Raw genomic sequence first — 222,691 nt, forward strand, 5'->3', positions numbered from 1 at the left:
TACGGGTGAAGTTTGACGTTTCGCCTGATGGCCGCATTGATAATCTGCAGATCCTCTCTGCTCAGCCGGCGAATATGTTCGAACGCGAGGTGAAAAGCGCGATGCGCAGATGGCGTTATGAGCAGGGAAGACCGGGTACCGGCGTAACGATGACCATCAAATTCCGCCTGAACGGCGTCGAGATTAACTGATAAAACGCTGCGGCGGACCGGCAAGGTCCGCCGTGAAGCTTGTTTAACGCATTTTCTCCATCAATACATCATCCAGCGCCTGCTGGGCCGTTACCAGGTGCTGGCCGCCAAACAAAATCGCTCTGTTCAGCAGAGTATAAAGCTGATAAATCGGCTGACGATCGAGAAAACCCGACGGCAGAGGCGAAACGGACTGATAGCCGTCATAGATTTGCGGGGGCTGTTCCGGATGCATCGGCAGCATGGCTAAATCGCACTCGCGGTCGCCCCAGTAGCAGGCGGGATCGAATATATAGGGGCCATCCGGCCCTAAGGCGCAGTTGCCGGACCACAGATCCCCGTGCAGCAGCGAAGGCTGCGGCTGATGGTTGGCCAGTCGCTGCTGTACCATATCGACTAAGGTATCGATATCGCCAAAGTGCAATCCCTTCTCCGCCGCGAGCTCCAGCTGCCAGCCGATACGCTGCTCGGCAAAAAAAACCGACCAGCGACGCTGCCAGGCGTTGGGCTGCGGCGTGGTGGAAAGATCGTTATCAAAATCCAGACCGAACTGCGGCTGATCGCTCCACTGATGGAGGTGGGCTAGCTGCTGGCCAAGCAGAAACGCATTGTGCGCATCCAGCGGACGGGGAGGGAGGTACTCCATGACCACGAAGCTATAGTCGCGATCGCTGCCGACGGCAAAGACCTGCGGTACGCGAACGGTTTTGCTTCGCGACAGCAGCTCCAGCTGATCGGACTCGGCGGTGAAGATAGGCAGAAGTTCCCGTTCGTCGCATTTCACGAAGTAATCTTTCCCGCCGAAGCGTAAATGCCAGGCGGAATGGATCTCTCCACCGGGCAGCTCGGTTTTCAGTTCGATTTCAGCGTCTTCGGTATGCCAATCGCGTAAAAGAGTACTGATTGCTTGCCACATGCTGTCTCTCCCCATGTTTTCCACCATATCATAAGGTTAGCGCATTACTACCGGGTAAACCTGGAACTGACGCACAACTGACGCTTTCCTTTGCGCTAAACGCACTTATTGAGCTTTTAACCACTCGGCGAATGTGGCCACAGCGATTTCCGCCGGGCGGCCAAGGGCCGCTTCCGCCAGGCCGGCGCTGAGGGCCTTAACTTCCTCGGCCGTCTGGCCGCTCAGCAGGCCGAAGGTGTTGGTACCCAGCTCATGGGGCGAGCCCTCTTCATCATTGAGCGTCAGTACAAACCCGGCACGGGTAAAATGGTTGCTGACCTCATTGATCTCCGTCAGCGCCTGTTCATGGAAGGTCACGCTGACGACCCAGGCGGTAATCTCATTACTCATCTCTACACCCCGTTGTTATGCATGGCCTTTCCAGCATAGACCATCCTGCTTATATTGTGATTCCCCTCCGCCTGCGCGGAGGGGGCAGGGAAGATCAACGCCCGCAGAGATAATCATAGATTTTTTGCGTATTGGCCCGCGAGCAGAGGCGGGTGCCCTGGTTGATGGTCGCGGCGCTACCGGCGGCGACGCCAAAGCGAACCATGTCTTCAAGGCTGGCGTTTTCCGCCAGACGCAAGGTCATGGCGCCCACCATGCTGTCGCCAGCGCCGACGGTGCTCTGGCTTTTCATCGGTGGCGGCACAACCTGAACGCTGCCGCTGGCGTCTACGCCTAACGCCCCCTGCGGACCCAGGGAGACCACCACCCGGCGCACTTTACCGGACTGGATCAACGACTGAGCGGCAAGGCGCACGTCATCGGGTTGGCTGAGATCGCGCTGCACGAGGGCGCTAAGCTCTTTCTGGTTCGGTTTCACCAGCTCAATATTGCCGACGTCCAGCGCGGCGGCCAGCGCATCGCCGGAACTGTCAATGATGCAGCGCAGTCCCTGCTGTTGCGCATTTTTCACCAGCTGCATCAGGTTATCGACGCTAATACCTGGCGGCAGGCTGCCGCTGACCACCAGTAGAGAGCCGGGTTCGATAGTCAGAACCTTCTCTTCCAGACGGCGGAATTCATCGTCCGTCAGTGCCGCGCCGGGCATAACGAAGCGATACTGTTCGCCGCTGGCGGCCACGTGGACGTGCAGGTTTTGCCGCGTCCAGTCGCGGGTTTCGACGGTCTCGACCGGCACCTGCTCATCGGCCAGCAGGGCGGCAAGATGCTCGCCGGTAGCGCCACCGACCGGAAAAATGGCGGTGGCTTTGCCGCCGAGAAAGGTCACGGCGCGGGCCACGTTGATCCCGCCGCCGCCAGGTTCAAATACCGGCGCGCTGCAGCGAAGTTTGCCTTCCGGGTAGATCTGTGGGGTTTGCGTGGCGCTATCCAGCGAGGGGGCCAGCGTGAGCGTGTAAATTTTGGTCATTCCTTCTCCTCCTTAATACGGCGACTGTCGTTAATTTAAGCATGGCACGATGACTCGGGGAGGGAAAGTCCAGTTCCTGACAGTTTTGCAAAGATGCCTCTATTTTCATTATGAAATAAAGATTGTTTCCGGAGCTGTCTTATTCAAAAAACGAAAGAGTAAGTGATTGCTATGTTATTCGTGCTTTTTTATAATTTGCTACCTTTCTTAGGACCTGCACTCCGCGATCCTCGCGAAAGTTTCCGGGACCCTCAGGTCTCTTTTATGTTGTACGGACGCTAAATTCAATGAGCCGGCGAGATTATGCCTGTTCATCATTTGTACTGTCCTAAAAAAATGTATTTTAGAGAGTTATAATGAAGCTTTTAAAGACAGTACCCGCAGCGGTTATGCTGGCGGGGGGGCTTTTTGCGTCTGTTGGCGCAATGGCCGATGATTCTGTATTTACCGTCATGGATGACCCTTCCGCTGCCAAAAAACCGTTCGAAGGGGTGGTTAACGCAGGCTACCTGGCGCAGTCCGGCAACACCAAGAGCTCTTCGATGACGGCGGATTCCACCCTGACCTGGTATGGTAATACCACCGCCTGGTCGCTGTGGGGCAACGCCAGCAACACGTCGTCCAATGATGAGCGATCCTCAGAAAAATATGCTGTCGGCGGACGTAGCCGCTACAACCTGACCGATATGAACTATGTCTTTGGTCAGGGTAGCTGGCTAACAGACCGCTACAACGGCTATCAACAGCGCGATGTTGTGACGGCGGGCTATGGTCGTCAGATCCTCAACGGGCCGGTGCACAGTCTGCGGTTTGAATTCGGTCCTGGCGTTCGCTATGACGAATATACCGACGGGGATACTGATACCCAGCCGCTGGGTTATGCTTCGGGTACCTGGGCCTGGCAGATGACCGATAACGCCAAATTTTCGCAAGGGGTATCGGTGTTCGGCGCCGAGGACACCACGGTCAACTCAGAGAGCGCGTTAAACGTGGCGATTAACGCCCATTTCGCCCTGAAGGTCGCCTACAACGTGACCTGGAACTCTGAGCCGCCTGCGTCCGCGCCGGAGCATACCGATCGCCGGACCTCGCTCTCCCTCGGGTATAAGATGTAATATTTCAGGCCGGGTTTTCCCCGGCCTGTTCGTTTTGGTTTTAGCAATTAGTGATATTATTTTTTCTGGCCGTTCGTTTTACTTTTTGTAAAAAGGAAATAGCCCTCCATTTTTTCTCCATTATTCACGAGCGCCTGACAAATATTCATTCTATTTGACACAAATAGCTAAATATTCGACGGACAAATATGTGATCTGGATCTATACTAACAAGCACTGACCGGAGGGCGACATTGCCCGGTCTGATTTCCGTAATAAGAGAATTAACATCATGAAAAACAATCGTTATACCATCGCAGCCCTGGCGCTGTGCGTGCTTTCTTTTGGCGCATCAGCCGCCACGCCCGTTCCGCCATCGGGTCATCAGGATCATACCCAGGTAGGTATCGCCAAAGCCACTGATGTTGAGGCTGGTTCGAATATTGCGCCCGGCGCTCCTACCACCGGAAAATCCATGAGCGACGCCTTTAATGTGCATACGCTGGTGGCCGGCGAGTGGTCTTAATATTGCAGGCTATCGTTTCGCGGGTGGTCTAATAAGCCGGGTTAAGTGGTACCGGTTTAATGGCCCGCGGTATACATTCAGCAGGTAATATCTCTACCTCTCTTTTATCATGTCCGAATAATATCGTCCGGCGCCATTGGCCAATATTACCGCGCCACATCGCTTATATTCTGCTTTTTATCCGTGGCCCTCTTGTTTTCTCCGCATTCCGCCATCATTTATGCTGTTGCGGCTTTAATCACGTACCAATGATGTGTAAACTACTCCCCGGTGTTATCAGCAGGCGGCTGCAGGGGGGAGCGATCGTTCCGGTCGTGCTCCTATTTTCGCAGAGTGAAGCGGGAACTGCGCCTTAACCTGATGATAATTATGATTATATAGTTTTGTATGTGCTCTTTCGTGCGGGGCACCACTGCAAATAAGGACATAAAATGCCTGTAATTACGCTTCCTGATGGCAGCCAACGCCATTTTGACCACGCAGTTAGTCCGATGGATGTCGCGCTGGATATCGGTCCAGGCCTGGCGAAAGCCACCATTGCCGGGCGGGTAAACGGTGAACTGGTAGACGCCTGTGACCCGATCGAATCCGATTCCACTCTCTCTATCATCACCGCGAAAGATGAAGAAGGGCTGGAGATCATTCGTCACTCCTGCGCGCACCTGTTAGGCCATGCCATCAAACAGCTGTGGCCCAACACCAAAATGGCTATCGGTCCGGTTGTCGATAATGGTTTCTACTATGACGTAGACCTCGACCACACCCTGACCCAGGAAGATATCGACGCGCTCGAAAAACGTATGCATGAGCTCGCCGAGAAAAACTACGACGTCATCAAGAAGAAAGTGAGCTGGCATGAAGCGCGTGAAACCTTCGTGAAACGCGGCGAAAGCTATAAAGTTTCTATTCTTGATGAAAACATTGCCCATGATGACAAGCCTGGCCTGTATCATCATGAAGAATATATCGATATGTGCCGCGGTCCGCACGTACCGAACATGCGCTTCTGCCATCACTTTAAGCTGATGAAAACCGCCGGAGCCTACTGGCGCGGCGACAGCAACAATAAAATGTTGCAGCGTATCTACGGCACCGCGTGGGCAGATAAAAAAGCGCTGAATGCCTACCTGCAGCGTCTGGAAGAAGCCGCCAAGCGTGACCACCGTAAAATCGGTAAGCAGCTCGACCTGTATCACATGCAGGAAGAGGCGCCGGGGATGGTGTTCTGGCACAATGACGGCTGGACCATCTTCCGTGAACTGGAAACGTTTGTTCGTTCTAAACTGAAAGAGTACCAGTATCAGGAAGTAAAAGGTCCGTTCATGATGGACCGTGTGCTGTGGGAAAAAACCGGCCACTGGGACAACTACAAAGATGCGATGTTCACCACCTCTTCTGAGAACCGTGAATACTGTATCAAGCCGATGAACTGCCCGGGTCACGTGCAGATCTTCAACCAGGGGCTGAAATCCTACCGCGACCTGCCGCTGCGTATGGCGGAATTCGGTAGCTGCCACCGTAACGAACCGTCTGGCGCGCTGCATGGTCTGATGCGCGTTCGCGGCTTTACCCAGGATGATGCGCATATCTTCTGTACTGAAGATCAGGTTCGCGATGAAGTGAACGCCTGTATTCGTATGGTCTACGATATGTATAGCACCTTTGGCTTCGAGAAGATCGTCGTCAAACTGTCGACTCGCCCGGAAAAACGTATCGGTAGCGACGAGACCTGGGATCGCGCGGAAGCGGATCTGGCGGTGGCGCTGGAAGAAAATAACATCCCATTTGAATATCAACTGGGTGAAGGGGCGTTCTACGGCCCGAAAATTGAATTTACCCTGTATGACTGCCTCGATCGTGCATGGCAGTGCGGTACCGTACAGCTGGACTTCTCTCTGCCGCAGCGTTTAAGCGCCTCCTATGTGGGCGAAAACAACGAGCGTCAGGTGCCGGTCATGATTCACCGTGCGATTCTCGGTTCTCTGGAGCGCTTCATTGGCATCCTGACCGAAGAGTTCGCAGGCTTCTTCCCAACCTGGATTGCACCAGTGCAGGTAGTGGTCATGAATATTACCGATTCTCAGGCTGAATACGTTAACGAATTGACGCGTAAACTACAAAATGCGGGCATTCGTGTAAAAGCAGACTTGAGAAATGAGAAGATTGGCTTTAAAATCCGCGAGCACACTTTACGTCGTGTCCCGTATATGTTGGTCTGTGGCGACAAAGAAGTCGAAGCCGGCAAAGTGGCCGTGCGCACCCGTCGCGGGAAAGACCTCGGCAGCATGGACGTAAATGAAGTGATCGAGAAGCTGCAACAAGAGATTCGCAGCCGCAGTCTTCAACAACTGGAGGAATAAGGTATTAAAGGCGGAAAACGAGTTCAAACGGCACGTCCGAATCGTATTAATGGCGAGATTCGCGCCCAGGAAGTTCGCTTAACAGGTCTGGAAGGTGAGCAGCTGGGAATTGTGAGTCTGAGAGAAGCTATCGAAAAGGCTGAAGAGGCTGGAGTAGATTTAGTTGAAATCAGCCCTAACGCCGAGCCGCCAGTTTGTCGTATCATGGACTACGGCAAGTTCCTTTATGAAAAGAGTAAGTCTTCTAAGGAACAGAAGAAGAAGCAGAAAGTTATCCAGGTTAAGGAAATTAAATTCCGCCCTGGTACTGATGAAGGTGACTATCAGGTAAAACTCCGCAGCCTGATTCGCTTTCTCGAAGATGGCGATAAGGCCAAGATCACGCTGCGTTTCCGCGGTCGTGAGATGGCCCACCAGCAGATCGGTATGGAAGTGCTTAACCGCGTGAAAGACGATCTGGTTGAACTGGCAGTAGTCGAATCCTTCCCAACGAAGATCGAAGGCCGCCAGATGATCATGGTGCTCGCTCCTAAGAAGAAACAGTAAGGCCATCAAGAAACATTTCCGGTGGGCTTCGGCTCACTGGTTTTGTTCGCCTTTGTTTCGTTTATTAACAATGCGAAGTGGAAGTTATTAAAATGCCAAAAATTAAGACCGTACGCGGTGCTGCTAAGCGCTTCAAAAAAACCGGTAAAGGTGGTTTTAAGCACAAGCACGCTAACCTGCGTCACATTCTGACTAAAAAAGCTACCAAGCGTAAACGTCACCTGCGTCCGAAAGCCATGGTTTCCAAAGGCGATCTGGGCCTGGTTATCGCGTGCCTGCCGTACGCATAAGTCGTTAACGTTTAACTTTTTTAACTTAGAATAGATACAGGAGAGCACACATGGCTCGCGTAAAACGTGGTGTAATTGCACGTGCACGTCACAAGAAAATTTTGAAACAAGCTAAAGGCTACTACGGTGCGCGTTCTCGCGTATACCGCGTTGCCTTCCAGGCTGTTATCAAAGCTGGTCAGTACGCTTACCGTGACCGTCGTCAACGTAAACGTCAGTTCCGTCAACTGTGGATTGCACGTATCAACGCAGCAGCACGTCAGAACGGTATTTCTTACAGCAAATTCATCAATGGCCTGAAAAAAGCCTCTGTTGAAATCGACCGTAAGATCCTGGCTGACATCGCTGTATTCGACAAAGTAGCGTTCACCGCTCTGGTCGAAAAAGCGAAAGCAGCTCTGGCATAAGCCAGTTGAAAGAGGGAGCTTGTCTCCCTCTTTTCGTTTCAACACCATCAATACATTGACTTTTATCGGCGCAGGCTTTTCAATACAGCTCTGACGTTTCTTACCAGACAAGGTAATGCAAGCATGAATGCTGCTATTTTCCGCTTCTTTTTTTACTTTAGCACCTGAACTCAGGGGGCTTGCGCGTGAAAGAAGAAACGGAAAACAGCGCCAGAAAGCCTCCCCTGTGGAGGCTTTTTTCGTATATGGATTCGGAATATTAATTTCACTATAACCGGTGTCTGCACCGACATAATGAGGAAAACCATGTCACATCTCGCAGAGCTGGTTGCCAGTGCCAAGGCAGCCATTAACGAGGCATCAGATGTTGCTGCGCTGGACAACGTCCGCGTGGAATACCTGGGTAAAAAAGGGCATCTGACCCTGCAAATGACCACCCTGCGTGAGCTGCCGCCGGAAGAGCGTCCGGCAGCCGGTGCGGTCATCAACGAGGCGAAAGAGCAGGTGCAGCAGGCGCTGAACGCGCGTAAAGCTGAACTGGAAGGCGCAGCGCTGAATGCGCGTCTGGCCGCAGAGACCATTGACGTCTCGCTGCCGGGTCGCCGCATTGAAAACGGCGGCCTGCATCCGGTTACTCGCACCATCGACCGTATTGAAAGTTTCTTCGGTGAGCTCGGCTTTACCGTGGCGACGGGCCCGGAAATCGAAGACGATTACCACAACTTCGATGCGCTGAATATTCCGGGTCACCATCCGGCGCGCGCTGACCACGACACTTTCTGGTTCGATGCCACTCGCCTGCTGCGTACGCAGACCTCCGGCGTGCAGATCCGCACCATGGAAAACCAGCAGCCGCCTATCCGTATTATCGCGCCGGGCCGCGTCTATCGTAACGACTACGATCAGACCCACACCCCGATGTTCCATCAGATGGAAGGTCTGATCGTTGATAAAAATATCAGCTTCACCAACCTGAAAGGGACGCTGCACGACTTCCTGAACAACTTCTTTGAAGAAGATCTGCAGGTCCGCTTCCGTCCGTCCTACTTCCCGTTCACCGAACCGTCTGCGGAAGTTGACGTGATGGGTAAAAACGGCAAATGGCTGGAAGTGCTGGGCTGCGGGATGGTGCACCCGAACGTGCTGCGTAACGTGGGTATCGATCCGGAAGTCTACTCCGGCTTCGCCTTCGGCATGGGCATGGAGCGTCTGACCATGCTGCGCTATGGCGTCACCGATCTGCGCGCGTTCTTCGAAAACGATCTGCGTTTCCTCAAACAGTTTAAATAAGGGCAGGACAGAACAATGAAATTCAGTGAACTGTGGTTACGCGAATGGGTTAACCCGGCGATCGACAGCGAAGCGCTTTCCGATCAGATCACCATGGCGGGCCTCGAAGTAGATGGCGTTGAGCCGGTCGCCGGCAGCTTCAACGGCGTCGTAGTCGGGGAAGTGGTGGAGTGCGGTCAGCACCCGAACGCCGACAAACTGCGCGTCACCAAAGTCAACGTCGGCGGCGAACGCCTGCTGGACATCGTCTGCGGCGCGCCAAACTGCCGTCAGGGGCTAAAGGTCGCGGTAGCCACCATCGGCGCCGTGCTGCCGGGCGATTTCAAAATCAAGGCCGCGAAGCTGCGCGGCGAGCCGTCTGAGGGGATGCTGTGCTCCTTCTCCGAGCTGGGTATTTCCGACGACCATAGCGGTATCATCGAGCTGCCGGCAGATGCGCCCATCGGCACCGATATTCGCGAATACCTCAAGCTTGACGATAACACCATCGAAATCAGCGTCACGCCAAACCGCGCCGACTGCCTGGGCATCATTGGCGTGGCGCGCGATGTCGCTGTCCTGAACAAAGCGCCGCTGAACGCGCCGGAAATCACGCCGGTTGCCGCGACGATTGACGACGTGCTGCCGATTCAGGTTGACGCGCCGCAGGCTTGCCCGCGCTATCTGGGGCGCGTGGTGAAAGGTATCAACGTCAAAGCGCCGACGCCGCTGTGGATGAAAGAGAAGCTGCGCCGCTGCGGGATCCGCTCCATCGACGCGGTGGTTGACGTGACCAACTATGTACTGCTTGAGCTGGGCCAGCCGATGCACGCCTTTGACCGCGACCGTATTGAAGGCGGGATCGTGGTGCGCATGGCGAAAGAAGGTGAAACCCTGGTCCTGCTCGATGGCTCTGAAGCAAAGCTCGACAGCGACACGCTGGTCATTGCAGACCATAACAAAGCGCTGGCGATGGGGGGGATCTTCGGCGGGGAACACTCCGGCGTTAACGACGAAACCCAAAACGTGCTGCTGGAATGCGCGTTCTTCAGCCCGCTGTCCATTACCGGCCGCGCGCGCCGTCATGGCCTGCACACCGATGCCTCTCACCGCTATGAGCGCGGCGTCGATCCGGCCCTGCAGTATAAAGCGCTGGAGCGTGCAACCCGTCTGCTGATCGACCTCTGCGGCGGTGAAGCCGGCCCGGTCATTGACGTTACCAGCAAAGAGAATCTACCAACACGCGCCACCATTACGCTGCGTCGCAGCAAGCTGGATCGCCTGATTGGCCACCATATCGACGACGCGCAGGTCACCGACATTCTGCAGCGCCTCGGCTGCGAAGTGACGGTTGGCGAGGGCGAATGGCAGGCGGTTGCGCCGAGCTGGCGTTTCGACATGGAGATCGAAGAAGATCTGGTTGAAGAAGTGGCTCGCGTTTACGGCTACAACAACATTCCTGACGAGCCGGTGCAGGCGGGTCTGATCATGGGAACCCACCGCGAAGCGGACCTGTCGCTGAAGCGCGTGAAAACGCTGCTGAACGACAAAGGCTATCAGGAAGTGATCACCTACAGCTTCGTCGACCCGAAAGTCCAGCAGCTGATCCACGCCGGGGAAGAGGCGCTGATCCTGCCAAGCCCGATCTCCAGCGAAATGTCGGCGATGCGCCTGTCGCTGTGGACCGGCCTGCTGGGCACCGTGGTCTACAACCAGAACCGTCAGCAGAGCCGGGTGCGCATCTTTGAGAGCGGCCTGCGCTTTGTGCCGGACACCAATGCGCCGCTGGGCATTCGTCAGGATGTGATGCTGGCTGGGGCGATCTGCGGCAACCGCTACGAAGAGCACTGGACACTGGCGAGAGAGACGGTCGATTTCTATGATCTGAAAGGCGATCTGGAAGCCGTTCTGGATTTAACCGGAAAATTAGCGGATATCGAATTCCGTGCTGAAGCGACCACCGCGCTGCATCCGGGACAATCCGCAGCGATTTATCTTAAAGGTGAACGCATTGGTTTCATTGGGGTTGTTCATCCTGAGCTGGAACGTAAACTGGATCTGAACGGTCGCACTCTGGTGTTCGAACTGGAGTGGAACAAGCTCGCAGACCGCGTGGTGCCTCAGGCGCGCGATATTTCCCGCTTCCCGGCGAACCGTCGCGACATCGCGGTGCTGGTCGCGGAAAACGTGGCTGCCGCCGATGTTTTAGCCGAATGTAAGAAAGTTGGCGTAAATCAGGTAGTTGGCGTAAACTTATTTGACGTGTACCGTGGTAAGGGTGTGGCGGAAGGGTATAAGAGCCTTGCGATTAGCCTGATCCTGCAGGATACCAGCCGTACACTCGAAGAAGAGGAGATTGCCGCTACCGTTGCCAGATGTGTAGAGGCATTAAAAGAGCGATTCCAGGCATCATTGAGGGATTGAACCTATGGCGCTTACAAAAGCTGAAATGTCAGAATATCTGTTTGATAAGCTTGGGCTTAGCAAGCGGGATGCCAAAGAACTGGTCGAGTTGTTTTTCGAAGAGATCCGTCGTGCTCTGGAAAACGGAGAACAGGTCAAACTCTCCGGGTTCGGCAACTTCGATTTGCGGGATAAAAACCAACGCCCGGGACGTAACCCGAAGACGGGGGAGGATATTCCCATTACAGCCCGGCGCGTGGTGACCTTCAGACCCGGTCAGAAGCTGAAAAGCCGTGTCGAAAACGCGTCGCCGAAAGACAAATAATCTGAACTAATTAAAAAGGCCGCATTGCGGCCTTTTTCTTTTCTGTCAATCTTTACGCTTTGACGGCGGTGAGCATGATCTCCACCAGGATTTCTGGTCGCGCCATCTCCGCCTGCACGGCCGCTCGCGCCGGGCTATAGCCTTCCGGCATCCATTGCACCCACACCTCATTGAATGCGGCAAAGTCACGCTCGATATTTTTCAACCAGATCTGCGCGGAGAGAATGTGCTGCTTATCGCTCCCGGCTGCGGCCAGCAGCGCGTCGATCTTCTCCAGTACTTCACGGGTTTGTAAAACGATATCGTCTTCATTGCTTTTTGGCGTCTGCCCGGAGAGGAACAGCAGATCGCCATACGCAACGCTGGCGGCAAGACGAGGTTGTGGATTATTGCGAATAATTGTCATGCGGTTTGTTTCCATGTGAGACCTTCTAAAGAAATGTCTGGCATCTGATTGTCGATTAACGCGCCCAGCACCACCGCGCTGCCGGCGGCGAGAGTAAAGCCGAGGCTACCCTGGCCGAGGTTCATCCACAGGTTGGGGTAGCCGGCGCGCCCCAGCATCGGCGGGCCGGCTGGCGTTGACGGGCGCATGCCGGTCCAGACTTCGGCCTCGTCCAGCCCCTCCAGTTCAGGAAAGCTGCGGGCGACGATGTTTTTCAGCGCCTGAATGCGGCTTTCGCGCAGTTCGTCGCCGTCGTAGCCGATGTCCACCATCGCCGCGATACGCAGCTGTTGGCCAAGGCGGGCATAAACGATTTTGTGCCCGTAGTCGGTGACGCTGATGTCAGGGGCAATACCTGCTTTTTCAGGATAGGGCAGGGTCAGGCTGTACCCCTTCAGGGCGCACAGCGGCACGCGAACTCCCAGATGCCCAAGCAGAGAACCACTGCCGTTACCGGCGGCGACGACATACTCATCGCCGGTGAGGGTCCCCTGACTGGTCTCCAGGCTGCTGATGCGTCCCCCGCGCTTATGGAGTCGCCGCACCTCACACTGGGTCAGCAGGCTAAAGTCGCTGCTGGCATTGAGCTTGTCGAGCAGGGCAAGGCAGAACTGATGACAATCTGCCGTTTCATCGCCTGGCGAATAGATTCCGCCCTGCAGAGAAGGACTAATATGTTTGAGCGCCGGCTCCAGCTGCAGGCAGGCTTCAGCATTCAGCGCCTGCTGATACTGAGGATCAATCCCTTTTGCTGCTTTATTAAAATCATATTCGCGACGATGGATAATTAATTTTCCGCTGCGCCGCCAGTGGAAATCGGCAAGATTATCCTCATCCCGCCACGCCTGCATGACCTGACGGCTGAGCAGCGACAGGCGTAAAATATGGTCGCCATTCATTTTATTGGTCTGGTTATTACAGGCGCGCAGAAACTGCAGCAGCCAGCGCCACTGCTGGAGAGACATCCTGAGACGCATATTCAGCGGCGAATCGGCTTTGCCCATCCATTTCATTCCCTGCAGAGGAACGCCGCTGTCGGCAAGGGGGGCGACGTAGCGGTAACTTAATTGTCCGCCGTTGGCAAAACTGGTGGCGCTGCCCGGTTCGGCATTGCGCTCCAGTAATTGCACCTGATGGCCGCGCTTGATCAGTTCCCAGGCCGTGGCCAGACCGACCACGCCGCCGCCGATAATGACAATGCGTTTGTTCATAACCCGATATATCCACCGCTGATAAATTTATCGGGTTATGTCAAAGCATTTACCCCAGCGGCGCAATTGACTTTTTATGGTCAGGGTATAACCGCAGGTTAATCTCCTTGAGCTGCTGGCGCAGACGCTGGCAGAGAAAATCGACGAACTTTTGCGCCATCGGGCTCAGGGAAACGTCGGCCCGGCGTAACAGACAGAGGTTAATCGCCATCGGCGGCGTAATGGGATGGATCATCTCCGGGGCCAGGTTGTGCTGGGCGGAAAAGATATCAGTGATGCTGCAGCCCATGCCGCGCTTCACGAACTCGGTGGCCATATAGTAGGTCTGGACGTTTAGCCGGGTGGTGGAAAAGTCGCGACGGGTGGCGATGGCGGCAGAGAGCGAGTGCGGTCCCGGCGAGATCCAGCGCTGCTGGTCGATCTGGTCGATCTCCACCGCCCCCTGACGATAATGACGGTCGATGTACACCAGCGGTACTTCGGCAATCAGGGTGGTCAGGATCTCCCCCTGCTGTACCGGCTGTAGCGTCAGCGCCAAATCTATCTCGCGCAAATCCAGTTTTTTGACCAGCGTCTCGGTGTGCTCGGTAGTGAGCGTCATCACCAGGTTGCTGTTTTGCTGATAAAAGTCGGTCACCAGCTCCGGCACCAGGCTTAACCCCAGGCTTGGCAGACAGCCTAAAGTGATCTTGGCGCGCGGATCGCGAGCCAGGTTGTCGGCCAGCAGGCGCAGGTTGTCCAGGTCCTGATAAATGCTCTGCGCTTTTTCGAAAAGTGTGATCGCCTCGCTGGTCGGCAGCAGCTTGCCGCGCACCCGCTGAAACAGGGTAAAACCCAGCTTCATTTCGGCGCTTTTTAACGCTTTGCTGGCCGCGGGCTGGGAGATATTGAGCGCTTCCGCCGCTCGCGATAAAGAGCCGCAGGTCATGACGGCATAGAAGATTTCCAGATGACGCAGTTTCATGAACAGTTAACTCAGGGTTATAGCCTACCGATAAAAAGTCATTTTCTACTAACACTAAGTTAACATAGATTTAATCACCAATCAGCGCATTGGTTACATCTTGTGCTGTAGACCCCGCCCAATGGCGGCATATTACGCTCTCAGAATCGTTTCCTTTGTACCCAAACAAACCCTCAGGCCGCGGCCAATCAATAATGAAAAAGAGGGAGGATATTTTCTGAGCAGGCCCCCATACACCACCTGACCATCATGGTCGGATTGATTGGCATTAAGGAGTGTTATGAGTGACTCAACGCTCACAGGCAATGCGCCTGTCAGACAAAATATCACGCGGAAAAACGTTATTATTGGTCTGTTATTGCTGCTGTTCGTGTTGATCGCGCTGTGGTGCCACGGTCGACCAGGCAGCGAGCTTGGTCTGCTGGGATTTACGCCGCTGGTGGCGCTAGCGATATTATCGCTGATCGGCGTTGATATTGTGCTGGCGGTCATCTCCTCGATTATTATCGCCATGATAATGACCTCGACCGGCCTGCCGGAAATGGGCACGATGCTGGCGAAATCCACCGGGTCATTTATTGCCACCGTTGGGCTTATCATTATGCTCGGCGCCGGCGTGGGGGAAGTGGCCACCCGCACCGGCGCAGCGGTTGAGCTGGTAAAATTTGTCGTCCATCGCATCGGGTTGTCGAGTCAGACGCGGGTGAAATTCGGCATTGTGGCGTCATCGATTTTAATTTGCGGTTCGCTGGGCACTATGGCCGGTGGCAATGCCATTATCGTGGCAGTAATCATTCCGGTGGCGGCAGCGGTACGCTTGACGCCGCCAACGGTCGCCGCGCTGATGATGACCGCCGGTTCCGTTGGGCTGTTTACCGGGCCTTTCACCCCCAGTACCGTGACGATCCTCAGCCTCGGTGGGTTGAGCTATCCGGACTATCTGCTGTACGTTGGTCTGCCGATGAGCGCGGTCACGCTGCTGGCCGGCTGGGTAATGGCGGGACGGATCCAGAAGATGACCGAAGGCAAACTGCGCTATGACGTCGATCTCGCGGAAAAGCCGCAAGAGGATCTCAGCGCCGCGCAGCAGCGTCGGCGTAAATTAAGCGCGCTGGCCTTCGCGGCGACCATCATCGTGATGGCGATCGTTGGCGTGGTGATTAAAGCCGGCTTCAGCTTCGCGATAATCGTGATGCTGCTGGTGGCCCTGATGACCGGCCTGGTAGGCGGCCTGCGACCGACGCAGATCCTTCAGGCACTGTATCACGGCTGCGGCCGTCTGGTGTGGATGTTTATTCTCTACTGGCTGTACAACCCGATCCTTGAGCTGATGGATGGCCTGCACGCCTATCAGGGGCTGCTGGAGTATACCCAACCGCTGCTGGAGGGGATCTCCCCGGCCTGGCTGTGCTTTAGCATCTTCGCGTTCAATATTATCGGCCATGTGCCCGGTGCGGCGGTGGCCCAGATGACCTTTACTCATAAAATCTTTGGCCCGATGCTGATGGCCGCCGGCGTGCCGCCCCAGGGGACCACCGCCGTGCTGCTGGCCTCATCCCAGGTGGACTGGTTCGGGCCGTTTCCCTCATCAGATATGTTCGGCCAGATGGGGCTGGCGCAGTCTACTCATCTGAAATATATGCTCTATAACGGCTGGGCAATCGTGGTGGCGAACATCATTCTCTTTGCGCTGCTGTTTCAGCTTCTGGTGTAAAGCGGGATGGTCGACGCGGGGGAGCCTCCTCCGCGTCGACGTTTGGTCGTGAGGTTTTCCTTTTCTCACCGCGACAGCCACCGTAAAATCAGCCTCTTGTTCCCACTGCGTAATGGAATCTATGCTGACTCTCGCCCATCTTCAACAGCGCCGTAGCCGGCGTTGGCTCTTCGGATTAACGCTGTTGCTGCTGGTCACCCTGCTGATCAGCCTGTGCGCGGGGGAGCAATGGATCCCGCCCGGCGAGTGGCTCAGCGCCAAAGGTCAGCTGTTTATCTGGCAGATCCGCCTGCCGCGAACCCTGGCGGTGCTGCTGGTGGGGGCGGCGCTGGCGCTCTCCGGGGCGATTATGCAGGCGTTGTTTGAAAATCCTCTGGCGGAGCCGGGGCTGCTGGGGGTCTCCAACGGCGCGGGCGTCGGGCTGATTGCCGCCGTCCTGCTGGGCAAAGGAGTCTTGCCCGGCTGGGCGCTCGGCCTGTGTGCCATCTTTGGCGCGCTGCTGATCACTTTTATTCTGCTGCGTTTCGCCCGCCGCCATCTGTCTACCAGCCGTCTGCTGCTGGCGGGGGTGGCGCTGGGGATCATCTGCAGCGCCCTGATGACCTGGGCAGTCTACTTCTCCACCTCTTTTGACCTGCGTCAGCTAATGTACTGGATGATGGGCGGGTTTGGCGGCGTCGACTGGCAACAGCTGTGGCTGATGATAGCCCTCCTGCCGGTGCTCTGCTGGGTCTGTCTGCAGTCGCAACCCCTGAATTTACTGGCGCTGGGCGAAGTCTCCGCTCGTCAGCTTGGGCTGCCGCTGTGGCTGTGGCGCAAATTACTGGTGGTGGCGACCGGCTGGATGGTCGGCGTTAGCGTGGCGCTGGCGGGGGCGATTGGCTTTATCGGTCTGGTGATCCCGCATATTCTGCGGCTATGCGGCTTGAGCGATCACCGGGTGTTGCTCCCGGCCTGTATGCTGGCCGGGGCAAGCGCCTTGCTGGGGGCGGATATCATTGCCCGGCTGGCGCTTTCCGCCGCAGAGCTGCCGATTGGCGTGGTGACGGCGACCCTGGGCGCGCCGGTCTTTATCTGGTTGCTGCTGCGTTCGCGGGGGCGGGGATAGCGCGGCGCCGTCGGCAGGGACGGCGCCGGTTCAGGCTTACCAGCCTTTGATCGCGTCGCCTTTGTAGACTTCCTTCGCTTTTTCCGCGACTTCGCTGGTCTGGAAGGCGGCTTTTAATTCCTGAATTTTCTTGCTGTCCTTATTATCCTCGCGGGCGACTATCGCATTCACGTATGGGGAATCCGGCCCCTCCATAAACAGACCGTCGCGGGCGGCCGACAGGCCCGCCTGGGCGGAGAAGTTGGTGTTAATGATTGACAGGCTGACGTTCGGATCGTCAAGGGTACGGGTCAGCTGCGGGGTATCCACTTCAACAATTTTCAGCTGTTTCGGATTGTCGATGATATCCAGCGTGGTGGGTAAATAGCCGACGCCCGGTTTCAGCTTGAGTAACCCCTGCGCCTGAAGCAGCAGCAGGCTGCGGCCCAGGGTGGTGGTTTCATTAGAGATGGTCACCGTCGCCCCTTCGGGCAGTTCGCTGATATTTTTGATCCGGTGAGAATAGGCGGCGATAGGGAAGACAAAGGTTTTACCGACCACCGCAAATTTATAGCCGCGTTCTTTCGACTGCGCCTCAAGGTACGGCAGGGTCTGGAAGGCGTTGGCATCGACATCTTTGTTGTTCAGCGCTTCGTTGGGCAGCACATAATCATTGAAGGAGACCACTTCGACGTCGAGGTGGTATTTATCCTTCGCCACCTGCTCCACCACTTTCCAGATGGCTTCGTCCGGCCCGGTATTGATAGCGACTTTTACTTTATTATCTTCATCCGGGGAGCAGGCGCTCAGCAGGGCGACAGAGGTGGCGATTAACGCCAGGCTAAACAACTTCTTCATCACTAAAACTCTCTTAAATTAACAAGTAACGAAACCATATTACATTCATGGAACACTGTACACGGAAATGGTCGACGGCCCAATTGAGAGGATTTCATGTTGCCGGCGGCCAGCGAAGCGCTGTTACATCATGCGACAACTCGGGGGGAATGGCAGTAGAATGGCGGGCGCTGAATCCGCTACAGTAGAAAGGGATCACCTTCACCGGAAACCGGTTTATCCATTGAGGACAGGCTATGCAACATGACATTCTGAATACCGAAGTGACGACCATTGATGGCGAGAAAACCACCCTGGCATCCTTTGCCGGCAAGGTGCTACTGATCGTCAATGTAGCCTCGAAATGCGGCCTGACGCCGCAGTATGAGCAACTCGAGGATCTGCAAAAGCAGTTTGCCGCCGAGGGCTTCAGCGTGCTGGGGTTCCCCTGCAACCAGTTCCTCGGCCAGGAGCCGGGCAGTGAAGAGGAGATTAAGACCTTCTGCAGCACTACCTACGGCGTCACCTTCCCGCTGTTTAGCAAAATTGACGTCAACGGTGAACATCGCGCGCCGCTCTATCAAAAACTGATTGCCGCCGCGCCGAAAGCGGTGGCCCCGGAAGGCAGCGGTTTTTATGAGCGGATGGCCAGCAAAGGCCGGGCGCCGCTGTATGTGGACGACATTCTGTGGAACTTCGAAAAATTCCTCATCGATCGCCAGGGCAACGTCATTCAGCGCTTCTCTCCGGATATGACGCCGGACGATCCGCAGCTGGTGGCGGCGATTAAAGGAGCGCTGGCGCAATAATGTCGTTTCTGATGCAGCTACAGGATGTAGAAGCGGCGGGGCGCCTGGCCCCGTTTTCTGCGGCCTTTCGCGCCGGGGAGATTGTCCATCTGGTGGGGCCGAACGGCGCAGGGAAGAGCACGCTGCTGACCCGCATGGCGGGGCTGTCCGACGGCCCCGGCACGGTTCATTTTAACGGCCGGCTGCTTGACGAGTGGCCGGCGAGGGAGCTGGCGCGCCGTCGCGGATATCTGAGTCAACACCAGACCCCGCCGTTCGCCATGCCGGTATGGCACTACCTGGCGCTGCATATGCAGCAGCAGGGTGATAGCGCCCGTCTGAGCGATATCGCGGCCAGGCTTGGTCTGGACAATAAGCTGGGCCGTCCGGTCAATCAGCTGTCGGGCGGCGAGTGGCAGCGCGTGCGGCTGGCGGCAGTGATCCTGCAGATCGATCCCTTGAGTAATTCCGCGGGTCAGCTGCTGCTGCTGGATGAGCCGATGAACAGTCTGGATGTGGCCCAGCAGGCGGCGCTGGATCGGCTGTTACACGAGCTGAGCGCGGCGGGGATTGCGGTGGTGATGAGCAGCCACGATCTCAACCATACCCTGCGCCACGCCGGTCAGAGCTGGCTGCTCTGCCAGGGGGAAGCCATCGCCTGCGGGGAGACCGCCGAGGTGCTGAATGAGGAAAATTTAACCGCCGCCTATGCGATCCCGTTCCAGCGCGTTGAGGTGGCCGGTCATATTATGCTCATCGCGTCACAGTAGCACGCAGTTATCTTGTCACTATATTGATAAACAAGCTAAATTATTGCGATAAAGAGACTAGGGACAGAGGGATCATCTGAAATGCGCTTCTGGTTCATGTTGGCGGCGGCGTTAATTTTAGCCGGCTGCAGCAGCCATCGGGCACCGCCGCCGAATCCTCGGCTGGCAGACTCCATTACGGTGGTGGCGAATCTGAACGAGCAGCTGCGCAGCTGGCGCGGCGCGCCGTATCGCTACGGCGGCATGACGCCGCGCGGCGTTGACTGCTCCGGCTTCGTGGTGCGCACGTTTCGCGATAAATTTGCCCTCCAGCTGCCGCGTGAAACCCGCGAGCAGGCGGAGATCGGCACCCGCATCGATAAGCGCGATCTGCTGCCCGGCGATCTGGTGTTCTTCAAAACCGGCTCAGGGGAGAGCGGTTTGCACGTTGGCATCTACGATACCGACAACCAGTTTATTCACGCCTCCACCAGCCAGGGCGTCACCCGTTCCTCGCTGGATAACGTCTACTGGAACAAAAAGTTCTGGCAGGCGCGGCGAATCTGACGTCATTCAGAAGCAAGAGGGAAGCGAACGCTTCCCTTTTTTATGCCGATAACCCTGCACTCCGCCCGTGTTAATCCGCTGTTCCAGGCACTACACTGGAGAGAGGAGGAACCATGACCCTTTCTTTTACCACCCACTGGCGGGATGAACTGCCGGACTTTTACACTTCCCTGTCACCAACGCCGTTGGATAACGCCCGACTCATCTGGCGCAACGCCCCGCTGGCGCAACAGCTGGGGGTGCCCGACGCCCTGTTTGCGCCTGAAAGCGGGGCCGGTGTGTGGGGCGGCGAAGCGCTGCTTCCGGGCATGTCGCCGCTGGCGCAGGTATACAGCGGCCATCAGTTTGGCGCCTGGGCCGGCCAGCTGGGCGACGGACGCGGGATCCTGCTCGGCGAGCAGCAGCTGGCGGATGGCCGCCGTTACGACTGGCATCTGAAAGGCGCCGGCCTGACTCCTTATTCGCGGATGGGGGACGGCCGCGCCGTGCTGCGCTCGACGATCCGGGAAAGTCTGGCGTCGGAGGCGATGCACGCTCTGGGGATCCCGACGACGCGCGCCCTGGCGATGGTGACCAGCGATACCCCGGTCTACCGCGAGCGCGTGGAGCCCGGCGCGATGCTGATGCGGGTGGCCGAGAGCCATGTGCGCTTCGGCCATTTCGAACATTTTTACTATCGCCGTGAGCCGCAGAAGGTCCAGCAACTGGCCGACTATGTTATTCGCCACCACTGGCCGCAGCTGCAGGATGAGGCGGACAAGTACCTGTTATGGTTCCGTGACATTGTCATGCGTACCGCGCAGACTATCGCCAGCTGGCAAACCGTGGGCTTTGCCCATGGGGTGATGAATACCGACAACATGTCGATTCTTGGTCTGACCATCGACTACGGCCCGTATGGCTTCCTTGACGATTTCCAACCGGACTTCATCTGCAACCACTCCGATTATCAGGGGCGCTACAGTTTTGAAAACCAGCCGGCGGTGGGGCTGTGGAATCTGCAGCGTCTCGCCCAATCGCTGTCGCCGTTTATCAGCGCTGAAGCGTTAAACGCGGCGCTGGATGAGTATCAGCACGCCTTGCTGACCGCTTATGGCCAGCGGATGCGCGATAAACTCGGCCTGTTCAGCCAGCAGAAAGGGGATAACGACCTGCTGGACGGGCTGTTTGCCCTGATGATCCGCGAGAAGAGCGACTATACCCGGACGTTCCGCCTGCTGAGCCACAGCGAACAGCTCAGCGCCGCTTCGCCGCTGCGCGATGAGTTTATCGACCGCGCGGCCTTTGACAGCTGGTTTGCCGGGTATCGTGCGCGGCTGCGTGATGAACAGGTGGACGACGCGCAGCGCCAGCAGAGGATGCAGGGCGTGAATCCGGCGCTGGTGTTACGTAACTGGCTGGCGCAGCGGGCGATCGAGCAGGCTGAGGCGGGCGATATGGGCGAGCTGGAGCGCCTGCATGCCGCGCTGGCAGACCCCTTTACCGATCGCGAGGACGACTACGTCCGCCGCCCGCCGGACTGGGGGAAACGTCTGGAAGTCAGCTGCTCGAGCTAACTTGCCTCGCCCCGCGTTCAGCGGGGCGCTTACTTGGTCAGAATTAACTTCCCGGCGTGGGTCTGGCGCAGCAGATAGCGCTGGCCGCCATGCTCAATCACTACTCGTCCTTCGCTGCCTAACAGAACCCGACTGCTGATCTCTCTGTCCGTCGCCACGGGATAAGGGGCATTGTCTTTTGGTTTTTCAGCTGTGGCAGTGTTATCCATACGCGTCATAGCTCTCAAAATAAAAATCAAGGCAACAATGATAATCATTATCAATAATGTTGTTTTTGACGGCAAGCGTTATTTATCGTGTTACCGGATTTGGTAGGGGAGTCAGCGAAGAGAATTGCCCGCCGCAGGCGCGGCGGGCGGAGCGATTACAGGCGGGTGGCGGTGGCCGCAGCCAGCTCGCTCAATAATCTTTCGCTGTCTTCCCAGCTCAGGCAGGGGTCGGTGATCGACTGGCCCCAGGTCAACGGCTGGCCGGGGACCACTTTCTGAGTGCCTTCCTGCAGGAAGCTTTCGGCCATAATCCCGGCGATGGCGGTGGAGCCCGCGCGAATTTGCTGACAGATATCGGCGCACACCTCCAGCTGACGGCGGTGCTGCTTCTGGCAGTTGCCATGGCTGAAATCAACGACCAGCTGTTCCGGCAGATCGAATTCACGCAGCGCCTCGCCGGCGGCGGCGATATCCTCGGCGTGATAGTTTGGCCGTTTGCCGCCGCGCATAATGATGTGCCCGTACGGGTTGCCGCTGGTCTGGTAAATCGTCATCTGCCCCTGCTTGTCCGGGGAGAGGAACATATGGCTGGCGCGGGAGGCGCGGATGGCGTCCACCGCGATGCGCGTATTGCCGTCGGTGCCGTTTTTAAATCCAACCGGGCAGGAGAGCGCTGAGGCCATTTCACGGTGGATCTGGCTTTCAGTGGTGCGCGCCCCGATGGCCCCCCAGCTGATGAGATCGGCGATAAACTGACCGGTCACCATATCGAGAAACTCGGTGGCCGTCGGTACCCCCAGCTCATTAACCTGCAGCAGCAGGCGCCGCGCCAGCTCAATTCCGTGGTTGACCCGGTAGCTGCCGTTGAGGTCCGGATCGGAGATTAAGCCTTTCCAGCCCACCACGGTACGCGGTTTTTCAAAGTAGGTGCGCATCACGATCTCCAGCTGCGGCTGGTAGCGCTCGCGCATGCCCTGCAGGCGGCGGGCATACTCCAGCGCCGCGTCGGTGTCGTGAATGGAGCAGGGGCCGATAATCACCAGCAGTCGGCGGTCTTCGCCGTTGAGGATTTTTTCAATTCGGCGGCGGGAGGCCGAGACGTGGGCAGCCACGTCGGCCGTCACGGGATGGCGCTGGGCCAGCTCCGCGGGCGTTACCAGGCTCTCAATGCGCGCGGTACGCAATTCGTCTGTTTTATTCATTGGGGTCTCAAAAATCTGTTTCTTCCGCGGCGAAAATGCCGGGAAGTGATGCGCATCACGATAAACCAATCCCTGCTTATTGCAAGAGCAGGGCATGATCCTGTATAGGCCACGGGTGATAGCATAAACAAATTTTTAATAATGTACTAGTGTATTAGTACATTCTGCGATTCAGCCCCATGATGTCCATGATTTTTGTCGCTATTTCCTCAACGGAATAGTTGGTGCTGTTCAGGCAGGGGATTTTATTCTTGCGATACAGGGCCTCCACTTCGGTCACTTCCATCCGACACTGGCGCAGCGAGGCGTAGCGGCTGTTCTCCCGGCGCTCCTCGCGGATCGCCGCCAGACGCTCCGGATTGATGGTCAGGCCGAACATCTTATGCTGCAGGGGTTTCAGCGAGGCCGGCAGCACCAGATTGTCCATATCGTCGGCGATAAACGGATAGTTGGCGGCGCGAATACCGTACTGCATGGCGAGATACAGACTGGTGGGTGTTTTGCCGCAGCGCGAGACGCCGAGGAGGATCACCTGCGCCTGGTCGAGGTTGCGCAGCGAGATGCCATCGTCATGGGCGAGGGTATAATCGATGGCGGCGATACGCGCATCGTATTTAATCAGGTTGCCGGGGTTGAGGCCGTGGGTGCGGTGGGCCACCGGCGTCGGGTCGAGGTTGAGCTCCTGCTGCAGCGGGGCCACCAGCGCCTGTACGATATCCTGACAAAAGCCTTCGCTTTGCAGAATAATGTCGCGTATTTCCGGGATGACGATGGAGTAGAACACCAGCGGGCGAATACCCGTTTGCTGATAAATGGCGTCGATCTGCTCCTTTACCGCCCGCGCGCGGCTGATATTTTCCACAAACGGCAGGGTTACGCTGCTGATGGCGACCGGGAATTGCGACATCACGGCATGCCCCAGCACCTCCGCCGTAATGGCGGTACCGTCAGAAATATAAAATACGTGGCGATCTACAGCACTTTCCATTTTGACCATCCGGTATAATGAGTTTAATTGCCTGAAAGCGGATATTAAATTTAAGCATATCCCTGTTTGATTTGTCTCTTGTTAAAATTGAAACGCTATTTTTGTTTTTTATGAAAAGGGTGGTTCATTTTCTTTTTGTCGCCGTTATTTCCAGCGTTTTTCATCAGAATTCCTAAAAATCATCAAGTTAGCAATATCGGGGGAACAGTCCGAAAAATGAAAAAATAATTTGCTTGAACGATTCACCGTTTTTTTCAGCTTCATAAATATGTCAGGATAATCCTGCAGTCGATCGTGAAATTTTTTTCACTGGTATTAAATCACAAAAGGATTGTCTCGATGTCCAACAATGGCTCGTCACCGCTGGTGCTTTGGTATAACCAACTCGGCATGAATGATGTAGACAGAGTTGGGGGCAAAAATGCCTCCCTTGGTGAAATGATTACGAATCTGTCCGGTATGGGTGTTTCCGTACCTAACGGGTTTGCCACCACCGCTGATGCTTTCAATCAGTTCCTGGACCAAAGCGGTGTTAACCAGCGCATCTATGCGCTGCTGGATGAAACCGACATTGACGACGTTTCCGCATTAGCGAAAGCGGGCGCGCAGATCCGACAGTGGATCATCGATACCCCCTTCCAGAGCGAACTGGAAAACGCGATTCGCGATGCTTATGACCTGCTGTCCGCCGATGACGCCGAGGCCTCATTCGCCGTGCGCTCTTCCGCCACCGCGGAAGATATGCCGGACGCCTCCTTCGCCGGGCAGCAAGAGACATTCCTCAACGTGCAGGGCTTTGACGCCGTGCTCGTTGCCGTGAAGCACGTGTTTGCTTCGCTGTTTAACGATCGCGCAATCTCCTACCGCGTGCATCAGGGTTACGATCACCGCGGCGTGGCGCTCTCCGCCGGGGTGCAGAGGATGGTCCGCTCCGATCTGGCCTCCTCCGGCGTCATGTTCTCCATCGATACCGAATCCGGCTTTGACCAGGTGGTGTTTATCACCTCGGCGTGGGGTTTGGGCGAGATGGTGGTGCAGGGCGCGGTGAACCCGGACGAATTCTACGTCCACAAACCGACGCTGGCCGCTGGCCGTCCGGCGATCGTGCGCCGCACCATGGGGTCGAAAAAGATCCGTATGGTTTACGCGCCGACCCAGGAGCACGGTAAACAGGTGCGTATCGAAGATGTGCCGCAGGCGCAGCGCGATATTTTCTCGTTAAGCAACGAGGAGGTGCAGGAGCTGGCGAAGCAGGCGGTGCAGATCGAGAAGCACTACGGCCGTCCGATGGATATCGAGTGGGCGAAAGATGGCCACACCGGTAAGCTATTTATCGTCCAGGCGCGTCCTGAAACCGTGCGTTCCCGCGGCCAGGTGATGGAGCGTTATACCCTCCACGCTCAGGGGCAGATCATCGCCGAAGGGCGCGCCATCGGCCACCGCATTGGCGCCGGTCCGGTCAAGGTGATCCACGATATCAGCGAGATGAATCGCATTGAGCCAGGCGACGTACTGGTTACCGACATGACCGACCCGGACTGGGAACCGATCATGAAAAAAGCCTCGGCGATTGTCACCAACCGCGGCGGGCGTACCTGTCACGCGGCGATTATCGCCCGTGAGCTGGGGATCCCGGCAGTGGTCGGCTGCGGCGATGCTACCGATCGCATTCAGGAAAATCAGAATGTCACCGTCTCCTGCGCCGAAGGCGACACCGGCTATGTCTACGCCGAGCTGCTCGACTTCAGCGTCAAGAGCTCCAGCGTAGGCGACATGCCGGATCTGCCGCTGAAGGTGATGATGAACGTCGGCAACCCGGATCGCGCGTTCGACTTCGCCTGCCTGCCGAACGAAGGCGTCGGTCTGGCGCGGCTGGAATTTATCATCAACCGTATGATTGGCGTTCATCCGCGCGCGCTGCTGGAGTTTGACGACCAGGAGCCGGGCCTGCAGAACGAAATCCGCGAGCTGATGAAAGGCTACGATTCGCCGAGAGAGTTCTACGTTGGCCGCCTGACCGAAGGGATCGCCACCCTCGGCGCCGCTTTCTATCCGAAACGGGTGATCGTGCGTCTGTCGGACTTCAAATCGAACGAATACGCCAACCTGGTGGGCGGCGAGCGCTATGAGCCGGAAGAAGAGAACCCGATGCTCGGCTTCCGCGGCGCCGGACGCTACGTTTCCGAAAGCTTCCGCGACTGTTTCGCCCTTGAATGCGAAGCGATGAAGCGCGTGCGTAACGACATGGGACTGACCAACGTTGAAGTGATGGTCCCCTTCGTCCGTACCGTCGCCCAGGCGAAAGCGGTGGTCGAAGAGCTGGAGCGTCAGGGGCTTAAGCGCGGCGAGAACGGGCTGAAGATCATTATGATGTGCGAGATCCCGTCGAACGCCTTGCTGGCGGAGCAGTTCCTCGAGTACTTCGACGGCTTCTCCATCGGTTCGAACGACATGACCCAACTGGCGCTCGGTCTGGACCGCGATTCCGGTGTGGTTTCTGAGCTGTTTGATGAACGCAATGACGCGGTGAAAGCCCTGCTGTCGATGGCCATCCGCGCGGCGAAGAAACAGGGTAAATACGTCGGCATCTGCGGCCAGGGGCCGTCTGACCATGAGGATTTCGCCGCCTGGCTGATGGAAGAGGGGATTGATAGCTTGTCCCTGAACCCGGATACCGTGGTACAAACCTGGTTAGGTCTGGCGGAACTGAAAAAATAAGTTCGCCCTGACAGGACCGATCCCCGGCAGCGATGCCGGGGATTTTTTTTACCGGTGTCAGGCTATCTGGTGTCGTGATGCGCAGGGCAAAAAAAAGCCCATCGTGGGAGATGGGCAAAGACTACACACAGCAATTCGTTGTTTCACTCAGGGGATTTCCATGCTTATAAATCAAGGTGTTGATTTATAACCGTGAGCTAATAGTAGGCAGCGGGGCCTTTGCCGTCGATCAGATTCCTCTCAATAGTTAAATTGTTGTGAAGGACCGGGGGAGGAAAGCGAGGTGAAGGGCGCGCGGGGCCAGCGCATTGCCGGCGATCAATAAATTTTGCTTAACAATATGCGGGCAAAGAAACAGGCGGGTCTCCCCGCCTGCCAGGCATTACTTGCGACCGGCCTCCAGCTCACTAAGCTCTTCAAGGACGACGTCAGGGTCTTTCGGCGGCGGCGGCACCTCATGCACCCAGGCGTCATACAGCCGCCAGGAGACGGCGAGCAGCACCGGACCGATAAACAGGCCGATCATGCCGAAGGCGATCAGGCCGCCAATGACGCCGGTGAGGATAAGGATCATTGGCAGGTCGGCGCCCATGCGGATGAGCACCGGACGAATAACGTTGTCCATGGTGCCGACTACGCAGCTCCACACCAGCAGCACGGTGCCCCAGGTGGTGTCCCCGCTCCAGTAAAGCCAGATAATCGACGGCACCAAAACCAGTAAAGGGCCGAGCTGAACCAGACAGGTAAAGATCATCACCACGGTCAGCAGAGCGGCGTAGGGCACGCCGGAGACGGCAAGGCCAATCCCGCCCAGTACCGCCTGAGTGAGGGCCGTGACCACCACGCCCAGCGCCACGGCGCGCACGGCCTGGCCGGCCAGCAGCACCGCGGCGTCGCCGCGTTTGGCCGCGAGGCGCGTGGCGAAGTAGCGGAAACCATAGGCCACCTGCTCGCCGCGCCAGTAGAGCAGCGCGCTGAACAGCAGCATCAAACCGCAGTAGACCAGCAGCTTGCCGATGTGCGCCGCCTGACCGACAAACCAGCTGGTGGTGGTGCCAATATAGGGACGAACCTTGGCCATAATCGCCGAGCCGCCCATATCCAGCAGACCGTGCCAGGCGGAGTACAGTTTATCGCCGACCAGCGGTACGCTGTTGAGCCAGGCGAAATCCGGCAGCGTCACATTTCCACTGCTGATGAGTTTGATCAGCGGAACGCTGTTATCCACCAGGCTGTTGACCAGCAGAGCGATAGGAATAACGAATAGCAGAAACAGCAACAGGGTCATCGCCAGCACCGCCAGCAGTCGTTTGCCGAACAGCACACGCTGCAGACGCAGCAGCACCGGCCAGGTGGCGATCACCACCGTACCGGCCCAGGCGAAGGACAGAATAAACGGCTGCACAACCCACAGGCAGGATATGATAATCAGGGCCAGGAACAGCACCGACAGCAGTATTTGCGGAATGTCCCGAGGCTGATGGGGATTAATCATAGAGAAATTTTACCTTTCCAGTCGCGCCAAACAGCTGGCGCCGCGTAAATCCATATACTGATAATAATATCAATAATTTTGCCGGGCTGATTTTGCACAGAAAACACGTGGGCGCATATGAAAAAAATGTGATAAAAAGTTGAATGCGCTACGCAAACGTTTAGTTAGCACCAACACAATATTTTCAAACACAACATAGTCAGGCAGGGTCAAGCGTGATGATCCCACAAATTTCTCAGGCGCCAGGGGTAGTTCAACTGGTGCTGAATTTTTTGCAGGTACTGGAGCAACAGGGTTTTACCGGCGATACCGCCACCAGCTATGCCGACAGGCTAACGATGGCCACCGACAACAGCGTCTATCAGCTGCTGCCGGATGCGGTCATTTTTCCTCGATCCACGGCGGACGTGGCGCTGCTGGCGCGCGTCGCCGCCGAACCGCGTTTTAAATCGCTGATCTTCACACCGCGTGGCGGCGGCACCGGCACTAACGGCCAGGCGCTGAACGGCGGGATTATCGTCGATATGTCCCGCTATATGAACCGCATTATCGAAATCAACCCCGAAGAGGGCTGGGTGCGCGTTGAAGCCGGGGTCATCAAAGATCAGCTGAACCAGTTTCTTAAACCCTATGGTTACTTCTTTGCGCCTGAGCTATCCACCAGCAACCGCGCCACGCTGGGGGGGATGATTAACACCGACGCGTCCGGCCAGGGATCGCTGGTGTACGGCAAAACGTCGGATCACGTGCTCGGCCTGCGGGCGGTGCTGATGGGCGGGGATATCCTCGATACCCAGGCGGTGCCGGTGGCGCTGGCGGAGACGCTGGGCAATACCCCCTCGACGGTTGGCCGGATCTACAACACGGTCTACCAGCGCTGCAAGGCGCAGCGTGACCTGATCATTGATAAGTTTCCCAAACTCAACCGCTTCCTCACCGGATACGATCTGCGTCACGTCTTTAACGATGAGATGAGCGAGTTCGACCTGACCCGTATTTTAACCGGTTCGGAAGGGACGCTGGCGTTTATTACCGAAGCGCGGCTGGATATCACCCGCCTGCCGAAGGTGCGCCGTCTGGTCAACGTCAAATATGACTCCTTCGACTCTGCGCTGCGCAATGCGCCCTTTATGGTCGAAGCGAAAGCCCTGTCGGTGGAGACCGTCGATTCTAAAGTTCTCAATCTGGCGCGCGAGGATATCGTCTGGCACTCGGTAAGCGAACTGATCACCGACGTACCGGATAAAGAGATGCTCGGGCTCAATATCGTCGAATTCGCCGGCGATGACGCGGCGCTGATTGACCAGCAGGTTACTACCCTGTGCCAGCGGCTGGACGAGCTGATGGCCGCCAGCGAGGCGGGCGTCATTGGCTGGCAGGTCTGTCACGATCTTGAAGGCGTGGAGCGCATCTATGCCATGCGCAAGAAGGCCGTCGGCCTGTTGGGTAATGCCAAAGGCGCCGCCAAGCCTATTCCTTTCGCCGAGGACACCTGCGTACCGCCCGAACATCTGGCGGATTACATCGTCGAGTTCCGCGCGCTGCTCGACAGCCACGGCCTAAGCTACGGCATGTTTGGCCACGTTGATGCCGGGGTGCTGCACGTGCGCCCGGCGCTGGACATGTGCGATCCGCAGCAGGAGGTGCTGATGAAGCAGATCTCCGACGAGGTGGTAGCGCTGACGGCGAAGTATGGCGGCCTGCTGTGGGGCGAACATGGCAAAGGGTTCCGCGCGGAGTACAGCCCGGCCTTCTTTGGCGAGACGCTGTATGCCGAGCTGCGCAAGATCAAAGCGGTCTTCGATCCCGATAACCGCCTGAATCCGGGGAAAATCTGTCCTCCGGAAGGTATCGACGCGCCGATGATGAAAGTCGATGCGGCGAAGCGCGGCACCTGGGATCGGCAGATCCCCATCGCGGTGCGCAGCAGCTGGCGTGGGGCGATGGAGTGTAATGGCAACGGGCTGTGCTTCAACTTTGACGTCAAGAGCCCGATGTGTCCGTCGATGAAAGTCAGCAACCAGCGCATCCACTCGCCGAAAGGGCGGGCGACGCTGGTGCGGGAATGGCTGCGCCTGCTGGCCGACCGCGGCGTCGATCCCAACCAGCTGGAGAAGGCGCTGCCGGAGCAGGGCGTCAGCCTGCGCTCGCTGGTGGCGCGCACGCGCAACAGCTGGCATGCGCGCAAAGGCGAATATGACTTCTCGCATGAGGTCAAAGAGGCGATGTCCGGCTGTCTGGCCTGTAAAGCCTGTTCGACCCAGTGCCCGATCAAAATCGATGTTCCCGAGTTCCGCTCGCGCTTCCTGCAGCTGTACCACAGCCGCTATCTGCGGCCGGTGCGCGATCATCTGGTGGCCTCGGTCGAATCTTATGCGCCGCTGATGGCGCAGGCGCCGAAGACCTTTAACTTTTTTATTAACCAGCCTTGGCTGAAAAAGCTGTCGGAGAAGCATATCGGGATGGTCGATCTGCCGCTGCTCTCGGCGCCGTCGCTGAAGCAGCAGATGGCCGGCCACCGTTCCGCCAATATGACCCTTGAGCAGCTCGAAGCGCTGAGCGCCGAGCAGAAAGCGAAGATGGTGCTGGTGGTGCAGGATCCCTTCACCAGCTACTACGACGCCCAGGTGGTGGCCGACTTTATCCGTCTGGTCGAGGCCTTAGGCTATCAGCCGGTGCTCCTGCCGTTCTCGCCGAACGGCAAGGCGCAGCATATCAAAGGCTTCCTCACCCGCTTCGCGCGCACCGCGCAGAAGACGGCGGACTTCCTCAACCGCGTGGCGCAGCTGGGCATGCCGCTGGTGGGCGTCGATCCGGCGCTGGTGCTCTGCTACCGCGATGAGTACAAGCAGACGCTCGGCGACAAGCGCGGCGATTTCCAGGTGCTGTTAGTCCATGAGTGGTTGCCGAAGGCCCTAACCAGCGACGCCCGTCCCGATCTGGGCGGTGAGCCCTGGTACCTGTTCGGTCACTGTACCGAAGTGACCGCGCTACCGGCGGCGACAAAGCAGTGGGCAGATATTTTTGCCCACTTCGGCGCGAAGCTGGAAAACGTCAGCGTTGGGTGTTGCGGGATGGCTGGCACCTATGGTCATGAAGTGAAAAACCACGCCAACTCGTTGGCCATTTACGCGCTCTCCTGGCAGCAGGCGATGCAGCGGCTGCCGCGAAACCGCTGTCTGGTGACGGGCTACTCCTGCCGCAGTCAGGTGAAGCGTATTGAAGGCAGCGGCGTTCGCCACCCGCTGCAGGCGTTACTGGAGATAATCGGATGATTTGGAAACGTCAGGCCACGCTGGAGCAGCTCAACCGGCTCGGTGAGGGGAACATGGTAGGGCTGCTCGATATTCGCTTTGAGACCGTTACCGCCGATACGCTGGAGGCCACTATGCCGGTCGATAGCCGCACACAGCAGCCGTTTGGCCTGCTGCACGGCGGAGCGTCGGTGGTGCTGGCGGAGACCCTGGGGTCGGTGGCAGGCTATCTGTGCAGCGAAGGCGAACAAAAGGTGGTGGGGTTGGAGGTTAACGCCAACCACATCCGTTCGGCGCGCGGGGGCCGGGTGCGCGGCGTCTGCAAAGCGCTGCACGTCGGGACGCGCCATCAGGTCTGGCAAATTGAAATCTTCGACGAACAGTCGCGGTTATGTTGTTCATCACGACTAACCACCGCGGTAATATAAGCCGCATGGCGGGAGGCGAATAGCCTCCCTTTTTTTAAGGTAATAAGCGAGAGCCGGCCTGCCAGAGCCAGAGAGGTTGTCACAAGATCAGCCGCGCGTCGGCAGGGAATTATCTAATATTTATATTATTACCGATCCACTCTCGTTATTTATGCTACTCTTTTCAATACTAAATGCTTAAAGGTAACAAGAGGACGGTTAACCATGGGTATTCTTTCCTGGATCATTTTTGGACTTATTGCCGGTATTTTAGCCAAGTGGATTATGCCGGGAAAAGATGGCGGCGGATTTATCGTGACCGTTATTTTGGGGATCATCGGCGCCGTGGTCGGCGGCTGGATCAGTACCCTGTTTGGTTTTGGCAAGGTCGATGGGTTTAATTTCGGCAGCTTCGTGGTAGCGGTTATCGGTGCGCTGGTGGTACTGTTTATCTACCGGAAAGTGCGTAGCTAATTTTCAGCTGCTCAGCTGTAAATAAATACATAAAAGCTGCCGCGATATGCGGCAGCTTTTTTATTGCTGACAGATGACAGCGTAGATCTCCTTTGGGCTATTGTCTGTCGGTTCCCTCGCCAACCGGCACCACCTCAACGTGCACTTCGTAGTGTTTCGCCTGGCCGGCGGGGATCAGCGCGGTCAGTTTGTTAATGGTTTCCGCTGGCGTATCGGTTGCTACCGTGGCTGAAAACAGCACCGGTCTGTGCGGCGGAAGCTGCGGCGGGAACGGCGGCAGGGGGCCACGATCCCTCTCCATCGGCGGGCGGACTCCGTTATCGATGACAGGCGCCGGGACGTCGGTTTTATCAGCCGCAAAGGCGCTGGCGGCGGTAACGGTGGCGATAGCGAACAGGGCAAGCAGAGCTTTTTTCATCCGGGATTCCTCAATAAGCAAGTCCCAAAAGAGTAGAGGGTGCCGGCAGGCGGAACAATCCCAGGCGGCGCGAATCCTCTGAATCTTCTTTTTTCCTCGCGAATGTGGAGGTCAGATGAGAGCGAGTGTCATTGCGTTCGGGAGCCTCTTAATTCAGCAGTACGCTCATAATCAGCAGTACGGCCATGCACATCGACATAATACTGATATCAACAATCATTCTGTACGACAAAAGCTCCAGCTAAACGGGTACGGCGGGCAGGTAAAAGCCCATCTTATAGTGGTTAAAGAGTGTACCCTGCCTACTTCCATTGAACAAACGTTTATTGACTAATATTGTCGGCCTGCGTCGGCCATCGGCCACCGCCTGGAGCAACATGAGGATGGCTCATGTTGCATTGAATTTAAGTCGCTTTCCCTCCAGCGCTGACTCTGGCAAAAATAGGTTCATTAACGAATCAACAACATTTACCGGTTGAAGCGCGCCCGGCCTGACTCCGCGTCGCCAGGCTGGTGGAGAGTATTCCGCCGGGTTCGCTTTATGCCCGCCATCAGGATGGACAATCGCCATGAATAATAAATTTACCTATACGATTAAGCGCACCCGGTTTGATGAAAACTATAACCCTGCGGAAAATACGCGTATTACCACCAACTTCGCTAATTTAGCCAGAGGGGTGAACCGTGAGGAAAATCTGCGCAATACGTTAATCATGATGAATAACCGTTTTAATAGCCTGGCCCACTGGGATAATCCCCATAACGATCGCTATGCGGTGGAACTGGATATTATTTCTGTCGAGATGAATATTGCTCAGGATAGCGCCAGCTTCCCGGTGATTGAGATCCTGCAAACGCATATTGTCGATAAAAAGAGCGGGGAGCGTCATGCCGGTATCGTCGGCAATAACTTCTCCTCCTATGTGCGGGATTACGATTTTAGCGTACTGCTTCTGGAACATAATAAGGACCAGAGTCGCTTCAGCGTACCGGAAAACTTTGGCGAGCTGCACGGCAATATCTTTAAGGATTTTGTGCAATCCAGCGCCTGGCGCGCCAACTTCAGCAAGGCGCCGGTGATTTGCCTGAGCGTCTCCAGTAAAGATGTTTACCATCGCACCGGTAACGAACATCCGGTCCTCGGCATTGAATATGCTCAGGAAGGCGTCTCGCTGACCGAGCGTTATTTCAGCAAAATGGGGCTGCAGGTACGCTATTTTATGCCAAAAAACAGCGTCGCGCCGTTGGCCTTTTATTTTACCGGCGATCTGCTCAGCGATTACACCAGCCTGGAACTGATCGCCACCATCAGCACGATGGAGACGTTTCAGAAAATATATCGCCCGGAGATCTACAATGCCAACTCCCCGGCGGGGCAATACTATCAGCCCAATCTCAGCCACCTGGATCATTCATTAACAAAAATCGTCTATGACCGGGAAGAGCGCAGCCTGTTGGCGATTGAGCAGGGGAAATTTACACAACAACATTTTATCAACCCGCACAAGACGTTGCTTGAGCAATGGTCTGCTAATTTCGCGCTTTGCTAAACCCATATAAAAGGCTAATGACTATGAAAACATGGCTTCCGACATCGACCGCCGGCAGTTTACCGAAACCTTCCTGGCTGGCGCAGCCAGAGACCCTGTGGTCGCCCTGGAAACTGTCCAGCGAAGAATTACTGGCCGGCAAGCGCGACGCCTTGCGGTTATCCCTCGACGACCAGCTGCGGGCCGGGATCGATATTGTTAGCGACGGCGAGCAAACGCGGCAGCACTTTGTCACCACCTTCATCGAGCACCTCAGCGGGGTGGATTTTGCCAAACGCGAGATCGTGAAAATTCGTAACCGCTATGAGGCCAGTGTTCCAACGGTGGTGGGCGCCGTGGAGCGCCAGAAACCGGTCTTCGTGGAGGACGCTCGCTATCTGCGGCAGCTCACCAGTCAGCCGATCAAATGGGCGCTTCCGGGCCCGATGACCATGATCGACACGCTGTATGACAACCACTATAAAAGCCGGGAAAAGCTGGCCTGGGAATTTGCTAAAATCCTCAATCAGGAAGCGAAAGAGTTAGAGGCTGCGGGGGTTGATATTATTCAGTTCGATGAGCCGGCCTTTAACGTCTTCTTCGATGAGGTCAACGACTGGGGGATCGCCGCCTTAGAACGAGCCACCGAAGGGCTGAAGTGTGAGACAGCGGTGCATATCTGCTACGGCTATGGCATCAAGGCCAATACCGACTGGAAAAAGACGCTGGGCTCCGAGTGGCGACAGTATGAAGAGGCTTTCCCGCAGCTGCAGAAATCGTCCCTTGATATTATCTCTCTCGAGTGCCACAACTCGCGCGTGCCGATGGATCTGCTGGAGTTGATCCGCGGTAAAAAGGTGATGGTCGGGGCGATCGATGTCGCCAGCCATGCGATCGAAACCCCGGAAGAGGTGGCTGGAACCCTGCGCAAGGCGCTGGCGTTCGTCGATGCCGACAAACTCTACCCGTCCACCAACTGCGGTATGGCGCCGCTGCCGCGCCATGTCGCGACCGGCAAACTGCACGCCCTGAGCGCCGGCGCCGAGATTATTCGTCGCGAGCTGGCGGCAAAGTAAGGCGGGGCGCGCCCGTTATCTTCCCCAGGCGATGTACTTTATCGTCGGTTCACTTCCAGAGCGGGCTGTTGCCCGCTCTGCGTCATGTTGCCGCCAGCGGGCGACAGATTGCCCGCAGGGCGACGGCGCTGCACAGCGGAAACAGCGCCAGCAGAAGCCAGGGATAAACCGCCTGCGGCGAGGGAATGAGCGCCTGGTCAAGCAAATGACCGAGCAGTAAATTCCCGGCTAACACCGCGCACCCTCCTGCGGTGGCGAGCGCTCCGTAGTGGGCGCCCAGCGTCGACTCCTCTGCGAACAGCGGGATCAGATCCTTGGCTGCGGGCACTAACAGCATCTGGCCGAGGGTGAGCAGCGTGACAAAACCAGCCGCCGGCATTAACCGCAGCCAACCTTCGGCGGGTGGGGCGGCGGCGAATAACGCCACGCTGGCAAAGGAAGCCGACAGCAGCAGAAAGCCCACCGGCAGGATGCGCACGGCGCCCATTCGCCGGGCGAAGCGGGCGAGAGGGAGCTGGAGGGTGATAATCAACAGCGAGGCCAGCATAAAGAGCGGCGCCAGATCCTGCTCGCGGCCGCCGGAACGTTGGATCTCCACCGGCAGGGCGAGGTACAGTTGGTTGTAGCTCAACAGCCATGAGCTGTAGGCGAGAATAAACGCGACAAAGCGCGGCTGGCGCAAAGGCGTCCACCATGGGACTCGTCTGCGCGTTGTTGTCGTGTGCCCGTCGGCGGGCAGACAGAAAAAGAGCACCGCCAGCGCCAGAAGAAATATTCCCGCACCGGCGAGGGCGATATGCCGAAAGCCGATCCCGCTCAGCACGCCTCCGGCCACCGGGCCGATCACCGCTCCCAGTTCACCGCATACCGCAAACAGCGCAAACCACTCGGCGCGGCTGCGTTTCCCGTTGGCCTGGCTGTGGGTACCGGCCCGCGCCAGCAGGGCCTCTATCGACGGGGAGAACAGGGCGCCGCCGACGCCGGTCAGGCAGGCGCCGAGGATAATGGGCCACAGCGACGCCCCGCACGCCAGCAAGAGAAAACCGGCGACGCGAACGACGCAGCCGGCGAGAATGATCGCCTTAGCGCCATAGCGGTCGGCCAGCGTCCCGCCGAGGATAAACATGCCCTGCTGAGAGAAGGTACGCAGCCCGAGGATCAGGCCGATAAGTCCGCCTGAGAGCAGCATGTCGTCGCGCAGGAAGAGGGCGAGGAAAGGAACGACCGCGTAAAAGCCAATATTAAAAACGAACTGGCTTCCCAGTAACACCGGAGGCCAGAGGGTTGCCGCAGGGCGCAGGGAGAAAAGAGGCATATCCGCCCAACCTAAACGATGAAATGAATGTGCTTTTTGCCGTGGTAAGGGGAGATCTCGATTTTGGTTTTCACCCGGAAAACGTCCCACAGCAGCCCTTCGGACAAAATCTCCTCCGGCGTCCCGCTGGCGAGGATCTGCCCCTGCTGCATCACGATCAGCGAATCGCAGAACATCGCGGCATGGTTAAGATCGTGAATGGCCACAATGCTGGTTACCGGCAGCTCGCTGATCAACTGCATTAACTGCATCTGATGGTGTATATCCAGATGGTTGGTCGGCTCATCCAGCAGGATTTCGCTCGGGCTCTGCGCCAGCGCGCGGGCGATATGCACCCGCTGCCGCTCGCCGCCGGAGAGGCTTAACCATCCTTGTTCGCTTTTCTCCAGCATCGCTACCCGCTGCAGCGCGGCGGCAATCGCCTCGTCATCCTGAGCGCTCCAGTTTGAGAGCGGAGAGTGGTGGGGAATGCGTCCCAGGCGCACGACGTCGCGCACCCGCATATTGGCCTCGGTCATGCCGTGTTGCTCGACGAAAGCCACGCGGCGGGCGAGCTGCTTTTTCGCCATCCGGGCGATATCCTGGCCGTCGAGGGTGACGCGACCTGCATCCGGGCGGCGCAGGCCCGCCAGAACGCGCAGCAGCGAGGATTTGCCGCAGCCGTTGGGCCCCAGCAGTCCGACCGTTTCGCCTCGCGGCACCCGCAGCGAGACATTATTGACGATGACCTTTTTGCCTGCCTTCCAGGTGATATTTTCAGCGCAAATACTCATCACTTATTCCTTGAGCGGTAGATAATCACGGCAAAGAAAGGCACCCCAACCAGGGCGGTTACTACCCCAACGGGCAGACTTTGCGGGGCAATCAGCAGGCGCGACGCAATGTCCGCCAGTACCATCAATATCGCCCCTGCCAGCGCGCTGGCGATCAGCAACGTTCGGTGCAGCGGGCCAAAGAAGAAACGCATCACGTGCGGCACCACCAGGCCAACAAAGCCGATTGAGCCGGCCATGCTGACGATGGTGGCGGTGATCAGCGCCGCAGTGGTGAAGAGGATCAGGCGCACGCGCGGCACAGCAATCCCCAGCGAGGCGGCGGCATCGTCGCCGAAGGTGAACGCGTCCAGCGCCCGGGCATACCACAGGCAGACCGCCAGACCCGCGAGCACCACCACAATGACCAGCTGGAATTCGGGCCAGCGAACGCCGCTGAAGCTGCCCAGCAGCCAGAACATCACATCGCGCGCCTGCTGCGCGCTGGCGGAGGTGCTGATGGTGTAAGCCGTGATGGCGTTAAATAACTGCGAGGCGGCAACGCCCGCCAGAATCGTACGCTCATTGCCGCCGCGCGCGCCGTTAGTCAGCAAGGCGACAAAGGCGAAGGCAGCGAAGGCCCCGGCAAAGGCGCCTGCCGAGAGGGAAATTGCGCCAGCGCCAAGGCCCAGCACCACGATCGACACCGCGCCGGTGGAGGCCCCGGCGGAGACGCCGAGGACGTAGGGTTCCGCGAGGGCATTCTTCAGCAGGCTTTGCAGCACGACGCCGCAGATAGCGAGGCCTGCGCCGCAGCAGGCGGCGACCAGCGCGCGGCTGAGGCGGAAATCCCAGATTACGCTCTCATAGATACGGTTGAGCGGCTCAGCGGTTAAGCCGGTTCTGTTGCTGATAGCGTAAAAGACATTCTGCAGCGGGATGGCCAGCTCGCCAACGCTGACGCCCACAGCGATCACCAGCGCCAGCACGATCGCTGCCAGTACACACCAGCCGGTGAGCAGTATGCTGCGGCGCGTCTCAATCGCGGCGACGCTCATCAGTTCAGCCCCATTTTTCTCAGCTGCTCGCCCACCTGTTCCGCGCCGTAAAGCGTGCGAATGGTCGGATTCATCGCCTGACCGTCCATGACCACGATATGGCCTTTTTTCACCGCCTCCAGCTGGCTGACGGCGGGATCGCTTTTGAGGAATTTGATCTTCTCCTCGGCCTTATCCAGCGCCCAGCGGTTACGGTCCAGACTGGCGACCACGATCACATCCGGGTTGGCGGCAATGATGCTCTCCCAGCTCACCGTGGGCCACTCGGTTTCGGAGGTAATCGCATTATGTCCGCCCAGCACGCTGGCGATAAAGCCGGAGGCGCTGTTTTTACCGCCGACATAGGCATCGGCCGAAGGCGAGGCGCTGGAGAACCAGAAGACGAAGGAGAGATCTTTTTTGTTTTTACTAAATTCGTGGCGCAGATCGGCTTCACGTTTTTTGAAATCGGCAATTAGCGCCTGACCACGATCTTCGACGTTGAAAATGCGGGAAAAATCGCTAATTTCCTGATACAGCCAGGTCATATCCCACAGCTTTTGCCGGCTGCCGTACATATCGCCGGTGGCCTTTTTAGTGGCGCACATCCCCGGTGAGACGTAGCTGTTCACACCGACGGTGGCGAGATCTTCACGCCTGGCGACTTTGCTTTCCGGCCCCAGCAGCAGCGGCAACTGGGCGGGAACGAAATCAGGATTTTGCGCCAGCACCGATTCCAGGCTCGGAATTTCCACCGTCAAGGTTTTAATCTTCGCGTTTTGCTCAGCCAGCTGCGGTAAAACGCTGGTCGGCCAGAAGGCGCTGGCGACCACCTGCTTTTGCAGCCCGAGCAGCAGCAGAATTTCGACCGTATTTTGCCCCAGCGCGACCACGCGCTCCGGCGGCCGGGTGAAGGTCTCCTGATAGCCGCAGTTTTCAATCGTCAGGGGGTAGGTTGTTGCCAGCGCGGAACTGACGGCGGTGAACATCAAGCCTAACGCGCAAAGGACCTTCTTCATTAAACGCTATCCTTGTAAACAGGCGAGTGGATGACCAGCAAATGGGAGTAATGCAAATGAAACTCATTATTGGGGCGGGGTTTTATACAATGCCATATTTACAGTGTCAATGAGTGACTATTTCCGCAGGCAATGAAATGCCCGCGCGATGGGGCGGGTCAGCTCGCCAGTGGGCCACGAATATACGCCTGCAACCCCTTGGCGAGAAAATCAAATACCCGCTTACAGGCAGGGCTGTGGCGCAGATCCTCATGCATTACCAGCCAGGTATCAAGATACAGAGAAAAGTCGGCCGCCAGCACTCGCTGCAGGGGAATAATGCCATCCGCAAGGGGCACCTGGCAGATGCCGATCCCCGCTCCGGCGCGGATCAGGCTCAACTGGGCGAGGTCGCTATCGGTCCGCATCGCGAAGGCCTCACGCTGAAAACGAGGGTAAGCCTGCAGCGCCCGGCGAACAAGTGGGGTGGCGCTATCGAAACCAATCAGCGCGTGGCTGGCCAGATCGTCGAGGGTCGTGGGCAGGCCCTGGCGCGTCAGGTAGGCGGCGGTGGCATGTAACCCAAGCTCAATCCTGCCGAGACGGCGGGCGATAAGCTGCTCCTGCTGCGGGGCGACCATCCGCACCGCGATATCCGCCTCCCGGTGAAGCAGATCCTGAAATCGATTGGAGAGCATCAGTTCGATGACGATATTCGGGCACGCTTGCCTGAGCCGGGCAACCAGCGGCGGCAGCACCTCGGCGCCGACCACCTCGCTGGCGGCCACCCGCACCACGCCACGCAGATCGGCTCTGTCGCGACTAAAGTTGGCCGCCGTGCGTTCCAGCGCCCGGGCGGTGTTGTCCATCGCCTCGGCATGCACCCGCAGCGCCAGCGCCGCGTCGGTCGCCAGCAGGCCGGTTTGCGAGCGGGTAAATAAGGCCTGGCCGAGGGCGGTTTCCAGCCCGGCAATATGGCGCCCCGCCGTCGGCTGAGTGATGTTCAGGGTGCGCGATGCGCCCGATAAAGAGCCTTCCTGCAGGACGGCGAGAAAGGTTCGGTACCACTCCCAGGGAATAGAGGTATTCATACAAATATGTATAGCCGTTCGACGATGGTATGCAATTTCATTTGATATGAGCCGCAGGTAGGCTGTCAAGCATCCATTAGCGAACGGGGAAAGAGGATGAACAGCAGCGGCAAGGTACTTATTCTGGGAGCAAGCGGGGGCATCGGCGGGGAAGTGGCGCGCCGGCTGGTGGCAGACAACTGGCAGGTTCGGGCGCTGAAGCGCGGCGCCCAGATGCGTGATCCCGAAGATGGCATACAGTGGATAGCCGGCGACGCGCTGGATGGCGGCCAGGTCGCGGCGGCGGCTGCCGGTTGCGACGTCATCGTCCATGCGGTGAATCCGCCGGGCTACCGGCACTGGCGGCAACAGGTACTGCCTATGCTGCGCAACACCCTGCAGGCTGCCGAACGGCAGCGGGCGCTTGTAGTCCTGCCCGGCACGGTCTACAACTATGGACCGGATGCCTTTCCGCTGATTGCTGAAGAGGCCGCACAACAGCCGGTGACCCGCAAAGGCGCCATCCGGGTGGCGATGGAGCTGGCGCTGAAGGATTACGTGCAGCGCGGCGGCCGGGCGTTGATTGTTCGGGCGGGCGATTTTTTTGGCCCGCGCGCCGGAAATAACTGGTTTTCGCAGGGGCTGGTCAAGCCTGGTCAGCTTCCCCGCATCATTAGCTACCCGGGGACGATCGGCGTCGGGCATCAGTGGGCCTGGCTGCCCGACGTCGCCGCCACCATTGCCGCGCTGCTGGCCCGCAGGCATGAGCTTGAGCCGTTCGCCCGCTTTCATATGCAGGGCCACTGGGACCCGGACGGCAGCGAAATGAGTCAGGCGATCCAGCGGGTGGTCGCCCGCTATGGCGGCAGGGCGGTAGTGAAGTCCTTTCCCTGGTGGCTGGTGAAGATGGCGGCGCCCTTCAACGCCACCCTGCGCGAAATGGTCGAGATGCACTATCTCTGGCGTCTGCCGGTACGCCTGCGCAACGATAAACTGGTTGATTTTTTAGGCGCGGAACCGCATACCCCGCTCGACAGCGCGGTGTATCAGACGCTGCAAGGCCTGGGTTGTCTGCCCGCCGGCGCGATAAACCAAGAGGCGGGTGAGGCGTAACGCGGCAAGAGGATCACAGAGCGGGGCGTTATTGTGACCAAATCATAATAACGTCACTCGTTGTCAAACGATAACGATCGCATTAAGCTAAACGGATGACGAAAAATACCCCCACCCCTGCAAGCCGTGGTCCCCATGACCACAGCGTTCGGGACCAGATTCTTGACGCGGCCATGGCGCACTTTAGTCGCTATGGCTATGAGAAAACGACGGTCACCGATCTCGCCAAAGCGATAGGCTTTTCCAAAGCCTATATCTATAAATTCTTTGACTCCAAGCAGGCGATTGGCGAGGCGATTTGCGCCAGCCGGCTGGAGAAGATCATGGTGGCCGTCAGCGCGGCCATCGCCGATGCGCCGTCCGCCAGCGAGAAACTGCGCCGCCTGTTCCGGGCGCTGACCGAGGCCGGCAGTGAACTGTTTTTCGAGGATCGCAAACTGTACGACATCGCCGCCGTCGCGGCGCGCGATAAATGGCCTTCAACGGAACAGTATGCCGGTCATCTGCAGCAGCTGATTGGTCAAATCCTTGTCGAAGGCCGCCAGGCGGGTGAGTTCGAGCGCAAAACCCCGCTGGATGAAGCGACCCTGGCGGTGTATATGGTGATGTGTCCTTTCATCAACCCGGTGCAGTTGCAATACAATCTCGACACCGCGCCCACCGCGGCGGTGCTGCTTGCCTCCCTGATCCTGAGAAGTCTCTCCCCCTGATTGGTGACTATTGACTTTATTGGTCACTAGTCTGAGAATGCGGTCACCATCCGGTCTTTTCATTAAGGTGACCCATGCTCAGGCTCAACGCCGTCCATCTTGCCGTCTGCCTCCTGCCGCTGGCCCTCGCGGGCTGCGGCGAACCTGCCGATCATGACGACCCCCGCATCCGGCCGCCGCTGGTCCGGGTGGCGACCGTCGAGCGCGCGGAGGCCGGCTCGCGGGCCTTTACCGGCGTGGTAGTGGCCCGAACCCAAAGCGACCTCGGCTTCAGGGTGGCGGGAAAAGTGCTTGAACGGCGGGTGGAAACCGGGCAGAGCGTCAAGCGCGGTCAGCTGCTGCTGCGCCTGGATCCGGCTGATCTAGCCTTGCAGGCGCAGTCCCAACAGCGGGCCGTAGATGCCGCGCGGGCGCGAGCCAAAAAGGCGGCCAACGATCTGGCCCGCTATCGCGGCCTGGTGGCGAGCGGCGCCATCTCTGCCGCGGAATTCGACCAGATTAACGCGGCAGCAGAGGCGGCGAGAGCCGACCTCAGCGCGGCCCAGGCGCAGGCCAATGTGGCGCAAAACGCCACCGGCTATGCCGGACTGCTGGCGGATGCTGACGGCGTGGTGGTGGAAACCCTCGCTGAGCCGGGGCAGGTGGTCAGCGCCGGGCAGGTGGTGATCCGCCTGGCGCGGGCGGGGCAGCGCGAAGCGCGGGTGCAACTGCCGGAGACGCTGCGCCCGGCGGTCGGCAGCGAGGCGCTGGCGACACGCTATGGCAGCGAATCTCAGCCGGTCACGGCGTCCCTGCGCCTGCTTTCGGACGCGGCTGACGCCACCACCCGCACCTTTGAAGCGCGCTATGTACTGAACGGCGCGCTGGCGAATGCCCCGCTGGGGTCTACCGTGACCCTGCGCATCGGCAACGACCAGGCGCCAGGCCAGGTGCTGGCGGTGCCCCTGGCGTCGGTCTACGATCCGGGTAACGGCCCTGGCGTCTGGCGCATTGCCTCTCGTCCGGCCACCGTCTCCTGGCAACCGGTAACTGTGCTCGGCCTGGATGATGAAACCGCGCGGGTGACCGGCCCGCTGAAGCCCGGCGAGCCGATCGTCGCCCTGGGCGCCCATCTTCTGCACCAGGGCGAGGCGGTGCGTCTGGCGGAACGACGCGAGCATAATGCCGCCGGGAGCCAGCCATGAGCGCCGGGCGTTTTAATCTCTCCGCGCTGGCCGTCCGCGAGCGGTCGGTGACCCTGTTTTTGATTATCCTTATCGCCGTCGCCGGGCTGGTGGCGTTCTTCGGACTCGGGCGAGCGGAAGATCCGCCCTTTACGGTCAAGCAAATGACGGTCATTACCGTCTGGCCCGGCGCCACCGCGCAGGAGATGCAGGATCAGGTCGCCGAGCCGCTGGAAAAACGGCTCCAGGAGCTAAAGTGGTACGATCGCACGGAGACCTATACCCGCCCTGGCATGGCGTTGATCACCCTGTCGCTGCAGGATCAGACCCCGCCTTCCGAGGTGCCGGAGCAGTTTTATCAGGCGCGCAAAAAGCTCGGGGATGAGGCGAAAAACCTGCCTGCCGGCGTCTCCGGCCCGATGATGAATGACGAATTCGCCGATGTCACCTTTGCCCTCTTTGCTCTGAAGGCGCGGGGAGAGCCGCCGCGGCAGCTGGTGCGTGACGCTGAAGCCCTGCGCCAGCAGCTGCTGCATGTATCCGGGGTGAAAAAAGTGAATATCCTCGGCGAACAGGCGGAGCGCATTTATCTCTCGTTTTCTCATGATCGTCTCGCCACCCTGGGCCTTTCGCCAGAGGAGATTTTTGCCGCGCTGAACAGCCAGAATGTGCTGACCGCCGCCGGGGCCATTGAGACCCGGGGCGGGCAGATCTTTATCCGCCTCGATGGGGCGTTTGACCGCCTGCAGCAGATCCGCGACACGCCGATTATTGCCGGGGGCAGAACGCTGAAACTGGCCGATGTCGCCACGGTTGAGCGAGGGTATGAAGATCCCGCGACCTTCCTGATCCGCCATCAGGGCGAACCGGCGCTGCTGCTGGGCGTGGTGATGCGCGAGGGCTGGAATGGTCTGGCGCTGGGGAAAGCGCTGGACGCCGAAACGACCAGCATCAATCAGAGCCTGCCGCTCGGCATGTCGTTGACCAAGGTGACCGATCAGTCGGTGAATATCAGCGCCGCGGTCGATGAGTTCATGATCAAATTCTTTGTCGCCCTGCTGGTGGTGATGGCGGTGTGCTTTGTCAGCATGGGGTGGCGCGTGGGCGTGGTGGTCGCGGCGGCGGTGCCTTTAACCCTCGCCGTGGTGTTTGTGGTGATGGAGGCGACCGGCAAAAACTTCGACCGCATCACTCTCGGCTCGCTGATCCTCGCCCTGGGGCTGCTGGTGGATGATGCCATCATTGCCATCGAAATGATGGTGGTCAAAATGGAGGAGGGGTATGACCGCCTCAAAGCCTCGGCCTATGCCTGGAGCCATACCGCCGCGCCCATGCTGGCCGGTACCCTGGTGACGGCCGTGGGCTTTATGCCCAATGGATTTGCGCAGTCCACCGCCGGGGAGTACGCCAGCAATGTGTTCTGGATCGTCGGTATCGCGCTGATTGCCTCCTGGATGGTGGCGGTGATTTTTACCCCCTGGCTGGGGGTGCACCTGTTGCCGGACAGAAAGCCCGCGGCGGCCGGCCACGCCGCGCTGTATGACACCCCGCGCTATCAGCGCTTCCGTCGGCTGCTGACCCGGGTTATTGCTCATAAATGGCGCGTGGCCGCCGGAGTGGTGGCGCTGTTTATCGTGGCGATCCTGGGCATGAGCGTGGTGAACAAGCAGTTTTTCCCCACCTCCGATCGTCCGGAAGTGCTGGTTGAAGTGCAGCTGCCTTACGGGTCGTCGATTAGCCAGACCAGCGCCGCGGCGGCGAAAATTGAGCACTGGCTGCAGCGGCAGCCGGAGGCGAAGATTGTCACCAGCTATATCGGCCAGGGCGCGCCGCGCTTTTACCTGGCGATGGCTCCGGAATTGCCCGATCCCTCCTTCGCCAAACTGGTGGTGTTGACCGACGGGCAGGGTGCCCGCGAGGCGCTCAAGCGGCGGCTGCGGGAGGCGGTGGCCAATGGCCTGGCGCCGGAGGCGCGGGTGCGCGTCACTCAGCTGGTGTTTGGCCCTTATTCGCCTTATCCGGTCGCCTGGCGGGTGATGGGGCCCGATCCGCACGCTCTGCTCGACATCGCCGAGCGGGTTAAATCGGTGCTGCAGGCCAGTCCGCTGATGCGCACCGTCAATACCGACTGGGGTTCGCGGGTACCGGTGATGCATTTCAGCCTCAATCAGGACCGGCTGCAGGCGAGCGGACTCAGCTCCCAGTCCGTCGCCCAGCAGCTGCAGTTCCTGCTGTCAGGGATCCCGATCACCACCGTCCGGGAAGATATTCGCGCCGTGCAGGTGATCGGCCGCGCGGCGGGCGACATCCGTCTGGATCCGGCGAAAATCGCCGACTTCACCCTGGTGGGCAGCGGCGGGCAGCGGGTTCCCTTGTCACAGATTGGCGACGTGTCGATCAGGATGGAGGACCCGCTGCTTCGCCGTCGCGACCGCACGCCGACCATCACCGTCCGCGGAGATGTTGCGGAGAACCTGCAGCCGCCGGATGTCTCCACCGCGCTGATGAAGCCGCTGCAGCCCATTATCGACTCGCTGCCGCCTGGCTATCGCATCGAGACGGCGGGGTCGATTGAGGAATCCGGCAAGGCTACCCGGGCGATGGTGCCGTTATTTCCGATAATGATCGCCCTCACGCTGCTGATCATTATCCTGCAGGTGCGTTCGCTGTCGGCGATGGTCATGGTTTTCCTGACCGCGCCGCTGGGGCTGATTGGCGTGGTCCCGACGCTGCTGCTGTTCAATCAGCCGTTTGGCATCAATGCCCTGGTGGGCCTGATCGCCCTGTCGGGGATCCTGATGCGCAATACGCTGATCCTGATTGGCCAAATCCATCATAACCAACAGGCGGGGCTCGATCCGTTCCACGCGGTGGTGGAGGCGACGGTGCAGCGCGCCCGCCCGGTTCTGCTGACCGCGCTGGCGGCGATCCTGGCGTTCATTCCGCTCACTCATTCGGTCTTCTGGGGAACGCTCGCCTATACGCTGATTGGCGGGACGCTGGGGGGAACCATCATGACCCTTATCTTCCTGCCGGCCATGTACGCGATCTGGTTCCGCATCCGTCCGGAGAACACGCTACAACAGACAGAGTTGCACCTTCAGAGGTAATTCCACTTTGCCGGACCTGGGCGAGGCACATGGCCAGGCCAGGTCCCGGGCAGCGTCAGGCGGGTAAGGATACCGGCACCGCATGAGTGCGGTGTTGATCCTGTTCGAGGCGATCAAGGCAATCGAGGCTGATGGCCGATGGCGAGGTCGCGCCGGTGAGGGTCATGGTAACCTTCATATCCTCGGCAAATAAGCGCAGCAGATGCGCCACGCCCGCTTCGCCCGCCGCGGCCAGGGCATAAATATAGGCCCGACCGAGCAGCACGCCTTTCGCGCCGAGGGCCAGCAGACGTATAACGTCCACGCCGGAGCGCACCCCGGAATCGGCAAGCACTGTCAGATCGTCGCCGACCGCATCCACCACCCTGGGCAGCGCCCGGGCGGTGGGGATGGCGCCATCGAGCTGTCTGCCGCCATGATTTGACACCACAATACCATCGGCGCCCAGCCGCACGGCATTGCGCGCATCGTCGGCATCGAGGATCCCTTTGATGATTAATTTTCCTTGCCAGCTGTCGCGGATCCACTCCAGATCGTGCCAGGCGATGGACGGGTCGAAGTTGTTGCTGATGAACCCCATATAGTCGTCCATGGTCATTTTGTGGCCGGTGTAGGCTTCGATATTACCAAACGACAGGGGTCTGCCCGCCAGCCCGACGTTCATCGCCCAGCGCGGATGGGTGCAAGCCTGGAGATATTGTCGCAGGGTGGCGTGCGGCCCGGACATTCCTGAGCGGTTATCGCGATACCGCGAGCCGGGGATTGGCATATCGACGGTAAATACCAGGGTTTTCATGCCAGCGGCCCAGGCGCGCTCCAGCGCGTTACGCATATAGCCGCGATCTTTGAGTACGTACAGCTGGGACCAGAGCGCGCCGCTGGCGTGGCTCGCCACCTCTTCAATCGAGCAGACCGACACGGTGGATAAGGTGTACGGGATCCCGGCGCGGGAGGCGGCGCGGGCCGCCTGGACTTCGCCGCGGCGGGCGTACATCCCGGTGGCGCCGACGGGCCCCAGCGCCACGGGCATCGCCCATGGGGCATCAAGGATCGTGGTCGCCAGCGTCGGTTCGCCGGCCCCGCACAGTACGCGCTGGCGAAGAGCTACCGAGGCAAGCTCGGCGGCGTTGGCGTTCATGGTGTTTTCCGCCACCGCGCCACCGTCAATATAATCGAAAAGGAAGCGGGGCAGACGACGACGAGCGGCTTCGCGATAATCGCTGGGGGCTGAAACAATCATTATTATGTCCTTATGTTTTTTAACCTTAGTGGATGTTCTGCAGGTAAAAAAACTATAGGCCTCTAAAAACCGGCGAGGAAATGAAATATTAGCATTCCCACTATTCCCTCATGGAATAATCTGCGTTGCACTCTGTGGTTGTTATTTTCTTTTAATGCTAACCGGTAAGGACATTATTTTTTGCGCCGGGCGCGGATTGGGCACAATAAATCAGCCTTGCGCCAGGCCACAGCACTGAAAAGGGGAAGGAGAGATCAGCCCGGCGCCAGGGAATACGCGCGCAGAAAGACGTCCAGGGCGCGCTCAACCCGCTGTTTGATTTCGTCGTCGGACAGCGGAGGTCTTGCGCCAAGTTTTATCGCCAGGCTGGTCATTCCCAACCATAAACCGGCCAGTTCGTCGGCAGCCTCCTGCGGATCGCAGGCTCGTAAAGTACCGGCTTCGATCGCCTCGGCGATGATCGCTTCCAGCATCTGCTGCGCGCGCCCCGGCCCGGCGGCGTAAAAGCGGCCGGGGAGATCGGGGTGACGCACGGCAGCCGAGGCGATCAGTCGGTCCCAGCCGGTCAGTTCCCGCTGGTTGATAAAGCGGACAAAGCGATAGCCAAACGCCGTCAGTACCTCGATCAGCGGCAGATGATGGCGCTGGGCGAAATCATGGTCGCTGATGGTGAGATCCGATTCCTGGCGTAAGACCGCCTCTATCAGATGTTCTTTATCGCTGAAATTGGCATACAGGGTGGCTTTCGCCACCCCGGCTACGCGGGCGATTTCGGCCGTTGTCACCTCCAGGCCCTGTTCCAGAAACAGCTTACGGGCGGCCTGAAGTATCGCCTGCGTTTTCAACGGATCTTTTGGCCGACCTTTCTGACGAGGGGTTTCGCTCATCGCCGATAGCCTGCAAACAGCGCGCTCATAATTAATCCTCCGACCACGGTAATGTGTTCAAGCGCAATATGGAATTCCTCAGTGCGCCGGGGTTCACTGAAGGCCCAGAAGGCGTGTCCCAGCGGAATAGTGAGTAATGTAAACACAATCAGCATCCCCGATCCAATCCAGCCGTAGCCGGCAGGATTAAAAACGATCAGCGCCGAACCCGCCAGCTGGCAAAAAATCGTGCCCGCCGCGAACAAGACCGGCCACGGCAGGCCGACGGTCACCATCTCCTGAACGATCTCCGCGAAATGAAAGACGCCGTAGATGCCTGCCATCCAGAAGAAGAAGGTCACCAGGACGCGAGAGAGACAAAGGGTGATGAAAAACAAGGTCGAATTAGGCATAAGATTTTACGCAATTGATAATAAACAGACTACGGAGTCTAAAAAATAATTTCAAGACTCACAAGTCTGTTAATTGTCCATTAGTGTTATGCCATTATAATCAGCCGCTTAGTTTGTTTTTCTCCTGCCAGGTGCCCTGCCGCAGGCTTTGCGTCAGACGTAAAGAAGGTGAATTTGAAATTGAGCAGATGGTATCTTTTGCTAGCCTTTCTGAGGAGGACAGACGGAGCGACACCATGAAAGATAAAGATGAACAAACGGCATTGATTGGCATGGCCATCGGCGCGGCGGTCATTAGCTTAGTGGCGACCCAAAAGCAGATTAATCAGGGGAGTATCGTGGATGAACTGGTGAGGCTGGGCAGACAGAAGGGGGACGGGGTAGAGGATGAGGTCTTTGTCCAGGCCGCCCGGCTGGTGAGTAAAGGCACCTAGCCAGCCGGTATCCCGCCTGGCAGTCCCGTTTGCCCGTTTTATTTTGGTTTTTATTCCCCGAATGCGGCCGGCGAGCGGCGCTTATTCCTTTCCTGAAGCGTTACCGGCGGGCGCTTTCACTACCCGCTTTTTTCTAGCGCATGGCCGGGGCCGCGCCCCGCGCTGGCATGGTCTTTCTGTTACGTTGTCACTTTATGTTCGCCTGCAAAGGATAACCAGCAAGGTGGTCTGCCGCTATTGCATAAATCGGTATTTTCGATACATCTTTGCCATTGCGTGCGGAGATAGAATGATTTCAAAATAACATATTATAAATCAATGCATTAAGTTCTATTTGCACGCCCTGATAATCCCCGGGCGAGGGTCTATGCTTATAAAAAGCACTAAATGAGGCAATACCCCTGCTGCAGAAGGGTTGAAGTGATAATCATTATCACTAACATGGCGGTATGCCTTGATGGCGCCAACCTGGAGGTCTATCGATGGAAGTACAAGCAGGAACTTTTAATCCCGCCGATTTCAGCTGGCAGGGACTGACCATGACGCCGGCCGCTGCCGCGCATATCCGCGATCTGATGCGCAAGCAGCCGGATAAGAAAGGGCTGCGGCTGGGCATTAAAACCAGCGGCTGCGCTGGTTTTGGCTATGTGCTCGAAATGATTGCCGAGCCGGCGCCCGACGATCTGCTCTTTGAATCTGACGGGGCGAAGCTGTTTGCGCCGCTGCAGGCGATGCCGTTCATCGACGGCACCGAGCTGGATTATGTCCGGGAAGGTTTAAATGAAATCTTTAAATTTCATAACCCGAAAGCGCAGCATGAGTGCGGCTGCGGCGAAAGTTTTGGGGTGCAGGCGGAGTAACTATGTCGCGTAATACTGAAGCAACTGACGATGTCAAAACCTGGACCGGCGGCCCGCTCAACTACAAAGAGGGCTTTTTTACTCGCCTGCAAACCGATGAGCTGGCCAAAGGCATTAATGAAGAAGTCGTTCGGGCTATCTCGGCTCGCCGCAATGAGCCGCAGTGGATGTTGGAGTTTCGTCTGAATGCCTACCGGGCGTGGCTGGAAATGGAGGAGCCGCACTGGCTGAAAGCGCATTACGATAAGCTGAATTATCAGGATTACAGCTACTATTCCGCGCCCTCCTGCGGCAACTGCGATGAGACCTGCGCCTCCGAGCCTGGCGCGGTGCAGCAGACCGGGGCCAATACCTTTCTGACCAGCGAGGTGGAAGAAGCCTTTAACCAGCTGGGCGTGCCGGTACGCGAAGGGCGCGAGGTGGCGGTGGACGCGATATTTGACTCGGTGTCGGTGGCGACCACATACCGAGAAAAGCTGGCCGAGCAGGGGATCATCTTCTGTTCTTTCGGCGAGGCGATCCACGACCATCCGGAACTGGTGAAAAAGTATCTGGGCACCGTAGTGCCGGGGAATGACAACTTCTTTGCCGCGCTGAACGCCGCGGTGGCTTCGGACGGCACCTTTATCTATGTGCCGAAGGGCGTCCGCTGCCCGATGGAGCTGTCGACCTATTTCCGCATCAACGCCGAAAAGACCGGGCAGTTTGAACGCACCATTCTGGTGGCCGATGAAGGCAGCTACGTCAGCTATATTGAAGGCTGCTCGGCGCCGGTGCGCGACAGCTATCAGCTGCATGCCGCGGTCGTTGAAGTCATCATCCATAAAGACGCGGAAGTGAAATACTCCACGGTGCAGAACTGGTTCCCCGGCGATAACAACACCGGCGGGATCCTCAACTTCGTCACCAAGCGCGCCCTGTGCGAAGGGGAGAACAGCAAAATGTCATGGACCCAGTCGGAAACCGGCTCGGCCATCACCTGGAAATACCCCAGCTGCATCCTGCGCGGCGATAACTCGATCGGCGAATTCTTTTCGGTGGCGCTGACCAGCGGCCATCAGCAGGCGGACACCGGCACCAAAATGATCCATATCGGCAAGAACACCCGCTCGACCATCATCTCGAAAGGGATCTCCGCTGGACACAGCCAGAACAGCTATCGCGGGCTGGTCAAAATCATGCCGACCGCCACCAACGCCCGCAACTATACCCAGTGCGATTCGATGCTGATCGGCCCGGACTGCGGGGCGCATACCTTCCCGTATGTTGAATGCCGCAACAACAGCGCCCAGCTGGAGCACGAGGCGACCACCTCGCGGATTGGCGAAGATCAATTGTTCTACTGCCTGCAGCGCGGGATCAGTGAAGACGACGCCATCTCGATGATCGTCAACGGTTTCTGTAAAGACGTCTTCTCCGAGCTGCCGCTGGAGTTCGCTGTAGAGGCGCAAAAATTGCTGGCCATTAGCCTTGAACATAGCGTCGGCTGATAATTAAGGAAAAAAGATGTTAAGTATTCAAGATTTACACGTCGCCGTCGAAGATAAAGCGATCCTGCGCGGGCTGAACCTTGAGGTGCGCCCGGGAGAGGTCCATGCCATTATGGGGCCGAACGGCTCAGGCAAAAGTACGCTTTCGGCCACCTTGGCCGGGCGTGAAGATTATGAGGTGACTGGCGGTCGCGTTGAATTTAAGGGCAAAAACCTGCTCGAACTCGCTGCGGAAGATCGCGCCGGGGAAGGTATCTTTATGGCCTTCCAGTATCCGGTAGAGATCCCCGGCGTCAGCAACCAGTTTTTCCTGCAGACTGCGCTGAATGCCGTGCGCAACTATCGTGGCCAGGAGGCGCTGGATCGTTTCGATTTCCAGGACTTAATGGAAGAAAAGATCAAGCTGCTGCAGATGCCGGAAGATCTCCTGACCCGCTCGGTGAACGTTGGCTTCTCCGGCGGTGAGAAAAAGCGCAACGATATTCTGCAAATGGCGGTGCTTGAGCCAGAGCTGTGCATTCTCGATGAATCGGATTCGGGGTTGGATATCGATGCCCTGAAAATCGTCTCGCAGGGAGTGAATGCCCTGCGCGACGGCAAACGCGCCTTTATCATTGTCACCCACTATCAGCGCATCCTTGACTATATCAAGCCGGACTATGTCCATGTGCTGTATCAGGGGCGGATTGTGAAGTCGGGCGATTTCTCTCTGGTCAAACAGCTGGAGGAGCAGGGCTATGGCTGGCTTACCGAACAGCAGTAACGCGCTGCAGCAGTGGCACCATCTGTTTGAAGCGCAGGGCGGCCCGCGTACCCCGGAGGCCAGTCAGCATCTGCAGCAGCTGCTGCGCCTTGGGCTGCCGACGCGCAAGCACGAGGACTGGAAATACACTCCGCTGGATGCCCTACTTAACGGTCGCTTTGTCGCCGATGAGGGAGCCTCTCTCAGCGCTGAACAGCGTGATGCGCTGGCGCTGCCGCTGGACGCCTGGCGGCTGGTGTTTATCGATGGCCGCTATCATCCTCAGCTGAGCGACGATCTTGCCGCCAGCGGCGTGGAGGTCAGTGTCGATAATCAGCGCCAGCATCTGCCGGATGCCCTGCAGCCGGAGGTGTTTCTCCATCTGACCGAAAGCCTGGCCCAGACGGTGACCCGCATTCGCGTGCCGCGCAACCGCCGCCTGGATAAACCGCTGCTGCTGATGCATATCACCAGTGGCCTGACCGGCGATGCGCTGAATACCGCCCACTATCGCCATCACCTGGCGCTGGAGAGCGGGGCGGAGGCGACGATTGTCGAGCATTACCTGAGCCTCAATGAGCAGCCGCATTTCACCGGCGGGCGATTGACCATGACGGTGGCCGATAACGCGCACCTCCAGCATATCAAGCTGGCATTTGAGAATGCCCGCAGCTATCACTTCGCCCATAACGACCTGCTGCTGGGCCGCGACGCCTCGGCCTTCAGCAGCAGTTTCCTGCTTGGCGGCCAGGTGCTGCGTCACCAGACCAGCACCCGCCTGGGCGGCGAAAACAGCAACCTGCGCCTCAATTCGCTGGCGATGCCGGTGAAAAATGAGGTCTGCGATAGCCGCACCTGGCTCGACCATCAGGTCGGCTACTGCACCAGCCGCCAGCTGCACAAAACCATCGTCAGCGATAAGGGGCGGGCGGTGTTTAACGGGCTGATCAACGTCGCGCCGCTCGCGCTGAAAACCGACGGTCAGATGACCAACAATAATCTGCTGCTCGGGCGGCTGGCGGAGGTCGACACCAAACCGCAGCTGGAAATTTACGCCGATGACGTGAAATGCAGCCACGGGGCGACGGTGGGGCGCATTGACGAAGAGCAGCTGTTCTATCTGCGCTCGCGCGGTATCGAACAGCAGGCGGCGCAGCAGATGATCCTCTACGCCTTCGCCGCCGAGCTCACCGAGGCTATCCGCAGCGACGCGCTCAGAGAGCAGGTGCTGGCGCGTATTGGACAGCGTTTGCCGGGAGGCACAGTATGACATTTTCAGTAGAACAGGTTCGCGCCGATTTTCCGGTACTGAACCGGGAGGTCAACGGTCAGCCGCTGGTCTATCTCGACAGCGCCGCCAGCGCCCAGAAGCCGGAGGCAGTGATCGGCGCAGAAGCGGAATTCTATCGCCACGGCTACGCGGCGGTGCACCGCGGCATCCATACCCTCAGCGCGGAAGCCACCGCGCGGATGGAAGCCGTGCGTCAGCAGGCGGCCACCTTCCTTAACGCCGGATCGGCGGAGGAAGTGGTGTTCGTCCGCGGCACCACCGAGGGTATCAACCTGGTGGCCAACAGCTGGGGAAACGCCAACGTCGGCGCCGGGGATAACATCATCATCAGCGAAATGGAGCACCACGCCAATATTGTGCCGTGGCAGATGCTCTGCGCCCGCGTCGGGGCTGAGCTGCGGGTGATCCCCCTGAACCCGGACGGTACGCTGCAACTGGATGTTGTCCCGGGACTGTTTGACCCGCGCACCCGCCTGCTGGCGATAACCGAGGTCTCCAACGTGCTGGGGACGGAAAACCCGCTGGCGGCGCTGATTGCTCTTGCGCATCAGCATGGCGCGAAAGTGCTGGTGGATGGCGCCCAGGCGGTGATGCACCACCCGGTGGACGTCCAGGCGCTGGGCTGCGATTTTTATGTTTTCTCCGCCCACAAGCTGTACGGGCCGACCGGGATCGGCGTGCTCTACGCCCGGTCCGAGCTGCTGCAGACGATGGCGCCTTGGGAAGGGGGCGGGTCGATGATCGCCACCGTCAGCCTGACGGAGGGCACCACCTGGAATCAGGCGCCGTGGCGCTTTGAGGCCGGCACGCCGAATACCGGGGGGATCATTGGCCTCGGCGCGGCGCTGACCTACGTCAGCCAGCTGGGACTGTCGCAGATTGCCGAGTATGAGCAGACGCTGATGCGCTACGCGCTCGATGCCCTGCGCGCGGTACCGGATCTGATCCTTTACGGCCCGGCGCAGCGTAAAGGGGTAATTGCTTTCAACCTCGGTCAGCATCACGCCTATGACGTCGGCAGCTTCCTCGATAACTACGGGATCGCCGTGCGGACCGGACACCACTGCGCGATGCCGTTGATGGCCCGGTATCAGGTACCGGCTATGTGTCGGGCATCGCTGGCGATGTACAATACCACGGAAGAGGTGGACCGCCTGGTGGCCGGCCTCCAGCGGATCCGCAAACTGTTAGGGTAAAGGACGGGACAATGGCGGCACTACCGGACAAAGACAAACTGTTGCGTAACTTTAGCCGTTGCGCCAACTGGGAAGAGAAGTATCTCTATATCATCGAGCTTGGCCAGCGTCTGGCGCCGCTAAGCCCGGAAGAACATAGCGTGCAGAACATTATTCAGGGCTGTCAAAGCCAGGTCTGGATCGTGATGGACCAGGATCCCACAGGCGTGATCACCCTGCGCGGCGATAGCGATGCGGCGATCGTCAAGGGTCTGATAGCGGTGGTGTTTATCCTCTATGACCGGATGACCGCTCAGGACATCACCGAGTTCGACGTGCGTCCGTGGTTTGAAAAAATGGCGCTCACCCAGCATCTCACCCCCTCCCGCTCGCAAGGCCTCGAAGCCATGATCCGCGCGATACGCGCGAAAGCGGCAAATATTAGCTAGAATAAACAGGTAGATTTCATTCTGTTACGTCCGGCAGGGCGCTGACCCTGCCGCCGTTCAGTCTCCTGGCGTTTTATCAGCGAAAGAAGGAATCTCAGTATGAAACGCAAAACGATGATCACCTTAGCCCTTCTCAGCGCCCTTGGCGCCTCCACGGCCGCCTGGGCCGTTGATTACCCGCTTCCTCCCGCCAACAGTCGGCTGATTGGTCAGAATCAGTACTGGACGGTCCAGGAGGGAGATCGCAACCTGCAGGCGATTGCGCGCCATTTCGATACCGCGGCGATGCTGATCCTCGAAGCCAACGATACGATTGCACCAGTGCAGCCGAAGCCCGGCACTCAGGTCCTTATCCCTTCTCAGATGCTGCTGCCCGACGTGCCGAGGGAGGGCATTGTCGTCAACCTCGCCGAACTGCGGCTGTATTACTTCCCGCCGGGAGAGAATCAGGTGCAGGTCTATCCGCTGGGCATTGGCCAGTTAGGTCTGGAAACGCCGGAGATGACCACCCGCGTGGGGCAGAAGATCCCTAACCCTACCTGGACGCCTACCGCCGGCATCCGCGCGCGCTCGCTGGAGAAAGGGGTGACGCTGCCGGCAGTGGTCCCGGCCGGACCGAACAATCCCCTGGGCCGCTATGCGCTGCGTCTGGCCTACGGTAACGGTGAATATCTCATCCACGGAACTAACGCCCCAGACAGCGTTGGTCTGCGCGTCAGCTCGGGCTGTATGCGGATGAACGCTGATGACATCAAAGCGCTGTTCAGCCAGGTGAAAACCGGGACGCCGGTACGGATTATCAATCAGCCGGTGAAGTTTGCCGTCGAGCCGGATGGTAAACGCTATGTCGAAGTCCACAGGCCGCTTTCGCAGACCGAAGGGGAAAACACCCGGACCATCGCTTACACGCTGCCAGCGGCGTTTCACGCCTTCGCAGAGGATAAAGCAGTGGATGACCTGCAGTTGAAAAAAGCGATGTCGAGAAGGGCGGGGTATCCGGTGGTGGTGTCGGCGGGGGCAGGTAGCACGGCGACGTCGCTGTCGGCGCAGAATAGTTCGTCTGACAACGGTCTGCTTACCCAATAGCCCTCATGCTGAGGGCAAAAAAAATGGCGCACAGAGTGCGCCATTTTTATTACCAGAACTCTTACTTACGGTAAGAGTGAGCCTGGTTGTCCAGACGCTGGTTAGCGCGAGCTGCGTCGTCTTTAGCAGCCTGAACGTCGGAACGCATTGCGTTCACGTCGTTGCTCAGCTGGTCAACTTTAGCGTTCAGAGTCTGAACGTCAGAAGACAGCTGATCGATTTTAGCATTGCTGGAGCAACCAGCCAGCAGAGTAGAACCCAGGATTACCGCGCCCAGTACCAGTTTAGTACGATTCATTATTAATACCCTCTAGATTGAGTTAATCTCCATGTAGCGTTACAAGTATTACACAAAGTTTTTTGGGATGAGAATATTTTTTTTACCTGAACGCACTTATTTTTGATCGTTCGCTCAAAGAAGCATCGAATTGCTCAGAATCGCTGAAAAAGGCGAGTGAAAACAGCGCGCTTCCATCGGATTCATCTTAGATAATCCCTTATTAAATAGTAAATTCCGATTTGCATTTTTAATAGGAAGAGCTAATCAATGAATAAAAAAAAGCGCCCCGCGAGGCGCTTTATTAAAAAAAACCAATTAACCTGTAAATTATTACAGCACGTGTACGGAAGCGGTATTAGTCGTGCCGCTCGGCACTAATGCGCCGGAAACCATCACCACTACGTCGCCTTTACGCGCGAGGCCGCTCTTCAGCGCCAGGTCTTTGCCCAGATGATAGAAATCATCGGTAGAGGCAATCTCTTCCACCAGCTGCGGTACCACGCCTTTGCTCAGCACCAGCTGACGAGCGGTGGTTTCGTTGGTGGTCAGCGCCAGGATGGTGGCATCCGGGAAGTATTTGCGCACAGCGCGTGCGGATTTACCGCCCTGGGTGGCGACCACGATCAGCGGCGCTTCCAGTTTCTCAGCGGTTTCTACCGCGCCGCGGCACACCGCTTCGGTGATGCGCAGTTTACGGTTGTCGTTGTTGAAGTCCAGACGGCTGGTCATCACGCGGTCGGTACGTTCGCAAATGGTCGCCATGATGGTGACCGCTTCCAGCGGGTATTTACCTTTCGCGGATTCGCCGGACAGCATCACCGCATCGGTGCCGTCGAGGATGGCGTTAGCCACGTCGCCGGCTTCAGCGCGGGTCGGACGCGGGTTCTTGATCATGGAGTCCAGCATCTGGGTGGCGGTGATAACCACTTTACGCGCGCGGATACATTTTTCGATGATCATTTTCTGGGCGAAGATAACTTCTTCAACCGGGATCTCCACGCCCATGTCGCCACGCGCAACCATGATGCCGTCAGACGCTTCGAGGATTTCGTCGAAGTTGTTCAGGCCTTCCTGGTTTTCGATTTTGGAGATGATCTGGATGTTTTCACCGCCGTGGGCTTTCAGGTGCTCACGGATCTCGACGACGTCGGAACGTTTACGGATGAAGGAGGCCGCGACGAAGTCCACGCCCTGTTCGCAACCGAAGATCAGATCCTGTTTGTCTTTCTCAGCCAGCGCCGGCAGGGCGATGGAGACGCCCGGCAGGTTAACGCCTTTGTTCTCGCCGAGGTCGCCATTGTTCAGCACTTTACAGATAACTTTGTTGCCTTCGATAGCCGTGACTTCCATACCGATCAGGCCATCGTCCACCAGGACGGTGTTGCCGACGGCGAGGTCGGAGGTGAAGCCTTCATAGGTTACCGCAACGATTTCGTTGTTGCCGATGACGGATTTATCGGTAGTGAAGGTGAAGGTCTGGCCTGCTTTCAGGGAGACGTCGTTGCCGCCTTCCAGCTTGATGGTACGAATTTCCGGCCCTTTGGTGTCCAGCAGAATAGCGGCTTTCTTACCGGTTTTGCTCATCACATTGCGCAGGTTCTGGATGCGCTGACCGTGTTCCGCATAGTCACCGTGGGAGAAGTTCAGACGCATCACATTCATGCCGGCTTCCAGCATTTTGGTCAGCATCTCTTCAGATTCGGTTTTCGGACCGATGGTGCAAACAATTTTGGTCTTTTTCATGACAGTTTTAGTCTTTAAGTTGTGAAGGATATGGAATTCTCGCTCCGCGGGCGCACTGCCGGGGAGCCAAACCTGTATTACGAAAGTTGCTAAGCCACGCCCTAAGGATAGGTGACAACCCTGAAGCGTGCAGAAGAATGTGTGCTGGCGGTTCAGCCCATGAAATGTGGCAAGGTGTTATGCGTTTTATCATGCAGTCCAATGCGCTGAAACCATTCAAGAAAGAATCGAAGCGCATTATACGCTGCCGAAATCAAAAAGGAAAATAAAAACCTCGTTTCAAATTATGGACAAAACGCGTAACAAAACCGGCACGTTATGCAAAAATCTACGCAACACACTTTTTCGTCACCGGCTATGAAAAAGAGTAAAAGAAATGGATTATTTCGCCATCATGAGCCGGTAAAATGCGTCATTGAACCTTTAAAGTGACGATGGTTTGCGTTGTGCGGGAAATCTATCAATAATGATTTGATTGATAATGATAAAATACGAGCCAAATTCTATGGGAAATAAAGCGAAAGACGACGACCTGTACCAGGAAATGTGCCGCGTGGTGGGTAAAGTCGTGCTGGAAATGCGTGACCTGGGTCAGGAGCCGAAACACATTGTCATTGCCGGTGTGCTGCGCACCTCGCTGGCGAACCGCAAAATCCAGCGTTCGCCGCTCACCGTGGAGGCTATGGAGAAAGTCATTCATGCGCTTTCCGGGCACTGATCCCTTGCGCCGGCGGGTCAGGAAATCACGAAGCGGATCACCGCCCTGACGGCAATGTCACAATGGTGAGCCACCATCGCTTCATCGTCGATGGCGGGTAGCGGATCGTCAAGATACAGGCTGCTGAAGGTGTAGAAGTTCGACACCTGATAAAAGCTGAAGCTGCTGATTAACCGGTGGACATCGCGCGCGTCGAGCCCCGCCTGAAAGACGCCCTGCTGCTGGCCGCGCAGTAAAATGTCTTCCAGAATCGACAGGGCGGTACGATTCAGCGGCTTCAGTTCACCCGAGCTTTTTAACCACTTGCCGCGCTGCATATTCTCCATGCAAATGACGCGCATATAGTCCGCATGGGTGGCGTGATAGCGCACGCTCCAGCGCACCAGCCGCACCAGCGCCTCCACCGGCGGCACATTCTCCAGCCCCAGCTGCTGCTCGGTTTCGCGGATCCGCGCATACACATGCTGCAGCACCTCCTGATAGAGCTGTTCTTTGCTTTTGAAGTAGTAAACCACCATGCGTTTGGTGGTCTGCGCCTCGGTGGCGATCTGCTCCATGCGGGCGCCTGACAGCCCGTGTTCAGCAAAGACAGCGATAGCGGCGCTGAAGATCCGCGCCTTCAGGGATTGTGCTTCATCATGGGCAACGACGGTCATGGCAACTCCTTTTTCTTGGGTGACAAAAAATACACATAATGATCACAATTTAGCAACCTGGTATGGCGCAAATGAACCAAATGATACATATTCAAGGCTTACGTCAGCTGTTGACCCGAGGACCTTATGCTGCGCTCTATCGCCACCGTTTCGATTTCCGGCACCCTGCCTGAGAAGCTGCACGCTATTGCGGCGGCGGGGTATCAGGGGGTGGAAATTTTCGAGAACGATCTGCTCTATTATACGGGGACGCCGGCGGAAATCCGCCAGCTTGCCGCCGATTTAGGGTTAAAAATCACGCTTTTTCAACCCTTTCGCGATTTTGAAGGCGCCAGTCGGGCGCAGTTTGCGGCGAATATGGCCCGCGCTCGGCGCAAGTTTGCTCTGATGCGCGAGCTGGGCTGCGAGACGCTGCTGTTGTGCAGCAATGTACAGCCGGACTGCTCGGCGGATAGCGAATTGCAGGTCGCGGACCTGCGGGCGCTGGCCACGCTGGCGGAAGAGGAGGGGATCGCTATCGGCTATGAGGCCCTGGCCTGGGGAACCCATGTGAACCGCTGGCAGCAGGCCTGGGAGCGAGTGCGGCGGGTGGACAGCCCGGCGTTGGGCCTGGTGCTCGACAGCTTCCATATTCTGGCCCGCGGCGACACGCTGGACGCGCTACCGTCGGTGCCGGTGGAGAAAATCACCTTTGTACAGCTCGCCGATGCGCCGTATATGAAAATGGATTTGCTGGAGTGGAGCCGCCACTTCCGCTGCTTTCCCGGACAGGGGGAGCTGCCGCTGGAGGCGTTTGCCGAGCAGATCACCCGCTGTGGCTACCGCGGCCCCTGGTCGCTGGAGATCTTCAATGACGGTTTTCGCGCCTCGCCGAACGGCGCGACGGCCAAAGATGGTTATCGTTCGCTGCTGTGGCTGGAGGAGCAAACCCGCCGTCGGCTCCCGACGTGCGATGCCGATCTGTTTTCACCGCCGCCGCTGCCGGTCTATCACGGGCTGGAGTTTATCGAGTTTGCCGCCAGCGCCGCCGAGGCGCAGCGCCTGGGGCAACATCTGCAGGCGCTGGGTTTTCAGCACGAGGGAAGCCACCGCTCCAGACAGGTGACGCTGTGGCGCAACGGCGGGGCGCGGATCGTCATCAACCATCAGCCGCACAGCTGGGCCGACCATTTTTATCAACGCCACGGGGTATCGCTCTGCGCGATGGCGCTGCGGGTCGAGCACAGCGCGTCGCTTGTCGCCCGCGCCCGCGCGCTGGGGTATGCCACCTGGCAGGGCGACGCCGGGCCGAACGAAACGCCGATCCCGGCGATCTGCGCCCCCGACGGCAGCCTTATCTATCTCATCGACGCCGGGGAGGCTATCTACGAGCGCGATTTTCATCTGCGTGATGGCGTGACGGTGCGCGAGGACTATCTCGGTATCGATCATCTGGCGCTGGGAATGGAGGCCGACAGCCGCGATAACTGGGTGATGTTCTTCCGTACGGTGTTTGGTTTTTCCCTTGAGCATGAGCAGACGCTGCCGGACCCGTATGGACTGGTGCGCAGCCTGGCGGTGCGCAGCCCGCAGGGCGATATCCGTCTGGCGCTGAATATTTCGCAGAGCCGGGCGACGCAGATCGCCCGCTCCGTTGCCTGCTACCAGGGGGCGGGGCTGCAGCATGCCGCCTTTGCCTGCCGCGATCTGCCGGCCGCCTGCGACCAGCTTGCCGAGGTTGCCCGCCATACGCTGCCGATCCCGGCCAATTATTATGACGATTTGCTGGCGCGCTTTGGCGGAGAGTTGGACGTCGGGCAGCTTCAGCGCCAGCAGCTCCTCTATGACCGCGATCCGCAGGGGGGAGATTTCCTGCATCTTTACACCCGGCCCTTTACCGCCGGCCGCTTTTTCTTTGAGTTAACCGAGCGCCGGGCTGGCTATGCGCTCTATGGCGCAGCGAATGCGGCCGTCCGTCTGGCGGCGATGCAGTATTGTTAGCCTGAATCAAATGGTTCATTATGCGTTAAACACAATAACAACACCCTCTGTACCCGAGACAGGAACCGACTATGAGCTCATATAGCCCTAACCCGACGGCTGCCGCCCAGCCAGCCGTTACCGTGCGCCGCTCCCGGCGGCGTATCGGCATTCTTGCGCTGTTGGCCATTGGCACCATGATCAACTATCTCGATCGCACCGTACTGGGGATCGCCGCCCCAAAGCTCACCGCTGAGCTGGGGATCGACCCGGCGATCATGGGAATCCTCTTCTCCGCCTTCGCCTGGACCTATGCTCTGGCGCAGATCCCCGGCGGACTGTTTCTCGACCGCTTTGGCAACAAAGTGACCTACTTTTTGTCACTGACCCTGTGGTCGCTGTTTACCCTGTTCCACGGCATGGCGGTGGGGCTGAAGACGCTGCTGCTGTGCCGCTTCGGGCTCGGTATTAGCGAAGCGCCGTGCTTTCCGGTCAACAGCCGGGTGGTCAGCGCCTGGTTCCCACAGCAGGAGCGGGCGAAGGCCACGGCGGTGTACACCGTGGGGGAGTATCTCGGGCTGGCCTGCTTTGCGCCGCTGCTGTTCTGGATCATGGACGGTTTCGGCTGGCGGGTGCTGTTCGTCAGCGTTGGCGCCGTCGGCATTCTGTTTGCCCTGGTGTGGTGGCGCTGCTACCGCGAACCGCATGAAGATCCGCGCCTTAGCCAGCAGGAGCGCGAGCATATCGAAAACGGCGGCGGCCTCAGCGCCCCGACCGACCAGCAGGTGGCGTTCAGCTGGCCGCTGGTCCGCCAGCTGCTGAGCAAACGGCAGATCATCGGCGCCAGTATCGGCCAGTTTGCCGGCAATACCGTGCTGGTGTTCTTTCTCACCTGGTTCCCCACCTGGCTGGCCACCGAGCGGCATATGCCCTGGCTGAAGGTCGGCTTTTTCTCCATCCTGCCGTTTGTCGCCGCCGCCGGCGGGGTGATGTTTGGCGGCTGGCTCTCCGACAAACTGCTCAAGGCCACCGGGTCGGCCAACCTTGGCCGTAAGCTGCCGATCGTCGCCGGTCTGCTGATGGCCAGCTGCATCATTACCGCCAACTGGCTGGAGAGCGACCTGGCGGTGATCCTGGTGATGTCGTTTGCCTTTTTTGGCCAGGGGATGGTGGGTCTCGGCTGGACGCTGATCTCCGATATCGCCCCGAAGGGGCTGGGCGGCCTGACCGGCGGCCTGTTTAACTTCTGCGCCAACCTCGCGGGGATCCTCACCCCGCTGGTGATCGGCTTTATCGTTGCCGGGTTCGGCAATTTCTTCTACGCCTTGATCTACATCGGCGGCGCCGCGCTGCTGGGCGTGGTGGCCTATCTGTTTATCCTCGGCGACGTCAAACGTATCGAGTTATCGCAGTAAGCAAAGGAGCAAGGCATGGTGATTAGTGGGAATACGCGGCTGATAGCGCACCTTGGCTATCCGACCGCCAGTTTTAAGGCGCCGATGATCTACAACCCGTGGTTCGTTGACCAGCAGGTGGACGTGAAGGTGGTGCCGATGGGGGTCAGGCCGGAGGACTACGCCGCGTTTATTCCGCCGCTGTTTACGATGACCAACATCATCGGCGCGCTGGTGACGATGCCGCATAAAATCGCCACCTGCGATCTGGTGCAGCGCCTGAGCCCGACGGCGGCCATCGCTGGCGCCTGCAATGCCATCCGCCGCGAGGCTGACGGTAGCCTGAGCGGAGACATGTTCGATGGCGAGGGATTTGTGCTGGGCCTGCGTCGTAAAGGGTTTAACCCGCAGGGGACGCGGGCGCTGGTGGTTGGCAGCGGCGGGGTGGGATCGGCTATCGCCGCCTCCCTCGCGGCGGCGGGGGTCAGCGCCCTGACCCTGTACGATACCCGGCCCGAGGTGGCGCACGCCCTCGCCGGGCGGCTGCATCAGCACTATCCGCAGCTCGATATCACCCTGATGCAGCCCGATCCTGCCGGACACGAGCTGGTGGTCAATGCCACCCCGCTGGGGATGAAGGCCAGCGATCCGCTGCCGCTGGACGTTGACCGTCTGGCGCCAGGCGCCTGGGTGGGGGAAGTCGTCATGACTCAGGAGTACACCCCGCTGCTGAGGGCCGCTCAGGCACGACAGTGCCACATCCAGCGCGGGACCGACATGCTGTTTGAAATGATCCCTGCCTATCTGCGCTTTTTTGACCTACCGGTAGCCACCCCCGAGCAGCTGCGGACCCTGGCAGAAATTCGCTACTGACGCGACGGCAAACCGGGTAATATAGCGCTATATTATCCGGTTTATAGCGATATCCTATGGCAAACACCTCTCTCACGCTGCTGGCGGCGGGAAGCCTGAGAAGCGCCTTCCTGCCGCTGGTGGCGCACTTTCGGCAGCACACTGGCCTGGCGGTCGATGCGCAGTTTGGCCCTGCCGGCCTGCTGCGCGAGCGGATCGAAGCCGGGTCGCCGTGCGCGGTTTTTGCTTCCGCCAACGCGGCGCACCCGCAGGCGCTGCTGCAGGCGGGTCTGGCGCAGGAATGCCAGGGATTTGCCGGCAACCAGCTGATGCTGACCGCCCGGCGGTCGCCGGACAACGATGGCCTGGACTGGCTGGCGCTGCTCAGCACGCCCCGCCTGCGGTTGGCGACCTCCACGCCGGGCTGCGATCCGTCGGGAGATTATACCTGGCAGCTGTTCGCCCGAATTGAGGCACGCTATCCAGGGTTGGGCAACGCGATGGCCGGGCGGGCGCAGCAGCTGGTCGGCGGCAGAGACTCACTGAGCGTGCCGCCGGGAGAGATAGCCGGCGCGTGGCTTATTCGTCAGAATCTGGCGGATCTGTTTATCGGCTATGCTCACTATGGCCCCGCGCTGGCCACCTGCGACGTTCTGCGTACCCTGACCATCCCGGCGCCGTGGAATATTCGCTGCGATTACCAGCTGGCGCGTCTCAGGGCCGATCCCGCCGCGCTGGCCCTGTATCGCTTTATCCTCGGCGACGTTGGTCAGGGGTATCTCCGGCAGGCGGGTTTTATGCCGTTCAGCGACGCAGCGTAAACCCCGGCGCCAGCAGAGGGAACGCGGAGGCGGCATGGCGGATCAGGCGTACCGGCAGGCCGTACGCTTGCCGGAGATGCGTTTCGCTCAGCACGTCGGCGGTCTCACCCGCCAGCCACCGGCCCTCCGGCAGCAGAAGCAGCGTATGGCTGGCCACCTGTAGGGCGTGGTTGGGATCATGGGTGGTGAACAGGACGGTGCGCGCCTGGCGGTGGGCGAGGTCGCCGATCAGCTGCAGCACCACCTGCTGGTTACCGAGGTCCAGCGCCGAGCAGGGCTCATCCAGCAGGATATTCTGGCTGGCGCTGACCAGCGCGCGGGCAATCAACACCAGCTGCTGCTGGCCGCCGGAGAGGGCGCCGAAGTCATCTTCGGCCAGGGCGGCAATCCCCAGCTGCGCCAGCGCCTGCTCAACCCGCCGGGCATCCTCCTCGTCCGGCTGGGCAAAGAGATCCACATGACGGGCCCGGCCCATCAGCACCACATCGCTCACGCGCCAGCGAAAAGCGGGACGAAACGACTGCGGAACCAGGGCCACGCCGCCCTCGCACTGCATCTCGCCGCCCAGCGGCGGCAACACGCCGGTCAGGGTATCCAGCAGGGTACTTTTTCCCCGGCCATTGGCGCCCAGCACCGCCCAGATCTCACCGGGCCGGCAGGCCAGCGTGAGCGGGGCGAAGAGCGGCTGACGGTGGCCGTAGCGTAGCGCTTGCAGCGATAATGAGCTGTTCATCGGGTCGTACTCCGGCGTCGGGATTGCACCAGCAACACGGTAAACAGCGGCGCCCCGAGCAGGGCAGTGATGATCCCGATCGGGATCTCCGCCTGGGTCAGCGTGCGCGCCAGATCGTCCACCACCAGCATCAGCGCGGCGCCGAGCCAGAAGGCGGTGGGCAGCAGGCGACGATGGTCAGCCCCTACCAGCAGACGGGCGAGGTGCGGGACCACCAGACCCATCCAGGCGATGCTGCCGCTGACCGCCACCTGGGCTGCCACCAGCACAGCGCAGCAAACCAGCACGCCGCGACGCAGCGCGGCCACCGGAACGCCAAGACTGCGGGCATCGCGCTCCTCCAGGGCCAGCAGGTTGATCCGCCAGCGCAGCTTCCACAGCGCCCCGGCAGCCACCGCCAGGGGCAGGGACATAAGCAGTACCTTATGCCAGCTGGCGGTCGCGAAGCTGCCGAGCAGCCAGAAAACGATGTTCGGTAACGTCTCTTCGCTGTCGGCGAGGTACTGCATCAGGCTGACCAGCGCGGCGAAGAAGCCGCTGAGAATGATCCCGGACAGAATCAGCCCCAGCGTGCTGTCCCGCCCCTGCAGGGCGGCGAGGGCGTAAATCAGCCCCAGCGCGACGAGGCCGAAGAAAAAGGTCGAGGCCATCATCAGCAGACTGCCGACGCCCAACAGGATCGCCAGCGTGCCGCCAAAGGCGGAGCCGGCGGTCACCCCGATGATGTGCGGGTCCACCAGCGGGTTCTGGAACACGCCCTGCAAGGTGGCGCCGCACAGCCCCAGCGCGCCCCCGGCCAGCAGGGCCATCACCACGCGCGGCAGGCGAACCGACCAGACGATCTGCCCGATCACCCCTTCACCTGGCGGCAGATGGACCAGAGTGTGGCCAACGGCGCTCAGGCTTAACGGGTACTGGCCGAAACAGAGCGAGGCGACCGCGATCGCCAGCGTCGCCAGCGCCAGGCTTCCCTGCACCAGCCAGGGCTGAGAGTTAGCGGGCATCTGGCGTCCACTCCACGCGGTAAAAACGCTGATAATAATCCCTGGCTTTACTGTCCACATCGATGCTCTGGTAGCGCGCAGGATAGAGTTTTTTCGCCATCCACAGCTCACCCAGCGCCAGGGCCTCCGGCATCGGGTAACCCCAGGCTTTGGCATACTCCGGCATCAGCCACACGCGGTGATGTTTCACCGCATCGATCGTCTGCCACTGCGGGTCGTTCTCTATCTGTTTGACCACCTGCGGATAACGGTCCTGGACGAAGATCACCTGGGGGTTCCACTCCAGCACCTGCTCCAGCGACACCTGGCGGGCGCCTTTTACGCTGGCGGCCGCCACGTTCAGCGCCCCGGCGTGCGCCATCATCAGCCCGGTGTATTTGCCAGCGCCATAGGTATTCAGATCGGGGTTGGCCATGTACACCCGCACCCGCTGGTTCGGTGGAATATCGGCCACCGGCGCATTGGCTTGCTTGCGCGCCTCGAAGGTGTAGTGAATCAGCGCCTCGGCCTCGGGCTGGCGCTCGACCACCTCGCCGATAAGGCGGATCCCCTCCATCAGCCCGGCGTTATAGGCCTGCTCTTCGTCAGCCATGGTGGGGTTCATTTTATTTTTTTCCCCGGCGGCATCATGGCGCAGCGAGATGGCCACCACCGGGATCCCGGCCTGTTGGATCTGCGCGATCATCGCCGGCGGCGCATAGTTGGCGACGAAAACCACCTGCGGACGCAGCGCCAGCAGGCTTTCAATATTGACCTGGGTAAGATCGCCCGGGGTCGCCAGTTGCCCGATCTCGGGCATAAAGCGGGCGAACTGCGGCCCGAGCTGTTTCTTCCAGCTGCTTAAGACGCCGACGATATCCTCGGCGGCATGCAGTTGTACCAGCAGGTTGAGCGTCTGATGCTGCAGAACCACAACGCGGGTGACGTGGTCGGGGAGGGTGACCTGGCGACCCAGCTGGTCGGTGACGGTGCGGTCGGCGAAGGCCTGGCCGGTCAACAGGCTGGCGCTGAGCAGCGTCAGGCCCAGCAGTAAGGGGTGTTTTGACATGGTGTGGCCCGAATGGCGTGAAAATTCGTTGTGTATTAAATTATATAACGAAGCCGGGCGCAATGGTTGATCGCGGTTACCCTCATCACGATCAGGGCATTTCGTACCACACTTCTTCCTCTTCCATGCGGGCTTCTATCTGCCTCGCCACCCTCTGCAGCGCAGGGAGATGCTTCTGCGCCGCCTGCTCAATGGTCATTGCGCTGGCGATATAGACCAGGTTCAGGCAGACGATAACCCGCTGCTGACTGCAGACCGGCACGGCGATCGAGGCGATTTTCTCCTCCTGCCGCCAGCCGCGGAAGTTTTCGCCATAGCCGTTCTGGCGGGTGCGGGCGAGGATCGCCGCCAGCCGTTCCGGTTCGCGGGCCAACTGATACTCAGCTTCCGGACGGGCGGCCAGCATGCTGACGATGGCGTCGCGTTCCGCGTCGGGGGCAAAGGCCAGCCACGTCAGTCCGGAGGCGGTGAGCAGCAGCGGCAGCCGCCGTCCGACCATCGCGCGGTGAAACGACAGTCGGCTGAAGCGGTGGGTAGTCTCGCGCACCACCATGGCGTCGACGTCGAGGGTGGTGATGTCCGTTGGCCACTGCACCTCGCGCAGCAGCTCGCCGAGCAGCGGCGTGGCGAGGGCAGAAATCCAATGTTCGTCACGAAATCCATCGCTCAGCTGGCGGACGTTAATGGTCAACCGGAAGCTGTCATCGGAGCGGCTGCGGCGGACAAAACCCTCCTCCTGTAGCGTCTCCAGCAGCCGGCGCACGGTGGTGCGATGCAGGCCGCTAAACTCCGCCAGCAGGCCCGGCGTCGCGCCGCCGTCGAATTTATTTAACAATTTTAATAACAATAAACCCCGGCTTAATCCGCGCACCGTTTTGTACGCTGCGGACCCATCGTCACGCATAAATACCCCCTTAAAATGCTTTAAAAACAGTGTGGTGCACCTGGTGCACATTCGATGATGTTTTGATTGTAGCCGAAAACCCCCGCCCTATACTCAGCCCATTATAAAAAAACGTTTACACATGATTAACAAATTGCCTGTCAGCCGGGCAGTTTCCGAGTCGTGAGGTCGCTGAGAATGACAACATCTACACCCGATATTCAACCCGCCGTGCAGCATACCGCTCAGGTCGCCATCGTTGGCGCCGGTCCGGTTGGTCTGATGATGGCCAACTACCTTGGCCAGATGGGCATCAGCGTGCTGGTGGTGGAAAAGCTCGCCACACTGATCGATTACCCGCGGGCCATCGGCATTGACGATGAATCCCTGCGGGCGATGCAGGCGGTGGGGCTGGTGAATGACGTGCTGCCGCATACCACGCCGTGGCACGCCATGCGTTTTCTCACCCCAAAAGGCCGCTGCTTTGCCGATATCCAGCCGATGACCGATGAGTTTGGCTGGTCGCGGCGCAACGCCTTCATTCAGCCGCAGGTCGATGCGGTGATGTATCACGGTCTGCAGCGTTTCCCGCAGGTCCGCTGCCTCTTCTCCCGCGCAGTGGAAGCCTTTAGCCAGACCGGTGACAGTGTCACGTTAATCTTAAAGGACCGGACGGCGAACGGGAGACGGTGCGCGCGGACTGGCTGGTGGCTTGCGACGGCGGCGCCAGCTTTATTCGTCGTACGCTGAACATCCCCTTCGAAGGTAAGACCGCGCCGAATCAGTGGATCGTCATCGATATCGCTAACGACCCGCTGGCCACCCCGCATGTTTACCTGTGCTGCGACCCGGTGCGACCCTACGTTTCCGCCGCGCTGCCCCACGGCGTGCGCCGCTTTGAATTTATGGTGATGCCCGGAGAAACCGAAGCCCAGCTCAGCGAGCCGCACAATATGCGCCGTCTGCTGAGCAAAGTGCTGCCGGACCCGGACCGCGTCGAGCTGATCCGCCAGCGGGTCTATACGCATAACGCCCGCCTTGCCGAGCGCTTTCGCATCGACCGCGTGCTGCTGGCCGGCGATGCGGCGCACATCATGCCGGTCTGGCAGGGGCAGGGATATAACAGCGGCATGCGCGACGCCTTCAACCTGGCGTGGAAGCTGGCGCTGGTGGTCAATGGCAAAGCGGGAGAGACGCTGCTCGACAGCTACCAGCAGGAGCGCCGCGACCACGCGAAAGCGATGATTGATCTGTCGGTCACCGCCGGCCACGTGCTGGCGCCGCCGAAGCGCTGGCAGGGGGCCGTGCGCGACGGTCTCTCCTGGCTGCTGAACTACCTGCCGCCGGTGAAACGCTACTTCCTCGAGATGCGCTTTAAGCCGATGCCGCAGTACCGCGAGGGGGCGCTGCTGACGGACTGCGTCGGCAAGACCTCGCCGGTGGGCAAAATGTTTATTCAACCGCAGGTGACGCTGGAGAGCGGCGAGAGCGTGCTGCTCGACGACGTCATCGGCGCGAATTTCGCCATTATCGGCTGGGGCTGCAACCCGCAGTGGGGGCTCGACGCCGGGCAGATCGCCCGCTGGCGCGCGATTGACGTGCGCTTTATCCAGGTGGTGCCCGAGGTGCAGATCCATCGCGAGCAGGATAACGCCCCCGGCACGCTGCGGGTGGGCGATACGCAAAACCGCCTCAAAAGCTGGTTTGCACTGCATAACACCGCCATCGCCGTGGTCAGGCCGGACCGCTTTGTCGCCGCTCTCGCTATCCCGCAGACCCTCGGCGCGCAGCTGACCGCCCTGGCGGAAAAAATGACCCTCGCAACCGGGGATACCGCCCACGCTGAAGAGAAGGTGGCCTGATATGCATGCCTATTTGCACTGTCTCTCCCACACTCCGCTGGTAGGATTCGTGGACCCGGAGCAGGCGGTCCTCGATGAAGTGAACGGGGTGATTGCCGACGCCCGGCGGCGGATCGCTGAATTCGATCCAGAGCTGGTGGTGCTCTTCGCCCCCGATCACTACAACGGTTTTTTCTATGACGTGATGCCGCCGTTCTGCCTCGGGGTCGGCGCCACCGCGATTGGCGACTTCGCCAGCGCCGCCGGCGACCTGCCGGTGCCCGCCGAGCTGGCGGAAGCCTGCGCCCACGCCATCCTCAACAGCGGTATCGACCTGGCGGTGTCGTACAACATGCGGGTGGACCATGGCTTCGCCCAGCCGCTGGAGTTTCTGCTGGGTGGCCTGGACCGCGTGCCGGTGCTGCCGGTGTTTATTAACGGCGTCGCCGCGCCGCTGCCGGGTTTTCAACGCACCCGGCTGCTGGGCGAGGCGATGGGCCGCTTTCTCAATACCCTCAATAAGCGGGTGCTGATCCTCGGCTCGGGCGGACTCTCGCACCAGCCGCCGGTGCCGGAGCTGGCGAAGGCCGACGCCCATCTGCGCGATCGCCTGCTCGGCGGCGGAAAACAGCTGCCGCCGGACGAACGCGAACGGCGCCAGCAGCGGGTGATCAATGCCGCCCGACGGTTTACCGAAGACCCCCACTCGCTCCATCCCCTCAACCCGGTCTGGGACAACCGCTTTATGAGCCTGCTGGAGCAGGGCCGGCTGGCGGAGCTGGATGCCATCGGCAATGACGAGCTGTCGGCGATGGCCGGCAAATCGACGCACGAAATTAAGACCTGGGTGGCCGCTTTTGCTGCGCTATCCGCTTTTGGCCGCTGGCGCAGTGAAGGCCGCTATTACCGGCCGATCCCCGAGTGGATCGCCGGATTCGGCTCGCTGAGCGCCACCACCGAGATTTGATTAACCGGGAGACTAACATGAGCTATCAACCGCAAACCGAAGCCGCCACCAGCCGATTCCTCAATGTCGACGAGGGGGGCCGCACGCTGCGCATCCATATCAATGACTGCGGCGACGGGAAAGAGACCGTGGTCATGCTGCACGGCTCCGGGCCGGGGGCCACCGGCTGGGCCAACTTCAGCCGCAATATTGACCCGCTGGTCGAGGCGGGCTATCGCGTGCTACTCCTCGACTGTCCGGGGTGGGGCAAAAGCGATGCTATCGTCAACAGCGGCTCGCGTTCGGATCTCAACGCCCGCATTCTGAAAAGCGTGGTCGATCAGCTGGGGATCGATAAAGTCCATCTGCTGGGCAACTCGATGGGCGGCCATAGCGCGGTGGCCTTCACCCTGAGCTGGCCGGAGCGGGTGGCAAAGCTGGTGCTGATGGGCGGGGGGACCGGCGGTATGAGCCTGTTCACGCCGATGCCGACCGAGGGCATCAAGCTGCTGAACGCCCTGTACCGCGAGCCGACCATTGAAAACCTCAAAAAGATGATGAGCATCTTCGTCTTCGACACCCGCGACCTCACCGAGGCGCTGTTCGAGGCGCGTCTCAACAATATGCTGTCGCGCCGCGACCATCTGGACAACTTCGTCAAGAGCCTCGAAGCCAACCCGAAGCAGTTTCCTGACTTTGGCCCGCGGCTGGGCGAAATCAGCGCGCCAACTCTGATCGTCTGGGGACGCAATGACCGCTTCGTGCCGATGGACGCCGGGTTGCGCCTGCTCGCCGGGATCGCCGGTTCGGAACTGCATATTTACCGCGACTGCGGCCACTGGGCGCAGTGGGAACATGCCGACAGTTTTAATCAGCTGGTGCTCAATTTCCTCGCACGGGCTTAAGGAGTAAATGATGACTTTTTCTCTTGACGCGCTGGCCCGGCAGCTCCGCGACGCGGAACAGAGCGGCCAGGCGATCGCCCCGCTGCGCGATATTCTCGGCGTCGACAATGCCGACGCCGCCTATGCCATCCAGCGCCTGAACGTCCAGCACCATGTGGCCCATGGCCGGCGGGTGGTGGGCCGCAAGGTGGGCCTGACCCATCCCAAAGTGCAGCAGCAGCTGGGCGTCAATCAGCCGGACTTCGGCACCCTGTTTGCCGACATGTGCTACGGCGACAACGCCGAGGTGCCGTTTGGCCGCGTGCTGCAGCCCAAGGTGGAGGCCGAGATCGCCCTGGTGCTGAAGCAGGATCTGCCGCATGCCGATACCACTTTTGATGAACTGTATAACGCCATCGAATGGGTATTGCCGGCGCTGGAGGTGGTGGGCAGCCGCATTCGCGACTGGTCAATCGGCTTTGTCGACACCGTCGCCGATAACGCCTCCTGCGGCCTGTACGTCATTGGCGGCCCGGCGCAGCGTCCGGCGGGACTGGATCTGAAGCAGTGCGCCATGCACATGACCCGCAACCAGGAGCTGGTCTCCAGCGGCCGCGGCAGCGAGTGTCTGGGGCATCCGCTGAACGCCGCAGTCTGGCTGGCGCGCAAGCTGGCGAGTCTCGGCGAACCGCTGCGGGCGGGGGATATCGTGCTGACCGGGGCGTTAGGCCCGATGGTGACGATTAACGAGGGGGACAGCTTTGTCGCCCATATCGAAGGTATTGGCTCAGTCGCGGCACGCTTCGTTGCCGCCGGAGAAGGAGATCGTGATGCGTAAACGTAAAGTCGCCATTATCGGCTCCGGGAATATCGGCACCGATTTAATGATTAAAATCCTGCGCCACGGCCAGCATCTGGAGATGGCGGTGATGGTCGGCATCGACCCGCAGTCGGATGGCCTGGCCCGCGCCAGGCGCCTGGGCGTTGCGACCACTCACGAAGGGGTGGGCGGCCTGATGCAGATGGCGGAATTTGCCGACATCGATTTTGTTTTTGACGCCACCAGCGCCGGGGCGCACATCAAAAACGATGCCGCGCTGCGCGAAGCGAAGCCGGGGATCCGCGTTATCGACCTGACGCCGGCGGCGATTGGCCCATACTGCGTACCGGTGGTCAACCTCGCGGCCAATCTCCATCAGGGCAACGTCAATATGGTGACCTGCGGCGGGCAGGCGACCATCCCAATGGTCGCCGCGGTCTCGCGAGTGGCGAAGGTGCATTACGCGGAGATCGTGGCCTCGATCGCCAGCCAATCCGCCGGGCCGGGCACGCGGGCCAATATTGACGAATTCACCGAAACCACCTCGCAGGCGATTGAAAAAGTCGGCGGCGCGGGCAAGGGCAAAGCGATTATTGTACTGAACCCGGCGGAGCCGCCGCTGATGATGCGCGATACCGTCTACGTCCTGAGCGAGCTGGCGTCGCAGGAGGCGATTGCCGCCTCGATCGCCGAAATGGCGGCGGCAGTGCAGGCTTACGTCCCGGGCTACCGGCTGAAGCAGCAGGTGCAGTTTGAGGTTATCCCCGAGGACAGGCCGGTCAACCTGCCCGGCGTCGGCTGTTTTTCCGGCCTGAAAACCGCGGTTTACCTCGAAGTGGAAGGGGCGGCGCACTATCTGCCAGCGTACGCGGGCAACCTCGATATTATGACCTCGGCGGCGCTGGCGACGGCGGAGCAAATGGCCGGGGCAATGCACAGCGCGGCGGGAGCGACAGCATGAACGGTAAAAAACTTTATATCTCGGACGTGACGCTGCGCGATGGTATGCACGCTATTCGTCACCAGTATTCCCTGGCGCAGGTGCAGCAGATCGCCAGCGCGCTGGATAAGGCTGGGGTCGACTCCATCGAAGTGGCCCATGGCGATGGCCTGCAGGGATCCAGCTTCAACTATGGCTTTGGCGCCCACAGCGACATCGCCTGGATTGAAGCGGCAGCGGATGTCGTGAGCCAGGCGAAAATCGCCACCTTGCTGCTGCCGGGCATCGGCACGCTGCACGATCTGAAAGCAGCCTATCAGGCCGGGGCGCGGGTGGTGCGGGTCGCCACCCACTGCAGCGAAGCGGACGTCGCCGCGCAGCATATTGCCTTTGCCCGCGAGCTGGGGATGGACACCGTCGGTTTTCTGATGATGAGCCATATGATCTCCCCGCAGGCGCTGGCGCAGCAGGCGCTGAAGATGGAATCTTGTGGCGCGACCTGTATCTATGTGGTGGATTCCGGCGGGGCGATGAACATGAACGACATTCGCGACCGCTTCCGCGCCCTGAAGGCGGTGCTGAAGCCGGAGACCGCCACCGGGATGCATGCCCACCATAACCTAAGCCTCGGGGTGGCGAACTCGATCGTCGCGGTGGAAGAGGGGTGCGATCGCATTGACGCCAGCCTGGCCGGGATGGGGGCGGGGGCGGGCAATGCGCCGCTGGAGGTGTTTATTGCCGCCGCCGACAAGCTCGGCTGGCAGCATGGCACCGATCTCTACGCCCTGATGAACGCGGCCGATGAGCTGGTGCGGCCGCTGCAGGATCGCCCGGTGCGTGTCGACCGCGAAACGCTGGCGCTGGGCTACGCCGGAGTCTACTCCAGCTTCCTGCGCCACAGCGAAGCGGCGGCCAAGCGCTATGGCCTCAGCGCGGTGGATATTCTCGTCGAGCTGGGCAAGCGGCGGATGGTCGGCGGCCAGGAGGATATGATCGTCGACGTCGCGCTGGATCTGCTTAACCGCAATAAATAACTAAGAACGTGCGGCTGACAAAGCATCAGCCGCCAGTCACCTGCTCCGTTTGTTCGGCTATCGCCAAGGTACCCTATGACCAAGATAACGACTGCAACCCCCTCGCGCCTGGTGGTCACCATCGGGCTCTGTTTTATGGTGGCCCTGATGGAAGGGCTGGATCTGCAGGCGGCGGGGATCGCCGCCGTCGGCATGGCGCAGGCCTTTGCGCTGGATAAAATGCAGATGGGCTGGATCTTCAGCGCTGGGATCCTCGGCCTGCTGCCCGGCGCGCTGGTGGGCGGCATGCTGGCGGACCGCCACGGGCGTAAGCGCATTCTGTTGGGGTCGGTGCTGCTGTTTGGCCTGTTCTCGCTGGCCACCGCGCTGGCATGGAGCTTCCCGACGCTGCTGCTGGCGCGCCTGCTCACCGGCGTCGGGCTCGGGGCGGCATTGCCGAACCTGATTGCCTTAACCTCGGAAGCCGCTGGCTCACGTTTCCGCGGCCGGGCGGTAAGCCTGATGTACTGCGGCGTACCCATTGGCGCCGCGCTGGCGGCAGCGCTGGGCTTTTCCGGTCTCGCCGCGGCATGGCAGATTATTTTCTGGATTGGCGGCGTGGTCCCGCTGCTGCTGATCCCGTTGCTGATGCGCTGGCTGCCGGAGTCGCAGGCGTTTCAGCGCGCGGAGGCCAGCGTGCCGCTGCGCACCCTGTTTGCCCCGGGCCAGGCCGCCGCTACGCTGCTGCTGTGGCTGGGTTATTTTTTCACCCTGCTGGTGGTCTATATGCTGATCAACTGGCTGCCGATGCTGCTGGTGGGCCAGGGATTCCGCGCCAGCCAGGCGGCGGGGGTGATGTTCTCTCTGCAGATCGGCGCCGCCTGCGGCACGCTGCTGCTGGGGGCGCTAATGGATAAGCTCACCCCGCTGCGGATGTCGCTCCTGATCTACAGCGGCATTCTGGCGTCGCTGCTGGCGCTGGGCAGCGCGTCGTCGTTGACTGGCATGCTGCTGGCGGGGTTTGTCGCCGGGCTGTTCGCCACCGGCGGGCAAAGTGTGCTTTACGCTCTAGCGCCGCTTTTTTATCCCGCGGCCATCCGCGCCACCGGGGTGGGCACCGCCGTGGCGGTGGGGCGTCTTGGGGCGATGAGCGGTCCGTTGCTGGCCGGCAAGATGCTGGCCCTCGGCACCGGCACCGTCGGGGTGATGGCGGCCTCGGCGCCGGGCATTGTGCTGGCCGGCGTGGCGGTGTTCTGGCTGATGCATCGCCAGCAGCGCGCGGCCATGGTCTGATATGCATCCGGCGGTCTGGTAAAAAAATGCCGGGCCGCCGCCTTGCCTGTCCGCGTCCCCTGGCCTAAGGTAAGACATCATTCCCTGACGCTTATCGTCCCTATGGCTTACACCTCCCGTTTGCTCAATGCGATCCCTGGCATCCGCCACGCTTTTCTCGATGTCCATGAAACCGCCGCCTTTCCCTATGCCGAGCTGGCTCCGGTGAAGCTGGTGCATGGTAATGAGGTTCATCATTATCAGCAGCCGCTGCCGACGCGCCCGCACGCCGACGCGGTGTTTACCGCGATAGCCGGGCAAAAGGTGGGGGTGGTGACCGCCGACTGTCTGCCGCTGCTGATCGCCTCGCGCGACGGTCGCTACGTCTGCAGCGTGCATGCCGGCTGGCAGGGGCTGGTCAGCGGTATTGTCGACAACAGTCTGGCCTGTTTTCGCCAGCAGGGGGTGGCATTGGCCGATCTGGTCATCGCCGTGGGGCCGTATATTCACCCCTGCTGTTACGAAGTCTCCGCCGGATTCTATCAGCAACTGCTGGACCAGCCCGGCGGTGACCGGGTGGCCCGCCATCGCCAGCGGCTGTTCCACTCCCGTTCGGGCCCGGTCAGCGATCCGCTCAAAGCCGCCGCACGCGGCAGCGATAATCTGTGGTTTGATCTGCGCGCCTTTGCCGAAGCGATCTTCGCAGAGGCGGGGGTGGCGCCGGCGAGCGTTGAATGGCTGGGGAGTTGTACCTACTGCACCCCGCAGTCGCTGGGCTCCTACCGGCGCCGGACCCATTTTCCGGCGCCGAAGAGCTTTCAGTATTCGTGGATCATGCGCGAAGCCTGAGGCGGGCTCGCGCTAGAGCACCCGAAAACCGTGGGTGCCGTCGCGGGCCAGCTGATCCACCAGGCCATACTCCCACTCCAGATAGGCCTGCATGGCCTCGGCGGAATTATCGGTTCCTTCGTACGGACGACGATAGCGGTCACGGCGCTCGACGGCGAGGCCGCTGTCGCCATGCGCCAGCGGCAGACCGGCGGCGATCCACGCCAGCGTCCCGCCGGTAAGCAACTGCACCGGTTTACCGGTCAAGGCCGCCACCTCCGGCACCGCGTAGCGGGCCAGCAGACTGCTGCCGCAGGTCACCACGTAACGTTGGGCGGGAGGGATCACCTCCAGGGCCTGGCGCAGCTGCGAGCGCGTTAGCCACCACGCGCCGGGGATATGGCGAGCGACAAAGTTGGCGCTGGTGGTAAAATCGAGCACCACCGTATCGGGTTCTTCCAGCTGTTGCGCCAGCTGCGCCGGGCTTATCTCCTCCGCCTGCGGACCGGGCGGCACCTCGGCGGCAGGCACCCCGCGTTCGCTCAACTGGCTGGTCGACAGCGCGCTCAGCCGCGCCGTCTCCCAGCCCATCTGCGCCAGCCACGAGCCGGTTATCGCCGCCCGGATGCCATCGTCATCCAGCAGCACAATGCGCGCCCCTCGTACGCTAGCGAAGTGGTCGGTCTCCTGCACCAGCTGGCCGCCTGGCGCGCTCAGGCTGCCGGGATAGTGACCCGCCGCGTACTCTTCGGGGCTGCGGACATCAAACAGGAAGGTGGTGCGGTCGCTCTGCTGCAGCCAGCGTTGCAGCGTGGCCTCATCGATGACCGCCACCCCGGCCCGTTCGGCAAGATGCGCCACCTCAGCGGCCCGGGCGCCGGAGGCGCGGGCGGAGGGATCGTATTGCCGCTGCTGCTGGTGCGCCAGCGTCTGGCCGGCCAGCGTCCAGCCGATAGTGCCATTGCGTAGGGCATGGACCGGGTTTGGCACGCCGGCGTTGATCAGCGACTGGGTGCCGATGATGCTGCGGGTGCGTCCGGCGCAGTTGACGATAACCGGCGTCTGCGGGGAGGGCGTCAGGCTCTCTACCCGCAGGGCCAGCTCGCCGCCGGGCACGCTGATGCTGCCGGGGATGCTCATGGTCTGGTACTCATCGAAGCGCCGGGCGTCGACGATCACCACCTCCTGCCGGCTGTCGATGAGCGCCTGAACCTCCTGGGCGCTGAGCGACGGTGTGTGACGCACGCTTTCCACCAGCTCGCCAAAGGCTTTACTGGCGGAGTTGACGTCCTGAAACAGCTCGCCGCCGCTGCGGCGCCAGCCGGCGAGACCCTCGGCCAGCAGGGCCACATCCTGATAGCCCCAGGACCGCAGCCGTTCGACGGCGATCTCCGCCAGACCCTCGCCGTTGTCGTAGACGGTGAGCGGGGTGGTGAAGCGCGGTATCCGCCGGCGGACCTCGAGCTCCAGTTTGCTGAGCGGCAGATTGACGGCAAACAGCGGATGAGCGGTGGCGAAATCGGCCTCTTCACGGACGTCGATCAGCGCCAGTTCACGACGGTCGAGCAGCGCCTGGCGGATCCCGGCGGCCTGGCGATAAGCGTAGGTGGACATAGTGGTTATCCTTGATGTTCGCGGGAGGAATCCCAGATATTGGGTAAATGGCGGTTAGAGTAGCCGGAGATAAACGGTTTCTGCTGCCCTTCCGGGGTATACACGGCGCGCTTCACCGCGCCGATATTGCCGCCGTAGACATGAATGCTGATAGAGACGCGATCCGCCAGCGCATTGCTGACGCGATGAATATCGCCATCGTCAGCGGAGACTTTCTCCACCTGGCCTGCTTCCAGAAGCGTGGCGGCGCCGAGCGCGCGCGGTATGCCATCGGCATCCAGCTGGTAGCGCTGGTTTTCCTCCGCGCCGCGCAGCATCCCAATGGCCCCCCACACCCGGTGGTCATGGATCGGCGTCGCTTGCCCCGGTCCCCAGACGAAGCTGACAATCGAGAAGCGCTCCCCGGAGTCGGCATGCAGCAGATACTGCTGGTAATGGTGCGGATGCGGCAGGGTGTACTCTTCCGGCAGCCAGTCGTCGTAACGCACCAGCGCCGCCAGCCGCTGCGCCACGGCGTCAAGCAGCGGGGCGGCCTGGTGGTGTTCGCGGTGCAGGCGGTCTACCTCATGAATGAAATGGCGTAATTTTTCCAGTCGTGGTGCAGTCATGTGCGGTTCCTGTCAGAGGGACTGGTCAAAACGCTAACAGAGGCGTTAATATTATTTAAATGCAATTTACGCATATATTAATATGCAAATTTCACATAAGGTTCCTATGCGCATTGACGATATCGACGCTTTGCTGGCCACGGTGCAGTTTTCCTCCCTCAATCAGGCCGCGGAATATCTGGGGATCACCCAGTCGGCCATCACCCGGCGCCTGCAGCGTCTGGAACAGGAGCTGAACGTCACGCTGTTAGAGCGCCAGACCCGCCCGCTGACCCTGACCGCCGCCGGACATCGGGTGTACGAGCAGTGTCTGAGCATTAAGCGTGAGACGAAAAAACTCTACAGCCTGTTGGATCCGCAAGGCGAGCCGCGCGGCGCCCTGCGTCTCGGCGTGCCGCAGAGTCTCAGCGAGATTGCCCTGCCGGCGGCGCTGTCGGCGCTGAGCCAGCAGTTTCCCGGACTGTCGCCGCAGATCACCTGCGGCTGGAGCGGACAGCTGCAGCGCCGGCTGGAAAACGGCGAGCTGGACGGCATGCTGGCGATGGGGCCCGCCCAGCAAAGCTTCGCCGAGGGCTACAGCGGGCGCCTGCTGTGTCCCCTGGAGGTGGTGCCGATCGTCGGCCGGCGTTTGAATTTGCGCGCGTCATCCCTGCGGGAGTGCGCCGAACGGGGCTGGATCCTTAACCCCGACGGCTGTGGCCTGCGCGCCGGGCTCATTCGCGAGCTGCAGAGCCAGGGATTGCGGTTGACGCTCAACGTCGAGAGCGCGGGCGCGCAGCTGCAGATAGCGCTGGTGGCGCAGGGGCTGGGGCTGGGTCTGGTGCCGAGGGCGGCGCTGGCCAGCAGCCCGTGGCGGGACGAGGTCGCGGTCCTCAGCCTCAGCGATTTTCAGCCTGCGGTCTCACTGTGGCTGATCCACGCCCAGTATCTGGCGAACCTGCAGCCGCCGCTGACCTTTTTTGCCAGCAAAGTGGTTCAGCAGCTGACCGTATCCGACTGAAAGCACTATGCATTTTTGTTTAATGCTAATTAAGCATATTAAGATATGATAAAAATGCATTTTGCTCATTAACACGCTCTGTATAGGGTAATGACCAGCGCCGCTGTCGCGGCCACTCCATTACCCTGACGCAAGGAGTTGTTCATGAGCATTCAGTTTCTCGGCATGATTGGCCACCGCCTCTCTTCCGAAACGATTGCCCCGGTGGGGCCGATCTTTGACCGCGACTATATCGTTCGCTTTGCGCAAACCCATGAAGCCGCCGGGTTTGATCGTCTGCTGGTCGGCCACTGGTCCGATCAACCCGACGGCTTTCTGGTGACGGCCCTGGCCGGACTGTCGACGCAGAAAATTCAGTACCTGCTGGCCCATCGTCCCGGTTTTGTTTCCCCAACCCTTGCCGCGCGCAAATTCGCCACCCTTGAGCACCTGCTGGGGGGCCGCTTGGCGGTGCATATCATCAGCGGCGGCAACGATGCCGAGCAGCGCCGGGATGGCGATTATCTCGACCACGACCAGCGCTACGCCCGCACCGACGCCTTCCTCGACACCGTGCGCCAGGTGTGGACCAGCGAGCAGCCGGTGGATATTCACAACGATTTCTATCAGGCCGAGCAGGCCTGGTCCGCCATTCGCCCGCTGCAAAAGCCGCATCTTCCCATCTACTTCGGCGGCTCGTCGGAAGCGGCCATCGCCGTCGCCGGCAAACATGCCGACGTCTTCGCGCTGTGGGGCGAGTCGCTGGCGCAAACCGGCGAGACCATCCAGCGGGTGCGCGCCGAAGCGGCGAAACACCAGCGTGATATCGGCTTCAGCGTCTCGTTCCGGCCGATTATCGCCGACAGCGAAGCCGAAGCCTGGGAGAAAGCCGAGCATATCCTGCACGTCGCCACCGAGCAGGCGGCGCAGCGCGGAGGCGGGTTCAAAGCCAAACCGGACAGCATCGGCGCCCAGCGGCTGCGGGCCACCGCGGCGCAGGGCAGAGTGGTAGACAAACGTCTGTGGACCGGCATCGCCCAGCTGGTGGGCGGCGGACATAACTCCACCGCGCTGGTGGGCACCCCGGAGCAGGTGGCGGATGCGCTGATCGATTACTACGACCTCGGGGTGCGTAACTTCCTGATCCGCGGCTTCGATCCGCTGAACGACGCGGCCGACTATGGCCGGGCGCTGCTGCCGATCGCCCGGGAAAAAGCCGCGCGGCGTGCGGTGGCGGAGCGCGCATCGTGATCCATCCTGAGCGCGACGACTGGGCCCGGCAGCTGACGGCGCTCCGCCAGCAGATGGCGGAGCAGGCAGCCAGCCTTGACGCCAGCGGCGAGTTTCCCTGGCGTAATATCGACCATCTGCGTGCGGGGGGCTGGTTAAGTCTCGCCGTGCCGCCATCCTGCGGCGGCGCGGGCGCCAGTCTGGCCCAGCTGCAGGAGGTCATCGCCGCCATCGCCTGGGGAGAGCCGGCGACAGCGCTGATCGTCTGCATGCAGTATCTCCACCATTTGCGGCTGGCGGAAAACGACGCCTGGCACGCGCCGCTGCGCCAGCAGGTTTTTCACGATGCTGTCGAACACGGTGGCCTCATCAACAGCCTGCGCGTCGAGCCGGAGCTGGGCTCCCCGGCGCGGGGCGGCCTGCCGGACACCGTGGCGACCCGTCGCGCGGAGGGCTGGGACATCAGCGGCCATAAAATTTATACCACCGGCATTGAAGGGCTGCGCTGGCTGGCAGTGTGGGCCAGAAGCGATGATAACCCGCCGCTGGTGGGTACCTGGCTGGTGCCTGGCGACAGCCCGGGTATCACGGTGGTGAAGAGCTGGGATCACGCCGGGATGCGGGCCACCGGCAGCCATGAAGTTATTTTTAACCACGTTCGGGTGGCGGCAGAGCACGCGGTGGATGTCTGGACGGCCGATGCGCCACCCGCCGCCCAGGCCGAACCGTTTCGCCTGTTCGCCAACCGGCAGACAGCGCTGCTGGCGGCGATCTATGACAGCATTGCCCACGCCGCTCACGACTGGCTGGTGAGGTGGCTGGCGGGGCGGGTGCCCGCCGGTCTCGGCCATCCGCTCTCTCGTCTGCCACGGGTGCAGGAGAAAGTCGGGCAGATCGCCGGGCTGCTGCTGGTCAACCGCAGCCTGCTGGAGCAGGCCGCCGCGCTGCGCTTTTCCGCCATCGAGGCCAATCTGGCGAAAGTCACCATCACCGACAACGCCATTCAGGCGGTGAATATCGCGCTCGAGCTGACCGGCAATCATGGTCTCAGCCGACAAAACCCGCTGGAACGCCACTACCGCAATGTGCTCTGCGGACGGGTACATACCCCACAGAGCGACAGCGCCTGGCTGGCAGCCGGCAACTTCGTCTTTCAATCACAAGGATAATCACGATGCGTCTATCATTTTCAGGCCGGGTGGCGGCCGCGCTGATGCTGCTGGCGCTGGGCGGCTACGCGACAGCGCAGGAGCGGCTTACCCTGCGTATCGCCGATCAAAAAGGCGGCATGCGTTCGCAGCTGGAGGCGGCCAACGCCCTGCAAAATCTCCCTTACGACATTAAGTGGGCCGAGTTCCCGGCCGCCGCGCCGCTGGCGGAAGCCCTCAACGCGGGCGCCGTGGACGCGGGGATCATCGGCGATGCGCCGTTGCTCTTCGCCCTGGCCAACGGTGCGCCGGTCAAAGCTATTGCCGTGGATAAAAGCAACCCGGCGGGGACCGCGGTGCTGGTATCCCCCGGCAGCACGTTAAAAAGTGGCGCTGATTTAAAAGGCAAACGCATCGCCACCGGTAAAGGGTCGATTGGTCATTTCGTGGCGCTGAAAGCGCTGGAGCAGGCGGGGATTTCACCGAAGGAGGTGCAGTGGGTGTTCCTCGGCCCGGTGGACGCCAAAGTGGCGTTGCTAAACGGTTCGGTGGACGCCTGGGCGACCTGGGAGCCCTACACCACCCAAATGGTGAAGACCAACGAGGGGCAGATCCTGGTGAGCGGCAAAGGGCTGCTGCCGGGGAATACCTTCCTCGCGGCAACGGATTCCGCGCTTAACGATCCGCAAAAACGCGCCGCGCTGCAGGATTATCTCCAGCGCCTGGCCGGCGCCGAGCGCTGGGCCTACGCCAATCTCGACAGCTACGGCAAAACGTTGGGGGAGATCATCCGCTTCCCGGCGGAGATCGCCCGCGCGCAGTTTGCCAACCGCCAGTCGCAGTGGCAGCCGCTGGCCGAGGAAACAGTGGCCCAGCAGCAGGCAACGGCGGACTTTTATCTCGCCAACGGCCTGATCCGCACCCGGCTGGACGTGAAGCCGACCTTTGACCGCCGTTTTAGCGTGCCCGCCGCCGAGGTGACGCCATGACCAGAACCCCTTTTTCCCGCCGCCGTTTTTTACAGCTCAGCGGCGGCCTGGCGCTGGCCGGGGTCTCTCTGCCGCTGTGGGCTCATGATATGGCGGACATGGCCGGCGGCGATGCCCATCCGGCGCTGCGCCTGCCAGAGCCCTACAAGATCAAGCTGGCGATCAACAAAAGCGCGGTATGCCTCGCGCCGGTCGCCGTCGCCGAGCAGCAGAAGATATTCAGTAAATACAACCTCGACGTAGAGTTTGTTAACTTCGGCAACTCCACCGATGTGCTGCTGGAGGCGATCGCCACCGGTAAGGCCGACGCCGGGGTGGGGATGGCGCTGCGCTGGCTGAAGGCGCTGGAGCAGGGCTTTGACGTCAAGCTCACCGCCGGGACCCACGGCGGCTGTCTGAACCTGCTGACGGCCAAAGACTCGCCGTTCGGCGGCCTCGAGAGCCTGAAGGGGCAAACCATCGGCGTCACCGACATGGCCGGACCGGATAAAAACTTCTTCGCCATTCTGCTTAAGCGCCACGGTATCGACCCGATCAGCGACGTGCAGTGGAAAGTCTACCCGGCGGATCTGCTCAGCGTGGCGCTGGACAAGCGCGAAATCGCCGCCATCAGCGGCAGCGAGCCGTTCAGCTATCGTCTGCTGGAGACCGGCAAGTATCAGCTGATCGCCAGCAATATGACCGGGGATTATGCCAACCTCAGCTGCTGCGTGCTGGGGGTGAGCGGGAGCCTGGCGCGGGACCATAAACCGGCCGCCGCGGCGCTCACCCAGGCGATCCTTGAGGCGCACAGCTATGCCGCTGAGCATCCGGAAAGCGTGGCGCAATCCTTCCTCGCCCATGCCCTGAATACCAGTGAAGCGGAGGTGAGCGGCATCCTGCACGGGCAGGGCCACGGCCATCACGCGGTGGGCGAAGCGTTCGTGAAAGAGCTGACGCAGTATGCGGTCGACCTGCAGCGGGTGCAGGTGATCAAGCCGGGTACCGATCCCCATCAGTTCGCGGAGAGTATCTATGCCAACGTATTCGCCTGAGCAGGCTCTGGCGCGCCCCACCGGCCGCGCGCCGCTGTGGGGAGAAGGGCTGCTGGCCGCCGCGCTGTGGCTGATGGGCGGTCTGTTTACTCTGACCTGGCCCGACGCCGGGCGGCGCTGGCCGTTTAGCGAAGGCTGGGCGCTGGCGCAATTCACCCTCGGCGGCGGCTTGCTGCTGCTGGCGCTGAGCTATCGCTACTGGCGGGCGCGCGGCGCGCGTGTGCTGCATGCCAGCAAGTGGCTGGCGCTGCTGCCGGTGCTGTTTGCTGTCTGGGAAGGGCTGACCGCCAAAACTGCCGTGCTGCCGGTACCATTCTTCGCGCCGCCGCAGGCGCTGATCGAGGTGCTGCACGACGACTGGCCGCGCCTGCTCGACAGCCTGCTGCACTCCCTGGGGCTGCTGGGGCTCGGTGTGCTGCTGGGTACCAGCAGCGGGTTCATCACTGGTCTGGCCATCGGCTGGTCGCAACGGATTGGCTACTGGGTGCATCCGGTGTTACGTCTGCTGGGGCCGGTGCCGTCCACCGCGCTGCTGCCGCTGTGCCTGTTTATTTTTCCCTCGAGCTTCGGCGCCAGCGTGTTTTTGATCGCGCTGAGCACCTGGTTCCCGGTCACGGTGCTGACCTGGTCCGGAGTGATGGGCATTGATAAGGCGTGGTACGACGTGGCGCGGACCCTCGGCGCCAGCCAGCGTTTCCTGATCCTGCGGGTGGCGATCCCCGCCGCGTTGCCGAACGTCTTTGTCGGCCTGTTTATGGGGCTCGGCGCGTCGTTTTCGGTGCTGATTGTCGCCGAAATGGTCGGGGTGAAGTCGGGGATCGGCTTTTACCTCCAGTGGGCCCAGGGCTGGGCGGCCTATCCGAATATGTATGCCGCGCTGCTGGTGATGGCCTTGTTATGCTCCGGCCTGATAAGCGGATTATTTATGCTGCGTGACCGGCTGCTGAGCTGGCAGCGAGGAGGGATGCAATGGTAACCGAGACGATAGCGCGCGGCGCGGCGGTATCCATCAGCCATCTTCATCATGCGTTTACGCTTGGCAAACAGACGGTACCGGTGCTGGAGAATATTAGCCTGCAGCTGCGCCCGGGGGAAAGCGTGGCGCTGCTGGGCCCTTCCGGCTGCGGTAAATCAACCCTGCTGCGGCTGCTGGCGGGGCTGGAAGCGCCGCAGAGCGGACAGATGCAGATCGACGGCGCGGCGCTCGGCGCCCCGGGGCCGGAGCGAATTCTGGTGTTTCAGGATCCGACGCTCTATCCGTGGCTGACGGTGCGGCAGAACGTGCTGCTGGGCCCGCAGGCGCAGGGGAAAAAGGGGCTGGAGGCGAAGGCAGACGCGTTGATTGACCGCATCGGGCTGCAGGCCTTCAGCGAGGCGTGGCCGCGGCAGCTGTCCGGAGGGATGGCACAGCGTGCGGCGCTGGCGCGCGCCTTGTTGAACGAACCGCGTCTGCTGCTGCTCGACGAGCCGTTGGGCAAACTCGATTCGCTGACCCGCATCAGTATGCAGCGGGAGCTGATCGCCCTCTGGCAGCAGCAGGGGTATACCAGCCTGCTGGTGACCCACGATATCGAAGAGGCGCTGCTGCTGTGCGAGCGGGTGCTGGTGATGTCGCCGCGTCCAGGGCGGATTATCGCCGAGTTTGCGCTGCCGCTGGCTTTTCCCCGTCATCGCGATAACCCGCAGCTGCTGCAGCATCGTCAGGATATATTGCGCATCCTCGGCCAGGAGGCGGACTGGTAAGCTGAACGCATTCCCCGGTGGCGCTGCGACAAATGTCACGGAAAGGTAGGCCGGCGCAAGCGCAGCGCCGCCCGGCAATGAACATCCGGCGCCAGGCGCCTGTTTTTGCCCGGTGGCGGCTGCGCCTTACCGGGCCTACGAACTGCGACAAATGTCACGGAAAGGTAGGCCGGCGCAAGCGCAGCGCCGCCCGGCAATGGGCATCCGGCGCCAGGCGCCTGTTTTTGCCCGGTGGCGGCTGCGCCTTACCGGGCCTACGAACTGCGACAAATGTCACGGAAACGTAGGCCGGCGCAAGCGCAGCGCCGCCCGGCAATGGGCATCCGGTGCCTGGCGCCTGTTTTGCCCGGTGGCGGCTGCGCCTTACCGGGCCTACGAACTGCGACAAATGTCACGGAAAGGTAGGCCGGCGCAAGCGCAGCGCCGCCCGGCAATGAACATCCGGCGCCAGGCGCCTGTTTTTGCCCGGTGGCGGCTGCGCCTTACCGGGCCTACGAACTGCGACAAATGTCACGGAAACGTAGGCCGGTGCAAGCGCAGCGCCGCCCGGCAATGGGCATCCGGCGCCAGGCGCCTGTTTTGCCCGGTGGCGGCTGCGCCTTACCGGGCCTACGAACTGCGACAAATGTCACGGAAACGTAGGCCGGTGCAAGCGCAGCGCCGCCCGGCAATGGGCATCCGGCGCCAGGCGCCTGTTTTTGCCCGGTGGCGGCTGCGCCTTACCGGGCCTACGAACTGCGACAAATGTCACGGAAACGTAGGCCGGCGCAAGCGCAGCGCCGCCCGGCAATGGGCATCCGGCGCCAGGCGCCTGTTTTGCCCGGTGGCGGCTGCGCCTTACCGGGCCTACGAGCTGCGACAAATGTCACGGAAACGTAGGCCGGCGCAAGCGCAGCGCCGCCCGGCAATGAATATCCGGCGCGACGCCATGGTCCGGCTTAAAAATCCATCTTCACCGTGAACTGCACTTCGCGCGGGTCGCCAATCTGGTTACCGAGGTTATTGGTGCCGATCGAGGAAGTGTAATAGGTCTTATCAAACAGGTTCTTCACATTCACCTGCAGCGTCACCGGATACTGCAGCTTCATCTTATAGGCGGCGAACACATCCGCCACCGCATACCCCTGCAGATAATAATCCGCGCCGTTGGTGCCGGAGCGCTTGCTGACCGCGTGGCCGCCGCCGCCGACGGTCAGGGTATTGCTGTTGTAGACGTTATGAATGTCATAGGTCAGGAACAGCGAACCGGTATGTTTCGGTACGTTTGGCAGCGGTTTCCCGGCGTAATCCGGATCTTCCAGCACTTTGGCGTCGGTGTAGCCGTAGCTGGCGATCACGCTGAGGTTATCGGTGATGGACCCGGCCAGATCCACTTCCACGCCCTGGGAACGCACTTTGCCCGCCGTTTTGGCCACCGTCTCATCGCCAATGCTCTCGGTGTACAGCACGTTACGCTTATGAATATCAAACAGCGCGATATTGGCGGTAATGCCGTTTAACAGGTCAAATTTGGCGCCCACTTCGTAAGAGGTGGACTCTTCCGGCGGCAGCTCGCCGATATAGCTGGCGATCGACGACTGCGGCATAAACGACTGGGCGACGTTGGCGAACAGAGAGACGTTCGGCGTGACCTTGTAGACCAGGCCGGCTTTCGGCGTCCATTTCTCATCGCGGCTGTCGGTATTGACGTTAAACGGTCGGCCTTTACCGGCGTACTGGGTGTAGTACTGGTAGCGCACGCCGGCGACGGCGATCCAGTTGTCGGTCAGGTACAGCGCGTCCTGTACGTATGCGGCATAGCTCTCCTGCTGAATGCGCTGGTCGCTGTCGGAGGCGGAGACGGTATTACAGGTGTCGAGAGTGCCGTAGACCGGATGATAGATGTTAAAGCCTTTAACGTTCTTACAGCGCAGCATATCGGTGCGCAGCAGATCGTAATTCTCATAGGCGACGCCGGTCAGCAGCTCGTTATAAAAGCCGCCCACTACCACGTTGCCCTGCAGGTCGGCGCGGGTGGAGTGCATCTTCTGCGTTGAACCGTGGGTACCATCGACCCGGCGGGTGAGGTTGCCGGTCGCCGAATCATAGGCCATCACCCGCGCCTGGTTATCGTTGTAATGATCCTGGCTGTAGCTGTAGTCGAAGCGCGCGGTCCAGGCGTCGTTAAGGCGATACTCGGCGTTGAGCTGAGCGAGATCGGAATAGCCATCGGTAATATTAAACGCTTCATCGAAGCGGGTTTTGCGATCGACGTTAACCGCATGGCCGGTATTCAGATCGAAGATAGTGCCGCGATCAAAGGGGGCGCTGTAGTCGCGGTGCGAATAGGACGCGGTCACCGTTGCCCGCTCGCCAAACCAGGTCAGGGAAGGGGCGATAAAGCTGCTTTTGTTTTTACCGAAATTGCGCCAGTAATCCTCATTCTGATATTCGCCGATCAGTCGGTACGCCAGATTTGTGCCTTCGATGGGGCCGGTGATGTCGACGCTGCCGGTGCCGCCGCCAAAGCTGGTGGAGGTCCCGGAAACCGAACCGGAGAACTGCCGCTCCGGCCGTTTAGTGATGACGTTGATCAGCCCGCCGGGGTCGAGGATACCGTACAGCGTCGAGGCGGGCCCCTTCAGGACTTCCACCCGTTCGGTGGCGGCGTTAAAGCTGCGCGGCAGCACGGTGCGCAGGCCGTTGGTCATGATCGAGCCGTCGCGGTTGGCGCCGAAGCCGCGGCGGGTAAAGGCGTCCTGGGTACCGCCGAGGGTGTTGGTCTGCACCACGTTAGCGACGTTATACAGCGCCTCATCGAGTGAGGTGGCGTGCTGATCTTCGAGAACCCGATCGCTGACGGTATTGACCACCTGGGGAATATCCAGCAGCGGCATCGAGGTTAGCGTCGCGGTGGCGGAGCTGAGCGGCTGATAGCCGCTTGTGGCGCTTTGCTGCGCGCCGTCGGCCACTACGGTGATGGTCTCTTCCGCGTCGTTAGTACTTTTCGCCGCGCGATTGTCGGCGGCCATTAATCCCGGTGAGGCTAAAAAAAGAAGCGAAAAAAGCGCGCGCCCTGGCAACGTCCTGCAGGCGACATGGGGTTGAGTCATTATCTGTTTCTCGTGAACGAATCTGCCTTTGCGGTCAGATTAAGCCAATAAAATCATTGCCCTGAATAATAAAAGCACTCTGTTTAGCGTCTGAATGCGCCTTCAGATGTGTAATTGAGAATCATTCAATCATGAAGGGATGTAGTAGTAAACGTTATGCAAGATAAAAATTCAGCGGCGAGGAATAGGACGTTTTAAACACCTCCAGTAGGGAATGTTCTGTAGTTATCTATCTGATATTATTTTATTTTAATTATATTGCGTTGGCACAGTCTCGCTGTAGTCAGCGTCCCCGTCTGAAGACGATGGCGAGTATTGACTACTACATTCATCCCCGTCATGATCAAAAGAGAATGAGATTTATTTTGATTTGACTGCAGAATGTCCAGCTATCGCCTGGAACGCTGCGGCGCAGGAGCGAGTTATGCCACAGCGGGTGAAACCTGCAGAGCAGGGGATCGTACTGGATGCCCTGTCGGCCGGCTACGGCCAGACCCTGATCGTTGACGATATCAACCTGACCATTCCCACCGGCAAAATGACGGTGCTGGCCGGGGCGAACGGATCCGGCAAATCCACGCTGCTCTCGACCATCGCCAGAATGCTGAAACCGCTCGGCGGCTGCGTGCGTCTGGACGGGCAAGCCATTCACCAGATGCCGACGAAAGCCGTCTCGCGCCAGCTGGGCATCCTCCCGCAATCGCCGTTGACCCCGGAAGGATTGACCGTTTTCGAGCTGGTCTCGCGCGGGCGCTACCCGTGGCAGGGGCTGATGCGCCAGTGGTCCGAGGCCGATGAGCTGGCGGTAGAGGAGGCGCTGCGCTTAACCGGTACCGCCGAATTCGCCCATCTGCCGGTGGACAGCCTCTCCGGCGGCCAGCGTCAGCGCTGCTGGATCGCCATGGCGCTGGCCCAGCAAACGGCCACCATTCTGCTCGATGAGCCGACCACCTGGCTCGATCTGCGCTATCAGGTCGATATCCTTGAGCTGCTCCAGACCCTCACCCGCGAACATGGCCGCACGGTGGTGACGGTGCTCCATGACCTTAACTTTGCGGTGAACTACGCCGATCTGCTGGTATTCCTTAAACAGGGGCGCATCGCCGGCACGATTAGCGACAACGATGTCTGTAGCCCTGAGCTGATTAAACGCGTGTTTGACGTTGACGTGCAGATGTCGATTAACCCGCAAACCGGCAAACCCTTCTTTATGCCGTTTCGCGACCGCCAGGCAGCGGCACAATGAGCGTGGCCATCCTGCTTTCCGCGCGGCGTCGCCCCCGCCCCCGGCTGGCGCTGCTTCTGCTAACGCTGCTGCTTATCGCCGCCTCGCTGGTGCATCTTGGCTTAGGCGCCCGCTGGATCGCCCCGCAGACGGTGCTGCGAGCGCTGCTGGAGTACGATCCGCGTAACTTTGAGCAGCGGATTATCGTCGATCTGCGTCTGGTGCGGCTGGCGGCGGCGCTGCTGACCGGCGCGGCGCTCGGCGTCGCCGGGCTGCTGCTGCAGACGGTGATCCGTAACCCGCTTGGCGAGCCGCATATTCTCGGGCTTAACGCCGGCGCCTCGCTGGCGGTGGTGGCGACCTCGGCGCTGGGCCTGTCCTTCGGCGCTTTCCCCGCCGGGCGCCCGCTGACCGCCGCCTGCGGCGCGGGGCTGCTGTTCGGTGGCGTGATGGCGCTGGCCTCTGCCGGGCGCGGCGGGGCGACGCCGCTGCGCATCACGTTGTGCGGAGTGGCGCTGTCAGGGTTTGCGTCGGCGGTGACGGCGGCGATATTAATTCTCGATGAACAGACGCTGCTGGCGATGCGCACCTGGCTGGCCGGCGACCTGGCCGGACTGAACTGGAGCACGCTGCAGACGGCGCTGGTTCCAGCGCTGATCGGCCTTGGCGTCGCGCTGCTCATTGCCCCACGCCTCAACGTGCTGGCGCTGGGGGATAAGGTGGCGCTGGGCCTTGGCGTTAATCTCGTCCAGACCCGGCTGCTGGGCCTGCTGGCGATTGCGCTGCTGTGCGGCGCGGCGGTGGCGGTGGCCGGGCCGATCGGCTTCGTCGGGCTGGTGGTGCCGCACATGGTGCGCCGTCTGGTGACGGAAGACATCCGCCTGGCGCTGCCCCTGGCCGCGCCGGTGGGAGCGCTGGCGCTGGTGCTGGCGGATATCGCCGCCCGGACGCTGGTCGCGCCGCAGGAGCTGGCCACCGGAGCGATGACCGCCCTGGTGGGCGCGCCGTTGTTTATCTTTATCGCCGCGAGGTTTTTTAAATGACGCGCGCCGTTCACCGGGCCGGTTTTCGGCCGCTGGCTTTCGCCTCCCGTCATCTGCTGCTGCGTCCTGCGGCGTTAAAAATTGCCGCCAGCATAGTGCTGACGCTGCTGGCGCTGGGGCTGTACAGCCTTAGCCGCGGCAGCTATCCGCTGCCCGCGTCGACGCTGGCGCGAGCCCTGCTGGCGCCCCAGGAGATGGGCGAGCAGCCGCGCTTTATTCTGTTTGATATCCGCCTGCCGCGGATCCTGATGGCGCTGCTGTGCGGGGCTATGCTGGGGCTGGCCGGCGCGGCGATGCAGAGCATCACCCGTAACGGGCTGGCCGACCCGGGGCTGATCGGCGTCAAAGAGGGGGCAAACATCGTGGTTCTGGCGCTGGTGCTGTTTTTCCCGGCGGTAGGCCTGGTCTGGCGGCCGCTGGCGGGGATGGTCGGCGGCATAGCGGTGGCCCTGCTGGTCCTGACGCTGGCCCGCGACTGTTCGCGGCCGCGCTTTATTTTAATTGGCATCGGCGTCTCCTGGAGCCTGGCTGCCGCGGTCGGCATCTTTATGACCACCGCCGACGTACGCGACGTGCAGACGGCGATGATCTGGCTGGCGGGCAGCCTGCAGGCCGCCACCTGGCCGCTGCTGGCGGTGGCTTTTTGCTGGGCGCTGCCCGGGGCCATCATCCTGTTCTGTACCGCCCGGGCGGCGGACGTGGCGCTGCTGGGCGACCGGACCGCCATCGGCCTCGGCGTACGTCTGCAGCAGCTGACGGTGCTGCGCTTTTTTGCGCCGGTGCTGCTGACCTCGGCCAGCGTCTCCTGCGTCGGCAGCCTGGGCTTTGTGGGCCTGATGGCGCCGCATATGGCGCGTTTTGTGCTGCGCGGCGGCCAGGTATCGCTGCTGTGCGGCAGCGCGCTGATTGGCGCCTTGCTGGTGCTGGCGACCGATACCCTTGGCCGGCTGGCGTTTGCCCCGCTGCAGATCCCGGCGGGGATTGTCATTGCCCTCGTGGGCTGCCCGTTCTTTGTTGTCTTGCTCTGGCGTCGCCGTGATGCCCTTTAACCAGGAAGGTAGTATGCGTTGGTTCGTCTCATTGCTGCTGTTGCTGACGGGGGCCGTCAGCGCCGCCGCCCCACAAACTCAAACTTTCGCCGATGATTTAGGCCGCACGGTCACCGTGCCGCTGCATCCGCAGCGTATCGTTTCGATGCACGATCTCGACATTACCATTCCGCTGATTGAGCTCGGGGCGCCGCCGATCGCCAGCCACGGCCGGACGCGCCCGGACGGCAGCCACTATCTGCGATCCAGCGCCCAGCTCACCGGCGTCGATTTCGACAACAGCGATATCCGCTTTATTGGCACTGCCGATATCGATCTGGAAGCGGTAGCCGCCGCCAGGCCGGATCTGATCATCACTGAGCCCAGCCGCCACGTGTCGGTAGAGCAACTGGAGAAGATTGCCCCGACGGTGAGCATCGACCATCTGCAGGGCAGCGCCCCGGAGATTTACCGCAAGCTGGCGCAGCTGACCGGCACCCAGCCGCGGCTGGCGATCCTCGAGCGCCGCTATCAGGAACAAATTAAACAGCTGAAAGCGATGGTCAACCCACCGCAGTACAGCGTCTCAGTGATCCAGGCGAACAACGGCAAGGTCACGGTGCATCATTCGTATCATGCGCTGGGCCGGGTGCTGCGCGACGCCGGGTTCCGCTTTCCGCCGCTGATTGAGCGGATCCCCGATGGTCAGCGCATTGACGTCAGCGCGGAACAGCTGCCGGAGCTGGACGCTGATTTTGTCTTCGCCACCTGGCGGTCGGATACCGGCGGTAAGCCGCAGGATGAGCTGCAGGCGATGGAAGGCGTGATGCCCGGCTGGTGTGACTTTATGCGCGCCTGCCGCACCGGGCACTATATTTTACTGCCGCGGGAAGAGGTGATCTCTAACTCCTACGCCGCGCTGTCCCTGATGGTGGCCCAGGTGCAGTCGCATATTGCCGGCAGGCCGATCCCGGCGGAGGCCAAATGAAAAGCGCGGTAAAAAAAGAGAAGGGCAAAGTCGATCTGTTCGGCGAACGCTATCGCGCCCGGGCGCACCAGCTCTCCCCCCGGCTGCGGGCGGTGGTCAGCTATATCAACGACAACCGCGAGGTGGTGCTGGAGCATACGGCGATGGAGATCGCCACCGCGACCCAGACCTCCGACGCCACGGTGGTGCGTGCCATCCAGGCGCTGGGCTTCGCCGGGCTGCGCGAGCTTAAGCAGACGATGGAGCGCTGGTTCGGCACCTCGGTCACCTCGGCGGAAAAGATGCGCTCGACGGTTACCGCGCTCTCCAGCGACGTCAACTCCAGTATTGATTTTGTGCTTGAAGGCCATCAGCGGGTGTGCGAGGTCCTGTCGCGGGTCGACAACCGCGCGGCGGTGGCTCAGGCGGTGGCATTGCTCAGCGACGCGCGCCAGGTGGGGATCTTCGGTATCGGCGCCTCGGGGATCCTCGCCGAATACACCGCCCGGTTGTTCAGCCGTATTGGCCTGCCGGCGTACGTGATGAACCGCACGGGCTTTAGCCTTGCCGAACAGCTTATCGGCCTGCAGCGCGGCGATGTGCTGATCATGATGGGGCAAAAATCCCCCCATCGCGAAGGGTTGACCACCCTGCGCGAGGCGAAGCGGCTGGGTATTCCGACCATCCTGCTGACCCAGGCGGTGGACTCGCGCTTCAGCCAGGAGGCGCAGGTGGTGATCGACGTCCCGCGCGGCGGGGACAGTAGCCGGATGCCGCTGCACGGTACGGTGCTGGTCTGTCTCGAGATGATTGTCCTGTCGGTGGCCTCTACCACGCCACAAAAAACGGTGAAATCCCTGAAGCGAATCAACGATCTGCATCGGGCTATCGGTAAATCCGGCGGTAAACGGGGCCATTGAGAAGATAATTCACCAGCGGGAAGGTTTCCGGTTGCATATAAAAGTGAGTGTGTGTATTTTTATGCAAAATAAATGCATAAAAAGGAAATCTCATGGTCAAGAATTTGCTCAAAGCGTGTTGCATGATAGCCGCGCTGACGGCTGCCGGACAGGCGGCTGCGGAAACCTATACCGTCGGCTCCGGCGGCACCTACCGGCCGTTTGAATTTGAAAACAGCCAGAAACAGCTGGAAGGTTTCGACATCGACATCATCAAAGCCATCGCCAAAGCCGAAGGCTTTGACGTTAAGCTGGTCAATACCCCATGGGAAGGCATCTTCGCCACGCTGAACACCGGCGACCGCGACATCATCATCTCCGGGATCACCATCACCGATAAACGCAAACAGATGGTCGATTTCTCCGCGCCGTACTTCCCGGCCGAACAGTCTATCGTCGTCGCTCAGGACTCGCAGGTGGATTCGCTGGCGGCCCTGAAAAACGAGAAGGTCGGGGTGGTGAACTCCAGCACCGGCGATATCGTGGTTTCTGAGGTGCTGGGTAAAAACAGCACCGCGATCAAGCGCTTCGACAATACCCCGCTGATGCTCCAGGAGCTGTTTGAGGACGGCGTCAGCGCCGCGGTTGGCGACGTCGGGGTGGTGAAGTACTACATCAAACAGCACCCGGAGAAGCAGTTCAAGCTGGTGCCGGATGCCAAATTTGAGCGTCAGTATTTCGGTATTGCGGTGGCGAAAGGCAACAGCGAACTGCTGGGCAAAATCAACGCCGGGCTGCAAAAGATCGTTGCTGACGGGACTTACGCCAAAATCTATAAAACCTGGTTCGACGACAACGTGCCGACGCTGCCAGCGCAATAATCCACCTTTTTCAGTGACCACGGCTATCGCCCAGGCGATAGCCGTATTTTTTAGGGAAGGACTATGACGGGATTCCGTTGGGAGATCATCGAGGAGTACGGCCCGCTGTTTGTGGACGGCGCCCTGATGACGATTAAATGTACCATTATCTGCGTGATCCTCGGGACGCTGTGGGGGTTAACTCTCGGTCTCGGGCGGATGGCGAAGGCCGAGCACGGGCCGTGGAAATATATTCTCCGCTACCTGGTGCAGTTTCCGGTGCGCTTTTACGTCAGCGCCTTCCGCGGTACGCCGCTGTTCGTGCAGATCATGGTGGTGCACTTTGCGCTGGTGCCGCTGTTTATCAATCCGCGCGACGGCCTGCTGGTGACCAGCGGCCTGATGAGCGCCGACTTTGCCCGCGAGCTGCGCGCCAGCTACGGGGCGTTCCTCTCCTGCATCGTGGCGATCACCCTTAACGCCGGGGCCTATGTGTCGGAGATTTTCCGCGCCGGCATCCAGTCGATCGACAAAGGGCAGATGGAGGCCTCCCGCGCGCTGGGCATGCCGTGGTGGAAAACCATGCGCAAGGTGATCCTGCCGCAGGCGTTTCGCCGTATTCTGCCGCCGCTGGGCAATAACGCCATCGCCATTGTCAAAGATTCGTCGCTGGCCTCGGCGATTGGCCTGGCCGATCTGGCCTATGCCGCGCGCACCGTCTCCGGCGCCTACGCCACCTACTGGGAACCCTACCTGACCATCTCTCTGGTCTACTGGGTGATCACCTTCCTGCTGGCGCAGCTGGTTAACCGTCTGGAAAAGAGGTTTGGCAAAAGTGATTCACATTAATAACTTACATAAGCGCTTCGGCGACAGCCACGTGCTGCGCGGCATCAGCTGCGATATTAAACCGCAGGAAGTGGTGTGCATCATCGGCCCGTCTGGCTCGGGGAAAAGCACCTTCCTGCGCTGCATGAACGCCCTGGAGACGGTCAGCGAAGGCGAGGTGGTGGTTAACGGCTTCGCCGCCCACGACCGGACCACCGACCTCAACAAGATGCGCGAAAGCGTCGGCATGGTGTTCCAGCGCTTTAACCTGTTCCCGCACATGACGGTGCTGGAAAACCTGATCATGGCGCCGATGAATCTGCGCAATATGCCGCGCCAGCAGACGGTCGACCTGGCGGAAGCCTTGCTGGCGAAGGTGGGCTTAAGCGATAAGCGCGACGCCTGGCCCTCGAGCCTGTCCGGCGGCCAGCAGCAGCGGGTAGCCATCGCCCGCGCGCTGGCGATGAAGCCGTCGATAATGCTGTTCGATGAGCCCACTTCGGCGCTGGATCCGGAGCTGGTGGGCGACGTGCTGGAGGTGATGAAAAACCTCGCCAGCGAGGGGATGACCATGGTGATCGTGACCCACGAAATGGGCTTTGCCCGCGAAGTGGCCGACCGGGTGATCTTCATCGACCAGGGCGTGATTCAGGAAGAGGGCAAGCCGGGGCAGATCTTTAGCGCGCCGAGCAACCCACGCACCGCCGCGTTCCTCAGCAAGGTGCTGTAAACCGGGCGGGCTGGCGCGATGCCAGCCCGCTGAGCATTCCGGGTGTATTGACGAAGCTTTTAATCATCCGCGCAAACATTGACTGGGCTCATATATCCCGCGATAACCCCTTTGTTAATCTCAGGGTGTCGATTAGGACTTCTCCAGGAAAATAACGTTGGAAATCTTTTTTTAACCCACTGAAAAATAGCGATTAACTATTTTTCATACGCCAAAAATCATGGTCCGTTAATGACGGACTCGGTTTCGTATGGGTTAAAAAAGGTACGTTATGACAGTTACATGGACGGTCACGCCCGTGGGGTATCAGCACATTGCCAAACGCTGCCCCGCCTGCAATGTAAAACGCGACTTCGCGCCTTCCGGCGCCATCCGGGTGAATTCGCAAAAGAAGCTGCTGGATATCTGGAGCATCTATAAATGCACGCGCTGCGATTACACCTGGAATATCGCCCTGTTTTCCAGGCTGCACGTCAGCAAGATAAACCGTGAACTGCTTCAGCGCCTGATGCAGAACGATGCAGCCATGGTTCACTATTATGCCGCTGACCTCGCGACGCTGAAGCGCAACCGCGCCGAGCCGTCGGGGCAACCCAATTTTCGTATTCAGGAGCAATGGTCGGTGACGCTGATGGCGTGCCCGCGGATAACGGTGCGCGTCAGAGTCAGTCAGCCATTTCGCGTCAGCCTGCTATCAATACTGAAAAAACAGCTCAAGCTGAGTACGGCTGAAATCCGGTGGTTGGTCGCGACAGGGCATATCGAGGGTATTCCACTAAAACAGCTCAAGACGAAAAAGCTGAAGGCGATGGAATATGATTTTCAGCTGGCGGCGGAAACGCTGTATGCGCGACGCCGGATTACGTTATCACTTTGCGGTAGATAACTTGCCGGGAAGATAAGCCGCAGCGCTTGAGCTGCTGGCTTTTTATTCCTCGGTGAATAAGGACGGCGAAGTTGGCCGTCCTGACTCCCTTATCTCCGTCTGCATAAGCCACCTCCGCTGCAGCCATTCAATCTGCAGACGCATAGTAAACAAACGCCAGCTTATTGCCGTCGGGATCGCGGACGTAGGCGCTGTGAAAACCGTCGCCATACTGCGGCCGGTGACCGGGACCGCCTTCGTCACGTCCGCCGAGTTGCAGGGCGAGGGCATGCAGTTCCGCAATATGTGCGACGGAGCGGGCGTTAAGCGCCACCATCGTTCCATTACCCACCCCGGCAGGCTGCTGGTCAAAAGGAACACCCACGCACAGCCCGCAGGTGTGATTGCCGTTGAAGGTGCCCCAGGACGCCCGCTGTTCGTTACGGCCGGCTTTGACGTGTCCCAGCAGCGCCATTAACGGGTCATAGAACTTGATGGCGCGTGGCAGATCGTTCGTTCCCAGCATAATGTATGAAAACATAGTGTTCTCCTGTTGCGGGCAAAAAGGCCTAAACCTTCAGGCTGGCTGAAGAAGATGTTGCTGACGGAGTTTTAACAAGCGCGAGACCAGCATGATGACGACGATTCCCGCTATCAGCGCCAGGCAGTGAAAGGCTATTCTGCCGCCAGCCTGGAAGTAAACCCAGCGCGCTACTTCCACCGAGGCCGCCATAAAACTGAGCGCCACAATGTTGATGGTGGCTGAAACCGTCCCTTTCGGCAGGGAGTGGGAAAAAAGCGCAAAACGGAATAATACGGGGAACAACAGGCCTGTTCCGAGGGCATAGAGACTTGTTCCTGAAACGGACCACCACCAGGTATGGGGCCATGCAATATTTCCCGCCAGTAATACCAACAACCCGGTCAGCTGTATCGGGATAGTGCGCCAGATAAAGCGGGGAGAGGTCGGATCCTTGATAAAACGGGCCACGATGATGCTGGCAATAATAACGCCGCCAAAGACAGGCACCTGGGTCCAGGCATAGGCGCCGCGCGACATCCCGCCGTCATCGATCAGGATCACCGGAGAGAGTGCTACCCAGGTGATTATCGGCAGGTTACTGAATGACAACGCCAGCGCGCCCGTGAGCACCACCGGCTGTTTAAAGGCGCGGACAAACTCGGAAAATACCTCTCCCGGACGAAACCCCCGGCCCTGAGAGGTGACCGTTTCTGGCATGTTAAAAATCAGTAACGCCCAGGCCAGCAAGCTCATGGCGCCGATGATCGCAAACAATAACTTCCAGTGCAGGAAATTCATCAGGCCAGCGCCCGCCAGGGGCCCGATTACCGGCGCCAGCAAAACGATGGATGTCAGCGCCGCCATAATGCGGATAGACTCTTTTTCATCAAAAGCCTCCTGGATGGAGACATAACCGACTGTCGAAATGAAGCAGATACTGGTTCCCTGGATAAAACGGGCGATAAGATATTGATCAATCGACGTGACAAAGATCATGCTGAAGCAGGCCAAAGCAAAGATGATGGCTCCGGTCAGTAGTACGGGGCGGCGACCAATGCGGTCGGAGAGCGGCCCCAGCAGCCACTGTAATGCCAGCCCCCCGGCTAAATAGAGGCTGACAGAGGCCGGGGCTAACGCAACATCAGCCTCAAATTCCCGGATGATGTGGATAATACCCGGCTGAATGAGATCGGTAGTCAGATAAGCAGAAAAATCATAGATAACCATCGCCAGCGGAAATAACAAGATTCTGCTAAAACGGATGTACGGTCCCAACGCTAATTTCATACGCGAAGACTCCCTGGTCGGTGACGGTTTCCCTGGTATCGGGGCCTGGTTGATGTGGATCCCTTGCGGCTGTCGTCACAGGCTGGCCGCGGAATGACAAACCGAAAGATAAAATTCGCCCGGCGACGGTCATTGGGTAAGGCAACGCAACGGCATGCAGAGGGAGTGATCGAGCATGGCAGAGGGATAACGCACCGGGTTAACTGGCTGGGGGTGACGTTTCTTATGCGAGGGAGGGGTCTCGCTGCCATCGCGTGGATGTGGAGCGTTTGTCCGCAGGGGACGAGAATGAATAAAGTCGCTTGCTCCTGAGGGGAAACATTCATACCGGGAAACCTGTGTCATCATCATGGGCAAAATAGGCGAACACTCGCCAGTGTCCGCATTCGATTTCAGCGCAGTGATAATCAGTCCGGCCAGTGATGGTCGGAAGTCTGATTATCAGATGATTAGGTTGTCCAGCATCGACGCCTCAGCTATGGGTATGAATTATTCATCAAAGAAATGATAACACCTACATTTATTATGGGAATTGCGCAGGTAAGGAAATGTGACTTTCGCCCGCTTACTGCGTGAAGCTGATCGCAACAGACCCGGCGCTGCGCTCAGCCTTGCCATGGTACACCGCCTCAATATTATTCCCCTGCGGATCCAGCACAAAAGCGGCATAGTAACCAGGATGATAGTGTCGTTCGCCAGGCGCGCCGTTATCACGTCCGCAATGGGTCAGCGCCGCATGGTAAAAAGCGTCGACCATGTCACGATCTCTGGCCTGGAATGCCAGGTGGTGGCGCCCAGTCAGTTTCCCGGCAGCCTCCGGGCTGTGGCGTGAGGCCACCACCAGTTCGTCGGCCAGCAAGTATTCATTGGCGGTGGTGATAACCGGGATCTCCAGCGCCGACAGTACGGCGGTATAGAAGTTTTTGCTTGCCTCAAAGTCTTCGACAACCAGCAGAATATGATCGATCAATCTGCCACGATGTAAGGTATTACTTTCCATGGGATTTCCTCTCGGCTGGGGGGCCGGCAATGGTTAACAGCAGTGAGCCAGCAAGAACAGGATACCCTCCGGTGAGGGCCATAAAAAAGGGCTGGCGCCAGGCCAGCCCGTGAGGACTACCGTGCGGACTCTGTCGCCTCGTCCATGTCATCTTCCTGCTCACTGGCAAGCAGGGTTTTCTCGTTTTTGCACAGACACTGAATCAACAGGAACAGCACGCCGCTGGCCACCAGGGTGACGATCAGGCCATCGTAACCAGTGATGCCGATCAGCATGCCGCTGACTACCGGCCCGGCAACGCTGCCGGCGGACCAGAAAAAGCCGAACAGGGCGTTAATCATAATCAGCTTCTGCCCATTGAAGGTTTTCCCCGCCCGCACCAGCGACAGGGTATAAAGCGCGCCCGCCGCGGCGCCCAGCAGCAGACAAATGGCCATCAGCTGAATGCGCGAGCCGAGCATCAGCGGCAGGGCCAGCAGCGACAGGCTGAAAACCACCGCGCAGCTCAGATGCACGCGGCGAATCCCGACCCGGTCGGCCAGCCAGCCGAGCGGGGTCTGGAACATCGCATCTCCGGTAAGCACCACGGTGACCAGCAGCACCGCCAGCCCTTCATTCAGCCCTTTGTCCATGCCGTACAGCGGCAGCAGGGCGAGGATGCTGGCGTCAAAGAAGGCGAAGCAGAAGACCCCGGAGGCCAGTACCGGCAGAAAGGCGCCGAGGCTGCGCCAGCTGGCGCGCTCCCCGAGGCTTTCACGAGTGCCGGTGGGCAGATGGCGCAGCATCAGCAGGCAGACGGCGGTGACCGCGACAATCGCGATCAGCGCTGATGTCTGCCAGGCTGGGCCGACGGAGATTAGCAGCGGCCCTGCCAGCTGGCAGCCGGTAAAGGCCGAGGCGTAGAGACCGGTGAGGGTAGCGCGCTGGCTGCCCGCCGCGCCGCCGGTGATCCAGCTTTCGCCGAGTACGATAATGACCCCGGAGGCCAGGCCGGTCAGCAGGCGCGGCAGCAAAAGCAGCGTCATATCGGTAGTCATGCATGAGGCGATGGTCGCCAGCGTCAGCAGGATCAGACTGCCGCTCAGCAGCACGCCCATTTCAATGCGCCGGCACAGCGCAGGAGAGAGGAAAGAGGAGATCATCATGCCGGCGGGCGGCAGGGCGGCCAGTAGGCCGACGTACAGCGGCGCGATCTGCTGCTGCGCCAGCTCAAGACTGATTAACGGCACCGTATAGCCGGTGATAAATCCCACAAGCGACGCGGCCATGATCATCGCCAGCGTGGGGGCAAGACGATTCTGGTCTGGGTTAAACATTTTATTTCCGATGACGGAGAGGTCAGTAGTGGATCCTTCGGCAAATTGCCGTCCTGAGTTGCATAATAATTAATCGACTGGCCGTTGTCACCGTTGAAATCACTACCAAAAAAGGGCCGCAGGGCAGCAGGTGGGCTGTACGCCGCGCCGCCGCCGCATTTCGTGACGTTGTCAGCGTGGTAACGACAGGATATAACGGAGGGAGCGGCAGCGCCCCGACGCCGGTGAGCGACGGGGAAAAACGCGACGCATGACCGATTATTCAGCATTACGCTATGCAGGAAAGGAGTAATACATGGCCGTATCGCCGTCACTGATCGCCGAAGCCGTTGGCTGGCGACGTGAATTTCACGCCGCGCCTGAGCTCGGATATCAGGAACAGGAGACCTCGCGCCGCGTTGCGGAGCTGCTGGCCTCGTTTGGGCTGCAGGTGCACCGCGGGCTGGCCGGCACCGGCGTCGTGGCGACGCTGGAGAACGGCCCCGGGCCGGTTATCGGCCTGCGCGCCGATATGGACGCCCTGCCGATCACCGAGCTGGGGAGCGTCAGCTACCGTTCACGCCGTCCCGGGGTGATGCACGCCTGCGGCCACGATGGCCATACCGCGATGCTGCTGGCGGCCGCCGCCCATCTGGCGCAGACCCGCCATTTCAGCGGCACCGTCCACTTTGTCTTTCAGCCGGCGGAAGAGAACCTCGGCGGCGCGCGCAAAATGGTTGAAGAGGGGTTGTTTGAGCGCTTCCCGATGGACGCCATCTACGCGCTGCATAACTGGCCGGGGATCCCTCTTGGCGAAGTGGCGCTCAGCGATGGCGCGATGATGGCCTCGCTGGACGCCTTCGAGATCACCCTGCGCGGAAAGAGCTGTCATGCGGCGATGCCGGAGAGCGGGGCCGATCCGATCGTCGCGGCGGCGCAGCTGATAATGGCGCTGCAGACCATTCCTTCCCGCCGCTTGTCGCCGCAGGATTCCGCGGTGGTCAGCATCACCCAGATAAACGGCGGCGAGGCGATCAACGTCCTGCCGGACACCGTGGTGCTGCGCGGTACCTTCCGCTGCCTGAGCAATCGCGTTCGCGCCCGCGTGCGGGAGCTTATCGAAAGCTATGTGGCGACCCAGCCGCAGGTGTCCGATGTGCAGGGCGAGATTAGCTGGTTCCCGGGTTATCCGGTGACCAAAAACCATGCGCTGCAGGCGCAGCAGGTGCGCGAGGTGGCTGCCGCCACTCTCGGCGCGCAAGCGGTGCGCTGGAATCAGGCGCCGTCGATGGCCTCCGAAGATTTTGCCTGCATGCTGGAGGCCTGTCCGGGGGCCTATTTCTGGATAGGCACCGACGGCGAAACCCCGTCGAAGCCGCTGCATAACGCCAGCTATGACTTTAACGATGCGCTGATCGGCCCCGGCGTCGCCATGTGGGTGGGGCTGGTGGAGAAACAGCTGCCGGCGGCGTAACCCACCGGCAGCGGCAGAGGGAGCGCGCTGCGCTCCCTGAGGTCAGACGTCGGCAGCGGCTTTCAGTCGCGCTTTCATGTCGCTGTAGGCCGTCCAGGCATAGCGCTCCGCCCATTGCTGGTCGGCAATCGCTTCCACTTTCACCGCACAGTATTTGGTTTCCGGCGTTTTGGAGATCGGATCGAGGTTATCCTGGGTCAGCTCATTGCAGGCGCCCACCCACCACTGATAGGTCATATAGACCGCCCCCGGATTGATGCGATCGCTGAGGTCGGCGCGGGAGATCACCTTCCCGCGCCGGGAGCTGACCCACACCAGCTGTTTGTCGGTGATCCCCAGTCGTTGCGCATCCGCAGGATTCATCTGCACCCGTCCCGGCTCGTCAGCCAGCGACTGCAGCGCGGCGCAGTTGCCGGTCATCGAGCGGCAGGAATAATGCCCGACTTCCCGCACGGTGCAGAGCACCAGCGGCCACTCGTCATCCGGGCGCTCCGCCGGCGCGCGCCAGGCGGTGGCGAACAGCTGCCCTTTACCCGAGGGGGTGTCGAAGCGGTTGTCTTTATACAGCCACGGCGTGCCGGGATGATCGAGGGTCGGGCACGGCCACTGGACATGGCCCATATCGCCCATTTTCTCCCAGGTCACGCCGTAGAACAGCGGGCAGAGCTCGCGCATCTCGTCCCAGATTTGCTGGTTGTTCTCATAGTGCATCGGATAGCCCAATTCGCTGGCCAGCAGGCTAATGATCTCCCAGTCGCGCTTCACATTTCCCGCCGGAGGGATCGCCTGTTCAAACCGCTGGAACCCGCGGTCGGCGCAGGTGAAGACGCCGCCGTGCTCGCCCCAGGAGGTGGCCGGCAGCAGGACATCGGCCATTTCCGCTGTTTTGGTCATGAAGATGTCCTGCACGACCACGAAGTCCAGCGCCTCGATGCCTTTGCGCACCAGGCCGAGGTCGGCTTCGGTCTGCAGCGGATCTTCGCCCATAATATAATAGGCTTTGATCTCGCCGGTCAGCGCTTTATGCGGCACCTCGGTGATGCGGGTGCCGACCTGGTCGTCCATCAGCGCCGGGTCGATGCCCCAGGCGGCGGCGAATTTCGCCCGCACGGCGGGGTCGGTGACCTCCTGATAGCCGGGAAACAGGTTCGGCAGTACGCCCATATCGCAGGCGCCCTGTACGTTGTTTTGCCCGCGGACCGGCCCCACGCCGACGTTGGGCCGTCCCAGGTTGCCGGTGAGCAGCGCCAGGCTTGCCAGGCCGCGCACCACGTCCACCGCCTGGCCAAACTGGGTGACCCCCATGCCCCACATAATGGTGGCGGATGGGGCGGCGGCGAACATGCGCATCGCCTCCCGGATTTCCCGCGCGCTGACCCCGACAATCCCTTCCACCGCTTCCGGGGCGTAATCCTTCACCGCCTCGCGGTAAGCATCCAGCCCTTCGGTATAGCGTTCGACATAGGTTTTGTTGTACAGCTCCTCCTCCAGCAGCACATAGCCGAAGGCATTTACCAGCGCCATGTTGCTGCCGTTGTTGAGCTGCAGATGACGATCGGCAATGCGCGCGGTTTCAATGCGCCGCGGATCGCAGACGATGATTTTGGCGCCGTTGTCCCGGGCCTTGATTACCCGGCGAGCGACGATGGGATGGGAGTCGGCGCAGTTGTAGCCAAAGACCAGCAGGCACTTCGAGTTTTCGATGTCGCTAATCGAGTTGCTCATCGCCCCGTTGCCCAGCGCCTGCTGTAGCCCGGCGACGGAGGGGCCGTGGCAGACGCGGGCGCAGCAGTCGACGTTATTGGTGTTCAGCACCGCGCGGGCGAACTTTTGCATCACATAGTTGGTTTCGTTGCCGGTGCCGCGCGAGGAGCCGGTGGTCATGATGGCGCGCGGGCCATGCTTCTCTTTGATCTCCCTGAGCTTGCTGGCGGTATAGCGAATCGCCTCCTGCCAGCTGACCGGCGTGAAGGCGCCGCCTTTCTGGTAGCGGATCATCGGTTGTTTAAGACGGGGCGTCAGGAGCTGCGTATCGTTAAGAAAATCCCAGCCGTAGTAGCCTTTCAGGCACAGCTGGTTCTGGTTGGTGACGCCGTCGGCGGCCTCCGCGCGAATGATTTTATTGTTGTCGACAACCAGTTTAAGTTTGCAACCCGCCCCGCAGTAGGGGCACACGCTCGTGATTTTTTTCATCAGTAACAGACCTGTTAACAGTGAACTGAGGATCGCTGTCGCGCCGGGCCCGACGGGCAACGATCGCGGTATCGCCTGGTGGTGATGCAGACGCAGGCCTGTTGCGCTATGCAGGTCTTGTGCCAGAATTTAAACTATTGATCTGTATTGAAAAATGAAAAGAGATTGATGACGGGAGCATGACCTCGTCACTAATGACGATGACGCAGAGCGCCGACGTCAGACGCTCTGCGGGGTAACACGTGGCTAGGCGAGAGGGCGGCAGCGGTCGAAGTGCGATTCGCTCAGGCCGACGTCGCGCGCGGCGGCGCAGATTGCCTGCCAGCTGCCGGCATCCAGCGGGATCCCCTGCGCCAGCCGCGCTTCGCGGTTGGCGGCCTCCCATTCGCCGGGCGCCAGCACCGGGGCATCGGCATCGTGCGGCGATTGCTTACACCATGCGATAAAGGCCTCCGTCTGCGCCTGGCTGTCCGGGGCATCGAACGCGTCCGGGCGCAGGATCACCGTGGTCATGCAGTTAAAGATGGCGTCGACGCTGGTCTGCAGGCTCTCCTGATGGGTGGTTTGCCCGCCGGAGAGCGCGCCGCCGAGCACTTCGCACAGCGTCGCCAGGGCATAGCCTTTGTGCTGGGCGAAGGTGAGCAGGGCGCCCAGCGGCGAGGTCTGCATCACCGCCGGGTCGGTAGTGGGTCGACCCTCGGCGTCAATCAGGCAGCCGGGGGCCACGGCTTCGCCTTTATGCCAGGCGACGCGGGTTTTACCAAAGGCGATGGCGCTGGTGGCGTAGTCCAGCAGCAGCGGCGGATGGCCCGCGCGGGGAAACACCACGCACAGCGGGTTGGTGCCGAAGCGGCTGTCCTTCCCGCGGAACGGGGCGACCATCGGGTCGCCGATGACGCTGACGAAGTGAATGGAGATCAGCCCGGCGGCGGCGCACTGTTCGGCCCAGTAGCCGATGCGTCCGACGTGATGCGCATTGCGCAGGGCGATAGCCGCCATACCGTGCTGCTTCGCCTTTTCAATGCCTAACTGCATCGCTTCGTGGGCGACCACCTGGCCGAAGCCGGCGTTGCCGTCGAGGGTGACCACGGCGCCAGCGTCTTTGGTCACCGTGGCGTGGCGGTTGAGCTGCAGAAAACCACCGGCGTGGGATTTGACGTAGCTGGGGATCATCCCGACGCCGTGGGAGTCATGCCCGGCAAGATTGGCGGCGATCAGATGGTCCGCGACGAGGGTGGCTTCCCCTGGGGTACTGCCGAGATGGGTAAACAGTGAGACGACAAACTGATGCAGATCCGTCGCCAGAAAGCGGTGTCCTGTAGGCACTGATTCTCTCCTGTAGTCTGTTGTTATTTTGTTATGTTTGCCGTTTTATGCTGCGCCGCCCGGCGCAGAAGGTCAAGGGCGGCGTCTCCCGGCGACATGCCGCTGCGCCAGCGCCTGCGCATACGACAGACGATAAAAAACCGGGCCGGGATCGCGTTTTAATTAACGCCATAAACACCACATTTTTAAATTCTGCCAGTGTCACAAAAGCCAGAAAAAAGCCATCCCCGTCGTTGCAAGGGGAGCTGATACCACTATATGTTAAATTTGTGTTTATTAATTGATGATTAAAGGTTGGTATCATGTATAAGAAAATAAGTGGTTTAGTGGTTTCACTGACGGCCGTTTTCGCCTGTGCCGCCTGGGCGGAGGTGCCTGCGGGCTATCCCGCGGATTATCAAAAAACGATTGATGCCGCCGTAAAAGAGGGCAAGGTGGTGATCTATTCCACGACCGACACCAAAGCGGCCGGGCCGTTAATTAAGGGATTTGAAGCGCAATACCCGGGCGTCAAAGTCGAATATAACGACATGAACAGTACCGAGCTGTATAACCGCTATATCAGCGAACAGGCCGCCGGGGGCGGCAGCGGGGATGTGGTGTGGAGCTCATCGATGGATACCGCGCTGAAATTAGCCACCGAATACGCCGAACAATATGCCTCGCCGGAGGTGAAGCAATTACCCGACTGGGCGGTCTGGCAGCAAAAAGCCTATGGCACTACCTACGAGCCGGTGGTGTTTATCTATAACAAACGGCTGATCCCGCAGAATGAGGTTCCGGATTCGCATACCGCGCTGGCAAAACTTATCGCCAGCCAGGCCGATAAATTTAAAGGCAAAGTCACCACCTACGATATCGAAAAATCGGGCCTCGGCTTTATGCTGGCGGTACAGGACAGCCAGGCCGACGCGAACTATTTTGCCGACCTGGCGAATATCGCCAAAGGCGGCCTGACGGTGCAGTCCTCCACCGGCACAATGATGGAGCGCGTCTCCTCCGGCGAAAACCTGATCGGCTATAACATTCTTGGCTCTTATGCCGAAGCGCGGGCGAAAAACGATCCCTCTTTAGGTATTGCCTATCCGAAAGATTACGTGCTGGTGCTCTCCCGCGTCTCGTTTATTAGCCAGGAGAGCGAACATCCCAATGCGGCGAAATTGTGGCTGGATTATGTCCTGTCGGAAAAAGGCCAGCAGATCCTCGCCAGCCAGGCGGATATTCCCTCTATTCGTCGCGATATTGCAGGTAAAAATGATATCGACGGCATGACCGCGCTGCTGGGCAAAGCGTTAAAACCGATCCCGGTCAACGAAACGCTGCTCGATTATTTACAGCCGCAAAAACGTCTGCAGTTTATTAAACAATGGCGCAGCGCCGCCGCGAAATAATCCTCCCCTGGGGCATCGCCGATGCCCCTATTCACACCCGGCGGGTTTATTCACCTGACCGAAGGGATGAACCATGAACGTATTACGCAGAAAGTGGCAGGGGCTGCCGCGCGGCGTGGTGGTGTGCATCACGGCGCTGGTGATTTATGTCCCGCTGTTATTTATTGTGGTGCAGAGTTTTCTCTCCGCGCCATTCTTTTCCCGCTCCAAATCGTGGAGTCTGGAAGCGTTCGCCTTTATTTTTACCGACCCGGATTTTTATCTGGCATTAAGGTCAGGTTTTATTCTGGCCTTTGGCCTGGTGATTATCGCCATTCCGCTGGGCGGTATTTTGGCGTTTCTGATGGTGCGCACCGATTTACCCGGCCGGCGGATCATTGAGCCGCTGATCCTGGTGCCGATCTTCGTCTCGCCGATGGTGCTGGGCTTTGGCTACGTGGTGGCCGCCGGGCCGGTAGGCTTCTTTTCCCAGTGGGCGCAGCAGCTGATCGGCTTTGTGCCGTGGAATATCTACTCGATGTTCAGCATTGTGGTCATCGCCGGCTTAACTCACGTTCCGCATGCCTATCTCTATATCTCTTCGGCGCTGCGCAGCGTCGGTTCCGACGTGGAAGAGGCGGCGCGCACCGTCGGCGCCACGCCGCTGCAGGTGATGACCTCGGTGAGTCTGCCGATGGTGCGGCCATCCATCCTTTACGCCTGCGTGCTGCTCTTCTTCCTCGGTCTGGAGGTTTTCGGTCTGATGCTGGTGCTGGGCGACCCTGAGGGCAACATGGTGCTGGCGACCTATCTCTATAAGCTGACCAACAAGCTCGGCACCCCCTCCTACCATCTGATGGCGGCGGTGGCGGTGGTGCTGATCTGCATCACCATCCCGCTGGTGATGCTCCAGCGGCGGCTGATGCGCACCGCCAACCGCTTTGTCACCATGAAGGGCAAGGCGTCCCAGGCGCGGGCGCTGCCGCTGGGCAAATGGCGCTGGGTGGCCGGGGCGGTGGTGGTGGCCTGGCTGACGGTGACCATCGGCGTACCGCTGCTCGGCGTGGCGCTGCGCGCTTTTATCTCCAACTGGGGCGTCGGCGTGTCGCTGTGGGATGAGCTGTCGCTGGCGACGTTCCACAATATCTGGCAGCAGCCCAACCTGCTGCGGGCGATCGTCAACTCGATGGCTATCGGCATCATCGGCGGCGCGCTGGCGGTGATCTGCTATCTGTTTGTCGGCATCGCCATGCACCGCAAAGCGGACAACGTCACCCGCTTTCTCGACTACAGCGTGCTGGTCCCGCGCGCGGTACCGGGGCTGCTGGCCGGCCTGGCCTTCCTGTGGGTATTCCTGTTTGTACCGATGTGGCTCGATCAGTCGCTGAAGCACGGCTGGCTCTCGGCGCTGCCGGTGGCCGACTGGCTGCGGGAGCACTTTATCGTGCAGCTGCGCGCCCTGCGCAACACCATCTTCAGCGTCTGGCTGGCCTACACCGTGGTGTGGATGGCCTACGGCCTGCGGCTCATCTCCTCGACGCTGCTGCAGGTGGGCCCGGAGCTGGAGGAGGCGGCGCGTAGCACCGGCGCCTCGCGGGGGCAGATCACCCGCCACGTGACCGTTCCGCTGTCGCGCTATGGGCTGATTGGCTCCTGGCTGCTGATGTTCCTGATCTTTGAGCGCGAGTATTCCACTGGCGTCTATCTGCTGTCGCCGGGTACCGAAACCATCGGCTCGATGCTGGTGTCGCTGTGGGCGGCGGGGGCCATCGATATCGTCGCGGCGCTCTCCTTTATCAATATTCTGCTGGTGGTGATTGGCCTGGGTATCGCCCTGCGCTTTGGAGTGAAATTACATGATTGAGTTATCGGTAGAAAATCTGCATCTCACCTATGGCGACAACCCGGTGTTGAAGGGGGTGTCCATGACGCTCGGCCGGGGGGAGGTAGTATCGCTGCTGGGGCCTTCGGGAAGCGGGAAAACCACGCTGCTGCGGGCGGTGGCCGGGCTGGAAAAACCGACGAGCGGACGGATCGCCATCGGCAACCGCACGGTGTACGACGGCACGCCGCGCAGCGAGATCCCGGCCGAAGAGCGTAACCTCGGCCTGGTGTTCCAGTCCTATGCCCTGTGGCCGCACAAAACGGTGTTCGACAATGTGGCCTATCCGCTGAAGCTGCGTAAAGTGGCCGCCGGGGAGATAAAAGAGCGGGTGCAGCGTGTGCTGGAACAGCTGGGGCTGGGGCACCTTGGCAACCGCCATCCGCACCAACTCTCCGGTGGCCAGCAGCAGCGGGTGGCCATCGGCCGGGCGCTGGTTTACAACCCGCCGGTGATCCTGCTGGATGAACCGCTCTCCAACCTTGACGCCAAGCTGCGCGAAGAGGCGCGGGTGTTTTTGCGCGAGCTGATCATTAAGTTGGGCCTCTCGGCGCTGATGGTCACCCACGATCAGAATGAAGCAATGGCCATCTCCGATCGTATTCTGCTGCTGAACAATGGCGTCATTGAGCAGCAGGGGACCCCGCAGGAGATGTACGGCAGCCCGGCGACGCTGTTCGCCGCTGAGTTTATGGGCAGCAATAACCGCCTGCACGGCAAAGTGATGGCGCTGGAGAACGGCAGGGCGCGGATCGAAGGCGCCAGCTGGAGCCTGTGGGGGCGAGCGGGCGAGGGGGTTAGCGTTGGCGAGCCGGCGACGGCGGTGATCCGCGTCGAGCGCCTGCGACTTGACGGCGCCGCGCAGGATAATAGCCTCCAGCTACCGCTGCTGACCAGCATGTACCTCGGCGACCGCTGGGAGTACCTGTTCCGTACCGAAGGCGACGACTTTCCGCTGCGCGCCTACGGAACGGCGCTGCGCGATGCCGAACACTGCCATCTGACGCTCCCGGCGGAGGATGTGTGGATTTTTCCGCAGCGGTAGCCGCCCGTTACCCCGCCAGATGGCACACGGCTTCAATATTGTGCCCGTCTGGCGCAATCACAAACGCGGCGTAGTAACTGGCGTGGTAGTTTGGCCGTAGCCCCGGCGCGCCGTTGTCCTTTCCTCCGGCGGCCAGCGCCGCCTGCCAGAAGGCATCGACCTGCTCGCGGCTGTCGGCGCGAAAGGCAATGTGCAGCGGCGCCGGTTTTTCCGCACTTTGATAGAGGCATAGAGAAGCATCGCCGCTGCCGGCCAGCTCTGCGCCGTAGCTCGGTTCGCCTTCGCCAACCAGCGTTACGCCAAGCGGGGCCAGGGCCTGCAAAAAGAACGCTTTGCTGGCGGCATAGTCGCTAACGCCGAATTTCACATGATCGAACATATCTTCTCTTCTCCTGTGGACGGGATATCGCCAGCTGAACGCGCTAGCCGGACAATAGATACAAGATAGTTAACAACGGTTATTAACTTTTTTAACAGCTCAAAATGTTTAATTATTCCTAATACGAGTATTTACAGACGTTTAATCTGCCATGTACCATAAACAAAAAATAACATTTGTGATACAAGTCACTCTTTTTTGGCGCATGGGTAAGCTCAGCGCGGTGTGAATGCCGCTGGTTTACCGCCTCAAGGTTATGGCAGCACTCTTCTCACGATGACAGACCGGTGAATTTCTCTCCGATTTCCCGCGTTGCGTTGAGAATCGTCTACTATCCAAACGATAACCCTATAAATGATATCGCCTCTGGCGATGTTTTATCCGACTTGCCGGGCCGGGCCAGACGCTAAGCGGTTTAAAAGCGCAATGGTATCGGTTCCAGCACGACATTCACTGGTTTTGTCAGCGACAAAAACAGTAATTTTCAATGACAGGAATTTGATGATGTCGAGCGAGAAAACCAACAATTCCAGGCGTGATTTCCTGGTGAAATCGATGGCGCTGATCCCGACGGTGGTGATCGGCGGCGCGGGAGCAGGGGCTATTGGCGTGGCCACCAGCGCGACCGCGCAGGCGGCCCCCACTTCAGAGCCAGCCTCCGGGAACACCGCGGCGGCCAGCGACTGGAAGCCGCAGTTCTTCAACGATCGTGAGTGGGCGTTTATCAACGCCGCCGTCGCTCGCTTAATCCCGGCGGATGAACTCGGTCCCGGCGCCAAAGAGGCCGGCGTGCCGGAGTTTATCGACCGCCAGCTCAATACCCCTTACGCCACCGGCTCCATCTGGTATATGCAGGGGCCCTTCAATCCCGACGTGCCGAAAGAGATGGGTTATCAGCTGCCGCTGGTGCCCAAACAGATCTATAACCTCGGGATCGCCGACGCCGAGGCGTGGTGTCAGGACAAATATCATAAAACCTTCGCTGAACTGAGCAGCGAGCAGCAGGACGAGGCGCTCGGCCTGTGGGAATCGGGTAAAGCCGAGTTCAAACAGCTGCCGGCCTCGCTGTTCTTCACCTATCTGCTGCAAAACACCCGCGAAGGGTTCTTCAGCGACCCGATCCATGGCGGCAATAAAGGCATGGTCGGCTGGACGCTGATTAATTTTCCCGGCGCGCGCGCCGACTTTATGGACTGGGTTGAACGGGGCGAACGCTACCCCTTCCCGCCGGTATCAATTAATGGGGAGAGGGCGTAATCATGGCCACCGTATTGAAAAAAACCGATGTCGCGATCGTCGGCTTCGGCTGGGTTGGGGCGATCATGGCCAAAGAGCTGACCGAAGCGGGGCTCAACGTCGTCGCGCTGGAGCGCGGCCCGATGCGCGACACCTGGCCGGACGGCGCCTATCCGCAGGTGATTGATGAGCTGACCTACAACATCCGCCGCAAGCTGTTCCAGGATCTGTCGAAAAGCACCGTCACCATCCGGCATAACACCAGCCAGCAGGCGGTGCCCTATCGCCAGCTGGCGGCCTTCCTGCCGGGTACCGGCGTGGGCGGCGCCGGGCTGCACTGGTCCGGCGTCCATTTCCGCGTCGATCCCATTGAGCTGCGGATGCGCAGCCACTATGAAGAACGCTACGGCAAAAACTTCATCCCCCAGGATATGATCATCCAGGATTTCGGCGTCACCTACGACGAGCTGGAACCGTTCTTCGATAAAGCGGAAAAAGTATTCGGTACCTCCGGGACCGCCTGGTCGATCAAAGGCAAGGTCGTCGGCAAAGGCCGCGGCGGCAACGCCTTCGCCCCGGACCGCTCGGACGACTTCCCGCTGCCGGCGCAGAAAAACACCTGGTCGGCGCAACTGTTTGAAAAAGCGGCGCTGGAAGTGGGGTATCACCCCTATAACCTGCCGTCGGCCAACACCTCCGACTCCTATACCAACCCCTACGGCGCGCAGATGGGCCCGTGCAACTTCTGCGGTTTCTGCAGCGGCTACGCCTGCTACATGTACTCTAAAGCCTCGCCGAACGTGAACATTCTGCCGGCGCTGCGTCAGGAAAAACGCTTTGAGCTGCGGACCAACGCCAACGTGCTGAAGGTCAACCTGACCGACGACAAATCCCGCGCCACCGGCGTGACCTACGTCGACGGCCAGGGGCGCGAAATGGAACAGCCGGCGGACCTGGTGATTATCGGCGCCTTCCAGTTCCACAACGTGCACCTGATGCTGCTCTCCGGGATCGGCAAACCGTACAATCCGGAGACCGGCGAAGGGGTGGTAGGGCGTAACTTCGCCTACCAGAACATGACCACCATCAAGGCCATTTTCGACAAAGACACCTATACCAACCCGTTTATCGGCGCGGGCGGCAACGGCGTCGGCGTCGACGACTTCAACGCCGACAACTTCGACCACGGTGCGGCGGGCTTTGTCGGCGGTTCGCCGTTCTGGGTCAACCAGGCCGGGACCAAGCCCATCTCCGGTTTCCCGGTACCGCCGGGCACCCCGGCGTGGGGCAGCAAGTGGAAAGCGGCGGTGGCCGATACCTACACCCATCACCTGTCGATGGATGCCCACGGCGCGCACCAGTCCTATCGGCAGAACTACCTCGATCTTGATCCGAACTACAAAAACGTCTTTGGCCAGCCGCTGCTGCGCATGACCTTCGACTGGCAGGAAAACGACATCAAGATGGCGCAGTTTATGTTCGATAAGATGGCGCCGATCGCCAAAGCGATGAAGCCGAAATATATCCTCGGCAGCCCAAAAAACGCCAACAGCCACTTTGATACCACCACCTACCAGACCACCCATATGAACGGTGGGGCGGTGATGGGGGAAGATCCGAAAACCAGCGCCGTTAACCGTTATCTGCAAAGCTGGGACGTGCATAACGTCTTCGTCATCGGCGCCTCCGCGTTCCCGCAGGGGCTGGGCTACAACCCAACCGGCACGGTGGCCGCGCTGGCCTACTGGTCAGCGAAGGCGATCCGTGAGCAGTATCTGAAAAATCCGGGTCCCCTGGTGCAGGCATAAAGGAAGGCAGATGATGAAAATGCAATGGTTATCGGCCCTGGTGCTTGGGGCATTGAGCTGCGCGGCTTTTGCCGAAGAGGCGCCTGCGGACAGCAATCTGATTAAGCAGGGGGAGTATCTGGCGCGGGCGGGGGACTGTGTCGCCTGCCACACCAACGGCAAAGCAGGGAAACCTTTCGCCGGCGGTTTGCCGATGGAGACGCCGATCGGCACCATCTACTCCACCAATATCACGCCGGATAAAGAACACGGCATCGGCGGGTACACCTTCGAAGAGTTCGACGACGCGGTGCGCAAGGGCGTGCGGAAAGACGGTTCCACGCTCTATCCGGCGATGCCGTATCCCTCGTTCGCGCGGATCAGCGAAGCGGACATGCGCGCCATGTACGCCTACTTTATGCACGGCGTTGAGCCGGTGAATGTCGCCAACAAGGACACCGACATCCCATGGCCGCTGTCGATGCGCTGGCCGCTGGCGTTCTGGCGCGGTATCTTCGCCCCGACGCCGAGCGACTTTGTCGCCAACCCGCAGGTTGACCCGGTGCTCGAGCGCGGCCGCTATCTGGTGGAAGGCCTGGGCCACTGCGGCGCCTGTCATACCCCGCGTAGCCTGACGATGCAGGAAAAAGCGCTCAGCGAAAGCGAAGGCGATGATTACCTGGCGGGCAGCAATGCGCCGATTGACGGCTGGGTCGCCTCCAGCCTGCGCGGCGAAAACCGCGACGGTCTGGGGACCTGGAGCGAAGCCGAGCTGGCCGAGTTCCTCAAAACCGGACGCAACGATAAATCCGTGGTCTTCGGCGGCATGAGCGATGTGGTGGAGCATAGTCTGCAGTATCTCTCTGATGACGACATCACCGCCATCGCCCGCTACCTGAAGTCGCTCCCGCCGCGCGGCGGCAAACAGACCCCAGCCCCGGTGGAAGACAGCGTGGCGAAAGATCTGTGGAAGGGTAACGACAGTAAAACCGGCGCCGCACTGTACGTCGATAACTGCGCCGCCTGCCACCGCACCGACGGCGTAGGCTATAAGCGCGCCTTCCCGTCGCTGAAGGGCAACCCGGTGGTACAGACGGAAGATGCCACTTCGCTTATCCACATCGTTCTGACCGGGAGCACCACGCCGGCGGTGAAAGATGCGGTCTCCAACCTGACCATGCCGTCGTTCGGCTGGCGCCTGGACGACCAGCAGGTGGCGGATGTGGTCAATTTCATCCGCACCAGCTGGGGCAACAACGCGCCGGCGGTCAGCGCCAGCGATGTGGCGAAGGTGCGTAAGGAGACTGCGGCGCATGATGAGAAGGCGTTAGGCAACGCCGATATCTCGAAGCTGCCGGGGGCCGGACAGTAAGCGTCAGGGTTGCGTCGCCCGCGCGGCGCAACCCATACTTAGCGACGACGTAAAATACTGTCTGAATCAAGGAGTTTGCCTTCATGCTGCATGCAGAGCGACTGACCTGCATCGTTGACGATCGACCGCTGTTTGCGGCGCTGACGCTGTCCCTCGCTGCCGGCGAGCTGCTGCAGATCGCCGGTGATAACGGCGCGGGGAAAACCTCGCTGCTGCGGATCCTCTGCGGCCTGGCGCGCCCGGAAAGCGGGGTGGTGAGCTGGCAGGGCCAGCCGCTGGCGAAGGTCCGGGAGTCATTTCACCGTCAGCTGCTGTGGCTGGGCCATAAACCCGGCGTTAACGCGGCGCTGACCGCCGATGAAAACCTGCGTTTCTTCTTTCCGGCCAGCCGCCTTCAGCAGCGGGAAAGCGCCCTCGCTGCCGTCGGCCTGGCGGGCTATGAAGATCTCCCCTTGAGCCAGCTCTCCGCCGGGCAGCAGCGTCGGGTGGCGCTCACCCGCCTGTGGTTAACCGACGCGCCGCTGTGGATCCTCGATGAGCCGTTCACCGCCCTCGACGCCACGGCGATGGAAACCCTGACCCGTCGCCTGGAGCAGCACGCCCGGCAGGGGGGATGCGCCATCCTCACCACCCACCAGCCGCTGCGGCCACTGGGCTGTCCGTTGCGCACCCTGCGCCTCGGCGGCGACGCTGGAGGCGGGCAATGATGCGTGCGCTGTTGGCCCGGGAACTGCGCCTGGCGTGGCGCAGCGGGGCGGAGATCCTCAATCCGCTCTGGTTCTTTCTGATCGTCATCACCCTGTTTCCGTTCGGCGTAGGCGCCGCGCCGCAGCTGCTGGCGCAGATTGCGCCGGGCGTGGTGTGGGTCGCCGCGCTGCTGGCGGCGCTGCTGGTGATGGATCGGTTGTTTCGCGACGACTGGCAGGACGGTTCCCTGGAGCAACTGATGCTCCTGCCGACGCCGCTGGTGGCGGTGGTGCTGGTGAAGGTGGTTGCCCACTGGATGATGAGCGGCCTGCCGCTGCTGATCGTCTCGCCGCTGGCGGCGCTGCTGCTGGGGATGAGTCTGCATGACGCCGGTGTGCTGGCGCTGACCTTGCTGCTTGGCACCCCGACGCTCAGTTTTCTCGGCGCGGTGGGGGTTGGCCTGACGGTCGGCCTGAAGCGCGGCGGCGTCCTGCTGAGCCTGCTGGTGCTGCCGCTGGCGGTGCCGCTGCTGATTTTCGCCACCGCGGCCTGCCAGGCGGCGGCCGCCGGGCTCCCGGTCAGCGGCTATCTGGCGATGCTGGCGGCGTTCTTAACCGCCAGCGCCACCCTGTGTCCGTTCGCCACCGCCGCTGCGCTGCGGCTGACCGTGCGATAACTCGCTGCGCCTGCGGGCGCGGCCATCATAACCGTGTGAGTAAGCGTCTATGTGGAAAGCGTTACATCAACTGGCGATCCCCGAGCGGCTGTACCGCCTGTGCGGATGCTGGATCCCCTGGCTGGCGGCGTTGAGCGCGCTGTTGCTGGTCATCGGCCTGGGGTGGGGCTTTGGCTTCGCCCCCGCGGACTATCAGCAGGGGGAAAGCTACCGGATCATGTACCTTCACGTTCCGACGGCGATGTGGTCGATGGGGCTGTACCTGGCGATGGCCGTCGCGGCCTTCGTCGGGGTGGTCTGGCAGATCAAAATGGCCGATCTGGCGATCGCCGCCCTGGCGCCGGTGGGGGCGGTCTGCACCCTGGTGGCGCTGGTCAGCGGCGCGGCATGGGGCAAGCCGATGTGGGGGACCTGGTGGATCTGGGACGCCCGCCTGACCTCAGAGCTGGTGCTGCTGTTTCTGTATGCCGGGGTCATCGCCCTGTGGCACGCCTTTGACGACCGGCGGCTGGCCGGGCGCGCGGCGGGGATCCTCGTGCTGGTCGGGGTGGTCAATCTGCCCATCATTCATTACTCGGTCTACTGGTGGAACACCCTGCACCAGGGCTCGACCAACCTGCAGCAAACCATCGACCCAAGCATGCGTCTGCCGCTGCGGATCTGCATCTTTGCCTTCCTCACGCTGTCGGTCACCCTGACCCTGATGCGCCTGCGTAACCTGATCCTGCAACTGGAGCGCCGTCGACCGTGGGTGGTGGCGCTGGTGAATAAAGGAGCCGCCCGATGAGCCCCGCCTTTTCGTCTTTCGCCGCCTTCCTGAATATGGGCGGCTATGCCCTGTACGTCTGGCTGGCGGTGGCCGTGACCGTCGCCGCTTTTGGCCTGCTGACGGTGCATACCCTGTGGGCGCGGCGGGCGCTGTTCCATGAGGTACGACGCCAGCAGGCGCGCGAGCGGCGGATCGCTGCCGCCCGCGAACATGATAAGGAGGCCGCGGATGCAAGCGCGTCGTAAAACCCGGCTGTATATCGTGCTGGCGGTGCTCGCCGGCCTCGGGCTAACCGTCAGCCTGACGCTGTACGCCCTGAGCAGCAATATCGATCTGTTCTACACCCCGGGGGAAATTATCTACGGCAAAACGGAAACCCGGGCGCTGCCCCATACCGGTCAGCGGCTGCGGGTGGGAGGCTACGTTCAGCCGGGCTCCCTGCAGCGCGACCCGCAAACCCTCGACGTGCGCTTTAAGCTGTATGACGCCCGCGGGGTGGTGGACGTCAGCTATAAGGGCATTCTGCCGGACCTGTTTCGTGAAGGGCAGGGCGTGGTGGCCCAGGGCGTACTGGACGGCGAGCGGCATATTACCGCCCAGCAGGTGCTGGCCAAACATGATGAAAATTACACGCCGCCGGAGGTGAAAAACGCCATGACGCCGGAGAAAACGGGGGCGCAGCCATGATGCCGGAACTGGGCAACTTTTTATTGTGTCTGGCGGCGGGGCTGGCGCTGCTCCTGAGCGTCTATCCCCTGTGGGGCGCGGCGCGGCAGGATCGGCGGCTGATGGCCCTGGCACGGCCGCTGGCCTGGGGGCTATTCGCCTGTATCGGCGGCGCCTTCCTGCTGCTGGTGCACGCCTTTGTGGTCAATGACTTTACCGTCCGCTATGTGGCGGAAAACTCCAACAGCGCGCTGCCGGTGTGGTATCGGGTAGCGGCGGCCTGGGGGGCGCACGAGGGCTCGCTGCTGCTGTGGGTTCTGCTGCTCAGCGTCTGGACCTTCGCCGTCGCCATCTTCAGCCGCCGGATGCCGCTCGACGCCGTCGCCCGGGTGCTGGCGGTGATGGGTATGATCGCCTTTGGTTTCCTGCTGTTTATCCTCTTCACCTCCAATCCGTTCAGCCGCGGCCTGCCGCAGTACCCCATTGATGGTCGCGACCTCAATCCGCTACTGCAGGATATCGGCATGATTTTCCATCCGCCGATCCTCTATATGGGTTACGTCGGCTTCTCGGTGGCTTTCGCCTTCGCCATCGCCTCGCTGCTGGCGGGCCGGCTGGATACTGCCTGGGCGCGCTGGTCGCGTCCCTGGACCCAGGCGGCATGGATGTTCCTCACCCTCGGCATCGTGCTGGGCTCGGCGTGGGCATACTACGAACTGGGCTGGGGCGGCTGGTGGTTCTGGGACCCGGTGGAAAACGCCTCGTTTATGCCGTGGCTGGTGGGAACCGCGCTGCTGCACTCCCTGGCGGTGACCGAAAAGCGGGGCAGCTTCCGCGCCTGGACGGTGCTGCTGGCCATCGCCGCCTTCTCCCTGTGCCTGCTGGGCACCTTCCTGGTGCGCTCCGGGGTGCTGGTTTCGGTGCATGCCTTCGCCTCGGATCCGTCGCGCGGGCTGTTTATTCTGGTACTGCTGATTGTCGCCATCGGCGGATCGCTGCTGCTGTACGCCCTGAAGGGCGGCCGGGTGCGGGCGCGGGTGGAACATACGCTTTGGTCGCGCGAGTCGTTCCTGCTTGGCAACAATATTTTGCTAATGGCCGCGATGCTGGTGGTGCTCCTCGGAACGCTGCTGCCGCTGGTGCATAAAGAGCTGGGCCTCGGCAGCATCTCCATCGGCGAGCCGTTCTTTAACACCATGTTCACCGCCCTGATGGCGCCGTTTGCGCTGCTGCTGGGGCTGGGACCGCTGATCCGCTGGCGGCGCGATGACGTCGCCAGGCAGATTAAGCGCCTGATTATCGCTCTGCTGGTGACGTTGTCACTTTCTCTGGCGCTGCCGTGGCTGCTGCAGGACCGTATCACCGCCATGGCGGTCATAGGCCTGATGATGGCCCTGTGGGTGCTGATCTTCGCCCTGATGGAGGTTCACGAACGGGCCACCCATCGCCACGGCTTCTGGCGCGGCCTGCGCACTCTGACCCGCAGCCAGTGGGGGATGGTGCTCGGCCACGTCGGCGTGGCGGTGACCGTTATCGGCATCACCTTCAGCCAGAACTACAGCGTGGAGCGCGATGTACGGATGCGCCCCGGCGACAGCATCGATATCCACCGCTATCACTTTGTGTTTAACGGTGTGCGCAATATCGTCGGCCCCAACTGGACCGGCGGCGAAGGCATTATTGCCGTGACCCGCAACGGCCGCCCGGAAGCGACGCTGTATGCCGAGAAGCGCTTTTACACCGCCAGCCGGATGATGATGACCGAGGCGGCGATCAGCGGCGGGCTGACCCGCGATCTGTACGCCGCGCTGGGGGAAGAGCTGAGCGACGGCAGCTGGGCGGTGCGTCTGTACTATAAACCGTTCGTTCGCTGGATCTGGTACGGCGGGGTGCTGATGGCCCTCGGCGGTCTGTGCTGCATGCTCGATCCGCGCTACCGGATGCGTAAGAAGCTGCAGGAGGCCTCGTGAACCGGAAGCTACTGTTTATCCCGCTGGTGCTGTTTCTGGCGCTGGCCGCCGCGCTGTTCTGGCAACTGATGCGCAACGCCGAGGGCGATGACCCGACGACCCTCGAGTCGGCGCTGATTGGCAAACCGCTGCCGGAATTTCGCCTTGAAGGGCTGAATACCCCCGGTCAGACGCTGGACCGACGGACGCTGATTGACGGCAAGCCGCTGCTGCTCAACGTCTGGGCCACCTGGTGTCCAACCTGTCGCGCCGAGCATCAGTTTCTCAACGGCCTGGCGCAGCAGGGCGTGCGGGTGGTGGGGATGAACTACAAAGACGATCGCCAGAAGGCGATGAGCTGGCTGCAGCGCCTGGGTAATCCCTACAGGCTGAGCCTCTACGACGGCAACGGCATGCTTGGCCTGGATCTCGGGGTCTATGGCGCGCCGGAGACGTTTCTCATCGACGGTCAGGGCATTATCCGCTGGCGGCACGCCGGCGACCTGAACGAACGGGTGTGGCGCGAGGAGCTCCAGCCGCTGTGGGATCAATACAACCGGAGGGCGGGCTGATGAGACGTGTAATAGTCATCCTGCTGGCCCTGATGCTGACCGGCCAGACGTGGGCCGCCATCGATACCTGGCAGTTTAAGGATGAGGCCCAGGAGCAGGCCTTCCGCGAGATCACCTCCCAACTGCGCTGCCCTAAATGCCAGAACAACAACATCGCCGACTCAAACGCGATGATTGCCGCTGATATGCGGCAGAAGGTGTACGAGCTGATGCAGCAGGGGAAAACGAAAGGGCAGATCGTTGACTATATGGTGGCCCGCTATGGTCATTTTGTCAGCTACGAGCCGCCGCTGACCGCGGGCACGGTGCTGCTGTGGCTGGGGCCGGGGTTGTTCGTGCTGGCGGGCGCGGGAGTGATTATCGCCCGCGCCCGCCGTCGCGACATTCCTGACGCGGCGCTCAGCGCCGAAGAGCGCCAGCGGCTGGCGGCATTATTGCAAGAAGGAAAAGAACGATGAGCCTGTTGGTAGTTATCGCCGGGCTGTTGCTGGCTGGCGCGCTGGGGCTGCTGTACTTCCCGTGGTCGGGCAAAGGGGCGGTAGACCGCGATGCCCTCAACCGCGCCCTGTACCAGTCGCGCCTGCAGGAGCTGGCGCAGGAGCGCGGCGAGGACAACCCGGCGCTGGTCGTCGAACTGCAGCGCACCCTGCTGACGGATATTCCGCCCCAGGCACAGCCTGGCGAACGGCCGCTACGCCGCTGGGCGCTGCTTCCGGGCGCGCTGCTGCTGGTGGTCCTGAGTCTGGGCCTGTATCTGAAAACCAGCGATATTGGTCAGGTGCTGCTCTGGCAGCAGGCTGAACGACATTTTCCTGCGCTGTTGCAGCAGGTTAAGGACCCGACGGCGGCGCCGCTGCGAATGGATGAGCTGGCGGAGCTGCGGCTTGGCCTGCGCAGCCACCTGCAGGATACCCCGAACGACCTCGCCGGCTGGCAGCTGCTTGGGCGGCTGGGCCTGTTGTTAAACGATGGCGAGACGGCGATCGGCGCCTTTGGCCGGGCGCATGCTCTGTCGGGGGATGACCCGGCGGCGGCTTTCGATTACGCCAGCGCGCTGGTGCGGGCGGGGGATAGCGGTCAGGTTCGGATGGGCGAGCTGCTGCTGCGTGACCTGCATCAGCGGCAGCCGAACAGCCTGCCGGTGCTTGAGATGCTGGCCCTGAGCGCGGTGCGCAATGAAGATTACCCCGAGGCCGTGGCGGCCCTGCAGGCGTTGCTGGCCCGGCTACCGGAAGGGGATGCGCGGCGCGAGGCGATCGTCCGCCAGCTGGCGCAGGCGCAGCAGCAGGCGCAATAACTGCCCGGCGGCGCTACGCTTGCGCGGGCCTACGAAGGGCGCGAATAGAGCGCCAAATCGCGGGTAGCCTTTGTAGGCCGGGTAAGCGAAGCGCCACCCGGCAACATGTTGGGCTCGGAGCCTGATTTCTTGCCGGAGACGGTTATCGGTTTTCCTGGTTCTCAGCCCGGGAATGCGTTTCTCACGCGTGACTTCAGCGTACTCTGTGCTCCCGCTTCGTGGTGCTGTACCTGGTTCTCCGTGGCGCAGGGAGCGTCATGGAACGGCAACGAATGCCGTACGGTTCTCTCTCCCTCCGGAAGAAGGCCTGGGTGAGGGAAAGCACTGCCGGGAAGTCTTTTATGTTATCTGTGGCTTCAGCGTATTTTGCGCTCCCGGTTAATCTTCTGCGTTATGCCTGGCATGGCGCAGGGAGCGCACAGGGGGCGGCCAGTCGCCGCCGCCCCCTGTACCCCCGGGCTCCGGCCAGCAAAATCGCCGCTACGCGGTCCCTTCGACTTATCCCTGCAGGCTTCGGGTCGGGCCGAGGCAGCGTCCGTGCAAAACACGGCCCTCAGCCCGCATCCATGCGGGCTGCCCCGGCCTTCCGGGAACGTCTCAGCGATGTTGAGGCCGCAACACCGGCAGTTTCAGCAACAATGGTGAATAAATTAACGACAAGGCGCACGGACCGTAGGCCGGGTAAGTCGCAGCCGCCACCCGGCACAAAACCGGCTCCGCACCCGCTGCCCTTGCCCGGCGGCGCTACGCTTGCGCGGGCCTACGAAGGGCGCGAATTGAGTGCCAAATCACCGGGCCGGGTAAGGCGTAGCTGCCACCCGGCAAAAATACGGCACCAGAGCGTAGCCCGGATAAGGCGCCATGCGCCGCCATCCGGGTTTTTCTCTGCTGGCGCTGTCATGCCGCTGACGCGGCTTTCAAAAGCTTCTCGATGTTGTAAGTGTACGAATGCTATTCCAGAATTTCATGTCTGCTGTGTGTCCAAAGTGGAAGGAGGAGATTATCTGCATATCGAAAAATGGCTGCCTAAGCCATGGCGATTCATACAGCGTTTTTTGTGCCTCCACAAAAATCCATTTCCATGGTTTTAGTTTCGTTGAACATTTATACAGAGGACAAACCTGATCCAATAGGGAAATCTTTGTTAATGAATCCATGTAGACCATCAAGCTTAAGGTTTGGTTTTACATAGAATTCAAACGGCTGTTTATATAACATTTCATTGTTATTTCTATAAAATTTGAAACCCTTTGTTGCGCTCATTCGGAATTCGTTATATTCATATATTGGTAGAAAAACTTCATATATCATCCTCTCATTAACCCCCTCCTTGTAATAAAAACAGATATGTATATCACCTAGTGTATAACCAAAATCCGGAATTGGTATGTGCATAATATCATTGGGTTTAATACCATCTTTCATAGTTATAAAAATTTTCTTCATAATTTGAGTTCCATATTTATTTGTATATGTAACATAGACATTGGAACCGTCAATTATATCGATGTCACCATTGCGCAGATCTCCCACTTTTATTTGTAACTCACCTAAGGTGGCTCGCTTACCAGCTTCCTCCACAGTAAAATCCGTTTTAAAAAAATCACAGCCAGAAAGAGCAATGGATAACAATAGAATAATAATCACTCTCATGTTCATCCTCTTAAGTCCCTTATTTAATTTTATCCGTTTGTATAGCTAAAGTATGTGCTCGTTATGATAACAGAACAACCCTTGACGATAATCTTAGACAGACATGGGTGCCGCTGTCATCAGAATGAGAGCGACTGCAAACGTCCTTTCTTCGCTCATAGCGGACCTACAACTCAGTCGCTCGTCCGATCCGCGTCAGCAGCGGGCGTTACGCATGAACTCTAATGATCAATGGGTGGGGTAGTTCCCCTACTTAGCGCGTTGTTCCACTCATCCAGAGTCACAGTAAAAAGCATGCTTGCGGGCTCATTTTTCACGTCATGAATATTTCGTGAAAACCGGAGACCTGCTTTCGTCAGGATCTTTTGGGATGCCAGATGGTTTGGTCTTACTACCGCAGAAATCTCAGCCAGTTTTAAAACATCAAACCCGTACCCGACCGCATATTTAGCGAACTCTGTCGCCAGACCTTTCCCCCATGATTCTGTAGAGAAACGATACCCCAGGTTCATTATCGGTGTATCGTCATAACTGATAATGCTAAGCCCTCCAAAACCGATAATTCTATCGGGATTCTCTTTCAGTGAGATAGCCCAGTTTCCGAACCTATAATTCTCCCAGTGGTTAAGCCAGCGGGCCATTACATTACGTGCGTGACTAATATCGGGATACGGGCCTGCTGGATTGAACGTATTTGTTGCAGGGTCGCCATAAATCCTGAAGAGATCATCTATATCTGATGCGTTTACGCGGCGAAGATAAAGTCTTGAGCGATCTGGTTGCAAAGTAATCTCCTGATCTACGGTTTATAAAGTGGAGTATATTGCTGATATATAGATGTTAGATCCAGATTTCTCAATAGGGTTGTTATGCTCGTGTGATAAAATATTCAATCGCACACAGTGACAGGTAGCTCTTCGCTCAAAGCATACTTTCATCCCAGCCAGATTGCCACGTTGTGCCGAAGCGTAAGTGACAACGCCAGAGACTTTCAAATATCGTTGCTGTGTTTTGCACGAAGCTCACACCCAAACCAAAAAAAGCCCCTGCGCGAAAGCAGGGGCAAGCCATGTCAGAGCTTATTTTTTATTAGTTAAATACCATCCCGCCGTCGATCAGCAACGACTGACCGGTCATGTAATCAGAATCCGGGCTGGCAAGATAGGAGACGCAGGCGGCGACATCTTCCGGCTCGGACAGACGACCGAGAGTGATGCGTTTGGCGAACTCGGCGGTACCGTAGCCCAGCGGTTTACCGGCGGCTTCGGACACCTGGCGGTCAATTTCGGCCCACATTGGCGTTTTGACAATCCCCGGGCAGTAGCCGTTGACCGTGATGCCCAGCGGCGCGAGGTCGCGAGCGGCGGTCTGGGTTAAGCCGCGTACGGCGAATTTACTCGAGCTATACACCGCCAGCTCCGGGTTACCGACGTGGCCGGCCTGGGAACAGGCGTTGATGATTTTCCCGCCGTGACCCTCTTTCTTAAAGGCCTCGACCGCCGCCTGGATGCCCCAGATCACCCCTTTGACGTTGATGTTGTAGACTTTGTCGACAATCTCCGGGGTAATGGACTCGATCGGCGTGGACGGCGCCACGCCGGCGTTGTTGACGATGACGTCGAAGCCGCCCAGCGTTTTGCGCGCCTGTTCGACGGCGGCAAATACCTGGTCGCGGTCAGAAACATCCACTTTCACCGCCATGGCGCGGCCGCCGGCCTGGTTGATTTCGGAGGCGACCGCTTTGGCGGTGGCGTCGTTATAATCGGCAATGGCCACGGCAAATCCATCCTTCACCAGACGAAGGGCGATAGCTTTACCAATCCCCTGGCCGGCGCCGGTAACAAGTGCGACTTTTTTCATTTTTCTTTCCTTATTGTGATGACTTACAGAATCTGACTCAGATGCAGCTGGCCCATCAGCAGCGGGTTATCGCGATAATCCACCGGGATGGCCACTACCGCCGGGCCGTCGACGTCCATCGCCGCGCGCAGGGTCGGCTCCAGCGCCTCGGCGCTTTCCACGGCAAACCCTTTCGCGCCGAAGGATTCGGCATAGGCTTTAAAATCCATCGGCCCAAACTCGACGCCGGACAGGCGCTGATATTTTTTCTCTTCCTGGATAGCGACCATGTTGTAGCCGTTATCGACCCAGATAAGATGCAGCACGTTGGCTTTCAGGCGGACGGCGGTCTCCAGCTCCATGCTCGACTGCAGGAAGCCGCCGTCGCCGGAGACGGAGACCACTTTGCGCTCAGGATTGACCAGCCAGGCGCCGATAGCCCAGGGCAGGGCGACGCCCATGGTCTGCTGGCCGTTGGAGATCATCACCTGACGGGCGCGGAAGCTGTACAGGTAGCGGGCAATCCAGATATGGAAGCTGCCCATGTCCACGGTCAACGTGACGTCGCTGTTGACGATATCCTGCATGGCGCGAACGATGCGCAGGGGATGCAGGGCAAACTGGTTGAGCTGCGCGCCGCGGCGGTCCAGCAGCTCGCGCTGGTGCTGGCGGTCGCGGAGGATCTCCGCCGCCTGCGGGGAGAGCACCAGCCGATGATCGATATTTTGCGCCAGCTTGTTGAGAGTGCCGGCGATATCGCCCACCAGCTCGACATCCGGGGTGTAGTTGCGCTCTTCATAGGCGGGCAGCACGTCGATGTGCACCAGCGTCGCGTTGCCGCTGTTCCACATCGCCGGTTCGTATTCCACCGGGCTGTAGCCGATGCAGATCACCAGGTCGGCGAGCTGCAGCAGACGGTCCCCGGCCTGGTTGTTAAACAGCCCAACCCGGCCGGCGAAGCGAGAGAAGTTATCCTGATTCACCGCTCCGGCGGCCTGATAGGTGCTGGTGACTGGAATATGGCTGGTCTCCAGCAAACGGCGCAGCGCCTTGCTGTTTTCCGGCTGGCTGGCCATCAGGCCGAGCAGGAAGATCGGGTTCTTCGCCTGGGCGATAAGCTTCGCCACCTGGTCGATGGCATCATCCGGCGCGGCGCCCATCTGCGGGGCCCCGCTGGCCGGCAGCACTTTGCCGCTGACCGGGCCATCGACCACATCCTGCGGCAGGCTAACGAACGCGCTGCCCGGCCGGCCCTGCTCGGCGGCGCGGAAGGCGTTGGAGACCACTTCCGCCAGCGCATCCGGCGCCGTCACCTCGACGGCGTATTTGGTGACCGGGCTGAACATCGCCACCGTATCCATACTCTGGTGGACCTGCTTCGCTTTATCGGCGCGTTTTACCGCGCCGCCCAGGGCCACCACCGGGTCGCCTTCGCTGTTCGCGGTGGCCATGCCGGTGATCAGGTTGGAACAGCCCGGACCGGAGGTGACCAGCGCCACGCCCGCTTTGCCGGTAATGCGTCCGACGGCGGCGGCCATAAATGCGGCGTTGGCTTCGTGGCGTACCGGAATAATGCGAATGGAGGAATCCAGCAGTGAATCAAAGACCTTGTCGATTTTGGCGCCGGGGATGCCGAACACCTGGCGTACTCCCTGAGCTTCCAGCTGACTGACGACGAGATCGGCGCCGTGCGCCCACTGGCGTACCGGATACTGTTTGTCCATGTGACCCCCTTAACTTTCTACGGAACGGATGGCGGCATCGAGATTATCGGGATGCAGATTAGCCTGCAGGAACGCGCTGTCGGCGGGCAGGTCGATCATCAGCTTGTGAATTTCGCCGAAGGTCAGCACCCCGTGGTCGAGCTGGTAATCCAGCAGGTGACCGCCGCCTTTGCGGTCATCGGTAATAAAGTGCTCGTGATACCCGGCGACGTTGATCCCCTGCATATGCTGCGGGGTCCGGAAGCCGACCAGCACCCCTTCGCGCTGGTTAAAGCGGAACACCGGCTGATCGTCGAGGACGTCGGTCATCGCCCGGTACGGCGGCGTCTGGCGCGGCACGGTGCGGGTATGGGCATGGCGGAAATGGCCGTCGATGCGCAGGGCGCAGAACAGGTTGTCAGAGGGGATTTGCTGGTCGATCACCGCGTGCAGCTGCTGGCGGCTCACCGGATGGTCAAAGGTTTTCCGGTACTGCGGCTGGAACCAGGTCATCACCGCGAACGGCGTTTTCTGCTCCGGCTGGGCTTTGCGCGCGCTGCCGTCGGCGCGCAGCTGATAGACCTGACTGCTGAAGGCGATCAGCTCCCCGTCCAGCTCATTAAAGGTGCCGAGGCCGAAATCGCCGTGTTTCAGCAGGTCCGCGATGGTGGTGCTGCCTTCGTAAACCCCGCTCAGCAGGGCGCTCATGAGCGATGTCTGATAGAGCACGCTCTCGGGATGCTGCGCGGAAAACGCCCGTAGGGTTTCGCATAGACTCTCTTCGCAGGTGCATTCAGCAGAATGATTCATATACCACTTCCTCGTTCAACAAATATAAGAAAGGTTAAATAAATGTTGACCCGATTCAGCTCACAGTTCCAATATAGAAACCATGCTGGTTTGAGACGTTTTCGATATGGAACTTCGTTATCTTCGCTATTTTGTCGCCGTCGCCAGGACGCGGCACTTCACCCAGGCCGCCAAGGAGCTGGGTATTTCACAGCCTCCGTTAAGTCAGCAAATTCAGCGGCTTGAGCGCGAAGTGGGGACCCCGCTGTTCCGGCGTTTAACCCGCGGGGTGGAGCTGACGGAAGCGGGAGAGTCTTTCTATGAGGATGCCCGCCAGATCCTCGCCATGAGCGATGCGGCGCTGGAGAAGGCCAAGGGCATTGCGCGCGGGATGAACGGCAGCCTGTCGCTAGGCATTACCAGTTCTGATGCTTTCCATCCGCAAATCTTCACGCTGCTGCACCGTTTTCAGCTCGACCACCCCGGGGTGACCCTGCACCAGATGGAAGACAATATGGCCAATCTGATGACCGCCCTGAGCGAGGCCGAGCTGGATATCGCCTTCGTCCGCCTGCCGTGCGAGAGCAGTAAAGCCTTTAATCTGCGGATTATCGATGAGGAGCCGATGGTTATCGCGCTGCCGCGCGATAACCCGCTGGCGACGCAGCCGACCCTGGCCCTGGAGCAGCTGCGCGACGTGGCGCCGATCCTCTTCCCGCGGGAGGTGGCCCCCGGGCTGTATGAGCTGGTGTATAACAGTTGCCTGCGCGCCGGGATCGATATGGAGCGCGCCTGGCAGTCGTCGCAAATTTCGTCGTCGCTGAGCATGGTCAATGCTGGCTTCGGCTTCGCGCTGGTTCCGCAGTCGATGACCTGCATCCAGCAGCCGAACGTCAGCTATCACCCGCTTAGCGGGGCGCCGCTGAAGACCGATATCGCCATCGCCTGGCGGCGCTTCGAGCGCTCGCGTACGGTGAAACGCTTTCTGGCGATGTTCTGATCTTCGCGGCGCCAGCGTCTTACTGCGCCACCCAGCCGCCATCCATGTTCCATGCGGCGCCGCGCACCTGGGCGGCGGCATCGCTGCACAGAAACAGCGCCATTTCGCCCAGCTGCTGCGGGGTGACAAACTCCCCGGAGGGCTGTTTTTCCGCCAGCAGCTGGGCGCTGGCCTGCTCCGGGTCGACCCCCTCGGCGATGCGCTTATCGATCTGCTGCTGCACCAGCGGGGTTAGCACCCAGCCAGGGCAGATGGCGTTGCAGGTGATGCCGCTACGCGCGGTTTCCAGGGCCACGGTTTTGGTCAGCCCGACCACCGCGTGCTTGGCGGCGACGTAGGCCGATTTCTCTTTCGACGCCACCAGGCCATGCACTGAGGCAATATTGATGATGCGCCCCCAGTTGCGCTGGCGCATACCCGGCAGCGCCAGGCGGGTGGTGTGGAAGACGCTGGAGAGATTGATGGCGAGAATATCGTTCCATTTGTCCACCGGGAACTGCTCCACCGGGGCCACGTGCTGGATGCCGGCGTTATTGATCACGATATCGACGCCGCCGAAGGTGCTTTCGGCATAGTGCATCATCGCCTCGATTTGCCCGACGTCGCGCAGGTCGGCGTCGTGATAGCCGGGGATCTTGCCCAGCGCGGCGACTTCAGCCCGGGCGTGGCTGCTGTCGCCGAAGCCATTGAGCACCAGCTGGGCGCCTGCCTGCGCCAGCACTTTGGCGATCCCTAAACCGATGCCGCTGGTGGAGCCGGTGACCAGCGCCGTTTTACCGTGTAAGTTCATTTTATTACTCCTTCAATCTGGTATCAGACAATGCCGGTCACATAGAACGTGGCAATGACAAACAGTACCGCGAGGCTTTTGATCACCGTGATGGCGAAAATGCCGCCGTAGGCCTGGCGATGGCTCAGGCCGGTGATCGCCAGCAGGGTGATCACCGCCCCGTTGTGCGGCAGGGTGTCCATGCCGCCGCTGGCCATGGCGGCGACACGGTGCAGGACCTCGAGCGGAATATTGGCGGCGTGGGCGGCGGCGACAAAGGTCTCGGACATCGCCGCCAGGGCGATGTTCATCCCCCCGGAGGCCGAGCCGGTGATCCCGGCCAGCACCGTGACGCTGATCGCCTCGTTTAACAGCGGATTGGGAATGGCCGCGAGGGCTTTTGACAGCACCAGGAAACCCGGCAGGGCGGCGATAACCGCGCCGAAGCCATACTCAGAGGCGGTGTTCATCGCCGCGAGAATAGCCCCGCCCACCGCCGTCCGACTTCCCTCCGCCAGCCGGCCGCGGATATTGCGATAGCCGCAAACCAGCACCAGCACAATGCCGGAGAGCAGCGCCGCCTGCACCGCCCAGATGGCGGTGATTTTCCCCACTTCGGTGACGACAGGCTTCGCCAGGCCCGGCAGGTTGAGCTCATGGCTGGCGCCGTACCACTGCGGGATCCAGTGGGTGAACAGCAAATTCAGCACCCCCACCAGCAACAACGGGGCGATAGCGATTAGCGGATGCGGCAGATCGATGTCATCCGGGGTCTCCGGCTCATTTTGCAGGTCGGTCCCATAGCCTTCGCCGCGGGCCTGCGCTTTGCGGCGCTGACGCTCCAGCCACAGCAAACCGAAGATGATAATGAACAGCGAGCCGATAAGCCCCAGCCAGGGGGCCGCCCAGGCGTTGGTGCCGAAGAAGCTGGTGGGAATAATATTCTGGATCTGCGGCGTGCCGGGCAGGGCGTCCATGGTAAACGAGAATGCCCCGAGGGCGACGGTGGCGGGGATCAGCCGTTTGGGGATCCCGCTCTGGCGAAATAGTTCGGCGGCGAAAGGGTAGACGGCAAAGGCCACCACAAACAGCGACACCCCGCCGTAGGTCAGCAGGGCGCACACCAGCACGATCACCGGGATCGCGTGGCGGCGCCCAAGGATGCGGATGGCGGCGGCGACAATCGAACGAGAGAATCCCGACAGCTCAATCAGCTTGCCGAATACCGCGCCCAGCAGAAACACCGGGAAATAGAGCTTCACAAAGCCGACCATTTTTTCCATAAACAGGCCGGTAAAGGCCGGGCCGACCGCGCCCGGGTCGGTGAGCAGCACCGCGCCGAGGGCGGCGATCGGCGCAAAGAGGATCACGCTGTATCCACGGTAGGCTGCCAGCATCAGTAACGCCAGCGCGGCCAGGGCTATTATCACACTCATCACGACGTCTCACTCTCATTGTTATTGTAGGGGTACAGAACGCGATACTAGGGTTTCAGGGCGAAGCGCAGCTGGTGTTCCCGGCGCGACTGGATGCGCTGGTGCCGGGCCTCGTCCCAGCGGTAAAAGCCTTGCCCGCTGCGGGCGCCGGTGTCGCCTCGCGCCACTTTCTCCGCCACCAGCGACATCATCTCCGTGCCGCTGGCCAGCTCCGGCAGCAGGTGCTGGCAGATATCCTGGACCGTCGCCAGGCCGGTCATGTCCGCAGCCTCCAGCGGGCCGACCATCGCATAGCGGCGGCCCAGCGAGGCGCGCATCACCTGGTCCACCACCTCCGGGGAAGCGATGCCGCTGTGGACGATATGCAGTGCTTCGCGCAGCAGGGCGAACTGCAGCCGGTTGCCGACAAAGCCCGGCGCGGCGCGGTTGAGCACCACCGCCTCCAGCGCGCAGGCGGCGCAAAAGCCGCTCACCTCGCGCGCCAGATGAGGCAGCGTGGCGCTCCCGGGCACCACTTCCACCAGCGGGATCAGGTGCGGCGGATGCCAGAAATGAGCGATCAGTAGCCGTTCCGGGAGGCGCATGCCCTGCGCCAGCCGATCCGGCGGCAGGCCGCTGGTGTTGCTGGCGATAATCGCCTCGTCGGCGATCAGCGTTTCCAGCTCGGCGTACAGGGCGTGCTTCAGCGCCAGCCGTTCGGGGATCGCTTCAATCAGTAGCGTGGCATCGGCCAGGGCATTCAGCGTCGGGGTGGGGGTCAGACGGGCCAGCACCGCGTCGCGGTCGGCGGGATCCTGTTGACCGCTGGCCTCCAGCTCGCACAGGATGGCGCTGGCCACCGCCGGAACCTCGGCGAGACGCTGCGGTTCGGTGTCATACAGGCGGACGGCGTGACCGTGACGGGCGAAATGGCAGGCGATACCGACGCCCATCAGTCCCGCGCCGAGTACCGCCAGGCGTGGTGTAAACATAGTGGCTCCTGTTAACGTTGTAGAGTCATGGCGATGCCCTGGCCGCCGCCGACGCACAGGGTTGCCAGCCCTTTGCTGGCGCCCCGGCGCTGCATCTCATGCACCAGGCTGACGAGGATCCGGCAGCCGGAGGCGCCGATGGGATGGCCCAGGGCGATGGCGCCGCCGTTGACGTTGACCTTCTCGCTATCCCACTCAAGCAGCTGACCGACGGCCAGCGCCTGGACGGCAAAAGCCTCGTTGGCTTCGATAAGGTCCACCTCGTCCAGCGTCCAGCCGGCGCGCTGCAGCGCCTGGCGGCAGGCGCTCACCGGGCCGATGCCCATCACCGACGGGTCGACCCCGGCGACCGCTGAGCTGACAATGCGCGCCAGCACCGGCAGCCCAAGCTCGCGCGCTTTATCGACGCGCATCAGCAGGACCGCCGCGGCGCCGTCGTTCAGCGACGAGGCATTCCCGGCGGTGACGCTGCCGTCAGCCGGGCGAAACGCCGGGCGCAGCTGGGCCAGCTGCTGCTCGCTGGTCTCCGGGCGCGGTTGCTCATCGTCAGTCACGAATCGCGGCGGCTTTTTGCCCTGCGGGACGCTGACCGGAACGATCTCCTCACGAAAGCGCCCGGCGGCGATAGCAGCCGCCGCTTTGCGCTGGGAGCTGGCGGCGAAGGCGTCCTGGCGCTCGCGGCTGATGTCGAAGGCGTCGGCGAGGTTCTCGGCGGTAATGCCCATGTGGTAGTCGTTAAAGGCGTCCCACAGGCCGTCCTGGATCATGCTGTCCTGCAGGCTGGCGTGGCCGAAACGCAGGCCGTCGCGGGCGCCATGCATCAGATAGGGAGCATTGCTCATGCTCTCCTGGCCGCCGGCGATAACGATCCCGGCGTCGCCGCAGCGGATCGCCTGCACCGCCTGCTGAACCGCTTTCAGTCCGGAGCCGCACACCAGATTGACGGTGACCGCCGGAGTGTCGACCGGCAGGCCGGCCCGCAGCGCGGTCTGGCGCGCCGGGTTTTGCCCGCAGCCGGCGGTAAGCACCTGGCCGAAAATTAGTTCGTCGACCGCTGCGGCGGGCAGCTGGCAGCGTTCAAGCAGGCCGCGCACCACCGCTGCGCCGAGGTCGATGGCGGAAAGAGGGGCGAAGGCGCCGCGAAAGCTGCCTACCGGGGTGCGTACTGCAGCAACAATGGCAATATCGGTCATGGTCTCTCCTTAACTGAAGCGCATTTCGCGCACGTCGTCAGCGACGATCAGCCGTCCCGCCGTTTTACGTATCACCTCGTCGGGGCTGACCCCCGGGGCCACTTCGCGCAGGACAAACGCGCCGTCGACAATCTCCAGCAGGGCCAGATCGGTGAGTACCCGGCGAATACAGCCCACGCCGGTGAGGGGCAGGGTGCACTGCGGCAGCAGTTTGGATTCGCCGTTTTTTGAGGCGTGGGTCATCACCACGATGATGTTCTGCGCGCCGGCCACCAGGTCCATGGCGCCGCCCATCCCCTTGACCATTTTTCCAGGGATCATCCATGAGGCGATGTTGCCCGCGACGTCGACCTCAAAGGCGCCAAGAACGGTCAGGTCGACGTGGCCGCCGCGGATCATGGCGAACGACTGGGCGGAATCGAAGATCGCCGCCCCGGTTTGCGCGGTGACGGTTTGTTTACCGGCGTTAATCATGTCGGCGTCGATGGTTTCCTCATCGGGAAATTCGCCCATCCCCAGCAGGCCGTTCTCCGACTGGAGCATCACTTCAATGCCGGCGGGAATGTAGTTGGCCACCAGCGTCGGGATACCGATCCCGAGGTTGACGTAGTCGCCGTCGCGCAGCTCCTGGGCGACGCGCATCGCCATTTGTTCACGGGTCAGCATCTCAGTGCCCTCCGGCGCGCAGGGTGCGCTGTTCAATACGTTTTTCGAATTGCCCGACGATCAGCCGGTCGACATAGATCCCCGGAGTATGGATGGCGGAGGGGGGCAGTTCGCCCGGTGGCACAATCTCTTCCACCTCCACCACCGTAATGCGCCCGGCGGTGGCCATCAGCGGGTTGAAATTCTGCGCGGTGTGGCGATAGACCACGTTGCCGTACCAGTCGGCTTTCCAGCCTTTGACCAGCGCGAAATCGCCGCGGATCGCCTCTTCAAGGATGTAGTGTCGGCCGTCGAACTGGCGCACCTCTTTGCCTTCGGCGACCGGGGTGCCATACCCGGTGGCGGTGTAAAAGCCGGGGATGCCGGCGCCGCCGGCGCGGATTTTTTCCGCCAGCGTTCCCTGCGGGGTGAGTTCTACCGCCAGCTCGCCGCTCAGCACCAGCTGTTCAAACAGCGCGTTTTCCCCGACGTAAGAGGCCACCACCTTGCTGACCTGGCGCGACTCCAGCAGCATGCCGAGACCGAAACCGTCGACCCCGCAGTTGTTGGAGACCACCGTCAGCCCCTGCACCTGGCGACGCTGCACCTCGGCGATCAAGTTCTCGGGAATGCCGCACAGGCCGAAGCCGCCGGCGAGCAGCGTCATGCCGTCCGTTAACCCTTCCAGCGCCGCTTCGTAACTGGCGACGCGTTTATCCAGTCCTGCCATCTTATCTCTCCTGCCTTGCGATAGCCTTATCATTGGCGCAGGCGACTGATTTGATAATTTTGAATTTGTGACTCACTCATTTGGAATTTTAATTAATTTCCTGTTAACTAATTTTTTTCAATTAGTTAACAGGATGAAAAATGAGAATGAGTGTCAAACAGTTACGCGCGTTTTTAGCGGTAGCTCACACTCTGAATTTCGCCCACGCCAGCGAAAGGCTGAATCTGTCGCAGCCAGCTCTCAGCCTGACCATCAAAGGGTTGGAGGAGGCGCTGGGCGGCGCGCTGCTGCAGCGCAGCACCCGCAAAGTGACCCTCACCCAGGAGGGGGAACTCTTTCTGCCGATGGCCCGTCAGCTGCTGGCCGACTGGGATAACGTCGAGGAGGCCATGCGTCAGAGCTTTACCCTGCAGCGGGGTAAAATTTCGGTCGCCGCGATGCCGTCGTTTGCCGCCAACGTTCTGCCGGAGGCGCTGAAAGCCTTCCGCGACCGCTATGCCGGGGTGAACGTTACGGTGCATGACGTGATTAATGAGCAGGTGATCGAGATGGTGCGCGAGGGGCGGGTGGAGATGGGCATCGCTTTCGAGCCATCGCCCAACCACAACCTGCTGTTTACCCCGCTGGCGGTGGACCGCTTCGTGGCGATCGTTCCCCAACAATCCCCGCTGGCGAAGAAAAAGCAGCTCTCCTGGCAGGAGCTGTTGACCCTCGACTTTATTACCCTGCAGCGCCCCTCGGCGGTACGCCTGATGCTGGAGGAGGCGCTGGCGCGCAGCGGACGTCAGCTGGACGTGGCGCTGGAGAGTCATCAGCTGGTGACGGTGGGGAGGATGGTGGCCAGCGGCCTGGGGGGCAGCGCGGTGCCGGCGCTGTGTAAAACGCAGATGGCATCGTTGGGCGCCGTCTGCATCCCGCTCAGCGATCCGCCGATTGAGAAGTGCGTCGGCGCGATCCATGCCGGACATCTGCCGCTGTCGAAGGCGGCGCAGGCGCTGCTGGATACGCTGAAAGGGTTTTTACCCACCTGAAGGTGTGGGCGTCAAAAAAAAACCGGCCTGCTGGCCGGTTTGACAATCAGATTTTGCAGGCGTCGCCGCAGTCGTCGTCGGCAACGATCGCCTGGGCTTTTTTGTCCGCTTCTTCCAGACGCTCCGCGTTGCGCTCTTCCGCTTCATCCAGGCCGCTGAAGACCAGGTTGTCGAGATCAATTTCCATAAGTTACCTATCGTTGCTGGTTTTGAATCAGGGTCAAGTATAGGGCATAACCGCCAGCGGATGTAGCCGCGCTTCGCGCCGAAGGCACAGAGCGTTAAGTCGCTGAGCGGAGGGCGTTACCTACCATAATTCATCGTTGACAGAATAAGTTTAACGACAAATAACGTCGCCAGGATAATTTCCTGCCTAAATATTAAATGAAAGGACAACGAAGGAGTAATTAAGCGTTGACGAAACGCTTTTATGTTAATATGGCCGCGATTATGGATGAATCTATGGATCTTAATCAATGGAACATACTGTTGCAGGCGCCATCAAAGAATGGCGTAAACATAATAAAGTGATCGGTCAGGTCAAAATAAGCTATAAAAAAATTTTACGAAAATGCAGAGAGCTCTCGCTCGCAGGAGGTAAATACAGAGAATATCAAGGACTTTGTGCGAAATATCAGTGCGCGCGGTTGACCGCGGTGACCAAAGGACTGGTGCCTTTTGAGGATAAACCGTTTAAAGCGTATCTCAATAAACGGCTGTCAAAACGACGCAAACTGGATATTGCCCATGGTTCACTGAATTTCATCGAGAAAACGTTTCACCCTGATGTCCTGCCGCAGCTCTACAATGTCGCGGATTTTGGCCGCGAGATGTTTTCTATTCCCTTGAAAAATGGCGATAAGCTTGATGTTAAGCTGCTGGCCTCGCCGTTTCAGGAGGAAGGGGAGCTGATGCTGCAGCTGTTTCTTGGCGACCGGCGCGTCTATAGCGTCTGTTTTTCCTGCACCGACGATGGCCGCGCTTATATCGGCGGCATCCAGGGCGGGAAAGATATCACCAATGACGAAGTGAAGGTGCTTACTAAAGAGCTGCATGGCGCGCGGCCGAAAAATATCATCATGAGCGTGCTGTATGGTTTGCTGCGATATTTCAACATCTCCACGGTCTACGCCATCGATTCTGATTACCACGTGAAAAGCGATCTGGTGAAAGCCAGTTATTCATCGCTGTGGCTGGAAATGGGCGGTGAGAAACAGGCTCGCGGCTGGTATAAACTGCCGGCGCAAGAGATCAAAAAGAGTATTGAAGAGGTGAAAAGTAAGCACCGGAGCCAGTTTATTAAGCGCGAAGGTCTTAAAGAGCTGATTCAGATTAATATGGCGAATGCCCTGCAGCAAATTACCTTGCCTGCGCGGGTGAATTAACGCCACTCACACGTCAGGCGGGCAGCAGGGGCTGCTGCCCGTCTGACGATATCCTTTCTTCACTGGCGCGTTTCCAGCCAGATTTCATCCTATCCCAGAGCTTTTGTGGCCGGTCGAAAATGGCGAGGCCGCGCGTCCGGCAAGCAGTGCCAGGAATACATTCCTCAGGTTTCGGCATGGGTACCGGCTTTGACGATCTGTAGCGCGCTGGGGCTCGCCACGCTGCCGCTGGCGGTGACGAACCCCGGATGGACGGTCTCGCCGCTGGCGCTGTCCACCAATGCAATAGGCGACGCGCTATGCAGCACGTGCTGGTGGCCCCATTCCATCAGGGCGAACAGCACCAGCGCCGGGATACTGCTGTGGCTGGTGCCGATGGCCGCCGCGGTAGGGCTTATCGTCCATATGGCGGGACTGTCCGTGGCAGGATAAGGTCGGGCGGCGTCGCCCCGCTCCGCGTTAGCGCGCACGCGGAGCGGGGGCGATCAGGTCGCGGGGGGTTCGCGGGTGGCCCGCGTCAGCGGGTTGCTGTCGAGTTCCAGCTGGTCGCGCAGCGCCCAGCCGCGCAGCTTGCCGGGGTTAAGTAATCCCGCCGGGTCGAGAGACTGTTTCACCGCCACGACGTCGGGACGAATCACGCCCTGTTTGCCGTCCTCAACCTGCAGCACGTGGGGGTTGTTAATCTTGACGTCGTTGTCGCGAAATATCTGCATGATGGCGTTAAGACGTTCGGGCGTGGTATAGCGCACCAGCTGCAGACCGCTGGCGGTGAGATTGCCCTCGATATCGCGCAGGAATTCAATATGGGACATCACCTCCCCGGCGAAGTGCTGCTCCATCTGTAAAATTTGCTGCGGATAGCGCAGCGGATCAAACGCCGTCTGCAGATAGGTCAGCGTATTGTCCACCTTGAGCGCATGCAGGGTGGTGTGGTTCCAGCAGTATTCCATTAACGAGCCGTTGCGCGTCCGGGCCTCCTCGCTGGCCTGCCGGATGGCGTTGCTCCCGCGATGGCGCGGTAACAGGCTGGCGCAGAGTCCTTCGCTCTCCTCGGCGATCAGGCTGATAACCGCATGCTGCCCGGCGCGGTAACGATCGTTGAGGTGGCTAAAATAGTCAGCGATCGGCGTGGCCAGCAGCGCCACCTGGCGCTTCACCAGCCCCGGCGAGCGGACGCAGGCGTTGGCATAGTTCAGCGCATCGGCGAAATCGTCAAACACGTCCAGACGTTCAATCCACTGGTGCGCAGGCGCCAGCGCCAGCTCAACCTCGAGGATAATGCCGTTGGTGCCGTAGGCGTGATGCAGCAGCAGCGCTTCGGGAGCCGGGACGGTCAGCACGCGGGGGACCGGCTCGACGGTCATCACTTTGACGCTGAGCACATTGCCGGGCGCCGCCAGCGGCCCATAGTTGATGGAGCCGATACCGCCGAACCCGCCGCCGTAGAGACCGCCCAGGCTCGCCAGTCGATAGGTCGATGGCATACAGCGCAGCTCCCAGCACGTCGGGCGGGCGGCGGTTTCGATGTCCGCCAGGCGAATGCCGGCCTGGGCCCTCACTGTGCCGTTGCCGAGGGCGACGATCTGGTTGAGCCCGGTCATATCCACCAGCAGCCCGCCTTCGAGGGGGACCAGCTGTCCGTAGTTGCCGGTGGCGCTGCCGCGCAGGGTCAGCGGCAGCTGGTGCTGCGCGCAGGCGCAGACCAGCTGGCGCAGCTCCTCTTCATCGCGCGGGCGAACCACCGCGTCCGCCTGTTTCCCCGCCAGTTGCTCGGTGAGTAGCGGACTGAACCAGTGAAAATCGCGGGAGAGCCGTTTGATCTTCGCCGGCTGTAAGGTCCACTCCAGCGCCGGGAGTGCCTGCTGGATCGCCGCGACCGCGTGTTGACGCTGTTCATCAGTCATCATTCTTTTTCCTGTTCGTCAGCAGAACATTAATGAGATTGCACGGCTTCGCTTTCATGCCAGGCGCTGAGCGCCCGGCGCGAGACCCAGGACATCACGCCAAACAGCGCGATACCGGCGAGAGAGATAAGCAGCAGCGCGGCAAACATCAGCGGGATATCCAGCTGGTAGCCGGCCTGCAGGATCTGATAGGCCAGTCCGGTATTGGTCCCGCCGGTCCCGGCGACAAACTCCGCCACCACCGCGCCAATCAGCGACAGCCCACTGGAAATACGCAGCGCGCCGAAGAAATAGGGCAGCGCCGAGGGGATACGCAGCCGCACCAGCGTTTGCCAGCGGCTGGCGTGATTGAGGCGAAAATAGCTCAGCAGGCCGGGGGAGACGCTGCGCAGTCCCTGAGTGGTATTGGAGATGATGGGAAACACCGCCATCAGGGTGGCGCACACCACCAGCGAGAGCGTGGCATCCTTCACCCAGATGATGATCAGCGGGGCGATGGCGACGATCGGCGTCACCTGCAAAAACACGATGTAGGGAAACAGGGCGGTTTCCACAAAGCGGTTCTGCACTAGGATAAACGCCACCGCGGCGCCGATGACAATCGACAGTAGAAACGAGATCAGGGTGATCTTGAGGGTGAACAGCAGCGCCAGCAGCAGCGGCGTGAGATGCGTCCACAGGCTTTCCAGCATCACCAGCGGCGACGGCACCAGAAAGGCCGGGATACGGAAATAGCTCACCGCGCCCTGCCACAGGAGCACCATCGCCACCGCGACGAGGGTCGGATAGAGAATTTTGAGAAAACGCGGATGCTGGATCCACGGCGTTGCGGTTGTATTTTTCATATTATGACTCCATACCGGACTGGCTGGCCTGCAACAGACTGTCCTGCAGCTGACGGGCATACAGGGAAAAGGCCGGGCTGACGCGGAACGCCTCGCTGCGCGGGAACGGCTCGCGGATGGGGATATCTTCGACCACCCGTCCGGGACGGGCCGCCATCATGATCACCCGCTGGGAGAGAAACACCGCTTCGTGGATCGAGTGGGTGACGAACACTACCGTCAGGTTTTGCTCCTGCCAGAGACGCAGCAGGTCGCTGTCGAGTTTGTTACGCGTAATTTCATCCAGCGCGCCGAAGGGCTCATCCATCAGCAGCAGCTTTGGTCGGGTGACCAGGCCGCGGGCGATGGAGACGCGCATTTGCATGCCGCCGGAGAGTTCGCGCGGCAGGACGTCGGCGAACTTGCCGAGGCCCACCAGCTCAAGGACTTCACTCACCCGGGTATTTCCCTCCGCCCGCGGCACGCCGGCCAGATCCAGCGGCAGCCTGACGTTATTGCGCACGCTGCTCCACGGCATCAGGGTGGCTTCCTGGAAGACGAACGACAGCGGATGCTGGGCCTTTTCCCGACTGTCGCGCCGCCACAGCATCAGCTTGCCGTCGCTGGGCTCCACCAGGCCGGCGACCATCTTCAGCAGGGTGCTTTTACCGCAGCCGGACGGGCCGAGCAGGGTAATAAACTCCCCCTGATTGATGGTCAGGTTGACGGGCAGCAGCGCCCGGGTGCCGTTGCTGTAGATTTTCTCCGCCGACAGCACCTCGATGGCCGGGGTGGCAGCGGCGGGTATAAAGCGGGTATCGCTCATCACGGTCAGTTTCGGGGCGGTATTCATGGCATCACTCCGGCGTCTTTGACCATCTCCAGGGTGTAAGTCTGCTCAAACGGCACCTTGCTGGCGTCGATCAGTTTGTTTTTCACCAGCATGTCCCAGGTTTTCTTCAGCCGCGGCTCGGTGATGATGCCGATGCCGCCGGTCTTAGCATCGCCGCCGGTCACCAGCTGGTACTGCTTCATCTGGGCAATGCCAAAGGCGATCTGCTCGGCGCCCATTTGCGGATTTGCTTTACCGATCAGGCTGTTGCCGGGGGCGGGATCCTGCAGGTAGCTTTTCCAGCCTTCCATGGAGGCTTTGACGAAGGCCGCCACCGCCGCCGGACGTTTGCGGATGGTGTCGGCCATACAGATAATCGAGTTGCCGTAGGGCGGGTAGCCCCAGTCGCTGAGCGGATAGACATAGAACGGCTGCCCGCCTTTAGCGACGGAGAACGGCTCAGAGGTCACGTAGCCCTGCTGCACCAGGTTTTTATCGGCGAGGAACGGCTGAACGTTAAAGGTATAGGGGCGCACTTTGCTGCCAGCCAGACCCAGCTCGCTTTTCGCCCACGGCCAGAAGGAGGTATAGGCCTCGGTGGCGAGCAGGAAGGTTTTGTCTTTAAGTTCCGCCGGGTTCTCCACCTTGTCATGGGTGATAAACACCGTCGGCGAGTGCTGGAACACGGTGGCGACGGTCACCGCGTGCACCCCGGCCTGCCAGGTCTCCAGCGCCTGGCCGTTGTCGCCGAGGGTGCAGTCCGCCTGACCGGCCGCCATCAGCTGCATGACGTTGATCTGCGGGCCGCCCATTTTAATTTCGACATCGAGACCGGCGTGTTGATACAGCCCGGTGGCCTGGGCCTGGTAAAACCCGCCGTGTTCGGCCTGGGCATACCAGTTGGTGAGAAAGGTAAACTTCTCCGCCGCGAAGCAGGAGGCTGAGGTCGCGAGGGCGGCCACGGTCAGCAGGGTAAAAACGGGCGTCAATCTGGTATTCATCAGGGCTCCCTGGATTCAGCAGCGAAAGAAGGTGGTAGGGACTGCACAAAGCCGTGCCAGTGCTGTTTGCCCCAGGTCGGTTCGCGACGTTCGACCCAGGCCATGCGGTGGATCTCGATGATCGCCTGCGCCCAGCTGGCGGCGAGGGAGTCGAGAAGCCCTTCGCCTTGCTCCCGCGTCGCCGGGGTCGGGTCGCCAATCACCCCGCTGGGGCCAAAGTCATACGACGCCCACGCCGCCGCCGGACGGCCTTTCGACAGGGTTGGGCAGGGGAATTCCGGGGGGAAATTAGCGACGGCCCGTTCCATATGGACGCACTCCGGCGCCAGCGCCAGCATCAGCGCCGTTTCGCTATGCCCGGCGTGCATCGCCATCCGCTGTTCATGCGGGCTGAGAAACTGTTTTTCGCAGTTGGGCACGTTGAACACGTCGTGGGGGATGGCGATGAAATCCCCGTGGCGCAGGCGCATTTCCCGGCAGGCGATCTGCAGGATCTGCGGCTGGCCGCCGTGGCCGTTGATCATCAGCAGCTTGCGAAAACCGGCCCGATAGAGAGATTCGGCGATCTCCAGCAGGGTATGCAGCAGCGTATCGCCGCTAAGGGTCAGGGTGCCGGGAAAATGCAGATGCTCCTCGGACTTACCGTAGACGATCGGCGGAATGGCGTAGGCCGGGATCGTCGCCGGCAGCCTGGCGAGGGCATGGCCCGCCACGCCGGAAGATATCACGCTGTCCACCGAGCAGGGCAGATGCGGGCCGTGCTGTTCGATCGCCCCGGTGGGGAGGACGATAACCGTATTGCTTTTATCCGGCAGGGCGGCCACGTCCGTCCAGCTCAGAAAAGGAAGAAAGCGCGCGGCAGGAATGTAACCGTTAATCATCGCGGTGCCTCGGAGTTAAATGACGGGGGTAACCAGACGGTCGCTTCGACTTCAATCAGTACCGTGGCGTCGGGCAGCATTTCGCTGACCTGCACCACGGTGGAAACGGGCGGCTGGTCGGGGTAAAACAGCTTCCTGACCCGGCTGTAATAGGGAAAATGGTCAAGGTTGCGAAAGTACTGCACCAGTTTGATAACGTCGCTCATTTGCCCTCCCGCGGACGCCACGGTGCGGCGGATGCTCTCCAGGACGTACCAGCTCTGGGCGAGGATCGGGCCCTGTTTCGCATCGGTTGAAAATTCGCCGGTCGCCCCCAGCAGCTCCCGCACCGGCTCAGGTACATCCTGAAAGCCGTTGACGATGGTGCCGGTCAGGGGATTGACCGGAATAATGCCGGAGAGAAAGATAAAATCGCCGGCTCTGCGCCAGGCAGCATACCGCGCCAGCGGCGCCCCGGCGCCTGCTTCAAGACTCATGTGCCATCTCCTCCTGCCACACGCGTCGGTGGGTTAACCTGCCGTGGTTAACCACCAGACGGGCGGCGCTGTTTAAAGGCCAGGTAAAACGGTCGCTACCCGGGAAAATCACCACGCTGGCCGCCGCCCCGACGGCAAAGGGCGCCGCGTCTGCCGGCGAACCGGTTAGCGCCGCGCGATCGCAGATCAGCCGCGACTGCTGGTCGAACAGGTCGCTGAGCTGAGCGCCGAACAGACCGCAGGCCAGGGTGTCCAGCGGGTCGTAGCTCCCCGCCGGGCAGAAGGCATCCTGCACGTTGTCGCAGCCGAGCAGGGTGGCCACGCCGGCGGCCTGCGCCTCGTGCAGCAGAGTGATCCCCCGCTGGCGCGGCGTGCGGCCGAACGTCGCATCCTGCAGTAGCAGGTTGGTCATCGGCAGAGCGATAAGGGTGACGCCGTGCGCCGCCAGCTGGCGCAGGATCGGCGCCGCCTGTTCGTCGCTGCCGGCGGCCAGCGCGCAGCCGTGGCTGCAGCAGATATGCCCGGGAAAAGGGTGGCGGGAGAGATGATCCGCCAGCCAGGTCAGCCCCTGAGACACTTCGCTGAGCTCCTCATCAATATGCAAATCCAGATCCAGATCCCAGCGGGCCGCGCTGCACAGCAGATTTTCCATGGCGGCGGCGTCCCAGTTGGAGGAGTGGATGAAGCCGCCCAGCAGGCAGCGCTCCCCGCTGTTGGCGACCGCGCGGGCAATGGCCTCGGCTTCCACCGGATCCTGAAACAGGGGCAGCGGGACCAGCGCCACCCGCTCCAGGGTGATGCCGCCGGTATCGAGGCGGGCGATCTCCTGCCAGGCGTCCGGCGCGTCGGCGGTAAACCAGTCGATATGGCTGCGCAAATGGGTCACGCCATTCGCTGCCGCCCGGGCCAGCGCGGTGGACGCTCGGCGTTGAATATCCGCCCTGGACCAGTGTCGGCGATCCTCGTGCATGGCGTGGATTGCCGCCAGCAGCCCGGCCTGCGCTGGACGGCAGCGTTCAATGGTGAATGTCTTGTCCAGATGGGCATGGGGTTCCACCAGGCCGGGGAGCGTCAGGGCTCCCGCCAGGTCCCACAGGCCGGGAGTCGGCTGGTCGGTTGGGGTCAGCGCGGCGATCCGGCCGTCGCGAAAGGCCAGGTCCGCCAGCAGCGGTTCACCGTTGGCCTGCGTCGGCCAGCCGTCGGGCAGCGCCCAGGCCGGGAGTCGGGCGCGGCTGATCCCGACGAGCGGCGCGCAAGAGGAGGGGAGCGTCATCGTCAGTCTCCTCACAGATCCAAAACCAGAAGCGGGGATTTCGCCCGCGAACAGCAGAGCGTGATCTGGTCGTTGTCGGCTTTCTCTTCCGCCGTCAGCACGCTGTCCCGGTGCTCGGGGATCCCGTCGAGGACCCCGGTAATACAGGAGCCGCACATTCCCTGTTCGCAGGAGAGCATTACCTCCACCCCGGCGTGCTGTAATACCTGAGCAATGGTTTGATCCGCGGCCACCTGCAGGCGCTGCCCGCTGGAGGCCAGCTCAATATAAAACGCATTTTTCGCCGCAGTATTATTTTCCGCCGCGGGAGTAAAACGCTCGAATACGAACTGCGACGGCGACCAGCGATATTCCTCCATGACCGACCGCAGTCTCTGAATAAAACCCTCCGGGCCGCAGGCTATTACTGCGGTATCAGGGTGGGGCACAGTTAAGCATTCGGGGACCCGCTGGCGAAGCGACGCGCCTTCCTCGCTGCAGTGAATGGCCACCGTGCCGTTCGCAGTCAGCTGGTTCAGGCGCGGGGAGAAGGCGGTCTGGCGCGAACTGGCGACATAATAATGCAGCTCCAGCGCCCCCTTTCTGGCGGCAATCGCTTCAGCCATCGCCAGCAAAGGCGTGATGCCGATACCGCCGGCAAACAGCAGGTAGCGCCCGGCCTGCGGCAGGGGAAAATGGTTGCGCGGCGGCGAAATGGCGAGCCGATCGCCGGCTTTGAGCTGCTGGTGCAAATAGCGTGAGCCGCCGGTGGAAGCATCAGTCAGCCTGACGCAAATTTCATAAGTATTACTGCGGTCAGGCGTGCCGCACAGGGAATACTGCCGCGGACCGACGCCGGGAATAATAATATCGATATGCGCCCCGGCGGAGTAGGCCGGTAATATTTCCCCGGCCGCCGCCTGCAATATTAATGATAGATTTCCCTGTCCATTGGGGCGTATTTCCCCGACCGAGACCGAAATAAGATCGTGGCTGTGCATTACCGTTTACTCTCCCTCACTCCGCTGTCTGCAGGGCGGCCAGGGGCGGCGAAGAGATAACTCCCCTTCGCGGTGAACTGTCCGGCGTGCAAGAAAATGGGTGAAACGATCGTTTCTCCGCTATGAATGCTACGGTATTGTGATAAAACTGTTGCGTCCAGAGCTTTGATTCGCACAACCCGTTGCAAAAAAGAGAGCACCCAAACCATGTTTGCCTTCTCCCGATTTCTGCTCTATTTCACCGAAGTGGCCCGTCAGGGATCGTTTCGTAAAGCGTCAGAGGCGCTGCATGTGTCGGCGTCTTCCATCGACCGTCAGATTTTGCGCGTGGAACAGGAGCTGGCGATGCCGCTCTTCGAGCGCCATCCCACCGGGCTGAGGCTGACCGCCGCCGGGGAGCTGCTCCTGCACGCGGCCAATAACTGGAAAAAGGACTTTACCCGGGTCTGTGAGCAGCTGGACGATCTGCGCGGGTTGCGGCGGGGGCATGTGCGCATCGCCACCATCGATGCCATTAACCGGCATTTCTTTTCGACGATGCTCAAAGAGGTGCATAAACATTATCCCAACATCTCTTTTACATTGACCACCATCAACAATATCCACATCCAGCAGGCGCTGATCTCCGGCGAGGCGGATTTCGGCATCATGCTCAATCCCCAGACCTCTCGTGAACTGCAGGTGCGGGCGTTTGCCGAGATGAATATGGGGATTGTGGTGCCCACCGGCCATCCGCTGGCCAGCCGCAGCGCGGTGCGCTTTAGTCAGTGCCTCGACTACCCCTTTATCCTGCCGTCCGCCCCATTGATGATCAGCGAGCCGGTGGAGGCGCTGGTGAACATCAGCGGCAACGAGGTAAAGGAGGTGGCGGTATCGAATAACATTCACATGATCCGCACCCTGATCAAAGAGCAGATGGGCATCGGCATTCTGTGCCGGCTGGATATTCTCGATGAGATTGAGTCCGGCCAGTTGGCGTTTGTGCCGCTAACCGATCCGCAGCTTAAGCCTTTCACCCTGGCGCTGTGCGTCTCGCCCGCCCGCCAGCTTTCCCTTGCCGCCTCGATGATGCTGAACCAGCTGGAGATGCTCTTCAGCCAGCTGTGAAATGTCGGGCAGGCACTAAAATCATTCATTAGCGCACCATTATGGTGCGTTTCTTGTGGGCATGAATCAAAGGTTGCATGCCCAAGGGCGGCGGCGCAGGCGATTTCTCGCGGCCGCTCGCGGGCGATAAAATCTGGCATTGTTTTTGTATAGCTGAGTGTGAGTAGAAGCGGTCAGTACGGGTTATCCATACGGGACATTGCTCAGTCACCATGTCGCGGTTCAATGTTGACCGGGATGGGAGGCTGAGCCACATTCGCTCGCTCCCCCTCCCGGCGTAAAGAGGAGAGGGATATGAAAACAGGCGCACGCCTTCCCCGGGGCATACGCTGGCTGGGCCTGATGGCTCTCGGCAGTGTCTCGCTGGCCGTTCAGGCCGAGGAGAAAATCGTTCTGCTGACCTCCTGGTACGCCCAGGCGGAACAGGGGGGGTATTATCAGGCCCAGGCCACCGGGCTGTACAAAAAATACGGTCTCGACGTCGAGATCCGCTCCGGCGGACCGCAGGTCAACGGCATGCAGTTGCTGTTGTCGAAGCGGGCCGATGTGATCATCGGTTACGACCTGCAGCTGCTGGAAGGCATTCAGCGCGGCTTCCAGGCAAAAGCCATTGCCGCGCCCTTTCAGTACGATCCCCAGGGGCTGCTGACCCATGCCGATGTCATCTCCCTGCAGGGGCTGAAAGACAAAACCCTGCTGGTCTCCAGCTCCGGTCAGGCGACGTGGTGGCCGTGGCTGAAGGCGCAATACCAGCTGAGCGACGCGCAGGTTCGCCCCTATACCTTCAATATTCAACCCTTTGTCGTCGATGACGCTGTCGCCCAGCAGGCCTATGTCAGCTCCGAGGTGTTCCAGGTGCAGAAGGCCGGAGTGAAGGCGAACTTCTTCCTCTTTTCCGAGCACGGCTATCCCCCCTACGGCGGCATTCTTATCGCCCGCCCGGATACCATTGCCGAGCGTAAAGCGGCGATGGCGAAGTTTGTCCGCGCCTCAATGGAGGGTTGGGTGAGCTATCTCAAGGATCCGGCGCCGGGCAATGCGTTGATTAAGCAGGACAACCCGAAAATGACCGACGATCTGCTCGCCTGGGGCGTGACCCAGATCCGTGAGCATCACCTGATCGACGGCGGGGATGCCGCCAGCCAGGGCTGGGGGACGATGACCGACGCGCGCTGGCAGAAGACCCGCGACTTTATGGTCAGCGCCGGTCTGCTGGCGGCGGCCACCGACTGGAAACAGGCCTACACCACCGAATTTGTTCAGGCCATGCAGGTTAAACCCTGAGGAGCGACGCCATGTCATTAATGATTAAAAATGCCCATGCCATCCTCAGCGGTCTGCCCGGAGAGGCGGCGCGGCTGGCCGGGCCGGATATTCGCATCCGCGACGGCAAGATTGCCGCCATCGGCAGCCTGACGCCGCTGCCGGAAGAGCGACAGATCGATGCCCGCGACTGCGTGATCTATCCGGCGTGGGTGAACACGCACCACCATCTTTTTCAGTCGCTGCTGAAGGGCGAGCCGCAGGGGCTGAACCAGAGCCTGACGGCCTGGCTGAGCGCCACGCCGTACCGCTTTCGCGCGGCTTTCGATGAACATACCTTTCGTCTGGCGGTGCGCATTGGCCTGGTGGAGCTTCTGCGCTCGGGCTGCGCCAGCGTGGCGGATCACAACTACCTGTACTGGCCGGATATGCCTTTCGATACCTCGGAGATTGTCTTCAGCGAAGGGGAAGCGCTGGGGATGCGCATCGTCCTGTGCCGGGGTGGGGCGACCCAGGGCCGGGCGGTGGAACAGGATCTGCCGGTGGCGCTGCGTCCGGAAACCTTCGACGGCTATATGGCGGATGTCGAACGGCTGGTCAGCCGCTATCACGACCCCCGGCCCGAGTCTCTGCGCCGGGTGGTGATGGCGCCCACTACCGTCCTGCACTCCGCGCCGGGCGCCCAGCTGCGGGAGATGGCGAAGCTGGCCCGCCAGCTGGGGATCCGGTTGCACAGCCATTTATCGGAAACCGTCGATTATCTCGACGCCGCGCGGCAGAAATTCGCCATGACGCCGGTGCAGTTCTGCGCGGAACACGACTGGCTGGGAAATGACGTGTGGTTTGCCCATCTGGTGAAGCTGCTGCCGGAGGAGATTGCCCTGCTGGGCCGTACCGGAACCGGCATCGCCCACTGCCCGCAAAGCAACGGCCGGCTGGGCAGCGGCATCGCCGATCTGCTGGCGTTAGAGCAGGCCGGGGTCCCGGTCTCGCTGGGGGTGGACGGCGCCGCCTCGAATGAAGCGGCGGATATGCAAAGCGAAGCCCATGCCGCATGGCTGCTGCAGCGCGCGCGCAAGGGGATGCTGGCGCAGCCGCGCTACGCCGGGGGCACCTTTGAGGGTGGGGCCGATGCGGCCACGGTGGAGGATGTAGTGCGCTGGGGCAGCGCCGGCGGGGCGCAGATCCTCGGCTTAGCGCAGAGCGGCACCCTGCAGGTCGGCATGCAGGCGGACCTTGCCATTTACCGGCTGGACGATCCGCGCTACTTCGGCCTGCACGATATGGCCATTGGGCCGGTGGCCTGCGGTGGGCGCGCCGCGCTGAAGGCGCTACTGCTCAATGGCCGCCCCATCGTGGAAGACGACGCCATTCCCGGTCTCGACCTTGACGCGATGCGTCACGACGCGCTGGCGGCCGTCCGTACCCTCCAACAGCGCGCCGCTGTGTAACTGATAACAGGATAATGACGATGAACGCAACCACCCAGAATCAACGCTACGCCTTACAGGAACTGGAAAAAGAGGCGCTGATGGGCGCCGAGGGCGAAGAGACCTTCGCCCGCGAAGTGCGCTGTATCGACCTGTCGAACTTTGCCGCAAGAAAAAATGACATTGCCGAACAACTGTGGGAGGCGGCGGTAGAGATTGGCTTCTTCCAGGTCAGCCATCACGGTATTCCGCTGGCGGATATCCGCCAGGCGTTCAGCATGACCGAGGCGTTTTTCGACCTGCCCGACGAGGTGAAGCGCCAGTATCCGCTGGCCGGCAACGCCGGCTGGGAAAGCAAAGCGCAGGTTCGGCCGTCGACCCGCACCCCGGATCAAAAAGAGTCGTATCAGATAACCCGGCCTCTGATGGCCGGGCGCTGGCCCAGCGATCGGGAGTTGCCAGCATTCCAGCAGACAATGCTCGGGTTTGAGTCGCAGTGCTGGCAGCTGGGGATGAAGATCCTCTCCTGCTTTGCTTTGAAGCTCGGTTTTCCGGAATCGTTTTTCACCACCGCGCACGATCCGCAGCGTGACACCTATCAGAGCACCTTGCGCATGCTGCATTACTATGCAACCGAGCAGTCGCAGCAGGGGATGTGGCGGGCCGGCGCGCACACCGATTTTGACTGTCTGACGCTGCTGTTCCAGCGCCCCGGCCAGGGCGGCCTGCAGGTTTGTCCCGGTAAAGACCGCGAAAGCCAGCAGTGGACCAGCATTGAGCCGCGGGAGGAGGTGATCACCTGCAATATCGGCGATATGCTGATGCGCTGGAGCGACGACCAGCTGCCGTCTAACTTCCATCGGGTGAGAAATCCGCTGCCCCACGAATATCAGGGGCCGCGCTACAGCCTGGCGTTTTTCTGCCAGGCCAATAAAGATGTCGAGATCCTCGGGCCGCAGAGGAAGTACCCGCCCATCAGCGCCGAGGATTATCTGCAGCAGCGGATCCAGGCCAATTTTGCCAAAGGGTAAGATGCTCCCTTGCGTGGTATACCTGCCGCCGGCTTTCGCTGGCCGGGCGGCAGGATCTCCGCCGCTGAGCTTTTCAGGTGGTAGGGCTTGCCGATGCGGGTGACAAGGGTATCTCTGCCGCAGCCATAAAATCGATAAAACAGCGTATTCGCGGTGACAGATAGCGGCTGGCGGGCCACAGGACCGAGAAATGCCCATCCTTGACGCAACAGCCGGGCAACACCTCCTGCAGTTGTCCCTCATCCATTGCCTCGCGCACGACAAAATCAGGCACATAAGCGATGCCCATCCCCGCCGCGCTTAAGCGAATGGCGGCCTCAATGTTATTGACCGTCATCACGGCAGCGGCCCTGAAATCTCCCGTCAGTCGCATACCGCGCAGTTCCCAGGGCTGGATCAGCCCCGTCGCGGGGAAGCGGAAAAAAATGCACTTGTGCGCCGCCAATTCCGCTGGCGAGTCGGGGGCGCCGTATTCCGCCAGATAGGCCGGGCTGGCACAGAGCACAAAACGAAAGCCTCCCAGCGTTCTGGCGATCAAGCGGGAGTCCGCTAATTCACCGCTGCGGATAGCGACATCAACTCCCTCATCGATCAGATTGACCAGCCGGTCGCTAAAGTCGAGATCCAGTTCAACCTGCGGATAAAGACGGCTAAAGGCGGTGAGGGCGGGGAGCAACAGGCGGTAGCCAATGACGGGCAGTGAAATCCTCAGTTTGCCGGTGGGCTGTGAGAGACTGCTGGTCAGCTCTGACTCGGCCTCCTGGATCTGCTCCAGGATACTCTGACAGCGGGTCAGAAATGCGGCCCCCTCCGCCGTCAGGCTGACGTTTCTGGTGCTGCGGTTGAACAGCCGGACCCCCAGTTTATGCTCCAGCCGGGCGACATTCTTACCTACCGCCGAGGCAGATATGCCCAGCAGCCTGGCGGCCTGAACAAAGCTTAGCCTTTCGGCGGTGCGGACAAAGGACGTCAACGAGGTAAGGCTGTCCATCGATTATAAACCTTATGTCTCTTAAGAAGATATTTTCAGTCTATTTATCGGCAAGAACATCCGCAATAGGATGGCGACAGTTTATTTATTCCTTGCCGACTGATGAGGGCCGCCCGATGTTACTCCCCGACAGAACACCTTCCCGATACGCCAGCGCCCTGGCCGCGCTTTCTGTCTTTATGGCGGCCTTGCTGCTGCCGTTAAGTTTTACCGGCGGCGTCATGACCACCCCCGCGATACAGCAGTCGCTGGGCGGCTCTCCCGCTGCGCTGTCGTGGCTGACCAATGGCTTTATGCTGACTTTCGGCAGCTTTTTGCTGGCCGCAGGGGTGACGGCGGATGCCATCGACAGAAAACGTATTTTTATCGCCGGCGCCGCGCTGTTTTGCCTGAGCAGCCTGCTGTTTTGTCTGACGCACAATCTCTTCCTGTCAGGCGTGTTGAGGGCGCTGCAGGGCCTGGCCGCGGCGATGATTTTAGCCAGCGGCAGTGCGGCGCTGGCCCAGCTGTATGATGGCGCCCAGCGGACTCGGGCATTCAGCATCCTCGGCACGGTGTTCGGCATTGGCCTGGCGTTCGGTCCGCTGCTGATCGGCTTCATGATCGACGCGGTGGGCTGGCGCGGCGTATACGCCCTGTTTGCGCTGCTCTCGGCAGGGGTTCTGCTTATAGGCCTGGTATCTCTGCCTGCGACAGAAAAAAGCGAGCCGCGGCCACCCGACAACCTGGGCTTAACCCTGTTTACGCTGGCCCTGATGCTGTTTACTGCATCGCTTATGGTTATTCCGGCCCGCGGTTTTTTATCCCTGACCACGCTGGCCTTGCTCATCGCGTCGGGGGGGCTGTTCGTGGCCTTTGTCGTACGCTGCCGGAGGGTGAACAACCCGGTGCTGGAACTCTCCCTGCTGCGTCATCCGCGTTTTGTCGGCGTACTGTTGTTGCCTGTCGCCACCTGCTGTTGCTACGTGGTCCTGCTGATTATTGTTCCACTGCATTTTATGGGCGGAGAGGGGATGAGTGAGTCGCAGAGCGCACTGTATCTGATGGCGCTGACCACGCCGATGCTGGTTTTCCCATCCGTTGCGGCCCTGCTCACCCGCTGGTTTTCACCGGGGCAGGTGTCCACGGCGGGACTGATGATGGCCTCCGTCGGGTTGTTGTTGCTGGGCGATGCTTTTCACAGTAACCACCTCCCGCAGCTGGTGCTGGCGCTGATCCTCTGTGGGGCGGGGGCGGCGCTTCCCTGGGGACTGATGGATGGCCTGGCGATATCCGCTAAGCCGGTATGGCGGCAGGCCTGTTCAACACCGTACGCGTTGCCGGCGAGGGGATCGCCCTGGCGGTCGTCTCCGCGGTATTAACGGCAAGCAATACCCTGACCCTGCAGAGTCGCGTTCACGGGTATGCCCCCGAGGTGATTCACCGCGCCGCAGGCTGGCTGGGGGCCGGCAATATGCCGCAGGCGGCTGCGCTTTTGCCTGATTTTTCCCTCCGGGTGCTGCGCGAGAGCTATGACTCTGCTTATACGCTACTGTTTAGCGGGCTGGCGGTCGTCACCCTGCTGTGCGCCCTGATGATCTGGCTGACGCTATGCCGGAAGGGGGGCGCTATCCAAACCCGCGACAGTGGATCCTGAACCCCCTTGATAGCCTTACAGCTGGGCGTATCTATCGCCACGATCGGAACCCACCTTAGCGCCCTGTACCAGAAAATCCATACTCGACATCAGGCAGAGCTCCTGCTGATTCTCCGCGTAATCGACGGCGAATGGTTTCGCTCGGTCAGGAATGATGGTCGCGCAGGAAAACGGTCAGCACCTCTTTCGGCGGCACGCCGCCGCATTCGCCAATCATCCAGCCCACCGCGCCGCGGTGATAGGCGCCGTGAAAGAGCATGTGGTTCAGCATCTCCATCGCGGTCATATTGCCGTCGCCGCCGTCGACAAATTTGAAGGCGATACGTTCGTGGAAATCGGCGGGGGTCATGGCGCTGACGTACTGAATGTATTCGTCCGTACAGGCGGTCATGGCCGTTTCCAGCTCATCAACGGTTGGCGTCTCAGGGGTATTCAGCGCGGTGTAGCCGTGCGGCCTGCCGCGCAGATTCGCCCGGAAAATCATATCAACGACATGGATATGGTTCATCAGCCTGATGGTCAGGTGACGCTTTTCGCCATGTACCGTTCCGTCAATCGCGCGGATCGCCTGTAAGGTGGCAAGGTCAATCCAGCGCTTGTATTTCAACAGCGTTACTACTGTGTCTTTGTCCATAGTCGGTCCCGGGTTGGTTGAACCGTTATCATACTGGTTATGCCGGTGAGCCGTCACTCACCGGCATCAGGCACAAAAAAGCCTCGCCGAGGCGAGGCTTTTCAATAAGCAGGTGATTTAGTCAAACACACCGTTAATCACGGCGGTGACGATCGCGGTGCTCAGGGCCACCAGCACCAGATCATCGCCGACCGCCCGCCATTCATAGCCCGGATAATAGGGCAGGTCGTTAATCATAGAAGCTGGCAGGGTCTTTTTGGCGATCCCCGGAGGGAGCGGTTTGCCGCGGGCGACATTTTTGGCGATACCCGGCGGCAGCGCCTGATAGCCGACCAGACCGTAGTTCACGGCAAGGGAGCGCGCCCGTGAGAAGCTAATATCGCTGTCGACGTGGTCGGGCTTGCCGTAGTTTTTCCGTTTGCCGTGATCTTCAGTGGACTGGCCTTTATTTTGCCCTTTATTGCCATGGTCGCCACTGTTACCGTTGTTACCATGATTGCCGCTATTGCCATGGTTACCACTGTTCCCGTGATTACCACCGCCGTTGCCATTGCCATTACCCGGGTTGGCATACGCTGGCGCGGCCATGACGGCAAGAGAAATAACCGCCGCCAGTGCTGTTTTGAGAGTGCGACGCTTAAGCATGATGTTGATACCTTAACAGGGAGTACACGCTTAAAAAATAAGATAAAGCTATACCCCAGGCAATCTCATGTTGTCTTATTTTTTTGCCCTTATTTAATTAGCGGCGGGAAAAGGGTAGCGGGACGCGGACGAGCAATTCCATTGCTGCGTTTTGACAGACGGGCGACCGCGCCCCGCTAAATATCTTGCCGGGAGGATCGCTCCCGGGCGTGGAGAAAAAATGCCCGAAGCCATTGGGCAAAAGAGTACAAAGATGTTCCGCTTCATTTATCGCGCGTCTCACAAGACGGGGCGGATAGTAAATCCTGGCGCTGCCGCGCACAATCGGTCGGTTGTTTAGAAATAAATAACCCCATCGACCGCGCTCAGGATGCGACCCAATGACAGGCGACCCGATGGCCCGGGGCCACCTCGCGCAGCGCCGGAGGCTCTCTGCGGCAACGTTCGCTGGCCAGCGGGCAGCGGGATGAAAAGCGGCAGCCGGCGGGGGGATTGGCCGGATCCGGGATCTCGCCTTGCACCAGCGCCTGCGGTTCGCTGTGCGGGTCGAGGGTCGGCACCGCAGCCAGCAGGGCGCGGGTGTAGGGATGGAGGGGGCGGCTGAACAGCGCATCGCGGCTGGCGCTTTCCACCAGTTGCCCGAGATACATCACCGCCACATCGTCACATAAATGCTCCACCACCCCGAGGTCGTGGGAGATAAACAGAAACGTGACGCCGCGGTTGTCGCGCAGGTCGGAAAACAAATTGATGATCTGCGCCTGAATCGACACATCAAGGGCCGAGATGGGTTCATCGGCGACGATAAAATCCGGGTTGAGGATCAGCGCCCGGGCAATACCGATCCGCTGACGCTGGCCGCCGGAAAACTGATGCGGGAAGCGGGCATAGTGTTCCGGCGCCAGGCCGCAGATCTTCATCACGTCGATCACCCGGTCATATAGCTCATTGCGGGCGCACAGTTTGTGCTCCAGCATGGCTTCGCCAATCGCGTCGCCAATACGCAGCCGCGGGTTCAGCGAGCTATAGGGGTCCTGAAACACCAGCTGCATCCTAGGCCGGATAGCGCGCAGGGCAGGCGCGGTCAGGTCGGCCAGCTCCTGACCGTGAAATTTCACGCTGCCGGCGCTCTTCTCGTACAGGCCAAGCAGGGTCCGGCCGACGGTGGTTTTACCGCTGCCGGACTCGCCCACCAGGCCAAAAATGGTGCCCGGACGGATATTAAAGCTGATGCCGTCCACCGCGCGAAGCTCGCCGGTCTGCTGACCAAACAGGCCGTCGCGTAGCGGAAAATATTTTTTCAATCCATCCACTTCAATGACATAGCGTTCGCTCATGCTGTCACCTCCGCAAATTCGCTATAAAAGCAGGCAGCACGTTGGCGGTCGCCGAGCAGCGGCGGAATCGCCTCCCGGCAGCGCGCCGTCGCCCGCTCGCAGCGCCCGGCAAAGGCGCAGCCCGCCGGCAGGGCGGCCAGATCCGGCACCTGGCCGGGAATTGAGTACAGCCGCCGACGCCGCTCACCGGGCACCGGTCGGGAGGCGATCAGCCCCCGCGTGTAGGGATGCTGAGGATGCCGTAGCACTTCCGCGGTGGCGCCTTGTTCCACAATTCGTCCGGCATACATCACCACCACCTGCTCGGCCATCTGCGCGATCACCCCCAGGTCGTGGGTAATCAGCATCATCGCCATCTGGCTGGCCCGGGCCCGATCCCGCAGCAAGCGTAGGATCTGCGCCTGCACGGTCACGTCGAGCGCGGTGGTGGGTTCGTCGGCGATCAGCAGTTTGGGCCGACAGCTCAGCGCCATGGCGATCATCACCCGCTGCAGCATGCCGCCGGAAAGCTGGTGAGGATAGCGGGTCATCAGGCTGTCCCCGCGCGCCAGGCCGACCTCGCTTAACAGCTGGATGGCCTGATGCCAGGCGGCTTTCGGCGTGGCGCCGAGGTGGCGGATCGGCGGTTCGCATAGCTGCTCCCCGATGGTCAACACCGGGTTGAGGGCCGACATCGGTTCCTGAAAAATCATTGCCAGCTGGTGACCGCGCAGATCGGCCATCTGTCTGGCTTTCAGCCGCAGCAGATCGCGGTCCGCGAAGCGGATCTCGCCGCCGTCGATGCGCGCCGTCTGCGGCGGCAGGAGGCCCATCAGCGCCATGGCGGTGACGCTTTTGCCGCAGCCGGATTCACCCACCACGCCAACGGTTTGCCCGGCCTGAATGGTGAAAGAAACCTCCTGCACCGCGCGCACGCGAGAGCGTTCGCCGGCGAAAGAGACGGAAAGATGATCAAAGGAGACTAACGGCGTGGTCATTTCAGCCTCGGTTTCATATTGGGATCCATGGCATCGCGCAGGCCATCGCCCAGCACGTTGATGGCGATCACGGTGATAAAGATGGCGATGCCCGGCGGCATCCACAGCCAGGGGCGACGCTGGAAATCGATCAGACTGTTAGCGGCATCCATCATATTGCCCCACGACGGCGTCGGCGGCACCACGCCGAGGCCGAGATAGCTCAGCGCGGATTCACTGAGAATGGCGTTGGCGACGGCCATGGTCGCCATCACCACCAGAATCGGAATGGTATTCGGCAGCAGGTGGCCAAACAGCCGTCGACGCGCCGACAGGCCCAGCACCTTGGTGGCCAGCATAAAATCGCGTTCGCGCAGGGAGAGACATTGCCCGCGCACCAGCCGCGCCAGTCGGGGCCACTCCAGCAGGCTGAGCATCACCACCACCATATAAATGCGCGAGTCCGGCGAAAAATCGAGCTCGGAAAGCATCGCCCCGGCGACGATCAATAGCGGTAACCCAGGGATAGTCATCACCAGGTCGGCCACGCGCATGATCAGTTTGTCGGTTAATCCGCCGACGTAACCCGAGAGGGCGCCGAGCAGGTAGCCGAGGCACACCGACATCACCATGGTCAGCAGGCCGATAACCAGCGAGATGCGCCCGGCCAGCAGCAGGCGGGTGTAGACATCACGACCGAGGAAATCGGTCCCCAGCCAGTGTTCCGCCCCGGGCGGCTGGTTGATGCTCAGGGCGTCGGTGGCATCATCTCTCCACGGCGACCAGACGGGCCCCAGCACGCACCACACCGCCATCACCGCCAGCAGGAGCAGGCAGAACATGGCCAGCCGGTTACGGCGCAGCTGTCGCCACCCCTGGCGCCAGGGAGAGGGGGTAATGTGCGCCAGCGCCGGGATAGCCGCCTGCCGCTGGCGGCGACGGGAAGCTAAGTAAGACAGGATCATCATGACCTCACCCGAATACGCGGATCGGCCCAGGCGTACAGCACGTCGGCGAGCAGATTCCCGACGATCGTCAGCACCGCCAGAAACAGGGTAAACCCCATCAGTACCGGATAGTCGCGGGCGGCCAGCGAGTCGATATGAATGTGGCCCGCCCCCGGCCAGTTGAATACCTTTTCGGTAATGATCGCCCCGGAGAACAGCCCCGGCAGCTCGAAGCCCAGCAGGGTGATAATCGGCAGCAGGGCGTTGCGCAGGGCATGTTTGAGGATCACCGTGCGCTCCTGCAACCCCTTGGCGCGGGCGGTACGGATAAAATCCATTTTCACCACGTCGAGCATACTGGCGCGCACATAGCGCGTCAGGCTGCCCGCCTGCAGCATCACCAGCGCCAGCACCGGCAGCGCCAGGTGGGCAGCCACCTGCAGCACATACTGCCAGCCGCTCTCGTCGCTGCCGGTATTGGTCATCCCGCCTACCGGCAGCCAGTGGAGATCGACGGCGAACCATTTAATCAGCAGCAGGCAGAGGAAAAAGGTGGGGAACGACATGGCGGCAAACACCGCGACGCTCACCAGATGATCAAACCAGGAGCCGGGTCGCAGGGCAGAAACCACGCCGACCGCCAGGCCGATGCCCCAGTAAAAGACCAGCGCGACGCTGGCCAGCAGAAAAGAGTTCCAGATGTACTGGTTGAGCAACTGGCTGACCGGGATCTGATACTGCAGCGAAAAGCCTAAATCACCGCGCAGCAACTGTCCCAGCCAGTGGAGGTAGCGGGTCAACAGCGGCTGGTCGAGGCCGTAGATCGCCTTCAGCTCCGCGGCGCGGGCAGCGGTCAGGGTGATATTGCCATCGATAAAGTCGCCGGGGGTTTTGGCAAACAGCAAAAAAATAATGAAGGAGGCCAGCAGCAGCATCGGCAGCGTTTGCAGCAGGCGCCTCAGGATGAAATTTCTCATGACGGTCTCACATCAGCCGCCGGTTAACCCGGCGGCCAGGGATTTATTTGACGATTTTTACATCCGGCAGGCTGCCGGTCAGGCCGTTGTAGATATCCGGCTTAAAGCCGCTGACGCGGACGCTGCTGGCGGAAAGGATCTCGCGATAGCCGAGCAGGATCACCGGCGGATCGTCGGCCAGCACTTTATACAGCTGGTGGTAGATCGGCTTGCGCTGTTCGATGTCGAGCACCGCGTTGCCGGCGTTAATCAGCTTATCGACTTCCGCGTTATGGTAGCCGGACTCTTTAGCTTCGCTGCTGTAGAAATCCCATACCCCGTCGTGCGGGTCGTTGAGGGTGCTGGTGCTGAACGAGGCCAAATCGTAATTTCCGGCTTTGCGCTGCGCCATCAGGGCGTTGAAATCCACCACCTGCGGCTTCAGCAGCACGCCGATCTGCCGCCAGTTCTCCTTGGCGATGGGGATCAGCGCATCGTTGAGCACCTTCTTGCTCACCAGCAGGGTCAGCTCCAGGCGCTGGCCGTCTTTGGCGCGGATACCGTCGGCGCCTGGTTTCCAGCCGGCCTCATCCAGCAGCTTTTTGGCCTGTGCCGGATCGTAAGGGTAAGGGTTGACGCCTTCAGCGTTAAAGGCCCAGGAGATCGGCGCGATCGGTTCGATGGCGACTTTGCCGTATCCCTGATAGACCACGTCGATCAGCTTCTGCCTATCCAGGCCGTAAATCAGCGCCTGGCGCACCCGCTTATCCTGTAGCGCCGGGCGATGCACGTTGAATTCCACCTGGCTGTAGTCGCTGGAGCCGTAAAGATTAATATTGGCGAAGCCGAGCATCTTCAGTTGCTCAATATCGTCGGGGCGCGAGGTAAAGGCGTCGTAGTCGGTCTCCCCGGTCTGGAACAGCTGGAAGTTGGTGGACGGATTGGTCACGCGATAGATAAAGCGCGGCGTTGGCGGCGTCCCTCGGTAAAAATGGCTATTGGCATGGAAGCGTATTTCCTGACCGGGAATATATTTGTCGTACACGTAAGGGCCGTTGCCCAGCGGCTTGCCGTGCAGTGAGCGCAGATAGTCGAGATTCCCCCGCTGATACCCTTTGCCGTACCAGGCTTTCGACAGTACAGGCCCGCCAATTTTGGCCAGCGTGGTGGCGCCTGGCTGCGTGGTGGTCACCTGCAGGGTGAGCGGGTCGATGACCTTCAGGCCGCTGACGCTGTCAGCCTTGCCGGCTTTGTAGTCCGCCCCGCCGGCGATATTGGCCAGGGTGATGTCGGTATCGCCATCATAGCTGGGGTCGAGCAGGACCGTCAGGGTAAAGGCGACATCTTCCGCCGTCAGCGGTGAGCCGTCGCTAAAGGTGAGGCCAGGGCGCAATTTGATGGTATAGACTTTGTTATCCGGGCTGACCGTCCAGCTCTCCGCCAGTCCCGGGACCAGCTTGCCCTGGCTGTCCCAGTCGATCAGGCGTGAAAAAATGACGTTAGTCACGTTCTCATCCCAGCCGTTGACGAAAAAGTAGGGGTTAAAGATCCCTTGCGGCTCGGAGATCCCGGCCACCACCGTGTCTGTGCGCAGTTTGGCGCTGGCCGGGATCTGGCTGGCGTCGCTGGCCGGGGTGATGCCTTCTTTCAGGATCACTTCCGCATGGGCAACAGAAGAAAATGCTACCACGCCGCCGAGCAGGGCCACTTTTAGCGCCAGGGCGAAGCGGGTTTGTCTGGTTTTTAATCCTTGTTGTAATCTGGACAAAAGTGCTACCTCATCAAATGATTGCGTGGTTATTTACAATTCATGACGAAAGATAAGAGGCGCACTTCGCCCTGTCTAACACTGAAACGCTATGATTTATAACTAATTATCCTTAGCAAAGGATCGGCAATATAATCCCATTTTATGGCTATGAAGCAGTGGTTTCCGCTGTCTGATGATGGTTGGTCAGCATGCTGTCTGTGACCCAGCTTTTCAATCGCGAGGTTCTGAACAGGCGTCACACCTGCGCGGTATTCGCCGGCTGAAAGGGAACGATGATAGTGGCCCCGTACCGACCACCGTGCAGGGAGGAAGGCTCCCTGGCGGTCAGTTCCGGGCAGACGTTAACGCTCCTTCGCCGCTGGGGGAAGCAGGGAGGGTGCGGTTTCGGTTAGCGGCAACCAGAGCCGCTCGGGGTCATTAAATCCCTCTTCGACAAGGGCATAAAAGCGGCTGGCGTGGAGACCATCGACGAAGGCATGGTTAAACCGCCCGGCCACCGGGATAACGCCATTCTGCAATTTTCCCCAGGTGAGCGCGGGGACCGCCGCGCCGACGGCATATTCCGCATGGGTCATCGAGGTGAAGTGGAGCCATGGCAGACAGCTGGCGCAGATAAAATGCTCGCCATCGACGATGAGCGGCGCCGGGGATGTCTCTCTTGCCGCGACAATCTTCGGCGTGGCCGCGGCGCTGAAGGCGGTGAACTCGGGGGCGTTGTCGCACCACACCTGACGGAATCCCTCTCCGACGGTCATCACCGGCGTCATTACTGCCAGACTGTCATATTCAATCACCTCATCGTTCCGCACGCGCTGGCGTAGCTGCGGTACCCCGTTGGCCGCGCGCAGCAGGGCATAGAGCGCGAGCTGAAAAAACGAGACCCGACGGTCCTTCGCACATTCGTACAGGCGCTGCGCCGCTATCGGCACGCAGAGATTAAAGCTGGGGTTGGCGAATTGGCGGTAAAAAGTGAAATGGTCCCGGCGGGGCCAGGATGCGGTGTCGATAATCCGGTAATGTGCCATGGATGCCTCCTGAATACTGGCGTTCTGCTGACTATGCGACGATTTCGATCAGGTTGCCATCGGGATCGGCGATCACCGCCTCATAATAGCCGTCGCCGGTGGTGCGCGGCGGCGAAATCAGTATTCCGGCGGCCCCGGCGCGTTGGGCGATGGCATCGACCTGTTCCGCCCCGCCCACCGAGAGGGCCAGATGCGCCCAGCCGGTATGGTTATTAACCGCGCTGGCCTGCTGCAGGCCAGGCTTGGTCATCAGCTCGATCACCACCTCGTCGTCGATAGTAACAAAATAGGAGGCAAAGCCGGGGTTGGTCTGGCTAAGGTATTTTTCATTGATGCTGGCGGCAAAGAAGTCCACCCAGAAGCGGGCCTGGACGTCTAGCTGTTGGGTCCACAGGGCGAAATGGGCAATTTTCATGGTAAACCTCCGGGCAGGAACGTTGACAACCAGAGCAGGGCAGACGATCATGCTTGCTACTGCTCGGTTTTGATCATTTAAGGATTGTGTTATGCTCGATTATGCTGCTTTCCCTCAACAGCGACAAGCGCTGATTTGCCAGATCCTGCAGGAAAACGGCAGAGTGGTGTGCGCGGAGCTGGCGGCGCGTCTTCAGGTGTCGGAGCATACCATCCGCCGCGATCTGCATGAGCTCAGCCGCGAGGGATTCTGTAAAAAGGTGTATGGCGGGGCGGTGCTGAGTCTGCCGGAAGCGGGGGATTACAGTCAGCGGAAAGATAAAAACCGCGCGATAAAGCTCAGGATCGCGCAACAGTGTGCCCGGCTGGTGAAGCCCGGCGGCACTATTTTCATTGATACCGGGACCACCAATCTGGCGATGGCCGAGGCGCTGCCCACCGAGCTGGCGCTGACGGTGGTAACGAACTCGCCGGAGATCGCCGCGGTACTGGTGAAAAAACCGCTGTATGACGTGGTGATCCTTGGCGGCCAGGTACAGCGCGCGAGCGGCGGTTGCGTCGGCGCCGCGGCGGTGGCTCAGGTGCAGGGCATGTTATTCGACCAGGGGTTTATCGGCGGCTGCGCGATGGCGCCAGAGTCGGGCCTGACCGGCTTTGACTATGCCGACTGCGAGTTCAAGAAAGCGGTCATTAAACAGTGCAGCGAAATTATTGTTGGTCTGACTTCGGATAAAATTCCGGCAGCAGCGCGGTTTGTGGTGGCCGCCAGCAGCGATATCGATGTGCTGGTGGTGGAAGAGAATATCAGTCGCGAATATCGCGTTGCCTTTCAGCAGCACGATATTCGCATCTATACCGTGTAACCCGCTAGCGGGTGAGGGAGGTGGCGATAAGCCGCAGGCCCAGCGCCCCCAGCACCGTCGCTGTGGCGATGTCGATCCGCCGCTTCAGCCGCAGGTAGACGCGCCGCGGGTGGTCGGCAGACAGCACCAGCGCCACCAGCGAATACCAGCTGACGTCGATCAGAAAGCTCATCAGCGGCACGATGTAATAGAAGGCGGTGGGGATCTGCGCCGGCAGCAGGGCGGTAAAAATTGAGGCGAACACCAGCGCAGTTTTGGGATTGCTGAGCTGAGTATACAGCCCGTCGCGGAAGGTCTTCAGCAAAGAGCGGTTGCCGGCCATCCCGCTGGCGGAAAAGTCCATCGGCTGCGCCGACCCGCGAAAAATTTTATAGCCCAGCCACAGCAGATAGAGCCCGCCCGCCACCTTCAAACCAATAAACAGCTCCGGCACCGCGGTGAGCACCTTCTGCAGGCCCAGCATCGCCATAATGGAGAAAATGGCCGCACCGGCGCCGGTACCGAGGGCGGTCACCATACCGTGCAGACGCGAGCGAGCGACGGCATTGCGCGCGACAAAAATAAAGCTTGGGCCGGGACTGATCACGCCCATGATCAGCACCGCGGCAATGGCCATCAGGCTGGATAGGAACATAGCGACTCCTGTTATGTCCGCCGCAGGCAGGCGGTCGGTAACGTGTGGACGGTTGGAGCAGACAGAGTAGCAAACTGGTTCAGGAAAGCACGTCAAAAAGGTGTGTGTTAGACGGGGAGAAGCAGGCGTTGGCGGCGCGCGTTTTCTGCGCAACTGTTTGAATAACGATTCCCATTCTTGTCATCGATGGTAAACTGAATAACTGTGATCTTTGTCATACCGTAATAACTACAGAGAAGAGACACTGCTATGCAACATATCATTGAGGGCTTCCTCAACTTCCAGAAAGAGATCTTCCCCCAGCGTAAAGAACTCTTCCGCAGCCTGGCCTCCAGCCAGAATCCCAAAGCGCTTTTCATCTCCTGTTCTGACAGCCGTCTGGTGCCGGAACTGGTTACCCAGCAGGAGCCGGGACAGCTCTTTGTCATTCGTAATGCCGGGAATATCGTGCCGTCTTTCGGGCCGGAGCCGGGCGGCGTTTCCGCGACCATCGAATATGCCGTGGTTGCGCTGGGCGTGACGGATATCGTGATCTGCGGCCATTCCAACTGCGGCGCGATGAAAGCGATCGCCACCTGTCAGTGCCTTGAGCCGATGCCGGCGGTGTCTCACTGGCTACGCTATGCCGATGCCGCGAAAGCGGTGGTGGAAAAGAAAACCTGGGCTAGCGAAACCGATAAGGTCAATGGCATGGTGCAGGAAAACGTCATCGCCCAACTGAATAACATCAAGACCCATCCTTCGGTGGCGGTTGGTCTGCGCGACCATACCCTGCGCCTGCATGGCTGGTTCTACGACATCGAAACCGGCGATATTCAGGCGCTGGATAAAAACACGAAATCCTTTGTTTCGCTGTCGGAAAATCCGGACGTCTTTTTCGAATAAAGTCTTTCCAGGGCACGGAGGCCCTGCAAACCCTCACCACGCCACGCAAATTTTGCCAAAACGGGCGCCGCTTTGCAGACAGCGGAAGGCCTCCGACTGATTCGCGGCGACAGACCTCTCCGCTTTACGCCGACAAGCCGCAGATAATCCAGCCAATCGGGTATTTATTGCTATCAGGCTCTTTTTGTGCTGAGAGTCAGTATTGTCCGGGATCCGGCGAATGCCGCATGGACCTGCCGGGAAATGTCAGGAAGGGGGAAAAACTAAAGCGCCGTCCAGGCGGCGCTTTAGGAAACGTTTAGGGGCAAGGGTTTATTTGCTCAGTTCAGCCGTCATATGAACACGGTTGTTAAACTGGGCGCTGGTAATTTTATAGGATGCACCCTGTTCTGCGGCCTGGGCGGCAATTTTAGCTTCCGCGCGGTCCAGCGTGGAGGCAGTGGCGCTGACGCTCTGAGCAAAGCTGGCAGCAGAGAACAGAGACAGCGCAGCAACAGCAACGAAAGTTTTGATGAATTTCATGGTCGTATTCCTTAATTTGGTGTCTGATAAAGGGCCTGTTGCCCTGATGTGATAAAGAATACGCTTGATTGCTGGAGCCTAAAATCAAAACAATTTGCGAAACTCTTTCAAATAATATGAATGATTTTCCGCCAGCCTCGAGGCTGCGCGCGGCGGCAGGGTTGCATTAGCTGCTGTGGTCAGGCATCGGAGGTCGGCAGACAGGCGACTAAAAGAGAGCCTGTCGGTCATGAAATGATGAAAATGGCTATGACTGACCAGGCGGAAATTCACTTTAATCCTTTCCAGGCCGTTATAAACACGCTTGCGATTAATCCCCAGCGTAGCGGCCATTTGATGAACCGACTGACCCTTCATGGTGGCATCAATCATCCGCATCTCCAGGCGGTTGAGCGGGGCTCGTTGACGGAAAGAAACGCTCTGACGTTGGTGACGCGGCACGAGTGGCCAGCGGCGCTCGGCCAGGCAGCGCAGAAGGCGGCTCACTTCACGTACCGCTTCGCGCTGGCTGACCCACAGTAGGGTATCCGCGAAAAAGGCGCGTCCGCGCCTTACGTTGCCGGCTGACGTAAAGCCAATGACCAGGCCCTGAAAGTGCTGAGCGATTTCAGCGGCAGCCAGGTAATCATGATAGTTTTCCAGTGACAAAATAATCACATCCAGCCCGGACAGTTCTGGAAGATGGCTGAGGGGCAGGGAGTGAATAACCTTTAATTCGGGCGCTGTTTTCTGAATATCCCGAAAACACTGGGCGATACCGATATTAAAATAAATATTATTGCTGTGAATTAAAATATTCAACGAATAAACCCTGTTGCTGGCGATGTAAACGGCGCGGGGAGGGGGTTAGCTGCGTACCAGAAGCTTATTCATATCAGCAGGCGAAGTGTTTATATAATTCATCATCCCCGGCGGTTTGTATGAATAAATTTCGGCTACGTAAACGTTATTAATATAATACCCCGCACACTTAACGCGGATGATTAACGCGCTCTCCACGCCAGCCTGGTGTAAGCGAGACTTTAAGCTCTGAATAACCTGCCATAGGCGCTGCGCGGAAGGGCGGAGATTATTTTTTTCCCAAACGTTAATCATTAACTCTTCATCGCTGACCAGACGTTCTCTGCCGTGCGCCAGCAGGTACTCCAGTAAACAGGCCATGGTGCTGCGTAGCTGGACTTGCGTCCGTGTCCCGCGCAGCGTGATAATTTCCCGATGATGCAGGCAGTAGAAAATATTATCCGCTAACTTATAGCCAAGTAGTTTATAGCCTTTAGTCATCCACCACTCCCTGACAAATCCTCTTCTTGCCGGTGCAGAGTACCTGCCCGCTGCTGACTGACCAAGTGAATTTTATCAGTTAGAATAATCAAAACAAATAACCACATAGCCATACATAACTAGAATAAAAATCTGATAATATCGCTTGATTCTGTTGTATTATGCGGTATAGGAAAAGTCTTAATCAGGCGGCTGGCGAAGGTAAGCGGTTGAAAATATAGGTGGCATCGAAAAATAAATGCACTTAAATTGATTTGGATCAATTTAAGCTATTTCAGAGGGCGATGACCATTTACATTCTAAAACAAAGATTGAAATAACTTCCGTTACGCGGTGATACGCTAATTCTGAACTTGTGGAACTACCCAGGGAATGGTTCATTACTTTTCAGGAGCGTTTTTATGGTCATTGCAACTCGTAAGCCTCTGTGCAACAAACGCTGGTCGGCCAGCCCGGCCTCCCAGGATCTTCAGTTGACTCAGCTACGTCACCCGTGGGTCGCCACCAAAGCTAGCTGCAAAAGTAAAAAAGGCTGGAAGAGCCGCGGTTAACGGCTCGTCCACTTTCCCGGACAAAACGCCCCGGTCGTGCTCATGCCGCGACCGGGGTTTTACTGTGGTCATTGTTCTGCTCAACGATCACACCGAGCGCAGACAATAGCCTGAGGCGGTGTTCTCCACTCTGGCGAATCCCGGCAGGCCAAGATGCATACCGGCAATCAACCACCGTTCGCTGGCGGCCTGGCGCAGCAGGATCTCCCTGGTACGCCGGGCCTGTTCAGGATCGACGTCGAAGGCGACCGAGGCTTCTGGCCGCGCAGACTGAATGGACGGGAAATGGACGATATCCCCCCAGATCAGCAGCGAGGTATCGCCCGCTTCGAGACGATACCCGGTATGCCCGGGCGTATGGCCGGGCAGAGGGCACGGGCGGATCCCGGCGATCACCTCCTCATCATCAACCCCGCTGATTTGCGCCGCGCAGTTCGCCAGTACACGGCGAACAAGCAGCACGTTGCGCCGGCCGCGATCGCTGGCGTTGTCGAACGTGGATGTTGCCAGCCAGTAAGCGCTTTCCCGCGTAGGCAGGAACACCGTGGCGTTGGGATACGCTGGCGTACCAGCGGCGGACAGCAGGCCGCCGATATGGTCCGGATGGGCGTGGGTGAGAAGGATGGCGTCGATCTCCTCGGGACCAACGCCGAGCCGCGCCAGATTGGCGATAAGTTCGCCGCCAACGCCATTGGCTCCGCCGGTGCCGGTATCCACCAGCACCGTGTTCCCGCGACCGCGGATCAGATAGGCGCCAATCGCAATGGTCTCCGGCGAGGCTAATCCTGACTGCCGCTGCAGATGTTCCGCCTCCTCCCGTGAGATACCCGAGAGTAAGGACAGCGGCGCTGACATCAGACCATCACTCACGGCAGTCACCGTCAGGTCGCCAGCGGTCAACGTATAAAAGGGAGCAGGTGACATGGCGACCTCACGCGCGCTGCGCCGGGTTGCGTAACCGGGCGGTGATGGGCTGATAGATAAAGACGGCGGCAGTCGTGGCCAGGTGATGCAGGTTGTCTCGTGGGAGGATGGCGGCATACCGGCTTTGTTCGGTCGCCAGGCCGCCTGGCTGCAGGTGTATCGGCGCAGCGACGGGCAAGTCCTCCGCGGTATCGCCCAGCAGCAGCACTTCATCCGGGGCAACCTCCCGCAGCGTATTATTCGTTAGATAGAGGTGGCGATGCCAGTCGGCGATCGCCGATTGCCAGCGGGCAAAATGGCCGCCGCCGTTGCGGCGGTAGGCGTCGCTGTCGATGACGGTAGCATCGTGGATATCGTGCAGCGCCAGGTAGCAGGGGCAGCCCTCGCTGAGAGCGCGGAAGCGCTGGGAGGCGTAGAAACCGGGCACAGAGACCAGCGCCGGTAGTTTTTCCTGATTGTAAAAGGTATTCCACGCCGCTTCGCTTTGGGGATCGGTGTAGGCGCATTCGACGACATAGAGCATAGTGACCTCGATGAACAGATGATGTGGCGCACAAGGCGCTTTAGTGAGTTTTCATCATCCTATCGGCTAAAAATGGCGCTGAAAAACGATGTTAATTCAAGACTTAGTGATATTCTGTCACTGACTTTCGGTGAGCCTGCACAAGGAGCATTGGCTATGCGTCGTAAAATCCCCAGCAGCGCTGCGCTACTGGCTTTTGAGGCCGCGGCTCGTCACGGCAACTTTGCCCGCGCGGCGGCGGAGCTCGCGTTAACGGAAGGGGCCATCAGCCGGCAGATTGCCCGTCTGGAAGCGCTCCTCGACAGTAAACTCTTCGACAGGACGGGGAGCCGGGTGCGGCTCAATCCGGCAGGCGCCCGCTATGCTCGTCAGGTCCGCGAGATCCTCGCTCGTCTGGAACGGGACACCCATGACGTCAGCGGGATGCCCGTCGATGGCCGCAGCCTGGAGATCGCCGTGCTCCCCACCTTCGCCAGCCGCTGGTTAATTCCCCGGCTCGGGCGCTTTGCGGCGCAGCATCCGCATATCGTGGTCAATATCGCCGCCCGCAGCGATCCCTTCATTCTGCCGGGAAGCGGATTTGATGCTGCCATCCATTTTGAACACCCGGCGTGGACCGGAATGGAGGTGACGTTTTTATTTGCGGAGTATTTGCTGCCGGTCTGCCATGCTGCGCTGCTGACGGATGACGATCTTCCGGGGCTGCTTAACCGGCTAACGCGCATTCACCGGCGGCAAAACCCGGACGCCTGGCTGCACTATGCCCGCGAGTGCGGTCTGGCGCTGGATAACCCCGCCCAGGGGCCGCGCTACGATCTGCATGAGATGGCGATCGCCGCGGTACTTAGCCAGCAGGGTGTGGCCCTGGTGCCGAAGATGTATGTGGAAAGCGAGCTGAGCGCCGGAACGCTGGTTGCCCCGTGGCCGGGCTCCCCGACGCTGGCTAAGCGCTTCTGTTTGATCAAACCCGGCGGCGGGGAGGGGGAGCCAGCGCTGCAGATGTTTGAGCGCTGGCTGCAGACGGAGATTGCGGCAGGTTAAGTCAGAGCTGGTCGGGAGATATTTAGCGCCGCCCATGGTTTCCTCCCTGTTTTACCGCGCGCTCGCTTTTTTAGGCCAGGGAATAGTTTTCAGTATGGAATATTGTTGTTGCGAAGCCACCGCTTCCGCCCTGCGTCCAGACGGCCTCCTTCTCTCGTCTTACAAAATATTATCAGTTTATTTTTTTTATTCTGTTTGTCGTCTTTTTCAGCATTACGCAGTTACTCCCGATCTGAACCGAGATGCCACTGAATTAAAACTGGACGTACTCCGGCAGGATGTGGATACGAACGGGATTTCCTTGTGCATGTATAGCTGAGCGACTGTTATTCCGGGCGTTAAATAAAAGATCACCGTTCTGCCTTACCCAGTGCGCTTTGGGTTCCTGTAGGGAGACAGCGACGGGCGGTAGCGTTCGCGAAAGCAGGCGGGTGCGATAGCGCGACCAGTGGGTGGCGAAGGGTAACGAATGGAGGTCGTAATGATGAATTTTAACGCCAGAAAAGATGGAGTGAAGCGATGAGGAACAGGCTGATAAACGATGCAACCAGTTTGGTAAAGCAACCGCCGAGGCAGTCACGCTACCGGATGGTTGTTCACCGGGGGGGCGCAATATCGACAGCCTGCTGAATCAGCAACTGTTAACCCATATGGCGGCAGGACCGAAGCCGCAGCACCTGACGCGGAGCGGGATGAGGAAGAGGGGAACGCCTCAAGAGGAGTGTCCGCTTTTTTTGCAGGAAGTCTTGCCGGATTATTATTATCCGTTGGAGCTGAAACATCCAGAGCAATATACACGTCCCGATATCTGAAGCGCAGAAATCCGGTACTGCATGATAAACTGCAAAATCTGCGAGATCTGGATCTTCTGTATTTTCATGTTGAGGATATTGTAAAACCTTTCGAAACAGCGTGTATGGCCAGTGATAAGAATCCAGCAGAATTTAACAAAATATGTGAATATTTCTTTGGTGGATTATGAATATAAAACGAACATTACTCATCCTGTTTTCCCGTGTTATCAGAGGGGCTGGGATGGGATTAGGTGCTTCAGGTATCGCGCTGGCTGGTTGGTTCTTTTTTTTCTCAGTAAATGAATATAAATTTCTCTGGGGTTTACTTTCAGTTGTGGAATTCCTGGTGGGGTATCTGATATATCGATTTGCATATGCATATATTTATGATGAATGGAATGATTATCATTAAGAAATTAAACGGCGTGGTCTGTTGATCGATTTTTGATGCTCATTAAAAGGGTTGGCTTCCTTAGCACTCATGTGGACTAGTATGGACTATGCAAGGAAAACGCTTTGCCAAAACACAACATTTTAAGTCAGCAATACCAACGGGGAGCAGGTGATAAAATTCAGGAATTACAGAAGGAAAGATGATTGGTGCGTCTGAATGGACTCGAACCATCGACCCCCACCATGTCAAGGTGGTGCTCTAACCAACTGAGCTACAGACGCATTATGGTGCGTTTAATTGGACTCGAACCAACGACCCCCACCATGTCAAGGTGGTGCTCTAACCAACTGAGCTATAAACGCATTATGGTGCGTTCGATTGGACTCGAACCAACGACCCCCACCATGTCAAGGTGGTGCTCTAACCAACTGAGCTACGAACGCAATGTTGTGGTGACAACGGGGACGCATATTAGCGGCAGGGAGGGGATGTGGCAAGAGGTAAACGTCACTTTTCTTGCACATTGCATGCGATTGCGGAACTTTTACTCATTCCGGATATATTTTACTGAACCACAAGGATATTTCTTCGCCAGCGAGCATCACGGCTCTTATTTTTCAGGCAGTCCAAACCTGCGCGGAAGGGTTGGCGATGTGTTAAATTATCGGCCACCAGAAGAGAAGGAGTCATAACGAAGATGAAATCGATTGGTATTTTCTGCGGTTCTTCAGCTGGCGAACATCCGCTGTACCTCGAAACCGCCCGTCTGGTTGGACGTACGCTGGCGCAGCAGGGGTTGGCGCTTGTCTATGGCGGCGGCAAAGTTGGTCTGATGGGGGCGGTCGCCGATGCGGCGCTGGAGGCCGGTGGCGTGGTGATCGGCGTGATGCCGCGCGGCCTGGTGGAGCGGGAAATTGCCCACCGCGGCTTGACGGAGCTGCATGTGGTCGAGGATATGCACGAGCGGAAAACCAAAATGGCGGCGCTGGCGGATGGCTTTATTGCCCTGCCGGGCGGGGCGGGGACGCTCGAGGAGATTTTCGAACAATGGACCTGGGCGCAGCTGGGGATCCATGAGAAACCGTGCGCGTTCCTGAATATTAAGGGTTATTACGATCCGCTTCAGGCGATGGTCGATAACATGGTACGGGAAGGGTTTATGCACCCGCGCTACGCGGAGATGCTGCCGTTCGCTACCTCGGCAGACGAGATTATCGCCGGTTTTCGCGACTATACGCCGCCGGCCCGTAAATGGGTTCAGCAGCCAGCTATTTAAACATCAAGCGCAGGGTAAACAGCGCGCAGACGATGAGCAGTAACAGCAGCAATTCGAAGCGATAGCGTTGCAGCATGATGTCCTCCTGAAAAAAAACCGGCGCTGTTCAGCGCCGGTTTATCACCTTAACGCCCTGACCATTATGCCGCCGGTTTAGCTGCGTGGTGTGCCGCTTTATGATGTTTCTTTGCAGCCTGCGCTTTCTGCGCGACTGCCGGTTTCGCAGCGGTTTTGTGGTGTTTCTTCGCCGCCTGGGCTTTTTGCTCAGCAGCCGGTTTTGCAGCAGCTTTGTGGTGTTTCTTCGCCGCCTGCGCTTTCTGCTCGGCTGCCGGTTTCGCGGCCGCTTTGTGATGTTTCTTATGGTGAACGGTAGTATGGCTGGCTGCTGCACTCGGGGTGGTGCTTGCCGCATCGGCAGCGAAAGCAACTGATGACAGACCCATAGCAGCGGCAACGACCAGAGCTAATACTTTTTTCATTCTGAAATCCTCGACTTGGTTTCTTGAGTAACCCCACTGCGGGGCTGTTGGCAACACTATAAGCGCCTGCCGGGAGGCTATCAGTGAGTCTTTGGTGTCAGGGAGTAACGGAATGTACAACGCGCCGTTATAGCGAAGAACGAAAAAGCCCGCCGGAGCGGCGGGCTTAGACAAGTTAGCGCGCAGCGCGCTGTAAGATGATGCTGGAAGGCTGGCGCTGCAGAAAACGCATCCGCAGCATCATCATGATGGCGGCGGAGGTCAGACCGATGATAAATCCGCACCAGAAACCGGCAGGTCCCATGCGGGGCACAATCATATCGGTCAGCGCCAGCAGATAGCCGCTTGGCAAACCCAGCACCCAGTACGCGGTAAAGGTAATAAAAAAGATAGACCGCGTATCTTTATAGCCGCGCAGAATGCCGCTGCCGATCACCTGAATAGAGTCGGAGATCTGATAGATAGCCGCCAGCAGCATCAGGTGCGAGGCCAGCGTCACCACCTCGGGATTATCGTTATACAGCAACGCAATCTGCTTACGCATCAGGACGGTAAAGATAGCGGTAAATACCGCCAGGCAGACCCCCACGCCCACGCCGGTGCGGGCCGAAACCTGGGCATCGATCGTTGAGCCCTGGCCAAGGCGGAAGCCGACGCGAATGGTGACCGCCGCCGCCAGCGACAGCGGCAGAACGAACATCAGCGAGCTGAAATTAAGCGCGATCTGGTGACCAGCGACGTCAATGATCCCGAGCGGGGAGACCAGCAGCGCGACGACGGCAAACAGAGTGACTTCAAAGAACAGCGCCAGAGCAATGGGCAGCCCCAGCTGCACCAGCCGTAACAGGACGGCAAAATCAGGGCCGCTGAAGCGCTCGGCGCAGCGGATATCGCGCATCGTACGCGCCCGGCGCACCCACCACAGCATGCTGGCGAACATCACCCAGTAAACGGAGGCCGTCGCCACACCGCAGCCGACGCCGCCCAGCTCGGGCATGCCGAAATGACCATAGATAAAAATATAGTTCACCGGAATGTTGACCAGTAATCCAATAAAGCCCATGACCATCCCGGGCTTGGTTTTTGCCAGCCCTTCACACTGGTTACGGGCGACCTGGAAGAACAGATAGCCCGGCGCGCCCCACAGCAGCGCGCGCAGGTAGCCAACCGCCTTCTCTGCCAACAGCGGATCGATGTTATGCATGGAGCTGATGATGTATCCGGCGTTCCACAGCACGACCATGATCAGCACCGAGACAAAGCCGGCCAGCCAGAAGCCCTGACGCACCTGCGGCGCGATACGCTCTCGCCGCCCGGATCCGTTAAGTTGCGCCACCACCGGGGTCAGCGCCAGCAGAAGGCCGTGGCCGAAGAGGATCGCCGGCAGCCAGATGGAGGTCCCGATGGCCACGGCGGCCATATCCGTGGCGCTGTAGCCACCCGCCATCACGGTATCGACAAAACCCATCGCCGTCTGCGCCACCTGCGCAAGGATGACGGGTATAGCCAGAGCTAATAACTGACGCGCTTCAACGAAATACTTCTGCACGTGAACACCTTCGAATTGTTGTTATTTTGAGACTAAAAAAGCCGCCGTAACTGGCAGCAAGGGGATAAAAATGAGGAATTTCCAGTCTATTGTAGCGAGGATTGGCTATTAAGCCAGTGAAAAAAGAGTCGAGGCACGAAGCGCGCTGGCAACCGCTTTGCCCTCCTGTTATTGTTCCCGATAGCGAAAGCGGTAATGATACCGTCATGATTTTCAACAGGAGCCAAACATGTTTACTGGTATTGTTCAGGGAACCGCGAAAGTGGTCTCCATTGATGATAAACCCAATTTTCGCACTCACGTGGTTGAGTTACCGGCACATATGCTGGAGGGGCTGGAAACCGGCGCCTCGGTAGCCAACAACGGCTGCTGCCTGACGGTGACCGAAATCAACGGCGCGCGCATCAGCTTCGATCTGATGAAAGAGACGCTGCGGATTACCAATCTTGGCGATATTCAGGTCGGCGATGAAGTGAACGTCGAGCGAGCGGCGAAATTTAGTGATGAAATCGGCGGGCATTTAATGTCCGGCCACATTATGACCACCGCGGAAATCGTGAAGATTCTGACTTCCGAAAATAACCGTCAGATCTGGTTTAAAGTGCAGGATCCAACGCTGATGAAATACATCCTCTATAAAGGATTCATCGGTATTGACGGCATTAGTCTGACGGTGGGTGAGGTGACGGCGACCCGTTTCTGCGTGCATCTTATTCCGGAGACGCTGCAGCGGACCACCCTGGGAGCGAAAAAACTGGGCGATCGCGTCAATATTGAGATTGATCCGCAGACCCAGGCGGTTGTCGATACGGTCGAACGCGTGCTGGCCGCGAAAGAGATGGCGGCTAAGGTCAATGAAGCCTGAAAAAAATCCCCCGCCGATAAGCGGGGGAGTGTTATTTAACGGGCGACGCGCAGTCCATGTTCAATACCGCGCGAGAACACCACCTGCCAGAGCTGAATGTCGCGGGCGCGGAAGGCGCCGGCGCAGGCGTTCAGATAATAGGTAAACATGCGTTTGAAACGCTCAGAATAGTTATCGGCAATTTCCGGCCAGCTGGCGAGGAAACGCTCATACCAGGCCATCAGGGTCGTGTCATAATCGGCGCCGAAGTTGTGCCAGTCTTCCATCACAAAGTGCTTCTCGCTGGCTTCGGCAATGTGACGCACGGAAGGCAGGCAGCCGTTCGGGAAGATATATTTATCGATCCACGGGTCAACGTTATGGTCGGTGACCTTGGAACCAATGGTGTGCAGTAAAAAGCGGCCGTTGGGTTTCAAATTACGGTCGGCAACCTCAAAGTAGGTGGCGTAATTTTTCGGCCCCACGTGCTCAAACATGCCAACGGAGACGATGCGGTCAAAGCTGTCGTGCAGATCGCGATAATCCTGGAGACGAATCTCTACATCGAGATCGGCGCAGCGCGCCTGGGCCATTTTTTGTTGCTCGGCGGAGATGGTTACACCCACGACGCTGACCTGATAATTTCGCGCCATATATTCGGCGAGACCGCCCCATCCACAGCCAATATCCAGTACCCGCATGCCTGGCTCCAGCTCCAGTTTGCGGCAGATGAGATCCAGCTTAGCCTGCTGGGCGGCCTCGAGGCTCTGCGCCTCTTTCCAGTAACCGCAGGAATATTGCATATAGGGATCAAGCATCCGGCTGAAGAGATCGTTGCCGAGGTCGTAGTGCTCTTTACCGACAATCCAGGCACGTTTTTTACTTTGTAGATTAAACAGACGAGCGCCTGCGATGCGGAGTGTGTCTTTGAAATGGTGTGGGAGCTGCTTTTCCAACCCGGCGCGTAACACCTTGTGGAAGAATATATCCAGACGCTCGCATTCCCACCAGCCGTCCATATAGCTTTCGCCTAAACCCAGCGAACCTTCCTGCAAAACCCGTTTAAAAAAGAGAGGATTTTTAACCCGCAGGTCGGACGGCGCGGAGCCATTGATTTCAATTCCCGCACGGCCTAATAATTCAGCTGCAATCCGGTACCAGTCATCATTTGGTACACTTACTTCTTCTATACACGATGAACTCATAGCTTCTCCATCACGCCCAAGTGATCAGAACCTTAAAACAGCGTAGACGCTTTTTTGGCTTTGTGAGAAATCTCACGGATAATCCGTGAAGTCGCTATCCGACGTAAACAGAGGAAGGGAGATAACCCTTGCCGAAAGGCCTTCCATGGTGAAACGGAGGCATCCTGCATCCGTTAATCTGTAACTATTTTCTATTTATGTGAACCCGGATCCAGTATAGGACGCTAAGTACTGGCTTTCAATAAAAATTTCTTAGCATGCTAACGACTGGTCCGGGCCCTGGCGACGGGCATTACGCGTGGGAAGAGTGGGGTGTCAGCTCCGGCGTCTGCTGCAGGCGATAGCCTATTCCGGCTAAGCCAATCGAAACCAGCATGACGCTGGTGGTGGTCAGCAGCGGCGTGGCGATCAGCGCGGATACCAGCAGACTGGTCAGGAAGCACAGGCCAAGCTGCAGGGTATTTTGCAGCGCCGCCGCGCGGCCGGTCGCCTGCGGAAAAGGCTTCAGCGCCTGAGCAACCACGATGGGGTAGATCCCGCCGTTGACCACCGCCATCATGCAGAACGGGATCATTAACGCCACCAGCGAGGCATGGGTTTGCAGGCCCACCAGCCAGGTGGCGGCTACGCTGACGGCAAAAATCACCAGCAGCCACGGCAGCATCTGTTGACCGGACCATTTCTGCAGCAGCGCGCGACAGCCATAGCCTCCCACCAGAAAGGCGATGGTCTGCGGAATATAGCTCAGGCCGATAGCGGTTGGGCCATAGCCCATTTCATGCAGGATAAAAGGTGAACCGGTAAGCCAGGCGAAGAAGCTGGCGGAACAGGCGGCGTAGATCAGGACGTTGCCGCTGTATACCCGGGAGCGCAGCAGCGCGAGAAAGGTGATTTTTTGCTGCGTCACTACTACTGACTTCGCGGCTGCCTTCAGGCGCAGGGCAGGCAGCATCAGCAGCAGAGTGATGGCGAACAGGGTGGCGAAGATGGCTTGCCACTCGAAGTGCACCAGCAGCCAGCTGCCCAGCAGCGGGGCCAGCGCCGGCGACAGTCCTACCAGCGGCATAATGGTGGCGAAGATGCGGTTCGTGCGCTGGGCAGGATAGTAATCGGCGACCATCGCCTGCCAGGTAACGGCCGCGGCACAGACGCCAATCGCCTGCAGAAAGCGCAGCGCCAGCATCAGGGTGGCGTTGTGCACCCACAGCATCCCCAGACAGCCGGCCGCGAAAATCGCCAGGCCGCTCAGCAGCACCGGTTTACGTCCATAGCGGTCCGACAGCGGTCCCCAGAACAGCTGGCCCAGCGCGAAGCCGGCGAGGAACAGGCTCAGACTGGCGCTGATGGAGGCGGCGGTGGTGTTGAGATCCTGCTGCATGGCGGCAAACGCCGGCAGGTACATATCGGTGGCCAGAAAGCCCAGCACGCTCAGGCCGGCCAGCCAGACTAAAAATCCTTTCCCGGGTTGTGACATAACGTTCTCATAGTTGGTGTACAGGTACGATGCCGCAGAGTGTAGGGAGTGCATTGTGGCTTGTGAAACGCTAATATTTGTCACATGCATTCAAAAATTTTGCAGGCAGAAAATGTGGTCTGAATACTCTCTGGAAGTGGTTGATGCCGTCGCCCGTAACGGCAGCTTCAGCGCGGCCGCGCAGGAGCTTCACCGGGTGCCTTCCGCGGTCAGCTATACCGTGCGTCAGCTCGAAGAGTGGCTCGCCGTTCCCTTATTTGAGCGTCGCCATCGTGATGTGGAGTTGACCCCCGCCGGGGTCTGGTTTTTACAGGAAGGGCGCTCTGTTATCAAAAAAATGCAGATCACCCGCCAGCAGTGTCAGCAAATTGCGAACGGCTGGCGCGGACAGTTGTCGATCGCAGTGGATGATATTGTGAAACCGGCGCGGATGCGTCAGATGATCGTCGACTTCTATCGCCATTTTCCCGACGTCGAACTGATCGTCTTTCAGGAAGTATTCAATGGTGTATGGGATGCGCTGGCCGACGGCCGCGTTGAGCTGGCGATTGGCGCAACGCGATCTATTCCGGTCGGCGGTCGCTATGCGTTCCGCGATATGGGGATGCTGAGCTGGGACTGCGTGGTGGCGAGCGATCATCCGCTGGCAAAGATGGATGGACCCCTGAGCGACGACGTCCTGCGTAACTGGCCGTCGCTGGTGCGGGAGGATACCTCGCGCTCGTTGCCTAAACGGACAACATGGTTGCTGGATAACCAGAAGAGGGTAGTCGTCCCTGACTGGGAATCATCAGCAACCTGTTTGTCGGCAGGACTCTGCGTCGGCATGGTGCCGAGCCATTTCGCCCGTCCATGGATAGATCGCGGCGAGTGGACTGCGCTGGCGCTGGAAAATCCGTTCCCGGATGCCGCCTGCTGCCTGACGTGGCAGCAGAACGATGCCTCACCGGCGCTGAACTGGATGCTTGACTATCTGGGGGACAGCGACACGCTGAATCGGGAGTGGCTGCGGGCGCCGGAGAGATCCGCGCCCGCCAGATGCCTTAACGACGATAATCGACAAACGGGCCATCCGCTACCGAGCGGCGCTCAACCAGACGAGGGTGCACTTCGATAGACTGCGACTCTTCACGCTTGTTGACGATACGATCCAACAGCATGTTAAATGCGGCCTCGCCCAGGGAATCTTTCGGCTGATGAATGGTGGTTAACGCCGGGCTGAAATAGCGGGCGTTGCGCACATTATCATAACCGATCAGCGAAATGTCCTGCGGCACCCGCAGTCCCATTTCATCCGCCGCGCAGATAGCGCCCATCGCCATGATATCGCCGCCGCAGAAGACCGCCGTCGGGCGGTGCTGCTGGTTTAGGATCTGCTGCATTGCGCGGTAGCCGGACTCCGGCTCGAAGTCGCCCTGCACAATCCAGTTTTCCGGCACGCTGATATGCGCCTCTTTCATCGCCTGCATGAAGCCGGCCAGTCGCCCCGCGCCGGTGTTGCGCTCCAGCGGGCCCGGGATCACGCCGATTTCGCGATGGCCGCGTTCAATTAGGTAGCGTCCGGCGATATAGCCGCCCTGGAAGGCGTTATCGATCACCGCATCGGTGAAGTCGGCTTTCGCCTCGCCCCAGTCCATCACCACCATCGGGATATGGCGGTACTCTTCCAGCATGCTCAATACCGAATCCGGATACTCGGAACACATCACCAGCAGACCGTCTACGCGCTTTTGCGCCATCATCGACAGATAGGCGCGCTGTTTTTCCAGATCGTTCCACGCGTTACCGAGGATCAGAGTATAGCCCTTCTGGAAGCAGCTCTTTTCAACGGACTCAATAATTTCAGCGAAATAGGCGGCTTCGCTACTGGTCGCCAGCAGGCCAATCGATTTGGTGTGATTGACTTTCAGGCTGCGCGCCACGGCGCTCGGCGAGTAGTGCAGCTCTTTGATCGCCGCCCATACCGCATTACGCGTCTCTTCGGCAACGAAACGGGTTTTGTTAATTACATGTGACACAGTTGTAGTGGAAACGTTTGCGCGTTTCGCTACATCTTTAATAGTTGCCATTACATCTCACTCCATGCCTTGACCTGATCGCCTGATCATCGATACGTAAACGTTTGCCTACACACACCCTGAATACAATTTTCAACATTGCATCACGTCGGGAAAACGACACAGAACGACAGGAAGGGGTCAATGGCCGATACGCTTTTAAATTAGCGTGGGATTTTGTCCGATCTTGGGGCAAAGTGGAAGAGCAAAAATGTGCATCGCCCTAAATCCCGGAAGATTTTTGCGATTTTTTGTGCAAAAATGAGCAAGCTCACTTTTGGTGTGGGGATAACAAGAGGGAAAAATGATGGATACCAATTTAAAGTTTTCGCTGATCACCACGATTATTGCTCTCGGCGTGATTGTCGCTTTCAGCCTGACCGCCATACTGCACTAATGTTTCGCTGAGGGAGGAGCGCCGCTTCCTCCCCATATCCCGCTATTATTATCAATTCTGCAAAAATCTTTTGTCATTTCGTTCACTTTTGTTTTTTTGTGATTGATGTCATGCTTTTGACTTCTGATGTTACGCCGTCCTCTCTGACGGTCTGATGGAGTCATTGAATGAAAATCAACTTTCCTTTACTTGCGCTGGCGATCGGCGCCTTTGGCATCGGTACCACCGAGTTCTCCCCGATGGGATTGCTGCCGGTGATTGCGAAAGGTGTGGACGTCTCGATACCGGTAGCGGGAATGCTGATCAGTGCGTATGCCATCGGCGTCATGGTCGGCGCACCGCTGATGACGCTGCTATTGTCGCATCGCGCACGGCGCAATGCGCTGATTTTTCTGATGGGGATCTTCACCGTCGGCAACCTGTTGTCATCCATCGCGCCGGATTACACCACGCTGCTGCTGTCGCGGATTATTACCAGCCTCAACCACGGCGCTTTTTTCGGCCTGGGATCGGTGGTGGCGGCCAGCGTCGTGCCAAAGCATAAGCAGGCCAGCGCGGTAGCCACTATGTTTATGGGCCTGACCATCGCCAACATTGGCGGCGTGCCGGCGGCCACCTGGCTTGGCGAAACCATCGGTTGGCGGATGTCCTTCCTTGCTACTGCGGGATTAGGCCTGCTGGCGATGGTTAGCCTGTGGTTCTCCCTGCCGAAGGGCAGCGCGGGGGAACGTCCTGATGTCAAAAAAGAGCTTTCTGTCCTGCTGCGCCCGCAGGTGCTCTCCGCGTTACTGACCACCGTGCTGGGCGCCGGGGCGATGTTTACGCTGTATACCTACATTTCGCCAGTGCTCAATACGCTGACCCACGCTTCATCGCTGTTTATAACCGCGATGCTGGTGCTGATTGGCGTCGGTTTTTCGCTAGGCAACTATCTGGGCGGCAAATTTGCTGACCGGTCGGTCTCCGGCACGCTGAAGGGCTTTCTGCTGCTGCTGATGGCGATCATGCTGGCGATCCCGCTGCTGGCGCAATCCCAGGCCGGGGCGGCCATCAGCATGATTGTCTGGGGCGCAGCAACCTTTGCGGTGGTTCCGCCGCTGCAGATGCGGGTTATGCGTGTAGCGCATGAGGCGCCGGGGCTCTCTTCTTCGGTGAATATCGGCGCGTTCAACCTCGGCAACGCGCTGGGCGCCGCCGCCGGTGGGGCGGTGATCTCTGGCGGACTGGGATATGCGTTTGTGCCGGTGATGGGCGCGATTATCGCTGGTCTGGCGCTGCTGCTGGTCTGGTTTAGCGGGCGAGCGCAGCCGGAAGAGGCTTTCGCCAGCCAGTAATCATCGGCTGGGCAAGGGCAAAAAAAACCGCAGCCGGGGAGACCCCGCTGCGGTTTGTCGTTTATGCCGCCAGGTTAGCCGCAACAAACTTCCAGTTAACCAGCGCCCAGAAGTGGTCCAGGTAGCTTGGACGGGCGTTGCGATAGTCGATGTAGTAGGCGTGTTCCCAAACGTCAACGGTCAGCAGCGGCTTCGCGTCGGTGGTCAGCGGGGTGCCGGCGTTGCTGGTGGAGACGATAGCCAGGCTGCCGTCGGCATTTTTGACCAGCCAGGTCCAGCCAGCGCCGAAGTTTTTCGCCGCGGCATCGGTAAATTTGGCTTTAAAATCCGCGAAGCTGCCGAAAGATTTGGCGATTGCGGCCGCCAGTTCGCCTTCCGGTTCGCCGCCGGCGTTAGGCGCCAGGCAGTTCCAGTAGAAGGTGTGATTCCAAACCTGCGCTGCGTTGTTGAATACGCCACCTTCAGACGTGCGGACGATCTCTTCGAGGGATTTGCCTTCGAACGCAGTGCCTTTGATCAGGTTGTTGAGGTTAGTGACATACGCCTGGTGGTGTTTACCGTAGTGATATTCCAGGGTTTCTGCGGAAATGTGCGGCGCCAGGGCGTCTTTTGCATATGGTAATGCAGGTAATTCAAACGACATTGCTACTCTCCTTATAACTTTTTGTTTTATCTCACATTGACAGGATGAGGTTTTCACCTGAATCGTGTTCTGACCGCCCGACGCTGTCGCGTCCCGGGCGTGTTATTGTATTGAGAATGTTAACATTTGCCGCAAGCAGTGAAAAGCCTTACAACGATAAAGGCTATTATCTCCGGTGCATGTGGTGAAGGCTTAACCGTTTTCTGCAGGAGTGGGCAATAAGCCGCCAAAATTGTTGCAACCCTGTATAAGGAGATGCCCTCTGCGGATTTGCGAACTCGCATGGCAATTAACTACTCTGCTTCGCCGCTGTCACGCAATGCGCTGAACAAAAAATAAAACTTTAATATCAAACGATTAATAAAAATATGCGCTCAGGCAATCGTCGCTATGCCAATAATTCATTGTCTATTTTTTAATTTGTATGACAAATATAGCCGCCAGCAGTAATTTCCCCAGGATGACGACGATGGCAAAAACAGATGAGGTGGTGAGCGCGAAAATGATCCCGGTGGTGCAGGGGATTGTTGACTGGATCGAAGCACATATTTTCGACACCCTGTCGGTGAGCGCGATTGCGAAAAAGTCCGGCTACTCACACTGGTACTTCCAGCGACAATTCGCCATGGTAACGGGCTGCACGCTGGCGAGCTACGTCAGCCGACGAAAGATGACGATTGCGACAATCTATTTAACGCAGACGCAGGCGTCGATACAGAGTATTTCTCAGTGCCTGGGATACGAGGGACAAGCCGCTTTCTGCCGGACCTTTCACCGTCACTTTGGCATGTCGCCGACCCGCTATCGTCGTGATACGCCGGGCAAAGAGAGCAATCTGCAATATCCCTTGCGGGTGGGGATGGAGATGGAGCAGGAGAGGCGGTCTGCCGCCGCAGCGGCAGACCGGGATCAGCGAATGGTTTTCGGCGTCATGACGCGACGAGCGCCGACATAATGGCGAACCCAGTAATCCTCGCTCAGGGAGGTGATTTGAATATCACGACCTGTGCGCGGCGACTGAATGAATTTTCCGTTGCCGACGTAGACGCCGACATGGTCGGCAGCGCCCCGTCCGCGGGTGCGGAAGAAGACTAAATCGCCGCTCTGCAGTTCATCACGATCCACCGGACGCGCATCGCGCAGGTGGTACATTTCGTTGGCCGTACGCGGGATGTGGATCTTGACCAGGTCCTTATAGGCGTAATAGACCAGCCCGCTGCAGTCAAACCCGGTGCGCGGCGAGGTGCCGCCCCAGCGATAGGGTTTACCCAACTGGCCCATCAGTTTGTTCATCGCGGTACTTTGCGCTTTTTGCACCCGGACCTTGTGGGCGTCGGCGATCGTTAAATTCGCTTCGCTGGCCTCGGGCTTACAGCGTTTTTTATAGCCCTTGCGCACCACGCACTTGCTTTTGACGCTGTTTAGCGCCAGGGTCGGCTCGGCGCTGGCGGCGACCGTTTTCGCGCACTGCTTTTTATAACCTTTACGCAGCACGCATTTTTTCGTCGCGCCGGCGGCCTGACGATGAAGTGCGGTTTGGCTTGCTGCGGTAGTGCGGGTAGGGAGCCGGGTGCGCGAGGACTTTTTACTGGTGGTTTTAGCGGTGGTTTTAGTTTTTTGACTGGTTGCTTTTTTCTTGCGCTCTGAGCCACTTTTCGCGGGCAACGCTTTTGGCGAAGCGGAGGCGTGCGTATGCCCTGATGCCTGAGCCAGTGGCGTGAATGAGATAGACGTGAACAGTAATGCACAGAGCGATATCGCGATTTTGTTTAGCCGCGCCACTGAGCAATCCCCTGATTAATTACAGACATGTACAAATGCCTGACGATGAATGACAAACCGGAATGATTCTAAAGCATAAAAAGCCGGAAAGTTAATATTCTTTTGTATCAAAAATGTCGATTGGTTAACGATTGCAAGAAAACGCGTCAGACATTGACCGCCTCGCACAGAAAATGCGCAATGAGCGCCCGCCTGTGACCGCAAAATGATATTTTTAAGGCAACTTCGCGCAACAGAAGATAAAATATGAATAGTGAAAAAAATGTTATTATCCGTCCTGCCTACAGGACGCTACAATGACAAGTTACTGCCGTAGAAAGAAGTTTAAGGAAGCACGACAATGAGCTCGACTTTAGAAAAGATCCAACGCCAAATCGCTGAAAACCCGATCCTGTTGTACATGAAAGGGTCGCCGAAGCTGCCAAGCTGCGGTTTCTCTGCCCAGGCCGTTCAGGCGCTGTCCGCCTGTGGCGAACGTTTTGCTTACGTTGATATCCTGCAGAACCCGGATATCCGCGCCGAGCTGCCTAAATACGCCAACTGGCCGACTTTCCCGCAGCTGTGGGTAGACGGTGAACTGGTGGGCGGCTGCGATATCGTCATCGAAATGTACCAGCGCGGTGAACTGCAGCAGCTGATCAAAGAGACGGCGGCAAAGTACCATACCGACGAGCCAAAAGCGGAGTAATTCCCGCCATCAGTAAAAAAGCGACTTCCTGGAAGTCGCTTTTTTTATCACTCCGGGGTGGCTACGGGCAGCGGCCAGCCGCCCAGACGCTTCCAGCGGTTCACGATCTCGCAAAACAGCTGCGCCGTCTGCTCGGTATCATACAGGGCGGAGTGAGCCTGCGCGCCGTCGAACGGCATACCCGCGGCAATACAGGCTTTCGACAGCACCGTCTGGCCCAGCGCCAGCCCGCTTAGCGCGGCGGTGTCGAAGGTAACAAACGGATGGAAAGGGTTGCGTTTAAGTCCCGCGCGTTCGGCGGCGGTCATGGTGAAGCTGTGGTCAAAGGTGGCATTGTGCGCCACCATGATTGCCCGGCTGCAGTCGCTCTCTTTCATCCCTTTGCGCACCATTTTGAAGATGGCATGCAGGGCATCGTATTCGCTGACGGCCCCGCGCTGCGGGTCATGCGGGTTAATCCCGTTAAAAGCCAGCGCTTCGGGCTGCAGATTGGCGCCCTCGAAAGGTTCAACATGGAAATGCAGCGTTTCATCGGGCATCAGCCAGCCGTGCTCATCCATCTTCAACGTAATGGCGGCGATCTCCAGCAGGGCGTCGGTTTTGGCGTTAAATCCTGCGGTTTCAACATCGATCACCACCGGATAAAAACCGCGGAAACGGTCGCACAGACCATTCAGTTGAGCGTTCTCGGACATCAGATTCTCTTAGCTGGAAAAAAGTAGCGCGCATTATGGCAAATTTTGCCGCGGCTTGCAGCAGGCAGGGGTGAAAACAACGGGCGCCGTAGCGCCCGGGCGAGCCATGGCATTAAATATGCCAGCGTGGGGAAGCGTTAGTTGCCCAGACCTTTGCCGGCATCTTTCTCTTCAATGAGCTCGATTTTGTAACCGTCCGGATCTTCCACGAAGGCGATGACGGTGGTGCCGCCTTTTACCGGCCCGGCTTCACGGGTGACGTTGCCCCCGTTCTGACGGATCCGTTCGCAGGCTTCGGCGGCGTTATCGACGCTCAGCGCGATATGGCCGTAGGCGGTGCCCAGCTCATAGCTGCCCACGCCCCAGTTGTAGGTCAGTTCGATTACCGCGGTTTCGCTCTCTTCGCCGTAGCCGACAAAGGCGAGGGAGTACTTGTACTCCGGGTTTTCGCTGGTGCGCAGCAGCTTCATGCCCAACACGTTGGTATAGAAGTCGATAGAACGTTGCAGGTCGCCAACGCGCAGCATGGTGTGGAGTAAGCGCATAATGTCCCCTATGCAGTTTATTTGATAGATCAGAACGTTGAGTATAGCGGCGATACGTCGCCGCTATCAATGGAGGGATTACAGAGTCGGGTAATCGGTGTAGCCTTCCGCGCCGCCGCCGTAGAAGGATTCCGGGCGTTGCGGGTTAAGCGGCGCTTTTTTCTGCAGGCGAGCCACCAGATCCGGGTTGGCGATGTAATCGCGGCCAAAGGCCACGGCATCAATCAGCCCTTTATTGATAAGATCGTTGGCTTTTTCTACTGTGTAAGCGCCAGCGCCAATGATCACCCCCGGGAAGCGGTCGCGGACTTTCTGACGGAAAGCTTCACTGTAAGGTTTGCCGCCCGCCCAGTCCGGCTCGGACATGTGCAGATAGGCGATACCGCGTTTCGCCAGCTCGCTAATCAGATACAGCGCGTCTTCTTCTTCGTTCGGGCCATTATCCACATTCTGGAAGCTGCCAATCGGCGACACGCGGATGCCAATGCGCTCGGCGCTCCACTCTTGACTCACGGCGTCAACCACTTCCAGCACCAGACGGGCACGGTTCTCCACGCTGCCGCCGTACTGATCGGTACGCTGGTTCGCCGATGGCGAGAGGAATTGGTGCAGCAGATAGCCGTGGGCTGAGTGCAGCTCAACCAGATCGAAGCCGGCGTCACGGGCATTGCCGACCGCCTGACGGAAATCGTTGACGATCCCTGGGATCTCTGCGGTTTCCAGGGCGCGGGGCATTGAGGTGTCGACGCGAATGGCGTGGCCGTTTTCGTCACGCAGTGAGGTACGGGTGCCCGCGCTCAGCGCGGAAGGCGCTACCGGGGCGGCGCCGCCAGGCTGCAGGCTGCTATGGGAAATACGCCCGGTGTGCCACAGCTGGACGGCGATATGACCGTTTTCGGCATGAACGCCGGCGGTGATTTTCTGCCAGGCGGCAATCTGCTCCGGGCTGTGCAGCCCAGGCGCGCCGGCGTAGCCTTTGGCCTGCGCGGAGATCTGCGTCGCTTCGGTGATGATCAGCCCGGAACTGGCGCGCTGGCGGTAGTATTCGCCCATCAGCGGAGTAGGGATATCGCCCGGCTCAATGCTGCGCAGACGCGTCAACGGCGCCATAAATACGCGATTAGGGACGGTGACCGCACCGACTTTCAGTGGGCTGAATAATTTTGCTTCCGACATAGTGACTCCTGAGTAGACCGGTCGTCTAGTAACTGATGAAATAAAAACGCCTGTTATACCGCAGGCGCTGCAATAATCTGTTTGGCGTGGGCAAGGGCGCTTTCCAGCGGCGTTGCGCTACGCGTAATTTTGGCCTGCAGGTTGGCCCCGAGCCACAGGGAATACAGCACCTGCGACAGGGTCATGGCCTCGCCGTCAAATGCGATACTGCCTTCCTGACGTCCTTTCTCCAGCGCGTCGCCCAGCAGGGCGATAATCTGGCTGGCTCCGCGATCCATGGCGGCGCGCATATCTTCCGACAGATCGCAAACCTCCGCGGATAGCTTGACAGTAAGACACCCGCTAATAATCCCCTGCTGGCAGAACTGATTCAGCGTGTGCTGATAGTAGGCCAGCAAGCGATCGCGATAGTTACCGTCGCCATGATCGAAGTGGTCGACCAGGCGCTGCAGATATCCGGTGTAGTGATGTTCAAGCAGCGCGACGCCGAAGGCTTCCTTAGAGCGAAAGTAGTGATAGAAAGAGCCCTTGGGCACCTCCGCCGTCTTCAGAAGTTCGCTTAAGCCCATTCCGGTAAAACCGCGATGCATGCAAAGCTGCTCGCCGGTGGCCAGGATATGTTCTCGGGTATCGCAATCGCTGTGTCTGTTCATGCTGCACACTGTAGTAGACCGATTGGTCTAATGCAAGCGTCGGCGGAAAAATGTTAGCTGGCGCAGCACGTAGTGAACAAAATTTGCGTCGGCGCGGGGAAACGTCTTCAATGAAAGGAGACGAGGGGACAGGAGGCGTGTGGTGGCAGAGCAGTTAGAATTTTTCCCGGTGCAGAGCCCGTGCCGGGGAATATGTCAGACCGATGAGCGCGGCTACTGTCGCGGCTGTTTCCGCAGCCGTGAGGAACGTTTTAACTGGCAAACGATGAGCGATGCGCAGAAACAGGAGGTTTTGCGTCTTTGCCGCCAGCGGCTGCTGCGCAAAATACGCGCGAACAGGCCGGAGCCGGCGGAAGAACCGCAGCAACCCTCACTGTTTTAAGCCAAAAATTACGTATACTCAGAGCACTTTTTTATTGAGGAAGCGGTTATGGTTCAGCGTATTGCTATGGCTCCCCAGGGGCCGGAATTTTCACGTTTTGTGATGGGCTACTGGCGTCTGATGGACTGGAAAATGTCGCCTGGCGAGCTGGTCAGCTTTATTGAGCAGCATCTCGATTTAGGCGTAACCACCGTCGATCACGCCGATATCTATGGCGATTATCAGTGTGAGGCTGCCTTTGGCGAAGCGCTGAAGCGAGCGCCGCATCTGCGTAGCCGGATGGAAATCGTCAGCAAATGCGGTATCGCCACCCGGGCGCGCGCTGAGAACACCATTGGCCACTACATTACCGACCGCGATCACATCGTGCTCAGCGCCGAGCAATCGCTGCGTAATCTGGCGACGGACCATCTCGACTTGCTGCTGATCCACCGGCCGGACCCACTGATGGACGCCGACGAGGTAGCCGAAGCTTTTCTCGCGCTGCATCATAGCGGTAAAGTGCGCCATTTTGGCGTCTCGAACTTTACCCCCGCCCAGTTCACCTTGCTGCAGTCACGTCTGCCGTTTACCCTGGCCACCAACCAGGTCGAAATTTCACCGGTGCATCAGCCGCTGCTGCTCGACGGTACTCTCGATCAGCTGCAGCAACTGCGTATTCGTCCGATGGCGTGGTCTTGTCTTGGCGGTGGTCGCCTGTTTAACGAAGAGGGCTTCCAGGCGCTGCGCGATGAGCTGGCGCAGGTGGCGCACGAGCTTAACGCCGACAGCATCGAACAGGTAGTTTATGCCTGGGTGCTGCGTCTGCCGTCGCAGCCGCTGCCGATTATTGGCTCGGGCAAAATCGAGCGCGTGCGCTCGGCGATTGTGGCTGAAAAACTCAGCATGACCCGTCAGCAGTGGTTCCGCATCCGTAAAGCCGCGCTCGGGTACGACGTACCGTAACGGGCATTTCCCCTCCGGAAAGGCGTTCCTGGTTTACACTTAACAGGGAGACAGCCATCCGGAGGTGTTATGCAACGATGTATTCTCGCGATCTTATCCCTCGCATTTTGCGCTGGCGCACAGGCCGTTAGTGAAGATGTGCAACTTAATCTCGTGACCAACCAGGGCGTCGGTCAGACCATCGGCAGCGTCAAAATCACCGAAACCGACCGCGGACTCGAGTTCGCCCCCACTCTGCGGGCGCTACCGCCGGGCAAGCACGGGTTTCATATTCATGCCGAAGGCAGCTGCCAGCCGGCGATGAAAGAAGGTAAAGCCGTGGCCGCCGGGGCGGCGGGCGGACATTACGATCCGCAGCATACCGGCAAACACGAAGGGCCGTTGGGGGCCGGGCATCTTGGCGACCTGCCCCTGCTGGTGGTCAACGATGCGGGCGTAGCCGACCAGCCGATTATTGCTCCGCGCCTGAAAACGCTGGCGGAGGTGAAAGGGAAAGCGCTGATGGTCCACGTAGGCGGGGATAACATGGCCGACAGTCCGCAGCCGCTGGGTGGCGGCGGCGAACGGTTTGCCTGCGGGGTGATTAAGTAGTTCCTTCGCCAATTGTGCCGGCCACCGGGGCCTGTTCCAGCTGCGACAAGGCGCAGTACAGTCGCCAAATCGCGGCGGCCAGTTCCCGCGCCGCCGGCTGATGATGGTGGTTCAGGGCGTCGCAGATCCGCTGCAGCTCCTGCAGGGTGGAGGCCAGCGGGCGCTGCTGCACGCCGCGCTCGCTCATCACATCGCGTAACAGGTTGATGCACAGGTCGCGCACCTGGGCGAGAGGATCGGAGCGGGTTTCCCATTCGCGAAGCTGCCAGACGACGTGCGAGCAATTGAGCAGCACGACGCCCCAACGCAACAGCCAGCGGCGCGCCAGGGCATCCTTACTCTGGCTGAGCTGACTGACGTGGTGATAGACCAGCGATTCAAATTCATGCTCACTGTGCTGAGGATGACGGCTGAGCTGATCGACAAAGTGACGCCGTAACGCTCTGATATGGCGTCGCCCTTTGCGGGCGTCAGAGCCCGGACTCAGTACCGCAAAGGCCAGCCAGGCAAAGCCTACCCCGACAATCTTGCTCAAATTATCATTGAAAAAGGCCGCATAATCGTACACCGGCGGGTTGGTGACGGCGATAAACGAGCCCATAAAGACGATAAGCTGTCCCCACAGGCCGGCGTATTTGGGCCACTGCAGTTTGAGTAACTGCATGGTGGTCAGGAGCGGGAACAGGAACAGCAGAAACTGCCACAGGTCGGTTACCTGCACCATCAGGCCGAACTTCACCACGAAACTGAATAGCGACAGCAGGACCAGAGTCTGCATCAGCAATGTCAGCGAGCGAAACGGCGAGGCGGATACGGAGTAGAGCACGCAGCAGATGGAGGCCAGGGTCAGGGCCGCCGCGCAGCTGGTCCACTGGGTACTGATCCCCCATGCGCCAATCGCCACCAGCGCGCAAAAGGTACGGACACCGTTGAGCAACGCCTCCGCCTGATCGGTATGGCGGGCTAACGGCGGGGCGGCGGGCACATTGAACTCGGCGATCGCCGAGGCATTTTCAACGCGGCGGATCCAGCGGCTGCTCTCCAGGTAAATGCGACAGAAATAGCGCAATCGCGCCCAGAAAGCGATGTGCCGGTAATCGGCATCCTGCCGCGGCGCCAGCGGCGCCAGGATCCGCGCAACGTGATAACTGTCGGCATGAGGGGTGGCGAGCTCGGCGAGCAGCGACTCCAGTACCTGGCGAGTGTTCGCCGGCGCGTCAGGCCAGTTCAGCAGCATCCGTCGCAGACTGGAGATGACGCTGGTCATTCTGAGCTGCTGATGCAGGAGGTAGTTCAGCAGAGGATTCTGCCGACGGAAACGGTAGTGGCTCCAGAAGGCCTGGATACGCAGCAGGTTCATGGTCAGGATCTGGCCAATCACGCTCTCATGGGCGGTGCGAATGGCATCCGTCGTCTCCGGCACCCACAGCAGGCTGGCGTGCTCCAGCAGCCGGGCGTGCATGGTTTTCAGGGCCGTCAGCAGGTTGCTGCCGTCGGAGGTGCTTGGCAGGATCATCATCATTAGCCCGCCGCAGAGGATCCCGACGATGACTTCGCAGACGCGCGACTGGGCGATGACCCACAGCTCGTAGCTGTCGCTGATGTTAATCACCGGAAAGGCGATGATGGCGCAGGTATAGCCCGCCAGCTGAAAGGCGTAGGCGACGTTGTTGGTGAACAGGGCGCAGGCCCAGGTGCAGAGCGCCAGCCAGCCGGAGATACTGAACAGAAACAGCCAGGGATCGTTGAGTGTATGACCGGCAAGCAGCAGGGCGGCGCAGGCGCCGAGCAGGCTGCCTGCGATGCGGCCAAAACTTTTACTGATCACGCCGCCGACGGTGGGAAAGCTGACCACCGCCGCGGACGTCATCGCCCAGTAGGGCTCATCAAGATCCAGCGCATAGGCGATACTCAGCGCAAGACACATCGCGATGCCGTTGCGCAATGCGTACCGCCACTGCGGCCGGGTGGCTTTAACCCAGGGGAGTGCGCGCCACGACAGGGTCTGCAGGTTCATTACTGCCCGCCAATTGAGACAGTGCAGGTGGTACCGGAGACCAGGGTGACATCGGCCGGCAGCGTATCAAAGGCAATTCGCACCGGAACGCGTTGGGCGAGACGAACCCAGGGGATATTTGGTTTGATGTTGGCCACCAGCCCGGTTCCCTGTTCCACGCTCTGGTCGACAATCGCGCGGCCGATGCTGGCGACATGGCCCTTTAGCGTCTGCTGATTGCTATAGAGAATAATTTGTGCCGGATCGCCGATGCGAATGTGGCGCAGTTTGGTCTCTTCGAAGTAGCCCAGTACGTAAAACGAATGGCTGTCCACCAGGGCAAAGACCGGATGGCCGGTGGTAGCGTAATCACCGACGCGGGTGGAAAGGTTGGTCACCCAGCCATCCACCGGCGCTTTGACAACCGTCTGGCTGAGCTGCCACTGCGCATGTTTCAGCGCCGCTTCGGTTACGCCGACCCCCGCTCTGGCGGCAGCCAGGGTGGTGGTGGCGGTATTCAGGGCGGTATTGACGTTCTCAAGATCTTCAGCCGAGATGGCATTTTGCGACAGGCTTCGGCGACGGCGAGCCTCGCTGGCGGCCTTGCTTTGCTCCGCCTGCGCTTTCGCCACCTCCGCCTGGGCTTTCGCCAGCTGCGCCTGGGCGTTCAGCACCGCGATGCGATAGGGGGTGTCGTCGATGGTAAACAATACTTCCCCGGCTTTGACCCGTTGGTTATCGGTTACGTTCAACTGCAGAATACTGCCGGAGACCTGAGGGGTGATCCCAACCTGCTCGGCGCGCACTTTGCCGTCGCGGGTCCAGGGTGACTGAGTGTAGAAATTCCATAACAACCATGCGGCAATCAGGGCGACGGCCGCGACCAGCAGCGTTGACAGATATTTTAATCTTTTCATAACAGGGAGATCACCAGGCAATGAGCAATACCAGGGCCAGACAGACCGAGAGCGCGAACAGGGAGAGATCCATTAGTAGCGGGTGCCAGATGTCGCCCGCATACATCCAGTCACGCAGCTGGCGATGTAAAAACAACCAGATAAAGAAACCCAACAAGACGGCTTTGAACAGCGGAGGGAAATAGACGGATGCGCCGAACACCAGGTCCTGCAGCGGCAATCCGGATGTGTTAAGACTCAGTTTCACAAGCAAAAATCCTTTGCCATTACAGGGGTAACCTCAGGACGTGCTACTCTTTAACAGTGTAAATCATTGTTTTGGTTTTTGTTGAATCAAGTAATTCATTTGTTTTGATAATTCAAATGCTGCACACTATTCTAAAATCAGTATAATAACTTAGCAAGCTAATTATAAGGAGATGAAATTGGAATCGCCACTTGGTTCTGATCTGGCACGTTTAGTTCGCGTTTGGCGCGCGCTAATCGACCATCGCCTGAAACCTCTGGAGTTAACGCAGACCCACTGGGTCACGCTGCATAACATCCACCAGCTGCCGCCTGAGCAGTCGCAGATCCAGCTGGCGAAAGCTATCGGTATTGAACAGCCGTCGCTGGTGCGCACGCTCGATCAGCTGGAGGAGAAAGGGCTCATTTCTCGCCAGACCTGCGCAAGCGATCGGCGGGCCAAACGCATCAAGCTGACGGAAAAAGCCGAACCGCTGATCAACGAGATGGAAGAGGTGATAGGTAAGACCCGTGATGAAATCCTCTCAGGGGTCTCGAAGCAGGAAGTGGAAACCTTGCTCCACTTAATCCGTAAACTTGAACAAAATATCCTCGATCTCCAGGCTAAAGATTAATTCTTTGCGGCCCGGGCTAATCCGGGCCTTTTTTCACCCTCCCTGCCGATGCCAGACGATCACCTGGTTACGTCCGTTATTCTTTGCTTCATACATGGCTTCGTCCGCGCGCTGAACGCACGCTTCCGCTGTCACGCTATTGTCGTAGGTGGTATACACCCCCATGCTGATGGTCATTCGCTCCGGTAAATGGCTCTCCCCGGCACTGACCGCCAGGCGGATACGCTCGGCGATCGCTTGCGCTTCTTTTTCACCGGTGTTGACCAGCAGCAGAGCAAATTCCTCACCGCCGATGCGTGCGGCGGCGTCATCTACCCGCGAATGGCTTTCCAGCACCGAGGCGGCGAACTGGATCACTTTGTCGCCGGCGACATGGCCGTAGCTATCGTTGATGCGTTTGAAATGGTCGAGGTCGCTGATGAGCACCGACAGCGGATGCTGGGCATTCACCTTCGCCAGCTGTTGGTTAAGGGTGTCGTAGAAAAAGCTGCGGTTGTAGAGGCGGGTCAACGGGTCGCGGATCGAATTCTGATACGAATGGACATATTTGTGGTTAGACTCGCGATAGAGGATAAAGACGTCAACCAGTAGCACCAGAATCAGGAACAAGGTGCATAGCGTTTCGAAAAAACGCGCCTGGTACCAGGTCTGATCCAGCTCCCCTGCAGTGGAGAGTAGCTGGAAAAGCGTGAACAAATAAGCGCTGCAAAAAAAAGCGCCGCTGAACCAAAAAATATTACGCAGTTTACTCAAGCTAATTAATAAAATCAGCGTGATGAACCAAACTGCCATCAGCAGCCAGCCGATAATACTTTGCCACAACGGGGTAAAGGTATGGCTCAGGTCGTCGATAAAATTGACGCTCAGCCACGGCGAATGGCTGGAGTATAGCCATGATAAAACAATAATGGTCAACGTAAATAGAATACATGCTGTAAATGTAAGAACGTGTGCTTTCCACGAATGCATGATGCGCTGGCGAAAATAGTACAAAATAATAGATGACATGAATAGCACAGCCATCATTATATTGCGGAAGAAATAATAGATAACGGCGTCATTTTGATTAACGACCGGGGCCGGATTGCAGGTAAGCCAGTCCGGATAGCTGCTGAGCGTGCCAAGCATCAGCAGCGCTGAGCAGGCAAACCCGAAAGAGACTGGAGTAAGGTAGAGACGTCGCTTGCTGCTCCAGTATTTCATGCCCATAAAACAGGCAATGGTAATATGAAAAACCATCAGGAAACTGGTCAGCAGCGGAAATAATATTGAGGAAGTACTACTGAAGCTGGTATGAAAAAACGCAGTCATCCCGGAAATGCCAACCCCGGCCAGTAAACAAATGCAAATATAAAGGATTAGACGTTTAACGACATGATGCACATGTTCGGGCATAGGCAATATTCCACATAAAAGGCAACGGCAGCGACGATGAGTCACCAGGGCTAATTTACGTTCTTGAGGGTAATAGGGGCGGGCAGATAAGATATTGCGCAGGCGCAATGATTCATGGAATATTAAAATAAAGATGTCTGATGGTTACTACGAATTTATTACGGCGAAATAAACGTGGCTGAAAAATACGATGCGGCGCAACCGGCCGCATCGTAAGGGAAATTATCGCGGAGAGACGGTGACCTGGCTGCCGCTGCCGGCAATGGCCACGCGCTGACCAACGGAGAACGGAGTGCTGCCCTGTTTCTGCACTACCATAATGGTATTGCCATCGTCCTTACGGATTTCCAGTTCAACGCCCTGCGTTTTATTCATCGCGCCCTGAACGCCCTGACCGGCTACGCCGCCCGCGACCGCACCTGCCGCCGTAGCCAGAGAGCGTCCGGTACCACCGCCGATGGTGTTTCCAAGGAACCCGCCCAGTACCGCACCGCCAATGGCCCCGATGGCATTGCTATCGTCGCCGCTCTGGATCTGTACGGCGCGCGTATGCACGATGGTACCGTAAGTCACGCTCTGCACCTGTTTGGCTTCAGATGCGGAATAAACGTCGCCGGACAGGCCGCTGCTGCTCACGCAGCCTGCGAGCGTAAAACCAATCATCGATACAGCCAAAACACGTAAAATCATTTATGAATCTCCTGTTCACCGAAGGTGTTCAATTGAACGTCCATACGGTTAATTATATGGCATTTAGTCGTCGGCGGGCATAGGTTCTCCCTGGACTATACAAAAAATAATAAACACTGGTGCTTCAACCTCAACTAAACGCCGGTTCTTTACGATGTTCTCTGATTTGTCGCTCTATTGTTAAAAAGTATTAGTACAACATAGCATTAGCCGACACTTTATGATGGAGTGAAGGGCATACAAGGGTCATGGAATGAAGGAAAACGTATGAGATCGGGTCGCTTTATTGGCGTTATGTCTGGTACCAGCCTGGATGGTATCGATGTCGTTTTGGCCACCATTACTGAAAACATGGTGGCGCAGCAGGCTAGTCTCACCTGGCCCATTCCACACGCGATAAAAGAAGAGATTCTGGCGATTTGCCAGGGGCAGTCGCTGACCCTTTCGCAGCTAGGTCGTCTGGACACCCGTCTGGGACGGCTGTTTGCCGATGCCGTACTGGCGCTGATGCGCCAGGAAAGTCTCAAACCCACCGACGTCATCGCCATCGGCTGCCATGGACAGACCGTATGGCATGAACCGCAGGGAGAGGCTCCGCATACCCTGCAAATTGGTGATAACAACCAGATCGCCGCCCACACCGGGATAACCGTAGTGGGGGATTTTCGTCGCCGGGATATGGCGCTAGGCGGGCAGGGGGCGCCGCTGGTGCCGGCTTTTCATCATGCGCTGCTGGCCCACCCCGTTGAGCGACGTATGGTGCTCAATATCGGCGGGATCGCTAATGTGTCGCTGCTGGCGCCAGGTCAGCCGGTGCGCGGCTATGATACCGGGCCGGGAAATATGTTGCTGGACGCCTGGATCTGGCGCCAGAAGGGCAAACCGTACGACAAGGACGCCCAATGGGCTAGCGAAGGTAAAGTGCTGCTGCCGCTGCTGCAGGACATGCTGAGCGATCCGTGGTTTGCCTTGCCGGCGCCGAAAAGCACCGGTCGGGAATATTTCAATTACGGCTGGCTGGAGCAGCATATGGCCCGCTATCCGGGGCTACGCGGGGAGGATGTTCAGGCTACGCTTGCGGAATTGACCGCCGTCACCATCAGTGAGCAGGTATTGTTAAGCGGCGGCTGCGAGCGTTTGTTAGTGTGCGGCGGCGGCGCGCGTAACCCCTTGTTAATGGCGCGCCTGGCGGCGCTGCTGCCGGGAACCGAGGTCTCCACCACCGATGAGGCGGGGATCAGCGGCGATGATATGGAAGCGCTGGCCTTTGCCTGGCTGGCCTGGCGAACGCTGGCTGGTCTGCCGGGCAATCTGCCCTCCGTGACCGGCGCCAGCGAAGCCTCGGTGCTGGGCGCCATTTTTCCGGCTAACCCGCCGCAGAATCGGAGTTAACTGAAATCTTAAATACGACGCGACCGGTAAACTGGACAAGTTAAGCGGAGGGCGGAGTGCCCGCCGTGACCGGGAAAGTCGAAGGCAAACGAATGAAAAAAATTCTTATCGCAGTTGTACCTTTTATGCTGGCGGGCTGTAGCTACTACAACCAGTTTGTCGAGCGGATGCAGACGGACACGCTGGAGTATCAATGCGACCAGAAACCATTGACGGTCCATCGCAATAACGCACGCCAGCAGGTCAGTTTTATCTATGATAATCAGCAACTGAACCTGTCTGAGGGGCTGTCGGCTTCCGGGGCGCGCTACACCGACGGCGTCTATGTGTTCTGGTCAAAAGGCGATACCGCCACCGTCTATAAGCGCGACCGCATCGTCCTTGATAACTGTCAGCTGCAGACGGCCAAACGTTGAGATTTCTGTCCGGGGGGCGCACAATAACGCCACCTTATGACTACATCCTCAATGGCCATGTCTGATAACGACGAACTCCAGCAAATTGCGCATTTGCGCCGTGAATACACCCGTGGCGGTTTGCGTCGCCACGATCTTCCTGCTGAACCCCTGCCGCTGTTTGAACGCTGGCTGCGTCAGGCCTGCGATGCGAAACTTGCCGACCCGACGGCCATGGTGGTCGCCACCGTCGATGAGCGCGGCCAGCCCTACCAGCGCATTGTGCTGCTGAAGCACTACGACGAAAAAGGGTTGGTGTTTTATACCAACCTCGGCAGCCGCAAAGCGCATCAAATTGAAAACAACCCGCAGGTCAGCCTGCTTTTCCCGTGGCATATGCTGGAGCGCCAGGTGATGGTAATCGGCAAAGCGGAGCGTCTGTCGACGCTGGAAGTGGTCAAATATTTCCACAGCCGTCCGCGCGACAGCCAGATTGGCGCCTGGGTCTCGAAGCAGTCGAGCCGGATCTCAGCCCGCGGCATCCTCGAAAGCAAATTCCTCGAGCTGAAGCAGAAGTTCCAGCAGGGTGAAGTGCCGTTGCCGAGCTTCTGGGGCGGATTCCGCGTCAGCATTGAGCAGATGGAGTTCTGGCAGGGGGGAGAACACCGTCTGCACGATCGCTTTTTATACCAGCGCGATAGCGGCGCCTGGAAAATAGACCGTCTGGCGCCGTAAACGCCGAAATTAGTTATCGAAGCGCTGGCGCTGAAAGGGCCGGCGCTTTATTCTATGTACTTTTCGCATCTGGCGAAAAGTCGTGTACCGGCAGAGGTGCAGTCGTTTATACATGGAGAATTTGATGGCAAGCAGTAACTTGATTAAACAATTGCAAGAGCGGGGGCTGGTAGCCCAGGTGACGGACGAGGAAGCGTTAGCAGAGCGACTGGCGCAAGGCCCGATCGCGCTCTATTGCGGCTTCGATCCTACCGCTGACAGCTTGCATTTGGGGCATCTTGTTCCATTGTTATGCCTGAAACGCTTCCAGCAGGCAGGTCATAAACCTGTGGCGCTGGTGGGCGGCGCAACCGGTCTGATTGGCGACCCAAGCTTCAAAGCCGCTGAGCGTAAACTAAACACCGAGGATACCGTGCAGGAGTGGGTGGATAAAATCCGCAAACAGGTGGCTCCGTTCCTTGATTTTGACTGCGGCGACAACTCGGCGATCGCGGCGAATAACTATGACTGGTTTGGCAGCATGAACGTGCTGACCTTCCTGCGCGATATCGGTAAACACTTCTCTGTTAACCAGATGATCAACAAAGAAGCGGTGAAGCAGCGTCTGAATCGTGACGATCAGGGTATCTCCTTTACCGAGTTCTCTTACAATCTGCTGCAGGGTTACGACTTTGCCTGCCTGAACAAGCTGCACGGCGTGGCGCTGCAGATTGGCGGCTCTGACCAGTGGGGCAACATCACCTCCGGCATCGATCTGACCCGTCGTCTGCATCAGAACCAGGTGTTTGGCCTGACCGTACCGCTGATCACCAAAGCGGACGGCACCAAATTCGGTAAAACCGAAGGCGGCGCCGTGTGGCTGGATCCGAAGAAAACCAGTCCGTACAAATTCTACCAGTTCTGGATCAACACCGCGGATGCTGATGTCTATCGCTTCCTCAAATTCTTCACCTTTATGGACATTGCGGAGATCAATGCCCTCGAAGAAGAAGACAAAAACAGCGGTAAAGCGCCGCGCGCCCAGTACGTGCTGGCAGAGCAGGTGACGCGCCTTGTCCACGGCGAAGAAGGCCTGGAAGCGGCGAAGCGCATTACCGAAAGCCTGTTCAACGGTAACCTGAGCGACCTGAGCGAAGCAGACTTCGAACAGCTGGCCCAGGATGGCGTGCCGATGATCGAAATGGAAAAAGGCGCCGATCTGCTGCAGGCGCTGGTTGATTCCGAGCTGCAGCCGTCCCGCGGTCAGGCGCGTAAAACCGTTGCCTCTAACGCGGTGACCATCAACGGCGAAAAACAGGCCGACCCGGAATATGTATTCAGTGACAGCGATCGCCTGTTTGGCCGCTACACCTTGCTGCGTCGCGGTAAGAAAAATTACTGCCTGGTCTGCTGGAAATAAAAAAATACTGCCAGGGCGTGGGAAACCACGCCCTTTTTCTTTTTAGGGTTGTGGTAAGAAAATGAAGAACATCCTCGCCATTCAGTCTCACGTTGTGTTTGGCCATGCCGGCAACAGTGCCGCCGAATTTCCGATGCGCCGTCTGGGCGCCAATGTCTGGCCCCTGAATACCGTACAGTTCTCTAACCATACGCAGTACGGCAAATGGACCGGCTGCGTCATGCCGCCTTCGCATTTGACGGAGATCGTTCAGGGGATTGCCGATATCGACAAACTGCAGACCTGCGATGCGGTACTGAGCGGCTATCTTGGCTCCGCTGAGCAGGGAGAGCATATCCTCGGTATCGTGCGTCAGGTTAAGGCGGCCAATCCGGCGGCGAAATATTTTTGCGATCCGGTGATGGGTCACCCGGAGAAGGGCTGCATCGTCGCGCCGGGCGTGGCGGAGTTCCACGTGCGCTATGCGCTGCCGGCCAGCGATATTATTGCGCCGAATCTGGTTGAGCTGGAGATCCTGTGCGGTCATCCGGTCGCCAGCGTCAGCGAGGCAGTGGCCGCCGCGCGGGAGCTGATTGCCCAGGGGCCGGAAGTGGTATTAGTTAAGCATCTTGCCCGTGCGGGTCTGAGTATGGATCGTTTTGAGATGCTGCTGGTGACGGCCGAAGAAGCCTGGCATATTAGTCGGCCGCTGGTGGATTTCGGCCTGCGTCAGCCGGTGGGCGTCGGCGATGTGACCAGCGGTCTGCTGTTGGTTAAATTGCTGCAGGGGGCAAGTCTGCGCGATGCGCTGGAACACGTCACCGCCGCGGTGTACGAGATTATGCTCGCCACCAAAAATATGCAGGAATACGAACTGCAGGTAGTAGCGGCGCAGGATCGCATCGCCGTACCGGAGCACTGCTTCAGCGCCACCCGGCTTTAACTCCCAGGGCCTGCCCGACGGTCCGCCGGGCAGGTTCAGGCCTTATTTTAAGCCTTCAGCCGCCAGTGCGGCCGCCACCGCCGGACGCGCTGCCACCTGCGTCATCCAGCTGCCGATATGACCATAGGCAGCCATATCCAGTTTTATAGCATAGGCCCAGCGCAGCACCGTAAACAGATAACCATCGGCAATGGTGAAGCGATGGCCGGTCAGCCACTGTTTGTCTGCCAGCGCTGCATCAACGTATTGCAGCTTTTTCTCAAGCAGCCCCCGCGCGACAGGCTTATAGTCCTCCGGGGTATCCGGGCGGAACAGCGGGGTAAAGCTTTTATGCAGCTCGGTGGCCACATAGTTCAGCCATTCGAGAGTCTGATAGCGCGCAATCGAGCCCACCGGCGCCAGCAGATGACGATCCGGCACCTGGTCTGCGATGTACTGCATGATGGCTACGCCCTCAGTGAGCAGGATATCATCATCCAGCAGCAGCGCCGGCACCTGACCTTTCGGGTTGATCAGCAGATAGTCTTCCCCGTTTTCCAGCCGTTTTTGGGCCAGATCCACGCTCTGCAGGGTAAAATCCAGACCGCTTTCGCGCAGGGCAATATGCGAGGCAAGGGAACAGGCGCCGGGTTTGTAGAACAGTTTCATGCGTGACTCCTCGTGGCTGCAGTTTTCTGTATGTTAGTCCTGCCAGGGGTAAAAAAAAAGCCGCTAAACTAACGTTAGCGGCTTAAAAATAATTAGTTTTCCCTGCGGCGTCAGGCAGCCGCGGTTTCGCGTGCTTTAATGTCCGCGCTGTCGTCCTGAGTCATACGATTCAGTTTCGGCGCGGTCAGCAGCATCAGGGCGGCGATAACCGCGGTGACGATACCAATCTGCAGGAATACGTGACCGTACACTTCCAGCGACACCAGCGGATCGGTGACATTCTCCGGGACTGCCATCAGGTTAGCGATTTTCCCGGCGATGATCGCCGCGCCTGCCGTGGTGAGGAACCAGCTGCCCATAATGAAGCCCATCAGACGCTGAGGAACCAGCTGAGCGACCATCGCCAGGCCGAGGCCGGAAATCATCAGTTCACCGATAGACTGCAGCGCGTAGCTCAGAATCAGCCAGTTGACCGAGACGATACCGGCGTCGCTGGCGAACTTCGCCCCTAAAGGCAGGACGAGGAATGCGCCAGAGCACAGTACCATACCGATAGCAAATTTGTGCGGCATCGGCAGGCGGTCGCCCATCTTGTTGTAGATGGCGGCCAGAATCGGGCTACCAATCATGATCCAGAACGGGTTCAGCGCCTGATACTGTTCCGGTTCAAAGGCGAGACCGAGGATCGAGTGCTCCACGTTACGGATGGCGAAGAAGTTCAGCGAGGTCGGCATCTGGCTGTACAACACGAAGAAGACAATCGCTTCTACCATCAGCAGGAAAGCGACGATCATTTTACGACGCGGAGCGCCTTTCAGGCCTATGGTTTCTTTGGCGAAAATCACGACGATACCCAGTGCGACGACGCCCAGCACCATACGTGCGATACCCTGGTTGTGCAGCAGCCAGGTGGCGATAGCGACCAGCACCACCACGCCAGCGATGGTCGCCAGCAGTTTACCCATGTGTACCGGGGCAAAGTCCGGTTTAGAGCCGTACTGTTTAACCCATTTCTGACAGAAGGCGAAGTTAATAATGGTGATCACCATCCCCACCACGCTGAGGGCAAACGCTACGCTCCAGCCAAAACGTGCGGCCAGCCACGGGGTTGCCAGCATAGAGAAGAACGAACCGATGTTGATGGACATGTAGTACATGGTAAATGCACCGTCCAGACGTGGGTCGTTTTTGTCATAGCAGGTAGAAAGCAGGGAGGACGGGTTGGCTTTAAACAGGCCGTTACCGACGGCGATGGTCGCCATACCCATATAGACGATAGCGGCGTCATGGCCGGACCAGGCCACCAGCGCATAGCCAATCGCCAGCACGATAGCGCCCAGCATGATGACACGCTTGGTACCCAGCACTTTATCACCCAGCCAGCCGCCAATGGCGACGAGGCCATAAACCAGCGCGCTAAAGGAGGAGAACAGAGTAATGGAATCCGCTTCCGACATACCCAGCTGTTTTACCAGGTAAACGGCCATGATCCCTTGCAGGCCGTAGTAACCAAAACGCTCCCACAACTCGATCGAGAAAATGAGATAGAACGCGCGTGGTTGTTTGAAAGCGTTCAGACTCACGCTTTCTGCTGGTTTATTGTTTGCAGTAGACACATATACCTCTTTTTTTACATCCCATATTTACTGGGGGGTGTTCGGGGCGCAATCTCGTTGGACCGCCGCCTTTATAGTTATTCTTGGAGGGAAAACGGCAAGTAATGTTCACTATCCTGGCGCATCAGGCAAGGCTTTTGTAATAATCTGTTACACATAATCAGGGTGGTATAATGCTCCGGACATATGAATGTTATACAGCGTTAAATTTTACCGTTTCGATATCGTTGGTATTTTTATCTTTTGGGTTCGCCGGTTTGCCGGGAAAAGGCGATATATTCTACTGATCTGGCGTAAGCATAGTGATATGGTCCATTATCTTAAAAAATCATGGGTCATTATCCTGACAATCTTTACTCATCCGTTGTATTGCCTGACATTTATTTCCATTCCAGTAACATTCAATCAACATAAAGTTGCGAGCATGATCTGGATCACAAATGCATAGAAATTTTGCGCTGATAAAAAATGAATGAACTAGTTGTTTGTTATATAACCGGATAATCATCCATAATCATGATGATTATGTGGTGTTAATGGCCGGTGAAATAGATGAATGCGGGCCATAACCCAGAGTTAAGCTATGACCGCAATAGAGACGAGACAGTCAGGCGTAGACTTTATCTTTGTATTCGCAAAGATCTTCAATCAGGCAGGAGCCGCAGCGCGGCTTGCGGGCAATGCAGGTATAACGTCCATGCAGGATCAGCCAGTGATGACAGTCGACCTTAAACTCGGCGGGGACCACCTTTAGAAGCTTCTCTTCCACCTGCTCAACGTTCTTGCCAGGGGCGAATTGCGTCCGATTGCAGACGCGGAAGATGTGCGTGTCCACGGCGATGGTCGGCCAGCCAAAGGCGGTATTCAGCACCACGTTGGCGGTTTTACGGCCCACGCCGGGCAGCGCCTCCAGCGCCGCTCTGTCTTCCGGCACCTCGCCATTGTGCTGCTCCAACAGGATGCGGCAGGTTTTGATGACGTTTTCCGCTTTGCTGTTAAACAGGCCGATAGTCTTGATATACGATTTCACCCCATCCACCCCCAGGGCCAGCATCGCTGCGGGCGTATTGGCCACCGGATAGAGTTTGGCTGTCGCTTTGTTGACGCTTACGTCGGTGGCCTGTGCAGAAAGCAGGACGGCAATCAGCAGCTCGAATGGCGAACTGAAATGCAGTTCGGTGGTGGGGTGGGGATCGTTTTCCCGCAGCCTGGTAAGGATCGCCAGGCGTTTGGCTTTGTTCATATTATGCTTTCCCTGTCACGTCGGACGGGGCGACAGAGACGGCCCGGGCCGCTTGCGCCTTCCGCTGTTTGCTACGTTCATCGATAAGGTATTTAATCGCCAGCATCATGCCGAGGCCAATAAAGGCGCCTGGCGGCAGCATAGCCAGCAGGAAAGGGGTGTCGGTGTGGAAAACCTCGATGCGCAGAACCTTCGCCCAGCTGCCAAGCAGACTGTCGGCGCCGTCAAACAGGGTGCCGTTGCCAAGGATCTCGCGCAGGGAGCCCAGCACAAACATCGCGCAGGTAGCGCCCATGCCGATCGAGAAACCGTCCAGTGCCGACAGCGCTGGCCCTTTTTTGGCGGCAAAGGCTTCGGCGCGGCCGACCACGATGCAGTTGGTCACGATAAGCGGGATGAAAATCCCCAGCGACTGATAGAGGCCGAAGGCATAGGCGTTGATCAGCATCTGCACGACGCTCACCACCGAGGCGATAATCATTACGTAGATGGGGATCCGGATCTCCGCCGGCGTCCAGCGGCGCAGGCTGGAGATGGTCAGGTTGGTCAGGGTTAACACCAGGGTGGTGGCCAAACCCAGCCCGAGGGCGTTGGTGGCGGTCGAGGTGACCGCCAGCAGAGGACACATACCTAACAGCTGAACCAGGGCGGAGTTATTTTTCCACAGGCCCTGGACGATGACGTCTTTAACTTCGCTCATGGTTATTCTCCACAGGCGGTGAATTCAGGAAGTTGCGCAGGCAGCGTTTGTGCATATAAGCCTGCGCGCTTAACGGCATTGACCACCGCCCGGGGGGTGATGGTGGCGCCGGTGAACTGGTCAAAATCGCCGCCATCCTTTTTGACCGCCCAGTGGCTATCGCCCTGGCCGTGGATGACTTTCCCGGCAAAATGGGTAATCCAGTCCGACAGGCGAAGTTCGATTTTATCACCCAGGCCCGGCGTTTCATGATGCTCAGTTACGCGGGTGCCGAGGACCGTGCCGCTAAAATCGGCGGCAACCAGCAGCTGTATTGCTCCGGAGTAGCCGTCCGGCGCGGTGGCTTCCATCACCGCGCCGATCGGTCGATCGTTATTTTTGGCGATCCACACTTTATGCTGGCCTTTGCCCAGCGCCGGGGCGCTGACCAGATAGCAGCTCTTAAGCAGATCGTTATTATAGCGGTCGGCAGGTAAAACCTGGTCGAATAACGCCTTTTGCTGCAGGGCCGCCTGCTGGTCGATGGTGCTTTTGGTCAGCTCATTGATCGCCGCCGTCAGCCCGGTGGAACCGGCGGCAAACAGCGCCAGCGTGACGCCGTGTTTACGCATCGTTTTTAACATCATTGCTCTCTCAACGGTGGCCATATACGCGCGGGCGCGTGTAGTAATCGATCAGCGGCACGGTAATATTCGCCAGCAGAACGGCAAACGCCACGCCGTCCGGATAACCACCGAAGCTGCGGATGAGCCAGACCAGCAGGCCAGCGAGGGCGCCAAAGATCAGACGGCCGCGGTTGGTTGTTGAGGCCGTCACCGGATCGGTCAGGATAAAGAAGGCGCCAAGCATGGTCGCCCCGGAGAGCAAATGCATCTGCGGTGAGGCCAGGCTCTGCGGCGAAAAAATCCAGCCGAGGGTGGCGCACAGGCCGAGGCTAACAAGGAAGCTGACCGGGATATGCCAGCGGATCGCCTTCTGCCACAGCAGGAAAAGGCCGCCTGCCAGCCAGGCGATATTCACCCACTGCCAGCCCAGACCTGCCAGCACGCCGCCGTAGACCGGCAATTGCAGCACCTGCTGAACGCTATGTCCGGCATGCAGGGAGGTTTTAAAGGTATCCAGCGGGGTGGCCTGGCTGACGCCGTCGATACCCAGCCGCAGACTGGCCATGTCGCCTCCGGCGGCGGTATGGCCGGTGAAGATCATCTGCAGCGCGTCGCTGAATGCCGGGAGATGGGCGGCTATCTCATAGGAAGGCAGCCAGGAGGTCATCTGCACCGGGAACGAAATCAGCAGCACGACATAGCCGATCATTGCCGGGTTGAAGGGGTTATGGCCCAGGCCTCCGTACAACTGCTTGGCGATGACTACGGCAAAGGCAGTGCCGAGCACCACCATCCACCACGGGGCCAGTGGCGGAATACTCACCGCCAGCAGCAGGCCGGTGAGCAGGGCGGAATTATCTTTCAGCGTGGCAGCAACAGGCTGTTTACGCAGTTTGAGAATAGCGGCTTCGGTCGCCCAGGCCGTCAGGGCGGCGAGGACAATCTGCAGTACGGTGCCCCAGCCGAAAAACCAGGTCTGGACCACAATGCCAGGCACAGCGGCGAGCAGCACCAGCAGCATAATACGCGAGGTCTGCCGCTGGTTATGGGTATAGGGGGAGCTTGCGATTCTGAAAACCATTTATTCCTCGTTAACTGCCTGCTGTGTTGCTTTACGCGCCTGAACGCGGGCGATAGCCGCGGCGACGGCCGCTTTGCGCGGGTCGTCATTGGCTGCGGCTGACGCGAGATCCTGTTGTGTGGCCTGCTGTTCGGCTTTACGCGCTTTGGCGCGGGCGATGGCGGCTTCCACCGCCGCCTTGCGCGGGTCGACCGGTTCGACGGCCGGGGCTTCCACCGGCGCGGCCTGCTGTTCGGCTTTACGCGCTTTGGCGCGGGCGATAGCGGCTTCCACCGCCGCCTTGCGCGGGTCGACCGGTTCGACGGCCGGAGCTTCCACCGGCGCGGCCTGCTGTTCGGCTTTACGCGCTTTAGCGCGGGCGATAGCGGCTTCCACCGCCGCCTTGCGCGGATCGACCGGTTCGGCGGCCGGGGCGTCCACCGGCGCGGCCTGCTGTTCGGCTTTACGCGCTTTGGCGCGGGCGATAGCGGCTTCCACCGCCGCCTTGCGCGGGTCGACCGGTTCGGCGGCCGGGGCTTCCATCGGCGCGGCCTGCTGTTCGGCTTTACGCGCTTTGGCGCGGGCGATAGCGGCTTCCACCGCCGCCTTGCGCGGATCGACCGGTTCGGCGGCCGGGGCGTCCACCGGCGCGGCCTGCTGCTGCGCTTTGCGCGCCCGGGCCTCAGCCTTACGCGCTTCGCGGGCGGCAATCGCCTCGCTGTTGTCAGGTTTGGCGCCGGCCTGGATCACGATCGGCTGCGCGGCATCGCGCTGTTTATCCCGTACCCGGGCCAGGGCGGCGCTAATCGCCTCCTGATCTTTGGCGGCAGGCTGAACGGCGGCTTTTTTATGCCGTTCGGCGCGCGCGGCTTTCTCACGCTCCAGGCGCGCCTGTCGGGCCTCGAATCGGGCTTTGGCTTCCGCAGCGCGCTGCTCTTCCTGACGAATCGCCGCGATCTCGGCCTTTTCCTGACGGAAGTACTGCACCAGCGGAATATTACTTGGACATACCCACGCGCAGGCGCCGCACTCGATGCAGTCCGCCAGATTATGGGCAGTGGCTTTATCGTGCTGCTGACCTTTGCTGAACCAGTACAGCTGCTGCGGCAGCAGATCGGCCGGGCAGGCGTCAGCGCAGGCGCTGCAGCGAATGCAGCCTTTCTCTTCCTGCGGTTCGCCCATCTCGCTGGCGGAAGGCGCCAGCAAACAGTTGGTGATCTTCACCACCGGGACGTCGAGCCACGGCAGGGTAAAGCCCATCAGCGGGCCGCCCATGATCACCATTGGCTCGGCGCTGGGGCAGAAGCCGGCATCGTTCAATAGATGGCGCACCGGCGTGCCAAGACGCGCCCAGACATTGCCCGGTCTGGTTACCGCTTCGCCGGTGAGGGTGACCACGCGCTCGGTTAACGGCTCACCGTCAATCACCGCGCGTTTCACCGCATAAGCCGTACCGACGTTCTGCATCAGCACGCCAATGTCCGATGAACGACCGCCGTGCGGTACCTGTTTGCCGGTGAGAATTTGGGTGAGCTGCTTGGCGCCACCGGAGGGATATTTGGTGGGGATCACGCGCAGCGAAATGCCATGGGCGTCGCAGAGCACCGCCCGCAGCATTGAGATGGCCTGCGGCTTATTGTCTTCAATGCCGATCAGCACTTCTTCAGGCTGCAGTATATGAGCGAGGATGCGGATACCCTCGACAATCTGCGCCGCGCAGTCCTGCATCAGGCGGTCATCCGCCGTGATATAGGGCTCGCACTCGGCGGCGTTAATGATCAGCGTTTTAATTTTATCTCCGCCACCGCGCAGTTTACTGCCGGTGGGGAAGCCTGCGCCGCCGAGGCCAGCAACGCCAAACTGGTGGATACGCTCGATCAGCGCTTCACGCGTGCGGGTCTGATAGTCGCTCCAGCCATCGCGCTCGATCCAGCGGTCTTCGCCGTCGGCATCAATGATCACGCTCATCTCCGCCAGCGCCGACGGGTGCGCGGTAGTGTGCGGAGCGATGGCGGCAATGGTGCCGGAAGTCGGGGCGTGAACGGGCAGCATTCTTCCCCAGCCGCGGGTCAGCGGCTGGCCGCGCAGCACCCGGTCGCCCACTTTAACGCACAGTTCGCCCTCGGCGCCAATGTGCTGCTTCAACGGGATAACAAAGCGCTGCGGCAGGGAAACCTGACGCAGCGGGGTGCCGTTAGACTGGGTTTTCATTTCAGGCGGGTGAATACCGCCGTTGAAATCCCAGACCTTGTCTTTTCGGAAAGCGGAAAATAGCTTAAACATGTTGTTCCACAGGAATATTTCGCACCGGGATCGTATGCAGATCCCATTTCCAGGTCTCCGGGGTGGTGGCCACCGGAACGAGTGAAATGCACTGGGTCGGGCAGGGGGCGACGCACAAATTGCAGCCGGTGCACAGGTCGCTCATCACGGTATGCATGGCGCGGGTCGCCCCAACGATGGCATCCACCGGACAGGCCTGGATACACTTGGTACAGCCAATGCAGTTCGGCTCGTCAATTACCGCGAGCATGCGGGCCGGCTCCGCTTCCTGTGCGTCGCCGTCGACAGGCTGCGGGTCGACGTTCAGCAAGGCGGCGATTTTTAACATCACCGCTTCGCCACCCGGCGCGCAGCGGTTTATTTTCTCACCCTGTACGCCGACTGCTTCCGCATAGGGGCGACACCCAGGGTACCCGCACTGCCCACACTGGCTCTGCGGCAATAGCTCATCAATTTTTTCCACCACCGGGTCGTCCTGCACCGCGAAACGACGCGAGGCGTATCCCAGTATTAAGCCGAAAATCAGCCCTAACAGGCTGATGGCGATCACGGCTATCCAGACTGCGCTCATTACAACTTCACCAAACCACTAAAGCCCATGAAGGCCAGAGACATTAAACCGGCGGTAATCAGCGCGATGGCATTACCGCGAAACGGCGCGGGGACATCGGCCACCACCAGGCGTTCACGGATCGCCGCGAACAGCACCATTACCAGCGAGAAGCCGACGGCGGCGGCAAAGCCGTACAGCGCCGACTGCAGGAAATTGTGGCCCAGATTAATATTCAGCAGCGCTACCCCGAGTACGGCACAGTTGGTGGTGATCAGCGGTAGAAAGATCCCCAGCAGGCGATAGAGCGCCGGGCTGGTTTTACGCACCACCATCTCAGTAAACTGAACCACCACGGCGATAACCAGAATAAAGGCCAGGGTACGCAAATAAACCAAATTTAGCGGGATAAGGATCCAGGTATCAATCAGCCAGGCGCAAATAGAGGCCAGGGTCATCACGAAGGTGGTAGCGAGCCCCATCCCCATTGCAGTTTCCAGCTTTTTGGAAACCCCCATAAACGGGCACAGACCAAGAAACTTCACCAGAACGAAGTTATTGACCAGGACTGTACCAATAAAGAGCAGTAAATAATCAGCCATCATGCGACCTGAAACGAAAAAAAGCCGCTTATTATCGAATAAAACGATACCAGCGACAACAGGTTAAGTGTGGGGGTATTACGGATTAACAAAAGTCCGTTTTACCCGCTGCGAACGGCGAAAATAGGGCGCCAGCAGCGCAGCGGCCAGCAGCGGAAACAGCAGCTGACGCAGGGCAAGCACATCCGAGACCGGCGAGAAGGCAAAAGCCTTTATCGCCAGCAGCAGGGTGATGAGCAGCCAGATAATGTAGTGTTTCGGCACCACCGAGCGCCGCTTGAAAAAGGCGATAGTCAGCCAGAGCGTGTAATACCACATGGCGAGGGCAAACAGCAGCGAGGCGACCCACAGCGCCATATGGCCCGCGCTCATGGCGCGCAGTAGGGTATAGGTCTGCGGCGACATCAGCGCATTGGCAAAAAACAGCAGCGATAACGAGGCGCTCAGCAGCGCCACCAGCAACCAGGCCAGCGGAGCCAGCAGCCATCCGCCGATGCGCTCTGCAGATTGAGACGTCATGTTTCTCCCCTATTCAACGCCAGTGAATAAAATCAGGCCGGGAAGTATAAGCAACTGGCGTGAAGGATGACAGCCTTACTGCACGAATCGCCAAACGGATTTAGGAACCTGGCCCACATCGAACAATTTACCACCGGAGACCAGCTCTGCGCGACGATGATCGGCGGCGCGATACATATTCACGATCTCCTGGGTGTCAGTCAGGGAGTAGTTAAGGTGATCAAATAGTTTTTCAAGGCTTTCCAGCGAACTGATTTTGCGAAATTTTAATAAGTAGTCCAGCACGGTCATTTTCGTATCCATTTTATAATCGGAATTATTGCGTTGAATATTATCAGCATTCACTAAACCTACTCTCAACCAACGGCGCCTTCTGCTGGGGCCGCGTGGAATGAATCAGGTTATATAAACCCATGACAAGGGGCAAAGCCAGCCTTGAAGAGCAGGGAGAAGTTTAAGAATATTCTAAAATCAGACCGGGCGCCGAATGGCGCCCGCAAGAGAAGATTAACGCTGTTCGCCGTGACTGGCAATAACAGATTTGTACCAATAAAAACTCTTCTTTCGTTTCCGCGCCAGATTTTGCTGGTGATCGACATAGACAAAACCATATTGCTTTTGATAGCCGTTGAGCCAGCTCAGCAGATCGATAAATGACCAGGGGTAATAGCCGCGCACATCTGCCCCCAGCGCCAGCGCTTTTTCGAGGGCGCCAATATGGCTGCTGAGATAATCAATCCGCGGGTCGTCGACCACTTCCCCGTCAATAATCGGGTCCTTCGCGCCGAGGCCATTCTCGGTGATATATATCGGAATATCGCCATAGCGCGCCTTAATCATCATAATGCCGTCAGTTAGCCCCTGCGGCCAGATTTCCCAGCCCCATTCGGTATATGTACTCTGGGGATTACGCACGAAATAGAATAATCCCTCCACGCCAGGCTCGCCGCCGGTAGCGATCTCAGGCGGCTGGGCAGATACCGTTTCCCGGCGATAGTAATTCAGACCGATAAAGTCGCAGCGGTTGTCACGGAGCAGCGCGTCGTCGCCTGGAGCAAAGCGAGGTACCCCCCACAGCGCCTGGGTCTGCGCCAGCAGGTCGGCAGGATAGGTGCCTTTCAGCACCGGATCGTACAGCCAGTGAGTATGGATGGCGTCAGCCAGTTCGGTGGCCTTAATGTCCGCCTCGCTGTCGGTGAGCGGGGTATGCGGTTGCAGTACGTTGACGAAGCCAATCTCGCCGGCCACAGCCATCTCGCGAAAGGCCTTCACCGCCAGCGCATGGGCGACAAACACGTGGTGGCAGGCCTGAATGGCACGCGCCGGATCGCGGACCGCCGGGGGATGGAGGCCGTTAATGTAGCCGTGCCCAATGAAGACAATGGTTTCGTTGAAGGTAGCCCACAGCTTCACCCGTGAACCAAAGCGCGCATAGCACAGGCGGGCGTACTCGGCGAAGGCCTCGGCGGTAGTGCGCGCTTCCCAGCCGCCCTCATCCTGCAGGGCCTGCGGCAGATCCCAGTGATAGAGGGTGATCATCGGCTCAATATTGTGCGCCAGCAGTTCGTCGATCAGATCGCTGTAAAACTGGACTCCCGCTTCATTCACCTTACCGCGCCCGGCGGGCAGCAGGCGGGGCCAGGAGATGGAGAATCGATAGCTTTGCAGGCCCATCTCGGCCATTAACGCCACGTCTTCGCGAAAACGGTGATAGTGGTCGACGGCAATATCGCCGGTGGTGCCTTCAAAGGTGGTACCCGGCAGATGAGAGTAGATATCCCAGATTGACGGTCCTTTACCGTCGGCGTCGTGTCCTCCCTCAACCTGATACGCTGCGGTAGCGGCACCCCATAAGAAATTGTGCGGAAAAGCGGCCATGAAAAAGCTCCCTGTCTGATGATAAAGGGAGTGTAATAAAAGCGCGAACATATGTGCAACCGGTTTCTGAAACCGGTTGCACAGTTGCGAGGCGGGTCACTGTTTTAACGCGGAGCTACTTCGTGTGCACCACATCCGCTGGCGGTGGGGACTGATAGTTATCTATATGGTGTGCGATAACCAAAAGCAGTGCCGAAATACCAAAAACAATCCAGCCAATAAGTTCTACAATACGGGTAAAAACAGTTGTCATAACACTTCAATATCCTTTGAACACAGCGTGAAATGTTACTCGATGGTCAGCAGATCACAAGGGGTATCTGTCTGATTTCTCTCACTTGCATGTAAGTCGCAAAGTGAGGAATGATAAGTTTTGCTCACGGTTTGTAAAATTATTCTCATTAACCTGGTGTTGATATCAGTTGCATAAGCGAGGCGGTAAGATGAGCGATGCGATCCGGGTGGGGCTGGTGGGGTTCGGTTACGCCAGCAAAACGTTTCATGCGCCGTTGATCGGCGGCACGCCGGGTATGGCGCTGAAGGCGGTCGCCAGCAGCGACGCCGATAAGGTCCATGCCGATTGGCCTGGCGTGAAGGTAATGAGTGCGCCGGGGGATCTGCTGGACGACCCGGATATCGATCTGGTGGTCATCGCCACCCCGAACGACACCCACTTTCCGCTGGCGAAAGCGGCGCTGGAGGCGGGAAAGCATGTTGTGGTGGATAAACCCTTTACCGTGACACTGTCACAAGCTCGCGAGCTGGAAAGCCTGGCGAAGCACTGCGGTCGGATACTTTCGGTGTTTCATAACCGGCGCTGGGACAGCGATTTCTTAACGGTCAGCGCGTTAATCAACGAAGGTCAGCTGGGGGAGGTGTGTTACTTCGAGTCGCATTTCGATCGCTTCCGGCCACAGGTGCGCCGGCGCTGGCGTGAGCAGGCGGGTCCTGGCAGCGGCATATGGTATGACCTCGCGCCGCATCTGCTCGACCAGGTCGTGGTGCTGTTTGGCCTGCCGGTAAGCATCACGGTGGACCTCGCGCAGCTTCGGCCCGGCGCGCAATCCACCGACTATTTTCACGCCGTGCTGGCCTATCCGCAGCGGCGGGTGGTACTGCATGGTACGTTACTCGCCGCCGCGGAGAGCGCGCGCTTTATCGTCCACGGCTCGCGGGCCAGCTATATTAAGTACGGCCTTGACCCGCAGGAGGAGCGGCTAAAAAACGGTGAACGGCTGCCGCAGGAGGACTGGGGATATGATATGCGCGACGGTACCCTGACCCGCGCGGAAGGGGATGAACGTAGTCAGGAGAAATGGCTGACGCTACCGGGTAATTATCCCGCTTACTATGCCGCTATCCGCGACGCGCTTAACGGCGTAGGGGAAAACCCGGTCCCGGCCAGCGAGGCGATTCAGATAATGACCCTGATTGAGTTGGGTATCGAGTCGGCCAGACATCGCGCCACGCTCAGCCTGGTCTGAGGAGGAGCCCGGCAGCACGGCTGCCGGGCCGGTTATCAGCCTTTGGCAACCCGCTGAATGAGGGCGGCTTTTTCCTGTTCGCCGAGGAACGCCAGGGTCAGGCCGTTGATCTGCGCCTGACGGATCTGCTCCCGGCTCAGCCCTGCCGCCGGCGCCGCCACGGTATACTCGTGAATGATGTCCACACCCTGGACCGCCGGATCGTCAGTGTTGAGGCTCGCCAGCACGCCGTGCTCAAGGAACTGCTTCAGCGGATGCTGGGCCAGGGAGGCCACGGTGCTGGTTTGCACGTTCGAGGTCAGGCAGGATTCAATCCCGATGCGGTGCTCGGCCAGGTAGTCCATCAGGGCTGGATCCTCTACCGCTTTAACCCCATGGCCGATGCGCTCCGCGCCCAGCTCACGAATGGCCTGCCAGATACTTTCCGGGCCGGCCGCTTCGCCCGCGTGGACGGTGATATGCCACCCGGCGTCGCGGGCCTGGTTAAAATGGTTGCGGAACAACGTACCCGGGAAGCCGAGCTCATCGCCGGCGAGGTCGAGGGCAGTGATGCCCTCGCGGTGGGCGAGCAGCGCCGCCAGCTCTTCCTGACAGGCGGCTTCGCCGAAGGTGCGGCTCAGAATACCGATCAGCCGGGCGTCGACCTGGAAATCGCGGCATCCCTCTTGAACCCCGGCAATTACCGCCTCTACCACGCCGTCGACCGGCAGCCGGTGGGTCATCGCCATATAGCGGGGAGAGAAGCGCAGCTCAACGTAGTGCAGGCCATTTCGTGCCGCGTCTTCGACGTTCTCATACGCCACGCGGCGACAGGCTTCCAGCGAGGCCAGGACCTTTACCCCCCAGTCGAGCTTGGCGAGGAAACTAACCAGATCGGGCTCAAGGCTGGTGACCTGGACATGAGGACGCAGCGTGTCGAGGGTGGTTGCGGGAAGAGCGATATTAAATTCGCGGCCAAGATCGAGGATGGTTTGGGCCCGGATGTTACCGTCAAGATGACGATGAATGTCGGTTAATGGCAATGAGGAATCAATCATGGTCGCACTCTTTTTTTAGTTAAAGTGCACGTCATTATACAACATGAACATAACTGTTTAAAAGCATTGAAAAAATGTATGCGATACAAATAGCTGGCAGCAATCAGGTCAGTGTTACGGTCTTTTTGACTGGCCCCTTTAAAACGCAGAACGAATATCATGATTGACGCGATCCTGACCAGATCAGAAATGCACACGCGCTGACCGCGGCGCCCGCAAGGCAGACCGCCTGCCATCCCCAGTGGGAATAAAGCTGTGTGGCAACGATAGCCCCTGCCGCGCTGCCCAGCGAATAAAAACACATGTAAGCCCCAACCAGGCGGCTTGCCGCTGCAGGCCTGGCGGCAATGATCAGGCTCTGGCTGGAGACATGAACGGCCTGTACCGCAAAGTCCAGCGCAATGACGCCAGCTATCAGCCAGAGCAGAGAGGTTTCGGCATAGCCGATAGGAAGCCATGAGATGGTCAGCAGCGCCAGCGCCAGGCCGGTAGTGCGCTGAGCCCATCCCTGGTCAGCCCACTTGCCCGCTCTGGCGGCGGCCAGCATGCCAGCGAAGCCGGCTAAGCCAAACATCCCCGTCTGGGTGTGCGAGAGGGAAAGGGCGGTGAGCGGCATGACCATGGTCGTCCATAGCATGCTGAAAGCGGCGAAGATAAATAGCGCCAGGATCCCGCGCTTTCTCAGTTGCGGCTCGGTGAGGTACAGCTGAAACACGGACTTCAATAAGGAAAGGTAAGTCGGCTTTTGCGGCTGCGGCTGCTGCGGGGGCGAAGGCATGATTTTCCAGACGACCCCTGCAATCACCAACATCAGACAGGCAGCCGTGAGATACACGGCTCGCCAGCCGGCGATATCGGCTATCGCGCCTGAGATAAACCGAGATAACAGGATACCTGAAACAATGCCGCTGGTCAGGGTACCCACCGCCTGGCCTCGTTTCTGCGGCGTCGCCAGTACTGCCACCCAGGCCACCAGCACCTGCACCACCACGGCCATCAGGCCGACGATCAGCATGGCGCCAAGCAGAGTTGCTATATTGGGGGATAACCCTGCCGCGACTAACGCCGCTACTGAAAGCAACAGTTGACTCATCACCACGTATTTACGGTTCAACCAGTCCCCGAGCGGAACCAGGAACAGCAGGCCAATGGCATAGCCCGCCTGCGTAGCGGTGATGACGCTGCCAATCATGCCTGGCGACACCTTCAGGCTGACCGCCATCGAGTCGAGTAAAGGCTGTGCTGAATAAACATTGGCTACTGCCAGCGCGCAGGTTAGTGAAAACAACGCCGTTATCCCTGTGGTCAGCATCGTGTCAGGGACTGACGCAGTTTGGATCCTTTGGCCGGTACATCTACTTGCCTTGCATTTCATAAGAGGCCCTCTGGCTGGTTGCTTTTTAAAACTAGTAAGTCTATAGAATTAGCCTTAGTGGTTTTTTTTTGCAACTGGTAAAGGTGAGGATTAAGCTAGATCAGTAGATAAATTGATAAGGAGCGCGCAGATGGCAAAGCAGGAATCACTTAGAACCAGTGAATGTCCGGTGGCGAGAACGTTGGAATCAATTGGTGAACGCTGGTGCCTGATGATTATCCGCGAAGCATTTGACGATGTGCGGAGATTCAGCGAGTTTCAAAAAAATTTGGGGCTGGCCAAAAATATCCTTGCCTCGCGGCTGAAGCATCTGGTTGATATCGGTATTTTCGAGATTTTACCGGCATCGGATGGCAGCGCATACAAGGAATATGTCCTGACTGAAAAGGGGCGCTCCGTGTTTCCCATTGTTGTGGCGCTGCGGCAATGGGGAGAGCGTTATATGTTTGAGCAAGGGGAAACCTATTCGGTCCTGCTGGATAACGCGCACGGCCAGCCCCTTCAGTATCTGGATGTGCGTTCCGCTCAGGGGGATAAACTGCAACCAGGCGACTGTCATCGCCGGCGCATTGTGTCAGATACCCGCGCCGAATAATGGCGTGAAGAATTTGCAGGATACCAGCGAGAATACGAGCGTACCGCTAAAGGGTCATGGAACAATCCTGACGTGTTTTTTTGCGAACTGCTTTTGATGCCAAAGCTCCGGACGCGTGAAAGTGACCCACCGCCAACCGCAGGAGGCGGTGCATAACCATTTACAATTATATTTTATTTGAATGTATTCATGTTACATATTAAATTCTGCTTACTTTATCGACGATGAGGCAAGGATGCGGATGTGGAGAGCGTAATCCATAACAATATTGAGGGTTTTCTGCTGTTGTTATTAAGCATGTGGCCGATTCTGCTGGTGGTATTCATTGGTGTCGCAATTTCATTCTATACCATGCTGTTACGTAAGACGGCGCTGGCCTGCCTGCTTTTCGCCCTCGCCATCGGCGCCGCAGGCTGGAGTCTCGCTTAGCCGCTGGCCTCAGGGTTTATCCAGCAGGCTCATACTGGAGGTGGCGGCGCCATCATTCAGATTGGCGGGCGAATGCCAGTCGCGACCCGCCAGCGCACTGTCGCTCTGTCCGCTGCCGACGCCTTGCTGCGTCGACAGCGATGAACCTTCCAGTGCTTCATCCGCCCCTGACCGATCGGGCAGGGAACTGGTATAGCCGCCATTATTCGAGTACGTATCCATGCCGTTGACTTCGTTAGGCACCGTGTCGGTAGTCGTACCGTCATCGTTAATGCAAAACGAGCCGCCAATGCCGTTTGGCTGACAGTCTGCAGCAAAAGCCGGACTGGCCAGCGCGGTCAGTAGCAATAACGGTAAGCCGATTTCCTTCATTCTTATCTCCCAGGGCCGTGTGGTCTGCCAGACATTCTGTACTATAGCGGCGGCAGTAGCGCGGTAAGTAACAAAACTGTGTAATTTTGTAATGACCGGTGGACGGTTTGTCGTTCGGCCAGGAAAGAGCGTGCGCTAAGCGTGGCATAGCGGCTCGGCAGAAAGCGGTAATCAATTGTTAATTCTACGTAAAGGTTAATGAAAATTTAAGGGAACGCCGCTATGTTGGCAGCATCATACTTTCCATAAAGGATATGCCATGCGCGATAAATATTCCGGCCTGCAGATTGGGATTCACTGGCTGGTTTTTTTGCTGGTAGTAGTAGCCTATGCGGCGATGGAGCTGCGCGGGTTTTTCCCCCGCAGTGAACGGCCATTGATTAATATGGTGCATGTTTCCTGCGGGATCACCATTTTCGTGCTGATGGTGGCACGTCTGCTGGTGCGGCTGAAATCGCCGGCGCCGCCGATCGTACCTAAACCATCGCCGATGATGACCGGTTTCGCCCATCTTGGTCACCTGGCGATCTATTTGCTGTTCATTGCCTTGCCGTTGATCGGCATGGTGATGATGTACTGGCGCGGTAACCCCTGGTATGCCTTTGGTCTGACCATGCCGTATGCCCCGCAGAGCGATTTTGAGCGGGTGGATACCCTGAAGGCGATCCATGAATGGTTGGCCAATGCCGGGTACTTTGTGATTGGCCTGCATGCTCTCGCCGCGCTGCTCCATCATTACTGGTGGAAGGATAATACTCTGCTGCGAATGATGCCTCGTAAGCGCTAAATCATCCTCTTTCACTTCCTGACCCCGTCCCGCGACGGGGTTTTTTTTGCCTTCACCGCTAATAGAATATAGTATACCCCCCTATATGATACGGAGGCGTAATCGTGCCACATTCACCTGAAGATAAAAAACGGGCGCTCAGCCGCGTAAGACGCATCCGCGGCCAGGTCGAAGCCCTTGAGCGCGCGCTGGAGTCCGGCGAGCCCTGTATGACTATTCTGCAGCAGATCGCCTCGATTCGCGGGGCGGCGAACGGCCTGATGGGCGAAATGGTGGAGATCCACCTGCAGGACGAGCTGGTCAGCGGCGACACCACCCCTGAGCAGCGGGCCGCGAGAATGGCAGAGGTCGGTCATCTGCTACGATCCTATTTAAAATAACATCACGACGAGGAAGAGACAGTTATGAAATCACGCGCAGCAGTGGCCTTCGGCCCCGGTCAGCCGTTAAAAATCGTTGAGATTGACGTCGCGCCGCCGAAAAAAGGCGAAGTTCTGGTGAAAATCACCCACACCGGGGTGTGTCATACCGATGCCTTCACCCTCTCCGGTGACGATCCGGAAGGTGTCTTCCCGGCGGTGCTGGGCCATGAGGGCGGCGGGATTGTCGTGGAAGTAGGCGAGGGCGTCACCAGCCTTAAGCCGGGCGATCACGTCATTCCGCTGTATACCGCCGAATGTGGCGAGTGCAAATTCTGTAAGTCGGGTAAAACCAACCTCTGTCAGGCGGTGCGTGCCACCCAGGGTAAAGGGCTGATGCCGGACGGCACCACTCGTTTCTCGTACAATGGCGAACCGATCTATCACTATATGGGCACCAGCACCTTCAGCGAATATACGGTTTGCGCCGAGATTTCGCTGGCGAAAGTCAATCCGCAGGCGCCTTTGGATAAAGTGTGCCTGCTGGGCTGCGGCGTAACCACCGGTATCGGCGCGGTGCATAACACGGCGAAGGTCAAGGCCGGGGATAGCGTCGCGGTCTTTGGTCTGGGCGGCATTGGTCTGGCGGTGATCCAGGGCGCGGTGCAGGCGCAGGCCGGGCGCATTCTGGCGGTTGATACCAACCCGGATAAATTCACTCTCGCTAAAGAGATGGGCGCGACCGATTTTATCAATCCGAACGACTACGATAAGCCGATTCAGGATGTGATTGTTGAGCTGACCGACGGCGGGGTGGATTTCAGCTTCGAGTGCATCGGCAATGTAAATGTGATGCGCGCGGCGCTGGAGTGCTGCCATAAAGGCTGGGGTGAGAGCGTGATCATCGGTGTAGCCGGCGCCGGGCAGGAGATCAAGACCCGTCCGTTCCAGCTGGTGACCGGCCGCGTGTGGCGCGGTTCCGCCTTCGGCGGCGTAAAAGGGCGCAGTCAGCTGCCGGGCATGGTGGAAGACGCCATGGCGGGTAAAATTCGCCTCGATCCGTTTATTACCCATCGCCTGCCGCTGGAGCAGATTAACGAGGCCTTTGATCTGATGCATGAAGGTAAATCGATTCGCACCGTGATCCACTTTGGCGACCAGTAATCCCCGACGCTGAAGGCGAATCGTCACCCATAAAAAAAGGGCCCGGATGGGCCCTTTTGTTTATGTCGATCAGTGATGGTCTGGGAGCGCGTAGGCGATGATGTAATCGCCGCGATCCGGTGACTGACGGGCGCCGCCGGCATTGATAATGATGTACTGCTTACCGGTTTTCGGTGAGACGTAGGTCATCGGGCCGGACTGGCTGCCGACCGGCAGACGCGATTTCCAGATCTCTTTGCCGTTCGCGGTATCAAAGGCGCGCAGGTAGAAATCCTGGGTGCCGGCGAAGAACAGCAGTCCGGACTGCGTTGCCAGCGATGCGCCAAGGGTCGGCATGCCGATTGGAATTGGCATGTGCATACGGATCCCCAGCGGCCCGGTGTCTTCTACGGTGCCAACCGGCACCTGCCACACCAGTTTCCCGGTTTTCAGATCTACCGCGGACATGGTGCCGAACGGCGGCTTCTGGCACGGAATGCCCAGCGGCGACAGGAAACGTTCGCGCATCGCGCCAAACGGCGTGCCTTCCATCGGCACGATGCCCATCTCGATCCCGCTGGCGTCTTTCGCCACCTTCGCGCGCGGCACCATATAGTTGGCCAGGCCCAGACGCATATCGTTGACAAACATCAGGCTGTTGTTTGGATCCAGCGAAACACTGCCCCAGTTCATGCCGCCGAGCGAGCCCGGGAACTGCAGGGAACGGTCTTCACCTGGCGGGGTAAAGACGCCCTGATGGCGCATCTCTTTGAACTGAATGCGGCACAGCAGCAGGTCGATCGGTGTCGCTCCCCACATATCGGACTCGGTCAACGTCTGGTTGCCGATCATCGGCATCCCTACCGAGTAAGGTTGCGTCGGCGAGTAGCGTTCACCTTTGACGTTGCCCGCCGGCACCGGACGCTCTTCCACTTTGGCCACCGGCTCGCCGGTCTCGCGGTTGAGCATAAAGATCATGCCCTGCTTGCTGGTCTGCACCAGCACCGGGGTGGTGCCGCCCTTGCCGTCAGGCAGATCGTACAGCAGCGGCTGAGACGGCAGGTCAAAGTCCCACAGATCGTGGTGTGTGGTCTGGAAGTGCCAGCGCACCTGGCCGGTGGTGGCATCCACAGCCACGATAGAGGAGCTGTATTTATCGTCCAGCGCGGTACGTTCGCCGCCAAAGAAATCTGGCGTGGCGTTGCCGGTGGGCAGATAGATCAGATTCAGCTTCGCGTCGTAGGACATCGCCGACCAGACGTTTGGCGTACCGCGCGTGTAGGTCTGACCTTCCGGCGGAACACCGGTCAGCGCTGGATTGCCCGGATCCCACGCCCATGCCAGTTTGCCGGTGTGGACATCAAACGCGCGGACCACGCCCGGCGGTTCGCCAGTGGAGTAGTTATCCGCGACGCGGCCGCCCACCACCACCACATTGCCCGCCACCAGCGGGGTGGAGGTCTGCTGATAGTAACCCGCTTTCACTTCACCCATGCCGACGCTGAGGTCGACAATACCGCCATCGCCGAAGTTTTCGCACAGTTTGCCGGTATCGGCATCAATGGCGATCAGGCGGGCGTCGATGGTCGGCAGGAACAGACGACGGGAACAGGCGGCCGGCTGCGTGCCTGACGCTGGCGCGGTTTGCGCCTGGCTATCTGCGTAATACCCTAAGCCGCGGCAGCGCTGCCAGTTGGGTGAAGAGGATTTGGAGTCATAGCGCCATTTCTCTTTTCCGCTGTCCACATCCAGCGCCAGCACTTTACTGTAAGGGGTACAAACATAGAGAGTATCGCCAATCTGCAGCGGGGTGTTCTGATCTTCTGCGCCCGAGCCGTTGCTCTGTGGGATATCGCCAGTATGCGCTACCCAGGCAACCTGTAGCTGGTTGACGTTTTGTTTGTTGATTTGGTCGAGGGCGGCGAAACGGTCGCCGTGGGTGGTGTTACCCCAGTGCGCCCAGTTTTTCTGCTGTTCGCCTGGCGCGACGGGCTTGACTGGTACCGCTTCAGTCGCGCTGACCAGCGGTGCGGATTTGAACATCCAGCCAAAGCTCACCGCCAGCGCCACGGCGAGAACGGCGGCGACACCATAGGCCGGGCCTTTTTTCGCCGGTGGGCTGGCGAGGAAAGGCCAGACCAGGGCGGCCAGGAAGGCCAGTACGCCGAGCGCAAACAGGCGCGAGAAGAGCGGCCAGTAGTTCCAGCCAGCGTCACTAATCGCCCAGATCACCGAGGCGATAAACGCCACGGCGTATAACAGAATACCGCCGCGGCGGTTGCGGAAAATCAACACCGCCGCGATGACCATGACCACGCCCATTAGCGCGAAGTACAGTGTTCCGCCGACGAGGGCCAGTTTTGCCCCAAGAATACCCACAGCCAGACCGATGATGAGCATCAGTCCGGCGAGAAGCCACTGCAGGATCCGGGGGAATCCGCGCGGCGCGTTGCCAGTTGCCATGTAATCTCCTTAACCACACCAGCCACCTCACTGTGAACCAAATGAAACATATTGCTTTTGAATCATTTTTGAATGAAGTGGTTTTAACCTTCATAAAACTGTATTTGTTGCTTGATTAGATTTCGAGTGAACCATTTGGTGAAATCGAGACATGATAGATCTGTTAAAGAAGTTTGCGCAAATGTTAATAAATAATTTCGCACTAAATGATTATTTTGCCGAATATGTCTAACGTCATGGGGAGCGGCGTCGGCGCGTTTGCAGGTTCCCCGGCCGTTGCGGGCCGGGGAGAAAGGGGGGTCAGGCAGGCATGGACTTACGGATAGCGCTGAGCAGCGTCTGCGTACCCGGGGTCAGTGTCGCATCGACGCGGGTTAAAATGCCGATGGGCTCTCCGGCGCCCTGGGTGGCGATCGGCAGGGCGGTTAGCACGCCACGGCGAAGATCGTCTTTTACCGCCCCGGAAGGGACAAACCAGACATAGTCAAAATCCACCGTCAGCTGGCGCGACAGGGAGGCGGAAAGGGTCTCGATGCAGCCGGCGGGCATCTTACAGCCCTGGCTCTGGAGCAGCGCTTCGGCGTTTTGCCGCGGCACGGTGCCTTTAGG

At 59.4% G+C, this 222,691-nt stretch carries 222 protein-coding genes, 3 tRNA genes, 1 other RNA gene, 7 pseudogenes and 1 other annotated feature (2 of these 234 only partly in view); of the genes and pseudogenes, 119 read left to right on the forward strand and 114 right to left on the reverse strand.

Annotation, left to right across the window (positions count from 1 at the left end; genetic code table 11):
* Positions 1 to 191, forward strand: partial view of a TonB system transport protein TonB gene (tonB, locus tag IB144_RS10775; RefSeq protein WP_065888589.1) — the final stretch only. Its footprint begins 556 nt before the window's first position; 191 of the gene's 747 nt are visible here — the last part of the coding sequence; the start codon falls outside the window, past its left edge; the stop codon is at positions 189 to 191.
* 43 nt (positions 192 to 234) lie between these two features.
* Here tonB and IB144_RS10780 read toward each other — a convergent pair whose 3' ends face one another.
* From IB144_RS10780 to pfkB, 3 genes are all read right to left on the reverse strand, one after another.
* Positions 235 to 1,107 (reverse strand): fructosamine kinase family protein, encoded by an 873-nt coding sequence (locus IB144_RS10780; protein ID WP_002910036.1) that lies wholly within the window; start codon positions 1,105 to 1,107, stop codon positions 235 to 237.
* Between the two features lie 105 nt (positions 1,108 to 1,212).
* On the reverse strand, positions 1,213 to 1,497 hold the full coding sequence (gene ghoS / locus IB144_RS10785) for a type V toxin-antitoxin system endoribonuclease antitoxin GhoS (RefSeq protein ID WP_004200268.1): 285 nt from the start codon (positions 1,495 to 1,497) through the stop codon (positions 1,213 to 1,215).
* A gap of 94 nt (positions 1,498 to 1,591) precedes the next feature.
* On the reverse strand, positions 1,592 to 2,524 hold the full coding sequence (gene pfkB / locus IB144_RS10790; RefSeq protein WP_004145382.1) for a 6-phosphofructokinase II: 933 nt from the start codon (positions 2,522 to 2,524) through the stop codon (positions 1,592 to 1,594).
* Positions 2,525 to 2,880: 356 nt separating this feature from the next.
* Here pfkB and IB144_RS10795 point away from each other — a divergent pair, with 356 nt between their 5' ends.
* The 10 genes from IB144_RS10795 to ihfA all read left to right on the forward strand — a co-directional run bounded on the left by IB144_RS10795 (position 2,881) and on the right by ihfA (position 11,744).
* Positions 2,881 to 3,639, forward strand: a complete 759-nt coding sequence (locus IB144_RS10795) for a YdiY family protein (RefSeq protein ID WP_002910030.1) — start codon at positions 2,881 to 2,883, stop codon at positions 3,637 to 3,639.
* A gap of 271 nt (positions 3,640 to 3,910) precedes the next feature.
* On the forward strand, positions 3,911 to 4,144 hold the full coding sequence (locus IB144_RS10800) for a hypothetical protein (RefSeq protein ID WP_038431359.1): 234 nt from the start codon (positions 3,911 to 3,913) through the stop codon (positions 4,142 to 4,144).
* Between the two features lie 431 nt (positions 4,145 to 4,575).
* Positions 4,576 to 6,504, forward strand: a complete 1,929-nt coding sequence (gene thrS, locus IB144_RS10805; RefSeq protein ID WP_002910026.1) for a threonine--tRNA ligase — start codon at positions 4,576 to 4,578, stop codon at positions 6,502 to 6,504.
* Positions 6,505 to 6,507: 3 nt separating this feature from the next.
* Complete coding sequence (gene infC / locus IB144_RS10810) at positions 6,508 to 7,050, forward strand: translation initiation factor IF-3 (RefSeq protein WP_004189469.1); 543 nt, start codon at positions 6,508 to 6,510, stop codon at positions 7,048 to 7,050.
* Positions 7,051 to 7,142: 92 nt separating this feature from the next.
* Positions 7,143 to 7,340 (forward strand): 50S ribosomal protein L35, encoded by a 198-nt coding sequence (gene rpmI / locus IB144_RS10815; RefSeq protein WP_001124225.1) that lies wholly within the window; start codon positions 7,143 to 7,145, stop codon positions 7,338 to 7,340.
* Positions 7,341 to 7,390: 50 nt separating this feature from the next.
* A complete protein-coding gene (gene rplT / locus IB144_RS10820) occupies positions 7,391 to 7,747 on the forward strand; it encodes a 50S ribosomal protein L20 (RefSeq protein ID WP_000124850.1) in 357 nt (118 codons plus the stop codon).
* A 118-nt stretch (positions 7,748 to 7,865) separates the two neighbouring features.
* Positions 7,866 to 7,990 (forward strand) — a sequence feature (Phe leader region).
* A complete protein-coding gene (pheM, locus tag IB144_RS10825; RefSeq protein WP_001386830.1) occupies positions 7,871 to 7,915 on the forward strand; it encodes a pheST operon leader peptide PheM in 45 nt (14 codons plus the stop codon). Its footprint overlaps the feature before it by 45 nt.
* A gap of 63 nt (positions 7,991 to 8,053) precedes the next feature.
* Positions 8,054 to 9,037 carry a phenylalanine--tRNA ligase subunit alpha gene (pheS, locus tag IB144_RS10830; RefSeq protein WP_002909105.1) on the forward strand — a complete coding sequence of 328 codons (984 nt, stop codon included), beginning with the start codon at positions 8,054 to 8,056 and terminating at the stop codon, positions 9,035 to 9,037.
* A 15-nt stretch (positions 9,038 to 9,052) separates the two neighbouring features.
* Positions 9,053 to 11,440: a phenylalanine--tRNA ligase subunit beta gene (gene pheT, locus IB144_RS10835; RefSeq protein ID WP_004180374.1), complete on the forward strand. Its 2,388-nt coding sequence runs from the start codon at positions 9,053 to 9,055 to the stop codon at positions 11,438 to 11,440.
* A 4-nt stretch (positions 11,441 to 11,444) separates the two neighbouring features.
* Positions 11,445 to 11,744, forward strand: coding sequence for an integration host factor subunit alpha (ihfA, locus tag IB144_RS10840; RefSeq protein WP_002909098.1), 300 nt, complete (start codon positions 11,445 to 11,447; stop codon positions 11,742 to 11,744).
* 52 nt (positions 11,745 to 11,796) lie between these two features.
* Here the strand turns inward: ihfA and IB144_RS10845 are convergent, their stop codons facing one another.
* The 3 genes from IB144_RS10845 to IB144_RS10855 are packed head-to-tail and all read right to left on the reverse strand — an operon-like array spanning position 11,797 to position 14,364.
* Positions 11,797 to 12,150: a RidA family protein gene (locus IB144_RS10845; protein ID WP_002909094.1), complete on the reverse strand. Its 354-nt coding sequence runs from the start codon at positions 12,148 to 12,150 to the stop codon at positions 11,797 to 11,799.
* Entirely contained in the window at positions 12,147 to 13,400 is a 1,254-nt protein-coding gene (locus tag IB144_RS10850) for a D-amino acid dehydrogenase (RefSeq protein ID WP_004180373.1), read from the reverse strand. Before IB144_RS10850 ends, IB144_RS10845 begins: the two co-directional genes overlap by 4 nt.
* 49 nt (positions 13,401 to 13,449) lie before the next feature.
* The gene (locus tag IB144_RS10855) at positions 13,450 to 14,364 is read right to left on the reverse strand and encodes a LysR family transcriptional regulator (protein ID WP_002909089.1); all 915 of its coding nucleotides are present in this window, start codon (positions 14,362 to 14,364) and stop codon (positions 13,450 to 13,452) included.
* 280 nt (positions 14,365 to 14,644) lie between these two features.
* On the opposite strand from IB144_RS10855, the gene IB144_RS10860 reads away from it, so the two are divergent.
* A complete protein-coding gene (locus tag IB144_RS10860) occupies positions 14,645 to 16,078 on the forward strand; it encodes a gluconate:proton symporter (protein ID WP_004180372.1) in 1,434 nt (477 codons plus the stop codon).
* A gap of 121 nt (positions 16,079 to 16,199) precedes the next feature.
* Complete coding sequence (btuC, locus tag IB144_RS10865) at positions 16,200 to 17,186, forward strand: vitamin B12 ABC transporter permease BtuC (RefSeq protein ID WP_004151850.1); 987 nt, start codon at positions 16,200 to 16,202, stop codon at positions 17,184 to 17,186.
* Between the two features lie 36 nt (positions 17,187 to 17,222).
* On the opposite strand, the gene IB144_RS10870 is transcribed toward btuC, so the two are convergent.
* The gene (locus IB144_RS10870) at positions 17,223 to 18,023 is read right to left on the reverse strand and encodes a MetQ/NlpA family lipoprotein (RefSeq protein WP_002909085.1); all 801 of its coding nucleotides are present in this window, start codon (positions 18,021 to 18,023) and stop codon (positions 17,223 to 17,225) included.
* Between the two features lie 236 nt (positions 18,024 to 18,259).
* Between IB144_RS10870 and IB144_RS10875 the strand changes: the two genes are divergently transcribed.
* From IB144_RS10875 to selO, 4 genes are all read left to right on the forward strand, one after another.
* Complete coding sequence (locus tag IB144_RS10875; protein WP_004180371.1) at positions 18,260 to 18,811, forward strand: glutathione peroxidase; 552 nt, start codon at positions 18,260 to 18,262, stop codon at positions 18,809 to 18,811.
* Positions 18,811 to 19,560 (forward strand): vitamin B12 ABC transporter ATP-binding protein BtuD, encoded by a 750-nt coding sequence (btuD, locus tag IB144_RS10880; RefSeq protein WP_002909083.1) that lies wholly within the window; start codon positions 18,811 to 18,813, stop codon positions 19,558 to 19,560. The genes IB144_RS10875 and btuD overlap by 1 nt, the downstream gene beginning before the upstream one ends.
* A gap of 81 nt (positions 19,561 to 19,641) precedes the next feature.
* A complete protein-coding gene (locus IB144_RS10885; protein WP_002909082.1) occupies positions 19,642 to 20,106 on the forward strand; it encodes an NlpC/P60 family protein in 465 nt (154 codons plus the stop codon).
* Between the two features lie 113 nt (positions 20,107 to 20,219).
* On the forward strand, positions 20,220 to 21,662 hold the full coding sequence (gene selO, locus IB144_RS10890) for a protein adenylyltransferase SelO (protein WP_004184566.1): 1,443 nt from the start codon (positions 20,220 to 20,222) through the stop codon (positions 21,660 to 21,662).
* A gap of 29 nt (positions 21,663 to 21,691) precedes the next feature.
* Here selO and hemP read toward each other — a convergent pair whose 3' ends face one another.
* From hemP to IB144_RS10910, 4 genes are all read right to left on the reverse strand, one after another.
* Positions 21,692 to 21,871, reverse strand: coding sequence for a hemin uptake protein HemP (hemP, locus tag IB144_RS10895; protein ID WP_014343179.1), 180 nt, complete (start codon positions 21,869 to 21,871; stop codon positions 21,692 to 21,694).
* Positions 21,872 to 22,026: 155 nt separating this feature from the next.
* Complete coding sequence (gene aroH, locus IB144_RS10900; RefSeq protein WP_004180369.1) at positions 22,027 to 23,073, reverse strand: 3-deoxy-7-phosphoheptulonate synthase AroH; 1,047 nt, start codon at positions 23,071 to 23,073, stop codon at positions 22,027 to 22,029.
* 154 nt (positions 23,074 to 23,227) lie between these two features.
* Positions 23,228 to 24,061: a pyruvate, water dikinase regulatory protein gene (locus IB144_RS10905; protein WP_002909061.1), complete on the reverse strand. Its 834-nt coding sequence runs from the start codon at positions 24,059 to 24,061 to the stop codon at positions 23,228 to 23,230.
* A 144-nt stretch (positions 24,062 to 24,205) separates the two neighbouring features.
* Positions 24,206 to 24,325: a hypothetical protein gene (locus tag IB144_RS10910; protein WP_002909058.1), complete on the reverse strand. Its 120-nt coding sequence runs from the start codon at positions 24,323 to 24,325 to the stop codon at positions 24,206 to 24,208.
* A 75-nt stretch (positions 24,326 to 24,400) separates the two neighbouring features.
* On the opposite strand from IB144_RS10910, the gene ppsA reads away from it, so the two are divergent.
* The gene (ppsA, locus tag IB144_RS10915; protein ID WP_002909055.1) at positions 24,401 to 26,779 is read left to right on the forward strand and encodes a phosphoenolpyruvate synthase; all 2,379 of its coding nucleotides are present in this window, start codon (positions 24,401 to 24,403) and stop codon (positions 26,777 to 26,779) included.
* Between the two features lie 86 nt (positions 26,780 to 26,865).
* Here the strand turns inward: ppsA and rprA are convergent.
* Both rprA and ydiK read right to left on the reverse strand, forming a co-directional pair.
* Positions 26,866 to 26,973, reverse strand: an RNA gene (rprA, locus tag IB144_RS10920) — antisense sRNA RprA.
* A gap of 188 nt (positions 26,974 to 27,161) precedes the next feature.
* The gene (ydiK, locus tag IB144_RS10925; RefSeq protein WP_004148729.1) at positions 27,162 to 28,274 is read right to left on the reverse strand and encodes an AI-2E family transporter YdiK; all 1,113 of its coding nucleotides are present in this window, start codon (positions 28,272 to 28,274) and stop codon (positions 27,162 to 27,164) included.
* Positions 28,275 to 28,492: 218 nt separating this feature from the next.
* Between ydiK and IB144_RS10930 the strand changes: the two genes are divergently transcribed.
* The 3 genes from IB144_RS10930 to IB144_RS10940 all read left to right on the forward strand — a co-directional run bounded on the left by IB144_RS10930 (position 28,493) and on the right by IB144_RS10940 (position 32,409).
* Complete coding sequence (locus IB144_RS10930) at positions 28,493 to 31,549, forward strand: FAD-binding and (Fe-S)-binding domain-containing protein (RefSeq protein ID WP_004175614.1); 3,057 nt, start codon at positions 28,493 to 28,495, stop codon at positions 31,547 to 31,549.
* Positions 31,546 to 31,956, forward strand: a complete 411-nt coding sequence (gene menI, locus IB144_RS10935; protein ID WP_040215631.1) for a 1,4-dihydroxy-2-naphthoyl-CoA hydrolase — start codon at positions 31,546 to 31,548, stop codon at positions 31,954 to 31,956. The genes IB144_RS10930 and menI overlap by 4 nt, the downstream gene beginning before the upstream one ends.
* A gap of 204 nt (positions 31,957 to 32,160) precedes the next feature.
* The gene (locus IB144_RS10940) at positions 32,161 to 32,409 is read left to right on the forward strand and encodes a GlsB/YeaQ/YmgE family stress response membrane protein (RefSeq protein ID WP_002909014.1); all 249 of its coding nucleotides are present in this window, start codon (positions 32,161 to 32,163) and stop codon (positions 32,407 to 32,409) included.
* Positions 32,410 to 32,506: 97 nt separating this feature from the next.
* On the opposite strand, the gene IB144_RS10945 is transcribed toward IB144_RS10940, so the two are convergent.
* On the reverse strand, positions 32,507 to 32,827 hold the full coding sequence (locus IB144_RS10945; RefSeq protein ID WP_004212509.1) for a hypothetical protein: 321 nt from the start codon (positions 32,825 to 32,827) through the stop codon (positions 32,507 to 32,509).
* A 569-nt stretch (positions 32,828 to 33,396) separates the two neighbouring features.
* On the opposite strand from IB144_RS10945, the gene IB144_RS10950 reads away from it, so the two are divergent.
* Together IB144_RS10950 and IB144_RS10955 are read left to right on the forward strand one after the other, a co-directional pair.
* Complete coding sequence (locus IB144_RS10950) at positions 33,397 to 34,377, forward strand: DUF1852 domain-containing protein (protein WP_002909008.1); 981 nt, start codon at positions 33,397 to 33,399, stop codon at positions 34,375 to 34,377.
* Between the two features lie 23 nt (positions 34,378 to 34,400).
* Positions 34,401 to 35,432, forward strand: a complete 1,032-nt coding sequence (locus tag IB144_RS10955) for a methionine synthase (RefSeq protein ID WP_002909005.1) — start codon at positions 34,401 to 34,403, stop codon at positions 35,430 to 35,432.
* An 82-nt stretch (positions 35,433 to 35,514) separates the two neighbouring features.
* On the opposite strand, the gene IB144_RS10960 is transcribed toward IB144_RS10955, so the two are convergent.
* From IB144_RS10960 to IB144_RS10980, 5 genes are all read right to left on the reverse strand, one after another.
* A complete protein-coding gene (locus tag IB144_RS10960; protein ID WP_004225487.1) occupies positions 35,515 to 36,702 on the reverse strand; it encodes an MFS transporter in 1,188 nt (395 codons plus the stop codon).
* Between the two features lie 56 nt (positions 36,703 to 36,758).
* On the reverse strand, positions 36,759 to 37,520 hold the full coding sequence (locus IB144_RS10965; RefSeq protein WP_016530777.1) for an ABC transporter ATP-binding protein: 762 nt from the start codon (positions 37,518 to 37,520) through the stop codon (positions 36,759 to 36,761).
* Positions 37,520 to 38,557 (reverse strand): iron ABC transporter permease, encoded by a 1,038-nt coding sequence (locus tag IB144_RS10970; RefSeq protein WP_001545318.1) that lies wholly within the window; start codon positions 38,555 to 38,557, stop codon positions 37,520 to 37,522. The genes IB144_RS10965 and IB144_RS10970 overlap by 1 nt, the downstream gene beginning before the upstream one ends.
* Positions 38,557 to 39,555, reverse strand: a complete 999-nt coding sequence (locus IB144_RS10975) for an ABC transporter substrate-binding protein (RefSeq protein ID WP_065888588.1) — start codon at positions 39,553 to 39,555, stop codon at positions 38,557 to 38,559. The genes IB144_RS10970 and IB144_RS10975 overlap by 1 nt, the downstream gene beginning before the upstream one ends.
* Positions 39,556 to 39,713: 158 nt before the next feature.
* The gene (locus tag IB144_RS10980; RefSeq protein ID WP_149358889.1) at positions 39,714 to 40,625 is read right to left on the reverse strand and encodes a LysR family transcriptional regulator; all 912 of its coding nucleotides are present in this window, start codon (positions 40,623 to 40,625) and stop codon (positions 39,714 to 39,716) included.
* Between the two features lie 96 nt (positions 40,626 to 40,721).
* On the opposite strand from IB144_RS10980, the gene IB144_RS10985 reads away from it, so the two are divergent.
* The 4 genes from IB144_RS10985 to IB144_RS11000 all read left to right on the forward strand — a co-directional run bounded on the left by IB144_RS10985 (position 40,722) and on the right by IB144_RS11000 (position 46,700).
* Positions 40,722 to 41,717, forward strand: a complete 996-nt coding sequence (locus IB144_RS10985; protein ID WP_032417267.1) for an NAD-dependent epimerase/dehydratase family protein — start codon at positions 40,722 to 40,724, stop codon at positions 41,715 to 41,717.
* A gap of 95 nt (positions 41,718 to 41,812) precedes the next feature.
* A complete protein-coding gene (locus tag IB144_RS10990) occupies positions 41,813 to 42,427 on the forward strand; it encodes a TetR/AcrR family transcriptional regulator (RefSeq protein WP_004143215.1) in 615 nt (204 codons plus the stop codon).
* 74 nt (positions 42,428 to 42,501) lie between these two features.
* Positions 42,502 to 43,611, forward strand: coding sequence for an efflux RND transporter periplasmic adaptor subunit (locus IB144_RS10995; RefSeq protein WP_042937734.1), 1,110 nt, complete (start codon positions 42,502 to 42,504; stop codon positions 43,609 to 43,611).
* Entirely contained in the window at positions 43,608 to 46,700 is a 3,093-nt protein-coding gene (locus IB144_RS11000) for an efflux RND transporter permease subunit (protein WP_065888587.1), read from the forward strand. Before IB144_RS10995 ends, IB144_RS11000 begins: the two co-directional genes overlap by 4 nt.
* Positions 46,701 to 46,755: 55 nt before the next feature.
* Here the strand turns inward: IB144_RS11000 and lldD are convergent, their stop codons facing one another.
* From lldD to IB144_RS11020, 4 genes are all read right to left on the reverse strand, one after another.
* Positions 46,756 to 47,940 (reverse strand): FMN-dependent L-lactate dehydrogenase LldD, encoded by a 1,185-nt coding sequence (gene lldD, locus IB144_RS11005; RefSeq protein ID WP_004151846.1) that lies wholly within the window; start codon positions 47,938 to 47,940, stop codon positions 46,756 to 46,758.
* A gap of 254 nt (positions 47,941 to 48,194) precedes the next feature.
* Positions 48,195 to 48,827, reverse strand: coding sequence for a TetR/AcrR family transcriptional regulator (locus IB144_RS11010; protein WP_002908882.1), 633 nt, complete (start codon positions 48,825 to 48,827; stop codon positions 48,195 to 48,197).
* Complete coding sequence (locus tag IB144_RS11015; RefSeq protein WP_004143228.1) at positions 48,824 to 49,219, reverse strand: DoxX family protein; 396 nt, start codon at positions 49,217 to 49,219, stop codon at positions 48,824 to 48,826. Before IB144_RS11015 ends, IB144_RS11010 begins: the two co-directional genes overlap by 4 nt.
* A 100-nt stretch (positions 49,220 to 49,319) precedes the next feature.
* On the reverse strand, positions 49,320 to 49,457 hold the full coding sequence (locus IB144_RS11020; RefSeq protein WP_014343173.1) for a hypothetical protein: 138 nt from the start codon (positions 49,455 to 49,457) through the stop codon (positions 49,320 to 49,322).
* On the opposite strand from IB144_RS11020, the gene IB144_RS11025 reads away from it, so the two are divergent.
* The 8 genes from IB144_RS11025 (at position 49,456) to IB144_RS11060 (ending at position 56,746) form a co-directional block, all read left to right on the forward strand.
* Positions 49,456 to 49,653, forward strand: coding sequence for a hypothetical protein (locus IB144_RS11025; protein ID WP_002908880.1), 198 nt, complete (start codon positions 49,456 to 49,458; stop codon positions 49,651 to 49,653). The genes IB144_RS11020 and IB144_RS11025 overlap by 2 nt on opposite strands.
* Before the next feature lie 482 nt (positions 49,654 to 50,135).
* Positions 50,136 to 50,513 carry a Fe-S cluster assembly scaffold SufA gene (gene sufA, locus IB144_RS11030; RefSeq protein WP_004143232.1) on the forward strand — a complete coding sequence of 126 codons (378 nt, stop codon included), beginning with the start codon at positions 50,136 to 50,138 and terminating at the stop codon, positions 50,511 to 50,513.
* 2 nt (positions 50,514 to 50,515) lie between these two features.
* A complete protein-coding gene (gene sufB / locus IB144_RS11035; RefSeq protein ID WP_002908877.1) occupies positions 50,516 to 52,003 on the forward strand; it encodes a Fe-S cluster assembly protein SufB in 1,488 nt (495 codons plus the stop codon).
* A 16-nt stretch (positions 52,004 to 52,019) separates the two neighbouring features.
* Positions 52,020 to 52,766, forward strand: coding sequence for a Fe-S cluster assembly ATPase SufC (gene sufC, locus IB144_RS11040; protein WP_002908876.1), 747 nt, complete (start codon positions 52,020 to 52,022; stop codon positions 52,764 to 52,766).
* Positions 52,741 to 54,015, forward strand: a complete 1,275-nt coding sequence (sufD, locus tag IB144_RS11045) for a Fe-S cluster assembly protein SufD (RefSeq protein WP_023158837.1) — start codon at positions 52,741 to 52,743, stop codon at positions 54,013 to 54,015. Before sufC ends, sufD begins: the two co-directional genes overlap by 26 nt.
* Positions 54,012 to 55,232, forward strand: a complete 1,221-nt coding sequence (sufS, locus tag IB144_RS11050; protein WP_023158838.1) for a cysteine desulfurase SufS — start codon at positions 54,012 to 54,014, stop codon at positions 55,230 to 55,232. Before sufD ends, sufS begins: the two co-directional genes overlap by 4 nt.
* An 11-nt stretch (positions 55,233 to 55,243) precedes the next feature.
* Positions 55,244 to 55,660 carry a cysteine desulfuration protein SufE gene (gene sufE / locus IB144_RS11055; protein ID WP_002908865.1) on the forward strand — a complete coding sequence of 139 codons (417 nt, stop codon included), beginning with the start codon at positions 55,244 to 55,246 and terminating at the stop codon, positions 55,658 to 55,660.
* A gap of 99 nt (positions 55,661 to 55,759) precedes the next feature.
* The gene (locus IB144_RS11060) at positions 55,760 to 56,746 is read left to right on the forward strand and encodes a L,D-transpeptidase family protein (RefSeq protein ID WP_004143241.1); all 987 of its coding nucleotides are present in this window, start codon (positions 55,760 to 55,762) and stop codon (positions 56,744 to 56,746) included.
* Positions 56,747 to 56,807: 61 nt separating this feature from the next.
* Here IB144_RS11060 and IB144_RS11065 read toward each other — a convergent pair whose 3' ends face one another.
* Together IB144_RS11065 and pykF are read right to left on the reverse strand one after the other, a co-directional pair.
* Positions 56,808 to 57,044, reverse strand: a complete 237-nt coding sequence (locus IB144_RS11065) for a major outer membrane lipoprotein (RefSeq protein ID WP_002908860.1) — start codon at positions 57,042 to 57,044, stop codon at positions 56,808 to 56,810.
* Positions 57,045 to 57,356: 312 nt separating this feature from the next.
* Positions 57,357 to 58,769, reverse strand: coding sequence for a pyruvate kinase PykF (gene pykF, locus IB144_RS11070; RefSeq protein WP_002908859.1), 1,413 nt, complete (start codon positions 58,767 to 58,769; stop codon positions 57,357 to 57,359).
* A gap of 137 nt (positions 58,770 to 58,906) precedes the next feature.
* On the opposite strand from pykF, the gene IB144_RS11075 reads away from it, so the two are divergent.
* The 3 genes and pseudogenes from IB144_RS11075 to fumD all read left to right on the forward strand — a co-directional run bounded on the left by IB144_RS11075 (position 58,907) and on the right by fumD (position 59,487).
* Complete coding sequence (locus tag IB144_RS11075; protein ID WP_004217210.1) at positions 58,907 to 59,038, forward strand: hypothetical protein; 132 nt, start codon at positions 58,907 to 58,909, stop codon at positions 59,036 to 59,038.
* Positions 59,039 to 59,126: 88 nt separating this feature from the next.
* Positions 59,127 to 59,285, forward strand: a pseudogene (locus IB144_RS11080) (hypothetical protein).
* A complete protein-coding gene (gene fumD, locus IB144_RS11085) occupies positions 59,275 to 59,487 on the forward strand; it encodes a fumarate hydratase FumD (protein ID WP_004180357.1) in 213 nt (70 codons plus the stop codon). Before IB144_RS11080 ends, fumD begins: the two are co-directional and overlap by 11 nt.
* Positions 59,488 to 59,504: 17 nt before the next feature.
* On the opposite strand, the gene IB144_RS11090 is transcribed toward fumD, so the two are convergent.
* Complete coding sequence (locus IB144_RS11090) at positions 59,505 to 60,143, reverse strand: TetR family transcriptional regulator (protein WP_002908844.1); 639 nt, start codon at positions 60,141 to 60,143, stop codon at positions 59,505 to 59,507.
* A gap of 126 nt (positions 60,144 to 60,269) precedes the next feature.
* Here IB144_RS11090 and IB144_RS11095 point away from each other — a divergent pair, with 126 nt between their 5' ends.
* The 4 genes from IB144_RS11095 to IB144_RS11110 all read left to right on the forward strand — a co-directional run bounded on the left by IB144_RS11095 (position 60,270) and on the right by IB144_RS11110 (position 65,169).
* Positions 60,270 to 62,123 (forward strand): sugar phosphate isomerase/epimerase and 4-hydroxyphenylpyruvate domain-containing protein, encoded by a 1,854-nt coding sequence (locus IB144_RS11095; protein ID WP_004148702.1) that lies wholly within the window; start codon positions 60,270 to 60,272, stop codon positions 62,121 to 62,123.
* Between the two features lie 71 nt (positions 62,124 to 62,194).
* Positions 62,195 to 63,517 carry an MFS transporter gene (locus IB144_RS11100; RefSeq protein ID WP_004148701.1) on the forward strand — a complete coding sequence of 441 codons (1,323 nt, stop codon included), beginning with the start codon at positions 62,195 to 62,197 and terminating at the stop codon, positions 63,515 to 63,517.
* Between the two features lie 15 nt (positions 63,518 to 63,532).
* A complete protein-coding gene (locus IB144_RS11105) occupies positions 63,533 to 64,369 on the forward strand; it encodes a shikimate 5-dehydrogenase (protein WP_004175664.1) in 837 nt (278 codons plus the stop codon).
* 56 nt (positions 64,370 to 64,425) lie between these two features.
* Complete coding sequence (locus IB144_RS11110; protein ID WP_004180354.1) at positions 64,426 to 65,169, forward strand: substrate-binding domain-containing protein; 744 nt, start codon at positions 64,426 to 64,428, stop codon at positions 65,167 to 65,169.
* Here IB144_RS11110 and IB144_RS11115 read toward each other — a convergent pair.
* From IB144_RS11115 to IB144_RS11130, 4 genes are all read right to left on the reverse strand, one after another.
* On the reverse strand, positions 65,153 to 65,902 hold the full coding sequence (locus IB144_RS11115) for an ABC transporter ATP-binding protein (protein WP_004151841.1): 750 nt from the start codon (positions 65,900 to 65,902) through the stop codon (positions 65,153 to 65,155). The two genes, IB144_RS11110 and IB144_RS11115, sit on opposite strands and share 17 nt — an antisense overlap.
* Complete coding sequence (locus tag IB144_RS11120) at positions 65,899 to 66,906, reverse strand: iron ABC transporter permease (RefSeq protein ID WP_004151840.1); 1,008 nt, start codon at positions 66,904 to 66,906, stop codon at positions 65,899 to 65,901. The genes IB144_RS11115 and IB144_RS11120 overlap by 4 nt, the downstream gene beginning before the upstream one ends.
* Entirely contained in the window at positions 66,896 to 67,954 is a 1,059-nt protein-coding gene (locus IB144_RS11125; RefSeq protein WP_065888586.1) for an ABC transporter substrate-binding protein, read from the reverse strand. The genes IB144_RS11120 and IB144_RS11125 overlap by 11 nt, the downstream gene beginning before the upstream one ends.
* Before the next feature lie 91 nt (positions 67,955 to 68,045).
* On the reverse strand, positions 68,046 to 68,858 hold the full coding sequence (locus IB144_RS11130; RefSeq protein WP_065888585.1) for a DNA-binding transcriptional regulator: 813 nt from the start codon (positions 68,856 to 68,858) through the stop codon (positions 68,046 to 68,048).
* A gap of 177 nt (positions 68,859 to 69,035) precedes the next feature.
* On the opposite strand from IB144_RS11130, the pseudogene IB144_RS11135 reads away from it, so the two are divergent.
* The 8 genes and pseudogenes from IB144_RS11135 to IB144_RS11170 all read left to right on the forward strand — a co-directional run bounded on the left by IB144_RS11135 (position 69,036) and on the right by IB144_RS11170 (position 77,402).
* Positions 69,036 to 70,699, forward strand: a pseudogene (locus IB144_RS11135) (bifunctional 3-(3-hydroxy-phenyl)propionate/3-hydroxycinnamic acid hydroxylase).
* 1 nt (position 70,700) lies between these two features.
* Positions 70,701 to 71,645, forward strand: coding sequence for a 2,3-dihydroxyphenylpropionate/2,3-dihydroxicinnamic acid 1,2-dioxygenase (mhpB, locus tag IB144_RS11140; RefSeq protein WP_065888584.1), 945 nt, complete (start codon positions 70,701 to 70,703; stop codon positions 71,643 to 71,645).
* A gap of 17 nt (positions 71,646 to 71,662) precedes the next feature.
* Entirely contained in the window at positions 71,663 to 72,529 is an 867-nt protein-coding gene (gene mhpC / locus IB144_RS11145) for a 2-hydroxy-6-oxonona-2,4-dienedioate hydrolase (RefSeq protein WP_004151837.1), read from the forward strand.
* A gap of 10 nt (positions 72,530 to 72,539) precedes the next feature.
* A complete protein-coding gene (gene mhpD, locus IB144_RS11150; RefSeq protein ID WP_002908598.1) occupies positions 72,540 to 73,346 on the forward strand; it encodes a 2-keto-4-pentenoate hydratase in 807 nt (268 codons plus the stop codon).
* Entirely contained in the window at positions 73,339 to 74,289 is a 951-nt protein-coding gene (gene mhpF / locus IB144_RS11155) for an acetaldehyde dehydrogenase (protein WP_004200234.1), read from the forward strand. Before mhpD ends, mhpF begins: the two co-directional genes overlap by 8 nt.
* Positions 74,286 to 75,302 (forward strand): 4-hydroxy-2-oxovalerate aldolase, encoded by a 1,017-nt coding sequence (gene mhpE / locus IB144_RS11160; RefSeq protein ID WP_065888583.1) that lies wholly within the window; start codon positions 74,286 to 74,288, stop codon positions 75,300 to 75,302. Before mhpF ends, mhpE begins: the two co-directional genes overlap by 4 nt.
* A 75-nt stretch (positions 75,303 to 75,377) precedes the next feature.
* On the forward strand, positions 75,378 to 76,574 hold the full coding sequence (gene mhpT, locus IB144_RS11165) for a 3-(3-hydroxy-phenyl)propionate transporter MhpT (protein WP_004148691.1): 1,197 nt from the start codon (positions 75,378 to 75,380) through the stop codon (positions 76,572 to 76,574).
* Between the two features lie 102 nt (positions 76,575 to 76,676).
* The gene (locus IB144_RS11170; protein ID WP_065888582.1) at positions 76,677 to 77,402 is read left to right on the forward strand and encodes a polyphenol oxidase family protein; all 726 of its coding nucleotides are present in this window, start codon (positions 76,677 to 76,679) and stop codon (positions 77,400 to 77,402) included.
* Positions 77,403 to 77,414: 12 nt separating this feature from the next.
* On the opposite strand, the gene IB144_RS11175 is transcribed toward IB144_RS11170, so the two are convergent.
* The gene (locus IB144_RS11175; protein WP_065888581.1) at positions 77,415 to 78,995 is read right to left on the reverse strand and encodes a rhodanese homology domain-containing protein; all 1,581 of its coding nucleotides are present in this window, start codon (positions 78,993 to 78,995) and stop codon (positions 77,415 to 77,417) included.
* A gap of 5 nt (positions 78,996 to 79,000) precedes the next feature.
* Complete coding sequence (locus IB144_RS11180; protein ID WP_004189520.1) at positions 79,001 to 79,603, reverse strand: cysteine dioxygenase; 603 nt, start codon at positions 79,601 to 79,603, stop codon at positions 79,001 to 79,003.
* Between the two features lie 106 nt (positions 79,604 to 79,709).
* On the opposite strand from IB144_RS11180, the gene IB144_RS11185 reads away from it, so the two are divergent.
* The 7 genes and pseudogenes from IB144_RS11185 to IB144_RS11215 all read left to right on the forward strand — a co-directional run bounded on the left by IB144_RS11185 (position 79,710) and on the right by IB144_RS11215 (position 86,726).
* The gene (locus IB144_RS11185; RefSeq protein WP_004151833.1) at positions 79,710 to 80,603 is read left to right on the forward strand and encodes a LysR family transcriptional regulator; all 894 of its coding nucleotides are present in this window, start codon (positions 79,710 to 79,712) and stop codon (positions 80,601 to 80,603) included.
* Between the two features lie 144 nt (positions 80,604 to 80,747).
* Positions 80,748 to 81,843, forward strand: a pseudogene (locus IB144_RS11190) (LLM class flavin-dependent oxidoreductase).
* A complete protein-coding gene (locus IB144_RS11195; protein WP_065888580.1) occupies positions 81,830 to 82,981 on the forward strand; it encodes an acyl-CoA dehydrogenase family protein in 1,152 nt (383 codons plus the stop codon). Before IB144_RS11190 ends, IB144_RS11195 begins: the two are co-directional and overlap by 14 nt.
* Positions 82,982 to 82,986: 5 nt before the next feature.
* Entirely contained in the window at positions 82,987 to 83,949 is a 963-nt protein-coding gene (locus IB144_RS11200) for an ABC transporter substrate-binding protein (protein ID WP_004175710.1), read from the forward strand.
* Positions 83,946 to 84,983, forward strand: a complete 1,038-nt coding sequence (locus IB144_RS11205) for an ABC transporter substrate-binding protein (RefSeq protein ID WP_049001501.1) — start codon at positions 83,946 to 83,948, stop codon at positions 84,981 to 84,983. Before IB144_RS11200 ends, IB144_RS11205 begins: the two co-directional genes overlap by 4 nt.
* Positions 84,964 to 85,959, forward strand: a complete 996-nt coding sequence (locus tag IB144_RS11210) for an ABC transporter permease subunit (RefSeq protein ID WP_049001503.1) — start codon at positions 84,964 to 84,966, stop codon at positions 85,957 to 85,959. The genes IB144_RS11205 and IB144_RS11210 overlap by 20 nt, the downstream gene beginning before the upstream one ends.
* On the forward strand, positions 85,953 to 86,726 hold the full coding sequence (locus IB144_RS11215) for an ABC transporter ATP-binding protein (protein WP_002908439.1): 774 nt from the start codon (positions 85,953 to 85,955) through the stop codon (positions 86,724 to 86,726). Before IB144_RS11210 ends, IB144_RS11215 begins: the two co-directional genes overlap by 7 nt.
* Before the next feature lie 938 nt (positions 86,727 to 87,664).
* On the opposite strand, the gene IB144_RS11220 is transcribed toward IB144_RS11215, so the two are convergent.
* Positions 87,665 to 89,737: a TonB-dependent siderophore receptor gene (locus IB144_RS11220; protein WP_004891261.1), complete on the reverse strand. Its 2,073-nt coding sequence runs from the start codon at positions 89,735 to 89,737 to the stop codon at positions 87,665 to 87,667.
* A 505-nt stretch (positions 89,738 to 90,242) separates the two neighbouring features.
* Between IB144_RS11220 and IB144_RS11225 the strand changes: the two genes are divergently transcribed.
* From IB144_RS11225 to IB144_RS11265, 9 genes and pseudogenes are all read left to right on the forward strand, one after another.
* Positions 90,243 to 91,064, forward strand: coding sequence for an ABC transporter ATP-binding protein (locus tag IB144_RS11225; RefSeq protein ID WP_004184377.1), 822 nt, complete (start codon positions 90,243 to 90,245; stop codon positions 91,062 to 91,064).
* Positions 91,061 to 92,086, forward strand: a complete 1,026-nt coding sequence (locus tag IB144_RS11230; RefSeq protein ID WP_040152587.1) for an iron ABC transporter permease — start codon at positions 91,061 to 91,063, stop codon at positions 92,084 to 92,086. Before IB144_RS11225 ends, IB144_RS11230 begins: the two co-directional genes overlap by 4 nt.
* Positions 92,083 to 93,135 (forward strand): iron ABC transporter permease, encoded by a 1,053-nt coding sequence (locus IB144_RS11235; protein ID WP_048986804.1) that lies wholly within the window; start codon positions 92,083 to 92,085, stop codon positions 93,133 to 93,135. Before IB144_RS11230 ends, IB144_RS11235 begins: the two co-directional genes overlap by 4 nt.
* Positions 93,125 to 94,102 carry an ABC transporter substrate-binding protein gene (locus IB144_RS11240; protein ID WP_072143299.1) on the forward strand — a complete coding sequence of 326 codons (978 nt, stop codon included), beginning with the start codon at positions 93,125 to 93,127 and terminating at the stop codon, positions 94,100 to 94,102. The genes IB144_RS11235 and IB144_RS11240 overlap by 11 nt, the downstream gene beginning before the upstream one ends.
* Positions 94,068 to 95,001: pseudogene (locus IB144_RS11245) on the forward strand (MurR/RpiR family transcriptional regulator). The gene IB144_RS11240 and the pseudogene IB144_RS11245 overlap by 35 nt, the downstream one beginning before the upstream one ends.
* A 92-nt stretch (positions 95,002 to 95,093) precedes the next feature.
* On the forward strand, positions 95,094 to 95,861 hold the full coding sequence (locus tag IB144_RS11250; RefSeq protein ID WP_002908376.1) for a basic amino acid ABC transporter substrate-binding protein: 768 nt from the start codon (positions 95,094 to 95,096) through the stop codon (positions 95,859 to 95,861).
* 63 nt (positions 95,862 to 95,924) lie between these two features.
* Positions 95,925 to 96,689 carry an amino acid ABC transporter permease gene (locus IB144_RS11255; protein ID WP_004151161.1) on the forward strand — a complete coding sequence of 255 codons (765 nt, stop codon included), beginning with the start codon at positions 95,925 to 95,927 and terminating at the stop codon, positions 96,687 to 96,689.
* Positions 96,676 to 97,398 carry an amino acid ABC transporter ATP-binding protein gene (locus tag IB144_RS11260; RefSeq protein ID WP_149358893.1) on the forward strand — a complete coding sequence of 241 codons (723 nt, stop codon included), beginning with the start codon at positions 96,676 to 96,678 and terminating at the stop codon, positions 97,396 to 97,398. The genes IB144_RS11255 and IB144_RS11260 overlap by 14 nt, the downstream gene beginning before the upstream one ends.
* A 298-nt stretch (positions 97,399 to 97,696) precedes the next feature.
* Complete coding sequence (locus IB144_RS11265) at positions 97,697 to 98,284, forward strand: DUF1062 domain-containing protein (RefSeq protein WP_074440770.1); 588 nt, start codon at positions 97,697 to 97,699, stop codon at positions 98,282 to 98,284.
* A gap of 127 nt (positions 98,285 to 98,411) precedes the next feature.
* Here IB144_RS11265 and IB144_RS11270 read toward each other — a convergent pair whose 3' ends face one another.
* The 4 genes from IB144_RS11270 to IB144_RS11285 all read right to left on the reverse strand — a co-directional run bounded on the left by IB144_RS11270 (position 98,412) and on the right by IB144_RS11285 (position 102,389).
* Entirely contained in the window at positions 98,412 to 98,804 is a 393-nt protein-coding gene (locus IB144_RS11270) for a VOC family protein (protein ID WP_048270749.1), read from the reverse strand.
* A gap of 36 nt (positions 98,805 to 98,840) precedes the next feature.
* Complete coding sequence (locus tag IB144_RS11275; protein ID WP_002908368.1) at positions 98,841 to 100,073, reverse strand: multidrug efflux MFS transporter MdtM; 1,233 nt, start codon at positions 100,071 to 100,073, stop codon at positions 98,841 to 98,843.
* Between the two features lie 565 nt (positions 100,074 to 100,638).
* Complete coding sequence (locus tag IB144_RS11280) at positions 100,639 to 101,073, reverse strand: VOC family protein (RefSeq protein ID WP_004151163.1); 435 nt, start codon at positions 101,071 to 101,073, stop codon at positions 100,639 to 100,641.
* Positions 101,074 to 101,189: 116 nt separating this feature from the next.
* A complete protein-coding gene (locus tag IB144_RS11285) occupies positions 101,190 to 102,389 on the reverse strand; it encodes an MFS transporter (protein ID WP_040242305.1) in 1,200 nt (399 codons plus the stop codon).
* 295 nt (positions 102,390 to 102,684) lie between these two features.
* Here IB144_RS11285 and IB144_RS11290 point away from each other — a divergent pair, with 295 nt between their 5' ends.
* Positions 102,685 to 103,842, forward strand: coding sequence for a M20 aminoacylase family protein (locus IB144_RS11290; protein WP_004148649.1), 1,158 nt, complete (start codon positions 102,685 to 102,687; stop codon positions 103,840 to 103,842).
* A gap of 42 nt (positions 103,843 to 103,884) precedes the next feature.
* Here the strand turns inward: IB144_RS11290 and fdhF are convergent, their stop codons facing one another.
* Positions 103,885 to 106,035, reverse strand: a complete 2,151-nt coding sequence (fdhF, locus tag IB144_RS11295; protein ID WP_048290593.1) for a formate dehydrogenase subunit alpha — start codon at positions 106,033 to 106,035, stop codon at positions 103,885 to 103,887.
* A gap of 246 nt (positions 106,036 to 106,281) precedes the next feature.
* Positions 106,282 to 107,361, reverse strand: a complete 1,080-nt coding sequence (locus IB144_RS11300; RefSeq protein WP_004148647.1) for a malate/lactate/ureidoglycolate dehydrogenase — start codon at positions 107,359 to 107,361, stop codon at positions 106,282 to 106,284.
* Between the two features lie 302 nt (positions 107,362 to 107,663).
* Between IB144_RS11300 and IB144_RS11305 the strand changes: the two genes are divergently transcribed.
* From IB144_RS11305 to IB144_RS11315, 3 genes are all read left to right on the forward strand, one after another.
* On the forward strand, positions 107,664 to 108,752 hold the full coding sequence (locus IB144_RS11305) for an ABC transporter substrate-binding protein (RefSeq protein WP_002908297.1): 1,089 nt from the start codon (positions 107,664 to 107,666) through the stop codon (positions 108,750 to 108,752).
* Positions 108,753 to 108,825: 73 nt separating this feature from the next.
* Positions 108,826 to 110,595 carry an iron ABC transporter permease gene (locus IB144_RS11310; RefSeq protein WP_040164510.1) on the forward strand — a complete coding sequence of 590 codons (1,770 nt, stop codon included), beginning with the start codon at positions 108,826 to 108,828 and terminating at the stop codon, positions 110,593 to 110,595.
* Positions 110,588 to 111,658: an ABC transporter ATP-binding protein gene (locus IB144_RS11315; RefSeq protein ID WP_065888655.1), complete on the forward strand. Its 1,071-nt coding sequence runs from the start codon at positions 110,588 to 110,590 to the stop codon at positions 111,656 to 111,658. Before IB144_RS11310 ends, IB144_RS11315 begins: the two co-directional genes overlap by 8 nt.
* 7 nt (positions 111,659 to 111,665) lie before the next feature.
* Here the strand turns inward: IB144_RS11315 and IB144_RS11320 are convergent, their stop codons facing one another.
* Positions 111,666 to 112,037, reverse strand: coding sequence for a VOC family protein (locus IB144_RS11320; protein ID WP_002908289.1), 372 nt, complete (start codon positions 112,035 to 112,037; stop codon positions 111,666 to 111,668).
* A gap of 501 nt (positions 112,038 to 112,538) precedes the next feature.
* On the opposite strand from IB144_RS11320, the gene IB144_RS11325 reads away from it, so the two are divergent.
* The 12 genes from IB144_RS11325 to ccmI all read left to right on the forward strand — a co-directional run bounded on the left by IB144_RS11325 (position 112,539) and on the right by ccmI (position 123,048).
* Entirely contained in the window at positions 112,539 to 113,294 is a 756-nt protein-coding gene (locus tag IB144_RS11325; RefSeq protein WP_014907442.1) for a gluconate 2-dehydrogenase subunit 3 family protein, read from the forward strand.
* A gap of 2 nt (positions 113,295 to 113,296) precedes the next feature.
* Positions 113,297 to 115,081: a GMC family oxidoreductase gene (locus IB144_RS11330; RefSeq protein ID WP_002908285.1), complete on the forward strand. Its 1,785-nt coding sequence runs from the start codon at positions 113,297 to 113,299 to the stop codon at positions 115,079 to 115,081.
* Between the two features lie 10 nt (positions 115,082 to 115,091).
* Positions 115,092 to 116,432 carry a cytochrome c gene (locus IB144_RS11335; protein WP_004184337.1) on the forward strand — a complete coding sequence of 447 codons (1,341 nt, stop codon included), beginning with the start codon at positions 115,092 to 115,094 and terminating at the stop codon, positions 116,430 to 116,432.
* Between the two features lie 83 nt (positions 116,433 to 116,515).
* Positions 116,516 to 117,139 (forward strand): cytochrome c biogenesis heme-transporting ATPase CcmA, encoded by a 624-nt coding sequence (gene ccmA, locus IB144_RS11340; protein ID WP_004175727.1) that lies wholly within the window; start codon positions 116,516 to 116,518, stop codon positions 117,137 to 117,139.
* Complete coding sequence (ccmB, locus tag IB144_RS11345) at positions 117,136 to 117,795, forward strand: heme exporter protein CcmB (protein WP_004891310.1); 660 nt, start codon at positions 117,136 to 117,138, stop codon at positions 117,793 to 117,795. The genes ccmA and ccmB overlap by 4 nt, the downstream gene beginning before the upstream one ends.
* A 49-nt stretch (positions 117,796 to 117,844) precedes the next feature.
* Positions 117,845 to 118,582 carry a heme ABC transporter permease gene (locus IB144_RS11350; RefSeq protein ID WP_004189553.1) on the forward strand — a complete coding sequence of 246 codons (738 nt, stop codon included), beginning with the start codon at positions 117,845 to 117,847 and terminating at the stop codon, positions 118,580 to 118,582.
* The gene (gene ccmD, locus IB144_RS11355; protein ID WP_004175730.1) at positions 118,579 to 118,809 is read left to right on the forward strand and encodes a heme exporter protein CcmD; all 231 of its coding nucleotides are present in this window, start codon (positions 118,579 to 118,581) and stop codon (positions 118,807 to 118,809) included. Before IB144_RS11350 ends, ccmD begins: the two co-directional genes overlap by 4 nt.
* Entirely contained in the window at positions 118,793 to 119,251 is a 459-nt protein-coding gene (ccmE, locus tag IB144_RS11360; protein WP_004143391.1) for a cytochrome c maturation protein CcmE, read from the forward strand. Before ccmD ends, ccmE begins: the two co-directional genes overlap by 17 nt.
* Positions 119,248 to 121,200 (forward strand): heme lyase CcmF/NrfE family subunit, encoded by a 1,953-nt coding sequence (locus IB144_RS11365; protein WP_065888656.1) that lies wholly within the window; start codon positions 119,248 to 119,250, stop codon positions 121,198 to 121,200. The genes ccmE and IB144_RS11365 overlap by 4 nt, the downstream gene beginning before the upstream one ends.
* Positions 121,197 to 121,751 carry a DsbE family thiol:disulfide interchange protein gene (locus IB144_RS11370; RefSeq protein WP_046653962.1) on the forward strand — a complete coding sequence of 185 codons (555 nt, stop codon included), beginning with the start codon at positions 121,197 to 121,199 and terminating at the stop codon, positions 121,749 to 121,751. Before IB144_RS11365 ends, IB144_RS11370 begins: the two co-directional genes overlap by 4 nt.
* An 11-nt stretch (positions 121,752 to 121,762) precedes the next feature.
* Positions 121,763 to 122,209 (forward strand): cytochrome c-type biogenesis protein, encoded by a 447-nt coding sequence (locus IB144_RS11375; RefSeq protein WP_074189265.1) that lies wholly within the window; start codon positions 121,763 to 121,765, stop codon positions 122,207 to 122,209.
* The gene (ccmI, locus tag IB144_RS11380) at positions 122,206 to 123,048 is read left to right on the forward strand and encodes a c-type cytochrome biogenesis protein CcmI (protein ID WP_032424046.1); all 843 of its coding nucleotides are present in this window, start codon (positions 122,206 to 122,208) and stop codon (positions 123,046 to 123,048) included. The genes IB144_RS11375 and ccmI overlap by 4 nt, the downstream gene beginning before the upstream one ends.
* 1,104 nt (positions 123,049 to 124,152) lie before the next feature.
* Here ccmI and IB144_RS11385 read toward each other — a convergent pair.
* The 5 genes from IB144_RS11385 to budA all read right to left on the reverse strand — a co-directional run bounded on the left by IB144_RS11385 (position 124,153) and on the right by budA (position 129,053).
* Positions 124,153 to 124,701, reverse strand: a complete 549-nt coding sequence (locus IB144_RS11385; RefSeq protein WP_149358888.1) for a hypothetical protein — start codon at positions 124,699 to 124,701, stop codon at positions 124,153 to 124,155.
* 221 nt (positions 124,702 to 124,922) lie between these two features.
* The gene (locus tag IB144_RS11390; protein WP_017879888.1) at positions 124,923 to 125,486 is read right to left on the reverse strand and encodes a GNAT family N-acetyltransferase; all 564 of its coding nucleotides are present in this window, start codon (positions 125,484 to 125,486) and stop codon (positions 124,923 to 124,925) included.
* Positions 125,487 to 125,790: 304 nt separating this feature from the next.
* Positions 125,791 to 126,561 carry a (S)-acetoin forming diacetyl reductase gene (locus tag IB144_RS11395; RefSeq protein WP_004151179.1) on the reverse strand — a complete coding sequence of 257 codons (771 nt, stop codon included), beginning with the start codon at positions 126,559 to 126,561 and terminating at the stop codon, positions 125,791 to 125,793.
* A gap of 23 nt (positions 126,562 to 126,584) precedes the next feature.
* Positions 126,585 to 128,264, reverse strand: coding sequence for an acetolactate synthase AlsS (gene alsS, locus IB144_RS11400; RefSeq protein WP_004175750.1), 1,680 nt, complete (start codon positions 128,262 to 128,264; stop codon positions 126,585 to 126,587).
* A gap of 9 nt (positions 128,265 to 128,273) precedes the next feature.
* Complete coding sequence (gene budA, locus IB144_RS11405) at positions 128,274 to 129,053, reverse strand: acetolactate decarboxylase (RefSeq protein WP_032433164.1); 780 nt, start codon at positions 129,051 to 129,053, stop codon at positions 128,274 to 128,276.
* A gap of 106 nt (positions 129,054 to 129,159) precedes the next feature.
* Here budA and IB144_RS11410 point away from each other — a divergent pair, with 106 nt between their 5' ends.
* A complete protein-coding gene (locus IB144_RS11410) occupies positions 129,160 to 130,032 on the forward strand; it encodes a LysR family transcriptional regulator (RefSeq protein WP_004145376.1) in 873 nt (290 codons plus the stop codon).
* A 19-nt stretch (positions 130,033 to 130,051) separates the two neighbouring features.
* Here the strand turns inward: IB144_RS11410 and IB144_RS11415 are convergent, their stop codons facing one another.
* The 6 genes from IB144_RS11415 to IB144_RS11440 are packed head-to-tail and all read right to left on the reverse strand — an operon-like array spanning position 130,052 to position 135,776.
* Positions 130,052 to 130,822, reverse strand: coding sequence for a 3-hydroxybutyrate dehydrogenase (locus IB144_RS11415; RefSeq protein ID WP_004189574.1), 771 nt, complete (start codon positions 130,820 to 130,822; stop codon positions 130,052 to 130,054).
* A 23-nt stretch (positions 130,823 to 130,845) separates the two neighbouring features.
* Complete coding sequence (locus tag IB144_RS11420) at positions 130,846 to 132,240, reverse strand: GntP family permease (protein ID WP_202151170.1); 1,395 nt, start codon at positions 132,238 to 132,240, stop codon at positions 130,846 to 130,848.
* 44 nt (positions 132,241 to 132,284) lie between these two features.
* Positions 132,285 to 133,208 carry a 3-hydroxyacyl-CoA dehydrogenase family protein gene (locus tag IB144_RS11425; RefSeq protein WP_046653968.1) on the reverse strand — a complete coding sequence of 308 codons (924 nt, stop codon included), beginning with the start codon at positions 133,206 to 133,208 and terminating at the stop codon, positions 132,285 to 132,287.
* A gap of 11 nt (positions 133,209 to 133,219) precedes the next feature.
* On the reverse strand, positions 133,220 to 134,401 hold the full coding sequence (locus tag IB144_RS11430) for an acetyl-CoA C-acetyltransferase (RefSeq protein ID WP_046653970.1): 1,182 nt from the start codon (positions 134,399 to 134,401) through the stop codon (positions 133,220 to 133,222).
* A gap of 9 nt (positions 134,402 to 134,410) precedes the next feature.
* Positions 134,411 to 135,067, reverse strand: a complete 657-nt coding sequence (locus IB144_RS11435) for a CoA transferase subunit B (protein WP_002908192.1) — start codon at positions 135,065 to 135,067, stop codon at positions 134,411 to 134,413.
* Position 135,068: 1 nt separating this feature from the next.
* Complete coding sequence (locus IB144_RS11440) at positions 135,069 to 135,776, reverse strand: CoA transferase subunit A (RefSeq protein ID WP_004175762.1); 708 nt, start codon at positions 135,774 to 135,776, stop codon at positions 135,069 to 135,071.
* A 140-nt stretch (positions 135,777 to 135,916) separates the two neighbouring features.
* Between IB144_RS11440 and IB144_RS11445 the strand changes: the two genes are divergently transcribed.
* Complete coding sequence (locus IB144_RS11445) at positions 135,917 to 136,807, forward strand: LysR family transcriptional regulator (RefSeq protein WP_004180250.1); 891 nt, start codon at positions 135,917 to 135,919, stop codon at positions 136,805 to 136,807.
* Positions 136,808 to 136,853: 46 nt separating this feature from the next.
* On the opposite strand, the gene IB144_RS11450 is transcribed toward IB144_RS11445, so the two are convergent.
* The gene (locus IB144_RS11450; protein ID WP_002908189.1) at positions 136,854 to 136,994 is read right to left on the reverse strand and encodes a hypothetical protein; all 141 of its coding nucleotides are present in this window, start codon (positions 136,992 to 136,994) and stop codon (positions 136,854 to 136,856) included.
* A gap of 289 nt (positions 136,995 to 137,283) precedes the next feature.
* Between IB144_RS11450 and IB144_RS11455 the strand changes: the two genes are divergently transcribed.
* Positions 137,284 to 138,192 (forward strand): DUF535 family protein, encoded by a 909-nt coding sequence (locus IB144_RS11455; protein ID WP_004180248.1) that lies wholly within the window; start codon positions 137,284 to 137,286, stop codon positions 138,190 to 138,192.
* Positions 138,193 to 138,356: 164 nt separating this feature from the next.
* On the opposite strand, the gene IB144_RS11460 is transcribed toward IB144_RS11455, so the two are convergent.
* The 9 genes from IB144_RS11460 to IB144_RS11500 all read right to left on the reverse strand — a co-directional run bounded on the left by IB144_RS11460 (position 138,357) and on the right by IB144_RS11500 (position 146,363).
* Positions 138,357 to 138,599: a hypothetical protein gene (locus IB144_RS11460; protein ID WP_046654829.1), complete on the reverse strand. Its 243-nt coding sequence runs from the start codon at positions 138,597 to 138,599 to the stop codon at positions 138,357 to 138,359.
* Between the two features lie 78 nt (positions 138,600 to 138,677).
* Positions 138,678 to 140,099, reverse strand: coding sequence for an FAD-binding oxidoreductase (locus tag IB144_RS11465; RefSeq protein WP_064153221.1), 1,422 nt, complete (start codon positions 140,097 to 140,099; stop codon positions 138,678 to 138,680).
* A 26-nt stretch (positions 140,100 to 140,125) separates the two neighbouring features.
* Positions 140,126 to 140,941 (reverse strand): ABC transporter permease, encoded by an 816-nt coding sequence (locus IB144_RS11470; protein WP_002908134.1) that lies wholly within the window; start codon positions 140,939 to 140,941, stop codon positions 140,126 to 140,128.
* A 1-nt stretch (position 140,942) separates the two neighbouring features.
* Entirely contained in the window at positions 140,943 to 141,773 is an 831-nt protein-coding gene (locus IB144_RS11475) for an ABC transporter ATP-binding protein (protein ID WP_004180245.1), read from the reverse strand.
* Positions 141,770 to 142,753, reverse strand: a complete 984-nt coding sequence (locus tag IB144_RS11480) for an ABC transporter substrate-binding protein (protein WP_002908130.1) — start codon at positions 142,751 to 142,753, stop codon at positions 141,770 to 141,772. Before IB144_RS11480 ends, IB144_RS11475 begins: the two co-directional genes overlap by 4 nt.
* Positions 142,753 to 143,634, reverse strand: coding sequence for a creatininase family protein (locus IB144_RS11485; protein ID WP_004151186.1), 882 nt, complete (start codon positions 143,632 to 143,634; stop codon positions 142,753 to 142,755). The genes IB144_RS11480 and IB144_RS11485 overlap by 1 nt, the downstream gene beginning before the upstream one ends.
* Positions 143,631 to 144,110, reverse strand: a complete 480-nt coding sequence (locus IB144_RS11490; protein ID WP_002908128.1) for a RidA family protein — start codon at positions 144,108 to 144,110, stop codon at positions 143,631 to 143,633. Before IB144_RS11490 ends, IB144_RS11485 begins: the two co-directional genes overlap by 4 nt.
* Positions 144,100 to 145,383, reverse strand: coding sequence for an amidohydrolase family protein (locus IB144_RS11495; RefSeq protein ID WP_048289460.1), 1,284 nt, complete (start codon positions 145,381 to 145,383; stop codon positions 144,100 to 144,102). The genes IB144_RS11490 and IB144_RS11495 overlap by 11 nt, the downstream gene beginning before the upstream one ends.
* A gap of 11 nt (positions 145,384 to 145,394) precedes the next feature.
* A complete protein-coding gene (locus tag IB144_RS11500; protein ID WP_048289459.1) occupies positions 145,395 to 146,363 on the reverse strand; it encodes a PDR/VanB family oxidoreductase in 969 nt (322 codons plus the stop codon).
* A gap of 207 nt (positions 146,364 to 146,570) precedes the next feature.
* Here IB144_RS11500 and IB144_RS11505 point away from each other — a divergent pair, with 207 nt between their 5' ends.
* The 4 genes from IB144_RS11505 to IB144_RS11520 all read left to right on the forward strand — a co-directional run bounded on the left by IB144_RS11505 (position 146,571) and on the right by IB144_RS11520 (position 151,194).
* Positions 146,571 to 147,470: a LysR family transcriptional regulator gene (locus tag IB144_RS11505; RefSeq protein WP_002908057.1), complete on the forward strand. Its 900-nt coding sequence runs from the start codon at positions 146,571 to 146,573 to the stop codon at positions 147,468 to 147,470.
* A 294-nt stretch (positions 147,471 to 147,764) separates the two neighbouring features.
* On the forward strand, positions 147,765 to 148,754 hold the full coding sequence (locus IB144_RS11510; protein ID WP_048289458.1) for an ABC transporter substrate-binding protein: 990 nt from the start codon (positions 147,765 to 147,767) through the stop codon (positions 148,752 to 148,754).
* An 11-nt stretch (positions 148,755 to 148,765) separates the two neighbouring features.
* The gene (locus IB144_RS11515) at positions 148,766 to 150,184 is read left to right on the forward strand and encodes an amidohydrolase family protein (RefSeq protein WP_004210086.1); all 1,419 of its coding nucleotides are present in this window, start codon (positions 148,766 to 148,768) and stop codon (positions 150,182 to 150,184) included.
* A gap of 20 nt (positions 150,185 to 150,204) precedes the next feature.
* Positions 150,205 to 151,194 carry a 2OG-Fe(II) oxygenase family protein gene (locus tag IB144_RS11520; RefSeq protein ID WP_004175808.1) on the forward strand — a complete coding sequence of 330 codons (990 nt, stop codon included), beginning with the start codon at positions 150,205 to 150,207 and terminating at the stop codon, positions 151,192 to 151,194.
* A gap of 73 nt (positions 151,195 to 151,267) precedes the next feature.
* Here IB144_RS11520 and IB144_RS11525 read toward each other — a convergent pair whose 3' ends face one another.
* Positions 151,268 to 152,185, reverse strand: a complete 918-nt coding sequence (locus IB144_RS11525; RefSeq protein WP_149358887.1) for a LysR family transcriptional regulator — start codon at positions 152,183 to 152,185, stop codon at positions 151,268 to 151,270.
* A gap of 116 nt (positions 152,186 to 152,301) precedes the next feature.
* Here IB144_RS11525 and IB144_RS11530 point away from each other — a divergent pair.
* Together IB144_RS11530 and IB144_RS11535 are read left to right on the forward strand one after the other, a co-directional pair.
* Positions 152,302 to 153,821 (forward strand): annotated as a pseudogene (locus IB144_RS11530) (MFS transporter).
* 13 nt (positions 153,822 to 153,834) lie between these two features.
* Positions 153,835 to 153,930 (forward strand): annotated as a pseudogene (locus IB144_RS11535) (transcriptional regulator); the annotation flags it as partial.
* Positions 153,931 to 153,966: 36 nt separating this feature from the next.
* Here IB144_RS11535 and IB144_RS11540 read toward each other — a convergent pair.
* The 9 genes from IB144_RS11540 to IB144_RS11580 all read right to left on the reverse strand — a co-directional run bounded on the left by IB144_RS11540 (position 153,967) and on the right by IB144_RS11580 (position 162,507).
* Positions 153,967 to 154,455 carry a DinB family protein gene (locus tag IB144_RS11540; protein ID WP_004175817.1) on the reverse strand — a complete coding sequence of 163 codons (489 nt, stop codon included), beginning with the start codon at positions 154,453 to 154,455 and terminating at the stop codon, positions 153,967 to 153,969.
* A gap of 117 nt (positions 154,456 to 154,572) precedes the next feature.
* On the reverse strand, positions 154,573 to 155,100 hold the full coding sequence (locus tag IB144_RS11545; RefSeq protein ID WP_002907918.1) for an anti-virulence regulator CigR family protein: 528 nt from the start codon (positions 155,098 to 155,100) through the stop codon (positions 154,573 to 154,575).
* A 365-nt stretch (positions 155,101 to 155,465) separates the two neighbouring features.
* Positions 155,466 to 156,437: an oligopeptide/dipeptide ABC transporter ATP-binding protein gene (locus IB144_RS11550; protein WP_023341680.1), complete on the reverse strand. Its 972-nt coding sequence runs from the start codon at positions 156,435 to 156,437 to the stop codon at positions 155,466 to 155,468.
* The gene (locus IB144_RS11555) at positions 156,434 to 157,414 is read right to left on the reverse strand and encodes an ABC transporter ATP-binding protein (protein WP_004210098.1); all 981 of its coding nucleotides are present in this window, start codon (positions 157,412 to 157,414) and stop codon (positions 156,434 to 156,436) included. Before IB144_RS11555 ends, IB144_RS11550 begins: the two co-directional genes overlap by 4 nt.
* On the reverse strand, positions 157,411 to 158,361 hold the full coding sequence (gene opp4C / locus IB144_RS11560; RefSeq protein ID WP_074187645.1) for an oligopeptide ABC transporter permease: 951 nt from the start codon (positions 158,359 to 158,361) through the stop codon (positions 157,411 to 157,413). The genes IB144_RS11555 and opp4C overlap by 4 nt, the downstream gene beginning before the upstream one ends.
* On the reverse strand, positions 158,358 to 159,317 hold the full coding sequence (locus tag IB144_RS11565; RefSeq protein ID WP_004175825.1) for an ABC transporter permease: 960 nt from the start codon (positions 159,315 to 159,317) through the stop codon (positions 158,358 to 158,360). Before IB144_RS11565 ends, opp4C begins: the two co-directional genes overlap by 4 nt.
* Positions 159,318 to 159,360: 43 nt before the next feature.
* Positions 159,361 to 161,064: an ABC transporter substrate-binding protein gene (locus tag IB144_RS11570; protein ID WP_065888658.1), complete on the reverse strand. Its 1,704-nt coding sequence runs from the start codon at positions 161,062 to 161,064 to the stop codon at positions 159,361 to 159,363.
* Between the two features lie 344 nt (positions 161,065 to 161,408).
* Entirely contained in the window at positions 161,409 to 162,092 is a 684-nt protein-coding gene (locus IB144_RS11575) for a CatA-like O-acetyltransferase, family 1 (RefSeq protein ID WP_004175829.1), read from the reverse strand.
* Between the two features lie 31 nt (positions 162,093 to 162,123).
* Positions 162,124 to 162,507, reverse strand: coding sequence for a VOC family protein (locus IB144_RS11580; RefSeq protein ID WP_019705750.1), 384 nt, complete (start codon positions 162,505 to 162,507; stop codon positions 162,124 to 162,126).
* 91 nt (positions 162,508 to 162,598) lie between these two features.
* On the opposite strand from IB144_RS11580, the gene IB144_RS11585 reads away from it, so the two are divergent.
* Positions 162,599 to 163,369: a DeoR/GlpR family DNA-binding transcription regulator gene (locus IB144_RS11585; protein ID WP_004180180.1), complete on the forward strand. Its 771-nt coding sequence runs from the start codon at positions 162,599 to 162,601 to the stop codon at positions 163,367 to 163,369.
* Positions 163,370 to 163,373: 4 nt separating this feature from the next.
* On the opposite strand, the gene IB144_RS11590 is transcribed toward IB144_RS11585, so the two are convergent.
* Entirely contained in the window at positions 163,374 to 164,003 is a 630-nt protein-coding gene (locus tag IB144_RS11590; protein ID WP_049000487.1) for a LysE family transporter, read from the reverse strand.
* 249 nt (positions 164,004 to 164,252) lie between these two features.
* Here IB144_RS11590 and IB144_RS11595 point away from each other — a divergent pair, with 249 nt between their 5' ends.
* Positions 164,253 to 164,888 (forward strand): carbonic anhydrase, encoded by a 636-nt coding sequence (locus IB144_RS11595; protein WP_002907811.1) that lies wholly within the window; start codon positions 164,253 to 164,255, stop codon positions 164,886 to 164,888.
* A gap of 312 nt (positions 164,889 to 165,200) precedes the next feature.
* On the opposite strand, the gene IB144_RS11600 is transcribed toward IB144_RS11595, so the two are convergent.
* From IB144_RS11600 to IB144_RS11610, 3 genes are all read right to left on the reverse strand, one after another.
* Positions 165,201 to 165,410: a YdgH/BhsA/McbA-like domain containing protein gene (locus IB144_RS11600; protein ID WP_002907807.1), complete on the reverse strand. Its 210-nt coding sequence runs from the start codon at positions 165,408 to 165,410 to the stop codon at positions 165,201 to 165,203.
* Positions 165,411 to 165,494: 84 nt separating this feature from the next.
* Positions 165,495 to 166,211, reverse strand: coding sequence for a hypothetical protein (locus IB144_RS11605; protein ID WP_019705748.1), 717 nt, complete (start codon positions 166,209 to 166,211; stop codon positions 165,495 to 165,497).
* A gap of 45 nt (positions 166,212 to 166,256) precedes the next feature.
* Positions 166,257 to 166,691 (reverse strand): winged helix-turn-helix domain-containing protein, encoded by a 435-nt coding sequence (locus tag IB144_RS11610; protein ID WP_004143863.1) that lies wholly within the window; start codon positions 166,689 to 166,691, stop codon positions 166,257 to 166,259.
* Positions 166,692 to 167,092: 401 nt separating this feature from the next.
* On the opposite strand from IB144_RS11610, the gene IB144_RS11615 reads away from it, so the two are divergent.
* A complete protein-coding gene (locus IB144_RS11615) occupies positions 167,093 to 167,242 on the forward strand; it encodes a hypothetical protein (RefSeq protein ID WP_002907802.1) in 150 nt (49 codons plus the stop codon).
* An 87-nt stretch (positions 167,243 to 167,329) separates the two neighbouring features.
* Here the strand turns inward: IB144_RS11615 and IB144_RS11620 are convergent, their stop codons facing one another.
* Together IB144_RS11620 and IB144_RS11625 are read right to left on the reverse strand one after the other, a co-directional pair.
* Positions 167,330 to 168,166: an MBL fold metallo-hydrolase gene (locus IB144_RS11620; protein WP_023316252.1), complete on the reverse strand. Its 837-nt coding sequence runs from the start codon at positions 168,164 to 168,166 to the stop codon at positions 167,330 to 167,332.
* Between the two features lie 7 nt (positions 168,167 to 168,173).
* Positions 168,174 to 168,689 carry a DUF4286 family protein gene (locus IB144_RS11625; RefSeq protein ID WP_019705745.1) on the reverse strand — a complete coding sequence of 172 codons (516 nt, stop codon included), beginning with the start codon at positions 168,687 to 168,689 and terminating at the stop codon, positions 168,174 to 168,176.
* Between the two features lie 156 nt (positions 168,690 to 168,845).
* Between IB144_RS11625 and IB144_RS11630 the strand changes: the two genes are divergently transcribed.
* The 3 genes and pseudogenes from IB144_RS11630 to IB144_RS11640 all read left to right on the forward strand — a co-directional run bounded on the left by IB144_RS11630 (position 168,846) and on the right by IB144_RS11640 (position 170,936).
* Positions 168,846 to 169,730, forward strand: coding sequence for a LysR substrate-binding domain-containing protein (locus IB144_RS11630; RefSeq protein ID WP_002907799.1), 885 nt, complete (start codon positions 168,846 to 168,848; stop codon positions 169,728 to 169,730).
* A 712-nt stretch (positions 169,731 to 170,442) separates the two neighbouring features.
* Positions 170,443 to 170,712 (forward strand): annotated as a pseudogene (locus IB144_RS11635) (hypothetical protein); the annotation flags it as partial.
* Positions 170,709 to 170,936, forward strand: a complete 228-nt coding sequence (locus IB144_RS11640; RefSeq protein WP_077253507.1) for a hypothetical protein — start codon at positions 170,709 to 170,711, stop codon at positions 170,934 to 170,936. The pseudogene IB144_RS11635 and the gene IB144_RS11640, both read left to right, overlap by 4 nt.
* A 186-nt stretch (positions 170,937 to 171,122) precedes the next feature.
* Here the strand turns inward: IB144_RS11640 and IB144_RS11645 are convergent.
* From IB144_RS11645 to IB144_RS11655, 3 genes are all read right to left on the reverse strand, one after another.
* Positions 171,123 to 171,199 (reverse strand) — tRNA-Val (locus IB144_RS11645).
* A gap of 4 nt (positions 171,200 to 171,203) precedes the next feature.
* A tRNA-Val gene (locus IB144_RS11650) sits at positions 171,204 to 171,280 on the reverse strand.
* 4 nt (positions 171,281 to 171,284) lie between these two features.
* Positions 171,285 to 171,361, reverse strand: a tRNA-Val gene (locus tag IB144_RS11655).
* A 254-nt stretch (positions 171,362 to 171,615) separates the two neighbouring features.
* Here IB144_RS11655 and IB144_RS11660 point away from each other — a divergent pair.
* A complete protein-coding gene (locus IB144_RS11660; RefSeq protein WP_004175848.1) occupies positions 171,616 to 172,194 on the forward strand; it encodes a TIGR00730 family Rossman fold protein in 579 nt (192 codons plus the stop codon).
* Between the two features lie 140 nt (positions 172,195 to 172,334).
* Here the strand turns inward: IB144_RS11660 and asr are convergent, their stop codons facing one another.
* Positions 172,335 to 172,673, reverse strand: coding sequence for an acid resistance repetitive basic protein Asr (gene asr, locus IB144_RS11665; protein WP_032428160.1), 339 nt, complete (start codon positions 172,671 to 172,673; stop codon positions 172,335 to 172,337).
* A 175-nt stretch (positions 172,674 to 172,848) separates the two neighbouring features.
* Positions 172,849 to 174,222 (reverse strand): MdtK family multidrug efflux MATE transporter, encoded by a 1,374-nt coding sequence (gene mdtK, locus IB144_RS11670; RefSeq protein WP_004148609.1) that lies wholly within the window; start codon positions 174,220 to 174,222, stop codon positions 172,849 to 172,851.
* A 229-nt stretch (positions 174,223 to 174,451) separates the two neighbouring features.
* On the opposite strand from mdtK, the gene IB144_RS11675 reads away from it, so the two are divergent.
* Positions 174,452 to 175,087: a riboflavin synthase gene (locus IB144_RS11675; RefSeq protein WP_002907792.1), complete on the forward strand. Its 636-nt coding sequence runs from the start codon at positions 174,452 to 174,454 to the stop codon at positions 175,085 to 175,087.
* Between the two features lie 35 nt (positions 175,088 to 175,122).
* Here IB144_RS11675 and cfa read toward each other — a convergent pair whose 3' ends face one another.
* Together cfa and punC are read right to left on the reverse strand one after the other, a co-directional pair.
* Entirely contained in the window at positions 175,123 to 176,271 is a 1,149-nt protein-coding gene (gene cfa / locus IB144_RS11680) for a cyclopropane fatty acyl phospholipid synthase (protein WP_002907788.1), read from the reverse strand.
* A 292-nt stretch (positions 176,272 to 176,563) separates the two neighbouring features.
* On the reverse strand, positions 176,564 to 177,745 hold the full coding sequence (punC, locus tag IB144_RS11685) for a purine nucleoside transporter PunC (RefSeq protein ID WP_102016920.1): 1,182 nt from the start codon (positions 177,743 to 177,745) through the stop codon (positions 176,564 to 176,566).
* 112 nt (positions 177,746 to 177,857) lie between these two features.
* On the opposite strand from punC, the gene punR reads away from it, so the two are divergent.
* Positions 177,858 to 178,862 carry a DNA-binding transcriptional activator PunR gene (punR, locus tag IB144_RS11690; protein ID WP_004184276.1) on the forward strand — a complete coding sequence of 335 codons (1,005 nt, stop codon included), beginning with the start codon at positions 177,858 to 177,860 and terminating at the stop codon, positions 178,860 to 178,862.
* Here the strand turns inward: punR and purR are convergent.
* Positions 178,789 to 179,814, reverse strand: a complete 1,026-nt coding sequence (gene purR / locus IB144_RS11695) for an HTH-type transcriptional repressor PurR (protein ID WP_002907778.1) — start codon at positions 179,812 to 179,814, stop codon at positions 178,789 to 178,791. The two genes, punR and purR, sit on opposite strands and share 74 nt — an antisense overlap.
* A 292-nt stretch (positions 179,815 to 180,106) precedes the next feature.
* Here purR and IB144_RS11700 point away from each other — a divergent pair, with 292 nt between their 5' ends.
* Together IB144_RS11700 and IB144_RS11705 are read left to right on the forward strand one after the other, a co-directional pair.
* Positions 180,107 to 180,199, forward strand: coding sequence for a YnhF family membrane protein (locus tag IB144_RS11700; RefSeq protein WP_002907776.1), 93 nt, complete (start codon positions 180,107 to 180,109; stop codon positions 180,197 to 180,199).
* Between the two features lie 167 nt (positions 180,200 to 180,366).
* Positions 180,367 to 181,533, forward strand: a complete 1,167-nt coding sequence (locus tag IB144_RS11705) for an MFS transporter (RefSeq protein ID WP_002907773.1) — start codon at positions 180,367 to 180,369, stop codon at positions 181,531 to 181,533.
* Between the two features lie 61 nt (positions 181,534 to 181,594).
* Here the strand turns inward: IB144_RS11705 and sodB are convergent, their stop codons facing one another.
* Complete coding sequence (gene sodB, locus IB144_RS11710; RefSeq protein WP_002907771.1) at positions 181,595 to 182,176, reverse strand: superoxide dismutase [Fe]; 582 nt, start codon at positions 182,174 to 182,176, stop codon at positions 181,595 to 181,597.
* A gap of 469 nt (positions 182,177 to 182,645) precedes the next feature.
* Here sodB and IB144_RS11715 point away from each other — a divergent pair, with 469 nt between their 5' ends.
* On the forward strand, positions 182,646 to 183,131 hold the full coding sequence (locus IB144_RS11715) for an AraC family transcriptional regulator (RefSeq protein WP_004200127.1): 486 nt from the start codon (positions 182,646 to 182,648) through the stop codon (positions 183,129 to 183,131).
* On the opposite strand, the gene IB144_RS11720 is transcribed toward IB144_RS11715, so the two are convergent.
* Complete coding sequence (locus IB144_RS11720; protein WP_004151204.1) at positions 183,086 to 183,958, reverse strand: C40 family peptidase; 873 nt, start codon at positions 183,956 to 183,958, stop codon at positions 183,086 to 183,088. The genes IB144_RS11715 and IB144_RS11720 overlap by 46 nt on opposite strands.
* Positions 183,959 to 184,298: 340 nt before the next feature.
* On the opposite strand from IB144_RS11720, the gene IB144_RS11725 reads away from it, so the two are divergent.
* Positions 184,299 to 184,646, forward strand: coding sequence for a Grx4 family monothiol glutaredoxin (locus tag IB144_RS11725; protein ID WP_002907768.1), 348 nt, complete (start codon positions 184,299 to 184,301; stop codon positions 184,644 to 184,646).
* A 47-nt stretch (positions 184,647 to 184,693) separates the two neighbouring features.
* Here IB144_RS11725 and rnt read toward each other — a convergent pair whose 3' ends face one another.
* The 4 genes from rnt to IB144_RS11745 form a co-directional block, all read right to left on the reverse strand.
* On the reverse strand, positions 184,694 to 185,341 hold the full coding sequence (gene rnt, locus IB144_RS11730) for a ribonuclease T (RefSeq protein WP_002907766.1): 648 nt from the start codon (positions 185,339 to 185,341) through the stop codon (positions 184,694 to 184,696).
* 137 nt (positions 185,342 to 185,478) lie between these two features.
* Positions 185,479 to 185,886: a lactoylglutathione lyase gene (gene gloA, locus IB144_RS11735; protein ID WP_102016921.1), complete on the reverse strand. Its 408-nt coding sequence runs from the start codon at positions 185,884 to 185,886 to the stop codon at positions 185,479 to 185,481.
* 78 nt (positions 185,887 to 185,964) lie between these two features.
* Positions 185,965 to 187,062 (reverse strand): alkene reductase, encoded by a 1,098-nt coding sequence (locus tag IB144_RS11740; protein WP_002907763.1) that lies wholly within the window; start codon positions 187,060 to 187,062, stop codon positions 185,965 to 185,967.
* Between the two features lie 53 nt (positions 187,063 to 187,115).
* Complete coding sequence (locus tag IB144_RS11745) at positions 187,116 to 187,715, reverse strand: TetR/AcrR family transcriptional regulator (protein ID WP_002907762.1); 600 nt, start codon at positions 187,713 to 187,715, stop codon at positions 187,116 to 187,118.
* 139 nt (positions 187,716 to 187,854) lie between these two features.
* Here IB144_RS11745 and IB144_RS11750 point away from each other — a divergent pair, with 139 nt between their 5' ends.
* From IB144_RS11750 to sodC, 3 genes are all read left to right on the forward strand, one after another.
* Complete coding sequence (locus tag IB144_RS11750; RefSeq protein WP_004189722.1) at positions 187,855 to 188,097, forward strand: DUF1289 domain-containing protein; 243 nt, start codon at positions 187,855 to 187,857, stop codon at positions 188,095 to 188,097.
* Positions 188,098 to 188,145: 48 nt separating this feature from the next.
* Complete coding sequence (locus IB144_RS11755) at positions 188,146 to 189,042, forward strand: aldo/keto reductase family oxidoreductase (protein ID WP_002907760.1); 897 nt, start codon at positions 188,146 to 188,148, stop codon at positions 189,040 to 189,042.
* A 69-nt stretch (positions 189,043 to 189,111) separates the two neighbouring features.
* Complete coding sequence (sodC, locus tag IB144_RS11760; protein ID WP_002907759.1) at positions 189,112 to 189,633, forward strand: superoxide dismutase [Cu-Zn] SodC; 522 nt, start codon at positions 189,112 to 189,114, stop codon at positions 189,631 to 189,633.
* On the opposite strand, the gene IB144_RS11765 is transcribed toward sodC, so the two are convergent.
* From IB144_RS11765 to IB144_RS11775, 3 genes are read right to left on the reverse strand one after another with little or no spacing between them, the layout of a single operon-like run.
* On the reverse strand, positions 189,626 to 191,650 hold the full coding sequence (locus IB144_RS11765) for an FUSC family protein (protein WP_002907754.1): 2,025 nt from the start codon (positions 191,648 to 191,650) through the stop codon (positions 189,626 to 189,628). The genes sodC and IB144_RS11765 overlap by 8 nt on opposite strands.
* Positions 191,650 to 192,546, reverse strand: coding sequence for an HlyD family secretion protein (locus tag IB144_RS11770; RefSeq protein WP_004143835.1), 897 nt, complete (start codon positions 192,544 to 192,546; stop codon positions 191,650 to 191,652). Before IB144_RS11770 ends, IB144_RS11765 begins: the two co-directional genes overlap by 1 nt.
* 10 nt (positions 192,547 to 192,556) lie before the next feature.
* A complete protein-coding gene (locus tag IB144_RS11775; protein ID WP_004143834.1) occupies positions 192,557 to 192,793 on the reverse strand; it encodes a DUF1656 domain-containing protein in 237 nt (78 codons plus the stop codon).
* Between the two features lie 172 nt (positions 192,794 to 192,965).
* Here IB144_RS11775 and slyA point away from each other — a divergent pair, with 172 nt between their 5' ends.
* Positions 192,966 to 193,406, forward strand: coding sequence for a transcriptional regulator SlyA (gene slyA / locus IB144_RS11780; protein ID WP_004143833.1), 441 nt, complete (start codon positions 192,966 to 192,968; stop codon positions 193,404 to 193,406).
* Between the two features lie 33 nt (positions 193,407 to 193,439).
* On the opposite strand, the gene IB144_RS11785 is transcribed toward slyA, so the two are convergent.
* Both IB144_RS11785 and slyB read right to left on the reverse strand, forming a co-directional pair.
* Positions 193,440 to 194,801 carry a GGDEF domain-containing protein gene (locus IB144_RS11785; RefSeq protein WP_040165310.1) on the reverse strand — a complete coding sequence of 454 codons (1,362 nt, stop codon included), beginning with the start codon at positions 194,799 to 194,801 and terminating at the stop codon, positions 193,440 to 193,442.
* A gap of 222 nt (positions 194,802 to 195,023) precedes the next feature.
* Positions 195,024 to 195,491 carry an outer membrane lipoprotein SlyB gene (gene slyB / locus IB144_RS11790; RefSeq protein ID WP_002907749.1) on the reverse strand — a complete coding sequence of 156 codons (468 nt, stop codon included), beginning with the start codon at positions 195,489 to 195,491 and terminating at the stop codon, positions 195,024 to 195,026.
* A gap of 267 nt (positions 195,492 to 195,758) precedes the next feature.
* Between slyB and anmK the strand changes: the two genes are divergently transcribed.
* The 5 genes from anmK to pdxY all read left to right on the forward strand — a co-directional run bounded on the left by anmK (position 195,759) and on the right by pdxY (position 200,334).
* Positions 195,759 to 196,883: an anhydro-N-acetylmuramic acid kinase gene (gene anmK / locus IB144_RS11795; RefSeq protein ID WP_004143831.1), complete on the forward strand. Its 1,125-nt coding sequence runs from the start codon at positions 195,759 to 195,761 to the stop codon at positions 196,881 to 196,883.
* Between the two features lie 92 nt (positions 196,884 to 196,975).
* Positions 196,976 to 197,299: a C-type lysozyme inhibitor gene (gene mliC, locus IB144_RS11800; RefSeq protein WP_002907744.1), complete on the forward strand. Its 324-nt coding sequence runs from the start codon at positions 196,976 to 196,978 to the stop codon at positions 197,297 to 197,299.
* 57 nt (positions 197,300 to 197,356) lie between these two features.
* Positions 197,357 to 198,013 carry a pyridoxamine 5'-phosphate oxidase gene (pdxH, locus tag IB144_RS11805; protein WP_002907742.1) on the forward strand — a complete coding sequence of 219 codons (657 nt, stop codon included), beginning with the start codon at positions 197,357 to 197,359 and terminating at the stop codon, positions 198,011 to 198,013.
* A 124-nt stretch (positions 198,014 to 198,137) separates the two neighbouring features.
* Positions 198,138 to 199,412, forward strand: coding sequence for a tyrosine--tRNA ligase (gene tyrS, locus IB144_RS11810; protein WP_002907740.1), 1,275 nt, complete (start codon positions 198,138 to 198,140; stop codon positions 199,410 to 199,412).
* 61 nt (positions 199,413 to 199,473) lie between these two features.
* Positions 199,474 to 200,334, forward strand: a complete 861-nt coding sequence (gene pdxY / locus IB144_RS11815) for a pyridoxal kinase PdxY (RefSeq protein WP_002907739.1) — start codon at positions 199,474 to 199,476, stop codon at positions 200,332 to 200,334.
* Positions 200,335 to 200,376: 42 nt separating this feature from the next.
* On the opposite strand, the gene gstA is transcribed toward pdxY, so the two are convergent.
* The 13 genes from gstA to blr all read right to left on the reverse strand — a co-directional run bounded on the left by gstA (position 200,377) and on the right by blr (position 212,291).
* On the reverse strand, positions 200,377 to 200,982 hold the full coding sequence (gstA, locus tag IB144_RS11820; protein WP_002907736.1) for a glutathione transferase GstA: 606 nt from the start codon (positions 200,980 to 200,982) through the stop codon (positions 200,377 to 200,379).
* Between the two features lie 110 nt (positions 200,983 to 201,092).
* Positions 201,093 to 202,598 carry a dipeptide/tripeptide permease DtpA gene (dtpA, locus tag IB144_RS11825; RefSeq protein ID WP_004151206.1) on the reverse strand — a complete coding sequence of 502 codons (1,506 nt, stop codon included), beginning with the start codon at positions 202,596 to 202,598 and terminating at the stop codon, positions 201,093 to 201,095.
* 607 nt (positions 202,599 to 203,205) lie between these two features.
* Positions 203,206 to 203,841: an endonuclease III gene (nth, locus tag IB144_RS11830; protein WP_002907734.1), complete on the reverse strand. Its 636-nt coding sequence runs from the start codon at positions 203,839 to 203,841 to the stop codon at positions 203,206 to 203,208.
* Between the two features lies 1 nt (position 203,842).
* A complete protein-coding gene (locus IB144_RS11835; protein ID WP_002907733.1) occupies positions 203,843 to 204,541 on the reverse strand; it encodes an electron transport complex subunit E in 699 nt (232 codons plus the stop codon).
* A gap of 2 nt (positions 204,542 to 204,543) precedes the next feature.
* Positions 204,544 to 205,164 (reverse strand): electron transport complex subunit RsxG, encoded by a 621-nt coding sequence (gene rsxG / locus IB144_RS11840; protein ID WP_002907731.1) that lies wholly within the window; start codon positions 205,162 to 205,164, stop codon positions 204,544 to 204,546.
* Positions 205,165 to 205,174: 10 nt separating this feature from the next.
* Positions 205,175 to 206,227 (reverse strand): electron transport complex subunit RsxD, encoded by a 1,053-nt coding sequence (gene rsxD / locus IB144_RS11845; RefSeq protein WP_004180162.1) that lies wholly within the window; start codon positions 206,225 to 206,227, stop codon positions 205,175 to 205,177.
* A complete protein-coding gene (gene rsxC, locus IB144_RS11850; RefSeq protein WP_057774499.1) occupies positions 206,228 to 208,489 on the reverse strand; it encodes an electron transport complex subunit RsxC in 2,262 nt (753 codons plus the stop codon).
* Positions 208,482 to 209,060, reverse strand: a complete 579-nt coding sequence (gene rsxB, locus IB144_RS11855; RefSeq protein WP_004143816.1) for an electron transport complex subunit RsxB — start codon at positions 209,058 to 209,060, stop codon at positions 208,482 to 208,484. The genes rsxC and rsxB overlap by 8 nt, the downstream gene beginning before the upstream one ends.
* A complete protein-coding gene (gene rsxA, locus IB144_RS11860; RefSeq protein ID WP_002907658.1) occupies positions 209,060 to 209,641 on the reverse strand; it encodes an electron transport complex subunit RsxA in 582 nt (193 codons plus the stop codon). The genes rsxB and rsxA overlap by 1 nt, the downstream gene beginning before the upstream one ends.
* Before the next feature lie 78 nt (positions 209,642 to 209,719).
* On the reverse strand, positions 209,720 to 210,160 hold the full coding sequence (locus tag IB144_RS11865) for a DUF2569 domain-containing protein (protein ID WP_002907654.1): 441 nt from the start codon (positions 210,158 to 210,160) through the stop codon (positions 209,720 to 209,722).
* 75 nt (positions 210,161 to 210,235) lie between these two features.
* A complete protein-coding gene (gene ydgT, locus IB144_RS11870; RefSeq protein ID WP_002907652.1) occupies positions 210,236 to 210,451 on the reverse strand; it encodes a transcription modulator YdgT in 216 nt (71 codons plus the stop codon).
* Positions 210,452 to 210,667: 216 nt separating this feature from the next.
* A complete protein-coding gene (locus IB144_RS11875) occupies positions 210,668 to 212,038 on the reverse strand; it encodes a GH1 family beta-glucosidase (RefSeq protein WP_032432526.1) in 1,371 nt (456 codons plus the stop codon).
* A 115-nt stretch (positions 212,039 to 212,153) separates the two neighbouring features.
* Positions 212,154 to 212,291, reverse strand: coding sequence for a division septum protein Blr (gene blr, locus IB144_RS11880; RefSeq protein WP_004227851.1), 138 nt, complete (start codon positions 212,289 to 212,291; stop codon positions 212,154 to 212,156).
* A 190-nt stretch (positions 212,292 to 212,481) separates the two neighbouring features.
* On the opposite strand from blr, the gene IB144_RS11885 reads away from it, so the two are divergent.
* A complete protein-coding gene (locus tag IB144_RS11885; RefSeq protein WP_032411609.1) occupies positions 212,482 to 213,522 on the forward strand; it encodes an oxidoreductase in 1,041 nt (346 codons plus the stop codon).
* A gap of 35 nt (positions 213,523 to 213,557) precedes the next feature.
* Here the strand turns inward: IB144_RS11885 and add are convergent, their stop codons facing one another.
* Positions 213,558 to 214,559, reverse strand: coding sequence for an adenosine deaminase (gene add / locus IB144_RS11890; protein WP_004151209.1), 1,002 nt, complete (start codon positions 214,557 to 214,559; stop codon positions 213,558 to 213,560).
* 157 nt (positions 214,560 to 214,716) lie between these two features.
* A complete protein-coding gene (locus IB144_RS11895; protein ID WP_029603069.1) occupies positions 214,717 to 215,871 on the reverse strand; it encodes an MFS transporter in 1,155 nt (384 codons plus the stop codon).
* A 193-nt stretch (positions 215,872 to 216,064) separates the two neighbouring features.
* On the opposite strand from IB144_RS11895, the gene IB144_RS11900 reads away from it, so the two are divergent.
* On the forward strand, positions 216,065 to 216,529 hold the full coding sequence (locus IB144_RS11900; RefSeq protein WP_004180158.1) for a helix-turn-helix domain-containing protein: 465 nt from the start codon (positions 216,065 to 216,067) through the stop codon (positions 216,527 to 216,529).
* 243 nt (positions 216,530 to 216,772) lie between these two features.
* Positions 216,773 to 216,958 (forward strand): hypothetical protein, encoded by a 186-nt coding sequence (locus IB144_RS11905; RefSeq protein ID WP_002907644.1) that lies wholly within the window; start codon positions 216,773 to 216,775, stop codon positions 216,956 to 216,958.
* Positions 216,959 to 216,967: 9 nt separating this feature from the next.
* Here the strand turns inward: IB144_RS11905 and IB144_RS11910 are convergent, their stop codons facing one another.
* A complete protein-coding gene (locus IB144_RS11910; protein ID WP_004143806.1) occupies positions 216,968 to 217,330 on the reverse strand; it encodes a hypothetical protein in 363 nt (120 codons plus the stop codon).
* 259 nt (positions 217,331 to 217,589) lie between these two features.
* Between IB144_RS11910 and cybB the strand changes: the two genes are divergently transcribed.
* From cybB to IB144_RS11925, 3 genes are all read left to right on the forward strand, one after another.
* Positions 217,590 to 218,117: a cytochrome b561 gene (gene cybB / locus IB144_RS11915; RefSeq protein ID WP_002907640.1), complete on the forward strand. Its 528-nt coding sequence runs from the start codon at positions 217,590 to 217,592 to the stop codon at positions 218,115 to 218,117.
* Positions 218,118 to 218,221: 104 nt separating this feature from the next.
* Entirely contained in the window at positions 218,222 to 218,497 is a 276-nt protein-coding gene (locus tag IB144_RS11920; protein ID WP_002907563.1) for a metal/formaldehyde-sensitive transcriptional repressor, read from the forward strand.
* Positions 218,498 to 218,521: 24 nt separating this feature from the next.
* Positions 218,522 to 219,640 carry an S-(hydroxymethyl)glutathione dehydrogenase/class III alcohol dehydrogenase gene (locus IB144_RS11925; protein ID WP_004143804.1) on the forward strand — a complete coding sequence of 373 codons (1,119 nt, stop codon included), beginning with the start codon at positions 218,522 to 218,524 and terminating at the stop codon, positions 219,638 to 219,640.
* A gap of 69 nt (positions 219,641 to 219,709) precedes the next feature.
* Here the strand turns inward: IB144_RS11925 and IB144_RS11930 are convergent, their stop codons facing one another.
* Both IB144_RS11930 and IB144_RS11935 read right to left on the reverse strand, forming a co-directional pair.
* Positions 219,710 to 222,082, reverse strand: coding sequence for a membrane-bound PQQ-dependent dehydrogenase, glucose/quinate/shikimate family (locus IB144_RS11930; RefSeq protein ID WP_014907498.1), 2,373 nt, complete (start codon positions 222,080 to 222,082; stop codon positions 219,710 to 219,712).
* Between the two features lie 300 nt (positions 222,083 to 222,382).
* A protein-coding gene (locus tag IB144_RS11935) for a LysR substrate-binding domain-containing protein (protein WP_149358886.1) crosses the window boundary here: on the reverse strand, positions 222,383 to 222,691 show its final stretch. Its footprint extends 615 nt past the window's final position; 309 of the gene's 924 nt are visible here — the last part of the coding sequence; its start codon lies beyond the right edge, outside the window — the gene reads right to left on this strand; its stop codon occupies positions 222,383 to 222,385.

This window comes from Klebsiella sp. K4 (assembly GCF_014596785.2).
Classification (GTDB): Bacteria; Pseudomonadota; Gammaproteobacteria; order Enterobacterales; family Enterobacteriaceae; genus Klebsiella; species Klebsiella pneumoniae.

What these genes read in the sequence shown, in the direction of transcription:
- IB144_RS10780 (WP_002910036.1), bottom strand. Translation starts at nt 1,107, where the DNA reads ATGTGGCAAGCAATCAGTACTCTTTTACGCGATTGGCATACCGAAGAC.
- ghoS (WP_004200268.1), bottom strand. Translation starts at nt 1,497, where the DNA reads ATGAGTAATGAGATTACCGCCTGGGTCGTCAGCGTGACCTTCCATGAA.
- pfkB (WP_004145382.1), bottom strand. Translation starts at nt 2,524, where the DNA reads ATGACCAAAATTTACACGCTCACGCTGGCCCCCTCGCTGGATAGCGCC.
- IB144_RS10795 (WP_002910030.1), top strand. Translation starts at nt 2,881, where the DNA reads ATGAAGCTTTTAAAGACAGTACCCGCAGCGGTTATGCTGGCGGGGGGG.
- IB144_RS10800 (WP_038431359.1), top strand. Translation starts at nt 3,911, where the DNA reads ATGAAAAACAATCGTTATACCATCGCAGCCCTGGCGCTGTGCGTGCTT.
- thrS (WP_002910026.1), top strand. Translation starts at nt 4,576, where the DNA reads ATGCCTGTAATTACGCTTCCTGATGGCAGCCAACGCCATTTTGACCAC.
- rpmI (WP_001124225.1), top strand. Translation starts at nt 7,143, where the DNA reads ATGCCAAAAATTAAGACCGTACGCGGTGCTGCTAAGCGCTTCAAAAAA.
- rplT (WP_000124850.1), top strand. Translation starts at nt 7,391, where the DNA reads ATGGCTCGCGTAAAACGTGGTGTAATTGCACGTGCACGTCACAAGAAA.
- pheS (WP_002909105.1), top strand. Translation starts at nt 8,054, where the DNA reads ATGTCACATCTCGCAGAGCTGGTTGCCAGTGCCAAGGCAGCCATTAAC.
- pheT (WP_004180374.1), top strand. Translation starts at nt 9,053, where the DNA reads ATGAAATTCAGTGAACTGTGGTTACGCGAATGGGTTAACCCGGCGATC.
- ihfA (WP_002909098.1), top strand. Translation starts at nt 11,445, where the DNA reads ATGGCGCTTACAAAAGCTGAAATGTCAGAATATCTGTTTGATAAGCTT.
- IB144_RS10845 (WP_002909094.1), bottom strand. Translation starts at nt 12,150, where the DNA reads ATGACAATTATTCGCAATAATCCACAACCTCGTCTTGCCGCCAGCGTT.
- IB144_RS10850 (WP_004180373.1), bottom strand. Translation starts at nt 13,400, where the DNA reads ATGAACAAACGCATTGTCATTATCGGCGGCGGCGTGGTCGGTCTGGCC.
- IB144_RS10855 (WP_002909089.1), bottom strand. Translation starts at nt 14,364, where the DNA reads ATGAAACTGCGTCATCTGGAAATCTTCTATGCCGTCATGACCTGCGGC.
- IB144_RS10860 (WP_004180372.1), top strand. Translation starts at nt 14,645, where the DNA reads ATGAGTGACTCAACGCTCACAGGCAATGCGCCTGTCAGACAAAATATC.
- btuC (WP_004151850.1), top strand. Translation starts at nt 16,200, where the DNA reads ATGCTGACTCTCGCCCATCTTCAACAGCGCCGTAGCCGGCGTTGGCTC.
- IB144_RS10870 (WP_002909085.1), bottom strand. Translation starts at nt 18,023, where the DNA reads ATGAAGAAGTTGTTTAGCCTGGCGTTAATCGCCACCTCTGTCGCCCTG.
- IB144_RS10875 (WP_004180371.1), top strand. Translation starts at nt 18,260, where the DNA reads ATGCAACATGACATTCTGAATACCGAAGTGACGACCATTGATGGCGAG.
- btuD (WP_002909083.1), top strand. Translation starts at nt 18,811, where the DNA reads ATGTCGTTTCTGATGCAGCTACAGGATGTAGAAGCGGCGGGGCGCCTG.
- IB144_RS10885 (WP_002909082.1), top strand. Translation starts at nt 19,642, where the DNA reads ATGCGCTTCTGGTTCATGTTGGCGGCGGCGTTAATTTTAGCCGGCTGC.
- selO (WP_004184566.1), top strand. Translation starts at nt 20,220, where the DNA reads ATGACCCTTTCTTTTACCACCCACTGGCGGGATGAACTGCCGGACTTT.
- hemP (WP_014343179.1), bottom strand. Translation starts at nt 21,871, where the DNA reads ATGGATAACACTGCCACAGCTGAAAAACCAAAAGACAATGCCCCTTAT.
- aroH (WP_004180369.1), bottom strand. Translation starts at nt 23,073, where the DNA reads ATGAATAAAACAGACGAATTGCGTACCGCGCGCATTGAGAGCCTGGTA.
- IB144_RS10905 (WP_002909061.1), bottom strand. Translation starts at nt 24,061, where the DNA reads ATGGAAAGTGCTGTAGATCGCCACGTATTTTATATTTCTGACGGTACC.
- IB144_RS10910 (WP_002909058.1), bottom strand. Translation starts at nt 24,325, where the DNA reads ATGAAGCTGAAAAAAACGGTGAATCGTTCAAGCAAATTATTTTTTCAT.
- ppsA (WP_002909055.1), top strand. Translation starts at nt 24,401, where the DNA reads ATGTCCAACAATGGCTCGTCACCGCTGGTGCTTTGGTATAACCAACTC.
- ydiK (WP_004148729.1), bottom strand. Translation starts at nt 28,274, where the DNA reads ATGATTAATCCCCATCAGCCTCGGGACATTCCGCAAATACTGCTGTCG.
- IB144_RS10930 (WP_004175614.1), top strand. Translation starts at nt 28,493, where the DNA reads ATGATCCCACAAATTTCTCAGGCGCCAGGGGTAGTTCAACTGGTGCTG.
- menI (WP_040215631.1), top strand. Translation starts at nt 31,546, where the DNA reads ATGATTTGGAAACGTCAGGCCACGCTGGAGCAGCTCAACCGGCTCGGT.
- IB144_RS10940 (WP_002909014.1), top strand. Translation starts at nt 32,161, where the DNA reads ATGGGTATTCTTTCCTGGATCATTTTTGGACTTATTGCCGGTATTTTA.
- IB144_RS10945 (WP_004212509.1), bottom strand. Translation starts at nt 32,827, where the DNA reads ATGAAAAAAGCTCTGCTTGCCCTGTTCGCTATCGCCACCGTTACCGCC.
- IB144_RS10950 (WP_002909008.1), top strand. Translation starts at nt 33,397, where the DNA reads ATGAATAATAAATTTACCTATACGATTAAGCGCACCCGGTTTGATGAA.
- IB144_RS10955 (WP_002909005.1), top strand. Translation starts at nt 34,401, where the DNA reads ATGAAAACATGGCTTCCGACATCGACCGCCGGCAGTTTACCGAAACCT.
- IB144_RS10965 (WP_016530777.1), bottom strand. Translation starts at nt 37,520, where the DNA reads ATGAGTATTTGCGCTGAAAATATCACCTGGAAGGCAGGCAAAAAGGTC.
- IB144_RS10970 (WP_001545318.1), bottom strand. Translation starts at nt 38,557, where the DNA reads ATGAGCGTCGCCGCGATTGAGACGCGCCGCAGCATACTGCTCACCGGC.
- IB144_RS10975 (WP_065888588.1), bottom strand. Translation starts at nt 39,555, where the DNA reads ATGAAGAAGGTCCTTTGCGCGTTAGGCTTGATGTTCACCGCCGTCAGT.
- IB144_RS10980 (WP_149358889.1), bottom strand. Translation starts at nt 40,625, where the DNA reads ATGAATACCTCTATTCCCTGGGAGTGGTACCGAACCTTTCTCGCCGTC.
- IB144_RS10985 (WP_032417267.1), top strand. Translation starts at nt 40,722, where the DNA reads ATGAACAGCAGCGGCAAGGTACTTATTCTGGGAGCAAGCGGGGGCATC.
- IB144_RS10990 (WP_004143215.1), top strand. Translation starts at nt 41,813, where the DNA reads ATGACGAAAAATACCCCCACCCCTGCAAGCCGTGGTCCCCATGACCAC.
- IB144_RS10995 (WP_042937734.1), top strand. Translation starts at nt 42,502, where the DNA reads ATGCTCAGGCTCAACGCCGTCCATCTTGCCGTCTGCCTCCTGCCGCTG.
- IB144_RS11000 (WP_065888587.1), top strand. Translation starts at nt 43,608, where the DNA reads ATGAGCGCCGGGCGTTTTAATCTCTCCGCGCTGGCCGTCCGCGAGCGG.
- lldD (WP_004151846.1), bottom strand. Translation starts at nt 47,940, where the DNA reads ATGATTGTTTCAGCCCCCAGCGATTATCGCGAAGCCGCTCGTCGTCGT.
- IB144_RS11010 (WP_002908882.1), bottom strand. Translation starts at nt 48,827, where the DNA reads ATGAGCGAAACCCCTCGTCAGAAAGGTCGGCCAAAAGATCCGTTGAAA.
- IB144_RS11015 (WP_004143228.1), bottom strand. Translation starts at nt 49,219, where the DNA reads ATGCCTAATTCGACCTTGTTTTTCATCACCCTTTGTCTCTCTCGCGTC.
- IB144_RS11025 (WP_002908880.1), top strand. Translation starts at nt 49,456, where the DNA reads ATGAAAGATAAAGATGAACAAACGGCATTGATTGGCATGGCCATCGGC.
- IB144_RS11020 (WP_014343173.1), bottom strand. Translation starts at nt 49,457, where the DNA reads ATGGTGTCGCTCCGTCTGTCCTCCTCAGAAAGGCTAGCAAAAGATACC.
- sufA (WP_004143232.1), top strand. Translation starts at nt 50,136, where the DNA reads ATGGAAGTACAAGCAGGAACTTTTAATCCCGCCGATTTCAGCTGGCAG.
- sufB (WP_002908877.1), top strand. Translation starts at nt 50,516, where the DNA reads ATGTCGCGTAATACTGAAGCAACTGACGATGTCAAAACCTGGACCGGC.
- sufC (WP_002908876.1), top strand. Translation starts at nt 52,020, where the DNA reads ATGTTAAGTATTCAAGATTTACACGTCGCCGTCGAAGATAAAGCGATC.
- sufD (WP_023158837.1), top strand. Translation starts at nt 52,741, where the DNA reads ATGGCTGGCTTACCGAACAGCAGTAACGCGCTGCAGCAGTGGCACCAT.
- sufS (WP_023158838.1), top strand. Translation starts at nt 54,012, where the DNA reads ATGACATTTTCAGTAGAACAGGTTCGCGCCGATTTTCCGGTACTGAAC.
- sufE (WP_002908865.1), top strand. Translation starts at nt 55,244, where the DNA reads ATGGCGGCACTACCGGACAAAGACAAACTGTTGCGTAACTTTAGCCGT.
- IB144_RS11060 (WP_004143241.1), top strand. Translation starts at nt 55,760, where the DNA reads ATGAAACGCAAAACGATGATCACCTTAGCCCTTCTCAGCGCCCTTGGC.
- IB144_RS11065 (WP_002908860.1), bottom strand. Translation starts at nt 57,044, where the DNA reads ATGAATCGTACTAAACTGGTACTGGGCGCGGTAATCCTGGGTTCTACT.
- pykF (WP_002908859.1), bottom strand. Translation starts at nt 58,769, where the DNA reads ATGAAAAAGACCAAAATTGTTTGCACCATCGGTCCGAAAACCGAATCT.
- IB144_RS11075 (WP_004217210.1), top strand. Translation starts at nt 58,907, where the DNA reads ATGTGTGCTGGCGGTTCAGCCCATGAAATGTGGCAAGGTGTTATGCGT.
- fumD (WP_004180357.1), top strand. Translation starts at nt 59,275, where the DNA reads ATGGGAAATAAAGCGAAAGACGACGACCTGTACCAGGAAATGTGCCGC.
- IB144_RS11090 (WP_002908844.1), bottom strand. Translation starts at nt 60,143, where the DNA reads ATGACCGTCGTTGCCCATGATGAAGCACAATCCCTGAAGGCGCGGATC.
- IB144_RS11095 (WP_004148702.1), top strand. Translation starts at nt 60,270, where the DNA reads ATGCTGCGCTCTATCGCCACCGTTTCGATTTCCGGCACCCTGCCTGAG.
- IB144_RS11100 (WP_004148701.1), top strand. Translation starts at nt 62,195, where the DNA reads ATGAGCTCATATAGCCCTAACCCGACGGCTGCCGCCCAGCCAGCCGTT.
- IB144_RS11105 (WP_004175664.1), top strand. Translation starts at nt 63,533, where the DNA reads ATGGTGATTAGTGGGAATACGCGGCTGATAGCGCACCTTGGCTATCCG.
- IB144_RS11110 (WP_004180354.1), top strand. Translation starts at nt 64,426, where the DNA reads ATGGCAAACACCTCTCTCACGCTGCTGGCGGCGGGAAGCCTGAGAAGC.
- IB144_RS11115 (WP_004151841.1), bottom strand. Translation starts at nt 65,902, where the DNA reads ATGAACAGCTCATTATCGCTGCAAGCGCTACGCTACGGCCACCGTCAG.
- IB144_RS11120 (WP_004151840.1), bottom strand. Translation starts at nt 66,906, where the DNA reads ATGCCCGCTAACTCTCAGCCCTGGCTGGTGCAGGGAAGCCTGGCGCTG.
- IB144_RS11125 (WP_065888586.1), bottom strand. Translation starts at nt 67,954, where the DNA reads ATGTCAAAACACCCCTTACTGCTGGGCCTGACGCTGCTCAGCGCCAGC.
- IB144_RS11130 (WP_065888585.1), bottom strand. Translation starts at nt 68,858, where the DNA reads ATGCGTGACGATGGGTCCGCAGCGTACAAAACGGTGCGCGGATTAAGC.
- mhpB (WP_065888584.1), top strand. Translation starts at nt 70,701, where the DNA reads ATGCATGCCTATTTGCACTGTCTCTCCCACACTCCGCTGGTAGGATTC.
- mhpC (WP_004151837.1), top strand. Translation starts at nt 71,663, where the DNA reads ATGAGCTATCAACCGCAAACCGAAGCCGCCACCAGCCGATTCCTCAAT.
- mhpD (WP_002908598.1), top strand. Translation starts at nt 72,540, where the DNA reads ATGACTTTTTCTCTTGACGCGCTGGCCCGGCAGCTCCGCGACGCGGAA.
- mhpF (WP_004200234.1), top strand. Translation starts at nt 73,339, where the DNA reads ATGCGTAAACGTAAAGTCGCCATTATCGGCTCCGGGAATATCGGCACC.
- mhpE (WP_065888583.1), top strand. Translation starts at nt 74,286, where the DNA reads ATGAACGGTAAAAAACTTTATATCTCGGACGTGACGCTGCGCGATGGT.
- mhpT (WP_004148691.1), top strand. Translation starts at nt 75,378, where the DNA reads ATGACCAAGATAACGACTGCAACCCCCTCGCGCCTGGTGGTCACCATC.
- IB144_RS11170 (WP_065888582.1), top strand. Translation starts at nt 76,677, where the DNA reads ATGGCTTACACCTCCCGTTTGCTCAATGCGATCCCTGGCATCCGCCAC.
- IB144_RS11175 (WP_065888581.1), bottom strand. Translation starts at nt 78,995, where the DNA reads ATGTCCACCTACGCTTATCGCCAGGCCGCCGGGATCCGCCAGGCGCTG.
- IB144_RS11180 (WP_004189520.1), bottom strand. Translation starts at nt 79,603, where the DNA reads ATGACTGCACCACGACTGGAAAAATTACGCCATTTCATTCATGAGGTA.
- IB144_RS11185 (WP_004151833.1), top strand. Translation starts at nt 79,710, where the DNA reads ATGCGCATTGACGATATCGACGCTTTGCTGGCCACGGTGCAGTTTTCC.
- IB144_RS11200 (WP_004175710.1), top strand. Translation starts at nt 82,987, where the DNA reads ATGCGTCTATCATTTTCAGGCCGGGTGGCGGCCGCGCTGATGCTGCTG.
- IB144_RS11205 (WP_049001501.1), top strand. Translation starts at nt 83,946, where the DNA reads ATGACCAGAACCCCTTTTTCCCGCCGCCGTTTTTTACAGCTCAGCGGC.
- IB144_RS11210 (WP_049001503.1), top strand. Translation starts at nt 84,964, where the DNA reads ATGCCAACGTATTCGCCTGAGCAGGCTCTGGCGCGCCCCACCGGCCGC.
- IB144_RS11215 (WP_002908439.1), top strand. Translation starts at nt 85,953, where the DNA reads ATGGTAACCGAGACGATAGCGCGCGGCGCGGCGGTATCCATCAGCCAT.
- IB144_RS11220 (WP_004891261.1), bottom strand. Translation starts at nt 89,737, where the DNA reads ATGGCCGCCGACAATCGCGCGGCGAAAAGTACTAACGACGCGGAAGAG.
- IB144_RS11225 (WP_004184377.1), top strand. Translation starts at nt 90,243, where the DNA reads ATGCCACAGCGGGTGAAACCTGCAGAGCAGGGGATCGTACTGGATGCC.
- IB144_RS11230 (WP_040152587.1), top strand. Translation starts at nt 91,061, where the DNA reads ATGAGCGTGGCCATCCTGCTTTCCGCGCGGCGTCGCCCCCGCCCCCGG.
- IB144_RS11235 (WP_048986804.1), top strand. Translation starts at nt 92,083, where the DNA reads ATGACGCGCGCCGTTCACCGGGCCGGTTTTCGGCCGCTGGCTTTCGCC.
- IB144_RS11240 (WP_072143299.1), top strand. Translation starts at nt 93,125, where the DNA reads ATGCCCTTTAACCAGGAAGGTAGTATGCGTTGGTTCGTCTCATTGCTG.
- IB144_RS11250 (WP_002908376.1), top strand. Translation starts at nt 95,094, where the DNA reads ATGGTCAAGAATTTGCTCAAAGCGTGTTGCATGATAGCCGCGCTGACG.
- IB144_RS11255 (WP_004151161.1), top strand. Translation starts at nt 95,925, where the DNA reads ATGACGGGATTCCGTTGGGAGATCATCGAGGAGTACGGCCCGCTGTTT.
- IB144_RS11270 (WP_048270749.1), bottom strand. Translation starts at nt 98,804, where the DNA reads ATGTTTTCATACATTATGCTGGGAACGAACGATCTGCCACGCGCCATC.
- IB144_RS11275 (WP_002908368.1), bottom strand. Translation starts at nt 100,073, where the DNA reads ATGAAATTAGCGTTGGGACCGTACATCCGTTTTAGCAGAATCTTGTTA.
- IB144_RS11280 (WP_004151163.1), bottom strand. Translation starts at nt 101,073, where the DNA reads ATGGAAAGTAATACCTTACATCGTGGCAGATTGATCGATCATATTCTG.
- IB144_RS11285 (WP_040242305.1), bottom strand. Translation starts at nt 102,389, where the DNA reads ATGTTTAACCCAGACCAGAATCGTCTTGCCCCCACGCTGGCGATGATC.
- IB144_RS11290 (WP_004148649.1), top strand. Translation starts at nt 102,685, where the DNA reads ATGGCCGTATCGCCGTCACTGATCGCCGAAGCCGTTGGCTGGCGACGT.
- fdhF (WP_048290593.1), bottom strand. Translation starts at nt 106,035, where the DNA reads ATGAAAAAAATCACGAGCGTGTGCCCCTACTGCGGGGCGGGTTGCAAA.
- IB144_RS11305 (WP_002908297.1), top strand. Translation starts at nt 107,664, where the DNA reads ATGTATAAGAAAATAAGTGGTTTAGTGGTTTCACTGACGGCCGTTTTC.
- IB144_RS11310 (WP_040164510.1), top strand. Translation starts at nt 108,826, where the DNA reads ATGAACGTATTACGCAGAAAGTGGCAGGGGCTGCCGCGCGGCGTGGTG.
- IB144_RS11315 (WP_065888655.1), top strand. Translation starts at nt 110,588, where the DNA reads ATGATTGAGTTATCGGTAGAAAATCTGCATCTCACCTATGGCGACAAC.
- IB144_RS11320 (WP_002908289.1), bottom strand. Translation starts at nt 112,037, where the DNA reads ATGTTCGATCATGTGAAATTCGGCGTTAGCGACTATGCCGCCAGCAAA.
- IB144_RS11325 (WP_014907442.1), top strand. Translation starts at nt 112,539, where the DNA reads ATGATGTCGAGCGAGAAAACCAACAATTCCAGGCGTGATTTCCTGGTG.
- IB144_RS11330 (WP_002908285.1), top strand. Translation starts at nt 113,297, where the DNA reads ATGGCCACCGTATTGAAAAAAACCGATGTCGCGATCGTCGGCTTCGGC.
- IB144_RS11335 (WP_004184337.1), top strand. Translation starts at nt 115,092, where the DNA reads ATGATGAAAATGCAATGGTTATCGGCCCTGGTGCTTGGGGCATTGAGC.
- ccmA (WP_004175727.1), top strand. Translation starts at nt 116,516, where the DNA reads ATGCTGCATGCAGAGCGACTGACCTGCATCGTTGACGATCGACCGCTG.
- ccmB (WP_004891310.1), top strand. Translation starts at nt 117,136, where the DNA reads ATGATGCGTGCGCTGTTGGCCCGGGAACTGCGCCTGGCGTGGCGCAGC.
- IB144_RS11350 (WP_004189553.1), top strand. Translation starts at nt 117,845, where the DNA reads ATGTGGAAAGCGTTACATCAACTGGCGATCCCCGAGCGGCTGTACCGC.
- ccmD (WP_004175730.1), top strand. Translation starts at nt 118,579, where the DNA reads ATGAGCCCCGCCTTTTCGTCTTTCGCCGCCTTCCTGAATATGGGCGGC.
- ccmE (WP_004143391.1), top strand. Translation starts at nt 118,793, where the DNA reads ATGCAAGCGCGTCGTAAAACCCGGCTGTATATCGTGCTGGCGGTGCTC.
- IB144_RS11365 (WP_065888656.1), top strand. Translation starts at nt 119,248, where the DNA reads ATGATGCCGGAACTGGGCAACTTTTTATTGTGTCTGGCGGCGGGGCTG.
- ccmI (WP_032424046.1), top strand. Translation starts at nt 122,206, where the DNA reads ATGAGCCTGTTGGTAGTTATCGCCGGGCTGTTGCTGGCTGGCGCGCTG.
- IB144_RS11385 (WP_149358888.1), bottom strand. Translation starts at nt 124,701, where the DNA reads ATGAGAGTGATTATTATTCTATTGTTATCCATTGCTCTTTCTGGCTGT.
- IB144_RS11395 (WP_004151179.1), bottom strand. Translation starts at nt 126,561, where the DNA reads ATGAAAAAAGTCGCACTTGTTACCGGCGCCGGCCAGGGGATTGGTAAA.
- alsS (WP_004175750.1), bottom strand. Translation starts at nt 128,264, where the DNA reads ATGGACAAACAGTATCCGGTACGCCAGTGGGCGCACGGCGCCGATCTC.
- budA (WP_032433164.1), bottom strand. Translation starts at nt 129,053, where the DNA reads ATGAATCATTCTGCTGAATGCACCTGCGAAGAGAGTCTATGCGAAACC.
- IB144_RS11410 (WP_004145376.1), top strand. Translation starts at nt 129,160, where the DNA reads ATGGAACTTCGTTATCTTCGCTATTTTGTCGCCGTCGCCAGGACGCGG.
- IB144_RS11415 (WP_004189574.1), bottom strand. Translation starts at nt 130,822, where the DNA reads ATGAACTTACACGGTAAAACGGCGCTGGTCACCGGCTCCACCAGCGGC.
- IB144_RS11425 (WP_046653968.1), bottom strand. Translation starts at nt 133,208, where the DNA reads ATGTTTACACCACGCCTGGCGGTACTCGGCGCGGGACTGATGGGCGTC.
- IB144_RS11430 (WP_046653970.1), bottom strand. Translation starts at nt 134,401, where the DNA reads ATGACCGATATTGCCATTGTTGCTGCAGTACGCACCCCGGTAGGCAGC.
- IB144_RS11435 (WP_002908192.1), bottom strand. Translation starts at nt 135,067, where the DNA reads ATGCTGACCCGTGAACAAATGGCGATGCGCGTCGCCCAGGAGCTGCGC.
- IB144_RS11440 (WP_004175762.1), bottom strand. Translation starts at nt 135,776, where the DNA reads ATGGCAGGACTGGATAAACGCGTCGCCAGTTACGAAGCGGCGCTGGAA.
- IB144_RS11445 (WP_004180250.1), top strand. Translation starts at nt 135,917, where the DNA reads ATGAGAATGAGTGTCAAACAGTTACGCGCGTTTTTAGCGGTAGCTCAC.
- IB144_RS11450 (WP_002908189.1), bottom strand. Translation starts at nt 136,994, where the DNA reads ATGGAAATTGATCTCGACAACCTGGTCTTCAGCGGCCTGGATGAAGCG.
- IB144_RS11455 (WP_004180248.1), top strand. Translation starts at nt 137,284, where the DNA reads ATGGAACATACTGTTGCAGGCGCCATCAAAGAATGGCGTAAACATAAT.
- IB144_RS11465 (WP_064153221.1), bottom strand. Translation starts at nt 140,099, where the DNA reads ATGATGACTGATGAACAGCGTCAACACGCGGTCGCGGCGATCCAGCAG.
- IB144_RS11470 (WP_002908134.1), bottom strand. Translation starts at nt 140,941, where the DNA reads ATGAAAAATACAACCGCAACGCCGTGGATCCAGCATCCGCGTTTTCTC.
- IB144_RS11475 (WP_004180245.1), bottom strand. Translation starts at nt 141,773, where the DNA reads ATGAATACCGCCCCGAAACTGACCGTGATGAGCGATACCCGCTTTATA.
- IB144_RS11480 (WP_002908130.1), bottom strand. Translation starts at nt 142,753, where the DNA reads ATGAATACCAGATTGACGCCCGTTTTTACCCTGCTGACCGTGGCCGCC.
- IB144_RS11485 (WP_004151186.1), bottom strand. Translation starts at nt 143,634, where the DNA reads ATGATTAACGGTTACATTCCTGCCGCGCGCTTTCTTCCTTTTCTGAGC.
- IB144_RS11490 (WP_002908128.1), bottom strand. Translation starts at nt 144,110, where the DNA reads ATGAGTCTTGAAGCAGGCGCCGGGGCGCCGCTGGCGCGGTATGCTGCC.
- IB144_RS11495 (WP_048289460.1), bottom strand. Translation starts at nt 145,383, where the DNA reads ATGACGCTCCCCTCCTCTTGCGCGCCGCTCGTCGGGATCAGCCGCGCC.
- IB144_RS11500 (WP_048289459.1), bottom strand. Translation starts at nt 146,363, where the DNA reads ATGCACAGCCACGATCTTATTTCGGTCTCGGTCGGGGAAATACGCCCC.
- IB144_RS11505 (WP_002908057.1), top strand. Translation starts at nt 146,571, where the DNA reads ATGTTTGCCTTCTCCCGATTTCTGCTCTATTTCACCGAAGTGGCCCGT.
- IB144_RS11510 (WP_048289458.1), top strand. Translation starts at nt 147,765, where the DNA reads ATGAAAACAGGCGCACGCCTTCCCCGGGGCATACGCTGGCTGGGCCTG.
- IB144_RS11515 (WP_004210086.1), top strand. Translation starts at nt 148,766, where the DNA reads ATGTCATTAATGATTAAAAATGCCCATGCCATCCTCAGCGGTCTGCCC.
- IB144_RS11520 (WP_004175808.1), top strand. Translation starts at nt 150,205, where the DNA reads ATGAACGCAACCACCCAGAATCAACGCTACGCCTTACAGGAACTGGAA.
- IB144_RS11525 (WP_149358887.1), bottom strand. Translation starts at nt 152,185, where the DNA reads ATGGACAGCCTTACCTCGTTGACGTCCTTTGTCCGCACCGCCGAAAGG.
- IB144_RS11540 (WP_004175817.1), bottom strand. Translation starts at nt 154,455, where the DNA reads ATGGACAAAGACACAGTAGTAACGCTGTTGAAATACAAGCGCTGGATT.
- IB144_RS11545 (WP_002907918.1), bottom strand. Translation starts at nt 155,100, where the DNA reads ATGCTTAAGCGTCGCACTCTCAAAACAGCACTGGCGGCGGTTATTTCT.
- IB144_RS11550 (WP_023341680.1), bottom strand. Translation starts at nt 156,437, where the DNA reads ATGAGCGAACGCTATGTCATTGAAGTGGATGGATTGAAAAAATATTTT.
- IB144_RS11555 (WP_004210098.1), bottom strand. Translation starts at nt 157,414, where the DNA reads ATGACCACGCCGTTAGTCTCCTTTGATCATCTTTCCGTCTCTTTCGCC.
- opp4C (WP_074187645.1), bottom strand. Translation starts at nt 158,361, where the DNA reads ATGATGATCCTGTCTTACTTAGCTTCCCGTCGCCGCCAGCGGCAGGCG.
- IB144_RS11565 (WP_004175825.1), bottom strand. Translation starts at nt 159,317, where the DNA reads ATGAGAAATTTCATCCTGAGGCGCCTGCTGCAAACGCTGCCGATGCTG.
- IB144_RS11575 (WP_004175829.1), bottom strand. Translation starts at nt 162,092, where the DNA reads ATGGCACATTACCGGATTATCGACACCGCATCCTGGCCCCGCCGGGAC.
- IB144_RS11580 (WP_019705750.1), bottom strand. Translation starts at nt 162,507, where the DNA reads ATGAAAATTGCCCATTTCGCCCTGTGGACCCAACAGCTAGACGTCCAG.
- IB144_RS11585 (WP_004180180.1), top strand. Translation starts at nt 162,599, where the DNA reads ATGCTCGATTATGCTGCTTTCCCTCAACAGCGACAAGCGCTGATTTGC.
- IB144_RS11590 (WP_049000487.1), bottom strand. Translation starts at nt 164,003, where the DNA reads ATGTTCCTATCCAGCCTGATGGCCATTGCCGCGGTGCTGATCATGGGC.
- IB144_RS11595 (WP_002907811.1), top strand. Translation starts at nt 164,253, where the DNA reads ATGCAACATATCATTGAGGGCTTCCTCAACTTCCAGAAAGAGATCTTC.
- IB144_RS11600 (WP_002907807.1), bottom strand. Translation starts at nt 165,410, where the DNA reads ATGAAATTCATCAAAACTTTCGTTGCTGTTGCTGCGCTGTCTCTGTTC.
- IB144_RS11610 (WP_004143863.1), bottom strand. Translation starts at nt 166,691, where the DNA reads ATGACTAAAGGCTATAAACTACTTGGCTATAAGTTAGCGGATAATATT.
- IB144_RS11615 (WP_002907802.1), top strand. Translation starts at nt 167,093, where the DNA reads ATGGTCATTGCAACTCGTAAGCCTCTGTGCAACAAACGCTGGTCGGCC.
- IB144_RS11620 (WP_023316252.1), bottom strand. Translation starts at nt 168,166, where the DNA reads ATGTCACCTGCTCCCTTTTATACGTTGACCGCTGGCGACCTGACGGTG.
- IB144_RS11625 (WP_019705745.1), bottom strand. Translation starts at nt 168,689, where the DNA reads ATGCTCTATGTCGTCGAATGCGCCTACACCGATCCCCAAAGCGAAGCG.
- IB144_RS11630 (WP_002907799.1), top strand. Translation starts at nt 168,846, where the DNA reads ATGCGTCGTAAAATCCCCAGCAGCGCTGCGCTACTGGCTTTTGAGGCC.
- IB144_RS11640 (WP_077253507.1), top strand. Translation starts at nt 170,709, where the DNA reads ATGAATATAAAACGAACATTACTCATCCTGTTTTCCCGTGTTATCAGA.
- IB144_RS11660 (WP_004175848.1), top strand. Translation starts at nt 171,616, where the DNA reads ATGAAATCGATTGGTATTTTCTGCGGTTCTTCAGCTGGCGAACATCCG.
- asr (WP_032428160.1), bottom strand. Translation starts at nt 172,673, where the DNA reads ATGAAAAAAGTATTAGCTCTGGTCGTTGCCGCTGCTATGGGTCTGTCA.
- IB144_RS11675 (WP_002907792.1), top strand. Translation starts at nt 174,452, where the DNA reads ATGTTTACTGGTATTGTTCAGGGAACCGCGAAAGTGGTCTCCATTGAT.
- cfa (WP_002907788.1), bottom strand. Translation starts at nt 176,271, where the DNA reads ATGAGTTCATCGTGTATAGAAGAAGTAAGTGTACCAAATGATGACTGG.
- punC (WP_102016920.1), bottom strand. Translation starts at nt 177,745, where the DNA reads ATGTCACAACCCGGGAAAGGATTTTTAGTCTGGCTGGCCGGCCTGAGC.
- punR (WP_004184276.1), top strand. Translation starts at nt 177,858, where the DNA reads ATGTGGTCTGAATACTCTCTGGAAGTGGTTGATGCCGTCGCCCGTAAC.
- purR (WP_002907778.1), bottom strand. Translation starts at nt 179,814, where the DNA reads ATGGCAACTATTAAAGATGTAGCGAAACGCGCAAACGTTTCCACTACA.
- IB144_RS11700 (WP_002907776.1), top strand. Translation starts at nt 180,107, where the DNA reads ATGATGGATACCAATTTAAAGTTTTCGCTGATCACCACGATTATTGCT.
- IB144_RS11705 (WP_002907773.1), top strand. Translation starts at nt 180,367, where the DNA reads ATGAAAATCAACTTTCCTTTACTTGCGCTGGCGATCGGCGCCTTTGGC.
- sodB (WP_002907771.1), bottom strand. Translation starts at nt 182,176, where the DNA reads ATGTCGTTTGAATTACCTGCATTACCATATGCAAAAGACGCCCTGGCG.
- IB144_RS11715 (WP_004200127.1), top strand. Translation starts at nt 182,646, where the DNA reads ATGGCAAAAACAGATGAGGTGGTGAGCGCGAAAATGATCCCGGTGGTG.
- IB144_RS11725 (WP_002907768.1), top strand. Translation starts at nt 184,299, where the DNA reads ATGAGCTCGACTTTAGAAAAGATCCAACGCCAAATCGCTGAAAACCCG.
- rnt (WP_002907766.1), bottom strand. Translation starts at nt 185,341, where the DNA reads ATGTCCGAGAACGCTCAACTGAATGGTCTGTGCGACCGTTTCCGCGGT.
- gloA (WP_102016921.1), bottom strand. Translation starts at nt 185,886, where the DNA reads ATGCGCTTACTCCACACCATGCTGCGCGTTGGCGACCTGCAACGTTCT.
- IB144_RS11740 (WP_002907763.1), bottom strand. Translation starts at nt 187,062, where the DNA reads ATGTCGGAAGCAAAATTATTCAGCCCACTGAAAGTCGGTGCGGTCACC.
- IB144_RS11745 (WP_002907762.1), bottom strand. Translation starts at nt 187,715, where the DNA reads ATGAACAGACACAGCGATTGCGATACCCGAGAACATATCCTGGCCACC.
- IB144_RS11755 (WP_002907760.1), top strand. Translation starts at nt 188,146, where the DNA reads ATGGTTCAGCGTATTGCTATGGCTCCCCAGGGGCCGGAATTTTCACGT.
- sodC (WP_002907759.1), top strand. Translation starts at nt 189,112, where the DNA reads ATGCAACGATGTATTCTCGCGATCTTATCCCTCGCATTTTGCGCTGGC.
- IB144_RS11765 (WP_002907754.1), bottom strand. Translation starts at nt 191,650, where the DNA reads ATGAACCTGCAGACCCTGTCGTGGCGCGCACTCCCCTGGGTTAAAGCC.
- IB144_RS11770 (WP_004143835.1), bottom strand. Translation starts at nt 192,546, where the DNA reads ATGAAAAGATTAAAATATCTGTCAACGCTGCTGGTCGCGGCCGTCGCC.
- slyA (WP_004143833.1), top strand. Translation starts at nt 192,966, where the DNA reads ATGAAATTGGAATCGCCACTTGGTTCTGATCTGGCACGTTTAGTTCGC.
- IB144_RS11785 (WP_040165310.1), bottom strand. Translation starts at nt 194,801, where the DNA reads ATGCCCGAACATGTGCATCATGTCGTTAAACGTCTAATCCTTTATATT.
- slyB (WP_002907749.1), bottom strand. Translation starts at nt 195,491, where the DNA reads ATGATTTTACGTGTTTTGGCTGTATCGATGATTGGTTTTACGCTCGCA.
- anmK (WP_004143831.1), top strand. Translation starts at nt 195,759, where the DNA reads ATGAGATCGGGTCGCTTTATTGGCGTTATGTCTGGTACCAGCCTGGAT.
- mliC (WP_002907744.1), top strand. Translation starts at nt 196,976, where the DNA reads ATGAAAAAAATTCTTATCGCAGTTGTACCTTTTATGCTGGCGGGCTGT.
- pdxH (WP_002907742.1), top strand. Translation starts at nt 197,357, where the DNA reads ATGTCTGATAACGACGAACTCCAGCAAATTGCGCATTTGCGCCGTGAA.
- tyrS (WP_002907740.1), top strand. Translation starts at nt 198,138, where the DNA reads ATGGCAAGCAGTAACTTGATTAAACAATTGCAAGAGCGGGGGCTGGTA.
- pdxY (WP_002907739.1), top strand. Translation starts at nt 199,474, where the DNA reads ATGAAGAACATCCTCGCCATTCAGTCTCACGTTGTGTTTGGCCATGCC.
- gstA (WP_002907736.1), bottom strand. Translation starts at nt 200,982, where the DNA reads ATGAAACTGTTCTACAAACCCGGCGCCTGTTCCCTTGCCTCGCATATT.
- nth (WP_002907734.1), bottom strand. Translation starts at nt 203,841, where the DNA reads ATGAACAAAGCCAAACGCCTGGCGATCCTTACCAGGCTGCGGGAAAAC.
- IB144_RS11835 (WP_002907733.1), bottom strand. Translation starts at nt 204,541, where the DNA reads ATGAGCGAAGTTAAAGACGTCATCGTCCAGGGCCTGTGGAAAAATAAC.
- rsxG (WP_002907731.1), bottom strand. Translation starts at nt 205,164, where the DNA reads ATGTTAAAAACGATGCGTAAACACGGCGTCACGCTGGCGCTGTTTGCC.
- rsxD (WP_004180162.1), bottom strand. Translation starts at nt 206,227, where the DNA reads ATGGTTTTCAGAATCGCAAGCTCCCCCTATACCCATAACCAGCGGCAG.
- rsxC (WP_057774499.1), bottom strand. Translation starts at nt 208,489, where the DNA reads ATGTTTAAGCTATTTTCCGCTTTCCGAAAAGACAAGGTCTGGGATTTC.
- rsxB (WP_004143816.1), bottom strand. Translation starts at nt 209,060, where the DNA reads ATGAGCGCAGTCTGGATAGCCGTGATCGCCATCAGCCTGTTAGGGCTG.
- rsxA (WP_002907658.1), bottom strand. Translation starts at nt 209,641, where the DNA reads ATGGCTGATTATTTACTGCTCTTTATTGGTACAGTCCTGGTCAATAAC.
- IB144_RS11865 (WP_002907654.1), bottom strand. Translation starts at nt 210,160, where the DNA reads ATGACGTCTCAATCTGCAGAGCGCATCGGCGGATGGCTGCTGGCTCCG.
- ydgT (WP_002907652.1), bottom strand. Translation starts at nt 210,451, where the DNA reads ATGACCGTGCTGGACTACTTATTAAAATTTCGCAAAATCAGTTCGCTG.
- IB144_RS11875 (WP_032432526.1), bottom strand. Translation starts at nt 212,038, where the DNA reads ATGGCCGCTTTTCCGCACAATTTCTTATGGGGTGCCGCTACCGCAGCG.
- blr (WP_004227851.1), bottom strand. Translation starts at nt 212,291, where the DNA reads ATGACAACTGTTTTTACCCGTATTGTAGAACTTATTGGCTGGATTGTT.
- IB144_RS11885 (WP_032411609.1), top strand. Translation starts at nt 212,482, where the DNA reads ATGAGCGATGCGATCCGGGTGGGGCTGGTGGGGTTCGGTTACGCCAGC.
- add (WP_004151209.1), bottom strand. Translation starts at nt 214,559, where the DNA reads ATGATTGATTCCTCATTGCCATTAACCGACATTCATCGTCATCTTGAC.
- IB144_RS11895 (WP_029603069.1), bottom strand. Translation starts at nt 215,871, where the DNA reads ATGCTGACCACAGGGATAACGGCGTTGTTTTCACTAACCTGCGCGCTG.
- IB144_RS11900 (WP_004180158.1), top strand. Translation starts at nt 216,065, where the DNA reads ATGGCAAAGCAGGAATCACTTAGAACCAGTGAATGTCCGGTGGCGAGA.
- IB144_RS11910 (WP_004143806.1), bottom strand. Translation starts at nt 217,330, where the DNA reads ATGAAGGAAATCGGCTTACCGTTATTGCTACTGACCGCGCTGGCCAGT.
- cybB (WP_002907640.1), top strand. Translation starts at nt 217,590, where the DNA reads ATGCGCGATAAATATTCCGGCCTGCAGATTGGGATTCACTGGCTGGTT.
- IB144_RS11925 (WP_004143804.1), top strand. Translation starts at nt 218,522, where the DNA reads ATGAAATCACGCGCAGCAGTGGCCTTCGGCCCCGGTCAGCCGTTAAAA.
- IB144_RS11930 (WP_014907498.1), bottom strand. Translation starts at nt 222,082, where the DNA reads ATGGCAACTGGCAACGCGCCGCGCGGATTCCCCCGGATCCTGCAGTGG.